This is a genomic window from Bacteroidota bacterium, from assembly GCA_020402865.1.
In the GTDB taxonomy this organism is placed as follows: domain Bacteria; phylum Bacteroidota; class Bacteroidia; order Palsa-965; family Palsa-965.
Map to the genome: position 1 here is coordinate 115,343 of JADBYT010000002.1, position 230,686 is coordinate 346,028.

At 48.7% G+C, this 230,686-nt stretch carries 186 protein-coding genes, 5 tRNA genes, 1 pseudogene and 1 riboswitch (2 of these 193 cut by a window edge); of the genes and pseudogenes, 102 read left to right on the forward strand and 90 right to left on the reverse strand.

Annotated features, from left to right (window positions below):
- The 3 genes from IM638_01560 to IM638_01570 form a co-directional block, all read left to right on the forward strand.
- A protein-coding gene (locus IM638_01560) for a helix-turn-helix domain-containing protein (protein ID MCA6361699.1) crosses the window boundary here: on the forward strand, positions 1-180 show its 3' portion. Its footprint begins 165 nt before the window's first position; only the last 180 of its 345 coding nucleotides appear in the window; its start codon lies beyond the left edge, outside the window; the stop codon is at positions 178-180.
- Between the two features lie 146 nt (positions 181-326).
- Entirely contained in the window at positions 327-1,187 is an 861-nt protein-coding gene (locus IM638_01565; protein ID MCA6361700.1) for a hypothetical protein, read from the forward strand.
- 69 nt (positions 1,188-1,256) lie between these two features.
- Positions 1,257-1,832, forward strand: a complete 576-nt coding sequence (locus IM638_01570) for a hypothetical protein (protein MCA6361701.1) — start codon at positions 1,257-1,259, stop codon at positions 1,830-1,832.
- Here the strand turns inward: IM638_01570 and IM638_01575 are convergent.
- Positions 1,829-3,307 carry a hypothetical protein gene (locus IM638_01575; protein MCA6361702.1) on the reverse strand — a complete coding sequence of 493 codons (1,479 nt, stop codon included), beginning with the start codon at positions 3,305-3,307 and terminating at the stop codon, positions 1,829-1,831. The genes IM638_01570 and IM638_01575 overlap by 4 nt on opposite strands.
- A gap of 234 nt (positions 3,308-3,541) precedes the next feature.
- Between IM638_01575 and IM638_01580 the strand changes: the two genes are divergently transcribed.
- On the forward strand, positions 3,542-4,156 hold the full coding sequence (locus IM638_01580; protein MCA6361703.1) for a DNA repair protein: 615 nt from the start codon (positions 3,542-3,544) through the stop codon (positions 4,154-4,156).
- 7 nt (positions 4,157-4,163) lie between these two features.
- Here the strand turns inward: IM638_01580 and IM638_01585 are convergent, their stop codons facing one another.
- Together IM638_01585 and IM638_01590 are read right to left on the reverse strand one after the other, a co-directional pair.
- Positions 4,164-7,373 (reverse strand): DNA methyltransferase, encoded by a 3,210-nt coding sequence (locus tag IM638_01585; GenBank protein ID MCA6361704.1) that lies wholly within the window; start codon positions 7,371-7,373, stop codon positions 4,164-4,166.
- A gap of 645 nt (positions 7,374-8,018) precedes the next feature.
- Positions 8,019-9,551 (reverse strand): hypothetical protein, encoded by a 1,533-nt coding sequence (locus tag IM638_01590; GenBank protein ID MCA6361705.1) that lies wholly within the window; start codon positions 9,549-9,551, stop codon positions 8,019-8,021.
- A gap of 195 nt (positions 9,552-9,746) precedes the next feature.
- Between IM638_01590 and IM638_01595 the strand changes: the two genes are divergently transcribed.
- From IM638_01595 to IM638_01615, 5 genes are all read left to right on the forward strand, one after another.
- Positions 9,747-11,270: a gliding motility-associated C-terminal domain-containing protein gene (locus IM638_01595; protein ID MCA6361706.1), complete on the forward strand. Its 1,524-nt coding sequence runs from the start codon at positions 9,747-9,749 to the stop codon at positions 11,268-11,270.
- Between the two features lie 10 nt (positions 11,271-11,280).
- Positions 11,281-13,125 (forward strand): gliding motility-associated C-terminal domain-containing protein, encoded by a 1,845-nt coding sequence (locus IM638_01600; GenBank protein ID MCA6361707.1) that lies wholly within the window; start codon positions 11,281-11,283, stop codon positions 13,123-13,125.
- A gap of 7 nt (positions 13,126-13,132) precedes the next feature.
- Entirely contained in the window at positions 13,133-14,149 is a 1,017-nt protein-coding gene (locus tag IM638_01605; protein MCA6361708.1) for a PorP/SprF family type IX secretion system membrane protein, read from the forward strand.
- Positions 14,150-14,175: 26 nt separating this feature from the next.
- A complete protein-coding gene (locus IM638_01610) occupies positions 14,176-15,018 on the forward strand; it encodes a hypothetical protein (GenBank protein ID MCA6361709.1) in 843 nt (280 codons plus the stop codon).
- A gap of 102 nt (positions 15,019-15,120) precedes the next feature.
- Entirely contained in the window at positions 15,121-15,846 is a 726-nt protein-coding gene (locus tag IM638_01615) for a hypothetical protein (protein MCA6361710.1), read from the forward strand.
- A 351-nt stretch (positions 15,847-16,197) separates the two neighbouring features.
- On the opposite strand, the gene infB is transcribed toward IM638_01615, so the two are convergent.
- The 3 genes from infB to rimP form a co-directional block, all read right to left on the reverse strand.
- Positions 16,198-19,242, reverse strand: coding sequence for a translation initiation factor IF-2 (infB, locus tag IM638_01620; GenBank protein MCA6361711.1), 3,045 nt, complete (start codon positions 19,240-19,242; stop codon positions 16,198-16,200).
- A gap of 135 nt (positions 19,243-19,377) precedes the next feature.
- Positions 19,378-20,628 carry a transcription termination/antitermination protein NusA gene (gene nusA, locus IM638_01625; GenBank protein ID MCA6361712.1) on the reverse strand — a complete coding sequence of 417 codons (1,251 nt, stop codon included), beginning with the start codon at positions 20,626-20,628 and terminating at the stop codon, positions 19,378-19,380.
- A gap of 31 nt (positions 20,629-20,659) precedes the next feature.
- On the reverse strand, positions 20,660-21,127 hold the full coding sequence (gene rimP / locus IM638_01630) for a ribosome assembly cofactor RimP (protein MCA6361713.1): 468 nt from the start codon (positions 21,125-21,127) through the stop codon (positions 20,660-20,662).
- A gap of 240 nt (positions 21,128-21,367) precedes the next feature.
- Here rimP and IM638_01635 point away from each other — a divergent pair, with 240 nt between their 5' ends.
- Positions 21,368-21,646 (forward strand): hypothetical protein, encoded by a 279-nt coding sequence (locus IM638_01635; GenBank protein MCA6361714.1) that lies wholly within the window; start codon positions 21,368-21,370, stop codon positions 21,644-21,646.
- A 131-nt stretch (positions 21,647-21,777) separates the two neighbouring features.
- On the opposite strand, the gene IM638_01640 is transcribed toward IM638_01635, so the two are convergent.
- The 4 genes from IM638_01640 to IM638_01655 form a co-directional block, all read right to left on the reverse strand.
- Positions 21,778-22,338 carry a hypothetical protein gene (locus IM638_01640; protein MCA6361715.1) on the reverse strand — a complete coding sequence of 187 codons (561 nt, stop codon included), beginning with the start codon at positions 22,336-22,338 and terminating at the stop codon, positions 21,778-21,780.
- A 52-nt stretch (positions 22,339-22,390) separates the two neighbouring features.
- Positions 22,391-24,247, reverse strand: a complete 1,857-nt coding sequence (locus IM638_01645) for a hypothetical protein (protein MCA6361716.1) — start codon at positions 24,245-24,247, stop codon at positions 22,391-22,393.
- Between the two features lie 88 nt (positions 24,248-24,335).
- Positions 24,336-25,484, reverse strand: a complete 1,149-nt coding sequence (locus IM638_01650; GenBank protein MCA6361717.1) for a cysteine desulfurase — start codon at positions 25,482-25,484, stop codon at positions 24,336-24,338.
- A gap of 146 nt (positions 25,485-25,630) precedes the next feature.
- Positions 25,631-26,476: a T9SS type A sorting domain-containing protein gene (locus IM638_01655; GenBank protein ID MCA6361718.1), complete on the reverse strand. Its 846-nt coding sequence runs from the start codon at positions 26,474-26,476 to the stop codon at positions 25,631-25,633.
- Positions 26,477-26,612: 136 nt separating this feature from the next.
- Between IM638_01655 and IM638_01660 the strand changes: the two genes are divergently transcribed.
- From IM638_01660 to IM638_01675, 4 genes are all read left to right on the forward strand, one after another.
- Positions 26,613-27,902 (forward strand): hypothetical protein, encoded by a 1,290-nt coding sequence (locus tag IM638_01660; GenBank protein MCA6361719.1) that lies wholly within the window; start codon positions 26,613-26,615, stop codon positions 27,900-27,902.
- A gap of 60 nt (positions 27,903-27,962) precedes the next feature.
- Positions 27,963-28,874, forward strand: coding sequence for an EamA family transporter (locus tag IM638_01665; GenBank protein MCA6361720.1), 912 nt, complete (start codon positions 27,963-27,965; stop codon positions 28,872-28,874).
- A gap of 61 nt (positions 28,875-28,935) precedes the next feature.
- Positions 28,936-30,900, forward strand: a complete 1,965-nt coding sequence (ispG, locus tag IM638_01670) for a (E)-4-hydroxy-3-methylbut-2-enyl-diphosphate synthase (protein ID MCA6361721.1) — start codon at positions 28,936-28,938, stop codon at positions 30,898-30,900.
- A 101-nt stretch (positions 30,901-31,001) separates the two neighbouring features.
- Complete coding sequence (locus tag IM638_01675; protein ID MCA6361722.1) at positions 31,002-32,405, forward strand: T9SS type A sorting domain-containing protein; 1,404 nt, start codon at positions 31,002-31,004, stop codon at positions 32,403-32,405.
- A 166-nt stretch (positions 32,406-32,571) separates the two neighbouring features.
- Here IM638_01675 and lepA read toward each other — a convergent pair whose 3' ends face one another.
- Entirely contained in the window at positions 32,572-34,359 is a 1,788-nt protein-coding gene (gene lepA / locus IM638_01680; protein MCA6361723.1) for an elongation factor 4, read from the reverse strand.
- A gap of 296 nt (positions 34,360-34,655) precedes the next feature.
- On the opposite strand from lepA, the gene IM638_01685 reads away from it, so the two are divergent.
- Positions 34,656-35,867: a hypothetical protein gene (locus IM638_01685; protein ID MCA6361724.1), complete on the forward strand. Its 1,212-nt coding sequence runs from the start codon at positions 34,656-34,658 to the stop codon at positions 35,865-35,867.
- A gap of 71 nt (positions 35,868-35,938) precedes the next feature.
- A complete protein-coding gene (locus IM638_01690; GenBank protein MCA6361725.1) occupies positions 35,939-36,385 on the forward strand; it encodes a hypothetical protein in 447 nt (148 codons plus the stop codon).
- Positions 36,386-36,396: 11 nt separating this feature from the next.
- On the opposite strand, the gene IM638_01695 is transcribed toward IM638_01690, so the two are convergent.
- The 5 genes from IM638_01695 to IM638_01715 all read right to left on the reverse strand — a co-directional run bounded on the left by IM638_01695 (position 36,397) and on the right by IM638_01715 (position 40,513).
- Positions 36,397-37,041 (reverse strand): glycoside hydrolase family 25 protein, encoded by a 645-nt coding sequence (locus tag IM638_01695; GenBank protein ID MCA6361726.1) that lies wholly within the window; start codon positions 37,039-37,041, stop codon positions 36,397-36,399.
- 259 nt (positions 37,042-37,300) lie between these two features.
- Positions 37,301-37,690 (reverse strand): nuclear transport factor 2 family protein, encoded by a 390-nt coding sequence (locus tag IM638_01700; GenBank protein ID MCA6361727.1) that lies wholly within the window; start codon positions 37,688-37,690, stop codon positions 37,301-37,303.
- Positions 37,691-37,948: 258 nt separating this feature from the next.
- Positions 37,949-39,178: a sigma-70 family RNA polymerase sigma factor gene (locus IM638_01705; protein MCA6361728.1), complete on the reverse strand. Its 1,230-nt coding sequence runs from the start codon at positions 39,176-39,178 to the stop codon at positions 37,949-37,951.
- Between the two features lie 20 nt (positions 39,179-39,198).
- Positions 39,199-39,543: a hypothetical protein gene (locus IM638_01710; protein MCA6361729.1), complete on the reverse strand. Its 345-nt coding sequence runs from the start codon at positions 39,541-39,543 to the stop codon at positions 39,199-39,201.
- Between the two features lie 130 nt (positions 39,544-39,673).
- Positions 39,674-40,513, reverse strand: coding sequence for a hypothetical protein (locus tag IM638_01715; protein ID MCA6361730.1), 840 nt, complete (start codon positions 40,511-40,513; stop codon positions 39,674-39,676).
- A 372-nt stretch (positions 40,514-40,885) separates the two neighbouring features.
- Here IM638_01715 and IM638_01720 point away from each other — a divergent pair, with 372 nt between their 5' ends.
- Both IM638_01720 and IM638_01725 read left to right on the forward strand, forming a co-directional pair.
- Positions 40,886-42,043 (forward strand): cystathionine gamma-synthase, encoded by a 1,158-nt coding sequence (locus IM638_01720; GenBank protein ID MCA6361731.1) that lies wholly within the window; start codon positions 40,886-40,888, stop codon positions 42,041-42,043.
- Between the two features lie 305 nt (positions 42,044-42,348).
- A complete protein-coding gene (locus IM638_01725) occupies positions 42,349-43,152 on the forward strand; it encodes a hypothetical protein (GenBank protein ID MCA6361732.1) in 804 nt (267 codons plus the stop codon).
- 172 nt (positions 43,153-43,324) lie between these two features.
- Here IM638_01725 and IM638_01730 read toward each other — a convergent pair whose 3' ends face one another.
- Together IM638_01730 and IM638_01735 are read right to left on the reverse strand one after the other, a co-directional pair.
- A complete protein-coding gene (locus IM638_01730) occupies positions 43,325-44,644 on the reverse strand; it encodes a serine hydrolase (protein MCA6361733.1) in 1,320 nt (439 codons plus the stop codon).
- 3 nt (positions 44,645-44,647) lie between these two features.
- Complete coding sequence (locus IM638_01735; GenBank protein ID MCA6361734.1) at positions 44,648-45,085, reverse strand: MarR family transcriptional regulator; 438 nt, start codon at positions 45,083-45,085, stop codon at positions 44,648-44,650.
- Between the two features lie 261 nt (positions 45,086-45,346).
- On the opposite strand from IM638_01735, the gene IM638_01740 reads away from it, so the two are divergent.
- The 6 genes from IM638_01740 (at position 45,347) to IM638_01765 (ending at position 52,246) form a co-directional block, all read left to right on the forward strand.
- On the forward strand, positions 45,347-46,240 hold the full coding sequence (locus IM638_01740) for an alpha/beta hydrolase (GenBank protein ID MCA6361735.1): 894 nt from the start codon (positions 45,347-45,349) through the stop codon (positions 46,238-46,240).
- Complete coding sequence (locus IM638_01745; protein MCA6361736.1) at positions 46,240-46,740, forward strand: sigma-70 family RNA polymerase sigma factor; 501 nt, start codon at positions 46,240-46,242, stop codon at positions 46,738-46,740. Before IM638_01740 ends, IM638_01745 begins: the two co-directional genes overlap by 1 nt.
- Positions 46,715-47,341 carry a hypothetical protein gene (locus tag IM638_01750; GenBank protein ID MCA6361737.1) on the forward strand — a complete coding sequence of 209 codons (627 nt, stop codon included), beginning with the start codon at positions 46,715-46,717 and terminating at the stop codon, positions 47,339-47,341. Before IM638_01745 ends, IM638_01750 begins: the two co-directional genes overlap by 26 nt.
- Positions 47,342-47,413: 72 nt before the next feature.
- Positions 47,414-48,175, forward strand: coding sequence for an SDR family NAD(P)-dependent oxidoreductase (locus IM638_01755; GenBank protein MCA6361738.1), 762 nt, complete (start codon positions 47,414-47,416; stop codon positions 48,173-48,175).
- Between the two features lie 7 nt (positions 48,176-48,182).
- Positions 48,183-50,294 carry a PKD domain-containing protein gene (locus IM638_01760; GenBank protein MCA6361739.1) on the forward strand — a complete coding sequence of 704 codons (2,112 nt, stop codon included), beginning with the start codon at positions 48,183-48,185 and terminating at the stop codon, positions 50,292-50,294.
- A 92-nt stretch (positions 50,295-50,386) separates the two neighbouring features.
- Positions 50,387-52,246 (forward strand): hypothetical protein, encoded by a 1,860-nt coding sequence (locus IM638_01765; protein MCA6361740.1) that lies wholly within the window; start codon positions 50,387-50,389, stop codon positions 52,244-52,246.
- 71 nt (positions 52,247-52,317) lie between these two features.
- Here the strand turns inward: IM638_01765 and metF are convergent, their stop codons facing one another.
- The 5 genes from metF to IM638_01790 all read right to left on the reverse strand — a co-directional run bounded on the left by metF (position 52,318) and on the right by IM638_01790 (position 56,670).
- The gene (gene metF, locus IM638_01770; GenBank protein MCA6361741.1) at positions 52,318-53,271 is read right to left on the reverse strand and encodes a methylenetetrahydrofolate reductase [NAD(P)H]; all 954 of its coding nucleotides are present in this window, start codon (positions 53,269-53,271) and stop codon (positions 52,318-52,320) included.
- A 105-nt stretch (positions 53,272-53,376) separates the two neighbouring features.
- Positions 53,377-53,655, reverse strand: a complete 279-nt coding sequence (locus IM638_01775) for an N-acetyltransferase (GenBank protein ID MCA6361742.1) — start codon at positions 53,653-53,655, stop codon at positions 53,377-53,379.
- 10 nt (positions 53,656-53,665) lie between these two features.
- Entirely contained in the window at positions 53,666-54,025 is a 360-nt protein-coding gene (locus tag IM638_01780) for a hypothetical protein (GenBank protein MCA6361743.1), read from the reverse strand.
- Between the two features lie 118 nt (positions 54,026-54,143).
- Positions 54,144-55,673, reverse strand: a complete 1,530-nt coding sequence (locus IM638_01785) for an OmpA family protein (GenBank protein MCA6361744.1) — start codon at positions 55,671-55,673, stop codon at positions 54,144-54,146.
- A gap of 82 nt (positions 55,674-55,755) precedes the next feature.
- Positions 55,756-56,670 (reverse strand): hypothetical protein, encoded by a 915-nt coding sequence (locus IM638_01790; protein MCA6361745.1) that lies wholly within the window; start codon positions 56,668-56,670, stop codon positions 55,756-55,758.
- Between the two features lie 118 nt (positions 56,671-56,788).
- Here IM638_01790 and IM638_01795 point away from each other — a divergent pair, with 118 nt between their 5' ends.
- Together IM638_01795 and IM638_01800 are read left to right on the forward strand one after the other, a co-directional pair.
- A complete protein-coding gene (locus IM638_01795; GenBank protein ID MCA6361746.1) occupies positions 56,789-59,770 on the forward strand; it encodes a hypothetical protein in 2,982 nt (993 codons plus the stop codon).
- A gap of 48 nt (positions 59,771-59,818) precedes the next feature.
- Positions 59,819-60,478, forward strand: a complete 660-nt coding sequence (locus IM638_01800; protein ID MCA6361747.1) for a response regulator transcription factor — start codon at positions 59,819-59,821, stop codon at positions 60,476-60,478.
- 2 nt (positions 60,479-60,480) lie between these two features.
- Here IM638_01800 and IM638_01805 read toward each other — a convergent pair whose 3' ends face one another.
- Genes IM638_01805 through IM638_01815 form a run of 3 tightly spaced genes read right to left on the reverse strand, consistent with a single transcriptional unit; the run spans position 60,481 to position 64,848 of the window.
- A complete protein-coding gene (locus IM638_01805) occupies positions 60,481-62,058 on the reverse strand; it encodes a LysM peptidoglycan-binding domain-containing protein (protein MCA6361748.1) in 1,578 nt (525 codons plus the stop codon).
- Positions 62,058-63,431 (reverse strand): hypothetical protein, encoded by a 1,374-nt coding sequence (locus tag IM638_01810; protein MCA6361749.1) that lies wholly within the window; start codon positions 63,429-63,431, stop codon positions 62,058-62,060. Before IM638_01810 ends, IM638_01805 begins: the two co-directional genes overlap by 1 nt.
- Positions 63,432-63,435: 4 nt before the next feature.
- Positions 63,436-64,848, reverse strand: a complete 1,413-nt coding sequence (locus tag IM638_01815; GenBank protein MCA6361750.1) for an MBOAT family protein — start codon at positions 64,846-64,848, stop codon at positions 63,436-63,438.
- Positions 64,849-65,010: 162 nt separating this feature from the next.
- Here IM638_01815 and IM638_01820 point away from each other — a divergent pair, with 162 nt between their 5' ends.
- From IM638_01820 to IM638_01845, 6 genes are all read left to right on the forward strand, one after another.
- Positions 65,011-65,364, forward strand: a complete 354-nt coding sequence (locus IM638_01820) for a hypothetical protein (protein ID MCA6361751.1) — start codon at positions 65,011-65,013, stop codon at positions 65,362-65,364.
- Between the two features lie 26 nt (positions 65,365-65,390).
- Positions 65,391-66,290, forward strand: coding sequence for a DMT family transporter (locus tag IM638_01825; protein MCA6361752.1), 900 nt, complete (start codon positions 65,391-65,393; stop codon positions 66,288-66,290).
- Between the two features lie 54 nt (positions 66,291-66,344).
- Entirely contained in the window at positions 66,345-67,205 is an 861-nt protein-coding gene (locus IM638_01830; protein MCA6361753.1) for a YicC family protein, read from the forward strand.
- A 5-nt stretch (positions 67,206-67,210) separates the two neighbouring features.
- Positions 67,211-67,804 (forward strand): guanylate kinase, encoded by a 594-nt coding sequence (gene gmk / locus IM638_01835; GenBank protein MCA6361754.1) that lies wholly within the window; start codon positions 67,211-67,213, stop codon positions 67,802-67,804.
- A gap of 10 nt (positions 67,805-67,814) precedes the next feature.
- A complete protein-coding gene (locus IM638_01840; GenBank protein ID MCA6361755.1) occupies positions 67,815-68,390 on the forward strand; it encodes a nicotinate-nucleotide adenylyltransferase in 576 nt (191 codons plus the stop codon).
- Positions 68,391-68,515: 125 nt separating this feature from the next.
- Entirely contained in the window at positions 68,516-68,905 is a 390-nt protein-coding gene (locus tag IM638_01845; GenBank protein MCA6361756.1) for an STAS/SEC14 domain-containing protein, read from the forward strand.
- A gap of 65 nt (positions 68,906-68,970) precedes the next feature.
- Here IM638_01845 and IM638_01850 read toward each other — a convergent pair whose 3' ends face one another.
- The 3 genes from IM638_01850 to IM638_01860 all read right to left on the reverse strand — a co-directional run bounded on the left by IM638_01850 (position 68,971) and on the right by IM638_01860 (position 71,228).
- Positions 68,971-69,387 carry a hypothetical protein gene (locus IM638_01850; GenBank protein ID MCA6361757.1) on the reverse strand — a complete coding sequence of 139 codons (417 nt, stop codon included), beginning with the start codon at positions 69,385-69,387 and terminating at the stop codon, positions 68,971-68,973.
- Between the two features lie 106 nt (positions 69,388-69,493).
- Positions 69,494-70,189, reverse strand: a complete 696-nt coding sequence (gene purQ / locus IM638_01855; protein MCA6361758.1) for a phosphoribosylformylglycinamidine synthase subunit PurQ — start codon at positions 70,187-70,189, stop codon at positions 69,494-69,496.
- Between the two features lie 58 nt (positions 70,190-70,247).
- On the reverse strand, positions 70,248-71,228 hold the full coding sequence (locus tag IM638_01860; protein ID MCA6361759.1) for a hypothetical protein: 981 nt from the start codon (positions 71,226-71,228) through the stop codon (positions 70,248-70,250).
- Positions 71,229-71,291: 63 nt separating this feature from the next.
- Here IM638_01860 and IM638_01865 point away from each other — a divergent pair, with 63 nt between their 5' ends.
- The 3 genes from IM638_01865 (at position 71,292) to IM638_01875 (ending at position 72,507) form a co-directional block, all read left to right on the forward strand.
- Entirely contained in the window at positions 71,292-71,705 is a 414-nt protein-coding gene (locus IM638_01865) for a hypothetical protein (GenBank protein ID MCA6361760.1), read from the forward strand.
- 9 nt (positions 71,706-71,714) lie between these two features.
- Positions 71,715-72,233: a hypothetical protein gene (locus IM638_01870; protein ID MCA6361761.1), complete on the forward strand. Its 519-nt coding sequence runs from the start codon at positions 71,715-71,717 to the stop codon at positions 72,231-72,233.
- Between the two features lie 82 nt (positions 72,234-72,315).
- Positions 72,316-72,507, forward strand: coding sequence for a hypothetical protein (locus IM638_01875; protein MCA6361762.1), 192 nt, complete (start codon positions 72,316-72,318; stop codon positions 72,505-72,507).
- Positions 72,508-72,581: 74 nt separating this feature from the next.
- Here the strand turns inward: IM638_01875 and purD are convergent, their stop codons facing one another.
- Entirely contained in the window at positions 72,582-73,886 is a 1,305-nt protein-coding gene (purD, locus tag IM638_01880; GenBank protein MCA6361763.1) for a phosphoribosylamine--glycine ligase, read from the reverse strand.
- A gap of 337 nt (positions 73,887-74,223) precedes the next feature.
- On the opposite strand from purD, the gene IM638_01885 reads away from it, so the two are divergent.
- Complete coding sequence (locus IM638_01885; GenBank protein MCA6361764.1) at positions 74,224-75,123, forward strand: Abi family protein; 900 nt, start codon at positions 74,224-74,226, stop codon at positions 75,121-75,123.
- Between the two features lie 3 nt (positions 75,124-75,126).
- Here the strand turns inward: IM638_01885 and msrB (IM638_01890) are convergent, their stop codons facing one another.
- The 6 genes from msrB (IM638_01890) to IM638_01915 all read right to left on the reverse strand — a co-directional run bounded on the left by msrB (IM638_01890) (position 75,127) and on the right by IM638_01915 (position 80,533).
- Positions 75,127-75,558 carry a peptide-methionine (R)-S-oxide reductase MsrB gene (msrB, locus tag IM638_01890; protein MCA6361765.1) on the reverse strand — a complete coding sequence of 144 codons (432 nt, stop codon included), beginning with the start codon at positions 75,556-75,558 and terminating at the stop codon, positions 75,127-75,129.
- Positions 75,559-76,104 (reverse strand): peptide-methionine (R)-S-oxide reductase MsrB, encoded by a 546-nt coding sequence (gene msrB, locus IM638_01895; GenBank protein MCA6361766.1) that lies wholly within the window; start codon positions 76,102-76,104, stop codon positions 75,559-75,561.
- 109 nt (positions 76,105-76,213) lie between these two features.
- Positions 76,214-78,190 (reverse strand): hypothetical protein, encoded by a 1,977-nt coding sequence (locus IM638_01900; GenBank protein MCA6361767.1) that lies wholly within the window; start codon positions 78,188-78,190, stop codon positions 76,214-76,216.
- A gap of 20 nt (positions 78,191-78,210) precedes the next feature.
- On the reverse strand, positions 78,211-78,696 hold the full coding sequence (locus tag IM638_01905) for an RNA polymerase sigma factor (protein MCA6361768.1): 486 nt from the start codon (positions 78,694-78,696) through the stop codon (positions 78,211-78,213).
- Between the two features lie 755 nt (positions 78,697-79,451).
- On the reverse strand, positions 79,452-80,072 hold the full coding sequence (locus IM638_01910; protein ID MCA6361769.1) for a thioredoxin family protein: 621 nt from the start codon (positions 80,070-80,072) through the stop codon (positions 79,452-79,454).
- 53 nt (positions 80,073-80,125) lie between these two features.
- Positions 80,126-80,533 carry an SPOR domain-containing protein gene (locus IM638_01915; GenBank protein MCA6361770.1) on the reverse strand — a complete coding sequence of 136 codons (408 nt, stop codon included), beginning with the start codon at positions 80,531-80,533 and terminating at the stop codon, positions 80,126-80,128.
- A gap of 282 nt (positions 80,534-80,815) precedes the next feature.
- On the opposite strand from IM638_01915, the gene IM638_01920 reads away from it, so the two are divergent.
- From IM638_01920 to ruvB, 11 genes are all read left to right on the forward strand, one after another.
- Positions 80,816-82,099: a c-type cytochrome gene (locus IM638_01920; GenBank protein ID MCA6361771.1), complete on the forward strand. Its 1,284-nt coding sequence runs from the start codon at positions 80,816-80,818 to the stop codon at positions 82,097-82,099.
- Between the two features lie 57 nt (positions 82,100-82,156).
- A complete protein-coding gene (locus tag IM638_01925) occupies positions 82,157-85,381 on the forward strand; it encodes a TAT-variant-translocated molybdopterin oxidoreductase (GenBank protein ID MCA6361772.1) in 3,225 nt (1,074 codons plus the stop codon).
- 54 nt (positions 85,382-85,435) lie between these two features.
- Positions 85,436-86,848, forward strand: coding sequence for a polysulfide reductase NrfD (nrfD, locus tag IM638_01930; GenBank protein ID MCA6361773.1), 1,413 nt, complete (start codon positions 85,436-85,438; stop codon positions 86,846-86,848).
- A gap of 30 nt (positions 86,849-86,878) precedes the next feature.
- On the forward strand, positions 86,879-87,403 hold the full coding sequence (locus tag IM638_01935) for a DUF3341 domain-containing protein (GenBank protein ID MCA6361774.1): 525 nt from the start codon (positions 86,879-86,881) through the stop codon (positions 87,401-87,403).
- Between the two features lie 23 nt (positions 87,404-87,426).
- Positions 87,427-88,125: a cytochrome c gene (locus IM638_01940; GenBank protein ID MCA6361775.1), complete on the forward strand. Its 699-nt coding sequence runs from the start codon at positions 87,427-87,429 to the stop codon at positions 88,123-88,125.
- A gap of 93 nt (positions 88,126-88,218) precedes the next feature.
- Positions 88,219-89,430, forward strand: a complete 1,212-nt coding sequence (locus tag IM638_01945) for a quinol:cytochrome C oxidoreductase (protein ID MCA6361776.1) — start codon at positions 88,219-88,221, stop codon at positions 89,428-89,430.
- A 41-nt stretch (positions 89,431-89,471) separates the two neighbouring features.
- On the forward strand, positions 89,472-90,464 hold the full coding sequence (locus tag IM638_01950) for a cytochrome c oxidase subunit II (protein ID MCA6361777.1): 993 nt from the start codon (positions 89,472-89,474) through the stop codon (positions 90,462-90,464).
- Between the two features lie 93 nt (positions 90,465-90,557).
- The gene (locus tag IM638_01955) at positions 90,558-92,405 is read left to right on the forward strand and encodes a cbb3-type cytochrome c oxidase subunit I (GenBank protein MCA6361778.1); all 1,848 of its coding nucleotides are present in this window, start codon (positions 90,558-90,560) and stop codon (positions 92,403-92,405) included.
- Between the two features lie 91 nt (positions 92,406-92,496).
- A complete protein-coding gene (locus tag IM638_01960) occupies positions 92,497-93,165 on the forward strand; it encodes a hypothetical protein (GenBank protein ID MCA6361779.1) in 669 nt (222 codons plus the stop codon).
- A complete protein-coding gene (locus IM638_01965; GenBank protein MCA6361780.1) occupies positions 93,162-94,544 on the forward strand; it encodes a hypothetical protein in 1,383 nt (460 codons plus the stop codon). Before IM638_01960 ends, IM638_01965 begins: the two co-directional genes overlap by 4 nt.
- Positions 94,545-94,568: 24 nt before the next feature.
- Positions 94,569-95,597 (forward strand): Holliday junction branch migration DNA helicase RuvB, encoded by a 1,029-nt coding sequence (gene ruvB, locus IM638_01970; protein ID MCA6361781.1) that lies wholly within the window; start codon positions 94,569-94,571, stop codon positions 95,595-95,597.
- 50 nt (positions 95,598-95,647) lie between these two features.
- On the opposite strand, the gene IM638_01975 is transcribed toward ruvB, so the two are convergent.
- On the reverse strand, positions 95,648-96,391 hold the full coding sequence (locus IM638_01975; GenBank protein ID MCA6361782.1) for a T9SS type A sorting domain-containing protein: 744 nt from the start codon (positions 96,389-96,391) through the stop codon (positions 95,648-95,650).
- A gap of 68 nt (positions 96,392-96,459) precedes the next feature.
- Positions 96,460-97,212, reverse strand: coding sequence for a T9SS type A sorting domain-containing protein (locus IM638_01980; protein ID MCA6361783.1), 753 nt, complete (start codon positions 97,210-97,212; stop codon positions 96,460-96,462).
- 284 nt (positions 97,213-97,496) lie between these two features.
- Here IM638_01980 and IM638_01985 point away from each other — a divergent pair, with 284 nt between their 5' ends.
- The 8 genes from IM638_01985 to IM638_02020 all read left to right on the forward strand — a co-directional run bounded on the left by IM638_01985 (position 97,497) and on the right by IM638_02020 (position 105,659).
- Positions 97,497-99,407, forward strand: a complete 1,911-nt coding sequence (locus IM638_01985) for a T9SS type A sorting domain-containing protein (GenBank protein MCA6361784.1) — start codon at positions 97,497-97,499, stop codon at positions 99,405-99,407.
- Positions 99,408-99,523: 116 nt separating this feature from the next.
- Positions 99,524-100,042: a TlpA family protein disulfide reductase gene (locus IM638_01990; protein MCA6361785.1), complete on the forward strand. Its 519-nt coding sequence runs from the start codon at positions 99,524-99,526 to the stop codon at positions 100,040-100,042.
- 154 nt (positions 100,043-100,196) lie between these two features.
- On the forward strand, positions 100,197-101,849 hold the full coding sequence (locus IM638_01995; GenBank protein MCA6361786.1) for a hypothetical protein: 1,653 nt from the start codon (positions 100,197-100,199) through the stop codon (positions 101,847-101,849).
- 51 nt (positions 101,850-101,900) lie between these two features.
- On the forward strand, positions 101,901-102,788 hold the full coding sequence (locus tag IM638_02000; protein MCA6361787.1) for an Omp28-related outer membrane protein: 888 nt from the start codon (positions 101,901-101,903) through the stop codon (positions 102,786-102,788).
- A gap of 105 nt (positions 102,789-102,893) precedes the next feature.
- A complete protein-coding gene (locus IM638_02005; GenBank protein ID MCA6361788.1) occupies positions 102,894-103,790 on the forward strand; it encodes an Omp28-related outer membrane protein in 897 nt (298 codons plus the stop codon).
- Between the two features lie 54 nt (positions 103,791-103,844).
- On the forward strand, positions 103,845-104,483 hold the full coding sequence (locus tag IM638_02010; protein MCA6361789.1) for a PorT family protein: 639 nt from the start codon (positions 103,845-103,847) through the stop codon (positions 104,481-104,483).
- A 36-nt stretch (positions 104,484-104,519) separates the two neighbouring features.
- Entirely contained in the window at positions 104,520-105,098 is a 579-nt protein-coding gene (locus tag IM638_02015; GenBank protein MCA6361790.1) for a UbiX family flavin prenyltransferase, read from the forward strand.
- Positions 105,099-105,464: 366 nt separating this feature from the next.
- Positions 105,465-105,659: a hypothetical protein gene (locus IM638_02020; GenBank protein MCA6361791.1), complete on the forward strand. Its 195-nt coding sequence runs from the start codon at positions 105,465-105,467 to the stop codon at positions 105,657-105,659.
- Here IM638_02020 and queG read toward each other — a convergent pair whose 3' ends face one another.
- The 3 genes from queG to mdh all read right to left on the reverse strand — a co-directional run bounded on the left by queG (position 105,660) and on the right by mdh (position 108,259).
- Positions 105,660-106,595 (reverse strand): tRNA epoxyqueuosine(34) reductase QueG, encoded by a 936-nt coding sequence (gene queG, locus IM638_02025; protein MCA6361792.1) that lies wholly within the window; start codon positions 106,593-106,595, stop codon positions 105,660-105,662.
- A gap of 24 nt (positions 106,596-106,619) precedes the next feature.
- Entirely contained in the window at positions 106,620-107,240 is a 621-nt protein-coding gene (locus IM638_02030; protein ID MCA6361793.1) for a retropepsin-like domain-containing protein, read from the reverse strand.
- A gap of 80 nt (positions 107,241-107,320) precedes the next feature.
- Positions 107,321-108,259: a malate dehydrogenase gene (gene mdh / locus IM638_02035; GenBank protein ID MCA6361794.1), complete on the reverse strand. Its 939-nt coding sequence runs from the start codon at positions 108,257-108,259 to the stop codon at positions 107,321-107,323.
- Between the two features lie 319 nt (positions 108,260-108,578).
- Between mdh and IM638_02040 the strand changes: the two genes are divergently transcribed.
- The 5 genes from IM638_02040 to IM638_02060 all read left to right on the forward strand — a co-directional run bounded on the left by IM638_02040 (position 108,579) and on the right by IM638_02060 (position 119,480).
- Complete coding sequence (locus tag IM638_02040; GenBank protein MCA6361795.1) at positions 108,579-110,960, forward strand: PKD domain-containing protein; 2,382 nt, start codon at positions 108,579-108,581, stop codon at positions 110,958-110,960.
- A 63-nt stretch (positions 110,961-111,023) separates the two neighbouring features.
- Positions 111,024-111,455: a hypothetical protein gene (locus IM638_02045; GenBank protein ID MCA6361796.1), complete on the forward strand. Its 432-nt coding sequence runs from the start codon at positions 111,024-111,026 to the stop codon at positions 111,453-111,455.
- A gap of 113 nt (positions 111,456-111,568) precedes the next feature.
- Positions 111,569-113,221 carry an SBBP repeat-containing protein gene (locus IM638_02050; GenBank protein ID MCA6361797.1) on the forward strand — a complete coding sequence of 551 codons (1,653 nt, stop codon included), beginning with the start codon at positions 111,569-111,571 and terminating at the stop codon, positions 113,219-113,221.
- A 183-nt stretch (positions 113,222-113,404) separates the two neighbouring features.
- Positions 113,405-116,767 carry a gliding motility-associated C-terminal domain-containing protein gene (locus tag IM638_02055; GenBank protein MCA6361798.1) on the forward strand — a complete coding sequence of 1,121 codons (3,363 nt, stop codon included), beginning with the start codon at positions 113,405-113,407 and terminating at the stop codon, positions 116,765-116,767.
- A gap of 199 nt (positions 116,768-116,966) precedes the next feature.
- Complete coding sequence (locus IM638_02060) at positions 116,967-119,480, forward strand: collagen-like protein (GenBank protein MCA6361799.1); 2,514 nt, start codon at positions 116,967-116,969, stop codon at positions 119,478-119,480.
- 70 nt (positions 119,481-119,550) lie between these two features.
- Here IM638_02060 and chrA read toward each other — a convergent pair whose 3' ends face one another.
- The 3 genes from chrA to IM638_02075 all read right to left on the reverse strand — a co-directional run bounded on the left by chrA (position 119,551) and on the right by IM638_02075 (position 124,748).
- Positions 119,551-120,735: a chromate efflux transporter gene (gene chrA, locus IM638_02065; protein MCA6361800.1), complete on the reverse strand. Its 1,185-nt coding sequence runs from the start codon at positions 120,733-120,735 to the stop codon at positions 119,551-119,553.
- A 104-nt stretch (positions 120,736-120,839) separates the two neighbouring features.
- Positions 120,840-122,753 (reverse strand): Omp28-related outer membrane protein, encoded by a 1,914-nt coding sequence (locus IM638_02070; GenBank protein MCA6361801.1) that lies wholly within the window; start codon positions 122,751-122,753, stop codon positions 120,840-120,842.
- A gap of 606 nt (positions 122,754-123,359) precedes the next feature.
- Entirely contained in the window at positions 123,360-124,748 is a 1,389-nt protein-coding gene (locus IM638_02075; GenBank protein ID MCA6361802.1) for a hypothetical protein, read from the reverse strand.
- A 449-nt stretch (positions 124,749-125,197) separates the two neighbouring features.
- On the opposite strand from IM638_02075, the gene IM638_02080 reads away from it, so the two are divergent.
- From IM638_02080 to IM638_02105, 6 genes and pseudogenes are all read left to right on the forward strand, one after another.
- Complete coding sequence (locus IM638_02080) at positions 125,198-127,744, forward strand: MMPL family transporter (protein ID MCA6361803.1); 2,547 nt, start codon at positions 125,198-125,200, stop codon at positions 127,742-127,744.
- A gap of 23 nt (positions 127,745-127,767) precedes the next feature.
- Positions 127,768-128,634 carry a glucose-1-phosphate thymidylyltransferase RfbA gene (rfbA, locus tag IM638_02085; protein ID MCA6361804.1) on the forward strand — a complete coding sequence of 289 codons (867 nt, stop codon included), beginning with the start codon at positions 127,768-127,770 and terminating at the stop codon, positions 128,632-128,634.
- A 6-nt stretch (positions 128,635-128,640) separates the two neighbouring features.
- On the forward strand, positions 128,641-129,588 hold the full coding sequence (locus tag IM638_02090; GenBank protein ID MCA6361805.1) for an NAD-dependent epimerase/dehydratase family protein: 948 nt from the start codon (positions 128,641-128,643) through the stop codon (positions 129,586-129,588).
- Entirely contained in the window at positions 129,569-130,576 is a 1,008-nt protein-coding gene (locus IM638_02095; GenBank protein ID MCA6361806.1) for a polyprenyl synthetase family protein, read from the forward strand. Before IM638_02090 ends, IM638_02095 begins: the two co-directional genes overlap by 20 nt.
- A 181-nt stretch (positions 130,577-130,757) precedes the next feature.
- Positions 130,758-131,009, forward strand: coding sequence for a type II toxin-antitoxin system ParD family antitoxin (locus tag IM638_02100; protein ID MCA6361807.1), 252 nt, complete (start codon positions 130,758-130,760; stop codon positions 131,007-131,009).
- Positions 131,006-131,306: pseudogene (locus IM638_02105) on the forward strand (type II toxin-antitoxin system RelE/ParE family toxin). The gene IM638_02100 and the pseudogene IM638_02105 overlap by 4 nt, the downstream one beginning before the upstream one ends.
- A 38-nt stretch (positions 131,307-131,344) precedes the next feature.
- On the opposite strand, the gene IM638_02110 reads toward IM638_02105, so the two are convergent.
- The 5 genes from IM638_02110 to IM638_02130 all read right to left on the reverse strand — a co-directional run bounded on the left by IM638_02110 (position 131,345) and on the right by IM638_02130 (position 135,090).
- Positions 131,345-132,049 carry an NAD-dependent deacylase gene (locus IM638_02110; protein ID MCA6361808.1) on the reverse strand — a complete coding sequence of 235 codons (705 nt, stop codon included), beginning with the start codon at positions 132,047-132,049 and terminating at the stop codon, positions 131,345-131,347.
- A 310-nt stretch (positions 132,050-132,359) separates the two neighbouring features.
- Positions 132,360-133,001, reverse strand: a complete 642-nt coding sequence (locus IM638_02115; GenBank protein MCA6361809.1) for a PorT family protein — start codon at positions 132,999-133,001, stop codon at positions 132,360-132,362.
- A gap of 396 nt (positions 133,002-133,397) precedes the next feature.
- Complete coding sequence (locus tag IM638_02120; GenBank protein MCA6361810.1) at positions 133,398-133,838, reverse strand: hypothetical protein; 441 nt, start codon at positions 133,836-133,838, stop codon at positions 133,398-133,400.
- A gap of 394 nt (positions 133,839-134,232) precedes the next feature.
- Positions 134,233-134,457 carry a hypothetical protein gene (locus tag IM638_02125; protein MCA6361811.1) on the reverse strand — a complete coding sequence of 75 codons (225 nt, stop codon included), beginning with the start codon at positions 134,455-134,457 and terminating at the stop codon, positions 134,233-134,235.
- A 93-nt stretch (positions 134,458-134,550) separates the two neighbouring features.
- The gene (locus IM638_02130; GenBank protein MCA6361812.1) at positions 134,551-135,090 is read right to left on the reverse strand and encodes a helix-turn-helix transcriptional regulator; all 540 of its coding nucleotides are present in this window, start codon (positions 135,088-135,090) and stop codon (positions 134,551-134,553) included.
- Between the two features lie 858 nt (positions 135,091-135,948).
- Here IM638_02130 and IM638_02135 point away from each other — a divergent pair.
- The 8 genes from IM638_02135 to IM638_02170 all read left to right on the forward strand — a co-directional run bounded on the left by IM638_02135 (position 135,949) and on the right by IM638_02170 (position 149,232).
- Positions 135,949-138,219: an NADP-dependent malic enzyme gene (locus IM638_02135; GenBank protein ID MCA6361813.1), complete on the forward strand. Its 2,271-nt coding sequence runs from the start codon at positions 135,949-135,951 to the stop codon at positions 138,217-138,219.
- 16 nt (positions 138,220-138,235) lie between these two features.
- Positions 138,236-138,823 carry a Holliday junction branch migration protein RuvA gene (gene ruvA, locus IM638_02140; GenBank protein ID MCA6361814.1) on the forward strand — a complete coding sequence of 196 codons (588 nt, stop codon included), beginning with the start codon at positions 138,236-138,238 and terminating at the stop codon, positions 138,821-138,823.
- Positions 138,824-138,856: 33 nt separating this feature from the next.
- Positions 138,857-146,197, forward strand: coding sequence for a cell surface protein SprA (gene sprA / locus IM638_02145; protein MCA6361815.1), 7,341 nt, complete (start codon positions 138,857-138,859; stop codon positions 146,195-146,197).
- Positions 146,198-146,408: 211 nt separating this feature from the next.
- Positions 146,409-146,789, forward strand: a complete 381-nt coding sequence (gene gcvH, locus IM638_02150) for a glycine cleavage system protein GcvH (GenBank protein MCA6361816.1) — start codon at positions 146,409-146,411, stop codon at positions 146,787-146,789.
- Between the two features lie 8 nt (positions 146,790-146,797).
- A complete protein-coding gene (vanZ, locus tag IM638_02155; GenBank protein ID MCA6361817.1) occupies positions 146,798-147,196 on the forward strand; it encodes a VanZ family protein in 399 nt (132 codons plus the stop codon).
- A 19-nt stretch (positions 147,197-147,215) separates the two neighbouring features.
- A complete protein-coding gene (locus IM638_02160) occupies positions 147,216-147,686 on the forward strand; it encodes a GNAT family N-acetyltransferase (protein MCA6361818.1) in 471 nt (156 codons plus the stop codon).
- A gap of 89 nt (positions 147,687-147,775) precedes the next feature.
- Positions 147,776-148,240: a GNAT family N-acetyltransferase gene (locus IM638_02165; protein MCA6361819.1), complete on the forward strand. Its 465-nt coding sequence runs from the start codon at positions 147,776-147,778 to the stop codon at positions 148,238-148,240.
- 5 nt (positions 148,241-148,245) lie between these two features.
- Positions 148,246-149,232, forward strand: coding sequence for an acyltransferase (locus tag IM638_02170; protein MCA6361820.1), 987 nt, complete (start codon positions 148,246-148,248; stop codon positions 149,230-149,232).
- Here the strand turns inward: IM638_02170 and IM638_02175 are convergent.
- From IM638_02175 to deoC, 3 genes are all read right to left on the reverse strand, one after another.
- Positions 149,222-150,274: a GNAT family N-acetyltransferase gene (locus IM638_02175; GenBank protein ID MCA6361821.1), complete on the reverse strand. Its 1,053-nt coding sequence runs from the start codon at positions 150,272-150,274 to the stop codon at positions 149,222-149,224. The genes IM638_02170 and IM638_02175 overlap by 11 nt on opposite strands.
- A gap of 236 nt (positions 150,275-150,510) precedes the next feature.
- A complete protein-coding gene (locus IM638_02180; protein ID MCA6361822.1) occupies positions 150,511-152,004 on the reverse strand; it encodes an aldehyde dehydrogenase family protein in 1,494 nt (497 codons plus the stop codon).
- A 3-nt stretch (positions 152,005-152,007) separates the two neighbouring features.
- Complete coding sequence (gene deoC / locus IM638_02185) at positions 152,008-152,907, reverse strand: deoxyribose-phosphate aldolase (GenBank protein ID MCA6361823.1); 900 nt, start codon at positions 152,905-152,907, stop codon at positions 152,008-152,010.
- 170 nt (positions 152,908-153,077) lie between these two features.
- Between deoC and IM638_02190 the strand changes: the two genes are divergently transcribed.
- Positions 153,078-154,658 (forward strand): T9SS type A sorting domain-containing protein, encoded by a 1,581-nt coding sequence (locus tag IM638_02190; protein ID MCA6361824.1) that lies wholly within the window; start codon positions 153,078-153,080, stop codon positions 154,656-154,658.
- Positions 154,659-154,907: 249 nt separating this feature from the next.
- Positions 154,908-155,486 carry an adenylyl-sulfate kinase gene (gene cysC, locus IM638_02195; GenBank protein MCA6361825.1) on the forward strand — a complete coding sequence of 193 codons (579 nt, stop codon included), beginning with the start codon at positions 154,908-154,910 and terminating at the stop codon, positions 155,484-155,486.
- A 12-nt stretch (positions 155,487-155,498) separates the two neighbouring features.
- On the opposite strand, the gene IM638_02200 is transcribed toward cysC, so the two are convergent.
- Positions 155,499-157,442, reverse strand: coding sequence for an AAA family ATPase (locus IM638_02200; protein ID MCA6361826.1), 1,944 nt, complete (start codon positions 157,440-157,442; stop codon positions 155,499-155,501).
- Positions 157,443-157,447: 5 nt separating this feature from the next.
- Positions 157,448-158,470 carry an endonuclease gene (locus IM638_02205; protein ID MCA6361827.1) on the reverse strand — a complete coding sequence of 341 codons (1,023 nt, stop codon included), beginning with the start codon at positions 158,468-158,470 and terminating at the stop codon, positions 157,448-157,450.
- Positions 158,471-158,631: 161 nt separating this feature from the next.
- On the opposite strand from IM638_02205, the gene IM638_02210 reads away from it, so the two are divergent.
- A complete protein-coding gene (locus IM638_02210; protein ID MCA6361828.1) occupies positions 158,632-162,474 on the forward strand; it encodes a gliding motility-associated C-terminal domain-containing protein in 3,843 nt (1,280 codons plus the stop codon).
- Positions 162,475-162,499: 25 nt separating this feature from the next.
- On the opposite strand, the gene IM638_02215 is transcribed toward IM638_02210, so the two are convergent.
- A complete protein-coding gene (locus IM638_02215) occupies positions 162,500-163,405 on the reverse strand; it encodes an alpha/beta hydrolase (protein ID MCA6361829.1) in 906 nt (301 codons plus the stop codon).
- 95 nt (positions 163,406-163,500) lie between these two features.
- Here IM638_02215 and IM638_02220 point away from each other — a divergent pair, with 95 nt between their 5' ends.
- The 9 genes from IM638_02220 (at position 163,501) to IM638_02260 (ending at position 168,506) form a co-directional block, all read left to right on the forward strand.
- Positions 163,501-164,085, forward strand: coding sequence for a hypothetical protein (locus tag IM638_02220; protein MCA6361830.1), 585 nt, complete (start codon positions 163,501-163,503; stop codon positions 164,083-164,085).
- Between the two features lie 774 nt (positions 164,086-164,859).
- Positions 164,860-164,933 (forward strand) — tRNA-Lys (locus IM638_02225).
- 3 nt (positions 164,934-164,936) lie between these two features.
- Positions 164,937-165,010 (forward strand) — tRNA-Ile (locus tag IM638_02230).
- 90 nt (positions 165,011-165,100) lie between these two features.
- Positions 165,101-165,172, forward strand: a tRNA-Phe gene (locus tag IM638_02235).
- Positions 165,173-165,200: 28 nt separating this feature from the next.
- A tRNA-Arg gene (locus IM638_02240) sits at positions 165,201-165,273 on the forward strand.
- Between the two features lie 6 nt (positions 165,274-165,279).
- A tRNA-His gene (locus tag IM638_02245) sits at positions 165,280-165,351 on the forward strand.
- Between the two features lie 61 nt (positions 165,352-165,412).
- A complete protein-coding gene (locus tag IM638_02250; protein ID MCA6361831.1) occupies positions 165,413-165,550 on the forward strand; it encodes a hypothetical protein in 138 nt (45 codons plus the stop codon).
- Positions 165,551-165,763: 213 nt separating this feature from the next.
- On the forward strand, positions 165,764-167,164 hold the full coding sequence (locus IM638_02255) for an RtcB family protein (GenBank protein ID MCA6361832.1): 1,401 nt from the start codon (positions 165,764-165,766) through the stop codon (positions 167,162-167,164).
- Positions 167,165-167,387: 223 nt separating this feature from the next.
- Positions 167,388-168,506, forward strand: a complete 1,119-nt coding sequence (locus IM638_02260; protein MCA6361833.1) for a CAP domain-containing protein — start codon at positions 167,388-167,390, stop codon at positions 168,504-168,506.
- A gap of 1 nt (position 168,507) precedes the next feature.
- Here IM638_02260 and IM638_02265 read toward each other — a convergent pair whose 3' ends face one another.
- The 3 genes from IM638_02265 to IM638_02275 are packed head-to-tail and all read right to left on the reverse strand — an operon-like array spanning position 168,508 to position 175,691.
- Complete coding sequence (locus IM638_02265; protein MCA6361834.1) at positions 168,508-171,207, reverse strand: hypothetical protein; 2,700 nt, start codon at positions 171,205-171,207, stop codon at positions 168,508-168,510.
- Positions 171,208-171,254: 47 nt separating this feature from the next.
- On the reverse strand, positions 171,255-174,920 hold the full coding sequence (metH, locus tag IM638_02270; protein ID MCA6361835.1) for a methionine synthase: 3,666 nt from the start codon (positions 174,918-174,920) through the stop codon (positions 171,255-171,257).
- A 9-nt stretch (positions 174,921-174,929) separates the two neighbouring features.
- Positions 174,930-175,691 (reverse strand): class I SAM-dependent methyltransferase, encoded by a 762-nt coding sequence (locus tag IM638_02275; protein ID MCA6361836.1) that lies wholly within the window; start codon positions 175,689-175,691, stop codon positions 174,930-174,932.
- Between the two features lie 88 nt (positions 175,692-175,779).
- Positions 175,780-175,888: riboswitch (SAM riboswitch) on the reverse strand.
- A gap of 259 nt (positions 175,889-176,147) precedes the next feature.
- Between IM638_02275 and IM638_02280 the strand changes: the two genes are divergently transcribed.
- Positions 176,148-178,466 carry a TonB-dependent receptor gene (locus tag IM638_02280; protein ID MCA6361837.1) on the forward strand — a complete coding sequence of 773 codons (2,319 nt, stop codon included), beginning with the start codon at positions 176,148-176,150 and terminating at the stop codon, positions 178,464-178,466.
- A 4-nt stretch (positions 178,467-178,470) separates the two neighbouring features.
- Positions 178,471-179,355: a DUF4249 domain-containing protein gene (locus tag IM638_02285; protein MCA6361838.1), complete on the forward strand. Its 885-nt coding sequence runs from the start codon at positions 178,471-178,473 to the stop codon at positions 179,353-179,355.
- Positions 179,356-179,889: 534 nt separating this feature from the next.
- Here the strand turns inward: IM638_02285 and IM638_02290 are convergent.
- The 29 genes from IM638_02290 to IM638_02430 all read right to left on the reverse strand — a co-directional run bounded on the left by IM638_02290 (position 179,890) and on the right by IM638_02430 (position 207,033).
- Entirely contained in the window at positions 179,890-180,513 is a 624-nt protein-coding gene (locus IM638_02290) for a phytanoyl-CoA dioxygenase family protein (protein MCA6361839.1), read from the reverse strand.
- Between the two features lie 3 nt (positions 180,514-180,516).
- Positions 180,517-180,777, reverse strand: coding sequence for a hypothetical protein (locus tag IM638_02295; GenBank protein MCA6361840.1), 261 nt, complete (start codon positions 180,775-180,777; stop codon positions 180,517-180,519).
- A gap of 30 nt (positions 180,778-180,807) precedes the next feature.
- Positions 180,808-181,395, reverse strand: a complete 588-nt coding sequence (locus IM638_02300; GenBank protein ID MCA6361841.1) for a DUF420 domain-containing protein — start codon at positions 181,393-181,395, stop codon at positions 180,808-180,810.
- Between the two features lie 6 nt (positions 181,396-181,401).
- Positions 181,402-182,082 carry an SCO family protein gene (locus IM638_02305; protein MCA6361842.1) on the reverse strand — a complete coding sequence of 227 codons (681 nt, stop codon included), beginning with the start codon at positions 182,080-182,082 and terminating at the stop codon, positions 181,402-181,404.
- A complete protein-coding gene (locus tag IM638_02310; protein ID MCA6361843.1) occupies positions 182,082-182,774 on the reverse strand; it encodes a hypothetical protein in 693 nt (230 codons plus the stop codon). The genes IM638_02305 and IM638_02310 overlap by 1 nt, the downstream gene beginning before the upstream one ends.
- 3 nt (positions 182,775-182,777) lie before the next feature.
- Positions 182,778-183,203 (reverse strand): cytochrome C oxidase subunit IV family protein, encoded by a 426-nt coding sequence (locus tag IM638_02315; GenBank protein MCA6361844.1) that lies wholly within the window; start codon positions 183,201-183,203, stop codon positions 182,778-182,780.
- Between the two features lie 46 nt (positions 183,204-183,249).
- Positions 183,250-184,071, reverse strand: a complete 822-nt coding sequence (locus tag IM638_02320; GenBank protein MCA6361845.1) for a cytochrome c oxidase subunit 3 — start codon at positions 184,069-184,071, stop codon at positions 183,250-183,252.
- A gap of 43 nt (positions 184,072-184,114) precedes the next feature.
- On the reverse strand, positions 184,115-184,711 hold the full coding sequence (locus IM638_02325) for a cytochrome c oxidase subunit 3 (GenBank protein ID MCA6361846.1): 597 nt from the start codon (positions 184,709-184,711) through the stop codon (positions 184,115-184,117).
- 11 nt (positions 184,712-184,722) lie between these two features.
- Positions 184,723-185,583 (reverse strand): protoheme IX farnesyltransferase, encoded by an 861-nt coding sequence (cyoE, locus tag IM638_02330; GenBank protein ID MCA6361847.1) that lies wholly within the window; start codon positions 185,581-185,583, stop codon positions 184,723-184,725.
- Between the two features lie 174 nt (positions 185,584-185,757).
- Entirely contained in the window at positions 185,758-187,353 is a 1,596-nt protein-coding gene (locus tag IM638_02335) for a hypothetical protein (protein MCA6361848.1), read from the reverse strand.
- Positions 187,353-188,483 carry an undecaprenyl/decaprenyl-phosphate alpha-N-acetylglucosaminyl 1-phosphate transferase gene (locus IM638_02340; GenBank protein ID MCA6361849.1) on the reverse strand — a complete coding sequence of 377 codons (1,131 nt, stop codon included), beginning with the start codon at positions 188,481-188,483 and terminating at the stop codon, positions 187,353-187,355. Before IM638_02340 ends, IM638_02335 begins: the two co-directional genes overlap by 1 nt.
- A 217-nt stretch (positions 188,484-188,700) precedes the next feature.
- Positions 188,701-190,398 carry a hypothetical protein gene (locus IM638_02345; protein ID MCA6361850.1) on the reverse strand — a complete coding sequence of 566 codons (1,698 nt, stop codon included), beginning with the start codon at positions 190,396-190,398 and terminating at the stop codon, positions 188,701-188,703.
- 59 nt (positions 190,399-190,457) lie between these two features.
- Entirely contained in the window at positions 190,458-191,192 is a 735-nt protein-coding gene (locus tag IM638_02350; GenBank protein ID MCA6361851.1) for a DUF3307 domain-containing protein, read from the reverse strand.
- Between the two features lie 10 nt (positions 191,193-191,202).
- Positions 191,203-191,940 (reverse strand): hypothetical protein, encoded by a 738-nt coding sequence (locus tag IM638_02355; GenBank protein ID MCA6361852.1) that lies wholly within the window; start codon positions 191,938-191,940, stop codon positions 191,203-191,205.
- 210 nt (positions 191,941-192,150) lie between these two features.
- Complete coding sequence (locus tag IM638_02360) at positions 192,151-192,711, reverse strand: GNAT family N-acetyltransferase (GenBank protein MCA6361853.1); 561 nt, start codon at positions 192,709-192,711, stop codon at positions 192,151-192,153.
- 12 nt (positions 192,712-192,723) lie between these two features.
- The gene (locus tag IM638_02365; protein MCA6361854.1) at positions 192,724-193,701 is read right to left on the reverse strand and encodes a GDP-L-fucose synthase; all 978 of its coding nucleotides are present in this window, start codon (positions 193,699-193,701) and stop codon (positions 192,724-192,726) included.
- A gap of 3 nt (positions 193,702-193,704) precedes the next feature.
- Entirely contained in the window at positions 193,705-194,793 is a 1,089-nt protein-coding gene (gene gmd / locus IM638_02370; protein MCA6361855.1) for a GDP-mannose 4,6-dehydratase, read from the reverse strand.
- A gap of 31 nt (positions 194,794-194,824) precedes the next feature.
- Positions 194,825-195,631 carry a 3'(2'),5'-bisphosphate nucleotidase CysQ gene (gene cysQ / locus IM638_02375; GenBank protein MCA6361856.1) on the reverse strand — a complete coding sequence of 269 codons (807 nt, stop codon included), beginning with the start codon at positions 195,629-195,631 and terminating at the stop codon, positions 194,825-194,827.
- Positions 195,628-195,912, reverse strand: coding sequence for a type II toxin-antitoxin system RelE/ParE family toxin (locus tag IM638_02380; GenBank protein ID MCA6361857.1), 285 nt, complete (start codon positions 195,910-195,912; stop codon positions 195,628-195,630). The genes cysQ and IM638_02380 overlap by 4 nt, the downstream gene beginning before the upstream one ends.
- Before the next feature lie 14 nt (positions 195,913-195,926).
- The gene (locus tag IM638_02385) at positions 195,927-196,190 is read right to left on the reverse strand and encodes a hypothetical protein (GenBank protein ID MCA6361858.1); all 264 of its coding nucleotides are present in this window, start codon (positions 196,188-196,190) and stop codon (positions 195,927-195,929) included.
- Positions 196,191-196,226: 36 nt separating this feature from the next.
- Positions 196,227-197,111, reverse strand: a complete 885-nt coding sequence (locus IM638_02390) for an aldehyde dehydrogenase family protein (GenBank protein ID MCA6361859.1) — start codon at positions 197,109-197,111, stop codon at positions 196,227-196,229.
- A 151-nt stretch (positions 197,112-197,262) separates the two neighbouring features.
- A complete protein-coding gene (locus tag IM638_02395) occupies positions 197,263-198,750 on the reverse strand; it encodes a T9SS type A sorting domain-containing protein (protein MCA6361860.1) in 1,488 nt (495 codons plus the stop codon).
- Positions 198,751-198,861: 111 nt separating this feature from the next.
- Positions 198,862-199,269, reverse strand: coding sequence for a thiol-disulfide oxidoreductase DCC family protein (locus IM638_02400; protein ID MCA6361861.1), 408 nt, complete (start codon positions 199,267-199,269; stop codon positions 198,862-198,864).
- Positions 199,266-200,762 (reverse strand): YncE family protein, encoded by a 1,497-nt coding sequence (locus IM638_02405; protein ID MCA6361862.1) that lies wholly within the window; start codon positions 200,760-200,762, stop codon positions 199,266-199,268. The genes IM638_02400 and IM638_02405 overlap by 4 nt, the downstream gene beginning before the upstream one ends.
- A 138-nt stretch (positions 200,763-200,900) precedes the next feature.
- Positions 200,901-201,368, reverse strand: coding sequence for a hypothetical protein (locus IM638_02410; protein MCA6361863.1), 468 nt, complete (start codon positions 201,366-201,368; stop codon positions 200,901-200,903).
- A 21-nt stretch (positions 201,369-201,389) separates the two neighbouring features.
- Positions 201,390-201,962: a hypothetical protein gene (locus IM638_02415; protein MCA6361864.1), complete on the reverse strand. Its 573-nt coding sequence runs from the start codon at positions 201,960-201,962 to the stop codon at positions 201,390-201,392.
- Positions 201,963-201,968: 6 nt separating this feature from the next.
- Positions 201,969-204,341, reverse strand: coding sequence for a TonB-dependent receptor (locus IM638_02420; protein ID MCA6361865.1), 2,373 nt, complete (start codon positions 204,339-204,341; stop codon positions 201,969-201,971).
- Between the two features lie 62 nt (positions 204,342-204,403).
- Positions 204,404-204,751 (reverse strand): hypothetical protein, encoded by a 348-nt coding sequence (locus IM638_02425; GenBank protein MCA6361866.1) that lies wholly within the window; start codon positions 204,749-204,751, stop codon positions 204,404-204,406.
- 53 nt (positions 204,752-204,804) lie between these two features.
- Positions 204,805-207,033: a T9SS type A sorting domain-containing protein gene (locus tag IM638_02430; GenBank protein MCA6361867.1), complete on the reverse strand. Its 2,229-nt coding sequence runs from the start codon at positions 207,031-207,033 to the stop codon at positions 204,805-204,807.
- A 363-nt stretch (positions 207,034-207,396) separates the two neighbouring features.
- Here IM638_02430 and secDF point away from each other — a divergent pair, with 363 nt between their 5' ends.
- The 13 genes from secDF (at position 207,397) to IM638_02495 (ending at position 227,773) form a co-directional block, all read left to right on the forward strand.
- A complete protein-coding gene (gene secDF, locus IM638_02435; protein ID MCA6361868.1) occupies positions 207,397-210,483 on the forward strand; it encodes a protein translocase subunit SecDF in 3,087 nt (1,028 codons plus the stop codon).
- Positions 210,484-210,581: 98 nt separating this feature from the next.
- Entirely contained in the window at positions 210,582-211,082 is a 501-nt protein-coding gene (locus IM638_02440; protein ID MCA6361869.1) for a twin-arginine translocase TatA/TatE family subunit, read from the forward strand.
- A gap of 357 nt (positions 211,083-211,439) precedes the next feature.
- On the forward strand, positions 211,440-213,629 hold the full coding sequence (locus tag IM638_02445) for a glutamine synthetase III (GenBank protein MCA6361870.1): 2,190 nt from the start codon (positions 211,440-211,442) through the stop codon (positions 213,627-213,629).
- A gap of 175 nt (positions 213,630-213,804) precedes the next feature.
- The gene (locus tag IM638_02450) at positions 213,805-215,898 is read left to right on the forward strand and encodes an OmpA family protein (protein ID MCA6361871.1); all 2,094 of its coding nucleotides are present in this window, start codon (positions 213,805-213,807) and stop codon (positions 215,896-215,898) included.
- Between the two features lie 289 nt (positions 215,899-216,187).
- A complete protein-coding gene (locus IM638_02455) occupies positions 216,188-218,503 on the forward strand; it encodes an OmpA family protein (GenBank protein MCA6361872.1) in 2,316 nt (771 codons plus the stop codon).
- A 78-nt stretch (positions 218,504-218,581) separates the two neighbouring features.
- Positions 218,582-219,757, forward strand: a complete 1,176-nt coding sequence (locus IM638_02460; GenBank protein MCA6361873.1) for a phosphoribosylformylglycinamidine cyclo-ligase — start codon at positions 218,582-218,584, stop codon at positions 219,755-219,757.
- 28 nt (positions 219,758-219,785) lie between these two features.
- Complete coding sequence (prfA, locus tag IM638_02465; GenBank protein MCA6361874.1) at positions 219,786-220,859, forward strand: peptide chain release factor 1; 1,074 nt, start codon at positions 219,786-219,788, stop codon at positions 220,857-220,859.
- An 11-nt stretch (positions 220,860-220,870) separates the two neighbouring features.
- Positions 220,871-221,686 (forward strand): orotidine-5'-phosphate decarboxylase, encoded by an 816-nt coding sequence (gene pyrF / locus IM638_02470; protein ID MCA6361875.1) that lies wholly within the window; start codon positions 220,871-220,873, stop codon positions 221,684-221,686.
- A 214-nt stretch (positions 221,687-221,900) separates the two neighbouring features.
- Positions 221,901-223,211 carry a DUF2851 family protein gene (locus IM638_02475; GenBank protein MCA6361876.1) on the forward strand — a complete coding sequence of 437 codons (1,311 nt, stop codon included), beginning with the start codon at positions 221,901-221,903 and terminating at the stop codon, positions 223,209-223,211.
- 245 nt (positions 223,212-223,456) lie between these two features.
- On the forward strand, positions 223,457-225,217 hold the full coding sequence (locus IM638_02480) for a T9SS type A sorting domain-containing protein (GenBank protein ID MCA6361877.1): 1,761 nt from the start codon (positions 223,457-223,459) through the stop codon (positions 225,215-225,217).
- Positions 225,218-225,514: 297 nt separating this feature from the next.
- The gene (locus IM638_02485; GenBank protein MCA6361878.1) at positions 225,515-225,742 is read left to right on the forward strand and encodes a PspC family transcriptional regulator; all 228 of its coding nucleotides are present in this window, start codon (positions 225,515-225,517) and stop codon (positions 225,740-225,742) included.
- Between the two features lie 42 nt (positions 225,743-225,784).
- Entirely contained in the window at positions 225,785-226,804 is a 1,020-nt protein-coding gene (locus tag IM638_02490; GenBank protein ID MCA6361879.1) for a potassium channel protein, read from the forward strand.
- Positions 226,805-226,834: 30 nt separating this feature from the next.
- Positions 226,835-227,773: an SDR family oxidoreductase gene (locus IM638_02495; GenBank protein ID MCA6361880.1), complete on the forward strand. Its 939-nt coding sequence runs from the start codon at positions 226,835-226,837 to the stop codon at positions 227,771-227,773.
- A gap of 5 nt (positions 227,774-227,778) precedes the next feature.
- On the opposite strand, the gene IM638_02500 is transcribed toward IM638_02495, so the two are convergent.
- Positions 227,779-228,264 (reverse strand): hypothetical protein, encoded by a 486-nt coding sequence (locus IM638_02500; protein ID MCA6361881.1) that lies wholly within the window; start codon positions 228,262-228,264, stop codon positions 227,779-227,781.
- A gap of 326 nt (positions 228,265-228,590) precedes the next feature.
- Here IM638_02500 and IM638_02505 point away from each other — a divergent pair, with 326 nt between their 5' ends.
- Positions 228,591-229,058 (forward strand): DUF2452 domain-containing protein, encoded by a 468-nt coding sequence (locus tag IM638_02505; GenBank protein ID MCA6361882.1) that lies wholly within the window; start codon positions 228,591-228,593, stop codon positions 229,056-229,058.
- Between the two features lie 12 nt (positions 229,059-229,070).
- On the opposite strand, the gene IM638_02510 is transcribed toward IM638_02505, so the two are convergent.
- Together IM638_02510 and IM638_02515 are read right to left on the reverse strand one after the other, a co-directional pair.
- On the reverse strand, positions 229,071-229,337 hold the full coding sequence (locus tag IM638_02510) for a hypothetical protein (GenBank protein ID MCA6361883.1): 267 nt from the start codon (positions 229,335-229,337) through the stop codon (positions 229,071-229,073).
- 117 nt (positions 229,338-229,454) lie between these two features.
- Positions 229,455-230,686 carry the 3' portion of a HAMP domain-containing histidine kinase gene (locus IM638_02515; GenBank protein MCA6361884.1) on the reverse strand. It continues 166 nt past the right edge of the window, so 1,232 of the gene's 1,398 nt are visible here — the last part of the coding sequence; its start codon lies off the right edge, out of view — the gene reads right to left on this strand; the stop codon is at positions 229,455-229,457.

The following is a 230,686-nucleotide window of genomic DNA, read 5'->3' on the forward strand; positions in this document are numbered from 1 at the left end:
CCTACGCTTTACGGCTATGTAAGCCGCTCCGCTATTCCGGTAAGTAAACGCGGAAAGAGGCTGTATTTCTCAAAGCTGGAGCTTTTGCAATGGATAAAAGACGGGCGAAAGAAAACGGCTGCTGAGATAAAAAACGAAGCTGAAAGCTATCTAAAATCTAAAAGGGGCAGAAATGGTTAACATCCCTTGCCCCTTACATTTTGTGCAGTTCAAAGATAGCGTTTCATTGTGCCGGATGCAACTGTTTTGCAGAATAAAAAGCTATTCTCTCACCCGCTTTAATGCGTTACTACTGCTGCCCGCCGCCTTAAAAAAAGGAGGCTAAAATGGTTGACTATATTAAGTTATCCATTACCTCCAAAAGTTTGGCTCATTACCTGCGAACCAATGTTTGCCACGTTCTGGATAATGTACTACACAGAACCGGCGATATTTCAAACTCTGTGTATGTAGGAACTATTGGGAATGAGTTTAAAGTAGAGGTGTTTAGTTCAAACAGGGTGCAGCTTTCCGGCAGCCTCCACAAATACTATACACAAGGCACAAACGCAGGGGATTTTACCTTTTCAATGGTTTGTGATGCTGTTGAAAGGTTAGCCGGTGAACTGGGAGTTTATCCGTATGAATTAATACTTCACAATCTGGAGATAGGCGTAAACCTGTCTTTACCTTACAGCCCGGATAATGTCTTAAAAAACATAGTATGCACAAAAACCGGCTGCCAGTTCAATATACATTCAACCTCTGTACGGTACTGCCCTAAAGGTGAGTACAGACATAAGATTTACAACAAGTCTGCACAGTACCCGATAAAGGACAAACACATTCTCCGTTATGAAATTCACATTGATAAAATGCGAAAAATACCCCCGGTGAAAACATTACAAGATTTAACCGAAATGCAGAACTGGTTTGAGTTTCAGCGGTTACTACTTTTACATTTTGGTGAAATTGTTTTTTTAGATTATTACGATTGGGAAATCCTACCTGAAACAGAGCGAAACTTCTATAAAAAGCACGGTTCAAAAATCAATAATATACTCTGTTGGAAAAGGTTTAAAGCCAAACAACGGCACGACATTTTCAAACAGTTGAAAGCTTTTCAAATAAAATATGGAGCAAACCGGTTTTCGTTTTACTTACACTCACTCATTGAAAAGAAAATAGACGAATTAAGAGTTTTGTAATGTTTTCACCGTTCAATTAATGGGTGAAAAGATTACCTGCGTATTTCTCTAAGAATTTAGGTTATCTATATGGGACGTTATTCTACACTACCAACACTGTACAACGAATGCCGAAAATTAACAGCCTCAAAGCTGAATAAATGGGGCTACATTCAACCGGGAGGGATTGTTTCCGGTGTGATAAGCTGGAGTAAAAACGGACATAAAACCGGCGAAGTTTCGGCCTCTCTCAGTTTCGCGGGTGCGTTGCCGGTTTTAACGCTGAATTATTGCTTCAACAAAGAACCCCGGGAGTTTACTGTACAGCTTACCTCCCGGCAGTCGAATTTAGGCCGGGGGCTGGTTTGGTACTTCGTTTGCCCGAAAACCGGTTTACTGTGCAGCAAACTGTATCTCATTAACGGCTACTTTGTACGACGTGCAACACACGGCACGGGCTTTTACCATATACAAACTATGTCGAAATCAGACCGGGTTAAAATGCAGCTTTACGAACGTTTTTTCAGGTGTGAGAATGCTTATATGGCTTTGTATAGTAAACACTTCAAAAAAACATACAACGGAAAGCCCACGCACCGGTATATGAAAGTAATGCAGCATATACGGCAGGGAGAGGGTATAAACGAGGAGGAACTTTACATTTAACCCGGTTTGCGGCGGCTTTCTTTCATTTCAAAAGCAACGCCCAAAGCCTTTGATATAAACCAGTCGTGAAACGGCAGTATTTCCCACCTGAACAAATGCCGGGTGTTTGCGCCGTGCAGAGCCGGTACTAAACCCGGTTGATATTCGCGGAGTTGGTTAATTACTTCGGATTTGTGCTGAAATACCTTTTTGAAATTCAAATCCGTTTCTGCCAGTGCTTCAACTAATTCTATACAGCAATGTTCCCGCGCTGTGAGTTGTCCGTATTTGGGCAGTGTTGCCAGTACACGGCGAAACATACCGGCAGTTTTGCTTTGTGTTTTTGTTTGCCCTTGCTCTGTATATGCAATAAGCAAAAGCAGCCGTGCAGACACCCCGAAACCCTCCGCGTCTGCTGTTTTCATATTCAGCAATTCAAGTACCTCAGCCGCCTCTGCAAATTCGTTTTTGCAAAGCAGCAGCAGAGCTTTCAGATAAACCGTTTTTTCTGAAAGTGGTTTTGTTTCTTTGAGCAGTTGAGCCGCAAGCGTAAAGCGTTTAAGCTGTATGTATGCCGCTGCTTCAATTTGCAGTAATTCGCTGAGGTCGAAATCTTGCCCGGTTTCAACGGCTTTGGCTTGCTGTGCTGTTATCAAAGCCTTTTCCGGTTTATTGCAATGCAAGTAAAGCAGCGCAAGTTTCAGCAGGGTTTCACGCTCTGGAGTACCGCTTTGCAAAGCCGGGGACTGTTTTATTAACCGAAGTTGATTTTTACGGCAGCGTACAACCTTTGCAAACTGATTGTTTTTCTCCGCGCTGAGTGCTTCGGTTTCAAACAAACAGAATGAAACACGCACCGAATGAAACTGCTTTTCAAGTTCGCGGAGTTCGTTTAATTGTATTTCGGTTGCTCCGGCGGGTGCAGCCTCAGCAAACCGGTAAAGCTCCCGGCAGGTGTGCAGCAGTTGCATACTTTGCAGGTATTTTCCCTCCAGCTTTTCATACTTTGCCCCCTGTGCCGGGTTTATTTGTTGCAGGTAGGCCAATATTTGCAGCAGTTCGGGGTAAAACTCAAACTGCAAAGCCGTATCGTAAACCGTGCTGAGGTAAAACCCTGCAAACACAGTTAAACCGCGTTCTAAAAGAAACTCCGCATGATGCAAGCGAACACGGCAAGCCGAAAACGCTTTTGTGTATGCCGTTTGTGAAATGTGCCGCTTTGTATTGATGTGAAGTGTAACAGCCTCCAGCAGCTTTTCTTTGAGCCGCAATACCAAACGACTGAAAGCCGGTACATTCATTTTACCGTAGAGCAAAAACTGTAATTCTCTTTCGGTGTGCTGTTCTTCGCTGCAAAGCAGGATTAACAGTTTTCGGCTTTTGCTTTCGTAGTTTTCCCCGCGTTCGTCAAACGCTGCAAGGAAGTTATGGCAGAGTGCAACTTCGTTTGGTTTCAGGGCTTTTACAAGGGCTGTGAGTGTGTTTATTCCGCTCATTGGTTTTACTGGTTTAAGTGAACCGTAAAACCCTCATTTCAAATATGCCTCAGCTTTGGGCTATGCTGCAAATAGCGGACACTCAAAAACACCTATACAGCACACTAACAACCGGTTACAGTGGTGCAGAAAACGCTCTGCCCTTTGTTGCTGCTTTGGCAGAGGTTGCCCCGGTCTTTCAACTCCCGCCTAAATGCTTAAATTTCGCATTAAGGTTTCTCTATCTTTGAGCGTATGAACGTGACATTAACCAAAACGCAGAAAATATTAATTGAAAGTTCCGGCGATATTGCCCGGATAATGCGGCAAATACTGCTACGTGAAAACCGCATAAGCCGCCAAAAAGAACACCTCTGGGCTATTGGGCTTAATGCAGATTTCAGCATTCTGTACGTTGAGTTAATTGCGTTTGGCATACCCGGCAAAGGCAAGGTTAAACCGATGGAAATTTTTCGTTTGGCGTTGCAAAAAGAGGCTGAGTATATGTACCTCTGCCACAACCGGAAAACGGCTGATATGGCCGCTCAACCAGACGATAAGGCGCTAACTGATCGAATGATACAGGTAGGCAATATTGTAGGGATTAACGTTTACGACCACGTAATAATAAATGCGAAAACCGAAGATTACCTCAGCTTTGCAGATGTGGGATTAATGGAGGAACTGCGAAAGAGTACAACGTGGATACCAAAGTTTGAGCAGATCAAAAAAATTAAGAAAATGGCTGCTGATGAAGCTGTAAAAAAAGACCGTATCACCATTGCCAAAACAATGAAGAAAAACAAGGTTTCGGCAGATTTGATTTCAAAGTTTACCGGGCTGAGTGTGGAGGAAATAAAAAGCCTTTAACCGCTAATTACTCAAAGTCTATTTTGTCTATCTCTTTCATTATACGCGCTGTTTCAGATAGTGCCACAATGATTTTCTGATAGTGCAAAATATCGTCGAACTCCAGTTTCCTTTCTTTGCGGTCTTTGAGCCATTTCTGGGCGGGCTGATAACCGCCTATATAAAACTCCCACGCAGTGGCCGGTACATTGTCGAAATACTGCGTTTCGTTTATATACACCCTGCCGTTTTTATACACGGGTTTGTTTACCACGTTATCCCCGTCAACCGGGTACTGTGTTATGTACTTTTCTACTTTCGGGCTTTCCAGCAAATGTATTTCCCTGAGTTCGCCGCCTAACTTTACTAATTTCCAAAACGTTTCTTTGTCTTTCGGATAGGGTACTCTGGGAAAATCTATTTTCAAAAACTCTTTGTATTTCTCCCGGTAGGTGGGCGAATGTAAAACGGAATAGATATAGTCTAAAATGTCTATTGGTGCGAAAGTATTTTTGCCCGTTTCTTTTTCCGTGGTGAATTTAAGAGCTAATATTTTACTTATCTGTGTAATAATTTCCGAGTTTAAATTTGGTTGTCTTTTATCGGTAAACTCCGAAACAATACTTCTTTGATTTTTTTCTTGAGGATTGACATATAATGGAAAGTAACTTCCAGAACCAAATCTTCCTGCTGTACCTGTTAAATTAAAATCACCAATCAGTTTTGTAATGAATATATAATGCCAGTTTCCTACGCTTTGACGTGCAATCACCATTCCTAAGTTATCCCCATTAAGAAAATGCTGCATTACTTGTTTTACAGGCCATCCAATAAACCCCTTTGATTCACCAGTGTAATAAGTCCATTTAATATCGAAAGGTCTATAATTGTATTTTACAAACAAATGATCCTTCAAGCCGAACGCCATTACATTATTTTTACAAAATTCTACTTTCCCATCTCTGCTTTCCCAGCTAATTTTATTGTATTTAATTTTTATTTCATCACAACTAAGATTGTAAATATCCTGAACCTTTTCAATGATTTCTGATTTTGTATTTTGAAATGCTAAGCTATCTCTTTTACTAACAATGCCTATTCCATTTATCTTAAAAAGACTAACCACAGAAAACCCATCATTATACTTTTTTGAATCGTTAAATTTCTTCGGCGTAAAAAAATAATTTGGTGTAACCGGATTAAGCCTCTTAAAGCCTATTTCTGATAGCTTTTTTGAACTTAGAAAATTGTATTTTTTATCTCTCTTCCCAAATAAATCTATATGGAAAACTTGCCCTAAATTATTTGACTTTTTTTCGCCGGTCTTAATAAATATATTAATTGAAACTCCTTGCTGAATATCAAATACATTTTCATCAATGCTACCATCCGGTGAAATCTCTTTCTTTTTACTATTCCCGTGCAAATCAATGGTATAAATTTTATCAAATGTCTTTAACAAGTTCCATCTCATCCCTCTAAACGTGGGGTTATCTAAATAGCTATTAGGATTAATGTAGGCTAATATGCCACTCCCGTTTTTTTCGATAAAATGCTGCCCATACCTAATAAATTTATTTTCATCAGCGTTTATCCATTTTGAATTTTTCTCTTGTAGTTTCCCCTTTGAATCTGGCTCTTTTTTGTAATCTTCCATCAACTTCAAAATCCATTCCCCTTTATTCGCACTTTCCCCACTATACGGCGGGTTTCCTATAATGCACATAACCGGCGTATCTCTTTTTATTTTGTTTGCCTCGTTTGCCTCCGCACTCAACCAGTTTGCAAACAGCGTTCCGGTATCGGGGTGGCTTTCTTCTAAACTGTTGGTAAGATACACGCGGAGGCGTTGGTTTTTGGTGGGCTTAAAACCGGTTTCGGTAAACAGTAAATCCAACTGCAAATGTGCCATTGCATAGCTTGCCATAAGCAACTCAAAACCGTTGAGGCGGGGCAGTAGATGCGTTTCTACATAGTTGCTCCAAATACCTTGTTGCCCCTCAAACTTTTTGTGTATCTGTTTAACCACCTCAGCCAAAAATGTACCTGTACCGGTGGCCGGGTCAAGTATCTGCACTTTGTGTACTTCCTGCTCAACCGTTTTTATATTCTCTTTGTAGCGTTTATCGGTTTCCTGCAAGTTTACTTTTACTTTGGTTTTGCTGGTATCTGCTAAACCGTTGGGCAGGTTAAACTCTGTTTTCAATACCTCATCAACAGCACGTACTATAAAATTAACTACCGGTGCAGGTGTGTACCAAACGCCCCGCGCTTTGCGTAGTTTGGGGTCGTACTCACTCAGAAAGGTTTCGTAAAAGTGTATTATCGGGTCTTCGGTTTTGGTGCTTTTGCCGTAGTTCTTTAGCAGTTCCTCCACGTTGCAGGCTAAAAACACCTCCACCAAACTATCTACAATCCATTTAATACGGTCGTCAATGTCAACCCCGGCAATGTAGCTAAATAGCTTTCTCAAAAATGGGTTTGATTTGGGTATAAGCTCCGCTGCTTCCTGTCTGCTGAATGTGGGCAGCGTGGGGTCGTGCAAACGTGCTGCAAACATGCCGTAGGCTATTGTCTGGGCGTACACATCTGCAAAGGCTTTCGGGGTAATGTCGTGTATGAGAATTTCTTTGAATGCGTGTAGCTGGTCTTTGAGTGTGCTGTTTTCTGAGGTTTCCTCATCGCTGTTCAACGCCTGTTCAATTACGTTTGCCAGCAGCCGGGCTTTGGCGGCCATCATTTCGGCTAATGTTTTGCTGCTCTTTATGGTTTGCGTTACCTCTAAAGCAAAATCACGGATAAGGTGTTCAAACGTTGTAAATGCTTCGGGTATAGGCTTTATTTCGCGTTTCCCGGCCTTATCTGTTATTTCGGCTATGCGGACGCTCTGCGTAGGCTTTCCGGCCTTGTAGAAGTGGAAATCCAGATAATCGGTAAAAATCAAATTGGTAAGGCTTTCCCGGTAGCGGTCGAACTGTTCTTTGTTGCCGCTTTTGTTTTTGCCCTGCAAATCGCCGTCCCCTACGTCTTTAGCTTCAATAAAACCCACCGGTATATCATTCCGGGTTAAAATATAGTCGGGTGCTCCGCATTTTTGGCGTTTGGGTTCGTTTGTAGCATACACACCGGGAATGAGGCTTTCAATGAGTAGCTGTAAATCACCCCTGAATGAGTGTTCGGTGGTATTGCCTTGCTTATATCGTTTATTGATACTGTCTAAATATTCGGCTACGTTCATACGTTCGGAAATGGAATTTGTGCAGGGAGGTTTTATTTTCTGCTAAAATACGGGGATAAATGAGAGCGTAAAACTATGTCGGGGAAACCGCTTTTGCCTGTTGCGGGAAATTTTGGGCTGTTTTCGGGTAGCTTTTTTGGTAGTGGGCATATTGTGGCTGATTGACCGCCTCCGCTGATTTTTGTACCTTATTTGTACCTCATGCGCGGTTATTTAGTATAAGTGACTAATAATCAGCATCTTGAAAATTTATCGACTTGCTTCAGTTTTAGCGTGCGGGTTTTATCGGCTTCGCCGAAGTAAACCCTTCGCAGCTTTGGTTGTTTTTTGAGATGATGGGTTAATTCTGTAAACGTAGAATGCGTGTTGTACATTCTGCAGCAAGTCTGGAGACTTGCGAAAGTTTTAGCGTGCGGGTTTTATCGGCTTCGCCGAAGCAAACCCTTCGCAGCTTTGCAGCTTTGTTTTATCGGCTTCGCCGAAGTAAGCCCTTCGCAGCTTTGGGCAGCTTCGGGCAGGTATTTCTTCCTGTTAAAACAAATTGACAGGCAGCACATCCGGGGTCAAAAGCGACCCCGGATGTTTCTTTTGCAACGACAGTTTGTTTTAGCAGAAATGCAGCTGTGGGCGATGGGGGATTGCACGTTACTGTTTATGCCTTTCGCGGAACACTTCGGCAAAAGTTCTGTTCTCGAGCTGGGCGCGAAGCCAGGCAATGCAATCGAAATATTCGAGCGCAGCTTGTTCGAAGCGGTTCTGGCTGAGTTTCTGTAATTGCTGAAGTAATTGCTGATAGACGATGCGCTGTTTTTCGCGGGTGATGGGCTTGGCGAGCGTGAGCGCAAAACGCAGCAGCAGATTTTCAGTGGTGTAAAGCCGGCGACGGCGGTCGAGATAATTTGAGGTGGAGCGGGCTATGGAGCCAATAAGTTCGTCGTTGCCGATATCAATGTGGATGAACAAACGAAAGATGCGTGCAAAGCTCACCACATCCTGCACATAATCGTGCTCATGTTCATTTATAATGCTGTTGAGCCATTGCAGGGCTTTTCGCACTTTACCATCGCCGTAATACAACAATGCAATGTTGTAGCGAAGTATGAGTTCAATGTCTTTTTCGATGAGTGCACCAAAGCGGGTGAGGTTTTTTTCCCAGTAGCTTACCCGCTGCACCCCTTCGGCAAAACGCCCGGCACATTGGAGTACATCCGACTCGATAATGGCACTGCGCTTAAATACCACAGCTTTGTTGTTTTCTGTTCTGAACTGCGGATACTGTGCATTAAGTTGCATGAGCTGCCGGTTAATGGCCAGCGCCTCGTCGTAATTGCGCTGGCTGCGATGCACCACAGCCAGGTCGAACAACACGCCTGAGTATTTCGAAATCTGAAGCGGGGTAGGCGAGGGCAGGTGTTCAAACAACATGGCCAGTTTGCGCCGGTGCTGCATGGTTTTGTCGAGATTGCCCAGCACCAGGTTGCAGTTGGCGTTGAGGCGGTGAAAAAAGTAGCGGGCCTCAAACGAGCGGGCTCTGGAAGCCGAGGTGAGCAGCGGATTTTTCAGTAAATCGCGGAATACTTTTTCTTCTTTGGCTGTTCGCGGCCAGAGACTTCGCCTTCGGCTGAGGTCGAATCTGTCGCTAAGATGCTGGTAGGCACTCAGGTTGGCGTATTGTTCAATAAGTTCTTTTTCTTCTCTGATGAGACCTTCCATTTTCCCTTCCATGGTTAGCGGATCGAAATGCCGGATCAATTGTTTTTTAAGAGCCAGCGCTTCGAGTGCATGCAGGAATAGTTCTTTTTCAATGAGACGCGGATAAAGCCTGTTCAGTCTTTTGCTTGCTGCTGTAAACATGCCTTTGCGTATGAGCAGGCTTGCCGCAAGCATTTCGGCCGAAGCAGCGGCCTGCGCATTATCGGGCTGATGCAGGGCGCAAAGTGCATCGAGAATTTGTGTAAACAGGTAGTTCTTTACCGCCGGCAGCCGTGATAAAAAACTCCGCCCTTTGAAATGCTGCTTCAGCGCAGCCTCATCATACTGTTTCTGTTTCAGCACTACATCAAAAACCTGCATGTAATCGGCATTGGCGGCCGCCGCTCCGCACCAGGTGCGAAACCATGCTTTTTCTTTTTTATCGAGTAAGTGAATGAGCTGATGCAATTCGGAAGAAGGTGTCATGCAAAGCGAAGAATAACCGGGTTTGTTTACCTTAAAAGTATTGTTAATAAAGGTAAAGATGAAGATTAAAGATTAAAAAATACAATTTGCCGGAAGAAGAATAAATTAAACCTGCCACCGCAGCTTGCCTTTTTTAACCGAAATTGCAGCATGGTAAACCGGTTACTGATTTTATTTTGTCTTTGCTGTGCGGGTATGGCGAAGGCACAAAATACGCCGCAGCATTATTTCCACAACCCCGCAAACGCCGGTGTAAATAATTCGTTTTTCCTCGACGGGCTTTGCAATAAATTTCTTTTCATTTATACCCAGGCCGAAATTGCGGGAATGACCAATCCGGTTACTTCTTCCATTACCATTGATACCATCTGGTTCAGACACGGAGGCAGTTCGTCAAATCCCTCCACCACATTTACCAACCTGGTTATTACACTTGGTCACACCACACTTGCGGCGCCGGTGGCTAATTTTGCGGCCAATTTCAATGCGGGGACACCGCAGGTGGTGCTCAGTGCCACAAGTTATACCTACACCAACAACACCGGTGCCTGGAATGTACCTGCCGACAACTGGACGCCCATTGTACTGCAAACGCCATTCACCTACAATTTCACCGACAATCTTGCCGTGCAGTTTGAGTTTGCCGTTTCGTCGGCCGCTATTGCGGGGCATTATGCCGATAACGGCGGTATTCCCATTACGCAGTATGCATCACCATCTACTTCGGCCACGGCTACGGCGTTTACATCGCGGCCCATGTTTGGCATTTCGCGCGGGTGCGGTGCGCCGGTGCAGCTGGGTGCCGATACTACATTGTGCGGCGGACAGCAGCTTACACTCAATGCCGGCAGTCCGAGCGCCACACACAACTGGAGCACCGGCGCCACTTCGCAAAGCATTACCGTGAGCACGGCAGGCACTTACTGGGTTACAGTGAGCGACAGCTGCGGCACACGCACCGATACCATTGTGGTGGCCGTAAACACACAGCCCGTGGCCGATGCCGGCAACACCGAACTCATTTGCCTCGGCAGCGGTGCACAGCTTACCGCCAGCGGAGGAAGCAACTACGCCTGGCAACCGCCTGCAGGCTTATCATCGGTCAATACAGCCATTACGTTTGCATCGCCGGTGGTTACCACAACCTACACCGTAACCGTAAGCAACGGCAATTGCATCGATACCGATACGGTTACGGTAACTGTTCTCCCGCTGCCAAGCGTAAACGCCGGGGCCGATGTAAGTGTAAACTATGGAATGGATGTAACACTTACAGCTGCAGGAAGTGGCAGCTTTTTATGGTCGCCGGCAACAGGTTTGAGTTGTGTAAACTGCGCATCGCCGGTAGCATCACCGGCGGGCACCACACAATATGTGGTAACCGTAACCAGTGCCGACGGCTGTGTAGCCAGCGATACCGTGCTGGTAACGGTTGAACTGAACTGCGGCGATGTGTTTGTGCCCAATATATTTTCGCCAAACAACGACGGGCAAAACGATGAACTGATCGTTTTTGGAAACTGCATTACATCTTATGTATTTGAAGTGTTTGACCGCTGGGGCAACCGCGTGTTTTACAATACTGATCTGAGCCGTAACTGGGATGGTACCTACAACGGCACGGCACTCGATAACGGAATATACGCCTGGCAACTCAGCGCCACACTTGTAAACGGCCAAACCGTAAAGCAAAGCGGCGATGTACAAATTTTACGATAGCGTAAACAGAATGAAGAAACTGAAAGTACTTTTCCTGCTTTGTGTATGTGCAACTTCAGTACATGCACAAACCATTTGTAACGCCGCAGGTAACGTAATGATTTACTCCAATTACGAAGGAGGAAATCTCACCATTGATGTGGATGTAAATATCCCCAACCTTAAAATTGGTATCTGCACTTACGAAGCAGTGGCGGTAAATATTACCGGTGCGTTTGCCGGAAATGTAACCGGTGTAATTTATGCGGGATTTGAAGGACTGAACAATACCAGTTGCGGACCTACGGTAGGATCCGTATCTATAAGCGGTGTACCGGCATCCATTGTAAATACCTACACCACAACTGACGGGAATACAGCCATCGCGAATTTTTTGGGCGATACGCTTCAGTTTATGACCATTCCGCTTGTAAACTGCATGGTAGGTGCCGAAGGCTGCGGACAAACGGCCAGCGGAGGCGGCAATTCATCGCCGCAGATTGTGCAGTTTTTTCTTTCCGAATTCGGCCCCGGAAGTACGCTTTACGCGCATTACACCGATTATATCTGTTTCCCTTCTTCAACCATGCTGGTGAGTAATGGTGGCAACTGTTGCCTGCAAACACCGTCCACTGCACCCAATCCCATTTATCGTCCGGCAGCCACTTATGATTTTATTCCGTCAGACGATACATTGCTGTGTAACGGCAGTATTACCCTTGATCTTTCGTTTTACCCCGTGCTGTTTCAGCCGCCCACTTACCCCGGTTACGTGTGGAGCGACGGAACCATCGGACCGGTAATCAATATTACACAACCGGGCGTGTATTCATTTACCGTGGGCGACTACTGTCATGGTTCATGGTCCACATTTTTAACCGATACGATTGTTGTACTGCCATGCTGTTCGCTCACCAATAGTGTGGCAGTGGCTACGGCTGTGGCCTGTTTCGGCGATGCCACGGGCACAGCCACAGCCACACCGGGCAGTGGCAATGCGCCGTTTACCTACAACTGGCAGCCCGCAGGTGGCAATGCCGCTACGGCCACCGGTTTGCAGGCCGGCAACTACATCTGTATCATTGCCGATTCATCAGGCTGTCTGGACACAGTAAGCGCAGTTGTTTCGCAGCCACCTGCGCTTACGGCCACAGTTTCTTCCACACCGGCGCTTTGTCCGACCGATAATTCAGGCACAGCAACGCTTGCTGCCGGCGGCGGCACACCGGGCTATCAGTACAGCTGGAGCACATCGCCGGTGCAAACCACGGCTACAGCCACCTCGCTGCTGCCCGGCACCTATTCCTGCACGGTTACTGATCTCAACAACTGCTCATCCACATTTACCACATCAGTTGCATCGGGAAGCGGGCCTGTAGTTACAGTGAGTCCCGGCGCTACTATTCTTTTCGGAAACTCAATCACACTCAGCGCAGGCGGAGCAACAAGCTACACGTGGCTGCCGCAAACCGGACTCAGCTGCAGCAATTGTGCAAGTCCGGTTGCCACGCCATCAGTTACCACTACTTACACCGTAACCGGCACCGATGCCAACGGCTGCAGTAATACAGCCGTGGTAACCATTGTGGTGGATGTGCAGTGCGGCGATGTGTTTGTGCCGAATGTGTTTTCGCCCAATGGTGATAACATAAATGATGTGTTCAGGGTGTTTGGAAATTGTGTGGTGAGTATGCAGCTTGATGTGTTTGACCGCTGGGGCGTTCGCGTGTATTCGGGCAATGATCCCGGCAGCGGCTGGGACGGTACCTGGCGCGGCAACCTGCTCGACAACGGCATTTATGCATGGCAGCTCCGGGCCACACTCATTACCGGCGAAACAATAGCGCTTGCGGGCGATGTTCAACTTATGCAATAACCGATTTATGAAAAAAAACAGTCTGCTTTTTTTATGCCTTCTTGCATGGTATTATTCCTACGGACAGGATGTGCATTTCACGCAGTTTACCTCAGGCATCGACTGGCTGAATCCTGCGGGGGCGGGTGCACTTTCGCCGGTTACGGCCAATGTAATTTACCGTGATCAGTGGGGGGGCATTGGCGATTTTTATCAGAGTTCCTATGCCTCCGGACAATTCAGGCTGGGTGAGGCGAAGGCAAAAAAAGGATTTTCGGCTGCCGGTGTTATGGTACTTAACGACCGTGCGGGTACAGCGCGTCTGAATACACTTAATGCGGGGCTTACGTATGCATACCATGTACGCCTCGGGCTCAAACAAACGCTGGGTGCGGGTGTATATGCGGGCTATTTGCAGCGGAGTTTTGGTGATGCCGGTTTGCAGTGGGGCTCGCAGTACGATGGTATGGCTTACAACAATGCGTTGCCGGGCGAAGCCACCACAAATCTGCGCCGGAGCATGATGGATTTTGGTGCGGGTATTTGCTGGACATTCAAAAGCAGCGAGTCGTATATGACGGCAAATAACCAGCGAATGTTTCGTTTGGGCGGCGGTGTGTGGCACCTGGCAGCGCCCAATATTGCATTCAACGGCACCGATGCTGTGGCGCGGCGCTATTCGTTTCACGGCGATGCATTGATCGGTATTTCCAATACACCGCTGGCCTTGCTGCCTGCCGTGCTGTTTCAGTATCAGCAAACCAGTGAACTTGTAGTAGGTTCGCTCATCCGCTATACCGTAAAAGAGGCATCGCGCTACACGGGCTTTGTATCGTCATCGTCGGTTGCAGTGGGTGCATACTGGCGTAACCGCGATGCCCTGGCTGTTGCGGCGCAACTGCAATGGAGCAACTACAGCCTCGGACTGAGCTATGATGCCAATATTTCATCGCTCAGCAATTCAACCAACGGACGTGGTGGTTTTGAAGTCACCTTCCGCTACACCGGCGGAAAATCAATAGGCGGAAAAACGCCCATTCTCTGATTGTTTCACCCTTAATACAAATGCCGATGAAAAAAACACTACACACGCTTCTTTTGGCCGGGTCGCTGTTGTTTGCTGCACACACGCAGGCGCAAACTATTTGCAATGCCAACGGCAATTTGTTTCTCTATTCAAATTACGATGGTGGTGCGCTTACGCTGAATGTGGATGTGAATATTCCCAACATTCACATCGGCATTGTATCCTATGAGTATGTGCGTGTGGCCATCACCGGCACGTATGCAGGTAATGTAACGCAGGTGTACTATGCGGGATACAACGGGACCAACAACAACTGTAATCTTCAGGGTTCGCCGGTTACTACAATTACCGGTGCAACCAATGCAACCAGCAACATTGTGTTTGCACCCAATGTTACGCTGAGTAATCCGAACGGCTATTCAAGCATCATCTGCGGCTATTCGTGCGATACGGCCAGTACGCAGGGAGGCTGCAACACGGTTGATCAGATTGTGGATTACTTCCAGCAAACACTTGGCAGCACGCTCTATTCGCACCGTGTGCAGTATGGCTGCTGGCCGTCGCAGCCGGTACCGCTGAGTTCGGGTGGCAACTGTTGTATTGGTTCGTCGGGGCCAAGTACGGCTGTGGCAGCATTGCCTGCGCTGCAACTGGGAATTTTGCAGCAAAACAATACTTGTGTGGTTACACTGCCTGCTGTAGCGGCGGCGCAACAGGTTACGCTTGAGGTGCTGGATATAACGGGGCGTGTGGTTTATAGCCAGCAGGTGCAGCCGGGTACTTCACAAACCACATTACTGCTTCATGAATTTACTTCGGGATTATTGTTCGTTCGTGCACACTGGAAAGATGGTACAGCAAGTGCTAAAATAATGATGACACAATAATTTTTTTTTGGTCAGGTGAAAAGGCGCATCCGGCTGTGGCTGTGGTGCGCCTTTGATTTGCAGCCTGCCTGCCCTTTGTATCTTTACTCAAACCCGAGCCGGATGAATAACACCCACGAAGTACTTATTATCGTTCTCTCCTCACTGGGACTGATGGCAATTGTGGCTTTGCTGACCCGGCGGTTTGTAAATAAACGTCCGCTTACTTCGGTATTGTATTTCATGGCCGATAAGCAACGGCCTGTTTTGCATATTCTTGGCTACGAGCGCATCATTCCCGAAGACGGCGATTCATTTGATGTGTATAAACATTATCTCTTTCACCTGCATACAGGTAAATTTGAACTGCTTGCCAAACAACGCGGCACCGGAATTGATTTGCAGAGTGAATTTGTGAAACGCAGCCTTTCCGCATATGCATCTAAGCATGGCGTGCAGCTCGAATTTGGCATACGTGCTTTAAAAAACAAATTTACACACCTCTATTCCCGGAACAGCAGCGATCCCGTTTTTGAAATTTACCACGAAGACAGCCGCCGCTCGGACACAGAACTTCCTCCGCAATTTTCGCCAAACGCTCTCCTCTTTACACGCTACACCGAACACGGTGTGGGTATGTTTACGCTTACAATCCGTATAAACGGACAAACCACACATACCTGCAAAATGAACGGAGCACCAGATCAGGACTGTTTCGGGTTTTACGACAACAACAGAAAACGATTGTATCTGGTTTATCTCCGTTCGAAATTAGTGGCTGTGGGAACTGGTTTTATGGTGATTGATTATGCGGAGGGGAAGTTGGTGAGTGATGAGTTTGTACGGTAAACGGATGAAGCGTAAAGATGTATATCCAATTTACATTTATCAATACTATCGAACGGGTCGCTATCTCTTCAATACAAATATTAGCAGTATTGTCTGCGTAGCCCTTGCCTGATCTGATTTGGTTATTCATGAATAGAACATACCGTTATCAGCTTGTTCTATCTGTCTTTTTGCAGCTGTATTATAGTTACGATCAATTATTATAGAAGTATTTATGTTGTTTCGATACAGTTGTATCTGCCTCTAACGTTAACACAGATCATATCCCGGGGTATTTTCTCCGGTTCAGAAGTACAAAAAAAGCGGCCTGAATTGCTTCAGGCCGCTGTGTAGTTGAAAGGAAGTGGAAGATTACAGCTTGCGCTTGATTTCCACCATTTCGAAACCTTCGATGAGGTCGCCCACTTCGATGTTGTCGAACTTATCAATGTTGAGACCGCATTCGTAGCCGGCGTTCACTTCTTTCACGTCGTCTTTGAAGCGTTTGAGTGAGCCGAGTGAACCTTCGTGCAGTACAATGCCATCGCGGATGACACGCACTTTGGTGTTGCGGTTTACTTTGCCGTCGAGTACATAGCAGCCTGCGATGGTGCCCACTTTCGAGATGCGGAATACTTCGCGGATTTCGATGTTGCATACCACTTTCTCTTCGAATTCCGGGGCAAGCATGCCAAGCATGGCCGCCTTGATTTCGTCGATGGCTTTGTAAATAATCGAGTAGAGGCGGATGTCGATCTGCTCGGTTTCGGCCAGCTTCTTGGCGTTGGCCGTGGGGCGTACCTGGAAGCCGATGATAATGGCGTTTGACGCAGAGGCGAGCAGCACATCGCTTTCGCTGATGGCACCCACGCCTTTGTGTACAATGCGGATCTGAATCTTCTCGGTCGAAAGCTTGAGCAGCGAGTCGGCCAGCGCTTCGATAGAACCATCCACGTCACCTTTAATGATGATGTTGAGTTCTTTGAAGTCGCCGAGCGCGATACGGCGTCCGATTTCTTCGATGGTGATGTGCTTCTGTGTGCGGATCGACTGTTCGCGCTGGAGCTGGAGGCGGCGTGTGGCAATGTCGCGGGCTTCGCGTTCATCAACCATTACGTTAAACTTATCGCCGGCCTGCGGAGCGCCGTTTAAACCGAGAATCTGCACCGGAGTAGCCGGGCCAACGGTTTCTACTACGCCGCCGCGCTCGTTGTGCATGGCTTTTACGCGGCCGCTGTAGCAGCCGGCCAGAATTACATCGCCCACATGCAGTGTACCGTTTTCAACCAGCATGGTAGCTGTGTAACCACGGCCTTTGTCGAGGGTTGATTCGATAATCGTTCCCAGTGCGCGCTTGTTCGGATTGGCTTTGAGGTCGAGAATTTCGGCTTCGAGCAATACTTTCTCAAGCAGCACATCAATGTTCAGGCCTTTCTTGGCCGAAATTTCCTGACACTGGTATTTACCGCCCCACTCTTCCACCAGAATATTCATGGCGGCCAGTGCTTCGCGGATTTTGTCGGGGTTTGCACCCGGCTTGTCAATTTTGTTGATGGCGAACACAATGGGAACGCCGGCAGCCTGTGCGTGGTTAATGGCTTCCACAGTTTGGGGCATCACGCTGTCGTCGGCCGCAACCACAATAATGGCTACGTCGGTTACCTGCGCACCACGGGCACGCATGGCGGTAAACGCTTCGTGACCCGGCGTATCGAGGAAGGTGATGTGCTTGCCGTTTTCGAGTGTTACGCTGTAGGCACCGATATGCTGGGTAATACCACCGGCCTCGCCCGCAATAACGTTGGCTTTGCGGATATAGTCGAGCAGCGAGGTTTTACCGTGGTCAACGTGACCCATTACTGTAACAATGGGCGGACGTGACACAAGCTGATCGGGCGTATCTTCTTCTTCCTTGATGGCTTCCTGCACTTCCACGCTCACAAACTCCACCTTGTAGCCCATTTCTTCGGCCAGGATGGTAATTGTTTCGGCATCGAGGCGCTGGTTGATCGACACAAACAGGCCGAGCGTCATACAGGTGGAGATGATTTTCGTCACAGGTACGTCCATCATGGTAGCCAGCTGGTTGGCGGTTACAAACTCGGTAACCTTGAGTACGCTCTTTTCGGCTTCGGCGCGATCGAGCTGGTCCTGCATACGCTGGCTCACAATCTCGCGTTTGTCGCGGCGATATTTCGAGGCTTTCGATTTACCTTGTCCGCTGAGGCGGGCAAGTGTTTCTTTAATCTGTGCCTGGATTTCTTCTTCAGTGAGTTCAGCTTTGGGCTGATCGCGCTGGTTGCGGTTTTGGTTATTGCCGCCTTTGTTCTGATTATTTCCGCCGCGGTTCTGGTTATTTCCGCCCTGACCCTGATTTCCGCCGCGGTTCTGGTTGTTTCCGCCGCCACGGTTCTGGTTGTTTCCGCCACCCTGCTGGTTGTTTCCGGCAGGTGAGCCGTCTTTATTAATGCGTTTGCGCTTTTTCTTCTTTTCGGCTTCAAACGCAGCCGACGAGGAGGCAACCGGTTTTTTCTTGTCTTCTTTCACCGGCAGCTCGATGCGACCCATGATTTTTGGGCCTTCGAGTTTTTCTACAGTGCGGCGGAAGAGTACTTCTTCTTCGGGTTTTGGGGGTTCGGGGGGGGCTGTTTCTTCGGGTTTGGCTACCGGAGTTTCTACTACCGGAGGAGGCGTTTCGGTTTTGGGCTGGGGTTTCTCCTGCTGGGGAGTAACTGCGGGAGTTTTGGGCGTTTCCTTTTTGGGTTGCTGCTTATCGGCAGCGGGCGCCTGTTTTTTATTCTCCTTTTCTTTTTCCTTCTCCTTACCGCGGTTTTTGGGTTTTGTGTCGCCGAGATCAATTTTAGAAATGATCTTCAGACCAATGCCCGTTTCGGGTTTTGTTTCTTTCACTTCCGGCTCCGGAGTTACTTCGGCTACCGGAGTAACCACAGGCTCGGGTGTTTCAACCACGGGTTGTTTTACTTCGGGCTCGGGAGTTTCGGTTTTCACCTCAGCGGCGGGCTCCACAGCGGGAATTTCCACAGGCTGTGGTTTTTCTTCTTTCTTAACTGCCGGAGTAGGGGCAGGTGTGGTCTTGGCCGAGGGTGTGGTTTCTTTGATCAGGATTTCTTCCTGTTCACGCTCGCTCGGCTTTTTATTGCGCGAGTCGTCCTGGAGCGAAATGGTTTCCTTGCGTGTTTTGGTGCTAAGGCCAACCATCTTGGCTTCTTCTTTTTCCTCGCGGTCAATGGCAAATTCATCCTGAAGAGATTTGTACATCTCATCGGATATTTTGCCGTTCGGATTACGCTCAACTTGAAATCCCTGATCTTCGAGGTATTCAAAGATCCGTTCGAGCGAAACATTAAATTCGCTCTTGACTTTGCTGAGACGGATAGTTTTTTCGGTTTCTGCCATAATGTGCCTTCCTCAGGCTTGCGGGTGCAAAGGTCGGAAAACAAAGCGGATTTAGCACCATAATTTCCGCATTATCGCAAACAGCAGCAGCGAAAAGCGATGTTTTTCTCTTCGCTGCTGCTGTTTTGTAATTGTTTATTCAAACTCAGAGCGCAGGATGCGCTTCACTTCGCGTACTGTTTCTTCCTCAAGATCAGTGCGTTTCACTAATTCCTCATCGTTAAGTTCGAGTACTGATTTGGCGGTGTCGCAGCCAATCGACTTGAACTCGTCAATGATCCACTGTTCGATTTCGTCGCTGAATTCGTCGAGTTTTACGTCTTCCACATCTTCGTCGGTATCGCGGTACACGTCTATTTCATAGCCGGTTAAGCGGCCGGCGAGGCGGATATTGTGGCCGCCTTTGCCAATTGCCAGCGATACCTGGTCGGGTTTGAGGTAAACTTCGGCGCGTTTGTTTTCCTCGTCCAGTTTCACGGTAGTGATTTTGGCCGGATTGAGGGCGCGGCGGATGAACAGGTCGTTGTTGGAGGTATAGTTAATTACGTCGATATTTTCGTTGCGCAGTTCGCGCACGATGCCATGAATACGCGAGCCTTTCATACCCACGCAGGCGCCTACCGGGTCAATACGGTCGTCGTATGATTCTACGGCTACTTTGGCGCGTTCGCCGGGTTCGCGAACAATTTTCTTGATGGTGATGAGGCCGTCGTAAATTTCGGGCACTTCGTTTTCGAAGAGTTTTTCGAGGAACACGGGTGAGGTGCGCGAGAGGATAATTACGGGCGTGTTGTTGCGCATATCCACTTTAGAAACTACAGCACGCACGGCATCGCCTTTCTTGAAGAAATCGCCGGGGATTTGTTCGTTTTTGGGCAGAATGAGTTCGTTGCCTTCGTCGTCAAGCACAAGCGTTTCTTTTTTCCACACCTGATACACTTCACCGGTAATTACATCGCCCACACGCTCCTTGTACTTTTTGTAGAGTTCATCTTTCTCCAGATCAAGCACGCGTGATACGAGGTTCTGGCGGATAGCCAGTACGGCGCGGCGGCCAAAATCTTCGAGCATGATACGGTCTGTAACCTGCTCGCCGATTTCGAAGTCGGGCTCAATCTTACGCGCATCGGTAAGACTGATGTGCTTGTTCTCGTCGTAATCGAAGCTGTCTTCGGCAAACTCATCGTCCACAATTTCGCGGTTACGCCATATCTCAAGGTCACCGCGTTCGGGGTTTACGATAATGTCGAAGTTTTCATCGCTTACGTAGCGTTTACGGATCATGCTGCGAAACACATCTTCGATGATGCTCATGAGCGTGGCCCGGTCTATGTTCTTCGTATCCTTAAATTCTGAAAAGGATTCGATGAGATTGATGTTTTCCATTGTATTTGGATTGAAAAACGGTTATTCGGATTTAGAATTTGATTACGATTTTGGTTTCTTTTATGCTGGCAAACGGAACCTCGTGGCGGTAGGTCACGTTTTGTTTTGATTTTTTGCCTTCTACTTTTTCGCGTTTCTTCTCTTCAATCACAATACCTTCTCCTTCGGCAGCACTAACGAGTATGCCGCCCAGTTTTTTGCCGTCGGTTTGTTTTACTTCCACCTCGCGGCCAATGTTTTTTACATACTGGCGAAATACTTTAAACGGCTGGTCGAGCCCAGGCGAAGTTACATCAAGCGAAAAGTCTTCCGCTTCACGGTCAAGCTGGTTTTCAATCCAGCGGCTCATGGCCACACAATCGGCAATACCCAGTCCTTGCTCATTGTCAATTGTAACAACGATGCGGTTGCCGGGAGCCACAGACACATCAACCAGATAGCTGCCACTGTCGGCAAGCTTGGCTGAGGCCAGATCGGCTATATATTGAGGTGTAATCATCAGACAAAGAAACAGGGGGCACTGGCCCCCTGCATAGTTATTTTTTTGAAAATGCGATGCAAAAGTAAAACAAGTTTTCCGAAAAAGCAACAGTTTTATTTTGCTTGAACTCTTGACAAATCACCCGATAATGTTATATTTTTGTTAGACGAATTAAAGATTAGGTTCGATAATTCGTATTTACGGTTGTTTGCACCCCGCAAAATACCGGTTTGGCAAAACAAAAACACAATAAAAGTCATGGAAAAGCAAACACAAACGACCCAGACAAGCCGCAATGTAGCGTTGCTTGCCGGAGCAATGGCAGCAGGGAATGCGCTTTTTGCAGCAGGCACCACCATTTCGGCCGGTGAAATTTTCATGTATATCGCGCTCATTATCGGCGTTATACTGGCTGCATGGTTCCTGAGCAATGGCAAATCTTCCGGCTCAAACCAGTCGCAAAACAATGCTAACCGCCCGCATTTCGATCATCCCAATGATCCGCACTTCCGCCGCCTGCGCAAGAAAACGTCCTAATTATCAGAAACTTAAGTTTAATTAGCAAAGCAAAACCGCTTTGCCTGATTTTATGCACCATCCATCCACTCCGCTCAATAAGCCTCTGGCAGGCTGAAAGGCTGTCTTCGAACACGAAAGACAGCCTTTTTTTATCTGCGGCAGGCATACATGCTTCCGGTTTCAACACAATAAATCAGCGTAATTCCGCCATTCAGGCGTTTTTGCAACTCCTTTGAGTTTGCCGGGGTGTGCAGATGTAAAACTATTGAAACACGGTCATAAATTAACCCCAGCCCCGCTCCCGGAAGCCAGCGGCGCTTATCGTATTGCCACAATCGCTGAACCGACGGGCCAATGCGGATCATTGAAGGAATAATTTCAATAAGGCTGTTAGTTTCCTTCCGCAACCACAAATCACTCATTACCAGCGAAAACGATTGCTTTGTGGCCAGCGGTGCCACATTGGCCAGAATCAGCCAGTGATGATCGCACATGTGTTTGCGGTTGCTGCGTATAATTCTGTACCACAGCGTACATCCGAACGAGCCGTAAAATCCTTGCCGGCAGTTTACACCAGCTCCTGCAAACACGAATGTTTTGTAGTTGATAGCCGTTACGCAGCCACGGCCAAAATCGCAGAAACGGTTGCTTTGCTGGGCAAATGCAGCAAGAGAAAGAAAAAACGCGAGCAAAAAAGCAGCCGGTTTCATTATCCTTTTCCCGAATAACGAAACCGGCTGTTATAGTTACAGCGTATAACCGCTATAGCCGCACGCCTTTTTTATACTTCACGTCAAAAAGCACCTTGCCTTCGGGGCTGTAATACACCCACTTACCGTGCGGTTTGCTCACCAGCCGGGTTTTGTACACCTTCTTCCCGTTGGTTTGCGTGAGCACATATTCCTTCTCTTTGAAAATCTTGTTTTTGGTGATACTTTGCACCTTGCCGTCCATGTAGTAATTTTTGGTTTTACCCGTTACACGGCCTTCCTTGTATTTCATTTTGCTTTTCAGTGCACCGGTTTCATAGTAGTAAACCCAGTTACCGTTTGTTTTGTCGTTTTTATAGGTGCCTGATTCGTCGAGAATGCCGGTTTTAAACCATGACGACCATTTTCCTTCGCGAATGCCCATGCGGTAGTTGCCCACCGAAAGTTTATTGCCATTGTCCCACCAGAATTGCCAGGGCCCGTTTTTCACGCCGTTTTTGTAACCTCCGCGGTAGTTTTGTTTGCCGTTGTAATACCAGCCTTCCCAGAGGCCAATCATCATACCTTTATCAAAGCTGCCTTTATCTTTAATCTGTCCATTGTCGTACCAGCTTATCCAGTCGCCGTCTTCCTTGTTCATCACGTAGCGGCCTTCCTGTAGTTTTTGTCCGTTTTCGAACCAGAATGTCCAGCTTCCGTTTTTCTTGCCTTCTTTAAACGTGCCCTGTTTGTATTGCTGCCCGTTCGGGTACCAGAAATTCCAGAGGCTGTCTTCTTTATCGTCTTTGTACCAGCCTTCCATTTCCATTTGCGGTTTGTTTTCAAACCAATAGGTCCAGTGGCCGTTGCGGAGGTCGTTTCTAAACTCGCCTTCCATTTCTTTGCTGCCATCTTTTTTGTACCAGATCCACACACTGTCTTTCTGGTCGTTCAGGTATTGACCGCGAATGCTTACGCTGCCATCTTCGAACCAGGCGGTGGTGGGGCCGTTTCGTTTACCGCGGGCAAATGTTTCTGTGTAATCTTTTGTGCCCGACGGTTTCCAGTGTGTCCATACGCTGTCGCGCAGGCCGCCGCGGTAGTAGCCCAGTGTTTGGCGGTTTCCGTTTTCGTAAGCGAGCAGAATGGTGCCGTTTCCGTTTTTGATCACCTGCACATTGTCTTCGCCCCAAAGATTCCAGATGTATTCCAGTTCATCTTTGTATTCAACTTCACGCAGTGGTTTTCCGTTTGCATACCATTCATTCCACGTCCCCGATTTTTCTCCCTTCACATAGTTTCCGTTTTCTTTTTTATTTCCGTTTGTATGCCAGGCCGTAAACTCACCATGTAAGGTGTCGCTCACAAACCATCCGTCGTTTTCGGGTTTTCCGTCGGCCGACCAATACCGGAAATGGCCGTGTTTCTGGGCTTTGTACTGGAAGTTCACCCACACCACACGAAACTGTTCTTCCGATTTGACTTGTCCGTTTTCGTACCAGCTTGTCCATACACTGTCGGGCAAATTTTTCACATAGCGGCTGCGCAGGGCCATTTGTCCGTTTTTGTACCAGTAAATAGCCGGGCCGTATTTATCGCCCTGATAGTAATATTCTTTGGCTTTCTGTTTTCCGTCGTCGTAAAAATAGTTCCAGGTGCTGTCTATTTTTCCGTTGTAGTACCAGCCTGTGCGGGCTACTTTGCCATTTTCGTACCAGTAGGTGCATTTTCCATGCAAACGGCCGTCGAGCATGGCTTCTTCGCTCTTTTTCACTTTCTTTTTTTCGTCCCAGAACTGGGTTTTCACTTCCTGTTTTGCACGGGCGGGTTTGCGCGTTTTTTGTTTTGATTCGGGCTGGGTAGGGACGAGCTGTGCTGATGCGGCGAGAGGGAGCAGCAGCAGAAGCAGCAGAGCGGTGAGTTGTTTCATGTATGAATAAACGGAGGAAAGCGTGTTTTGGTACAAAGTAAAAACGGGTTTGAGACGGTGTGCAAAGCTAAATTTTATCGGCCTACTTTCACAGGAGGCGAAGTTCGAGTACGGCAGCGGCTATTTCGCGGGCGGCCTGCAGGGTTTCGGTTTCTGGTGTGTGTGTGCCGAGTGAAAAGCGTATGCTGGCGTGGCTTTCGGGGGCACTCAGGCCCATAGCGGTAAGCACGTGCGAGGGTTCGGGCAGGGCTGATGTGCAGGCCGAGCCGGTGGCCATGCCGATGTGTGGCAGCCGGGCAATGAGCTGATCGGCGCGGATGCCGTTGAAGGTGAGGTGTGTGGTGTTTGGCAGGCGGTTGCGGATGCTGCCGTTTACGAATACGTCGGGCAAATCGGTGAGGATTTGTTCGAAACGGGTGCGTAGTGAGGAAATACGCGAGGCATTGTCCCACCATTCGGCCGCAGCCAGCTGGCAGGCTTTACCGAGTGCGGCAATGCCGGGCACGTTGAGTGTGCCGGGTCGCAGGCCGCGTTCGTGTCCGCCCCCGGTAAATACCGGATGCAGGGTAACACGCGGATCGCGGCGGCGGATGTAGAGTGCGCCGGCGCCTTTGGGGCCATACATTTTATGCGCCGAGATGCAGCAGATGTCGATACCAAGTTCCTGCACATCGACCGGAATTTTGCCGGCGCTTTGGGTGGTATCGCTCATAAAGAGTGCGCCGGCGGCGTGTGTAATATCGGCCAGCTGACGTATTGGCTGCACGGTTCCGGTTTCGTTGTTGGCGTGCATGATGCATACGAGCACGGTATCGGGCCTGAGTGCGGCGCGCAGTGCGGCGGGGTCCACAAGGCCTTCGCGGTTTACGGGCAGCAGGGTAAGCTGGCAGCCCTGCTGCTCAAGATCGCGGCAGGTATCGAGCACGGCTTTGTGTTCGGTGGCGGCTGTAATAAGGTGTTTGCCGCGGCTGCTCCACGCGCTCATTACGCCACGAATGGCGAGGTTTATGGCTTCGGTAGCCCCGGAGGTGAAAATTATTTCCTGCGGAGTGCAGTTCAGCAGCCCGGCCACCTGCGCACGGGCGGTGTCCACAGCCTGTGCGGCTTCCCAGCCTTTACGGTGTGTGCGGCTGGAGGCGTTGCCGTAATTTTCGGTAAACAAGGGCAGCATGACATCCAGCACGCGCGTGTCAACAGCAGTGGTAGCGTTATGATCGAGATAAAGAAAACCGGCCATGCGGTAAAGTTACGCAGCAGGCCGGTTCTGACCAGAATGATTCATAAACGGATAAAAAAAGCCGGAAGCGCCATCTCCCTTCAGCGCTTCCGGTCTTAATTACCTGCGGATACACACACAACCACAGGAGTTTGGGGATGTATTGTTTATTCGGGTTGAACAGTAAGGCGTGTTACGGCCTGCTGTCCGCTTTCGTTTTCAATTTTCACCAGATAAACACCACCGGGCAGTTCAGCAAGGGGAAGGCTAATTAATTGTTGCCCGGTGGTGTATGGCGTGTTGAGCGCGGTATATACAGTGCGACCTGTTAAGTCGAGTATGGTTATTTTATGCGGGGCTGTGGTGTTTTGCTCCCAACGGAGTGTGGCCGTGCCGGTTGCAGGATTTGGATACAGGCTCACATTACCAGTAAGCCCCGACTGTTCGTTTAAGCCGGTTTGTGCCACGTAGTTTACGGTTAATTGCTGGCAAAGTGTATCGCAGGGAAACTGACTGGAGTCGAGTATGAGTAAACAAACCGAGTAAATACCGGGCTGGGCGTAGGTGTATGAAGGGTCGGCATCGGTGGAGTAACCGCCATCACCAAAGTCCCACACAAATGTGTTGCCCGAATCGGCTATGCTTGTATTTACAAAGAAGGTAATGTTGAGGGAGTCGAATGTATAAAATGAAGCATTGCAGCCTGATTGCTGAAAGACGTAAAAGCATGCCGAATCACTGCACTGGCTCAGTGAATCATATATCCACACACAGGAATAAAACATACCATTTGCGGGCATTGTAAAATTGTAGGTATTTGCCGGCGATAGGTTGGTGTAGCTGTTTGTAGCCGGGTCATACCATGAATACAGCGGATAAGTTGCATTGGTGGATGTGGCTGTAGCATTAATATTACTTCCGTTGATAGTTAAGGAAACACTTACTGCGCAGTTTTGTGCAAACGAAACTTTGGCAAGCAATAAAAAGGCCGATATGAAAAGGAGAATACGCATGTGCTTTTTTCTAACGATACAAATATGTGTTGAGATTTATCCTGCTGCAAATCGTTTGCAAAAAAATCTTACGCGTTCAAAATACCTGCACAGGTAGCAGCAAAGTGTTTACTTTCGCTTCACACGGAATTAATAGGTGAAAAGGATAAAAAAATTTCTGCTCGAAACGCCCGAAAAGGGATGGCATTACAGGCGCATGCTGGTTGAAATGCTACTGTTGCTGGTGCCTTATGTGTTTTTTTTAGTGCAGTGGGATTTTGATCGCGTATTACCAGACACTCTTTATTCGGCGGTGGATTCGCAACAGTATCAAGCCTATGGCGCTTATCTAACCGGTTCGGGCGATTATGCTTCAGACACACGCCCGTATCTTTACCCGTTGTTCATACAGCTCTCGGCAATGGCCGGCGGTGAGTTCGGGGTTTGGTTTATGCAGGCTTTGCTGCATGTGTGTGGTGGTTTGCTGTTGTTTGCGGCCATCAGGCAAACCTCAAAAAATTTGTTTGGCTGGTTGATGGTTTGGTTTTTTTATGCGCTGCATCCTTCGCTGGCGGTGCATACGCTTTACGCCTTAACCGAAACAGTATCGGTGTTTCTGATGGCGTTGTTTGTTTATTTTCTCACGCGTAAGCCGCATGCCGATGCACTGCGCCGGGTGAAGGCTGTGGCGGTGCTTGCAGTGGCTGTGGTGGTAAAGCCGGTGTATCTGTATATGTATGTATTGGCGCTATGCTGGCTTTGCTGGCGCGAAAGAACCTTCCTGCTGCGGCGCCGGGCTGCACTTATCTTAAGTCTTTCGCTTATGGTGGTGTTGGTTCAGCCGGTGCTGATGAAGGTGCAGCAGGGCGAGTTTTTTCTTTCACGTATTGGCGAAATTACGTTGCGTGAATACTACTACCGGCTTTTGTATGCCCGTACTGAAGGATTTGTCTTTAGTTTGACTGAAGGGGGGGCTGCAACCGATAAGTCAACCATAGACAGTGCCGTGCATGCGGCGAGCACGGGAACGGTTATCAAATTAGCGGCCAAACATCCGCTCATTACAGCCCAAACATCCGCTGAGGTGATTTATGGCAATGTGGACAGCGGTTCTCAACTAATCAAAAAACTGAGCGAAGTTGAAATGACCGCGCATTGGGGTTACATCATGCGAAAAACGTCGCTTTATGCACATTTCCTTGCATTGGCCGGCTGGCTTTATTTGCTCTTACGCCGCCGGCGCAGGCAGTTGTTTCCCGGTTTCAGGGCTGTAAGTGTATTGCTGGTGTATATTTTGCTTGTGTCGGGCATTAGTTTCTGGCAGGGCGACAGGCTGGTGATTTTTGCGCTGCCGCTTTGGGTGGTGATTTATGCTGCGGTTTACAAGGCCGTGTGGACTGATTTGTTCAGGCGAAGAATGTCTGAGCAACCAAATTTGCAGGAATAATACGGCCGCATACTTTGCTAATGCCTAACCTTTTACCTTTGCCCTGCTCAACTCAACCACGTGAATCCACACAAAACCGATTACCTGCTGCTGCATTTTATTGTTTTCATCTGGGGCTGGACAGCTATACTGGGTGAATTAATTACGCTGCCCACCGATCAGCTTGTGTGGATACGTATAATGATTGCATCGTGCGGTATTATTTCATGGCTGCTTATTACACGGCAAAGTCTTTTTGCTGCGCCACGCAATATTCTGAAGTATCTCGGCACCGGACTTATTGTGGGTTTGCACTGGATTTGTTTTTACGGGTCTATCAAGGTGAGTAATGCTTCGGTTACGCTGGCAGTGTTTGCTTCGGGATCGTTGTTTACGGCGTTTATTGAACCGCTGTTTTTTAAACGCCGCATACGCAGCTACGAAATTTTTTCGGGCATTCTGGTCATTATTGCCATCGGACTCATTTTTGGTGTGGAAACAGAGTATGCATGGGGCATTGTGCTGGGGATTCTTGCTGCATTAACCTCTTCCGTATTCGGGGTAATTAACAGCACGTTTGTGCGGGGCGGCCACCAGTCGGCGGTGGTATCGGTGTATGAAATGCTGGGCGGTTTGGGAGGATTGAGTATTTACATGTTTTTTGCGCACGACGATTTGGGGAGTATGTTTGTGATGAGCGATAAAAACTGGATGTACATGCTGCTGCTGGGCATTGCCTGCACGTCGCTGCCATTCCTGATCAGTCTGCGCGTGCTTAAATCGGTGAGTCCTTATACGGTTTCGCTTACGCTTAATCTCGAATCGGTTTACGGCATTATTCTTTCGTGGCTGATACTCGATCACAACAAATTCCTCACTGTCTATTTTTACATCGGCACCGGCATTATCCTTTCCACGTTGTTTTTGAATGCGTGGCTGAGCCGCCGCTACGATCAGCGGTTGAAAGCGGCGGAAGCCGGAACGGGCGGGTAAACAATTTCCTTTTCCTGTTGTTGAAGAGTTACGCCGTATCTTTGCGGCATTCTAAGCGCTCATGGATTCACTTTATTGCAACAGCCTCACTCAGTTTTCGCGTTACAAAACCCGCGTGGTTACCATTGGCGATGTGCCGCTGGGCGGCGACAATCCCATCCGCGTACAATCAATGACCACTACTGACACGCTTGATACGGCGGCTACCGTAGCCCAGTCGGTGCGTATGATTGAGGCGGGCTGCGAGTATGTGCGCATTACGGCGCCCAGCATCAAAGAGGCGCAGAATCTGGAGAATATCAAAAAAGAACTTCGTGCGCTGGGTTATAAAACGCCGCTGGTGGCCGATATTCATTTTACGCCCAATGCAGCCGAACTTGCGGCCCGGCTTGTAGAAAAAGTGCGCGTAAACCCGGGTAATTACGCCGACAAAAAGAAGTTCGAGCATATTGAATACACCGAAGCCGCCTACCAGGCCGAGCTTGAGCGTATCCGCGAACGCTTTGTGCCGCTGGTGCGCATTTGTAAGGAATACGGCACGGCCATGCGCATCGGTACCAATCACGGTTCGCTTTCCGACCGTATTCTGAGCCGTTATGGTGATACACCGCTGGGCATGGTAGAATCGGCCATGGAGTTTTTGCGTATCTGCGAAGACGAAGGCTACCACAACATTGTGCTTTCTATGAAAGCCAGCAACCCGCAGGTGATGGTGCAGGCCTACCGCATGCTGGTGCAGCACATGATGCAGGCCGGCATGAACTATCCGCTGCATCTGGGCGTAACCGAGGCCGGCGATGGCGAAGACGGACGCATCAAATCGGCAGCGGGCATTGGTACATTGCTTGAAGACGGTTTGGGCGATACCATCCGCGTGTCGCTTACTGAAGATCCTGAGTTTGAAATTCCCGTAGCCAAAGCTCTTGCCGAACGCTACACCCGCCGTGCAGGCCACGCAGCCATTGCGCCGATGCCTGCCGAAAACGGCAAAATCATTCTGCCTTATTCGCCGTTCGACTACACACGCCGCACCTCGCACGAAGTGCTGAACATGGGCGCCGGTCAGGTGCCGCGCATTGTGGCCGATTTCAGCGCAAAGCAGGAAATTACCGCCGCCTCGCTGTTTGCCGTGGGCTACAACTATTCAGTGCCGCTTGATAAATGGAACCTTACCGATCAGGCCTGCGACTTTTTATACCTCGGCGATAATACCCTCGGCTTTGAGATTCCCGGCACACTGGGGCTTATTCTCAACTCCGAAAGCTGGAAACAGCATCAGGGCGAACGGCGCTATCCGCTGTTTTGCGGCAACGAGTTTTTCGAAAGTGAGGCGCAGCACGATACGCTCAACTTTGTGGCGGCCGATATTTCCACGCTTACGCCTGAGTTTATTGAAAAACTCAACGGCGAAAACCGCGTCGTGCTGGTGCTCGATACATTTAACGAAGCAGCCATGCCCGAAATGCGCCGCGCGGCTGTTTTGCTTACGCAGGCCGGCTGCACCACGCCGTTTATCATCAAACGCAACTACATGCACGAAAGTGCTGATGACGCCGTGCTGTTTGCCGCCACCGATGCCGGTGCGTTGCTGCTTGATGGATTTGGCGACGGGCTTTGGATAAAAACAGCCGGACAGGTGCCGCCGCGTACCGTAAACAGTGCCGCTTTCGGCATTTTGCAAGCCACACGTACACGTATTTCCAAAACCGAATACATTTCCTGCCCTTCGTGCGGACGCACACTTTTTGATCTGCAGGAAACCACCAACAAAATCCGCAAGCGCACCGAGCATCTCAAAGGCGTTAAAATCGGCATTATGGGCTGCATTGTAAACGGCCCCGGCGAAATGGCCGATGCCGATTACGGCTACGTGGGCACCGGCGTGGGTAAAATTACACTCTACAAAGGCCGCGAAGTGGTACAGCGCAACATCGACGAAGCCAATGCCGTGGAAGCACTGGTAGAACTCATCCGCAGTCATGGCGACTGGGTGGAAGCGCCGGTAAATGAAGCGGTTCAGGCGTAAGTTCAACGTACGCTGTTAACAGCTGTTTATTAATAACTCAGGTTTCCGTTTGCCGGCGGGCCCGCAATGCTGCTTTACCTTTACAGGGTAAACTGAACTTCATGTACAGAAAACTACTCGTTTCAGCCGCCATGTTGCTGGCTGTGTCTCTTTCAGCACAGATTACGGTAACCAACGCCATCGTTCCCCAATACATTCAGGGTGTAAACGGTACCAACAACAACCGCACACCCTTTTATTTCTGGGCCGAAATTTCAGGACTTACCCCAAACGCCACCTACCGTTTTTATCCCGGAATGGATACATTGGGTTCGTCAAACACATCAAACGGTGCAGGCAATCCGCTGCTTATTGATAACAACACCGGTACTTTCCGCCGCACCACAAACGTGAGCCTTTCCAACGTAGGCGGTCACGACTCGCTTACGGCTGATTCAAACGGTGTGTTCCGCGGCTGGTTTGGTGTGGAGTCAACCGGCAACGGTCGTTACACACCGGGCAATCTGGTGCATCCCCAACTGAACATGAATAACGGAGCCGGAGGAACATCAGTAGCCACACGTTTAAAACTCACGTCCTACATGGTGAATGTGGTAAACTATGGCACCAATGCGGGCAATCCGAACCAGTGTTCGTTCCTTTACGACCGTGCCGATAGTTTCGAAGTAATGCAGCGTAGCATCGTGTTACTTTATGACGACGTGTCGGGCAGTGGCCGTCCGGTTTCGTCGGCAGTGGTAGAACTGGAAGGTATCGGGCAAAACGTAATTACTTCCACTGTGGGCGTTTACCGCGACAGTGTGGATCAGTTTCCTTACCGCTGGGGTACAATCAATCCGAACTCCAACACCAGCGGCATCCGCCGTGTGGAGTATCGTGATTTGCTTAACGATACAGTACTTGCAGCCGAAACTGATGCCGATGGCTGGTGGTGTTCGGGTGTAAATACCGTTTCTCCGTCGAGCGGAAACATTGGTATTTATCTCAATGAATATTTTACACTGGGCAGCACCGCTAATATTCCGGATACTGCTTACACTACTATCTCAGCTTTCTTCACCGCCACATCAAACGACCCGGTGGCTTATTACAACTGGGATTTTGGCGATAATTCAGTACCCGGCACCACTTCCTCCACTTCACATGTGTACACAGCACCGGGCGTGTATGTAGTAACGCTGGTCATTAACAACGGTGCCTGCTACGATACGATTTCTGAAAACATTGTGGTGCTGCTTGGCACAAGTGTAGGCGCGCCGCAGCCCGGCCTCTGGTTTACCGTGCAGCCCAACCCGTCAAACGGACAATTCTTTGTAAACCTGCGTCAGCCCGGCGAGCGTTCCGTGGTGGTGTACAATATGCTTGGCGAAGTGGTACTCACCCGCCAGTTTATGGGCACACAGGCTGAGGTTGATCTCAGCGGCATGGGTAAAGGCATTTACCTGATTCACGTAACCGATGAGGCTACCGGTAAAACTGGTGTGCGTCGGGTGGTGATTCAATAAGTTTAGCATATTTTATTATCCATCAAATAAAAAGGCATCGCAATTTTTGCGATGCCTTTTTGTTTGATGTAATGAGCTGGTTGCAATGAATGGGGTCTGAAGATTTCATTCAGCATTACGGAAACTTTCGTCGGCAAGCCGACTAAACAATCCGCTGCTTCGCTGCTTAGTCGAGCTTCAGCACCGCCATAAACGCACTTTGCGGTACTTCCACGCTACCAATCTGGCGCATGCGTTTCTTGCCTTCTTTCTGCTTCTCAAGCAGTTTGCGTTTACGCGAAATATCACCACCGTAACACTTGGCCGTTACGTCTTTGCGAATGGCCGAAATGTTTTCACGCGCCACGATTTTGGCGCCGATGGCAGCCTGAATAGCAATCTGAAACTGCTGGCGCGGAATAAGTTCTTTCAGTTTTTCGCAAATGCGTTTACCGAAATCGTGTGCGCGCGAGCGGTGAATGAGTGCCGAAAGGGCATCCACCTGATCGCCGTTAATGAGTATATCGAGCTTGATGAGATCAGAGCGGCGGAAGTCGATGGGGTGATAATCGAACGATGCGTAGCCTTTTGAAATGGTTTTGAGTTTATCGTAAAAGTCAAACACAATTTCACCGAGCGGGAGTTCAAAAATAAGCTCTACGCGGTCGGTGGTGAGGTAGGTTTGGTTTACGATGGTGCCGCGTTTTTCCATGCAAAGTTTGAGGATGCCGCCTACAAATTCAGACTTGGAAATAATGCTGGCTTTAATGTAAGGTTCTTCAATATAGTCGAGATGCGTGGGGTCGGGCATGTCGCTGGGGTTGTGCATGGTAATTTTTTCGCCTTTGCTGGTGTAGGCGTAGTATTGTACGTTGGGCACGGTGGTAATTACCGTCATGTTAAACTCGCGCTCCAGGCGTTCCTGCACAATTTCCATGTGCAGCATGCCAAGGAATCCGCAGCGGAAACCAAAGCCCAGCGCGGCCGATGCTTCGGGCTCCCAGGTAAGCGAGGCATCGTTCAGCTGCAGTTTCTCCATCGAGTAACGCAGCTCTTCAAAGTCGTCGGTGTCCACCGGGTAAATGCCGGCAAAAACCATCGGCTTCACATCTTCAAAGCCCTGAATGGCCGAACTGCACGGATTGGCTACGGTGGTAATGGTATCGCCCACTTTTACTTCGCGGGCATCTTTAATGCCGGAAATAATGTAGCCTACATCGCCCGTTTTCACACTGTCGCGCGGCTCCATGCCCAGTTTGAGGATGCCCACTTCATCGGCAAAATACTCGCTGCCGGTGTTGAAGAATTTTACTTTCTCGCCTTTTTTGATTTCACCGTTCAGCACCTTGTAGTAGGCAATAATGCCGCGGAAGGAGTTGAATACCGAGTCGAAAATGAGAGCCTGCAGGGGCGCATCGGAATTTCCTTCGGGGTGCGGAATGCGTTCAACAATGGCTTCGAGGATATTGTCAACCCCCATGCCGGTTTTGCCCGATGCGGGAATGATTTCTTCGCGTTTGCAGCCCAGCAGGTCCACAATCTGGTCTTTCACCACTTCCGGCTCGGCGCTGGGCAGGTCAATTTTGTTGAGCACCGGAATAATTTCCAGGTCGTTTTCCAGCGCCAGATACAGGTTTGAAATGGTCTGTGCCTGAATGCCCTGCGCCGCATCCACAATCAGCAATGCACCTTCGCACGAGGCAATGGAGCGCGATACTTCGTACGAAAAATCCACGTGGCCGGGCGTATCAATCAGATTCAGCACATACTGCTGGCCTTTGTAGGTGTAGTTCATCTGAATGGCGTGGCTCTTGATGGTGATGCCGCGCTCTTTTTCCAGATCCATATCGTCAAGCACCTGAGCCTCCATATCGCGGGCGGATACCGTTTTGGTAAATTCCAGCAGGCGGTCGGCCAGGGTTGATTTTCCGTGGTCAATATGGGCAATAATGCAGAAGTTGCGGATGTGTTTCATGGTACGTTGCGTAACCGGGCTTAAATAAGTGTGCAAAGATACGGGTTTTTTGGGGGAGGGAATGCGAATGAATGTATTTGTATTTTGTTGAAAAACAGCGATATAATGCAAGGTATAGGGTGAAGCTAAATATTGTTCAATATACATTGATGTAAAACCAGAATATTGAGAAGTCATTTACTCACGGTTGTCATTTTCTGTTGTACAGGGCCGTAAAATCAATAATCAATGCTCTTATTTAGTTTCATTCCTGTTATTTTTACCGTGTCAATACTTAATTAACTAATCCCACCCTCTTGAAAAAGTACCTTTCACTTTTAGTATTTGTCCTGTCTGTCTTTTCAGCCAAAGGGCAGTTGCACTACGGTGTAGTGTGGCCTGTATTAAGGTCTGCTTCTGATGTGGATTCGAACGTGGCGGTTTACTGCAAAGAACATGTGCAACAGGTGGTAGATTCCGTTTTTTTTAAACCATCAGGCACGCCCCGCCAGCTTGAAGAAATTCATAAATCGAGGCTTGATGATAAAGGAAGGGTAATTGTTTTTGAGAAAAAAATAATCTCAGCCGCTGTGCGTGAAATTTGGAACTATGCGTATGATAACGCCGGAGTGATATATCAGATGGAATACATTCATTTGAAAGATGAGGATACTATTGACAACTGGATCTACAAGGCGTTGAAAACGGATGATCTTAAACGCCCGCTGCTTTTACATAAAAAGTGGAAGAGGAGAAATACGTCAATGCCCGCTTCGTCTGAATTCAGTAACAGAGTTTTATGGGATTATGTAGGAACAGAAGCAGCAAAGCAATATTCCTCAAAATCAATTTCCGATGATTATTATATCTACAGCTATTTTCCTTCAGGCGAATTTTGTATTACCGCTGTTTCTTTGGCAGGTTATGATACTTTGAGCGTAAACTCCCTGGCTTATACTGCCGACGGAGGTTTTCTTGAACGTATATACACTTACTATAGTCCCAACGGAAGAAAAGGAACCATTGTATGGAAAGCTGTAAACCTTAGAATAACACTTGTTGAAACCATTACGTGGCGTGGCGATTCGATATTTGAATACACTACCTATCATGGTCAGTTGGATGAATATGCCGGTGGAATAAAAGCATACCGGAAAGAGAATAATGACAGTTCGTTGCTGTGTACATTTATTTTTAAGTCCGGCTCTGTTACTGTTTTGCGCCCTGGAATGGAGGATGTAAAAACAGATGAATTATGGAACGCATGGTCGCCAAATTCTATCAGCTACAATAAACCGGAAAAGCCCATAAGTATTGTAAAGTCTATGCAAATACCCCAGATGACGACAACAGCTTATGCATTCAGTTCGCCAAATGATACTTACTATGTGATGACGAATTCAAAAGGATTACGCGTATTCTACAAAAAGGGCAATGTGGAGAAAATGAGAGTTTATGTATATCGTGATACCCGTAAAGGCCGCCGAAACAGTAATGTGCCAAAGTTCACAATCACATCAAACGATTGAAATGTCATAGATGGTTCTAAATCCAATACAATAATTTCCATCAATTATTAACCCTTAAAAACTAACCCGCCATGCAACAAGGCCAGGATTACCTTTTCTTCCCGAACATTTTCACCATGTCATCCATTTCACCGCTCAAGCAGGTGCAGGGCGTAATGATAGGGACACCCAATTTCGTATTCCTTATTCCGCAGCAAAGTACAGGCATCTATCTTTTTGTAACCACATTCAAAACGCATCATTATTTTGCCAACAGCAATGTGGCCGATGGTTGCGCGAAGTTGCTTTCGGAAATGAAATCGGTACAGGAGCTTGAACAAACATTCATCAATTTGCTTGAAAATGATGCGAAGTATGTACACAAGCTTGATGATAAGGAATGGTTTAAACTCAACAAGTGGTTTAAAACCTACAATTTCCGTTTTGGCAAAGGCAAGTTAAGCTGGTCGGCTTTTGTGGTGAAAGGGCATGATGCCGGTCAGGCAATCAAGTCGTTTTACACAGCCCGCATTAAGTAGTTGCCGCAGCATTAATAACTCTGCTGGCTGTAAATCGGCCCCAGCAACACATCCGTACTCCGGTCCAGGTCGCACTGGCCGCTCACGCCGTTTACCGTGCCCGATCCGCTGTACTGCCAGATTACATAGCTGCTCCAGCCATGCGGCAAAACGGGCTGCGCGGCGGTAGTGTAGTCGGCAATCCACAGCGGCAGCGAACCAAACGGATGTGTGGCTGGCAAATTGGCGTTCAGGAAAGCCGGGTAGCTGTAAATGAATACCAGCGGAAAACCGTTTGCTTTCATCTGCGCCATAAACGCACTTATCCAGGTTTGCACGTCGGCTGCTGGCAGGCCGCCTGCGTTGGCCTCAATGTCAAGCATGGGAATAAGCGTGCATTGCGGCAGCTTGCTCATGGTTTGTGCAAACCAGTTGGCCTGCTGCTGTGCATCGGCGGTAACGTTGCCGGTGTTTTCAAGCGTGGCAAAGTGGTAGTAGCTAAACTTCATTTGCGTGGTGGTGCTCACGGCGGTGGCATTTGTGGCGCACATCGGGTCGGTGTAGCCGGTGCCCTGTGTGGCTTTTATATATACAAACGCGTGTGCGGCGGCTACTTCGGGCCAGTTAATGTTGCCGTTAAAGTGCGATACGTCTATGCCGTTAATGATGTTTGCCATGTGCAGCGGTGTTCATGTTATTGTTCAAACGTCGGCAAATATCATCTGGCAAATTAGCGTAATAATACTTATTTATTTGAATTGTTTATTTTTTCTCTGCCGCCAGCGGCAGCAGTCCTGCTATTAACGCTGTGCTGTATTCCATGTGTATTTTTCTTTAGCTGTATATGTTGCAAAAACAAAATTGCTTTTGGGCCCCAACCCGACGAGGTTCAAAAAAAACCTCGTCGGGGCCTTTGACTAATTTTGTTTTAGCATTTTATTCACCCCCATTATCATAATACGTACAATCCTTCACAATCACTCCGTTTTCAATCGTGAACACCGTACACACCGGCAGTTCAAACGGAGTGCCGTCAGGCGCAGTGCCGGTAGAGGTAAATTCCACCACCACATTCTTTTCGCCCGCCGCATATATTCCCGTTACTCGGTCGTGTATATCGGCAAATAAATTTTGAAGCTGTGTGTATTTGGCAATGGTCTGCTGCCGTGTCTGGGGCACAGGTTTTACTCCCAGCGATGGATCGAGGAAAATGGCAGTGTCTTTATACAAAGCAGCCATTTCCTTCCACTGGTGTTTATTAAAATATTCAAACAGTTTATTCGCTGTTTCAGTATTCTTCTTCTGAATTTCGGCCAGCGATTTCATCTGTTCATTTGGCGCGGGTGTTTGCGTGCAGGCTGCGCAAAGCAGCAGTGTAAATACGATGATTTGTTTCATGTAAATCGTTTTTTAAAAATGATATTTTGGGCGTGTGTCCGCGCTGAAAAAGCGCGGCCACCGGGCTTTCGGCTGTGGTTTTGCACCACCGGCCGTGGGCTGCTCGCGCTGCGGTGGCTCACTCCGGTCGCCTCCTCGCTGCGGCAGCCCATCGGCCGCCGGCACAAAAGCCGCCGCCTCAATCCCTCACGCACATTGTGCCGCGCGCTTCAGGTACAGCCGCCGTTCGGGCACTGATTCGGTGGCTGCGGCCGCAGCTTCAAACGCTTTAAAAGCTTCTTCGCGGCGGCCGGCGCGCTCCAGTACATCGGCTTCCGAGGCCAGCAGCAGCGCCGTGTGTTGCAGCGCAGCATCCCTGCCCAGCGCGCGCAGCTCCTCAAGCACGGCGGCGGGCGTTTCGGCATAACTCCGCGCCAGCAGCAAATTCAGCTTCACCACCGGCGATGGATTTACCTCCAGCAGCTGCCGGTACAAAAACACCAGCCGTGTCCAGTTGGTGGCCGCAAAATCTGCCGCCGTGCAATGTACCGATGCAATGAGCGCCTCCAGATAAAACCGCTTTCCGTGCCGCGCCTTGTGCAGGCAGGCAAATCCTTCGGCCATGTACTGCCTGTTCCACAGGTTGCGGTTTTGCTGCGCCAGCGGCACAATATCGCCCTGCGCATCCACACGTGCTTCAAAGCGGGCCAGCGCAAAAAACATCAGCGCCAGCAGGCCGTGGCTTTCGCTGCGCAGCACATTTATATGGCGGCAAAGCAGCTGTGTTAGCCGCATGGCTCCAAAGCACAGGTCGTGATTGATGAGTACGCTGCTGCGTGTGGTTTTGCAGCCTTCGTTAAACATCAGGTACAGCACCAGTTGCACATCGGCGGTGCCTGTGGCCGAAAGCAGCGGCCAGCCGGTTTCGAGCATGCCGGGGCGGCTGCGCAGTTCGGCTTTCATGCGTTGCAGGGCTTTCTTCACGGCTTCGGGCTGCATCAGCAGGGCTGCGGCCAGTTCGCGTGTGTCCATGCCACACATCAGGTGCAGCGTAAGCAGTATGCGGTTGCGCAGCGGAAAGTCAAGCTGCACGCAGGCAAAAAGCAGGCGCAGTTCACTGTCGGCAAGCTGTCCGGGCAGGGTGGCGGCCGCCTCATCGGTTTGCTGCAGCAGGGTGGTCAGTTGCTTTTCTTCCAGCCGCGTTTGGCGGGCGTGGCGCTTTAGTGCATTCAGTGCATGGTTTGCCGCCACGCGCATCAGCCATGCGGCGGGGTTGGCAGGCATGCCGGTTTGCGGCCAGTGCGTAAGTGCGGCAGCAAACGCATCCTGCACTGCATCTTCCACCAGCTCCAGCTGCTGCATACCCATGCGGCGCAACAGCACGGCAGTTATCTTTCCCCGTTCGCTTTTAAACAGGGCTGCCGTGTGTGCCTGCATGTGGCTGGCCGCTTCCACGCTTATCCGGCCGGAATAACTTCGGTAATTTCAAGCGTGGCACCCGCTCTCAGCGAGGGGCATCCACGCGCAATTTCGGCCGCCTGCTCAAGCGATTCGGCCAGCAGAAAATAGTAGCCGCTCACACCTTCCTTCACATCGGCAAACGGACCATCGGTAATAATTCCCTCGCTTGTACTTAAGCGTTTACGCTCAGGCATAAGCGGATTACCACCTTTAAAATGCCCTTTAGCCACCAGTTCTTCCACCCATTGCATGTGGCCGTGTATATCGGCTTCCATTTCTTCGGGTGTCATTTTACCGTAGTCGTTCAGGTTTTCGCGAATCAGGAGAAGATACTCTTTCATGTTTTTTCAGATTGGTTTACCCAACCGACAATCGGGCCCGGTTGCAGGGGACAAAAAGTAGAAAAAAAATTTGTGGGCAATTGTGTTAAGCCCGCTCTTTGCTGAAATACAGTAAATTAAAATCGGCCGCTTATTTCTTTTCGCTCTCCATCATCACCTGCCACGTCATGTAAAACCGGGGTGGGCTAAAGAGCCATACATTACCCTTGTAACCGTTATCCTTTCGCAAAAGAAAACTGGTTACCGTATTTTCCCCGACAATTTCAAACGCAAGCTCTTCGCCCCGCATCACCAGAAATTCGCCCGGCAGGTTGTTGTGCGGCATGCGGAATTCAAGCATGCAGTAAAAGGGCGAATCGTTAGGAGGGTAGGTGCGGAATTTTCCAGACTTTTTTCCTTTAAGGCTTAGTTTTACCTCGCCCATGCTGCTGTCGGGCGAATTATACACTACTACCCGGTTTTGCGCCGTGTACACTAGTTTTTCCGTGTCTGAAAGGTGAATGATAAATGTATCAGGCAGTGTGGCGTGAAAAAGTCTGAAACCGATATAAAGTGTATCGCCACCGGCGCGGAAGTAAGGCGGTTTAGCCTGCCGGCGTTCCTCCGGATCCATTACGCCCAGATTTTGATGCCACTCCATTTCCGGATTGTTCGCGTAATGTCTGAATCCGCATTGCACCTGAAACACCAGGCTGTCTTTGGTTTCGCGCAGCAGTTTGCCTTTTGCGCCTTCGGGTTGTGCGCGGTAGCCGGTTGCATTTAATACGAAAGCAGAATCTGTTGTGCTGATCTGCAATTGTGCAGGCTGCGGAAATTGATGGGTGTGGCCGATAGCAGTGCCTTGCAATGCGCGTATATATGGGCTTGCGCCCGTTTGGGCATGCAGCATCGGTGCAAAAAGGCAGAGGAGCAGGAGGCTGGTCAGGGTCAATTTCATGTTTGCAGGATGCACAGGGAGCGTGGTTTGCATAAAGGTAGGGTGAATTTGTTGTTCAATGCCTCGGCTGGCAGCTGCAACAGCTGCGTCGAGTCTCCCGACTCGACGTAGCATTTGTGGCAGTCTGCGACTGCCGGGTAGTAATGCTGCGGCATTTTCCCCGGCGGTTGCAAACCGCATCAGGTTTTGCAGAAAGTTTAATTCGTCTTCCGGCGAATAAAACTTCCCGCAGCTTTTAGGCTGCGTCGAGTCTCCCGACTCGACGTAGCATTTGTGGCAGTCTGCGACTGCCGGGTAGTTATGCTGCGGCATTTCCCCCGGCGGTTGCAAACTTCCCGCAGCTTCTCGGCAGATGCCTTAAGCGGCAAGCCTCCTGCCTCAAAAAAACTTCCGACATTTGCACCCATGAGCAACAACGAGCAGCACGGCTTCGGCACAAAAGCCATTCACGCAGGGCAGCAGCCCGATCCTACTACCGGCGCCATCATGACGCCCATTTACCAAACGTCAACCTACGTGCAGGAATCGCCCGGTGTGCACAAAGGCTATGCCTACGCTCGCGGCAAAAACCCCACGCGTGTGGCGCTCGAACAATGCCTTGCTGCGCTCGAAGGGGCAAAACACGGCCTCTGCTTTGCCAGCGGCATGGGTGCGGCCGACAGTATCATCAAACTTCTCCGCCCCGGCAATGAGGTAATTTGTACCGACGACCTTTACGGCGGCTCTTACCGCATGTTTGAGCGCGTGTTTGCGCATTTTGGTATCAAGTTTCACTATGTGAGCATGCAGGATGCCGAAAACATCCGTCCGCTCATCAACAGCAATACCAAAATGCTGTGGGTTGAAACGCCTACCAATCCCACCATGAAAATTATCGACATTGCTGCCTGCTCGGCCATTGCCAAAGCGCATAACCTGCTGCTGGTTGTCGATAATACATTTGCTTCGCCCTATCTGCAAAATCCGCTCGCGCTCGGAGCCGATATTGTGATGCACTCCGCCACCAAATACCTCGGCGGTCACAGCGATGTGGTGATGGGCGCCATAATGACCAACGACGACAAGCTGCACGAGCAGCTTGCATTCCTGCTCAACAGCTGCGGTGCCAATCCGGGGCCTATGGATTCATTTCTTGTGCTGCGCGGCATCAAAACATTGCACGTACGCATGGAACGCCATTGCAGCAACGGACGCGCCATTGCTGAGTTTCTGCGCACGCATCCCAAAGTAGATAAAGTATATTGGCCCGGCTTCACCGATCACCCCAACCACGAGGTGGCCAAAAAGCAAATGCGCGATTTCGGCGGCATGATTGCATTCACGCTCAAAGGCGACAGCTTCGAAGAGGCGTCGCGCGTGGCATCAGCCGTAAAAGTATTCTCGCTGGCCGAATCGCTCGGCGGTGTGGAATCACTGCTCGGCCACCCGGCAACCATGACACACGCTTCCATTCCCAAGCCCGAACGTGAGCGTGCGGGCATCACCGATTCGCTCATCCGCCTCAGCGTAGGCATCGAAGATATTGCCGACCTCATTGCCGATCTGAAGCAGGCGCTGGGGTAAACATTCTCCGCAAATTAATTTTGTACCAATGCTGCGGCGAGTTTAGTGGTCGAAGACCACACAACGCGCCGCAACGCTTTTTGCAGGTCTCCGGACTAGCGAAAACGTGTGTACCAGCGCTGTATTCACTATATTAGTAATAGAATCAGTCGTTCATAATAAGCCCAATGCTGCGGCGAGTTTAGTGGTCGAAGACCACACAACTCGTCGCAACACTTTTTGCAAGTCTCCAGACTTGCGAAAACGTGTATGTCAGCGCCATATTCCCTATATTAGTAATAGAATCAGTCGTTCATAATAAGCTCATGAAAATAAAACTGCTTTCGCTTTTCCTGTTTTTATTTTGCACGTCGCACCTTCCGGCGCAAATCACTACATACTACCGCGCCAAAGCCGATTCCTGCATCAAAGCCGGCAATACAGCCACAGCCGATTCGCTTTACACGTATCTGATTGCTTTTCAGCCCGAAGCACAGGACTATATTTCCCGCGCCGCCATACGCAAACAAAAAACACCCTGCCGCGCCTGCGGCGATTTGTTTTCGGCCTCGCTGCTGGGCGATAAAAATGCGATTAAGCAATTCCGCCGCGACTGCTACCGTGCCAACATCACACAACAATGTACGCCCGATAGTTTCTCTCTTTTTTGCGAGCGCGGAAAAGTGACGATGAAACAGCAGTTGCAAGCCAATCATTACCGTGTGCTGCACACAGATACTACTTTCAGAAAGGTAAGCACCACTTATTTATCCGGAAAAGATACGCTGCCGCTTTTTACGAATACATGCCCGATGCCCGACTCGTTGCGATTCAAAATTTACAAGTATATCGGAGAACATAATCACTACGGAAACGGCACTATTTTGCCCTTTGTAATCGGGCACTACTTAAAGCCGGAGGAAAGTGACACCTCCGTACTTTTCACACTTACTTTTTCGCATCAGGGCTTATTGCTGCATGCAGAAACAGCCGGTGGACGCCGGCGCAACCGCTTTGACGATGCAGAAATACTCAGAATACTCAACACTATGCCGGCTGTAGGGAAATTGAACTGCGAACCGGGTGCTTATCGTTATCAGTTTGTAATCTACTTCGGCCATCAGTGGTGATTTGCACGTCATGGCCAATCAACGGCTTTTGTCACAACAAATTTCAATACTTAAATTCAATTCCGGCACGGATCTGCACCCATCACAAAAATCTGTTGCGCGGAAAAAAGATGATATAATTAAGTCGAAGAACCAAAGCCTTTGCATTTCCAATGCACAGACTATTTTCCCTCTAACGTGTTGTTCTCATATACACCTCTTTTACTCCTCCTTTAGTTACAATTACACAGTTATATTTTCCTGATTTATCTTGCACAAATTCAAAAGTTCGGTCATTATTATCTGCTCTGAAAAATTTAGTCTTTGATTCGGGTAAAAGTTCTGTTTCTATGCTATTATAATACAGTTTTCCGTTTTCTTCAATTATTTTTATTTTCCCGAAATCACCTGTGTATTTCTTGTAGAGCGCCTTGTCTATATCTATCTGATGGTGTGTGTAAGGTAGTTCTACTTCTTTCCCGAATAGTATAGCAGAAAGACCATAACTTATGATATAGGAAGCGGATTCATTGTTGGAAAGTACAGCAATGAAAATCTTATCATCCGTATATCGGTTAAATGAAGTCATGGTTCCAAGAAAACCTCCGTCGTGCGCGATTAGTTGATGGCCATGATTGTAAAACGGATTTACCATAAACCCATAACCATACTCATGATTGTTATATGCTGTAAACATTCGCTTTTTCATTTCTCCCGACAAGATGGTAGTTCCATACAAGGCTTTATCCCATAAGGCAAGATCTTCAACCGTTGAATACACCCCGTCGTGCCCAATGTTAATTGACCAGTTTATGTATGGGTTGTGTTTATAACCACTTTCGGTTCGATGATATACGTTTGCTTTTTTATGTATGATCGAATCATTGTTACAGACACCTGTATTCTTCATTCCCACTTTTTCAAATATATTTTCGCTCAGAAAATCAGCATACTTTTTGCCCGATGCCTTTTCTATTATTTTGGCGAGGAGATAATAGCCGATATTACTATATGCGCTGTTTGTACCCGGGGAGAATAAATACGGCATCTGTTTTATTCGTTCATAAGCTGAATCGGGTGAAATGGTTGTAAGAATTAAATCCATAAAACCCATTGAAAGTCCCGATGAATGACAGAGCAGCATGTGAATGGTCACACTGTCTGCTTTGGGGAAATCAGGAAAAAATGTGCTGAGTTTATCATTGAGCGATAGTTTTCCTCTTTCCACTAACAGGAGAATGGCTGTAGCCGTAAATTGTTTGGTTACCGATGCTAATTGGAATTTCGTATCAACCGTGTTATTTATTCCCCATTCATAATTGGCAGAGCCATAGGCTTTTTTCAGCAAAACGGAATCGTTTCGGGTTACAATAACTGTTCCGCTAAAATTATTTACATCTACCTGAGCCTGCATATATTTTTCAAGCGCCAAAGCAGCGTCATTCTGCGAAATGCCCTGTTTTGCAAGGAGCAAAACACAAACGAGTAATAGCCATATCGTTTTCTGATTCATAGTCTATCCGATGCAGTTGGCAATTATTTTGCTTAGTAAATTGTTCAGCGTTTCTATTTCGGTTTCAGATAATCCCTTTAAGGCTTTTTGCCTGTTTTTGGTAATAACAGGTTTTAATAGTTCAATGGTTCTCTTGCCATTCTCAGTGATCTCAAGGGTAAATTTTCTTCGGTCAAGATCATTTATTCGTCTTTTCAGATACCCTTTTTTAACCATTAACTCGATTATTCGTGTAATGGAGGCATTATCCTTATACAGGTATTCCGCAATATCTTTTTGCGAGTAATCAGAATTCTTATGCAGCAGTATCAGCACTAAACATTGATCAACTGTTATATCGGATACCAGTTTCTGAATGTTTTTCTGTGATATTTTTCTGTACTCTTTAATTGTTTGCTCAATTGTATAAAGTACAGTACCGGTTGGGTTTTCTTTTGGCATGTTCAATATTTGATACAAATATAATTGATATATCAAATAAAATTTCTTGTTGCCCGGATTTTCATGATTTCGGAGGTACAGGTTTTTGAGATTTTATCGATTCTTTGATTGATTTTGGGGTAGATTATTTGCGTCTGGAATCAGTATGTAGTTTTTATAGTATTGAAAAACAGTTGATTGTAAATTATTTCAGGTTGTGCTGTAATAAATCTCCCCGCCCCGCTACCAATGTGTCAGAAACATCAAAAACACTGACATAAAATGGTTCACTACATTGCCCGTACTGCTCTTTTCGCCACATTTTTCATGTTGGCCAAGTTCAACCTTTACGCTTTAGAATATCCGTTTACGGCAACCGTGAGCGGTAAAGGCTCACCGGTAATTCTTATTCCGGGTTATACCTGCGGCGGTGCGGTGTGGGACAGTACGGTGGCTGAGCTGCGGACTTTGCATCAGTGCCATGTGCTGAATATCCGCGGATTTGGCGGTGTGGCTCCGGCTGCAAAGGATTTTTCACTGCGTGATGTGAAAGACGGAATCAAGGCCTACATTAAAGACAATAAGCTAAAAAACGTAATTGTGGCCGGGCACTCTATGGGTGGCTTTCTGGCTATGTGGACGGGTGCTGAAATGAAGAAGCCTGAACTGGCGGGCGTTATTGTAGTAGATGCTGTGCCTTTTATTTCGCTTATCGGCGACAGCACGGCTGTAGAGCACGCCATTGATACTGCGTCGGCCCGCAAAATGGAGGAGCTGATGAAAGCTCAGACTTATGAAATGCGCAAGTTTTATGGCAAGCCCATGGCCAGCTATTACTGCCTTGATTCGACCTACCATCCGCTTATTGCTGAATGGAGTGCCGTGTCTGATCCGCATACTTCGGCCTCGCTGATTATGGAAATGGCGGCAACCGATCTGCGCGATGAAATTGCAGCCATTGAAGTGCCTGTGCTGGTACTTTGTGCCTGGGAACCCGGCTACAATGTGCCTATGGAAAGCATTCGCAGCGCATGGAGCAAACAGTATGCGGCGGTAAAGAACCTGCAGTTTCACATGGTGCCGGGTTCGCGCCACTTTATTATGTATGATGCGCCCGAAACATTTTACCGCGAATTGAATACTTTCATGGCCCAAACCGTTCCGGGTAAAAAGTAATGAGCGCCGAGAAAGAAAAGCAGTTTACCGAACTGCTGGCCCGATACAAAGCCAGCATCTGGCGTGTGTGTTATGCTTACCTGCCCGACCGGAGTTTTGCCGAAGACGTATTTCAGGACATTCTCGTGGAGCTTTGGAAAAGCATGGGTCGCTTCAGGGCAGAGTCGGGCTGGCATACCTTCATCTACCGTATTGCCGTAAACACGGCCATCAGTCACGGCCGGCGCGAAACCCGGCGGCCGGTTGATTTCAGCGAAAAAACTGTCGAGGTAGCGGATACAGCCATGGCAGAATCGCAGGATAAAGAACAGCTTCACCGCCGCCTGCACACCTGCATTGCGCAGTTACCCGAACAGGATCGTCTTGTGGTTTCGCTGTTGCTCGAAGAGTTAAGTTATCAGGAAATTGCCGATGTAACCGGATTAACGGTGAGCAATGTCGGTGTACGCATTAACCGAATTAAACCCAGATTACATGCCTGCATTACCTCCGGAATCTGATTTGTTTGACGCCCTGCGTGCGAACTGGCAGCAGGACAATGCTGCGCCTGCTGTGGATATGGTCCGCCTGCGCGAAACAGCTGAAACGGAACTCCGCAAACAGCACCGCCGTCACCTGCGCGCTACACTGTTCATGTCGGCCTCGTTTGCGGCAGCTATTGGCGTAACCAGCTGGATCTATCTGAGATTTGATGATCATGGTCCGCTGTTTTACGGGAGCATCATTGCAGTAAACCTGCTGATGATATTTATGGCTGTGCTGATGTGGCTGGGTGTGCAGCGCGACAAAAGCAGCGCGGTATTAAACAGCCGCGAGCATCTGACGCAGGAGTTGAAAAAACTGAACTACCGCCGCTTTACATTGCTTTATGCGTTACCGGCATATATGGTTATTCTGGCTGTTGCGCTCATTTGTTATTATGTGGATGTGCTTGAGCGCGCCAGTATGCTGTTTAAGGTGTTAACGTATGCGGGCACATTTGTGTATTGCGGTGGTGTGTGGCTGCTCTCACGCCGGAAAACAAAGAAAAAGCTGGCCGACACCAGCCGGTTGATTGACGAATTACAGCAATTGAAAACGGCGCTTGAAAAGCCGGAATAACTGCCTGATTTCAACCGATTTTTAATAATCTTCCATCACTTAAAACCGGTTGCTGCTTGTTATCTTTGTTAGATGCGTTATGCATACATAACAGGAACAGGCAGCGGCATTGGCCGTGCACTTGCTGAGCGGCTTCTTTCGGAGGGCTGGCGGGTTACCGGCTTTTCGCGCTCGGCGGGGCCGGTGCACGCGCATTATACGCATGTGCAGGTTGATCTTAGCAACGAGGCGGCAGTAATGAATGTGGCTTTTGCTCCGCACCCTGATGCCGAACGCATTGTGCTGGTAAACAACGCCGGCATGCTTGGCCACATTGCGCACACCGCTGCCGCCGATCCGGCGCAGCAGGCCACGCTGTTCAGGCTTAATGTAACTGCGCCGGTGCTGCTTACCGGTGCTTTTCTGCGTGCTTACCAAAACCACAAAGCCGCACAGGTAATCTTAAACGTAAGCTCCGGCGCAGGTAAAAATCCGGTTGATGGCTGGGGTGCTTACTGCGCATCAAAAGCGGCGCTTGATATGCACACACGTGTGGTGGATGCCGAACTGCGCATGGACGGCCGCACACACATCCGCATATTTTCGGTAGCGCCGGGCGTGGTGGATACACCCATGCAGGCACAGATTCGTGGCAGCGTAATAAGTGATTTCAGCCGTGCCGAAGAATTCAAACAACTTTATCACACCGGTCAGCTTCTTTCGCCCGATGAAGTGGCCGCACGTTATACATTTCTGCTGAACAATCCGGAGGCTTTTGAGCAGCCGGTGTTTGCCGCCAAGGAAATTCAAGTCAATCATCCCCATAATTTAATCAGCACACCCATTCACCAATAATTACTGCATGAAACAGATCCTCTGCGCGCTCACTGCGGCTGCGCTGCTCAGCACCGCTGCACTCAACGCCCAGTCGCCGCACAATGGCCACAACCACAATGGCCTCATTCCCTGCGGTACCGACCAGCAAATGGCCCGCGTGTTTGCCGAAAACCCGCAACTCAAAGCCGAGTTCGAAGCCCGCGAAGCCCAGGCCGAAGCGGCCGACCGTGCTGCATTTGCTACTGGTTACATGGACAATACACGTTCGGTAATGCCGCCCGTGTATATCATTCCCATTGTGTTTCACATTATTCACAATTACGGAGCAGAAAATATCAGCGATGCGCAGATTATTGATCAGGTGCGTATCCTGAACGAAGATTTCCGTAAACTGAATGCCGACACAAGTCTTGTTGTGCCCGGCTTTCAGGGCATTGTGGCCGATGCCGAAATTGAATTCCGCCTGGCCAACCTTGATCCCAACGGAAACTGCACCAACGGTATCGACCGTATCGTTTCGCAGGAAACCTACATTGGCGACGATGGCTCGAAACTGAATTACTGGCCGCGCGCCAATTACCTGAACGTGTGGGTGGTAAACACCATTTCGAGCGGTGCTGCGGGTTATGCCTATCTTCCCGGTACCGCACCCAGTGCTTCGGTTGACGGCATTATGATTCTGTCCACCTACATCGGCAGCATTGGCACCGGCAACCCCGGTACCTCGCGCGCACTCACACACGAAATCGGTCACTTCCTCAACCTGCAGCACACCTGGGGCAGCACAAACAATCCCGGCGTATCCTGCGGAAACGACGGTGTAAGCGATACACCGGTAACGGAAGGCTGGACATCGTGCAACCTTACCAACAACGATGTATGCAATCCCGGTATCGACGAAAACGTGCAGAACTTTATGGAGTATGCCTACTGCTCACGCATGTTTACCACCGGCCAGCGCTCCCGCATGCGCACTTCACTCACCAGCTCGGTGGCCTCACGCAGCACACTCTGGTCGGCAGCCAACCTCACCGCTACGGGTGTAAACAACAATCCGCCCAACGTATGTGCACCCGAAGCCGATTTTAAACCCGGCAGCATTGTAACCATTTGCTCCGGCGGTTCGGTAGTATTTACCGATCAGTCGTGGAAAGGCACGCCCACGAGCTGGAGCTGGTCGTTCCCCGGCGGTACACCTTCCACATCAACTGCACAAAACCCAACCATTACCTATAACACACCGGGTTTGTACAGCGTAACACTCACCGCCAGCAATGCATCGGGCAGCGACGCATTTACACGTACCAACTTTGTGCAGGTGCTTTCATCTACTGCACAATACGCTAACCCGTCGTTTGTGGAAGGCATGGAAAATGCAGCCACATTCAGCGCCGACTGGACCATTGTGAACCCAAGCGGAAACGGTTGGGCACGCACTACCAGCACAGCATACACCGGCGCGGCCTGTGTGCGTTATGACAATACGGGCAACTCGGCTGGTCAGATAGAAGAACTCATCGGACCCACCATCAACATGTCGGCCATTGCCAGTCCGGTATTTACCTTCCGCGTAGCCTACGCCCTGCGCGCCACCGGCGATAACGACCGCCTGCGTGTGCTGGTTTCTACCAACTGCGGGCAGACCTGGACACAGCGTTATGCCAAGAGCGGAAGCATACTGGCCACAGCGCCAACCACCAGCGGCTCGTTTACACCCACGGCCAGCCAGTGGCGTTTGGAAACGGTATCGCTCAACAGCTCCCTCAACAACGCTGCAAACGTTCGTATTAAGTTTGAATTTGAAAGCGATGGCGGAAACGATATTTACATCGACGATATCAACATTGTATCGCCCGCCAGCGTATCCTCGCCCGATCTGAATATTTCGCAATTCACCGTATTCCCCAATCCGGCACAGGAAAATACCACGGCCATGTTCACACTCACCGAGTCGATGCAAACCGATATTCAGGTAATTGATCTTACCGGCCGCGAAGTAATGGCGGTGTACAGCGGTGAGCTTCAGCCCGGCGCACACCGTTTTGATCTGAACACAGCCACACTGAGCAAAGGCATTTACTTTGTGCGTTTGCGTGCGGGGAATGGTTTTGTGACACAGAAATTAGTGGTGGAATAATTTGCATATATACAGATATGCAAAGACCGGCAGAAGGAATTTTCTTTCTGCCGGTCTTTTTTTTGTGAACCAGCAATAACGTATATTTAAAAATGAACTATTTTTTGATAACCCTGTCCCTGCTGTTTTCTGTTCAATGTATTGGGAAGCAGCCTGATTGGAAGTACTATAAAGCCTATCCAACTTATGATTCAGTATGGAGGGCATTTTCAAAATCATATAATCTCCGGGAAGTTGAAACGGATAGTTTAAAATGGAATCTTACAAAGCGGAGAGACGGGTGGCATGTAGTGCTGGCCGAGTATTATGCGCCTGATAATATCCGGCAGGATTATTTATTCTGGTCGGCGGCATCAAAAAAATACAAAAAAATTCCTGTTGCCCCCGAGCCTGTGCCTGATTCCTACTGGCCCGATGAAAAGCCTGAAGTGCATGGGTATTTATTTGATGTTCTTGTTTATTATGGCTATAAGGGATGGGAAAAAGACATACTTCATGATTTTGGGGCGCTTCCTAATGTTCCTGATTTTATCTACGAAAATCTTTCGCGTGCCGCATTCAGCTGTTCTAATTCTTTTGTAGATAAATCATATCTCCAGACAACAGATAATGACGATTTGCCATTGTCTTCAAATCAAAAAGCTGATTCGGTAAAGTATTATCTGCTGAAGTGCATAAAGTATGATAGTTTATTGATGAGGCAAAACCCTGCGTATGAGTTTTTGATAGGCCGGGCCGATAACCGCTATATAAATGATATCATGCACCTGTGGTATGAACTTTCGTTATTCAATCGGGGAGAGGAAGTGAGGTATCTTATGAAAAAAGGACTTTATTCCGATTTCATGCGAAACAATGCGGAGTTATATTTAAAAAGCTGCCCTGCAAACACCATCGTTTTTACGGGTGGCGACAACGATACTTATCCGCTCTGGTATATGCAGCAGGTATATGGTGTAAGGCCTGATGTACGGGTAATAAATATTAGTTTATTAAATATTCCGCATTACTTAGCTGTTATACTTGATACAAACCGGATTAATCCCATCCGGTCTTCATTTAATTCCTATGCGTTAAGCAGGGTAAGATCAAAGTATTACTATTCAGTTAGCAAAGAAAAAACAGGTGTATTTCCGCAGGTGCTGCGTGATTTTGCGGCACAAATGCAGCAAGGTGAAAATGCTGTGCTGCCCTACACATTTAAAGCAGATGTAACAGGATGCCGCACTGCCGGGTTTTATCCTGCTGGTTTGTCTTATTCCGCAACATGGTTTGCCTGTGCCGGGAGTTATACTGATTTCGGGCATATAGCGGCACTGGATATTATGCTGAATAACTTTACCGAGGTGCCGGTTTGTTTTTCGGTTTCGATGACCACCACCTCTTTTTTTTCGGAAAAGTATTTCTTACAAAGAGGTTTGGTAAATCAGTTTTGTCCGGCAGAAACACTGCCTCATCCAAATCCAATTTTTGGATCGGGTTATGTATTTATTGATGCAATGAAAGCATTGCTGGTAAATGATTCAGCCTTGTATGCCTGTCCGCGGCCGGGCGATTCAAATGAAAAACGTTTTTTTACAAATCTCAGAGTGAATTATGCGCTGCTTGCAAAGGCAGAAATTGAATCGGGTGATACGTTGGCGGCTGCAAAAACACTAGCGTATGTTCAGCGGCATCTTCTTCTTGATTGTGGTGATGCTGAACCGTTTTTGTCATTTATAGTTGAGCTCATGTATCAGACCAATTATATTCAGGAGGCCGATGTGCTTGCACGAAAGCAACTTGATTACCTCAAAGCAGCATTTATTGAAAAGGACAAGGATGATAATTTGTTTAGATTACACCACTCTGTATTTATGATCAGAGAAATTGCTCATAAGTTAAACCGGGTGCAGGTTGAACAACAGGCCAATGAGTTGCTTGAGTTAATCGGAGATCCGCTTTCTGAGTAAATAAGTTGCACTTAAGCAAAAAAAGACCGGATTTATGCCCGGTCTTTTTTTGTTTGAAATAAGTGTACTGCTCAGAACACCTGCGAGGCCACGCGGCGCGTAGCTTCCGATACGCCCATTGTGTAGAAGTGAAGGCAGGGTGCGTTGGCTTTTACAAGTTCTTTTGATTGCTGAATGGCCCATTCAATGCCTACTTCGCGCACTTCGGCGTCGGTTTTGCATTTTTCGGCGGCTTCGTAAAGATCCTGCGGCAGATCAATGTGGAAAATTTTGGGCAGGGTAACCAGCTGCTTTTTGCCGGTAAGAATTTTGATGCCGGGAATGATGGGCACGGTTATTCCGGCTTCGCGGCAGCGTTCCACAAAGGCAAAGTACTTCGAGTTGTCGAAGAACATTTGTGTCACAATAAAATCGGCGCCGGCATCAACTTTGGCTTTCAGCGCGCGGAGATCGGCCAGCGGGTTGGGTGCTTCGAAATGTTTTTCGGGGTAACCGGCTACGCCCGCGCAGAAATTGGTAGGGGCCATGTCAATTACATCTTCGTGCAGGTATTTGGCGCTGTTCATGTCCATTACCTGTTTCACGAGGTCAAGTGCGTATGAATGGCCGGCCGGATCAGGTACAAAGGCCGGTTCGGCCTTAATCGCATCGCCGCGCAGCAGCAGCACGTTATCCACACCGAGGAAGTGAAGATCAATAAGTGCGCTTTCGGTTTCTTCCTTGGTAAAGCCGCCGCAAATAATGTGCGGTACCGCATCCACATGGTAGCGGTTCATGATGGCTGCGCAAATACCCACCGTGCCGGGGCGTTTGCGGATAGATACTTTTTCGAGATAGCCGCCGTCGCGTTTTTTGTAAACGTATTCTTCGCGGTGATACGTTACATCCACAAACGAAGGCTTAAACTCCATCAGCGGATCAATGCTGTCGTATATAGACTGAATACTTTTGCCTTTGAGGGGTGGCAAAATTTCGATGGAAAACAGGGTGGACTTTGCAGCCCGGATGTGTTCGGTAACTTTCATAGTGTGTTGCGCAGGCGTGCAAATTTACAACTTACCTGCTTTCATAACCAATAATTTACGCAACACATATTCTGAAATACCTCAACCCCTTTATACATGAGGCTTTTACAGCACATCACGGTATTCGCTTACCTTGTCGAACACACTTCGGGCAAACGGGCAAAGCGGTACAATTTTAATGCCTTTGTTCCGGGCAAATTCCACAGCCTTTGCTACAAGCTGCTTTCCCGCGCTTTTCCCGCGCAGCACATCATTCACTCCCGTATGGTCAATAATTATCCGGTCGGTTCCGGCCCACACGTAAGTCATTTCTGCCTCGCGTTTACCGTTTATTTCCACATAAAACACGCCTTTGTGGCCATCGTCGGTTTGAAGTATTTCCATGTAGTGCGTGTTATATCTGTTTCAGCACGTCTTCAAGCCGCTGCATTTCATTTTTTACCTGATTCATTCCAATCAATCCGCCCGACATGCCCGACGTTTGCCGCAGCACACTGATGTTGAGCATACCGTTTCCGCCGTCGGTAATCTGAACACCAAACTTGAAGTATTTTACAAATGCGCCAAAGAGAATACGCAGGGTATAATTACCTTTTTCGTACAAGGCCCCGCCGGGATAGGTTTGCAGCACTTTATAGCCGGCCGAATGAAACTGCTGATGCAAACGGTTACTCAGTTCTTCGTAGCTGATGCCGTTGTACTGATGGGTGTATTTGTCTTTCTGGCGTTCGAGTGTGGTTACGTAGTGTGGCATGATGTGACAGGTTCAATTTAGAATTGCTAAAGTAATGTATTCTGAAAATTTAACACACGAAACATGTCTGACAACTATCTTTTCCGTAGTAAAAAAAGAGCCACTCTGCCCAACAGTATCACTGCGATTGTATGGTAAATTCTACACGCCGGTTAAGTGCGCGGTTTTCGTCGCTGCTGTTTTGCACTACCGGTTTCGATTCACCAAAGCCTTTGGCAGTAAGTCTTGTGGCTGCAATGCCTTTTGTAATGAGGTAGTTCATTACAGCCTGTGCGCGGTCGTCAGACAGTTTCAGGTTGGCCTCATCGCTGCCCACATCATCAGTATGTCCGGCAATGGCAATGGTCATGGTTGGATTATCAGTAAGCACTTTCACCAGGTTGTCGAGCTCCACAAATGATTCCGACCTGAGTTCGGCTTTACCGGTTTCAAAGAAAATATTGTTGAGCCGCACCACCTGACCTTTTTCTATGGGTGTAAGTTTCAGGTCGCGCTTCACTTCCTGATAATCTTTTGAAGTGCTGAGGTCGAGATTTTCGCTCACCGCATAGAAGCCTGCGGCTGTGGCTTTGAAGCCATACAGTTTTCCGCAGGGTAGTACAATCTGATATTCGCCCGTTTGCGGATTGGCTTGAGCAATGCCCGCTTCGGTGCCTTCAGGCAGTGTGAAATAAGTGATGGCTGCGCCCAGCGGTGCGTCGGTTTTGCTGTTGAATACGCGACCGTTGATGAGTGCAACCGGGTTCGGCCGTTTTTCGGTTTCGGTATCAATAATGCAAATGTCGTTTTTGCCTTGTCCGCCCGGCCCGTCGCCTACAACAATGTAGGCCACATTGCCCTGCGCAGCCAGCGTGTAGTAGGCCTGCCAGCGATTGTCATTTACTTTCGGGCCCATATTTACCGGCTCGCTCCAGTTTGTCCAGCTCTCGTCGAGGCGGCGGCTCATCCAGATATCCGCACTGCCGTAACCGCCGGGCCTTTCGCTCGAAAAATACAGTGTAACTCCGTCGGGCGCCAGAAACGGCGTGCTTTCATCGAATTGCGTATTCAGCACTTTGCCCATGTGTTCGGGCTTTGTCCAACGGTTGCCGCTCACAAGATGCGATACATATAGATCATTTTCATTGCCATCTTCCACACGCGAATAATAAAGAATAATGGTGCGGTTGTCCACACTCATGCACATACCGCTGTAATTTCCTTTCGACATGCGTTCGTAACCGGGCATGTCGAGTGCTTCGGGATCGCTCCAGCCTTTTGCCGTGAGGCGGCACACCGAAAATCCGTCGCCGATACGCTCCGCTTTTGAAAAGCGCCCGCGTATGATGCGTTGCGTACCATCAGGACTTTGGTAGAACATTGAATTGAAGCGGGCCGTATTGAACGGGAAGCCGAGGTGTTTTGCTTCGCTCCAGCTTCCGTCGGTTTCGCGCTTGCTGAACCAGATGTCTTGCGTGTGCTGCGGCGACTGCGTATTAGCAGGGTGATCTTCGCGCACGAAGAATATCTTTTGCCCGTCGGCCGTAATGTAAGGCATGAGTTCACTGTAAGCCGAGTTTACTTTCGGGCCTAGATTGCGGTAGGCCGGTTGCTGCGCATGGATTGCGAGTACAGCAAAAAGGGAGAGAATAAACAGGTGTGTTTTCATGGACTTAAAAGCAAAAAGGCTGCTGCCTTTTGTGTAGCATTAACACGCACCACAGGCAGCAACCATTCAGGGTTCAGTACAATTATTCGGAAGTACGTACAGGTGCTGAATCTTCGGCACCCAGTGCAGTAAGTTTTTTGCGCAGTATCGGCAGCGATACCGTGCCCTGCACATATATTCCGTCGAAGCGGCGTATGCCCACTTCCATTTGCCAGCACACACCTTTGTTGTACATGCCTTTCGCTTCCTTTCTGGGCAACGAAGGCAATATCCATGCGCCAAGCCGCACACCCACGGGCAGGTTGAAATAAGCGGGGTCAGGATTTTTAAATGTGGAAATTGGTGTAAATGTGGCATCCAGATAAATACGCACATTGTGCGAGTAACCGCGTATGCCGTATTTATCGGTTGAAATGCGCAGGTTGTCGGTACGCGTGCGGAACAGCCCCACATACGCGCCAAACACCGAATAATTTACAAGACCAAGATCGGTGTCTTCGGGCTCCGAAAGCGGCCCGCCGTAATGCATGAGTCCTGCTCGTACTCCCGCCACACGATACTGAAGCCCCGGAACCTGAATGTACTGCGTGGTAGTTACATCGTAGTTGCCCTGGCGCGATGTACTTGATTTCAATGTTACATTAAATACTTTCTGCACTTCGCGCTGAAGCAGTCCGAGGCTTATACCGGCTTCAAACTGCGTATGCCGGCGTGCATCCTTATCGCCCAAACGCCCCGCCGTAAACCAGCCCATTCTGAAAATATAGTCGGCACAAAGCGTGTGTTTGTAATTGGCGTAGCCCCAAAGCCCGAAATTGAAGCTAAGGCCATCAATATTTTTGAAACCGAAATCAAGCTGGGCCAGATCCATCGCCAGTACAAAATTGTTCACATCGCGCGGACGATCATGCACAACCTTGTAGTTAATATTATCCTGAGCAGCAAGATTCACAGAAAGAAGAAGTAATGCAGGAGGTATTATTTTTCGAAGCCACATAGGAATTTGTTTTTTACAAACGTCCGAAAGCCATGTCCCGGCAGCAATACGTCATTTGCCCTAAATTATGCCCGGCATGCAATTGTAAGGGCATCATGTGTATTTTTGAATCACCACCATGCTACGACTCCTGCTGCTTATTTTGTTTTTCTGTCCTCTGGCTTTACTGGCACAGCCCTTGCGGTTTGCGCATTACGATACGCGCCAGGGGTTGTCGCAAAATTCGGTGCATGCCTTGCTGCAGGATAGGGAAGGATTTGTGTGGATGGGCACGCAGGACGGACTGAGCCGTTTCGACGGGTATTCATTTACCGTTTACCGGCATAGTAAAAAAGATACGGCTTCATTGCCCGATAATTTTGTGATTGATCTGGCCGAAGATGTAAACGGAAATATCTGGATTGGTACACGTTCGGGGTTATGTGTATTTCAGAAAAGTAAAAACAGGTTTTTACGACTTTATTCCGGGCGTGAAGATTCCAGACTGCATAATAATGCTACGTATATGCTTCAGTCGGGAAGCGGAATAATTGTGAGCCTTGTTCCGATGGGGGTGTGTGAAGCTGAGCTTGCTGGCGATAAAATTGTGGTAAAACCAGTTGGCAAAAATATAACACGTGTGTGGAGACTGCAGTCGCAACTGTATATCCGTCAATCTGATTCACTCTGCACCGCCTCCAATATCCACGCTCCTTTACGTCTGTTCGCCACGTTTGCAACAGATAAAGTGAAAGGCATTTCCGATATTGAAAATACCGGCGGTAAAACATATCTGGCAGCTGCAAATAAACTATATCGCAATTCATCTTCCGGTCGTTTTGAGCCTTTGGTTACATTACGCGAAAACATTATCTGTCTGGCCTCCGATCATACCGGGCGTATCTGGGCAGGAACAGAAAACGGGTTGTGGATTTATCACACTGCTACGGGCATGCTTGAAGAAATAAAAACGGATGTATCAGATCCGTTTTCGTTAAGCTCAAGCCAGATATTAAGTTTAATGTGCGACCGGCAAGGGGTGATGTGGATTGGTACTTCAGGAGGAGGTGTGAATATTTGCGATTTGGGACGTGCGTTTTTCAAAGTATATAATTCTGCACATTCGCCTGGTTTTCCTGCGGGAGCAGTGTGGTGTATGGCAGAAACTGCAAATGCCGTTTTACTCGGTACGGAAAAAGGAGTTGTTCCGCTTCCGTCACGCAATCAGTCTGTTCCGCGTTGGACTTCGCTTGTTGCGCCCGAAGTTTTTGTAACCCAGCTTTGTTTTGATAAAAGTGGGACGCTGTGGATCGGCACTCGGAATAATGGAATTATCCGAATAGATACAATAACATTAAAAAGAGAAAGTATTGATACCACAAACTCGCCGCTCAGCGATAACGCAATTTTTCATATTTCTGCTACTGCCGATACGCAGGTAATTATTACCACACGTCGCGGGCTCAATTTTTTTAATCCCCAAACCGGCAACTGGCGTGTCTATCGGGGAAGAGAGCAGTTGCCTACCGTTCAGGGAAATTATATCATTCAATCATTTACCGATAAGCAGCGCATACTCTGGCTCGCCCACCCGATGGGATTAACCCGTTATGCGCAAGGGAAATTTTACACCTATCGTAATTTAGCTGACGATACCTTGTCGCTTCCGTTTAATGTGGTTTCATTTGTGAGTGAGGGGAGCAACAATACACTCTGGGTTTCGACACTTGGTGGCGGAGTTGCAAGGTTTTACAGGGGTAAAGAAACGTTTACCACCTATAACACCACGAATGGTTTGCCCAACGATGTGGTGTATGCTGCGCTTGAAGACAAGCAGGGAATGGTGTGGATGAGCACCAACGAAGGTATCTGCAGGCTTGATCCGCAAACCGGATTTATTGATGTGTTTACCACCCGCGATGGGCTGCCTTCGAATGAGTTTGTGCAGAATTCGGGTTACGTGTTGCGCAACGGGCATATTGGTTTCGGCTCGGTTGATGGCTGGGTGAGTTTTGATCCGGCGGCTTACAGCTCGCTGGCCGATACGCTGCAGCCGGTGCTTTCGGGGCTTTTTGTAAACAACCAGCCCGTGCCGTTTTTCGGGTTGCGCGAGCTTTTGCTCGATCATGAAACGCGCAATGTATCGTTTTCATTTACTGCCGTGAATTATCGTGTGCAGGAGAAAATCCGCTACAGCTGCATGCTTGAGGGCTTTGACCAGAGCTGGATTGAGCAGGCCCCGGGGCAGCGGATGATTTCATACACCAATTTACCTTTTGGCGATTATGTGTTTAAAGTGCGCGTGCGTGTGGGCAATGGCCCCTGGCAGCAGCATGAACTGAAATTGCCGCTGCGTGTGGTGCCGCCGTTCTGGATGCAAACCTGGTTTTACGTGCTTATGGGTGTGCTGGCGGCCTTGCTGCTTGCGGGTGTTGTGGCGTGGATTGCACGACTTAACTACCGCCGCCGCATGCGTGTGCTTGAAACCGAACATAAAATCCACATCGAACGCGAACGCATTTCGCGCGATCTGCATGATAACATTGGTGCGCAGATTACTTACATTGTAAGTACACTCGATTTTCTCTCGTTCCGCCTTGATAAGCAAACGGCAGGCGAAAACAGGCAGCTGATTCACGAACTGGGGCAGAATGCCCGCCAAACCATGGATCAGCTGCGCGAAACCATCTGGGCCATGAATCAGCCTGCACTCGGGCTCGACGAATTTGTGCAGAAGCTGCGCAGCTTTACACAGCGTGCGGGAGTCTCGTCGCCCATGCAAATTCAAATCGAGCATCAGGCCGAAGGGCAGGGTATTACGCTTGCATCGGCGCAGGTGCTGCATTTGTACCGCATTATTCAGGAAGCGGTAAACAACGCACTCAAGCATGCGCAGGCCACCCGGCTTAGTATTTCCTTTGTAAGCGAAGACGCAAAACTCATCACCATCATTACCGACAATGGCAGCGGTTTCGACAGTATCCGGAACCACGAAGGCCACTATGGCCTTGCCAACATGCAAACCCGTGCTGCCGAAATTGGTGCCGAAGTTAAGATCACTTCGCAGCCCGGCCACGGCACGCAGATACGTGTGGCATTACCGCTCACCACCAGCGAATAGGGTAAATGACGTATTGCCCGTAGCGAATTAATACACTAATCTTACCACATGAAAATTACCGTAGGACTTGTTGAAGACAACGCGCAGCTCATACAATCGGTGAGCCGCAATCTTTCGTGTTTTGATAGTATAGAGCTTTTGTTTGTGGCGCGCAACGGCAATGAACTTTTGCAAAAACTCGAATCGCAGCAGCCTTCGGTTTTACTTATGGATATTCACATGCCCGAAATGAATGGCATTGAAGCCGCACGTCTGGTGAGTGAAAAATATCCCGGCATACGCATTCTCATGCACACCGTTTTCGATACCGAAGACAAAATATTCGACAGCATTGTGGCGGGCGCTACCGGCTATCTGCTTAAAGATTCGCCGCCATCGGCGCTCATTGCCGCTATTGAAGAAGTGCTCGAAGGCGGCGCACCCATGAGCCCCAGCATTGCCCGAAAAGCCCTGCAACTGCTGCGCACCGCGCCAGTTCCCGAGCCCGCCACACAAACAGAAACATTTGACCTCACCAAACGCGAACTCGAAATTTTAGAGAAAATTGCCGAAGGCCAGAACTATCAGCAGATTGCCGATGTACTTTTTGTAAGTCCCAAAACGGTGCGCAAACACATCGAAAATATTTACCGCAAACTACAGGTGCACAATAAAATGGAAGCGGTGCAGAAAGCGAAGAAGAACAGGTTGCTTTCGGTGTTGTTCTGATATTACCTGCGTTTCTTCCTGTACACCTTCAGCACCTGTCCCGGATGAATCGTATTACTTCTTAAATTATTCCACCGTTTCAGCTCCGTTACAGTAACGCCGTACCTGCGCCCGATTGCACTTAAACTTTCGCCCGGTCGTACACGGTGTTTTACCAGCACGCGTCCCGGCGGAACACCTGCGGTGCGTGTTTCAAGCGTATCGGCTTTGCGGAGACGTTGCTGTTGTGCGCGTATGCTGTCGGTAAAAAGTGTGAGGTTTTCGCCTTGCGGATTTTGTTGCATCCAGTTTATGGAGCGTTGCATGGCACTTACCAGCAAATCGCCTTTAAGGCGATAGCCTTTCATGGTAAGGTGTATTCTGTCGGGCTGGCCTAACCCGGTACTGTCAAATGCCACCATCGCTTTCCAGCCGCCGGCAATCCAGTACCAGTCGTACACGCCGCAGTTTTCGGCTTTGGCAATGCTGTGTATTACATCCGAAAACTGTTCGCCGGCCACAACGTGATTGTATCGGTAATACATGTCCATTGTGCTGGTAAGCAGAATGGATGCATTGGGAGCCGCAGCCCGTATTTTGCGCACCACCTGTACAATTTCCTCGCGCAATGCAGGTTTTATGCTGTCGTCGTAGAGATAATCGTTGGTGCCGAAATCCACAATCACCAGATCGGGCTTCAGTATTGGTAGCTGCTGCGAAAATAAAACTTCATACAAAGGCGACTGATAGCGCGATGCACCCACACCGCAGTTGTTGAACACCACGCCGCGGTTGGTTTCGGTTTCGAGATGCATGCCGTAGCATTCAAACTCTTTTTCCGAAGCATTCTTTTTCACTACGCGCACGGTAAGCTGTTTGCCCAGCGGCGGTACTTTCACTTCCACATAGGGCAATGTATCGCCGGGCAGCGAGTCGATAACAACCGGAATGAGTTGTGCGCCGGCATCAATAACAAGATCAAAACTCCGGCTCGATTTTTTCACGAATATTTTCAGCACAGTACGTGTGTCCGGTTCGGGCTGCATGAAGTTGAGTGTAAACGAGGCTTTCGGATCTTCGGTGCGGCAGGTCATGCCAATTACACCCAGCGGCAGTTTGGAAGGAAGGATGAAACTTTTTCCATACGTCCACACGCCCGTGTGCGTTGATTTATACTCGATGGATGAATATGTTTTAGCGGTGGAGTAGGGGAACATGGTGCCGCGACCGCCGTCGCCATGAATTTGCTGGAGGCCTTTGCGAGCCTGGCCGGGAAAAATATCGGCCTGCAGGTGTGAATCGCCGAGATGTACTACAGCCATTTTCCGGGTGGTAGTATTCATCCACGCATTGTAAAACTGCTGCATGGCACTGCGGCTGTAAAACTGTATGCAGTTAAACTCTTCGTGCATAAAAGGATATGCAGCCGTATCAATTACCCGTGCTGGTGGCTCGCTTGTGTTTGTTACCGTGTTGAATCCCGATGCCTGTTTAAGTTGCAGCATGAGCAGCACCGAAATAAGCAAAGGCAGTGCCAGCCACCAGCGCAGGTTTTGTGCAGAAAATAAAATCGAAATGAGTTTCACGGTACGTGCTTTCATCAATTGGGTCGCTTTAGCGTATCGGTAAATGAGGAGTCTTTGCGCAGCAGGGCCGTATCCATTTTCGGCAGCGAATCAGCGTTGCCGGCCGGTGCGGCACCTTTGAGCAGTTTTTCAATGCGCATAATGTGCCAGCTTGTGTTTGCCGAAAATGAGCCGTTTATGAATACCACATCCGTAATGCCGTTTTCCCTTACAAAATCGGGCAGGTTGTGGTTGAAATAGCGGTAGTCGATAATATATACCTTATCGAAGTTTGCGGCAAAGTAGGGGGAAAACGCATTGCCGTAGGAGTTTTTGATAATTACCACGCTGCGCCCTGTGCGGTTGGTGGTTTCCACTTTCATGAGCGGAAAATCGCCGCCGAGATACATGCCGTAGCCGCCACCTTTGAAGTAAAGCGATGCGGGAATGGGTTTGGTAATGTTTTCGTCGGTGTAGCGGAATGTTTTTACGCTGTTGGGTACCATATAGCAGATGGCCGTGTCGGGCTTTTCTTTCAGGCGTTCATCGCGCGTGAGGGCGTAGAGCGAGCCGAGCCAGTTGTTTTGTATGCGCGTTTGCATCTGGCTCAATGCAAGCGGTTGCATGCCGGCGCGTTCGGCTGTGGCTGCGTAGGCGTAGTAAGCGCCCGCGCCCGTCCAGTGATGGTCGGTGCGGAAAAACAGGTATTCGTTCCTGTGCGCCATCATGGGTGTCCATGCATCCACAGCAATAATGCCCGGCAGTAAATTGCTGTAGATAACATCAATATTTTTCTTTTCCGAATTTGATGAACGCCTGAACGCATCGGGCATATACAAATCGTAATGCGAGGGCACCACTACATCGTAAATGCGCACCGAAGCGGGCAGTGCTGCTCTGAATTTATTGATGGCCTGCGCATAGCGTGCAGCCATGGTGGCATTACCGCCGAAATACTGAATGGCCATGCCATTGTGTACAACCATGTTGGCAATAATATCGCCGTTTTCGTTCACGGTTGCCGTATCGGCTGCAGCCAGCGTGTCATTCAAGGCCGATTCGGCGGTAATGATGCCGGGTTTGTTTTTTGCCAGCTGCGACGCGTCGTAAAATTTCACTTCGCGGTTGGGAATGCCCCGCCACTCGGCCAGTTGAAACGAAGTACTCACCAGTTCTTCGCGGAATGCAAAATGATCGGCCACATACTGGTCGAGGCTGTCGGTGAAATGCCCTTCAAAAAATGAATGCCATGAAAATTGCGGAAACGGTGTAAGCCTGCGGTTTTCGACTACCGATGAATTGATTTTCGGCAGCACAAAAAACAATACACCGCACCCGGTAAGCACCGTGCCAAACAGCACGAAGTTTATCCATGCCAGTTGTTTGCGCAGTTGTTTGTGTTTTTTCATGGCCTCAGAAACGGTAGTATATAAACGGGTTGTACGATTTGCCGGTGAGCATGGCTGTAGCCAGAAACAACAGTACCAGATTCAGGGCCATGCTGCCAAGCAGAAAATACGCACGGTTGTGTTTGGTAACCTGCCTGCGCACCCTGCGGTTGAACCAGTGAAACACCGGCAGGCAAAGTATAATGGTGAGCAGCAGCCAGAACATATTCTCCCGAAGAGAATACGTAAGCTGCACATCCCACAATCCGCCACTGCGATTTACGCCAAATAAAATTTCGAAAAAAGCCCCCAGCCTCGGCAGACTTTCAAAATAAAACAACGCCCAGCCGAGAACAGCTGCAACCAACAAATACACATGCGATACCACCGCCGGAATACGGTTGAGCAGTTTGAACAAAAACAACCGCTCAATGTAAATGAGCAGCCCGAAATACAACCCCCAGAAAATAAAATTCCAGCTGGCTCCGTGCCACAATCCGGTTAAAAACCAAACCACAAACAGATTGCGCACGGCAAAACGTTTGTTGCCGCCAAGAGGAATGTAGAGATAATCGCGGAAGAACGTGCCAAGCGAAATATGCCAGCGGCGCCAGAATTCGGTGGCAGATTTTGCGATGTAGGGATAATTGAAATTTTCGTGGTAATGAAAACCAAACATCCGCCCCAAACCAATGGCCATGTCTGAGTAGCCTGAGAAATCAAAGTAAATCTGCACCGAAAACATGAGCAGCCCGAACCAGGCTTCACCCACCGAAAGTGCCGCAAAATCGCCATCCAGATATTTCACTACCATTTCGCCGGCTACGTTGGCAATGCACACTTTTTTAAACAAGCCTATGCAAAACCGGCTCACTCCTGAACTGATGTCGCCGATATTGAATTTGCGGTTGTCTATTTCGTGCGCAATGTGGCTGTAGCGCACAATAGGCCCGGCCACCAGCTGGTGATACAAACTCACAAACATGAGAAATTTCATGGGCGAACGTTGGGCGGGTACTTCACGCCGATAGACGTCGATTACATATGAAACCGTTTGAAACGTATAAAACGAAATGCCCACCGGCAGCGCAAATTTTGGCACTTCAAACGCAGTGCCCAGCAGCAGATTTATGTTTTCTACTACAAACCCGCTGTATTTGAATGCCATGAGAATGGCGGCATTAAAAATTACAGTCGATACGATGCCGAGTTTTGCCCATTTCGTTTCGCGGTATTTCTCAATGAAAAGTGCATTGGCATAATCTACCATCGAAGAGAATACGAGCAACAGAATCCATACCGGTTCGCCCCAGGCATAAAACACAAAAGAGAAAAGCGTGAGCAGGACATTTCTGTACGTACTGTTTTTGGAGAGGTAGTACAGAATGAGGTTGAGCGGTAAAAAGATGTACAGAAACGAAAGACTCGCAAAAACCATTGGAATACAGGGGTAACAGCCCGGCAAGTATAGCAATAGTGGTGCGGATTACCGACTGATTCCGGCAGTTTTTATCCCACAATATTAACATCCGTCGAAAGACATAAACATTTTACGTCCGCATTCGTTTAGCAACACGTACATACATCCAAAAACCGGAACATGAACAAAGTTTACCATCTCGGTAATTGCAGCACCTGCAAGAAAATTATCGACGCGCTTGACCTGAAGAATAAGAAGTTTGAATTTCAGGATATTAAAGAGGAACCCATTTCGCCGGCGCAGCTTGATGAAATGGCAAAACTTGCCGGCGGATACGAACCGCTTTTCAGCCGTATTGCCATGAAGTACCGCGCCATGGGGCTCAACAACATGACGCTTACCGAAAAAGATTACCGCCGGTATATTCTGGAGGAATACACCTTTCTGAAACGTCCCACGATTATTATGGGTAAGCAGATTTTCATTGGCAGTGCAAAAAATACAGTTGCTGCGGCAAAAGAGGCGGCTAAGTAAAAGGCATTCCCGATCTTTGCGCCGCTATGTCTAAAACGACGCTGGCGCACCTTGCGCTGATTGCTGCCATGTGCATTTATGCACTCAGCTTTTCACTCATTAAAGATGTATCGCCATCGCACATTGCTCCGCTGGGCTTTGTGCTGATGCGTATTCTGGGCGCGGCTCCGCTGTTCTGGCTTAGCAGGCTGGTGATCCGTGAGCGGGTGGAAAATAAAGACCTGCCCAAACTGCTGCTGCTTTCGGTTTTCGGGGTGGCGCTTAACCAGAGTTTGTTTATGACCGGAATGAGTCGCACGGCACCCATTTCGGCGGCAATAATTATGATTACTTCGCCGCTGCTGGTGCTGGTAATTGGCAATATTATTCTGCGCGAACGCATTACGCTGATGCGGCTTTCGGGTATTCTGCTGGGGCTTGGCGGGGCGGCATTACTTATTATCACCGGCAGCACCGGCAGTTCGAAAGAAGATGATGCGCTGGGCGATCTGTTCATTTTCATCAATGCCCTTTCGTGGGGCACTTATCTCGTGCTGGTAAAACCGCTTATGAGTAAATACCACACGGTAACCATTCTCAGCTGGGTGTTTTTGTTTGGCGGCATACTCGTTTTTCCGTTCGGCATACAGCAGTTTGCGGCGGTTGACTGGGCTTCGTTTACGGGGCGGCATTGGTTTGCAGTGCTGTTTGTGGTATTCGGAATTACGTTTGTGGCCTATTTGCTTAACACCTATGCGCTGAGCGCGCTGAGTCCGTCGGTAGTAAGTGCCTACATTTATCTGCAACCGCTGCTGGCCGCCGCCATTGCATTGTGGCTTGGCAAAGATGTAATGTCGTGGCAGAAAATAGTGTCGGCATTATTCATTTTTACAGGTGTCTGGCTGGCCAGTCGGTCGCCTTCAGCTAAAAGCATAGCACCGCGCTAAACCTCCCTTTGCCAGAAACAGCGAACATTCGCTACATTTATACCGATGAAATCAATGACAGGCTTCGGCAAAGCCGTATGTGAATTGCCCCAGAAAAAAGTAACGGTAGAAATCCGTTCACTCAATAGCCGCCAGCTCGATCTGAATATGCGGATGCCCTCGCAGTACCGCGAAAAGGAGGCCGAAGTACGTTCCGAGCTCTCGCGCACGGCTGAGCGCGGTAAAATTGATTTCTCTGTATATAGCGAAACATCGGCCGAAGGCGGCAGCTCACTCATTAACACCACACTTTTTCAGGCATATTACAATGAAATGACGCGCGTGGCTGCGTTGGTAGGGCAGCCCAACCATACCGACATTCTGCAGATTGTAATGCGCATGCCGGATGTAATGAAGCAGGAACGGCAGGAGTTTGATGAAACGGAATGGACACAGGTTTCGGCAACCATTAAACAGGCAGTGGAAGCCTTTAACAACTTCCGCGAAACCGAAGGCAAAGTACTGGCAGCCGAATTTGAACAACGCATCGGCCTTATACTTGCCAAGCTGGCCGAAATTCATAACCTCGATCCGCAGCGTATTGCAGCCGTGCGCGAACGCCTGCAAAAAGCACTGCACGAAAATGTGAGCGTAGATAAAATAGATCAGAACCGCTTTGAGCAGGAGCTGATTTATTATTTGGAGAAATTTGATATCACCGAAGAAAAACTCCGCCTGCAAACGCATTGCGAATATTTTCTGCAAACCATGAATGAAGCATCAAGCGGACGTAAACTGGGTTTTATTACGCAGGAAATTGGCCGCGAAATAAATACGATTGGTTCAAAAGCGAATGATGCGGGGATTCAGAAAATTGTGGTGCAGATGAAAGATGAACTGGAGAAAATTAAAGAACAACTGCTTAACGTGCTGTAAAAAGAATGAGTGAAACCAGCGGAAAAGCCATTATTTTCTCAGCCCCTTCTGGTGCCGGAAAAACCACTATTGTGCATTACCTGCGCGCGCGCTTTCCTCAGCTTGAATTTTCGGTTTCGGCCACCAGCCGCGCCCCGCGTGGTAATGAGCAGCATGGCGTGGATTATTATTTCCTTTCTCAGCCCGATTTTGACAGCCGTGTGGCTGCCGGCGATTTTATTGAGTGGGAGCAGGTGTACCAGCAGCAATGTTACGGAACATTACGCGCCGAGGTGGAACGCATCTGGAAAAAAGGACACTGCGTAATTTTTGACGTGGATGTAAAAGGAGGCATGAATCTGAAAAAGATTTTTGGCGAAAATGCCCTTTCAGTGTTCGTTAAACCACCGTCGATAGAAGCACTCGAACAACGCCTTCGGCACCGTGCCACCGAGCCCGAAGAAAAAATTCAAATGCGTTTAGCCAAAGCCGGGCAGGAACTTCAGTTTGCCTCATCGTTTGATTATGCGCTGCTCAATGCCGATCTTGAAACAGCCAAAGCCGAGGCGGTTGAACTGGTTTCGCGTTTTCTGAACAGCGCGCCGCAACCTTTAGCGTAAACATACGTGTATGAAAGTAGGTTTGTTTTTCGGTTCGTTCAACCCCATTCATGTGGGGCATCTTGTACTGGCCAATTACATGCTTTCGTTTACCGATCTCGACAAACTCTGGTTTGTGGTTTCGCCACATAATCCGCTCAAGGAAAAGAAAACACTGCTGGCCGATCATCACCGCCTCGAAATGGTGAACCGCGCCATTGGCGATCATCCCCGCCTGCGGGCAAGTGATATTGAATTTAAGTTGCCTCAGCCTTCGTTTACCGTAAATACATTGGCATGGCTTAGTGAAAAATATCCCGATTATAAATTCGCCCTTATCATGGGATCTGATAATCTTAACTCGCTCCCAAAATGGAAAAACTACGAAATTATTCTGGAGCATTATCAGATATATGTGTATCCGCGTCCGGGTTATGACGGCGGCGATTTGCGCAACCATCCATCGGTAGTGTTTACGCAGGCCCCGGTAATGGAAATTTCATCCACCTTTATTCGCGAAGCCATTAAAAATAAAAAAGACGTACAGTACTTTTTGCCACCTGCGGCGTGGCAGTATCTCGATGAAATGAATTTTTACCGCCGCTGACATGAAAATGTTTCGCTGATCATTTTGTATTAATAACCCAGATTATTTTTTTTCATAATTGTTGGGATTAATAAAATTTCTGCTTACTTCGCATTTCCCCTGCTGTTTATCAATGTATATCCACTGTGAAAAACGAGTCGATCAAAGAACTCAGGGTTTGTCGTATTTACCTCAGAGGTGATATCCTCATTACCGAAATAAATGATGGTGCTGAGGTAGAGGCCGATGATATCAATGAAATACATCAGGCAGCCTTACAACTTGCCGGTGGTTCGGTAACCGGTATGCTCATTCTGGCTGAAATGCCTTTTCTGCTTTCCGCGTCGGCGCGTAATGCTGCTGCGCAGTTGTGTTCGCTCAAAGGTGTAAAGGGTGCTGCAATTTGTACTGATATAACTTCTGTACGTATGATGGTAAGCTTCTTTAACCGAATAAATCGTCCGGTTATTCCGGTACGTATTTTTGCCGAAAAGCAGGCTGCCGAAGACTGGTTGCAACAGCTTGCGATGAACTAAACGTATCAAAACTAAAACGCGCCACAGTGAAACCTGTGGCGCGTTTTACAAATTATGGAACCGGATTAATTGGCATCCAGGTTAAGCAGTAAGCCTTCTTCGGCAATGGCGGTTTGCTCTTGTGCAGCAGGTTGCTCGGTGGCAGTGGCGGTGCCGTTGGTGGCTTTTTTGGCGGCTGTGCGCGGTGCGGCAGGTGCGGGTGCTGCTGCGGTGGTAAGGCCGTTGAGTTCAAAACGGTTTTCGCGGAGGAACATGCCCAGCAGTACACCGCGTTTTACATCGGCTACTTCAAACTCAATTTCAAACTCGTCTTTTCCGGCGGCACGGCGTACAGAAAAAGTAAAATCATTGTCGAGGCAATAGTCAAACACGGTTTGTGTGCTCTTGCGCTTTACGGTAATGGTAGGATTTTCGCTGGCGGTAAACATGGCTGAGTACTTGTTGATTTTCACCTTAAAATTACTGCGAAACGGGTCGTGCACGAAATCAAGTTGTGAACAAGTTACACACGGCATCAGCCACGAAAAAGGCCGGAAAGACTATACTTCCCGGCCATCTGATGGTCAGTGTGTTAGTGTGGTGTCTGGCTTATTTTGCCACGGCAGCACTTACGAGTGAGCGGAAAAGTGCAATTCCGTCGGTGTTGCTCAGATTCTCGTCGGCAGCGCGTTCGGGGTGCGGCATCATACCAAATACATTTTTGCCTGCGTTGCATACGCCTGCGATGTTTTCGAGCGCGCCGTTTGGATTGGCTTCGTTGGTAATTTCGCCGTTTTCGTTGCAGTATCGGAACAGGATCTGTCCGTTTTCATTCATTGTCTTGAGGCTTTCGGCATCTATGAAATAGCGGCCCTCGCCGTGGGCAATAGGTATTTTAAGGGCCTTATCCTGCGGTACGGCCTGTGTTAGCAATGTATCGGCTGTTTGCGCCTTGATGTACACGTTTTTGCAGATGAATTTGCGTTCGTTGTTGTGCAGCAAAGCGCCAGGCAGCAGGCCCGATTCGCAAAGAATCTGGAAACCGTTGCACACGCCAAACACCAGACCGCCCTTACCTGCAAAAGCAATTACTTCGGTCATAATGGGCGAAAAACGGGCAATTGCACCCGAACGGAGATAATCGCCGTACGAAAATCCTCCGGGCAGTACCACGGCATCGCAGCCCTGCAGGTCGCTGTCTTTGTGCCAGAGTTCAACCACTTCCTGTTTCATGATGTTGCGCAGTACATAAATCATGTCCTGGTCGCAGTTTGAACCCGGGAAAATAACAACGCCGAATTTCATAGGCCGAGTAGTATGAGTTGAGTTTGAAATCAGCCGCAAAGATACACAATGTGCCTATTTAAAGCCACGGTTTGTAGCCGATAATCACAGCCAGAATCAAAATTCCGAAAAGCAGTTCGGCCATCCACAGCCGGCGGGCCAGCAGGAAGTAGTTGGCCGTTACAAACGCCAGCGGAGGCAGCACGGGCAACAGTGTGGCGGCGCTGAAATTTTGGGCTGGCAGCAGTGAAAGCAAACCGGTAAACAGAAACCAGTTCATCAGCGAAATGCCTTTGCGCGTTTTCATGGTAGCCGCACCTGAACCCGAGATGAAACGCCCCATAGCAGTGAGCAGCAGCAACGCCATAATGCCCGTAAGCGGATAAACCTCGGGCGGGAGTTTAAGAAAGAAATCGCGCTGCAACACCGGCTGAAGTACAAGGTCGTTATAAAACAAGGCCAGACTGTCGTGCCAGTAATACCAGGCGCTTACATAAATCCACGGCAGCAAAAAGCCGAAGAGCAGAATGAGCCACTCGCGCCAGACGAAGGGCCTGAGCAGCACCAATGCGGCCATGGCAAACAAGATAAAGGTGAGCGAAGGCAGGTAAATGAGTGCCGCCAATGAAATAAGCACACCACTGTTAAACACCTGCGAAAAGGCAGTATCCATACGGTAAGTACCCGCCAGAATATGCAGCGCAAGCAACAACGGCAGCAACGCCAGCAACGGCGCCGAAAGCTGAAGCAAATCGGCCGTAGAGGAACCGAGCACCACGGTAAGCAATGCCGGCAGCCACGATTTTTTGGTAAGAAGCTGATGCTGCTGCACAATGTAGTTGAGCAGAAACGCCTCTCCCAGCAGCAGCAGCAACGCCGCAAGCCGGGCAAGCATCGGGAAGCCAGCCACAAAATCCTTTGCAAACGCAAAAAGCGGCATCTGCACACCGCGCACCTCTGCCGCAGGCAAAAACATAGCCGGCGCCCAGAGCAATACGCCCACGGCCACAATTAACACGATTGCAGGCGGCGTATTTTGCCGCGCCAGACGAATAAACAAACTATGCCGGTTTTATAACAAAGGTAAGTGCTCACTCCCAATATCGGGGAATGAAATTGTAAAATGAATGCACGCCGTGCATGTACGCCCACACCCAAAATCAACAGAAACAGGGTGCTGCATATCCGCAAAACCACTGAAAGCAGGTATTTGTGCACGGATAATTTTGTGGCTGCCTTTTCACACCCGCACCGCATGAACAATCACGAAACTCAACCACGCCCTGCATCGGACAACGATTACAGCGCAGTAAGCAACACGTTTAACCCTTCTGTGCAGGTTAATCCCACCATTCATGTATCTGCCGGAAATACGCGTAAACAAAGCCGTCCGCTCAGAGGTGTGTTGCTCACTCTTATGTTGCTGCTGGCACTGGCTGTGGGCGGAATAATTATTAAAAACACCTTATTCAGCAATCAAAACCCCGCACAGGAAGATTATCATCAACCCAAAAACAAAGCATTACGAATTAACTAATTGTATCCGATGAAACACACATGCAAATCAATCGCGTCGATCATTGCAATTACGCTGCTTTTTTCACTTTTCAGTCGTTGCACCAATAGTGATGAGGCTAATCTTGTTAAGAGTTATGTGTATGAAGAAACAGTTTATGCGTGGGATTTTAATTCAAATACCGATGAGTGGTATCATTCGGTTGCCGTGGATGGATTAACTACCAATAATATAGACCAGGCAGCAGTACTGGTGTACTTTAAAGTAGCTACGGCCTGGCGTGCGCTGCCCTACACCGAGGTGGCTTCTACCAATTATTTTATGAATTATTACTCTTTTGCGGGCAGAGTTGAAGTTATCTGGGAATATAATGGAGTTTTTGGGTCGGGTGATAGTCCGAATGTGTATTACGGTACAAATGTGAAACTTAAAATAGTAGTACTTTCAAATAGCCAGCGCCGCGCCAATCCCGACCTCGACTGGAGTGATTATGAGGCTGTAAAACAACGTTTTAATTTGCAGGAGAAGCCCGCGCAACTGCTTCACTAATCAGGATCAGTTATTTGTCGCAAAATTCATGGCTGTTTTTCCAAACTCTTTCTTACTTTTGCCCAGCTAACAAAAACAAGTCATGAAAAACGAAGGCTTTTGGTACAGCGTAGGTGATTTCTTTTACACCTGCTTCGAAGGATTGGAATGGGTAAATGAAACCCTTTCACCGCAATGGATTCTTATTCTTGTAGGTGCCGGTTTCTTCAGCTACTGGATTTACCTTCAGGGCAAATACAATAAAGAAGCTGCCAAAAACGGAACACTCAAGTAATCTGTTTTTGATCTCATAAAAAACGGCTGTTTGCTTATGCATACAGCCGTTTTGTTTTTTTGTGTTTTTACGTTTTATCGCCCTGCCTTGTGGCGGTCCATGTAGCGGAGCAGGTCCTGGCCAATATCGCGGCGGTAGTAATGTCCTTCAAATGAAACTGCGCGGGCAGCGGCGTAGGAATGCTGGAGGGCTTCTTCAATGGAGTGGCCGAAAGCAGTAAACGCCAGTACACGGCCGCCGTTGGTTACGGTTTGCCCGTCTTTTTCGTTGGTGCCGGCGTGAAAGGCGATGGCATTTTCCACTTTGTCAAGTCCCGAAATTGGTTTGCCTTTGGCATAATCGCCGGGATAGCCGCCCGATACCATCATTACCGTAGTGGCCGTGCGCGGGTCGATGGTAAATTCGGCTTTGGCGAGCTGTTGTTTGCCAACGGCTTCAAACACGGCCAGCAAATCACTTTGAATGCGCGGAATAACCACTTCGGTTTCGGGATCGCCCATGCGGCAGTTGTATTCAATCACTTTCGGGTCGCCGTTGTCATTCATAAGGCCGATGAAAATGAATCCGGCATAGTCAATGCCTTCGCTGCGCAGCCCGGCAATGGTGGGTTTTACAATGCGGTTTTCCACTTTCTCAATAAAAGCCGCATCGGCAAACGGCACCGGCGACACAGCACCCATACCTCCGGTGTTGAGGCCTTCGTCGTTTTCGCCAATGCGCTTATAGTCTTTGGCGGCGGGCAGCATTTTGTACGAAATGCCATCGGTAAGCACAAACACCGAAAGCTCAATGCCCTGCAGAAATTCTTCAATTACTACTTTGCTGCTCGCATCGCCAAACTTGGCTTCGGCCAGCATGGCAGTGAGTTCGGCGCGGGCTTCGTTGAGTGTGTGCGGAATTACCACGCCCTTGCCCGCTGCCAGGCCGTCGGCCTTGAGCACATACGGCGGGCGCAGCGTTTCGAGAAAGGCAAGCCCCTCGGCAAGTGTTTCTTTGGTAAATGTCTGGTAGGCGGCGGTGGGAATGCCGTGGCGGATCATGAACTGCTTGGAGAAATCCTTGCTGCCCTCAAGCTGCGCACCGGTTTTGCCCGGACCTATTACCGGAATGCCGCGCAGCTGCTCATCGGCCAGAAAAAAATCGCGTATGCCGCGCACCAGCGGATCTTCAGGGCCAACTACCACCAGCGCAATCTGGTTGCCAAGCACAAAACCGCGAATGGCTTCAAAATCGGTTGCAGACATAGCCACATTGGTGCCGCAAAGTGCCGTGCCGGCATTGCCGGGCGCAATAAAAAGTTTGCCAAGAAGCGGGCTCTGCGCCATTTTCCAGGCAAACGCATGTTCGCGCCCGCCCGATCCGAGAAGTAGTACGTTCATAGTGCCAGAAATCTGGTACAAAGAAAGCGACTATTACGCTGAATCGCTGATCAGGACATGCTTTTTATTGCTTGATATTACCCACATCCAAAAACAGTAAAAATTAATTTAAAGTATATATCCACCTGTTTTGCATAGTATTTTAGCATAATTAATCAATAAAATAAATAAAATATGAAGGTTGATTGTCAGTGTTTTAGGGTTAATCGGGGCAAAAACTGCTACGGGGCTATTGACGTGCAGGTAGAAATGATTAAATTTGTGTCAACAATACCTGCCACGCTTCCCATCAGAACAGCGCACCCGGGCGGGTTTTTTTATTTTACGGAGGTGTGCCATGCAGTTTGCTAAACCTCCGCTTACTATTCCCGATCAGCTTGCGCTTCTTCAGTCGCGCGGACTGCATGTTCCCGATCCTGCCAAGGCCATAAAGTATCTGTCAAATATAAGCTATTACAGGCTTAGTGCTTATTCGCACTATTTTCAGGATCCTGCATCAACTACACATGAGTTTCAACCAGGAGTTTCGTTTGATGATATTCTGAATCTGTATCTGTTTGACCGCAAATTAAAACTTATCATTTTTGATGCGATAGAGCGCACTGAGGTTTCGTTCAGAACGCAGTTGGTCAATCAGATGAGTATAAATTACCACGCACACTGGTTTCAGGATCATTCACTTTTTTCCAATAGCATTCATCACACCAAAAATCTTTACAAACTCGATAGTGAAATTGAACGCACGGGAGAAAGCTTTATTAAACATTACAGGAATAAGTACACAATCCCTGCGCGTCCGCCAGCCTGGATGAGTTTTGAAGTGGCATCGATGGGTTTATTGTCGAAGTTTTACCGCGATTTAAAAATGTGTCAGGCCAAAAAAGACATTGTGGCTTATTACGGATTATCACACCCGAAAATACTCGAAAGTTGGTTGTTGAATATGGGTTATGTGAGAAACGTGTGTGCTCATCACGGGCGTTTGTGGAACAAAACGTTGATAATTACACCCACCTTGCCACGCCACACAAAATACCTTTGGCTGCACAATACCAATTTCCCATCGAGTAAACTATATGCTTCTCTTTGTTGCCTTCTTTACATGCGTAAAGTAGTAAATCCCGGCACGGCATTTTCAAAGCGTATTATGCAACTCTTTGCCAATAATCCAGCAGTGGATAGTTCAAAAATGGGCTTCCCGGCAAACTGGGAATCAGAGCCGCTTTGGAATACATGATTTCTAAAACTTATACGCTTTCTGCTCCTGAGTTTTCACATCTCCGCGCTCCTCAAACACCATCGAAGCAGAATTGATGCAGTAACGCAAATATGTGGGCGGCGGCCCATCTTCAAACACATGACCAAGGTGGCCGCCGCAGTTTTTGCACGTTACTTCAATGCGGCTCATGCCGTGCGAATAATCTTTGTGGTAGTTAATCACTTCTTCGTTCCACGGCAGTGAAAAACTGGGCCAGCCGCAACCCGAGTCGAATTTCTGGTCGGATGCAAAAAGATCGGTACCGCAACCTGCGCAGCGGTAAATGCCGGTGGCGTGATGATTCCAGAATTCGCCGGTAAATGCGCGTTCGGTGCCTTTTTCGCGCAGCACGTAGTATTGAAAGGGCGAAAGCTGCTTGCGCCACTCCTCGTCGGGTTTATGCAGGTTGCTCATTTAAAAACGATAATAACGTTGGGTTTGTGTGCGCACATTTTTCTGCGGCACAAAGGTAAGCGCGGCGGAGTTGATACAGTAGCGCAGGTTTGAAGGCGCCGGGCCATCGTCAAACACATGCCCCAGATGCCCGTCGCACACGGCGCAGTTTACTTCCACACGTTTCATCCCGTATGAGTTATCGGCGTGGTAAGCAATACAGGTTGAGTCGAACGGCACCGTGTAGCTTGGCCAGCCGGTGCCGGAGTCAAATTTTTTGTCGGAGCCAAACAGCGGCGTTTTGCAGCCTGCGCACTGGTAAACACCTTCATCATGCGTGTTCCAGTATTGGCCGGTAAATGCGCGTTCGGTGCCTTTTTCACGCAGTACGTAATACTGCATGGTGGAAAGTTGTTGTTTCCATTCTTCGTTTGTCTTTACCACTTTTTTTCGGGCAGTGGTGTCTTGCGAAGTGGTGTTGGAGGCATTGGCGTTTTCGCCGGCAGGCACGGCGCTGCAGCTGATGAGCAGCAGAAAGAGCAGTGTAATGGAGAAGAAGCGTTTCATAATTCCTGTTTGCTGCATATACGCGGCGGGCGTATGAACAGATTTTGCAAGCGGCGGGGCTTTGCTTTATTTAACAAGAATAATGCAAAATGGTTTTGGAAACGGACAGTTACTCTACTTCTGTGCCGGTCTGCTGCTGTTCGCCGGGCGAAAGTTGCACTTTGTATTTGCCCACATTGAGCGAATTGCCCTCAGTGCGGCTTTTGTTGAGGCCGAGATTGAGGCCCAGCGCACGAGTCATGCGGTTAAATGCACTGCCAGCCACATCCCGGCCGGTAACCTTGGCCTGTGTGCCGGAAGTATAAGCTGAAGCAGTGTACTCGGTTGGTGTTCCGGGTTCGCGGTCTAATGTGTTTTTGGTATTCTGAAGGATAAGCTGCGGCAGCGAAATTCCGCTTCCTGATGTGGGTGGGGTGTAAGCCACACCGGGTTCATCCACTGAAATTGGCAAAATGGCCACCGCTTCCGGAGCGAGTACGGCAAGCTGTCCGTTAAGTTTAGGTTCGGTGCGGTTTTGCGGCAGGGCTTTGGCAAAACGCGGACGGAAAGCGGCACGTTGCGTGGTGTTGTTGGCGGTGTAGGCCGGCTGAGCAGGCTGCACATTATTCTGCTGCGGCGTGCTGTATTGCGGAGCAGTGTGCTGTTCAGCTACGTTGCTGGTATTGTCGGGCTGCCGGGGAGTAAACTCCTGCGCCGGTTTGCGTAGCTGCAGTTTGGCTACGTTGCCGGCAGTTTGGCCTTCAAAGGTGCCGTTCTGGTTGCGGTTCCACCAGAATGTAACCACAAACAGGAGCACGGCTGCCGCAGCGGCATAACGCACGTTTGCATTGAGCCACCACACCACTGCACCGCCGGTTTTGCGTTTCAGGCCGGCTTTGTCGCCATATACTACAGTTGTGTCTGCAGTGAGTATGGTTTGGCGCCAGGCTTCCATATCGGCGGCTGCTTGTGGGTTGGCAGCCATGTAGGCATGCAACTCGGCGCTTTGGGAGGCACTTAGTTCACCGTCAATTTCGGCCACCGCGTATTCATCAAAGTTTTCGGCTGTGAGGGTGGCGGCTGTCTGATACAAGGCAGCCTTGTGTTCAAACACAATTGTAGTATCGGGCGAGAGTACGGTTTGCTTCCAGGCATCAAGCTCGGCAGCCATTTCAGGGTGTTGTGCCACAAAGCGGTTGAAGCCTTCCAGTTCGGTGCTGTTCAGCGCATTATCAATGGCGGCCACAGCATACTCGGCAAAGTTGCCGGTGTTTATTTCAACTAACGCTTTCTTGAGTCCGGCTTTGGCGTCAAACACTGCATCCGTATCAGGCTGCAGGCGTGTGCTGGAAAATAGTTCGTATTCTGCAGCCGCATCAGAATTGCCTGCCAGATAGGCGTTGAAAGCGGCAAGTTCTGTGTGGCTCAGTTCGCCGTCCATGGCGCTTACGGCATATTCGGCAAAATTTGCGGAGGTAATTTCTACCGGCTGTTTGCGCAGGCTGTCTTTGTGTGCAAATACAATCTCGCTATCAGGCCGTAGCACGGTTTGGCCAAATAACTCAAAATCAGCTTTAAAGGCCGGGTTTGCGGCAAGGAAAGTTTCAAATGCGGCTGTTTCGGCAGTGCTCAGCGTGCCCTCAAGTGCAGCCACCGCCCATTGGTCGAACTCGGTGGCATTGACTACCGGCTTTTTGAGCAATTGCTTGTTCTCAAGCTTCTCACTGTAATCGGGCGCAAGTATGGTTTTGCGGAAAAGCTCAAGCTCATTGCGTTTATCAGGATGTGCATCCAGAAAACGTTCGAGTTTTATCTGGCCTTTTGTATCAAGTACATTATCAATTGCAGCGGCAAAAAACTCCTCGTAGTTAACTTCGTTAATATTCTCAGGCAGTTCAATTTGCCGGCGCAGCAGCTCCTTGTGTTCAAATACCGGCAAATCGGTTTCAGAAGTATCAAACGCCGGGCCTTCGTAGCTTTCAAAAAGTTCTTTTAAATCAGGGTGGGTATCCAGAAAGGCAAACAGCTCCGCCACCTGACCGGTACTCAGTTGCCCCTCGTAAAAATCGAGGAACCACGCTTCACAGTTATGACGGTTAATATTCATTGTACCTGAGAGATGATGAATTACATTACTTTCTCTATGCTTCCGATATAATTTTTCAAAAATGTGCGGGCTCTGAAGATGTACACCTTTACCTGCGATTCATTCAGCCCCGTTATCTCGCCGATTTCTTCATACGAGTAGCCTTCGTAATCGCGAAGCAACACTACCGAACGCTGTATCTCGGGCAATTTATTTAACGCCTCCTGCAAAATTTCTTTCAGGTCGCTGTATTGCTTGTTATGCGATACCGCAATCATGGGTACTTCATCCATACTGCCCTGCCGCTGATCTTTACGCAGGTAATCAATCATGGTGCGGTACGCCGTGGTAAACATGTACGACTTGGCATTTTTGGCTTCGGTTTCCGAAACTTTCAGCCAGAGTTTTTCATACGTATCCTGCACAATGTCTTTTGCCTTGTCTTTATCCTTTACATTCTTTAGAATGAATCGGTAAAGATTATCGGCATACAGATCTACGCAGCGGTTGTATTCTTCAGCGGTCATGGCCGTTTGTTTTGCTTCCGGTTGTATGACGGGTATTGTTGCCCGCTTGTTACAGGCTAAGGTAAATTATTTTTCCGGGGCTTCCCTTTTCAGTGCCTGCGGGCTGTGTAAATTTATTCTTATTTGTTTTCGGGACTGATTTCCACTGGCCGGATGGTCGTTAAACGGGCACTATTTACCCTCCGACGACACATCTTTGCCGACAAGTGTGAACGAATCAATAAGTGCGTACAAATATTTACGAAAACGATTTTCTGGTTATTAACAGATCTCTAAAAATGTATATGAACTGATTAATCATATAAAAGCTATATAGTGCTGATGATCATTTATATATACATAATGCAATAAAAAAATAATTTAATTTTTTATTGTGATAAATAATGTATATACATATATTGGGTTTTTGTCAAATGTAGATGCTTTTTAACCGGATAAAAATTGTTTTAGGAATATCTATTCAGTGTATGAATTAATGGTTTCATCATACATTTTTTCGCCTTCATCGGTATTTGTTTTGGAAGGTATATTAAGTTGTATTGTTTTGTTGAAACATTAAACGCGGTTACTGTTTCGCAGTAATTGTGTAATGTAATGGTTAGGTGGAGTTAACAAAGGCTGGCGTGCGCGCCAAAAGCAGGGGAAGGCGCCGCGCACTTAGCGGGTAATTCTGGAAACAGGGTTACCCGTTTTTTAATTGCAGAAAAAAGAGGTTGTGATGTTCGTGTTGTGTGTAACGGATTCGAAAAGACAGATCAGCCGGTTATGGAGCGGAGCGCACTGGCGAAATCGAGTTGCGTGGTGCGTGTCTTATCGGCGGCATACCAGGTGTGCACCTTCTCGATGAATTGTTCTTTTTGAAGGCCTTGCTCTTTCCACTGTGCAATGAGTTGCTGCAAGGCTGCCGGGCGCGGTCCCCAATGGCCGAGTACTTCGAGCGTGCCGGCATCAATAACAACCACAATGGGTATGGCGCGTCCGCCGTTGGTAAGGAAATGATCCATTACGGCGGTGTGCTCATCGCGCAGAATTACTTTTACTGAGGCTTCCTTTATTTCGTTGGCCATGGCCTTTACCACGCCCAGCGTTTGTGCCGCATCGCCGCACCAGCCTTCGGTAATGAACAAGAGGCTGAGTTTGCGGGTAATTGAGCCAAGCTCCGCTTTCAGTTCGGGCAATACACTTACCGTTTTGCCAATACGCTTCATACGCTGCAGGTTCAGCCTGGCGTAATTAATCATGTATTCCGACTGGTCAGGGCCTGTGGTTTTGTTTTCGCTCATTAAGCGTTCGAGAAGACTGTTGTAGTCTTCCCAGCTCATGGCCGATTCGAGAAGTGCGGTATTTATTTCGGCAAAGCGGGCAGGTGTGTGCATAAGGTTGAAATCGGGAAACAAAAAATCAGTTCATCACCTACGAAAAACCTGGGTTACCGGATGGGAGGTTTCTCAATTTCGCACTCTACAATAAATGCTTCGGGATATTCAGCTTTGATTTTTTTCAGAAAGCGGTATGCCTCCAGCTGGGTGCGGAAATCGCCTACGCGTACTTTAAAGTTGGGGGCATCATACGTAATATAGGCATGTGCCTCGGAGGCATATTTGCCCAGAAATTTCGATTTGATGGATTTGGCCCTGTCGTTATCCGCTCCGTAATGTATTTGCACACGCCAGCCTTTCATTTTTGCGTTTGCGTTGGTTTCAATGTGCTTACCCACAGCTGTTTTCAGACGAGGATCGGCATTTACGTCGCGTTGTAAACTATCGGTTGACGGGGTTTGTGCCCTTAAGCCAAGGGTAACAAACAACAGAACGAGCAGGAGGGAATAACGAATCATGCAAGAACAAAATTAGGAAACCCCTGCAAATGGCAGGTTAGTTTTTTCGACAAGTGCAAGGTTTGTGCCGTTCTTCCGGGATAAAAAAATGACCAATTTCCTGTAAATGAGAGGCTGGTGTTTTCATCCGGTTTTAACACTTATTTAGAATCGTTATAAATTAACCGGATGTAATTTTTTTTCCATTTGCAACGGATCGCCGAAGTGTGTTTCCCTTAAATTTGCCACGCCTTAAAGTGTAGGGCAATCCGGATATAAATGCCAACTGTCAACTATTCCTATATGAACAGCTCCCGGCAACATGCACGCCGCAACGGCATCGCGCTTGCTTTTTCGCTGATTCTCTCCCTCTTCTTCAGTGCGTCAGTTCACGCACAGGATGGAAAAGCGCTTTTCAAAGCTAACTGCTCTTCGTGTCACTATGCTTCCGAGAAAAAAGGAACGGGTCCAGGCCTCAAAGGCGTGCTCGACCGTATTCCCGGTGGTGACTGGAAGTACAAGTGGGTGAAAAATTCAGCCGCCATGGCCGCATCAGGCGATGCGTATGCCGTGAAAATCAAGGCAGAATACAACAACGGGGTAATGACCGCCTTCCCCAATCTCAAAAATGAAGAGATTGATGCCATTCTGGCTTATGCCCACGAAGGTGAGAAAACACCAACACCGGTATTAGCTACCGACCCCAATGCCGGTGCCAAAACCGATGAAAAAGCGTCAGGCAACACCAGCTTCATGGTAATCATTGTGCTGGTTCTGCTCATTGCGCTCATCGCCATTCTGCGTTATACCAAAATTAACCTGCGTAATGCGGTTAATGAAAAAGAAGGTCAGCCTGCCGAGGAAGCAATGCCTTTCCTTGATGCTGTTCGCCACTGGACGACCAACAACAAGCGTAAAGTTGCGCTTATGGGTTTGTTCATCTTTGGTGTGCTTATCGTAAAAGGCTGGTACGGACTGCAGGGTGTAGGTATTTATGCCAAAGAGGTGAAGAAAGACAAGTGGGTGGGTTACAAACCTTCACAGCCGATCAACTTCTCGCATAAAATCCACGCCGGTCAGAACGGTATTGATTGCAAATACTGCCACAGCACCGTAGAGAAGTCGAAAAACGCCAGCATTCCCTCTGTAAACATCTGTATGAACTGCCATAAGGCAATTAGCGAAACTGCTAATCCCGGTTCAAAAGAGGAAATTGCCAAGATTTACGCCGCTGCGGGTTATGATCCCGACAAGCAAACCTACAGCCTGCCCCAGCAGCCGGTGAAATGGAACAAAGTGCACGTACTGCCCGACCACGTATTCTTCAGTCACCAGCAGCACGTGAAAGTGGGTAAAGTAGAATGCGAAACCTGCCACGGCAACCTCAAGGAAATGACCGTAGCCGAGCAGCAGCGCCCGCTTACCATGGGATGGTGTATTGATTGCCACCGCAAGACCAACGTGTCTATGGAAGGCAATGGTTACTACACCCAGCTCCACGAGAAAATGAAAGAGAAGTATAAAGGACAAACCAGCTTCACGGTTGCCCAGATGGGTGGCATTGAGTGCTCACGTTGTCACTACTAATCTTCAAATAAACAAAGCAAGCGTTTCCTAACGATATAATCAGATCGCGTACCCAACATGGCGAACGAGAAAACATACTGGAAAGGTCTTTCACAGCTGAGCGGTGACAATGCGGTTACCGAAAAGCACCAGCACGAATTTGCCGAGTACATTCCGGTTGAGCAGTTCATGGGCGATAAAGCCACACTCGAACAATCATCAACCAGCCGCCGCGACTTCCTCAAGTTCCTCGGATTCAGCACGGTAGCAGCTACTCTGGCAGCCTGCGAAGCGCCGGTAACCAAAGCGGTGCCTTACGTTAACCGTCCTGAGGAAATTACTCCCGGTGTGGCTAACTGGTATGCTACAGCTTTCTTCGACGGACATGATTATGCCGAAGTGCTGGTGAAAACCCGCGAAGGCCGTCCGATTAAACTTGAAGGAAACGAGCTTTCCAAAGTAACCATGGGCGGTGTAAACGCCCGTGTACATGCTTCCGTTCTTTCGCTGTATGACTCCAACCGCCTCAAAGGTGTTACCACCAAAGGCGGACAGTCAGCCACCTGGGCTGATGCCGATAAAGTAATTGGTACGAAACTGGCTGCTTCTAAAGGCATTGCCATTGTTTCTTCTACCATCATCAGCCCCTCAAGCAAAGCTGTTATTGCCGGATTTGCTGCCAAATACGCCAACACACGCCACGTTACTTACGATGCGGTGTCGTATGCAGGTATGCTCAAGGCAAACAAATCTACATTTGGTACTGCCGTTATTCCGACCTACCGTTTCGACAAGGCCGAAGTAATTGTAAGCCTCGGTGCCGATTTCCTCGCAAACTGGCTTTCACCGCTTGAGCATGCACGCCAGTATGGCATGACACGCAAAGTAGGCAAGGACAAGAAGACCATGTCCAAGCACTACCAGTTTGAAACCATCCTTTCTCTTACCGGTTCCAATGCCGACGAGCGTTTCCCCGTGAAACCCTCTGAAATGGCGCAGGTAGCACTCGACATTCTCAACGGCACCGCTGGCAAAGTAGCTGCCGATGGTGTGAAGAAGGTTGTAGCCGCCCTTGAAGCTGCAAAAGGTAAGGCGCTTGTTGTAGCCGGCTCAAACGATGCCGCGCTTCAGCTGGTGGTAAACGAAATCAACAAGAAAATCGGTGCGTATGGCAATACCATTGACATCAGCACTCCCGATTATACGCATCAGGGCGATGATAACGCACTGAAAACACTGGTTGAAGATCTCAATGCCGGTAAAGTTGACACCGTAATTTTCTGGAACAGCAACCCGGTTTACACCGCACCTGCTGCGCTCGGTTTCGACAAGGCACTGGCTAAGGCTTCACTCAAAATTTCGTTTGCAGGCAGTATGGACGAAACAGCCGCGCTTTGCGACTGGGTTTGCCCTGACCACCACTACCTCGAAGCCTGGAACGATCACAACCCGCGCCGCGGCCACTTCAGCCTGCAGCAGCCGGTTATCAATCCGCTTTTCTCAACCCGCCACGCACAGGAAAGCCTGTTGCTTTGGTCGGGTAACAACACCACATATTACAACTACCTGCAGAATTACTGGCGCAGCAATTTCTTCGGTATGCAAACTGCATTCGGCGATTTTGCCCAGTTCTGGAACAATTCGGTGCACGATGGTGTGGCCCAGCTTCGCCCGCAGCTTGTGGTGACTGAGGAAATTTCTCAGGCTCCTCCGGTGGCCGATACTACTGCCACAAATCCGCTCTCGAAGATGTTAAAGTCGGGAATGAACCTGAACGACTTTATAGCCTTCAGCGGCGGCACCATTTCGCTCGATGAGGCGAAGTCGCAGCTTGCTTCACGCAAGGGCGGTGCCATGGAAGTGGTATTCTATCAGAAAACATCAATCGGTAATGGCAATCAGGCCGGCAACCCCTGGTTGCAGGAAATGCCCGATCCGATTTCGAAAATTACCTGGGACAACTACATCACCATGCACCCGCTGGATGTAAAAGAAGGCAACTTCTTTGGCATGGTAGAAGGCAGCGACAACAACCTGATGGTTCGTTTTGACCAGATGGAAGACGAGCTGAGCGTGGCTCAGGTAGCTGTAAATGGTGTAACCGTAGAACTTCCGGTTTGGGCACAGCCCGGTCAGAAGCGCGGCACCGTAGGTATTGCCCTTGGTTATGGCCGCAAAGGTGCCGGTAAAGCAGCCGAAGGCCGTGGAGCCAACATCTATCCCGCAGTAGCACTGGCTGCTTCGGGCACGATGAACTACGAGGCATACGACGCTAAGATTACCAAGACCGACAAAACACACAAAATTGCGGCTACCCAAACGCACCACACGCTGATGGGCCGCAACGAAGATATTATTCACGAAACCACACTTGCAGCCTACGTAAAAGACGAGCGTGCCGGCAACGAGCCGATTATGCTCGAAACCTACAAAGGCAAAGCCAATGTGGAAGAAGTGAACCTGTGGAATGATTTCGAGCGCCCGAACCACAAATGGGCACTGGCTATCGACCTGAACTCGTGCATTGGCTGCGGTGCCTGCGTGGTAAGCTGTACTGCCGAAAACAACGTTCCGGTTGTAGGTCCCGACGAAATCCGCCGCAGCCGCGAAATGCACTGGCTCCGTATCGACCGCTATTTCAGCAGCGAAACGGTGAAGGAAGTGGAAGAGGAAAAAGGCGAAATGGGCACCAAAGAGCTCTACCGCAACATGGAAAACCCCGCTTTCGACAATCCGAAAGTGGTATTCCAGCCGGTAATGTGCCAGCACTGCAACCACGCTCCGTGCGAAACCGTGTGCCCGGTAATTGCTACCAACCACAGCAGCGAAGGTCTCAACCAGATGACCTACAACCGTTGTGTAGGTACCCGTTACTGCGCAAACAACTGTCCCTACAAAGTGCGCCGCTTCAACTGGTTTAACTACGTGGATTACCACCGTTTCAAAGACTTCAACCCTTCGCAGGACGAAGTTGGCCGTATGGTGCTGAACCCCGATGTAACCGTTCGTGCACGCGGTGTAATGGAAAAATGCTCAATGTGCGTACAGCGCATTCAGGGCGGCAAACTCGAAGCCAAGAAAGCCGGTGTTCGTCCGGCCGACGGAAGCATCAAAACTGCCTGCTCGCAGTCGTGCCCCACACAGGCCATCTGGTTTGGCGACCTCAACGACGAGAACAGCGCCGTGGCCCAGATGGAGAAAGACGGACGCAAGTTCGAACTCCTCGAAGTAGTTGGCACACGCCCGTCTGTATTCTACATGACCAAAGTGTGGAACCGCGACGACGCCAGCGCACACGTATAAACCGAACACCGGAAAGAAGAATAAGAACCAGCATACGCTCAGTTAAACGACACTATGCAACACGAATCACGATACAGGGACCCGCTTATTCTTGGAAACAAGAGCTACAGCGACATCACCGCCGACATTGCCCGACCGATTGAGGGTAAGGCCAACAAACTCTGGTACCTCGTATTTACCATTGCCGTAGCCACCTTCCTCTGGGGATTTGGCTGTCTGGCTTACACCATTGGTACCGGTATCGGTCAGTGGGGCGCTAACCGCACAGTGGGTTGGGCGTGGGATATCACCAACTTCGTTTGGTGGATCGGTATCGGTCACGCCGGTACACTTATCTCAGCTGTACTTCTGCTGTTCCGTCAGAAATGGCGTATGGCCATCAACCGTTCGGCTGAGGCTATGACCATCTTCGCGGTAATGTGCGCGGCGGTGTTCGTAACCATGCACACCGGCCGTCCGTGGCTTGATTACTGGCTGTTTCCGCACGCCAACCAGTTTGGCTCATTGTGGGTAAACTTCAACTCGCCGCTTACCTGGGACGTATTCGCTGTATCAACTTACTTTACCATTTCGCTGGTATTCTGGTACATTGGTCTTATTCCCGACTTTGGAGCCATCCGCGACCGTTTCAAGCTGAAAGGCAACCTGAAAATGGCAAAGATTTATCGTCTGCTGAGCTTTGGCTGGAGCGGCGGTGCCCGTCAGTGGTCGCGTTTCGAAGAAGTATCGCTGGTACTTGCCGGTCTTTCTACCCCGCTCGTATTCTCGGTTCACTCAATCGTATCCATGGACTTTGCCACCTCGGTACTTCCCGGCTGGCACACCACCATCTTCCCGCCTTATTTCGTAGCTGGTGCTATCTTCTCTGGTTTTGCCATGGTGGCCACGCTGCTGCTCATTATGCGCAAAGTGCTCAACCTTGAGCATTACATTACCATCCAGCACATGGAGATGATGAACATCATCATTACCCTTACCGGTTCTATGGTAGGTGTGGCTTATCTTTCAGAGCTTTTCATCTCATGGTACTCAGGTGTGGAATATGAAGGTTATGCCTTTATGAACCGCGCTACCGGTCCGTACTGGTGGAGTTACTGGGGTATGATGACCTGCAACGTAATCAGCCCGCAGCTGTTCTGGTTCCGTAAGATCCGCACCAACCTTACCGCAACCTTCATTCTGTCTATTGTGGTAAACATCGGTATGTGGTTTGAGCGTTTCGTAATTATCGTAACCTCGCTTCACCGCGATTACCAGCCTGCGAACTGGACCATGTATCACCCCACCTGGGTGGAGATGGGCATCTTCATCGGCACCATAGGTTTGTTCTTCTCCATCTTCCTGTTGTTTGCACGTGCCTTCCCGGTAATTGCGCTCAGCGAGTTGAAAATGATCGTAAAATCATCAAGCGAAGAGCATAAGAAGAAACGCGAGGCTGCCGAAATTGCCGCCGAAGCCGCTCACTAAACTGTATTCATACGCCGAACACATAATTATATGGCAGCGAATTATAAAACAATTCAGGGTATCTGGGGCGATGAGGAACTCCTCATGAACGGCGCCAAGCAGATGCGTGATGCACATATCAAGGTGAAAGAAGTTTTTTCACCGTTTCCCATCCACGGTCTGGATCCGGTAATCGGATTGCCCCGCACCCGTCTGGCCATCTGCGCCTTCATTTACGGTATTACCGGCACCTCGCTGGCAATTCTGATGACCTGGTACATGATGGTAAACGACTGGCCGACTGATATCGGTGGCAAGCCCAGCTTCTATTATTACATGAACTGGCCTGCATTTATTCCGGTAACCTTCGAGTTAACAGTATTCTGTGCCGGTCACGGTATGGCCATTACTTATCTGCTGCGCAACTGGACGCTGCCGGGAGTACATGAAAAGAATCCTGATCCTCGCACCACCGACGATAAGTTTATGATGGTGATTGAGGCTAAAGAAGAAAAAGCTGCTGAAATCGTATCCATGATGCGAGCCAGCGGTGCCGAAGAAGTGAACGTGATCTGAACCACTGCGATACGCAACGAGTAATGAAAAAAACAACCAATACCCTGTTCACATTCGGCGCAGTAGCTCTTGCTGCAGCCGCACTGCTGAGCGCCTGCGTAAAGAGCAATCCGGACAGCCCTGGCTTTGAATTCATGCCGGATATGTACCGCTCACCAGCTCCCGAAACAAACGGAATGTACATCAATTCGGTAACTGGCGACAGCCTGTCGAACCGTTTGCCGGCAGCAGGTTCTATTCCGCGTGGTTTCACGCCATTTCCCTACGCGAACACCGCCGAGGGCGACAGCCTTGCCAAGATGTTCTGGACTTACAACAGTCTGGGTGTGGCACGAAATGAAGCTAACCTGAAAGCCGGCGAAGAACTCTATTCACGCTACTGTCAGGTTTGCCACGGCAAAAAAGGCGACGGTAATGGTCCGCTTGTGACCAGCGAAAAATATCCGAACCAGCCGCCGAGCTACATCGCCCGTATGAAGGAAAACAACCTGAGCGAAGGTCATATTTATCACGTAGTGACCTACGGCAAAGGCGTAATGGGTTCGCATGCATCTCAGCTTAGTCCTCAAGAGCGTATGCAGGTGGCACAATATGTTCAGCTGCTGGGCCGCGAAGGCAAGTCGGTAGATGAATACAATAAAGCTGCTGCACCCGCTGCCGATTCAACCAAATCAACTGCTCCTGCTGCTGCAGCTCCGGGCAAAGCCACACCTACGAAGTAATTCACCGCTATTGCATACACTATGAGCCTCGTGAATCAGAATAATCTCATGTATAACTTCTCGGCCAAGAGCCGCCGCAACCTCATCATTCTGATGGGTTTGGGCCTGCTCCTGATTCTGGCCGGATATCTCTGGCATACTTTTGCCGGTGATCATGCCGCTGCACATGACGGAGCTGCCGGACACGAAGACCATCATGCAGGCTGGGGCCAGCGTTTTTGGGCCAACCTTCTTGTAAACGGCTACTTCTTTGGCGGTATCGGCCTTGCTGCTGTATTTTTCTACGCACTTCACTTTGCCGCTCAGGCCGCCTGGAGTCAGGTGTTCCTGCGCATTTTCAGTGCAGTAGGCACTTTCCTCCCCATTGGTATGGGCATTGTGCTGCTTGTTATTGCCTGTGGCGATTTGCATTTGCACCACCTGTACCACTGGATGGACGGCGATCTGTACGACAAGGCCAGCCCCAAGTACGATCCGATCATCGATCATAAAGAACCTTATTTCAACCGCCTGTTCTTCTACGGCCGTCTGCTCATTTTCATGGCCGGCTGGATTTACTACCAGAACTGGAGCCGTAAAAACAGCATGCAGGGCGACCTGCTGCGTGGCAACGACATGATTTCGAACTGGAAGCGCAATATCCGCAATGCGGCAATCTTCCTTGTGTTCTTCGGTTTCACCTCATCAGTTTACAGCTGGGATGCCATCATGTCTATCGACACACACTGGTTCAGCACACTCTTTGGCTGGTACAACTTTGCCGGCTGGTGGATTGGCGCCATCATTGTGTTTAACATGCTGGTTGTTCATCTCAAGTCGCGCGATCAGCTTGAGTTTGTAAACCCCAGCCACGTACATGACCTTGGAAAGTGGATGTTTGCCGTGAGTTTCCTTTGGACTTACCTCTGGTTCTCTCAGTTCATGCTTATCTGGTATTCAAACATCGGCGAAGAAGTGGTTTATTACGCCCAGCGCTGGGAGCAGTACCGCGGTTTGTTCTGGATTACCATGGTGGTAAACTTTGCATTCCCGATGCTTGTCCTCATGTCTCGTGATTCAAAGCGTAACAAATCGTTCCTCCTCTTCACAGGTCTGCTTATTTTCTTCTTCCACTGGACCGACACCTTCCTGCTGGTAATGCCCGGTACAGTTGGTGAACACTGGAATATCGGCGGACTGGAAATAGGAATGTTCCTGTTCTTCCTGAGCTTCTTCATCTTCTGGGTATTCCGTGCACTGTCTCAGGCGCCGCTGCTCCAGAAAGGTCATCCTTTCCTCGAAGAAAGTTTGCATCACCACATTTGATATTGAACACGAAACAGCAGAACCTGATATAAACACGCGCTATGAATATTTTAACATACGCTCTCCTCATTCTCGGTGCCGCTGCCATCTGGCAGTTGGTGCGGGTTGTGGAACTTTCTACTAAACTCAAGGGAGCTGACCCCAACAAGGTAACGGAGAATGACAACCGCCTGAACGGTCGTTTGATGCTTACCTTCATGTTTGCGCTCTTTGCTTTCTGCATCTGGCAGTTTTTTGAGTACAAAGACCGCTTGCTGCCTGAAGCTGCTTCTGAGCACGGTGTGAAGATCGACTGGTTGATGAATTTTAACTTCCTCATCATCGGTATTGTATTTTTCATTACCAATGGCCTGCTGTTTTACATGGCCTACAAATATTATGGCCGCGACGGTGCAAAAGCCACTTTCTATCCCCACAACAACAAACTGGAAATGTTGTGGACCGGTGTACCGGCTGTAGTACTCTTTATTATCATTTTCCTCGGTATCCGTTTGTGGAATGATACCATGGAGCCTGCTCCCACTACCACACGTTTGGTTGAGCTTTATGCACAGCAGTTCAACTGGAAAGCGCGTTATGCAGGTAAAGACAATCAACTTGGTAAGGCCGATTACCGTTTGTCGGGTAAATACGAAACCGGTATCGACAGCTCAGATGTGAAAGGTTACGATGATATCATCGTGAATGACACTCTTTTCCTCGAAGTAAATCAGGAAGTGAATTTCCGTATGCGTTCACGCGATGTAATTCACAGCGCATTCTTCCCCCACTTCCGTGCACAGATGAACTGCGTGCCCGGTATGGAAACCTGGTTCCATTTTAAACCCACCATTACCACCGCCGAAATGCGCAAGAAAACCGGTAATCCCAAGTTTGACTACATGCTGCTCTGCAACAAAATTTGCGGAACGTCGCACTGGAACATGGGTTTGCTGATTGTGGTAGGAACAAAGGCTGAATATGAAAGCTACATGAGCCGTAGAAAGCCCTATTTCGATGGCCGTCCGTTACCCACAGCTTCAGCCGGAAACTAAAAACGTTAAACAAAACAACAATACCGCCCTTTACGGGTTTTCCCAATAAAGCGCAGTTGTAAATTTGAAGGGACAGATCAAATTAAAGCAGATATGGCAAAAGATCTTCATTCACACAGTCACCTCCACGCAGAAACACTTGCGACCGACGTGCATGTGCACCATGATCACCACGACGATCATCACCATGAGGAGTCGTTCGTGCAGAAGTATATCTTCAGCATGGATCACAAGGTAATTGCCCGCCAGTTTTTGATTACCGCCGTTATTATGGCCGTAATTGCAATGGTGATGTCAATTGTATTCCGTCTTCAGCTTGCCTGGCCGGGAGAGTCTTTCAGTTTCATCAATGCCGTAATGGGCGATAAGTGGGGCCCTGATGGCGTACTCACGCCTGATGCTTACATGGCGCTGGTGACCATTCACGGAACCATCATGGTGTTCTTTGTACTCACCGGTGGTCTTTCGGGTACATTCAGTAACCTGCTTATTCCATATCAGATTGGTGCCCGCGATATGGCATCAGGATTCATGAATATGCTGTCGTACTGGTTCTTCTTCCTCTCAAGTGTGGTAATGGTAGTTTCCCTCTTTGTGGAAAACGGTGCCGCTTCAGGTGGTTGGACAGTTTACCCGCCGCTTTCGGCGCTTGAACGAGCCATGCCCGGTTCAGGCTTGGGTATGACATTGTGGCTTGTATCCATGTCGTTGTTTATTGTATCATCGCTGCTTGGCGGTTTGAACTACATCATCACTGTACTCAACTTCCGCACCAAGGGTATGAAAATGACCCGAATGCCGCTTACGGTTTGGGCGTTTCTTGTAACGGCCATTCTTGGTGTACTTTCATTCCCTGTACTTTTCTCTTGCGCGCTTCTGCTCATCTTCGACCGCAGTTTTGGTACAAGCTTTTATCTTTCCGACATCTTCCTGAACGCAGATACCGCACCGCTTGAGCAAACCGGTGGCAGCCCGATTCTCTTCGAGCACCTTTTCTGGTTCCTTGGTCACCCGGAAGTATATATTATCATTCTCCCGGCTCTCGGTCTTACCTCAGAGGTTATTTCGGTAAATGCGCGTAAACCTATTTTCGGTTACCGCGCCATGATTACCTCCATTCTGGCCATTGGTTTCCTCTCGTTCATTGTATGGGGTCACCACATGTTCATTACCGGTATGAATCCGTTCCTCGGTTCGGTGTTTGTGTTTACCACGCTGCTCATTGCCATTCCGTCGGCTGTTAAAGCGTTTAACTACATTACTACACTCTGGAAAGGGAATATCCAGTTTACACCTGCCATGCTTTTTGCCATCGGTCTCGTGTCAACCTTTATTTCGGGTGGTGTTACCGGTATTATCCTTGCCGACTCTGCGCTTGACATTCCTGTGCACGATACATACTTCGTAGTAGCTCACTTCCACATTGTAATGGGTGTGTCGGCCATTCTGGGTATGCTTGCGGGTGTATATCACTGGTTCCCGAAACTGTTCCTGCGCAAGATGAACAAGAACATGGGCTACATTCACTTCTGGATTACATTCGTTAGTGCCTACGGTGTGTTCTTCCCGATGCACTTCCTCGGTTTAGCCGGTGTGCCGCGTCGTTACTATCAGAACACCGCTTTCCCGATGTTTGATAATCTTCAGGATATCAACGTACTGATTACGGCATTCGCCATTCTGGGTGCCATTGGTCAGCTCATCTTCCTGTTCAACTTCTTCTACAGCATGTTCCGTGGCCCGAAAGCCGAGCAGAACCCCTGGGGTTCAAATACGCTCGAATGGACCACGCCCATGGCGCATACACACGGCAACTGGCCCGGTGCATTGCCCGAAGTTCAGCGTTGGCCTTATGATTACAGCAAGCCGGGAGCTGAACATGATTTCATTCCGCAAACAGTTCCTCTCGCAGCTGGCGAAGTGGACGGCGGTGGTCACTAAGCAATCCTGTTACCATTCCAAAATGGCTGTCTGTTTTCAGGCAGCCATTTTTTATGTGCGATTTGCATTCAACTTTGTATCTTCATCAGGCATGAATTTCCGACTCCTTCTGCTTGTAACAGTGGTAATGCTGACGAATGTGCTGCGTGCGCAGATGCTGAGTATGGATACCTTGCGCAACTGCATCAACCGCAAGGTGGCATTTACGGCCATGTTTGATACGCGCAAGTCGTTTATCAATTCGCAGAATGCCCGTATCTGGGGTTTTAAATTCGGCGCTGATTTTGGTAACCGTCTCACCATAGGCGGAGGCTGGAACACACACACGCCCAGCATTTCAAAACCGGTATTTGTAACTGATTCGCTCGGTCAGCCCGATACGGTGCAATCGTTTTTAAAGCTCGATTACATCAGTTACTTTATCCGCTATGTGTTTTACAAGAGCAAGCGCTGGAAGTTCAGTGTAATTCCGTTTCAGTTGGGTTTTGGTAATTCGCGGTATGAGTACTCCTACCAGTCAGGGCCTCAGGTTGTGGGTCAGCGCAGGGTAATAATCTATGAAACTGGTATATCAGGTTCATTTAAAATATTCAGATGGTTTGGCGTGGGAGCCGATCTGGGCTTGCGTGTAATGCTCAGAAACAACAAGGCATTGAGTGAGAATTTCAATTCGCCTATTTATTCGTTTTATACAATTATATACTGGAGTGAGTTGTATAAAATGGCTTTCCCGAACACGAAACTTGCTAAACGTTTATGAATAATGTGGCAATTGTTTTTCCGGGCAGTCAGTTGCTGGCCGAAAAACTCTACAGGCAGCGCTGGTGGTGGATAATGTCTTTTGCCATTACATTGCTGTGGAGCTTTTGTTATTACTACACCAGACAACTAATTGATATACTCCCCTTTCATAATGAAGAACTAAGCTGGGGCTTGGAGCGTTTTTTTCAAGTTGGAGTAGCCGGAGGTTATATTCATCTCAATTTATTTCTGAGCATACTCTTTATCGTGCTTACATCACACTTGTTTAAAGGACTGCAACGTGTTTGTTTTCCCGGGAAAAAACCAGTGCGTTTTTTGATGTTTCAGCCTGGCCGGATGATTGAGCTGCTTGAGGAGATAAACAAATCTGATGCATCGGTATTACAAAAAAAGGAGAAGCATTTCTGGAATACACTTTTTGCATTCATTCAGCCGGTATATCTTTTCATAGGGATATTTCCAATTGTGTCAAAGCTCTATGCAGCAGGTTTAGTTACAGAATGGGTTAGTATTGTTTTTTATTCCATTCAATTTTTTGCCTCAATAAGCTGGATAATTGTATTGTTCAATGTGTTCAGTATTTTCCATCCGCGTTTCACGCACCTCATGCCTGTGCATCAGCCACAGTACCAAGTGTCTGAAGAAGAAAAGGAAATAGTAAAAAAGAAGATCGATCTTCTTCGGAATGTCCGTTTGAAGCCGCTTGTGTATCAGATTCTCGGTCTTCTGGCAATTGTATTCGCGTTAAGTGGCTATATCGACTGGAATTCTTTGCTGACACAGGTACAAATGCTTTCTGAAGTTCATTTGCTGAACAGGGTGAGTCTGTTTGCCGCTCTGGCGCTAAGCGGTTTTTTGTTGTACTACTTAACTGTACTCATCAGGCTCACGCATATTTTTGAAAATACGAAAACATGGTTAAACTGGCTGGTGGTGGTATGCTACCTGATGCCTGTGCTGGCTACCGCCAGTCGTATTTATGCGATTGTAAAATCGTCACTCCGGTGGAATAAGTCAATTAATGAAGGAGAGTTTGGTTACAGCCTCCGGTTATCCGATGGTGTTTCAATCTGGTGGGCTATTGTGTTTGCACTATTCTCGTTATACAATACGGGTTATTTTATTGAGTTTTTTGTAGAGCACGCTCATCCGTTTTATCAGGCATCGTGGCGAAGCGAGGTGTATAATCTTGTATTTCCTTCAGGGCTTATCCTGCTGCATGTGTTTATGCTCTTGCTTGTGGTGTATAACCATGAGCTGGAAGAGAAATGCAAACTAGCTGCGGATGAACTCGAGCAGTCATACTTTCCGCAACTGCACGATGCTGTTGACAAGCACACAATTGAGCCGTCGCACCCGGATGCAAGTGCAGAATAAGCGTTACTTTTGTACAGCATGTCAATGAACCCGAACATAGATCCCGAAAGCGAGCGCCTGACGCCCGCCGAAAAGGAAGTGGAGCGCATGCTGCGTCCGCAGGATTTTTCTGATTTTTCGGGGCAGGATGCGGTGGTTGACAACCTGAAAGTATTTGTGGCTGCGGCCAAACAACGCGGCGAAGCACTTGACCACGTGCTTTTGCACGGGCCTCCGGGTTTGGGCAAAACCACACTGGCCAACATTGTGGCGCAGGAGCTTGGCGTGAACATCAAAATTACTTCCGGCCCTGTACTTGATAAGCCGGGCGATCTGGCCGGACTGCTTACAAATCTTGAGCAGTTCGATGTGCTTTTCATCGACGAAATTCACCGGCTTAGTCCTGTGGTGGAAGAGTATCTCTACTCGGCCATGGAAGATTACCGCATTGATATCATGCTCGACAGCGGCCCCAATGCGCGCACGGTGCAGATTAGTCTCAATCCGTTTACACTGGTGGGTGCAACCACACGCTCAGGCCTGCTTACTTCGCCATTGCGCGCGCGCTTTGGCATTACGTCGCGACTGAGCTATTACGACTCCAAATTACTCAAGCGTATTGTGGAGCGTTCGGCCGGCATCTTAAATGTACCCATTGCCGAAGAGGCCGCCTACGAAATTGCCCGGCGCAGCCGTGGTACACCGCGTATTGCCAATGCACTGCTGCGCCGTGTGCGCGATTTTGCGCAGATAAAAGGCAACGGCGAAATTGATCTTGAAATTGCACACTACGGCCTGCAGGCTCTCAATGTAGATAAGAACGGCCTCGACGAAATGGACATCCGCATTCTCAGCGCCATTATCGACAAGTTTAAAGGCGGGCCGGTGGGCATTACCACCATTTCCACCGCAGTAGGCGAGGAGGCCGGCACGATAGAAGAAGTATATGAGCCGTTTCTGATTCAGGAAGGCTACCTCATACGTACACCGCGCGGCCGGCAGGCCACCGAGCAGGCCTACAAGCACCTGGGGCGGCTTTCGCAAATGAACCGCGGCACGTTGTTTGGCGAATAAAAAAAAGGCCGGTATTTGCTTACCGGCCTTTTTCATTATTCGCAATACAATTAGTGCACAACAGCAATGCGCCGGGTGCCGATAATCTTTCCTTCGGAAACAAGTGTACAGATATACACCCCTTCTGGTAAAGTTGCCGTGTTGGCTACATGAATGCCCTGCGGCGCACTAAGTGTGGTGGCAGAAACAAGTTCGCCAAGTGCATTGTACATATTGAATACACCGGCAGCTTGTGTACCGGTATTGTATGCAATTGCGCACGATGCGGACGACGGATTGGGCATGGGAGCCGAAAGTGTGGTGATGGATGAAGTTTCGGCAATACCTACTGCGCCGGTAGTTACATGATAATGTACCGTGAAGTAAAATGAGTCGCTCGGATTGTCAAAGCTGTAAATCGAATACAATACGGTGGTTACACCCGGAACAGAATTCGTTTTATAGTGCAATGCAAGACCTATGCGTGCTGCAGCGCCCACGAAGAACGGACTGCAAACATTATCACCTATCCCTGTACATTCAAAATCAGTGCAGAAGTACACATCAGCACCAGGGTCGGCATGAGCAAGAATGGTGCGGCGAATCTGGAATGAATCTGCAACTGTGTTATTCAGGTTAACACTGAAATCGCGTTCATCGTGATACAGGTAAGGTCCGTTAGTGGCCGGTATCCAATAATGCAACACATCATTTTGAATCAGTTGATAACCGGTTTCGTCAGAAGTAACTGTAGCTGTTTGTGCAAAGCTATATTGACATAGTGCTACGCTGAAGAGTATGATGAGCTTTTTCATGATCACATAGGGGTAAAAATAATAAAGCGATGCCATTATGACATCGCTTTATTATATGATTGAATGGATTAGTGAGTTACGGCCAAACGTTTGGTGGCAAGCTGACGACCGTTGTTGGTGAGTGTGCAGAAGTACACACCGGCGGGCAGCGTGGAAACATCCATACGAATGGTGCCTTCGGCAGAGGTGATTTCAGTTTCGAGAACGGCAGCACCAAGCATGTTGTACACCACAAGTTTAGCGTCAGTAGGTTGTGTGGTGCCCATTTTGAAGTTGATGGCAAACACATCGCTGGCCGGATTGGGCTGCGGGTTGGAAACAGAAGGCTTAACCAGGTTGGTTGTAACGCCGGCGGGGCCATTTACTACATTATACTCAAGGGTGAGCATGAGTGAGTCATTTACGTTGTTGATGTCGTAAATGGTATAGCTCACGCGTGTAACGCCGGTCATACCGCCAGTGTTGTAATCGAGCGAAAGATCAAAAGAGGCATTGCTGTTCATGGGAATGTTATAGGACAGCATTTGGCCGGGACCATAGCAATTCTGATCGGTGCAGAATGTGGTTTGCGCAGAGGCATTAGCCAGCGTAATATTCATTTTACGCACCTTGAAAGTTTTGGTCATGTTTGAAATGTTGCTCACTGTAAAGTGGCGAACATCAAGCCAGGGGCTAGAGCCATTCATGGCCGGAATCCAGTATGTAATGGTTGAACCGTTGGCTACAATACCACCGCTTTCCTGATTTTCTACACGTACACTTTGCGCGGCAGCAGGAACACTGAAGGCAGCAAGGGCGAAGAGAAGTAATGCTTTTTTCATCTTAGTTATATTAGATAGTTATGTTGAGCAGAGTCAAATATACGAAAACTGTTTTTGAATGTTACTTACCTCTTATAAAGAAAATTCGACCAGTTATCAGGTTGAAATTCCGGCCGGGATACAGCTAATTTGTTTTAGTGCTGAAAATCAATTAGTTGTGATATTTACTGCTGTTAATCAGTGAGCTAAAATTGTTAGTTGAAGGATAAATTATTTGTTTCTTTGCAGGAACTGATTAATTTAGCCCCTCGTTGCATAAAAACACATCAACAAATCTCAAAAACATGAACAAGAAAATTACCCTCGTCGCTGCTGTAGCTGTAATGGGTTTTTCATCAGCCTTCGCTCAGGTACAGCGTATGGTGCTTGTTGAAGAATTTACACAAGCTTCCTGCGGTCCCTGCGCTGCGCAGAACCCTGCGTTCAATGCAACCCTTGCACCTAATCTGAGTGTGAAAGTGGCTGCTATTAAGTATCAGACCAACTGGCCTGGTGTGGATCCGATGAACACGCAAACTCAGACATGGGTTGGACCTCGTGTATCTTACTATGCCGTAAATGGTGTTCCCGATGCCATTGTTGATGGTAACGTATATCAGGGCGCACCCAGCGGTGTGACACAATCTGGTATCGACACCCGTTATGCTGTAGGTTCACCTTTCCAGCTCGACCTTACACACACCATGTCGCCTGACTTTGACTCAATCTTCATCACGGCAAATATTACCGCAGCACAGGCATTCACTTCAAACGGTGCTTTGAAACTGCATGTTGCTCTGATTGAGAAAGAAATTATTTTCTCATCGCCTCCCGGATCAAATGGCGAATTGGATTTCTATGGTGTAATGCGTCAGATGTTGCCGAATGCTTCTGGCACCACGCTTAACGGCACCTGGGCTAATGCCGACAACGCTGTATTTACGTTTGCAGTAGCCAAGCCGTCATACATTTATGATGTAAACCAGCTTCAGGTTGTTGCTTTTATTCAGAGCGACGGAAACAAAGAAGTTCAACAGGCTGCAATCACTAACCCGATTGCGCTGCCCAACGATGCACAGCCCACCGCACTTGCAGGTCTTCCCTCAACCGGTCTGGCTTGCTCGGCTGTTACCTTTACTCCTGCCGTAACCGTTAAAAACACCGGTGCGAATACACTTACTTCGCTCGACATCAACGTTAGCGTAGCTTCAGTTGCTCAGCCTGTGTACAACTGGACCGGTTCTATTGCTCCCGGTGCTACTTCAGTAATTACGCTGCCTGCAGTAACCTACAACGGTGCTTCTGGCAACGTGGCTGTAACAGTTTCTACTGCTAACCCGAACGCAACTGTTGACGTGAACACCACAAACGATACGCGCAACGGTTCATTCCTTTACTATGGCGGAACTGCGCAAACATCGCCCTACCAGCAAGGCTTTACAGCTACTGCATTCCCTCCCGGAATCGTTGGTATCATTAACAATGATAATGATACCTACACCTGGGCCCGTTCAACAGCCGGTGGTTTTGCACAAGGTGTGGGCAGTGCCCGTTTGAATTTCTACAACGCTGCTGCCGGTACTGTGGATGATATGGTACTCGGAAACTTTGATATGACCACTGCTTCTGTGGCTTCAATGACCTTCAGCGTAGCTTACCGTCAGTACTCTTCAGAAAACGACCGTCTCCAGGTTATGGTATCTACCGATTGTGGTGCTACCTGGGCTACCGTATTTGATAAGCAGGGAAGCACACTTGCTACTGTTGCTGCCGCTACAACAAGCTTTACCCCCAACAACGCCAGCCAGTGGCGCTCAGAGTCGGTAAGCCTTGCAAACTACGCTAACGCTACCAACCTCATCATTAAGTTTGTTGGTACCTCTGATTATGGTAACAACCTGTATGTTGATGATATCAACATCGGTACCGTAGGTGTAGAAGAAGCTGCCCTCGCTGGCGTAGGTCTTAACATCTTCCCGAACCCGTTTGATGCTTCAACCACCGTTCAGCTCAACCTTGAGCAAACCGAAAACATCACCGTAGAAGTTTACAGCCTCGACGGCAAACTTGTACAGGCTGAGAACAAAGGCGAAATGAACGCTGGTCAGCACAACATTATGCTCGACGGTGCAAACCTGGCTGATGGTATGTACTTTGTAACCATCCGTACCGGTAACAACGGCACAATTACCCGCAAAGTAACTGTTGCTCACTAATTTGATTTTCTCGATCTGAATATCATTAAATGACCGACCGGCAATTCTGGCGCAATCTTTGCAAAAGAATTGCCGGTCACATTTAATCACTCGCTCAACAACTCAACATTCAGCTCATGAAACGAATTACTCTTTTTCTTTTGCTTATTGCCGGCTTTACGGTAGCTACTGCATTTCGTGCTGATGAAAATCCTGTGCAGGCAATTCCCTCGGTTACCATTAAAACCATGGATGGCAAGCCCTTTAATACGGCCGACATCAAGAACGATGGTAAACCCGTAATTATCAGCTTTTGGGCTACCTGGTGTGCGCCCTGTAAAAAAGAACTCAACGAAATTCTTGATGTGTACGAAGAATGGCAGGCCGAAACCGGCGTGAAAATGATTGCCATTTCTATCGACGATCAGCGCAACTCGATGAAAGTTAAACCTCAGGTGGAAAGCATGGGCTGGCCTTGGGATGTTTATCTGGATGAAAACCGCGATTTTGGTCGCGCAATGAATGTAAACAACGTTCCCCACACGTTTGTGCTCAACGGTAAAGGCGAAATTGTATGGCAGGTTGCCTCTTACAACGCAAATGCCGGTGTAAAAATGATTCACGACGCAGTGCTTAAAGCTGCAGGAAAACAATAACGCATCGTTAATAACTCGAAATCTTTTCGTTGGACTTGGCGCAAAAATCCTCATTTACCCAAGTAAACTGCGGTTTTTACTTCTTCGTCTGCCTCAATCTTTCGAGTTTTAAGCGATACTCAACTAGGCGAAATCTTCCAAACGCTCGACCCAAGTGACCAAAAAATATTTTCTTACCCTGGCATGCACTGCCGGGGTTACTTTCTTTCTGAATGCCCAGTTGCCCGGCGGTTTCGGACAAATACACGGTAATTTTCAGATAGACGCTCAATATTATAATCCTGACTCCACCATTGGTGCGCCGGTAGTTCCGGAAAAAGCACTGTCTAATGGCTGGGGTGTACTTACTTATACCAACGGTAAGTTTGGCGCAGGTTTGCGCTACGAAAGCTATCAGAACGTAATGCAGGGCTTTGATCCGCGTTTTAAAGGACAGGGCGTAACCTATCGTTATTTCACTTATGATAACGATAAGCTCGAAATAACTGTGGGCAACAGCTACGACCAGTTTGGCAGCGGATTGATTTACCGCACATACGAAGATCGCGGGCTGGGTTTCGACAACTCGCTTGATGGTGTTCGTGTGCGCTACAATCCGTATCGTGGTGTTTACGTAAAAGGAGCCTGGGGCCGCCAGCGCCAGTTTTTCTCACTTAGTCCGGCCATTGTGCGGGGTTTTGATGGTGAGGTAATTGTAAACGAACTGGCTGACCGTTGTGATTCGGCGCTGGGTAAAACGCGGCTCATTCTTGGCGGCAGTTTTGTAAGCAAGTATCAGCTTGATCAGGATCCGCTTCTGGTGCTGCCTAACAATGTAGGCGCCTGGGCCGCCCGCCTCAACGTAATTCGTCCGAAGATTAATTTCTTTGCCGAGTATGCTTACAAAATCAACGATCCGCACCTTGCCAACAACAATATTTACAAGCCGGGTGAGGCGTTATTCCTGAATTTTACCTATTCCAACAAGGGGCTTGGTCTTTCGCTGGGCGCTAAACATATTGATAACATGAGCTTCCGCTCTGATCGCAGCGCCACGGGCAATGCCGGTCTTATCAATTACCTGCCTGCGCTTACCAAGCAGCATACGTACGTGCTTTCGGCTTACTACCCTTACGCCTCGCAGCCTAACGGTGAGCTGAGCTGGCAGGCCGATCTTACCTACAAATTCAAGAAGGGCACGAAGCTCGGTGGCAAATTCGGCACCAACGTGGCGCTTAATTATTCGGCTGCGCACATGATTGATACCACCAACCTGAATGATCTGGGCCCCGGCGGCCGTCGTTTGGGCTATACCACAAAGTGGCTGGGCTACAACGATTCACTTTTCTTCCAGGATGTGAATTTTGAAATGTATAAAAAGGTGTCGAAAAGATTCCGTTTCACCTTCCTTGTGGGCAATATCTGGTACAACAAAAACGTAGTAGAAGGGAAGTCGGGCTATCCGATTATTTCGTCGCAGTATGTGGTGGCTGATCTCATTTTTACGCTCAATGATAAACTTACATTGCGTACTGATCTGGAACACATGTATTGCAAAGACGATTTCGGCAGCTGGGTGGCGGCACTTGTCGAGCTTACTATTGGCGAACACTTCTTTGTAGCGGCAATGGATCAGTACAACTACGGGAACTATGATGTGAAAAAGCGTGTACACTATGTGAACGTGCAGGGCGGATATACCAAAGGCACCATACGTGTTACAGCCGGTTATGGTAAGCAGCGTGCCGGTATTTTCTGCGTGGGTGGTGTATGCCGCTTTGTGCCTGCTTCAAACGGTTTTACGCTCAACATTACCAGTTCATTTTAACAACCGGTTAATTTTGTTCTTTGTAATTTAATGCTCAACAACAAACAAAAAATGTCAATCAAACAACTCATCATACCTGCCACGCTTGCCTTGTTTGCAAGCTGTGATTATGTAGATGTACCTACGCCCGTTAATAATGGCGGAGGCGGGGGCGGGGGCGGAAGCACCACGCACCGCAAAGTGCTGGTAGAGGAAGTGACCGGCCATTTCTGCCCCACCTGTCCCGCTGGCGCAGCCACGCTTGAAGCAGCTAAAGCCGTTTATGGCGACAGCATGATTGTGGTGGCTATACACACCGGCTATTTCGCGCAGAACGTGGCACAGTTTGGCTTGCCTCCGGGCGCTCCGCAGGGTTCATACACCGAAGATTTCAATACACCTGAAGGGACCGACTGGGGCAATGTGTTTTCGATGGGAGCATCAGCGCCGCGCTGCATGTATAACCGCACCGGTTTCCCGGCCGGTTTGCATGATATGCACCCGAACGATTGTGCCACTGTGCTGGACACCATTCTCGATCGCCCGCAAAGCGCCGATTTTGAAATTACGCACAGCTACAATACAAGTACCCGTGCGCTCAGTTTTGCGGCAAACGGCAATTTCCTTACCTCCGGCGGCACAGCGTCTGACAATTACAATATCGTAATTCTGCTAACCGAAGACAGCCTGCTGGGCTGGCAGAAAGACGGTTCGGCGCATATTCAGAACTATGTGTTCAATCATGTGCTGCGTGCCTGTGTGAATACACCTGGCACCATTTCCGGAACAACCATTCACACCGGTTCAATTGTGGCCGGCGATACCATTAACTATTCGCTGCCTTCCGCTTATACCTTGCCGGCATCGGTTGATGAAAGCCATGCTGATCTGGTGGTGTTTGTGTACAATGCAACAACCAAAGAAGTGCTGCAGGTAGAGAAAGTGGCTGTAAAAGAGTAATTGAACTTCCGTAATAAGAAAAAAGCGCCCTGAATCCGGGGCGCTTTTTTCTTGTGCTTGTGCAGCAGCTGGCGTACATTACTGCTGAATAATAAACTGCAACGAATGAAAAAGATAATTTTCCCGGTGCTGTTCACGGGGATTTTCGGAGCAGGTTGTGATTATGTGGATGTGCCCACTCCCGCCGCGCCGCAGGTGCCTGTAGTTTCGTCAGGTAATCACCGCAAAGTGCTGGTAGAAGAAGTAACGGGGCAGCGTTGTCCTACCTGTCCGGCCGGTGCACTTGCGCTTGCTGCTGCCAAATCTGTTTACGCCGACAGTATGATTATCATAGCCGTGCATACCGGTTATTTTGCACAAACGCCACCGGGTATTCCGGTTTCAGCAGCCATTACCAATATTGATCCGCTGGCTTTTTTCCTCGATCTGAATTGCGACGAAGCCGAAGATCTTGATCTTACGTTTCAGTTGTCTGGCGCACCACCCATTAGCATGGTAAACCGGTTAGGTTTTTTGGATGAATTGTATCGGATACCGCCATCAAATGTAGCCACAGTGCTTGATACCGTGCTTAACCGGCCTCAAAGTGCTTCATTCGCCATTACACATACTTACGACGTGGCTACGCGTCAGCTGAGTTTCGGAATAAACGGCAATTACCTTACGCAAAACGGACAAAGCGGCGATAATTTTTTTCTGGTGGCTTTAATTACAGAAGACAGCATACTCGGCTGGCAGGATTATCAGGGAGCGCAACCTTTGGGCGCGGTACAGAACTATGTATTCAATCATGTACTGCGCGCAAGTGTAAATACGCCCGGCTCCGTGGCGGGCACTCTACTCGGCAGTGCGCCTGCATTGGCCGGCGACACCATTCAGTACACGCTTCCCGCACCGTTTACGCTCAGCAATTCATTTAATGCCGCGCACTGCAATCTGGTGGTGTACATATACAACGGAACCACCAAAGAAGTGCTGCAGGCCGAAGAAGTTCATCTGTGATTTTTACTCACTCAAGAGCATGGTTTCACTGCCGGAAGCCGTACATTTGAAGTAATGAAGCAGTTTTTACTCATTCCTTTCTTCTGTGTGTGTGCACTGGCTGCAAAAGCCCAGCAAACATTCAGCGCAGGCATTCTTGCCGGATTAAACACCTGCCAGATTCATGGCGACAGTTACTGGGGCTGGAATCAGGTGGGGGCTTTGGGGGGCATGTTTCTTAGCATCCGTCCTCAGCAAAAAACCTATTTCCAGATGGAGCTTCAGTACTCGCGCAAGGGAAGCCGCAAAATTGCGCGTCCTGATAAAGGTGATCTTGATTTTTTTGAACTCCGTATGCATTACATTGAAGTGCCGCTGCTGCTGCGCTACAACACAAGAAAACTGTACTATCAGATTGGTGCGTCGGGCGGGGTATTGTTTAAAGTACGTGAGTGGGATGATTTTGGCGAAGTTGAGCCGCGTGATTTCAGACCGTATGAGGTGGCATGGATAATTGGAGCCGGCTACAAATTCAACGAAAAATTTGCCCTTGATGTGCGCAGTTCAAACTCATTTTTCCCGGTAAAAAAGGCCGATGTTCCTATTGTGTATCCGCGCTTTTACCAGAACATTTTCAATAAAGGTATGTATCACAACCTGCTTTCGTTTTCACTTACGTGGCGTTTCATGTCATCAGGCTCCGATTCACAGTAATACGCAACATCGCCACGCTTCATTTGTTATTCTTGTATGTCAGTTAAACCTCAGCGAATAGCCATTGCCGTAACCGGCGCCAGTGGTTCGGTGTATGCCAAAGTGTTGTTTGATAAATTAGTGCAGTTGCGCAGCCAGACAGACCGGGTGGGTGTGGTGATGAGCGATAATGCAAAGCAGGTGTGGGAAACCGAACTCGGCAACAGCAACTACAACGATTATCCGTTTGAGTTTTACGGTAAAAACGATTTCAACGCACCGTTTGCATCGGGCTCAGCAAGCTACCGTACACTTATTGTTTGTCCCTGTTCAATGGGAACGCTTGCGCGCATAGCCACTGGTGTTTCTAACGACCTGGTTACACGTGCTGCGGATGTGATATTGAAGGAACGCCGCCGGCTTATTCTTGTTTCACGCGATACGCCACTCAGCCTCATTCATATTAACAACATGAAAACAGTGACCGAGGCAGGTGGTATTATTTGTCCGGCCAGCCCGTCGTTTTACAGCGGTCCTAAAACCATTGAAGAAGCCGCAGCCACTGTGGTTGACCGGGTGCTTGATCTGGCTGGGTTTGAGATTCAGACCTTTCGCTGGAGCGAGACCGGGAATTAACACTTACCTGCACTATTCAATAGCTGTCTTTTTTCGGTTTAAAATAAGAAAGGTAAAAAGTGATCCAAAATCATCATTGGGAATAGAATTGCTTTTTAGAAGCAGAACCTGTCATGGTTAATGATTAATATGTCGTGAAATCTGATTTTTAGGCAGATTTACAAGCAACTTTGGCAGACCATTTCCGTACTATTTGCAAAGTGTTTTTTGCCTGATTATCCTGCTCTGCGATGTTGATAATGTAAATGCACTGTAAAGCAGTTGGTTGAATAGACAGGCGAAGATCCTTAAGGCTTTTTTAACAGTAAACACATAACTTAGGAATAAGCTTTGCGTTCTTTTGCATGTCATAAAATGAAATAGCTTATGTTAGAGTTCAGCAAAAACATTCTGCAAAAAGTGAGCTTCGACCGTCAGTTGTTCTACAAAGAACTGGTGAAGGCAGCGCGCTGGGTGAAACCCGATGAGAAATTGCTGCTCAAGGCCTGGTGTCTTACCACTTTCGGTCATTTATACGGCGATCTTATTCGCGATGTATTCAACAACATGAGTCGTTCCTGATTATTCCTCAGCACTCAGGAAGCGGATATTTCGTTTCAAACCTTCAAATTTTGTGCGTTTCACGGCCGAATGGCGGAAGAGTTTCTGAAAAACATCTTCTGTTAGTTCCGTCCAGTCTTTTTTGCTCATGCCAAGCAAGTCGGGATGCGGCTCAAACGCGTTTTCGCTGTGTGGTTTGCTGAAACGGTTCCACGGGCACACGGTCTGGCAGATGTCGCAGCCAAACATGTGGTTGGCAAATTTGCCTTTCATGTCGGCGGGCAGCAGTTCGTTTTTCAGTTCGATTGTGAAATACGAAATGCACTTGCTGCCGTCAACCACATAAGGCTGCACAATGGCTTCGGTGGGGCAGGCATCAATGCAGCGTGTGCAGGTGCCGCAGTAGTCTTTCACAGGGCCGTCGGGCTCAAGTTCAATATCGAGAATAAGTTCGGCGATGAAAAAGAACGAGCCCTGCTGTTTGTTGATCAGGTTGGTATGTTTGCCCATCCAGCCCAGTCCGCCACGTTGTGCCCAGGCCTTGTCCATTACCGGCGCCGAATCGGTAAATGCCCGGCCGCCAATGCTGCTGCCAATTTCCAGCTGCAAGGCTTCGATGAGTGCCTTGAGTTTTCGCTTAATTACAAAGTGGTAATCTTCGCCGTACGCATACTGTGAAATAACAGGTGCTTCGGGGTCGGTTTGCTTTTGCGGATTGTGGTAATTAAGCAACAGCGACACCACCGATTTTGCCCCGGGCACCAGCAGCCGCGGATCAAGGCGCTTATCGAAATGGTTGGCCATGTAGCTCATGCTGCCGTGCATCTGGCTGTTTAGCCATTGCTCCAGACGCGGGGCTTCATCTTCGAGAAAAGCAGCGGTGGAAATGCCGCAGAACTCGAAGCCAAGTAGTTTGGCCTGTTGTTTAACAATTGCACTGCGCCGGCTGAGTTGCATGCCACTAAGTTAGGCACACAAAGCTTAGCCTTTGCGCGAAACCTTTTTTCGTGTGGCCTTTTTCACTTTCGGAGCTGTTTTCCGGGCGGGCTTTTGTCCCGATTTTTTTGCAGCAGCCTTTTTTATTGCGGCAGTGCGTACTGAAGTTTTTTTCGCAGTTACCTTTTTGGCGCTTGCTTTTTTCGCGGGCTTTTTGCGTTTGCTTCCAGCGGTTTTGGGTCCCAACAAACTCAGCAGGCTTTTGCCGTAGTCAATTACAGCCTGCGAATTGTGGAGAATATCGCTTCCAATTACGCCGTCAATCGGCTCAAGACCAATGCTGGCATAGGTTTGGTTTACGTGGCCCAGATCAAGCATGATGCAGGGCAGGTGATAAATGGTGAAGCCGCCAAGATCGAGCCGCTCAATTATCACTACCTGACTTTGCATGCTGTTTGTGCCCAGTCCGGTTGAAAGGCGTTCGTTTTCATGTACCACTTCACGTTTCAGGAAACGTTTAACGCGTTCGCTGTCGAATACGGTTTTCGATGCGCCGGTATCAATAATGCAGTTGGCGTTTTTGCCGTTTATTTTCACTTTCAGCTGCAAATGAAAACCATCGCCTTCGATGCTCAGAATACGTATCGGAACTTTAACTGATTTCATAATGAGTTTGTGTTGGGGCAAAAAGCAAAGACCACCGCCTTGAAAGTGTGGTGGTGGTCTTTACCTGCATTATCGGTTAGTTATGCGGTAGCGTTCATGTTATCAAGCACGGCCATTACTTCGCGCACGGCAGCGGCCGATTCGTTTACGAGTTTCATTTCGTCGTCGTTGAGCTTGAGTTCGATGATCTGCTCAATGCCTTTGCGGCCGAGTTTCACGGGTACGCCCATGTACACACCGTTCAGGCCATATTCGCCCTGCAGCCATGCGCACACGGGGAAAATACGCTTCTGATCGCGCAGAATGGCTTCTACCATTTGAGCAGCAGCGGCGCCCGGAGCATACCAAGCTGAGGTGCCGAGGAGGTTTACAATTTCGCCGCCGCCTTTTTTGGTGCGTTCCACAATGGCGTCGAGTTCTTCCTTGCCAATGAGTTCGGTTACCGGAATGCCGCCTACAGTGGTGTAGCGGGGCAGGGGAACCATGGTATCGCCGTGGCCGCCCATGAGTACAGCCTGAATATCTTTGGGCGATACGTTGAGTGCTTCGGCCAGGAAGGCGCGGTAGCGGGCGGTATCGAGAATGCCGGCCATACCAAATACGCGGCTGGGATCAACCTTGGCGGTGAGGTAAGCGCAGTAAGTCATTACATCAAGCGGGTTTGATACGATGATGATAATGGCGTTGGGCGAATGCGCAATGATGTTTTCGGTAACGCTTTTTACAATGGCCGCGTTGGTTGAAATTAAATCATCGCGGCTCATGCCGGGCTTGCGGGGCAAACCAGAGGTAATTACCACCACATCCGAGTTGGCGGTTTTGGTGTAATCATCTGTAGAACCCTTGATGCGGGTGTCGTACAGATTGATGGGTGCGGTTTGCCAAATGTCGAGCGCTTTGCCTTCGGCAAAATTCGGCTTGATATCAACCAGTACCAATTCGTTGCAGAGTTCTTTGTGTGCGATTACATCGGCACAGGTGGCACCTACGTTGCCGGCACCTACTACGGTTACTTTCATGAGTATTGTTGAATTGAGTCGTTTTGATTCTGAGACGGGCAAAATTAGGATTTCCCCGGCAGCGGTAAACGGGTTTAAGGAAATTTTATTATGTGATTTCGGACAGGTCTTTCTGCAGAAAAAAGTTGCGGGACGGGGGAAAAGACCATTTTAACTGTCTTAAATCCGAATTAACGTCCTGTAAACCTTCTTTAGTCGGGACTAAAATGCGATTCATGGCACGATTTTTTCCTTTTTTCTGCCAGTTGCAGGGTTGGTGCTGCCGATTAAAGAAGATTAATAGAACTTTTCCATGACTAACTCGTACATTTGCTTGACAATGAATACTTTCCCCTGCAAACCCAAGGCTTTTTTGCTGCTGGCTCTTTTGTTTATCTGGAGTGGCGGCCTCTTTGCCCAAACTCCCACCGTACAGGATTGTCTGGGCGCCATTCCTATTTGTCAGAACGTTTATTCCACTACGGCATCCTACAGCGGTGAGGGAAACTACCCCAACGAAATCAACAGCGGCTCTTCCTGTCTTGGTTGGGGTGAACTGAATGATGTGTGGTACACGTTTACCGTACAGCAAAGCGGTAACCTCAACTTTCTCATCACCCCGAACAACAGTGCCGATGATTACGACTGGGCAGTGTATAATCTTACCAATGCCACCTGCGCACAGATTTTCACCAACCCGGGACTCGAAGTAAGTTGCAATTTCTCGGCTACGCCCGGCACTACGGGGCCCAACGGGGCTTCAGCCCTCAATTCGCAGCCTGTCAGCGGCACACCTTTTAATGCGGTGGTTCCGGTTGTGGTTGGGCAAACGTATGTAGTAAACGTAAGCAACTTTTCCTCGTCGCAGAACGGGTACACTATCGACTTCAGCGCCTCCACGGCTGTGATTTTTGACCAGGTGCCGCCCACATTAACCGGCGTGAATAACCCGGGCTGCGGGGCATCGCAGCTTGTGCTCACATTCTCCGAAAACATTCTTTGCAACACGGTGCAGGCCGCCGACTTTTCAATTACCGGCCCCGGCGGGCCCTACACGGTTACGGCTGTCACATCGCCGGTGTGTGCGGCTGGCGGTACCTACACCAATACCTACACGATTACCATTTCACCGGCCATTACCAATGCCGGTAACTTTACCGCCAACCTGGTTGGCCCGGTTACCGATTTGTGTGGAAACGTAGCCATTTTCCCTGCCTCACAGCCGTTTGTAATAGGCTCGTTCACGTTCACCACGGCTTCCACTTCGGCAACCTGTATTGCCAGCAACGGCAGCGCATCGGTAAACGTTACCGGTCCGGGACCATTTACCTACACGTGGTCGCCAAACGTGAGCACCACCAACACAGCCAACAATATTCCCGCTGGTATTTACACCGTAACCATTCTCGATCAGGGCACCGGCTGCTCTTCAACCGATACTGTGGTTGTGTTGCAAAACAATAACCTCACCGCCACCACCTCGGCCAATACCACCATTTGCCCCGGCGGGCAAACCACCATCAGCATTACAATACCCAACGGCAATCCGCCCATTACCTACACCTGGAGCAACAGCCTCCCCAATCAGGCTTCACATTCGGTAAGTCCTGCTGCCACCACCACTTATACGGTAAGCGCGGTTGACGGACAGGGCTGCACGGCAGGGCCGTTTACCATTACGGTTACTGTAAACGGGCCAGTCAGTGTAACGGCATCCACATCGGCCGCATCAGTTTGTGCGGGCAATCCGGCCACGCTTACAGCCACCGGCAGCGGCGGCGACGGAAACTATACATACAACTGGATGCCCGGCAGCCTCAGCGGAGCCTCGGTTACGGTAACACCCGGCACCAGCACAACCTACACCGTTACCATCACCGATGGTTGCGGACAAACCAATACCGCTCAGGTAGCAGTAGCCGTAATTCCCTTGCCCGTAGTGAGTTTTACGGCCGATACCACTTACGGCTGTTCACCGCTTCAGGTGCAGTTTACAATGACATCGGGCAACTATCCCGCAGGCACTACATTCTTCTGGGATTTTGACGACGGCGGGCCTACTTCCACCGCACAAAACCCGTCGCACCTGTTTACCACGCCCGGCTGTCACGATGTGTCGCTTACCGTTACCGCGCCTCCCGGCTGCAGCACCACGCAAACGTATCCGTGTATGATTAACACGTATCCGCAGCCCGTTGCTGCATTCACGGCAACGCCCACATTCACCAGCATTCTCAATCCAAATGTATCGTTTACCAACCTGAGCACCGGTGCCACCACATGGATATGGGATTTTGCCGACAACAGTACCAGTACCGCGTGGAGCCCCGGACATACGTATGATTTGCCGGGAGTGTATAACGTAATGCTCGCTGTGGCCAACGATTCAGGCTGTGTGGATACAGCATATACTACCATTCGCGTAAACGATTTTCACACATTCTGGGTGCCGAATGCATTTACACCTGATGAATCAGGGTTGAACGATACCTGGGGCCCCGTATTTACAAACATCCTCAACGAAGGCTATCTTGTACTTGTGTATGATCGTTGGGGCAACAAAGTGTTTGAAACCAACAAACCCGGCGAAAACTGGAACGGTCGTTTCAGGAACACCGGCGGTGAAGTAGTTCAGCAGGATGTGTATGTATATCGGATTTTATATACCGATAACATGTACGAGAAGCATGAACTGGTTGGAAGCGTGACCGTTATTAAATAGGAACTAATTGATTGAATGAACTGTCCGGGTAAATTTTATCCGGGCAATTTTTTTTAAGTGGATATGAAAATGTCGCTATCCGTTTTGACGATGCTTTTGTTTGCAATGAATGGGTTTGCGCAGCAAAAAGACAGTACTGCACAACCTGTTGTTGAAAGGGTGAGTTTTTGTAATGATCAGGTGAAAGAAGAGGAGATAAAAGGACTAATAAAACCATCGTTTCCTGGCGGTCAGGATTCCATGATGGCGTTTCTTCGTTGCGCCATTCCTGACAGTGTGCAGAGAATGTGTGGTGAAGTTTATCTCTATATAGCGGTTGATACCTTGGGAGGGCTCAATATTTTAAGAATGTCGGTATCCGGCGACAGTATTTGTGGAAGACGATTGGTTTCGGCATTTTACAGTATGCCTCGTTGGAGCCCGTCGCTTTATGTGAAAGAGTCGGGAGAATCAAAAAAACAAAGCTGGAATGCGCATGTAAATGTCAGGTTTTAACGTGCATCATTAATTTCCAGCTTTTAAGGCATAAAATAAATTAGCTCTCTGACTCATATTAGCCCCGATCCGCTATCTTAGGCAATCCAAAATCCTAACACGGAAGCCTATTCATGAAAAAATCTACTCTTCAGGCAGTTGTTTTTTGCGCTGCCATGATCTGTTCGGCCACGGCTGGTATGGCTCAGATTCCTACACTGTGGACACAACGTTACAATGCTCCCCCCGATAATACCGATGAATCACGGTGTGTGGTGGTGGATAATTCGGGGAATGTAATTGTTACCGGTTATGCATTTAACAGCAGCGGCAATCTTGATGCGGTAACTATTAAATACAATGCGGCAGGAGTGTTGCAGTGGGTGCGCAATTTTGATCGCGGTATTAACGATAACGATCAGGCCACGCGCTGTGCGGTTGATGCAAGCGGTAATGTGTATGTAACCGGCTCTTCACGCGGCGCATCCAGCGGGGTTGATTTGCTGGTGGTGAAATACGATCCGGCAGGCACTGAACTCTGGTCGGCCTTTTACAACGGCTCAAGCAATTCAACCGATGAGGGGAAGGCCATTTCCGTAGATGCTTCGGGCAATATATACGTGTGCGGCTATGAAACGGCCAGCGGCTTTACGTATGATATGGTTACAGTGAAGTTCAACGCATCGGGCACGCAGCAGTGGGCTAACGTATATAACGGCACCGCATCCGGCAACGACGAAGCTACCGATCTGGTGCTTGATGCAAGCGGCAACGTGTACATTACCGGTTATACCGAAGTAAGTAACGCGCCGTTGAATAACGATTACATTACCATTAAGTACAACCCGGCCGGGCAGCAGCAATGGCTTACTACCTATAACGGCAGCAGCAATGATAACGATTACGGACGTGCCATTGCGCTGGATCCGAACAACAATGTGCTGGTTACCGGTTACAGCTTTGAAACCAACAACTGGTTTGATATGCTTACCGTGAAATACAACAATGCGGGCGTACAGCAATGGACGGCACGCTACAACAATGCAGCCAACCGCTACGAAGAAGCGTGGGATATTACTTCAGATATTAATGGCAATGTGTATGTAGTTGGCCAGAGCCAGGCTGTGGGAAACAACAGCACTCCGCCTGATTTTGCCACCATTAAATACAACAGCGCCGGTGCACAGCAGTGGGTGTCACGCTATAACGGCCCCGGCAATGATAACGACCGCGCATATAGCGTGGCTGTTGATGATTCGCTTAATGTATATGCTTCTGGCGTGAGCAAAAGCCTTGTAAATGAAGACTTTGCTACCGTAAAATACAGCCCTTCCGGGGCACAGGTGTGGGTGGTGCGCTACAATGGCACCGGTAACCTGGTGGATCAGTCGAACAGCATGGTGGTGAAAAACGGCGATGTGTATGTAACCGGCAACAGCGACAACGCGGCCAATACAGATTTTCTTACAATCCGCTACAGCTATCAGGTAATTGGCTTTGAGGAATTACAAAGCCCGGAGGTGAGCATGTCGCTTTATCCCAATCCGGCAGCAGATGTACTCACAATTCGTTACGAAACGCTGGAGCCGGTGAGCAGCCAGCTGCGTTTACAAGTGTTCGACGCAGCCGGGCGTATAGTAAGTGATCTGATTCAGCCGCTGGCATGGGATCCGAATTATGGGGTATTTACCGTGCCTGTTTCGGCTTTGGCTAAGGGTGTTTACGTGGTTCGCCTCATTGATGAACAGGGGGTGTCTTACGGACAATCGAAACTTACTGTGCAGTAGGCAGTTAGTTATCTAAGATTAAAATTAGGGCGGGAAATGAATTTCCGCCCTTTTCATTTATTCGAGGTTGTTTTTGTATTTAGCTTTTATTAAATTTGTTAAAGGCAAACTAGAATTACGTGTAATTTATCCATCTCCCCCATGAGAAAGTTTTTACTCTCTCTCTGTATTGCAACCTGCGTTGTGCACACGCATAAAGCATTTGGACAGGCTACCTGCCCAACTGTGAATGCCGGCCCGGATCAGACAATCTGTGTGCCAAACTGTGCTACCCTTACTGCAACAGTTACAGCCACGCAGCTTCCTGGCACAACCGCCACTGCATATACGGTAGCGCAAATTCCATATGCGCCTGATCCGTTTAACGTGGGCACCGCAGTTCCGCTTAGCGATGATCAGTGGTCACAGCCCATTACCATTCCGTTTCAGTTTTGTTTCTATGGCAACACCTACACACAGTTGCTGATTGGTTCTAACGGAGTAGTAAAGTTTGACCTTGCCGGCGCCGGTGGATATTGCACCTGGCCAATTCCCAATACTCCCGTACCCACCGCCACTGCCGGAACGCCAACCAATGCCATTATGGGCCCCTGGCAGGATCTTAATCCGGCTGTTGGTGGAAGCGTGCGCTACACCACCTACGGTGTTGCACCCTGCCGCCGTTTTGTGGTTAGCTGGTTTAACGTGCCGATGTTCTCTTGCGGAACACCCGCTACCCAGCAAATTACGCTTTACGAAACCACACACATCATTGATAATTTTATCCAGACCAAGCCGCTCTGCGCCGGCTGGAACGGTGGCAAGGCCATTCAGGCCATACAAAACTCTACAGGTACGCAGGCTGTGGTAGTTGCAGGCCGCAACACCCCCACACAGTGGACAGCCACAAACGACGGACGACGTTATACACCAAACGGTGCAAGCAACTATACCGTGCAGTGGCTGGCTAATGCGGTTCCGGTTGGTACAGGAACAACCATTACCGTTTGCCCGGTTACCACCACCACATACACCTGCCAGGTTACTTACACCATGTGTAACAACACCACAGTGACCATTTCTGATCAGGTTATTGTAAACGTTTCACAACTGCTTGTGGATGCCGGTTTGCCCCAGCAGGTATGTCAGGGCGGACAAGCCACCCTAACCTGCACGGCCCCCGGTGCCACAATTTGGCAATGGTATGCCGGGCCGCCACCTACCAACCCAATAGGAAGTACATCAACCATTACAGTTACGCCAAACTCCAACACCACCTATTATGTTGTAGCCACTGATCCATCGGGCTGCAGCGGTGTGGATACAGTAACTGTAAGTACGTTTGTTATGAATACCGCCAGTGCCGGGGCTGATGACAGTATATGCGCAGGTAACTGTACCACGTTAACTGCCGGCGGAGGTGTAACCTACTCATGGGCGCCGCTTGCGGCCATTCAGAGCGGTGCCAATACCGCCACACCAACGGTATGCCCGGCGGTGACTACCCAATACACAGTAACGGTTACGGATGCCAATGGCTGTGTAGGGACTGATTCGGCTACCGTATATGTGGCGCCGCAGGTACTCAGCAGCCAGATTGCCGGAACCAATGCCACCTGTTTTGCATTGTGTAACGGATCGGCCACGGTAACACCCACAGGCGGATTTGCACCCTATACGGTAACGTGGAACACCGTTCCTGCTCAAACCGGTGTAACAGCAACAGGTCTTTGCGCAGGCAACTACACCGCCACGATAACTGATGCAATTGGCTGCACTACCACGGCCAGTGTAACCATCAGCGAGCCTACCGATATTTCTATACAAACCACAAATATTACTACGGCCAACTGCGGACTGAATGATGGTTCGGTAACCGTAAGCATTACAGGCGGTACACCGCTTGGGAATGGTTTGTACAGTGTAATCTGGTCGTCGGGAGGTACCGGATACACGGAAAACAACCTGCCTTCGGGTCAGGTGTGTGTGTATGTGGTTGACGCCAATTTTTGCCCGGATACACTTTGCGTAGTGGTTCCCAATACACCCGGTGCTACTATTTCAGTAGCCTCTACAAGTGATGCGCTTTGCTTCAATTCCTGCGATGGCTCATTAGTTACCTCAGTTGCCGGGGGCACTGCACCTTTTACTTATTCGTGGAATGGCGGGCCTTTTGGCAACAGTAATGACTCAACTACACTTTGTGCAGGTACTTATCAGGTTATCCTCAGCGATTCGAACGGTTGCTTAGATACTATTTCCGCTACCATTAACCAGCCCACAGCAGTAACCAATACGGCAGCTGCGGCTCCCGCCACTATTTGCATCGGTCAGTCATCAACGCTTACAGCCACGCCCGGCGGCGGATCGCCTGGTTATCAGTATCAGTGGGCTGATGCGGCCGGACCAATTATTGGTCAGACGGGTGCAAGCATGACTGTTTCGCCCACTGTTACAACTACTTATTTTGTAGCTGTAGTTGATGCCAATGGCTGCGTCGGGCCGGTGGCGCCGGTAACAGTTACGGTCAATCCGCCGCTGCAGGTAACCGCCATGGCCGATGTTACCGTGTGCCAGAACACGCAGGTAACGCTTACCTGTAACGGCAGTGGTGGCGATGGCAACCTCTCTTATTCATGGTCGCCAATTGGCCAGCAAGGCAACAGTGTGCCGGTGAACATTACCGGAACAACTACATTTATTGTTACGGTAAGCGACGGATGCGGTACACCGGTTGACGTGGACAGTGTAGTGGTAACTGTTAATCCGGCTCCGGTAGTAAACATTGCAGCTACCACGGATATTTCCGGTTGTGAAGATTTGTGTGTTTCGTTTGTGAACAATACACCAAATACGGCTTCGGTAGTATGGACATTTGGCAACAACCTGGGCACATCAACCAGCCCCACGCCCACATTCTGCTTTAATGATGCCGGCACATTTGACGTAACGGCTACTGTAACAGATGTAATTGGTTGTTCAAGCACGTTTACACTGAGCAACTACGTAACCGTGTGGCCATTGCCCACAGCGGCATTTACATTCTCACCTACAGATCCGACCGCACTTAACAACGTGGTAGATTTTACCGATCAGTCGAGTGGCGCAACGATCTGGAACTGGTCAATCGGCAATACAATCACTTCGCTGGATACCACAATGAACGGACAGAATCCGAGCTTCGCATTCCCGGGAGTAGGAACGTTTGATGTACAGCTTATTGTAACTAACCAATACGGCTGCAGCGACGATGTTATTCAAACAGTTGTTGTAAAAGAAGATTACGCGGTATATATCCCCAATGCCTTTACACCAAACGGCGACGGAATTAATGATGTTTTCTTCCCGCAGGGAATTGGCATTAATACAGATCGGTTTGAGATGTACATATTTGATCGCTGGGGAAATATGATCTATCAGACCGACCGCTGGCCCGGAGGCTGGGATGGAACAGTACAGGGCTCATCCCGCATTTGCCAGATTGACACTTATGTGTATAAAATTATTACTGTTGATCCTGATGGTAACCGCAGTCAGTATATAGGCAGTGTAAGTCTGATTAAATAGACTTTATTTTTTATAACAAGGAGAGGTTGTAGTAATTCTGCAACCTCTCTTTTGCTTGTAAATCAGGCAGGTAGTTGTGTTTGTCTGATATTGGCAAAGTAATGGGGAATCATTGAGAGTTGTAACATTCTGTGAATACTATAAATTAGATGCTGTTTCGAATACCAAAACCTTAACCACTAACAGCAATCCCCTGCCTATGAAACAGCTTTTTACGCTGCTCATATTATTACTCCTTTCAGCCGGAGTATATGCACAGAACAATGTTGGCATAGGAACAACCACCCCTAATGCATCTTCTATTCTCGAATTGCAGTCAACCACTCAGGGTGTACTTGTGCCACGCATGACTGCGGTACAGCGAATTGGTATTGCGGCACCCGCCAACGGATTGTTGGTTTATGATCTTGATTCGCTTTGTTTCTTTTATTACAAAGCAGGTTTGTGGACATCGCTGTGCAATGCGGGTGGTGTAGGGCCTACGGGGCCTACCGGTGCTGCCGGTACACCCGGCCCTGCGGGAGCTTCTGGCAGTAACGGACTAAATTGCTGGGACTTGAACGGCAACGGGATAAACGATCCTGCCGAAGATATTAACGTTGATAATATCTGGGATGCACTTGATTGTGCTGGAGCAACCGGAGCTACTGGCCCTGCCGGTCCTGCCGGAGCTACTGGTGCTGCAGGCCCTGCCGGTTCGCCGGGCGCTACAGGTGTTGCAGGCCCTGCCGGTCCTTCGGGCCCTGCAGGAGCCAACGGAGCAGCAGGCCCTACGGGCGCAGCTGGTGCTACTGGCCCTACCGGTGCGATTGGTGCAACCGGCCCAACCGGATTTGGCATTGGCCCTACAGGCCCTACCGGTCCCGCAGGAGCTAACGGTGCCACTGGCGCCACTGGTGTAGCGGGCGCCACCGGTGCCAACGGAGCTACCGGTCCGGCCGGCCCCGCAGGCGTTACTGGCGCAGCTGGTCCTGCCGGTCCTACCGGTGTAGCAGGAGCGAATGGCGCAACGGGTGCCACCGGCCCCGCTGGTGCTAACGGCGCAACGGGTGCCACAGGAGTTGCTGGTCCTACCGGTGCAGCCGGTGCCAATGGCGCCACTGGTGCAACCGGTGCAGCCGGCGCAAATGGTGCCACGGGAGCCACTGGAGCAGCCGGCGCAAATGGTGCTACCGGCGCCACTGGAGTAGCTGGCCCTGCCGGCGCAAATGGTGCCACGGGTGCCACCGGAGCTACAGGCCCAAGCTGGACGATAACTTCCGATAACTTTAACGCAAATGGAACGCTTTCAATAGTTACCACCATCCCTTCAACCATCACCTCCAGCAATGCAGCATGGCTCGTCGGCGGCAACCAGCTTGCCGCAACCGGCAACCTGGGTACTACAAGCAACAACCACATTGATTTGATTTCCAATAACCTTGTCAGAGGCCGCCTGAGCAATCTGGGGGAGTTTTTCATTGGCACAACCAATACAGTAATTGCAGGCGACCTGATGAATGGCGTATCAAATGCTGCATTCCCTTGGGGTGTAAACGGTTACAGTGCATTTAACGGAGGCGGTACATATGGAGCAATAACCGGTGGCAATACTATTTTTGCCGGCGTGCAGGGCGAGTATTTAGCAGCTGCTACCGGCGGCCCCAACACAGCTGCTGTGCGCGGCGGCAACCAGAGTAACGTGGCCGGAACCGGTTTCAGAAGCCTTGCGGCTACCGGTCCGCGCATGGGTGTAAACGGTAATACAAGTGCCCCCACAGGCTCTTATACCTTTGGTGTGCATGGCAGTATGGGTACAGCCGATATCCGCAGCGGCGGTGTATTTGGCGATGATTTTGGCTTTGCCTTTGGTGCACTGGGTTATTACGCCGCTAACCTTGTTGACTACGGTGTGTATGGTTTTGGTATGGCCTACCAGGTAGGTATTGCCACAGGCCGTACCTCGCAGGGTGGAGGAAGTACCGCAAACTGGGATGGCCAGCAGAATACCACAATTGGTCTTGGTATTTACGGCGGTGTAATGGGAGGCTGGGTACGCGGTATGGCTTACGGTATGCACGTAAAAGGCACCCGTTATAGTTTGTATGTTGACGGATATACTTTTACCAACAAGCCGGTGGCCATGCTGGTGACCAAAGAAGACGGCACACGTGCTACAACTTACGCAGCAGTGTCAACCACATCCGATGTATATGCACGCGGCAAAGCCCAGTTAAGCAATGGTTCTGTATATATTCCGTTTGATGCAACCTTCCGTCAGATCATAACCGATCCCGGCGATTTGGTAATTACCGTAACACCTACTGGTAATTCAAATGGAGTTTATGTATCTTCGGTTGATGCAAACGGCTTTACCGTAACCGAAAACAATGGCGGTACATCGGCTGTGAATGTGTCGTGGGTTGCCATTGCCACAGTAAAAGGCAATGAAAATCCTGAAACACCGGCCGAGGTTTCGCAAAACGATTTTGACCAGAAAATGCGTGGTGTGATGTTTAACGATAATAACCTGACCGATACGCCTCAGCCGCTGTGGTGGGACGGATCGCAGGTGCGTTTTGATACACCTCCGGCCAAGCAGCCCGATCCGAATTACAATACTGCCAACCGCAGCACAGGCAGCAACACGATGCAAAACCGTTTTGAGCAAAACATTCCCACACCGGCACCGCAGTTTACACCTTCACCTGCGCCTGCCGCACGTCCGAGATAAAGACAATACCCCCTGACCAGAGCACGAGGCCGTTTTCCGATAAAAAGGAAAGCGGCCTTGTTGTTTGTACCTAGAATAAGGTGTAAAGCAACCAGCCCAGCAATCCGGAAGCCGGCACCAGCACAGCCTGCGAAATCTTGGTGCGTAACGAAAGCAGGAGCACCGCCGCAAAAATTACTGCGGCCTGCCAGTTCAGCGGTCCGCTGCGTGCAATGTAAAATACCGAAGCGGCAATCATGCCGATTACCGCAGGACGCACACCGCGGAAAATGGCATCGGCAACCGCATTCCCGCGAAGTCGTTCGGTAAACTGTGTGGCAATAAGCATAAGTGCGGCAGGAGGCAGAAAAATGCCAGCTGTTGAAGCCAGCGCGCCTGAAATGCCGGCCTGCTTCCAGCCGATAAAAGCCGCGCTGATCATAATTGGCCCCGGCGTAACCTGCCCAATGGCAATACCATCGAAAAATTCGCGGTTCGTTACCCATTGCAGCTGTTCCACCACTACATCGCGGATAACCGGTACAAACACATAACCACCACCGAAAAGTGTAATGCTCATGCTGCCAAACGTAAGTGCAAGCTGCCTGATAAGTGCTGCTTTACCGCTCAGCTGAATGAGTACAAGCACCCCGGCCACCACAGCCAGCACCGAGGCAAAAAGCACCGGACTCAGGCTGCGTTTGGTTAAGGCAACGGGTTCGGGCTTTTGATCCTTACGCATAAACAGCCAGCCAGCAAACCCGGCAGCGGTAATAACGAGCAGTGTGGTTAAAAAACTTCGTGAAAGCAATAACGCAGCTGCAGCCAGTAAAACCATGCCGCGCTGCAACCACGTGGTGGCATTTTTCTGAAACAGTTGCCACACAGTAGCCATAATTACAGCCGCCACGGCAGGCAGCATGCTGTTGAAAATAACTGTTATGTGTGAGTGACTGCCGTAGCGGAAATACCAGGCACTGAGCGCACACACAAGCACTAACGCCGGCAGCAGCACGCCGGTCATACACACCAGCGCACCGGCCAGCCCGCGCATCTGAAAACCCAGTGCGGCCACTACGTTTACAGCCAGCGGCCCGGGCAGAAGATTTCCAAGCGTGGTGGTGTCGAGCAGCCGCTCTTCGCTGAGCCAGCCCCGGTTCCTGCAAATTTCGTTGCGCACCGCTGCCACCAGAGCCACATTGCCGCCAAAAGCCGTTGCCCCGATTTTGAGAAAGACCAGAAAAAGCTGTGCAAGTGTAGGCTGAACTCCTTTCATCCAGACAAAAATAGAGATTCGGGGCAAGGGTAAACACAAGGTATATAAAAGCACAGCAGGCTGTTTCTGAATGAAACAGCCTGCTGTGCCCATTTTTAATAAGGTTATTTAATTACCTGGATTCTGCAGGTTGTATTACGGCTTGGTGTTGAAACAGTCACAAAATAAGTGCCGGCCGCCAGATTTGACGTATTTACAGTTTGTCTGTATGCCCCCGGCTGTTGTTCACCATTTTGAATTGTTAATACCTCGTTTCCAAGAACATCGAAAATAGTAATTACTGTTTCTTCCTCTTGTGTGAGGTTATACGCTACAGTAAAATTCCCATCGAGAGAGGGATTGGGGAAAACACTAACCATTTCACGTGAATTTTGTGTGTCGGCAATGCCGGTTACAACTGATGCTCCGGCAGCATTCATAATATTTGCTGGTGTTACGTTGTTATCAATAAGCATGAGAACCAGGTGCATATTGTTTTCATTATAGCCCTGCGGGATGGTCCATGTAAAGGTGTATGTATATGGAGTGCCAGCCGTAATGCTTGTGGGAAGGCTTCCCTGCGCACCATTAAAACCGCCCAGAATTTCGCGTGCCACATGATTATATACCATTTGTGAGGCAGGTACAGGATCGGGCAGGTTTTCGAACCCTCCCATGGGACCAGCCGAATTGTTGGCATAATAGTTTGCCTGATTGTAAGAAGATGTTGTTCCTGTTACACCGTCTTCGGTAACAACAAGCGCAAGACGATAATCACCGTTGAGGTTCACCGCAAAATTTGCCGATGCAGTAACTGTGAGCACACGAGAACTGAAATTATAGCTGGGAGTTGTTGTTAAATCGGCAAATCCGAAGTTATTAATCGATTCATTAAATTTTACTATAGTATTTGTCGGATCAAAATTCTGACTACGATTTAAGAATACACGCGGATAACCTCCGATTAATTGAGCGAGCCCGGCATCATAAACGTTATTTGTCATCGGATCGGCATTATGAACAGCAATAAGGTGTGCGTCATTTGGGTGTAAAGCATACAAAGAATCAAAGTAAACGATTCCGCGCGGACACCATCCGCACCATGTTCCTGTTCCTTTCTCAAGTACAACTTGGTGTGTTGGCATAAAAGCAACAGCTTCAACAACAGATTGTAATGTGTCGTTTGAACTGTTGTTGTCGTTGGTCAGTTCTACCCACATATCAAAAGTTTGGTTTCCAAGGTTTGGTGTGTTGAAGGCGGTGGGGTGTGTGAAATTGGCATCTCCAAACGGAGGTATGTTCAGATTGTTAAGCGTAACGGGATACACATTTGCACCTACACGGTATTTAACAGTGGCATTGGTAATTGTGTTGGAGCCTTCGTTTCTGATTGATCCTGATAAATTAAAAGGTGTGTTTATAGCGAAATAGGCTGTAGGTGAGCCTGTTGCCGGGGTAATTGATGTTAAGCTCGCATCCCATGCTGCAGGTGTGAGAAGTTTTACATTGTCAATACTGCAGCCATATACCCATGTGCCGGCATCACTGTATCTGAAGGCAATTTTAACATTAGACTGACCGGCAATCAGGCTGGTCAGATTGGTAGAATAATAGCGCCACGAATAAAGGTCGCCTGGAATAGAGTCTGCTACAATCCAGGTATTACCTCCATCAGTAGAGCAAATTATTTGAGTAGATTCAGTATAAGTAGAGGTGGTGAAATTATGAAAATAGGCCTCATAAGTAAGATAAACACTGGATACCGCAGAGAGATTGACTGCCGGAGAGATAAGCATTGAATTGGGGTTTGTCGGGTTGGTTGCATCATCATTGATGTAGGCAAAGTTTGAATGGGCTGGTATGGGGAAACCAGAACTTGCAGCTACTGTTGCATTACCAATACTCCATGCTCCGCTGGCTGGATCAAGAGTCCACCCTGCTGGGAGACCAGATTCAAAGTCCTCATTCAGATAAAAGGTTTGTGCAGGTATTGCTCCGGCAATAAATGCACTCATGAGTAAAAGGATTAGCTTTTTCATCGTAAAGTTTTTTGTTTTAACGAGTACGGTTATTTTATCAGTAAAGCATTTTATCTGTTTGCTGCTGAGCAGATGCTTGCATAATTCAACCCCAAAATTAGTTTTCACGCATCAAGCCCGTTTGGGGAATAATGTGAAATAATATTTACAAAAAAATCAATCATGATAAATCATTTAATGACTCATAATCAACTGTTTATAATCAATCAAGAGGTGTGGAAATTTGGCTGAAAAGCAATTAATTTAACTGAGTGAAGTAATGACAGGCTGTGTCCAAGTGTAATTTGTTCTGCCGCAATGCAAGGTTTTTGCCAAGTCAATAATCCAGCTTCTGTACAATTTTACAGACACCTCTGATTAGGGTGATTAAATGATAATAAGGTGGCTGCTATCACGAAAGAGAACTTCTTAAAGAGCCACCGGTATAAGTTACTGTTCACACTAAAGACATTTCTAATAACTTAGAGTTTGAGGCAGGGGCAAGGGTTATACCCTCTGTTTGTCCCGATAGCTATCAGGATAAATGAGGTTTTGGAGACAAGCGTAATAAAGAGATTTGAAGTGTTTAGAGATGATCCAGGCAGCCTCTATTGGGTAAAAATTGGCTTAGCTGTTTTTTAACAATGTGGTTAACGAAACATTAAGAGTTTCGTTAGTGTTTTTTGACCCACCGGCTATATTGAAACAAAGTAAGTATTTTTTAAAGGTCTCTAAAAGCTGGATATTGCCGGAATAGTCTTCAATGCTTTCAAAAAGAATATTTTCTTTGTCGATATTGATATCAAATTCTCCTCCGTTATTCCGGAAAACATACTCTTGCATGATCTTAACGGAAGTGGAAAATGAGTTGAGGTATTTGATCATTTGGAATTTTGACTGTGCAATGTCTGGATGTTTAAGTGTGATGTTGTGTTTACGTGCTGCAGCAAAAATAATCCAGTGAGCATGCGGAACGGTAAGCTTATTGTTGGTGCATTTTACAGAAACCGCATTATTACCCAGCATAAAGGTGAATGTTATCGTGTATTTTTCAATACTGTTTCTGTCAAATCCTATATTTATCCCAGTTAGGCTAATATTCCCGGTTACTTCACCCGCCTCAAGTTTTAAAGCCTGAATAATCTTATCCTTTTCCAGTAAAGCTTCGCGAAGACTATTAGTTTCTGCGAGCAATGTGTTTGTTTTAACTTCTGCAAGTTCAACCAACTCCTCCATTTTTTTACGTTTAGCGCTTTCTGTGTGTAAACGTTCTTCGATGTTTGCAAAAAGAGAATTTAATGCAGTTAAAATCAACACACCAGCCAGAGCGCTATTGGTAATTACTGTAAAAATTGTCCTGAAAACAATTGTCTCGGGTTCATTTTTGGCTTGATGATTAAAGAGCAGAAATTGTAAAAATAAATAGCACAAAAAGGGAACCAGAACAATAAACAGCGACAGATAATTATACTGCGTCAATTTAAATGAAGTCATAGAAGCGTAACCAAGTAATGATATCGTAAAAATTGAAAAGGCCAATTCCGCAATTTGGGCAACTCCCGGATTTGTCTTCTCCAGGAGTACAAGCAGAATGCTTACAAGCATACATAATGTGAGCGAACTAATTACCCATACAAGACGATTTCTGAATGGTTTTATTTTTCTTATCCACAAAAAACCAGTTCCAATAAACGGGATGGATGCAATTATAAAACCATTGTTAAAAGTGGAGAAGAAAAGATTAACGGCTATATCTTTGCTGCTATAATTAAAAAGTGTCCTGCTTAGCGGATAACCGACCAATAACAAAACACTAATCAGGATAAAAATGATTCCGTTAACATTTGTTATGTGTCGTAATTTGCGCGCTTTTGAAATGATTACGTATAAAAAAGCGCTGCAGAAGAGAAAAATGCCTACAGCAGTAAACCTGATAATAGCCGAAAGAGTAATTGATATTACTTGATATTCATGATCAGTTAACTGATCTAAGGCATTAAGCAAATCTCCTATCATGGTCGGGGGAATAGTTCCAGTTGATAAAGATATGTTTGGCTTCGGTTAATTTGATTAAGCAATATTAGCAGGAAACCCAATAGCAGCGTTTGGGAAATTAAGGATATTATTTGTGTTTTTTGACAAAACCGGATTGGGGAATCAACTGTAGTGGCTATAGACCTGTTATTGAATTTCGTTGTGCTTTGATTTTGATGCGTTTTTTGTTCAATTCAGCCGTTTTGGAGTCAATACAGAACTCGCAATTATTAGTATTGGCGAAAAAGTAATTTTAAGATGCCCCAAACACTATGCAAAAGAAGGAAATGCCTTACAGCTGTGAAAGTGAATTCATACAACACAGCTTATGTGTCTGTTTTTGAACAACTTGCTGTCTTGCTTGCATCTGTGCCTTTTTCTTACCTTTATTGCCTTATTCTCCCGCCGTTGCTGTAACGGCACCAAGATATATGTGGGCAAAACTTTCGCATTTCATACTTCGTAACCGCTTTGCCATTCTGGTGGTAATGTTTGTTATTACAGCCCTCATGGGCTGGCAGGCCACCAAACTTGAGCTTTCCTACAAATACGCCAGGGTTCTTCCCAAAGACGATTCGCTGTATAATGCCTATGAGGAATTCAAACAGCGTTATGGCGAAGACGGAACGGTACTTGTTATCGGCTTTCAGGACAGCGGCATGTTTGAGCTTAAAAAACTACAGGGCTGGTACGATCTTAACGAGTCGATTCGTAAAATTGCCGGTGTAAAAGATGTAATGTCCATTACCCGTCTTTACAATCTCTACCGCAACGACAGCCTGAGCAAGTTTGATGTAAGACAGGTGGTAAACCGCCGTCCGCAAACCCAGCAGGAGGCCGACAGCATCCGCGAGCAGGTGGAAAGCCTGCCGTTTTACGAAGGCATGATCTACAACAAGAAAGATCATGTTACGCTTATGGCTATTACCTTCAGCGATACGGCCGTAAACTCAAAAGACCGGCTTTCCATTGTAGCCAATATCCGCGAACAGGCATTGAAATTTGGTGAAGCCAATCTGAAGTTCGCGCCTGACGATACAAACAAAGGCCTGCATTTTTCGGGCATGCCTTACATCCGCTCGGAGTATATGCGCAAAATTGGCAGTGAAATGCAATTGTTTGTGTTTCTCTCGCTGCTCATTACGGCCATTATTCTTTTTGTGTTTTTCCGATACTTCAATGCGGTGTTCTTTTCGCTCATTGTGGTAATTGTGGGCGTAATCTGGTCGCTGGGAACTATTGTATTGTTTGGATATAAAATTACTGTACTTTCTGGTTTGATTCCGCCGCTGATTGTAATTATCGGTATTCCAAACTGTATCTTCCTCATTAATAAATATCAGGAAGAGCTTCAGAAACACGGCAACAAAACCAAAGCACTTGCCCGTATGGTGCAGAAGGTTGGCCTGTCAAATTTCCTTGCCAACGTAACCACATCGGTTGGTTTTGTGGTATTCTATTTTACCAACAGCGAACTGCTTGTGGAGTTTGGTCTGGTGGCGGCCATTAACGTAATGACCACCTACGGCATTGCCATTGTGCTTACGCCAATAATTTTCAGTTACCTGCCTGAGCCCAAACCCAAACAAATGAAACATCTGGGTGGTAAGCGCATAAACGGGCTTCTCGACTGGATCGACAAGCTGGTACACACACGGCGCACCGTACTTTACACGGGCATTACCATTCTCACACTCATTTCCATTGTTGGTTTTACCAAAATAAAAGTGATTGGTTATGTGGTGGATGATTTGCCCGAGGGCGATCCGGTTACGGAAGACCTGAAGTTTTTTGAAAGTCATTTCGGCGGTATTCTGCCCTTTGAAATAGCCATTGAAGTAAAGCCCTCCAAGCAACCGCAGCTTACACAAGGACAGGTGCAGGCAAAATCTGATTCTATGGCTGTTTCAGATTCCGTAGTTTCAGACACTACCGGGGTGGCAGCGGCTCCCAAACCAAGCGGCCCTAATTTGTTTATGAATGAGGGTGAGGCGCTTACCAAAATCAATCAGTTGCAGCGTTACCTTACCGAGCGGCCTGAGTTTTCGAAACCACTTTCCATTGTAGAGGGCCTCAAGTTTTCGTATCAGGCTTATCGTGATGGAAATCCGAAAGCTTACCGCCTGCCTTCGACTCAAAGCGACAAGGCCGAACTGCTCAAGTACATGGGTACGGTTAAAGGGCAGCAAAACAGGCTCGATAAATTTATCGACACAACCTACACCCACACGCGCATCAGCTTCCAGATGGCCGATGTAGGCTCTGACAGCGTGCGGAAAATATTGCAGGAAATACGTCCGGTAGTTGATTCACTTTTCCCGAAGGAGGAGTACCGTGTGGATTTAACCGGACACAGCCTCATGTTTTTGCGCAGTTTCGATTATCTGCTGCATCACCTGTTTGTGAGTCTGCTTATTGCTATTGTGCTCATTCTGCTTATTGGTATGGTACTGTTCCGGTCGGTAGCCATTATTGTACTTTCGAAACTGCCTTGTTTGATTCCGCTTGTGATGACTGCAGGTGTAATGGGCTTCCTTGACATTCCGTTTAAATCATCAACCATTCTTATCTTCTCAATTGCTTTTGGTATTGCGTCTGACGGCACCATATACATTCTCACCGAGTACCGAGCACAATTGCGTAAACTTTCGCCGGCCAATGCATCGAAAGCTGTATCCATGGCTATCCGCGAAACGGGTTTGAGCATGATTTACACCAACGTAATTCTGTTCTTCGGCTTTGGCATCTTTGTAATGTCGAGTTTTGGCGGTACGGCGGCACTGGGTATTCTGCTTTCCATTACGCTGCTGGTTTCACTGGCCACAAACCTCATTTTGTTGCCCTGCATTCTGCTTACGCTTGAAAAACGTGCGGCTACCAAAGCGTTTACAGAAGAACCGCTGATTGACATTTATGATGAAGAAGAGGATATTGATGCCGATAAACTCACTATTCAGCACGAAGAACAAAAGCAATAAATCCAAGTCAGAAACTATACGATATGAAAGGGATTATTCTTGCCGGCGGCTCAGGTACACGTTTGCATCCGCTTACCCTTGCGGTGAGCAAGCAGTTAATGCCGGTGTACGACAAGCCGATGATCTATTACCCGCTTTCAACGCTGATGATGGCGGGCATACGCGAAATTCTGATTATCTCCACGCCGCATGATTTGCCGCACTTCCGTCGGTTGCTGGGCGATGGTTCCGGCTTGGGCTGTGCATTCAGCTATGCCGAACAACCGGTGCCCAACGGGCTTGCACAGGCTTTTGTGATTGGCAAGGAGTTTATTGGCAACGATAAAGTAGCACTCATTCTGGGCGACAATATTTTTTACGGGTCGGGGCTGAGCAAACTGCTTCAGGAAAATAACGATCCCGATGGTGGTGTGGTGTATGCCTATCACGTGTCGGATCCTGAGCGTTACGGTGTGGTGGAGTTTGATGAAAGCGGAAAAGCCATAAGCATCGAAGAAAAACCGCGCCACCCCAAATCGAATTATGCCGTGCCGGGTTTGTATTTCTACGACAACAGCGTAGTGGACATTGCAGCTACATTAGAGCCAAGCGCACGCGGCGAATATGAAATTACCGATGTAAACCGCAAATATCTTGAAGCCGGTAAACTCAAAGTAGGTATTCTCAACCGCGGTACGGCCTGGCTTGATACAGGTACTTTTGCTTCACTCATGCAGGCCGGTCAGTTTGTGCAGGTTATTGAAGAGCGGCAGGGTTTGAAAATCGGCTGCATTGAAGAAGTTGCTTACCGAATGGGCTTTATCAATCAGGATCAGTTGCGAAAACTGGCCGAACCGTTGCTGAAAAGCGGCTATGGCAGCTATTTACTGGGATTGATTAAGAATTCATAAACGCGTATGACATTGCCCCAGTATAAACGAAACATCCTCATTACCGGTGGTGCCGGATTTGTAGCCAGCTCGCTGGCCGAACGTCTTGCGGCCGATCCTGATAATTTTGTGGTGCTGGTAGATAACCTGCTTACCGGTTCGCTCACCAAAGTACCGCAGCTGCCTAATGTGCGTTTTATTAAATGCGATGTGAATGAGTGGCAGGATATTTCGGGTGTGTTTTACGGCTATCGTTTTGAGTATGTGTTTCACTACGCCGCAGTAGTTGGCGTAAAACGTACACTCGAAAATCCGGTGCTGGTGCTGCGCGATCTTGATGGCATCCGCAATATTCTTACCCTTTGCAAAAACACAGGTGTAAAGCGCGTGTTTTATTCCTCGTCGTCAGAAGTGTACGGCGAGCCGGTGGAGCTTCCGCAAAACGAAGAAACCACACCGCTCAACTCGCGTTTGCCTTATGCTATTGTGAAGAACGTGGGTGAGGCATTCCTCAAATCGTTCCGGCAGGAGTTCGGGTTGCACTACACCATCTTCCGTTTCTTTAATACTTATGGTCCACGTCAGAGCCGTGATTTTGTGATCTCGCGCTTCATCAGCCACGCACTGCGCAATGAACCTATTGTGGTGAATGGCGACGGCAGCCAGACACGCACATTTTGTTTTGTGGATGACAATACGGAAGCCTGCGTTTCGGCTTTTTACAATAATCATTACATAGACGATGTGGTGAACATCGGTTCCGATGCCGAAATAAGCATTCTTGAACTTGCGCAGCTGATTATCCGCATTACCGGCTCGGCATCCGAAATCCAGCACGCACCTGCACTTCCTGAAGGCGATATGACCCGCCGCATGCCTGATACTTCAAAAATGCGTCAACTTTTAAACCATCCGCCTGTTTCACTCGAAGAAGGAATCCGCCGCATTCTTTCCGATACTCGCTTTATTCTGTAAATCTGTTTTCGTGAACACCACTCATTACCTCCATCTGGTTCAAACAGCCGTTGATGAAGTAACTGCCGCATTTCCGCAACAGCCTTCAGGTTTATATGAGCCACTGCGCTACACCATGTCACTCGGCGGTAAACGTATGCGCCCGCTGCTTACACTCATGGGCGCCGGACTGTTTACCGATGAGGTCACACCCGCTGTTCCGGCAGCAATGGCTGTGGAGCTGTTTCACAACTTCACACTGTTGCATGATGATATTATGGACAATGCGCCGCTGCGCCGGGGCATGGCTACCGTGCATGAAAAGTGGGATGTTAACACGGCCATATTAAGCGGCGACGTAATGTACACCGAAGCCTTCCGGTACATTGCCAAAACACCCGCTGATGCTTTGCCCGACGTGCTCAGCTTGTTTATCCGCACGGCTGCGGAGGTATGCGAAGGGCAGCAATACGACATGGATTTTGAGCGACACAGCACAGTAACCATTGATGAGTACCTGCGCATGATTGAGCTTAAAACGGCTGTGCTCGCCGGCGCATCGCTTGCCATTGGCGCGTTGTGTGCAGGCGCACCACAAAATGAGGCTCAAAAACTTTACGATTTCGGCCGCCTGTTTGGTATTGCGTTTCAGCTTCAGGATGATATTCTTGATGTGTATGGCGATCCGAAAACGTTTGGCAAGCAAGTGGGCGGCGACATTCTGGCCAATAAAAAAACATTTTTGCTGCTCAGTGCATTACAACGTGCCAACGGCATGCAACGCGAAGAACTGCTCAACTGGCTGCAGGTGCCCGCCAGCGCAGGTGCCGAAAAAGTGGAAGCCGTAACTGCCATCTTCAATCATCTTGGCATACGCGATCTGGCGCGCGATTGTATGCATGAGTATTACCAGAAAGCCATTGAAGCCCTTAACAGCACCCATGCCGATGCCCTGCGCAAAGCCGAACTCCGCGCATTTACTGATGCATTGATGGTGCGTGAAGTGTAGGTTTTGTTGAGGTTGGTGTGGGGTTGTGTGAGCTGATGATATTCACAATGTGATGCTTACATGTAGGATGAGGTTGAAAATTATTTTGTTTGCGTATTATTCCTTACAAAGAAATATTGACTGTTTTTGGCGCAAAAATGCTTATTAACATACCAAGATTTGGTATATAAATTTCGGTATTATGGCAAAGAACACATCTGTTTTACTTGGAGATTATTTCGATAATTTCATCAGCCAACAAGTTAAATCCGGGAAGTTTTCATCGGCAAGTGAGGTTGTCCGGGCTGCATTGAGAATGTTTGAGTATGAAGAGGCCAAAAAGGCAGAATTGATCAATGAATTGAAAAAAGGTGAAAAATCCGGATTTATTGAAAATTTCAATCGGGAATCATTTATCAATAGTCTGCACAGAAAGCATGTAGCTAAGAAATGAAATACTTAATCAGCAAAGAAGCAGCAAAAGACATAGAGAAAATCTGGCTTTGTACTTTTGAAAATTGGTCTCTTGAACAGGCAGGCAGGTACTTTGAATTTAATTATTGACGAAATAGAGAATATTACAAGAGACCCTCTGGCATATAAAGATTAAGGCGAAGTAAGAAAGGGTTACTTTCGTTCAAGAGTAAAATCACATTTCATATTCTACAGGATCAATCACAAGAAAAAAGAAATTGAGGTTGTAAGAATTCTCCATCAACAAATGGACACGGAATCCCGTTTGGATGACTGACGGGATATTTTTCGTATCAGTTTCTGAATAAACTCGCCTTAAATTTTTCCGCTCAGCAACTGTTCTGCCAATATAGGCATGCCTTTGGCTGCCGTGTTGCGGATATGAATAATATTGCTTCCGGCCTGTGCGTTTACATCGTTCGGATCAATGAGAAACATCGGACAGCGTGGCGGCGTGTAATGCAGCAAATTAGCCGCCGGATACACGTTCAGCGATGTGCCGATAATGATAAATACATCGGCCTGAGCGGCAATCTCGTAAGCAGCATCCATATTGGGTACCATTTCACCAAACCATACAATGTGCGGACGAAGCTGTGAGCCCAGCTCGCATTTATCGCCTTCTTTTAGTTCCCAGCCTTTCACGGGATAAATAAGCTGCGGGTTTTTGGTGCTGCGGGCCTTCAGTATTTCGCCGTGCAGATGCAGGATGTTTTTTGAACCCGCACGTTCATGCAAATCATCAATGTTTTGTGTGATAATTTGTACATCAAACTTTTTTTCAAGCTGCACCAGCGCCTTGTGGCCTTCATTTGGTTGTGCATCAAGCACATTCTTTCGACGTTCGTTATAAAACCGGAGCACAAGCTCACGGTTGCGGTTCCAGGCTTCGGGTGTGGCTACTTCGCGTACATCGTATTTATCCCAAAGGCCGCCATTATCGCGGAATGTACTGATACCACTTTCGGCACTGATGCCGGCGCCGGTAAATACTACAATAGTCCTTTTTTTAACTGCCATTCTTTTTATAGCAAAAAATAGTTTAGAATTCCTAAACTACGGCAAACAAATTACTTCTGCTATTTTTTTTTGATACCCGCTGCGGTAACCAAGCCGGCCAAGTGTTCGCATAGACTGACGGAGTGTTAATTTCCGGGAAGGACTGAGTTAAGTTGGCAGGATATTTCACCCCGCAACTCAGCCAGAATTGAGAAACGGGAATAGTTGCAGGCAATGACCAGTCTTTGCTAAAGATTCATCTCACGAAGACATTAAATAAAAACATCTCCGCGAACAATAGTTGCGGAGATGTAAATAGGTCGGTTCTTCCCTACAATTTATACCCGAGTGTGAGTTGCAACCACCGGTTTTTATATCGGGGTGTAAAGGAAGAACCGTCACCGGTATTTTGCTGAAAATCCCATCCGGCACGCCCCGAAATAACTACATGATGAATATTTATATCCCCCCCCGCAACGAATCCGAGTATGTTTTTCCGGACGTTCTCGTTGTCGAACTCCTGCTGCTGGGCTACACTGTTTGAACCGAATGAATATTCATTTTTCTCGGTCAGCAAAAACGAATATTGCGGCCCTAACACGAGATACAAAAATGGGGCAGGCTTTATTTCCAGCATTAACGGAATGTCGAAATATGTGGTTACTCTTGAAAATGAGTAAGGCTTAGAAAGCAGGTATCCCGAACCTTTGAATCCCTTTTGGGAAATCAGAAACTCAGGCTGCAGACCGAGAAACATGCCTATGGGAATAACCGCAAAAGCCCCCCCTGCAAATCCGATAATGGGATCAGCCTGAAACTCCTGACCCTTGCCGTCCCAAACATTTGAGTAATTAGCACCGGCCTTTATACCGAACGTTAATTTTTCTCGCGCATCCATATCATCATCCTGGGCAAAAAGATAACGTGCGGGGAAATGAAGGGTTATAAGGATTATAAGTAATTTGATTTTCATGATTATTGATATTAGTTAGTGTTAGTCACTGCAAATTGAATGGAAGTAATCGATATAAGTATTACATATTTTGTATTGATTATTGTATGTCTTACACATCCGTGTATGCAGTTAAAATAAACTTTCAGGCTTTATTTTTTCATTTTCAGTCACTTCAAATAATACCGTTCTTATTATTCAGATTGTGTATAATCTGAATGATAATGAGCAGATTATAGCCTGTTGAACGGCTCATAATTATATTTTATCAGTTTTATCCGATGAATAATAGCCCCTGATTTTTTAAAAACCGGATCAGTCATATCCTGTTATTTACATTAGGATGATAACCAATCCGGTATATGGAGGACTTAAAAACAGGTGTGTCTGCCGATAGTCCCCGTATCTTTATTCGGGCTATTTTACATTGTCAGTTGTAATTTCAATAAATGAGCGTTTCAGTTGCTCCATGTCATAGTGGAATTCTGACTTGAAATCTTTCCATTTCTCCGCACCTTCATAATTGTAACTATCTATTTTCTTTTTCATATAGGCATTTCTTTTTTCCAGCTCTGCAATTTTCTTTTGTGTATCGGCATCAACCATAATCTTGCTTACTGCGATCCGGTTATTGTAGTCTGTAATAAGTTTGTAATTTGCGGCAACTTCCTCCGCAATGGTAATCCGGTAATTCGTAATTTCTTCATTATACTTTCGGGTTGACTCTGAAAGCTTTTCCCGGTCATCAGTTACTTCTTCTCCGGCTTTAATAACTTTTTCTTCAGGTGTGTTGCAGGATTGATTGATTAATCCGAGGGAAATTCCCATGAAAGCAAGGGTAAGCAGATAGTTTTTCATTTTTATTTTTCTGATGTGAACTTATTTAATGCTTCAAAGGTGAGCTTTATTTATTCAAATAAATTACAAAATATTGTAATAGTTTTTTATTTATCACAGATAATATTTTTCCTGATTCATCAGACGATATTCTGTATATACATATTTTTAATAATTATTTCCTGAATCAGTCCCGCTAATTCGTGTATATGCGTAAATCCGCAATAATCAGCCGGTACATTTTTATTAATCAATGTTTCTTGAAAAGTGAGGCAATAAATTATGTGACGGGAAATAATTGTACCGGCACGGCCTGTTATACATCATAAAAAAAGAGGCCATCTGTAGATACAGACAGCCCCTCAGGGCGGATAATTAAAGTCTTACGATCTTCGCTTATCCGGTTTGGTCAGCTTTAGCTTTTTTCGGCCTGTGCTTTTTTGATGATGTTAATCACCTCATCGCGTTTCTTATTCAGGCGTGTTTCCACTTTTTTGAGCATATCATGCTCTTTGCCGGCGTCAAAGGTAAGATCAGCATCGGTAAGTTGCGGAAATTTCTCTTTGAGTTGCGTTGACTGTGCTTTCCAGTCGCCGGTAATTTTAAAGGCTTCCGGGGTGTTGGTGTGTGTGTTGTCCATGATAGTGATGTGTTAATGAGAAATATTATGATACAAATGTCCTCTCTTGAACACACATTTATGTTATAGATTTAAATATAATTATTGTATAGATCACACATCTTCGAGATTACGGACTCTTTTCTGTTTTAGTTTTTTATAATAAGAAGGAGTGAGTCCGGTAATTTTTTTAAACTGGTTGGATAAGTGTGCCACACTGCAATAGTTGAGCTTGTAAGAAATTTCGGTTAAATTAAGTTCGTCGTACAGCAATAATTCCTTTACACGTTCTATTTTATTGATAATAATATACTGTTGGATGGTTATTCCCTTTACTTCTGAGAACAGATTTGACAGATACGTATAATCATAATTAAGTTTTGAACTGATAAACTCGGAGTAACTTACGTGCGGAACCTCTTCCGGCTGGTGAATCAATTCGGCAATTGCATTTTTTATTTTTTCTATAATGATATTTTTTTTATTGTCGAGTATTTCAAGCCCCGAACGCGCCAAATTGATTTTTAACTCATTCAGTTTTTCAGAAGAGATTTCATCTGGCAGTTCCACTTTTCCCAGGTCTATTGCAAAAAACGCGATACCCAGTTTTTCCAGTTCCTGCTGAACCAACATTTTGCAACGCAGGCTCACCATATATTTGATGTAAATTGTCATGCGTAATTCATTTTCGTGAACTTATTGGCTGAAATGAATATGCGTTCAGGCAAAGAGCCTGCCTATACCTCCAAACCGTATGGCATAACAATGAATTTTCCGGTTGAATGAGCGACCGTTCAGTATCCTTTTCTGAGAGCTTGTTAGGTTTTTTTCTTACTAATGATTTTGTGTCTTTTTTGACCGCTCTTCGTTGCTTTTTTCGCCAATCCCGACAATACTGTCGGGACAGGTATTGACTCAAAAAGCGCCTCAATCGGCCAAAAAATCCTGCAAAATCAAAGCGCAACAAAAAATCGTAACAAGCTCTGAGGTTTGTTATGAGCAGATTTTTTCTCATGCAAGGCGCATTTTGAACGCGATCCCTGACAGGATCTGCAAAAATGCAACGATGAGTAAGTAAAAATGTACCACAGCAAAGTCAAAGAATGATTTTTACACAGGCTCTAAAATTAATTCCGGCTGCGCTGAGTGTAGAATGAGCAGATATATGCCGGTCTTTTGAATGTCCTCCCTGCCACACAAATATTGCGATTTATGTAAGTTACCACATTCTTTTCGATTTGGCAAATTTTATCTGCCGTGAGTTTGTAACTGTTGTGTACGCACCTTGTTGCAAATCCTGCCTTTCATATCCGGCTGCTGCATTTACCGGAAAGCGCGGGAAGGTTTATGTAAATGAAAATGAGAAAAGAATTCATTCAGGCTTAATAGAAAGATTTTCAGTCTCTTAGACTGATGCGAAGGAGGCAGCACCAATGTGCAAATTCCGTATCTTCGTCGTTCGCCCGTTTGTAAGCAAGCGGCGCCCATTCAGTAAAAGAACGAATTACGCTTATGTCAAAATTTCGCAAACAGGATGCCCTCGATTATCACGAGCAGGGTCGTCCCGGTAAAATTGAAGTTGTTCCTACAAAACCTTACAGTTCACAGCGTGATCTTACGCTGGCTTATTCGCCAGGTGTAGCTGAGCCTTGTCTTGAAATTGAAAAGAACCCGCAGGATGCCTACCGTTACACGGCCAAAGGCAATCTGGTAGCCGTAATCTCAAACGGCACGGCGGTGCTCGGGCTTGGCGATATTGGTGCGCTGGCCTCAAAGCCGGTGATGGAAGGCAAGGGTATGCTGTTTAAAATTTATGCCGATATCGACGTGTTCGACATTGAGGTGGACACGAAAGATGTGGATGCGTTTGTGCAAACAGTAAAAAATATTGCGCCCACTTTTGGCGGAATAAATCTCGAAGATATCAAAGCGCCTGAGTGTTTTGAAATTGAAAAACGCCTCAAAGAAGAGCTGGATATTCCGCTCATGCACGACGACCAGCACGGCACGGCTATTATTTCGAGTGCGGCGCTTATGAATGCCTGTGAGCTTGCCGGCAAAGACATTGGCAGTGTGAAACTGGTGGTAAACGGCGCCGGTGCATCAGCTATTTCGTGTGCCAAAATGTACATTGCGGTAGGAGTGAAGCGCGAGAACATTACCATGCTCGACAGCAAGGGCGTAATTACTACCGACCGCACCGACCTTGACGAGTACAAGCAGTATTTTGCCACCCCCCCCCGCGGCCTGCAAAGTCTGGCCGAAGCCATGGCGGGAGCCGATGTGTTTGTGGGGCTTTCAAAAGGCAATATTGTTACGGCCGAAATGATTCAGAGCATGGCGGCACGTCCCATTGTGTTTGCCCTTGCCAATCCTGATCCCGAAATTGCCTACGATACCGCCAAAGCCGCCCGCGAAGACATCATCCTCGCCACCGGTCGCAGCGATCATCCCAACCAGGTAAACAACGTGCTTGGTTTCCCCTTCATTTTCCGTGGTGCGCTGGATGTGCGCGCTACAAAAATTAACGAGGAAATGAAGCTGGCCGCTGCAAAAGCCATTGCTATGCTGGCCAAAGAAGCCGTGCCCGATGATGTAAACATGGCCTATGATACCCGCAGCCTGGCTTTCGGGCCCGAATACATTATCCCCAAACCCATCGACCCGCGCCTGATTTCTACTGTGGCGCCGGCTGTGGCTAAAGCGGCAATGGAATCGGGTGTGGCCCTTCGCGAAATTACCGACTGGGAAGCCTACCGCAACGAACTCAACAACCGCCTCGGACTTGATAACAAACTCATGCGCGGACTGGCCGCCAAAGCCAAGTCGAACCCCAAACGCATTGTATTTGCCGAGGCCGATCATTACAAAATCCTCAAAGCGGCGCAGCTTGTACGCGACGAAGGAATTGCCAAGCCCATTCTGCTGGGCGATGCCGAACGCATCCAGTCGCTCATCGACGAATATCACCTCGATCTGGGCGATATCACCATTATCGACCCCCGTGACCCTGCCCAGGAAGAAAAGCGCCGTGATTTTGGCGATATGCTCTTCCAGAAACGCAAACGCCGCGGATTTACCCTCTTCGAAGCCCGCCGGAGCATGCTCGACCGGAACTACTTCGGCGCCATGATGGTGGAAACCGGTATGGCCGATGCCATGATTTCAGGCCTTACCCGCAAGTATGCCATTCCGATTAAACCCGCACTCGAATGCATTGGCGTTCAGGAAGGTGTAAACCGCGTGGCCGGCATGTACATTATGTCAACCAAACAAGGCAACTATTTCTTTGCCGATACGACTATGAATGTAGATCCGACGGCACAGGAACTGGTTGACATTACCGTGCTCACGGCGCAAACAGTGCGGCAGTTTAATATCGTTCCCCGCATTGCCCTGCTTTCCTACACCAACTTCGGTTCTACCGAAGGAGCAACTCCCCAGAAGGTGAGTGAAGCAGTTGCCCGTTTGCACAGCGAATATCCCGGATTAATTGTGGACGGCGATCTGCAGGCCAACTTTGCGCTGAACAACGAACTGCTTAAAGAGCAATTCCCCTTCAGCGAACTGGTGGACAAACGGGTGAATACACTCATTTTCCCCAACCTTGCATCGGGCAACATTGCCTACAAACTGATGCAGGAAATGGGGGGGGCAGAAGCCATCGGGCCGCTGCTCATGGGTATGAAAAAGCCCGTGCACGTGCTGCAGCTTGGCAGTTCGGTGCGTGAAATTGTAAATATGGTCATTATCGCGGTTGTCGATGCACAGTCGCGCCGGTAAGTAAGAAGCAGTTCGAATGTACAACCACTTTGAAGGTCGTGTTTCTGAGAAAACCCCCACCTACGCAGTAATCGACTGTGGCGGTGTGGGATACCTGCTGCATATTTCGCTCAATACTTACACCAAAATGGGTAGCAGCGATAAGGCCAAACTTTTCGCCCACCTCGCCGTGCGCGAAGATGCACACGTTCTTTATGGTTTTGCCGACGAAGAAGAACGCGAACTCTTCCGCCACCTCATTTCCGTTTCCGGCGTGGGCCCCGGCACGGCACGCATGATCCTTTCCTCTCTCTCCCCGGGCGAAATTGCCGGCGCCATCCTCACCGGAAACGTAGCTGTGCTCAAGGGCGTGAAAGGTATCGGCGAAAAATCGGCACAGCGCATTATTGTTGACCTTAAAGGCAAGCTGGGCAAGGCGGATGCCGCAGTGACCACCACATTTTTTGCGGCAGACAATAAATTGCGCGATGAAGCGTTATCTGCGCTGGTTATGCTGGGTTTTGCCCGTAACATGGCCGAAAAAGCTGTTGATAAAGTACTGCGTGCTGAAGGGAATGTGGTGTCTGTTGAACAGCTTATCAAACTGGCACTTAAGAATTTGTAAAGTAAAGTATCACTCCTGATCCAAACCACAGGCTTGAAACCGACTATAAAATATCTGCTTACCGGATCCGCTGCTGCGGTGATGCTTGCCGCTGTTGTAACTAGCGACAGCGAAGCATATACCAAAGCTTCCCGCTATACCGGCGGTTACCAAATTATGGCGGTTGATACCCCCGCCACCGGCAGCGATTCCGCCACCAGCCCGCATCAGTTTACTGACCAGTCGGGGCTTGACCCGCTGTACTTCAACAACAACGGTACGCTTAAGCTCAACGACCCCGCAAACATACAAACATCTATTACTTTCCTCCCCGGCGATTCGGGCTCCTACCTTGTTGAGCAGAAACTCGGAAACAGGCTCAACTACCGCCCCCCGATGGAGCTTACGCTGGAAGAATACATGTACTACGACATGAAAAAATCGGCGCGCGATTACTGGCGCCAGCGTGTACATGCCGAAAGCCAGAACCAGACACGGGGCGGAAACGGAATCATCCCCCCAATCAAAATCAACAGCGAAGGATTTGACCGCATTTTCGGCGGCGGAACCATTGATATACGCCCGCAGGGCTCTGCCGAACTTATCTTCGGCATAAATGTAAACCGCACCGATAACCCCGCACTGCCCGAACGCCAGCGCCGTGTGGCTACGTTTGATTTCGACGAGAAAATTCAGCTCAACGTAGTAGGTAAAATTGGTGAAAAACTCAAACTCACCACCAACTACAACACCGAATCAACTTTCGATTTCGAAAACCAGATGAAGCTGGAATACACCGGCTTTGAAGACGAAATCATCAAGAAAATTGAAGCAGGTAACGTAAACTTCGGCCTCAATACCACGCTCATTACCGGCAGCCAGTCGCTGTTTGGTATCAAAACACAGCTTCAGTTTGGCCGCCTCACCGTAACCAGCATCGTATCGCAGGAGCGCGGTAAAAAATCAGAAGTAAACGTAACCGGCGGCGCGCAGGTGAGCAACTTCGAAGTAAGCGGCGATAACTACGAAGCCAACCGACACTTCTTCCTCTCGCAGTATTTCTACGATAAATATGACGATGCCTTAGAAACACGCCCGCTTATTAATTCCGGTGTGCAGATTACCCGTATCGAAGTATGGGTAACCAACCGTACCGGCGTGGTTGAAAATACACGCAACCTGGTAACCTTTACTGATCTTGGTGAAGACAACCTTGAACAGGTGGGAACCAGCTTTATTACCGATGCCCCCGGCGAAGTGCCCCGCAACGCCGGTAACGACCTCTACAGCCAGCTTACTTCTACCTACAACCAGCTGCGCAACATCAACGTGCCTTTGCAAACCACGTTTGCTACACTTATCAATAACTTCGGTTTTGCACAGGCTGTAAACTATGAGCGTGTGAACAACGCCCGCCGCCTGCAACCCACAGAGTTTACCTACAACGAACGCCTCGGCTATATCTCGCTCAACCAGGCACTCAATCAGGACGAAGTGCTTGGCGTGGCTTATCAGTACACGCTTAACGGACAAACTTATCAGGTAGGTGAATTTTCTACCGATGGTATTACCGGACAGGATGCCCTTATTGTAAAAATGCTGAAAAGCACCAACAACGTGCCCAAAATCAGCAGCAACAACGGCCAGTTTAAATTCAAACTTTGGGATTTGATGATGAAAAACATCTATTCCATTGGTGCCTATCAGGTAAACCCGCAGGACTTCAATTTGCAGATCTGGTACAACAACCCCTCTACCGGTACCGATATTCCGTTTATTGCCGAAGGACCCATTGACGGGAAGCCGCTGGTGCAGGTGTTTGAACTCGACTTACTCAACCAGCAGCAACAGGCCTCGCCCGACGGGCAGTTCGACTTTATGGATAAAGTCACCATTAACGCAGCAAACGGTCGCGTAATTTTTCCGGTGGTGGACCCCTTTGGTAAGTTTCTGGAAGAGAAACTTGATCCCACAAATACCAATCCGCAAATACGTTTGCAATACAGTTACCAGCAGCTTTACGATTCTACAAAAATTATTGCCCAAACGGCTTTTGCAGGCAAAAACCGTTTCAAAATTAAAGGTTCCTACAAGTCATCATCCAACTCCGACATTTCGCTTAACGCCGTAAACATTCCGCCGGGCTCCGTGCGCGTAACTGCCGGTGGCGCACCGCTTACCGAAAACACGGATTATACGGTTGACTATACGCTTGGGCGCGTAAAAATCATCAACGAGAGTGTGCTCAACTCGGGTGTGCCTATCAAGATTTCGCTCGAAAGCAACTCGTTGTTTAATATTCAAACAAAAACATTGTTTGGTACGCACCTCGATTATCGGGTAAACCGCGATTTCAATGTGGGTGCTACCATAATGAATCTGACCGAACGTCCGGTTACGCAAAAGATCAATATTAACGACGAGCCGATGAGTAACACCATGTGGGGTGTGGATCTGAACTACCGTACAGAGCTACCCATCCTCACCCGCATGATTGACAAGCTGCCGCTGATTGAAACCAAGGCACCATCATCTATTGCCGCACAGGGCGAGTTTGCACAGCTTATTCCCGGCCACAACCGCGCCATTGGTAAAGAAGGTAACTCGTACATCGACGATTTCGAAGGTACACAGTCGGCCATCGACATCCGCGCCCCGCAGGGATGGAGCATTGCTTCGGTGCCGCAGGGGCAGCCGGCGCGTTTCCCCGAAGCCAGCACCACCGATCTGCGCAGCGGCATGAACCGCGCCCTGCTCAACTGGTATGTAATCGACCCGCTTTTCCTGCGGCCCGATAACAACCTTAAGCCGGCTCACCTTACTGTATCCGATCTTTCCAACCACCTTTCCCGCGAGGTGCTTGAAACAGAAATATTCCCCAACCGCCAGCCGCCAAACGGCCAGCCGCTTAACGTGGCCATGTTCGATATGGCGTTTTATCCCGCCGAACGTGGCCCCTACAACTTCGACGTAAACCCGCAACCCGGTTTAACAGCTGGTCTCGCGGCCAATGGTTCGCTGCTCGATCCGGCCTCGCGCTGGGGCGGTATTCAGCGCAGTATCACCACCAACGACTTTCAGGCCGCCAACATCGAATTCATCCAGATCTGGGTGATGGATCCGTACAACGACGATGTGCCTGTGGCCGACCGCAACACCACCGGCGAACTCGTGATCAACCTCGGTAACGTGTCGGAAGATGTGCTCAAAGATTCGCGCAACGCATTCGAAAACGGACTGCCGGTTGACAACAACTTCTCGCTGGTGGACACCACCGTGTGGGGCCTTGTGCCTTCGGTGCAGTCGATTGTGAATGCCTTCGATAACGATCCGGCCAAGCGCGCGCTGCAGGATGTGGGACTTGATGGCTGGGATGATGATAAGGAAGCGCAGTTTTTTGGTGATTACCTCACAGATATTGCTGCGCTGCATGGTCAGGCTTCTCAAGCGTATGCCAATGCCGTAAAAGATCCCGCCGGCGATAACTTCCACTACTACCGTGGTTCCGACTACGATGCTATTTCGCTGGGTGTGCTTGACCGTTACAAAATGTTCAACGGCCTCGATGGCAACTCGCCGCAGGTGGGCGATCCGAACGACGACGGTGTGAGTGAAGATTACCCCACCCAGTCAACCACACTGCCCAACCAGGAAGACATTAACCGCGATAATACGCTCAACGAAACCGAGAGCTATTACGAATACCGCATTAAGCTTACGCCCAACGATATTAATCCGGGAAACATCGGTAACAATTACATTACCGACGTATATCAGACCACGGTAATTACCAAAGACGGCCGTACACGCCCAATTACCTGGTACCAGCTGCGCATTCCCATCCGCAACTACACCACCAAAGTGGGCAACATAGAAGGTTTCAACTCCATCCGCTTTATCCGTATGTATTTCAAAGGCGTGGATAAGCCGGTGGTGTGCCGCTTTGCGCGTCTGGAATTTGTGCGCAGCGACTGGCGTAAATATGAATACTCACTGCTTCGTCCGGGCGAGTATATTATGAACGACCAGAACACCACACAGTTTGATGTGGCTGCGGTGAACATTGAAGAAAACGGAAACCGTGTGCCTGTAAACTATGTGCTGCCTCCCGGTATTGACCGTGAGCAGAACGTAAACAGCAACACACTGGTGCGTTTGAACGAACAGTCGCTTTCGGTGCGCACCTGCAACCTCGAAGACGGCGATTCGCGCGCGGTGTTCCGCACGGTAAACAACATGGATGTGCGCTCCTACAAAAAGCTGCGCATGTTTGTACACGCCGAAGCCAATCCGGGCAGTTCGCAGCCGCTTAACAACGGCGATGTAACGGCATTCATACGCATTGGTGCCGACCAGACGGATAACTACTACGAGTATGAAATTCCGCTTGAAGTAACACCGCCCGGCCGCTACGGCGAAAACGACCAGGCCGAACGCGAAAAAGTATGGCCGCTTTCAAACACCATGGAACTGCCTTTCGAGTTGCTGCAGTATGTAAAACAGCAGCGCAACCTTGAGCAGGCCGCCGGCCGGATTTCCCTCACACAGGAATTCACAGTTACTGATCCGAACAATCCGGCCCGTAAGGTTACTGTAAAAGGCAACCCGAACCTGGCCATGATCCGTGTGTTTGTGTTGGGCGTGCGCAATCCCAAACGCACAAGCGCCACACCTAACGACGATGGAATTCCGAAATGTGCCGAGGTGTGGTTTAACGAATTGCGCCTTACCGATTTCGTGGAAGACGGCGGCTGGGCGGCTACGGCCCGCGTTACTGCCCGTCTGGCCGATTTTGGTGTGGTAAACCTCTCCGGCAACATGGCTACGCCCAACTTCGGAAGTATTGAAAAGAAAGTAAGCGAGCGTTTGCGCGAACAGCAAATGAACTACGATGTTTCGACACAGCTCGAACTCGGACGCTTCTTCCCCGAAAAAGCCGGTATCAGCCTGCCGTTCTTCTGGAACTACGGCGAAACCTACATCACGCCACAGTTTAATCCGCTTGACCCTGACATTCTGCTCAAACCGCTGCTCAGCAATGAATCGCTGCTGAGCGACAGGCAAAAAGATTCGTTAATAGGTGCGGCAGTCGATTATACGCGACGGCGAGGCTATAACTTTACAAATATTCATAAGGAAAGGAGTAAGGGTAAAAAAGGTTCGTACCCGTGGGATATTTCCAATTTCTCGGCCAGTTATGCCTACACCGAAATTTATCGCCACAACGTAAATATCGAGTACAGTTCGGTGCGTAATTATCGCGGACAGTTAACTTATTCCTACACGCCGCAGGTGAAACCGTTTAAGCCGTTTGATAAAGCCGGCTGGGCCAAATCAAAATGGTTTACCCTGATCCGTGAAATCAGTATTTCGCCGCTGCCGTCGAATCTGGCATTTACTACCGACCTCAACCGCTCGTACAGCGAAATAAAAAACCGAAACATCACCGGTTTTGGCGATGTGTTTGTGCCCACCAACTTCAACAAGAATTTTGTGTGGACACGCAACTACAACCTGCGCTGGGATCTGATGAAGAACCTGAAACTCGATTTCACGGCCGATAATCTTGGTCAGGTACTCGAGCCGGTGGGTAAAATAGACACCGACGCCAAGCGCGATTCGCTGATCGACAATATTCGCGGATTCGGCACCACAATGAATTATCACCACCAGACCAACGTAAATTACACCGTACCGATTAATAAGATTCCGGCTTTCGACTGGCTTACGGCTTCTGTACGTTATTCAAGCGGTTACACCTGGCAGCGCGCCCCGCTGGCGGCTGATACGCTGGGTAATGTGGTGGGCAATAACGCACAATGGCAGTACACGGCGCAGGCCAACATGACGTCGCTTTACAATAAAGTGCCTTACTTTAAAAAAGTAAACCAGAAACGCCCCGGAGGAGGACAGGAACGCCCCGCAGGTGGCGGCCCCAACCGTCCGGGAGCTCCGCAGCAGGCCCAGCGCGACAGCACCAAGAAAAAAGATGATCAGTATGTAATTCTCGATTACCTTGCCCGTCTTGTAATGTCAGTGCGCACGGTGTCGCTCAATTATTCTGAAAACAGCACACTGGCACTGCCCGGTTATGCACGCCGCACCCGCATACTGGGTATGGACGAAAACTTTCAGGGACCCACCTGGGGCTTTATCTTCGGACAGCAGGAAGGCTTTGGCCCCGGAAATGCTGATTTCCCGGTGTATGCTTCCAATCAGGGCTGGTTAGTACAAACGCAATCGTTGTTTACACCATTTACACAAGGTAAAACACAAACACTTACCGGCCGTGCACAGCTTGAACCGTTCCCTGATCTGCGCATTGAACTCAACATCTCACGCAACAACACCCGCAACGAGTCGGCTTTCTACCGCTGGACCGGTACGCAATACGAAAAACAGTCGCCGGTTGAAACGGGCAGCTTCAGCATGAGTATTATTACATGGCGCACCGCCTTCACCAAAGACGATCGTACCACCCGCTCCAACGAAGCGTTCCAGCAATTCCTCAACAACCGCGCTGTAATTTCATCGCGTCTGGGGCAGGAAAACCCCAATTCCACCGGCATTCTCAATACCGGCTTTGCCGACGGTTACAGCAAGGCTTCGCAGGATGTGGCTATTCCGGCCTTCCTTGCCGCCTACACCGGCGGCCGCGCCGAATCGCAGTCAACCAGCATGTTCCCCGCTATTCCGCTGCCCAACTGGCGCATCACGTACGACGGACTTACCAAATACAAGAAAATCAAAAAGCACTTCAAAGTCATCACACTTGCGCATACCTATCGCTCCACCTACACGCTGGGCGGTTTCACCACCAACCTCAACTTTGTGGATGCCAACGGCGACGGATTTTCAGATAATATCCGCAACGTGAACTCCGACTTTGAAGCACAGTTTCAGTTCTCAAACGTGCAGATTTCAGAGCAGTTCAGCCCGCTTATTGGTGTGGACATGACCTGGACCAACAGTTTGATTACGCGTGTGGAGTACAAAAAAGACCGCACGCTTAGCCTGAGCCTTGCCAACATGCAGCTTACCGAAGTAAGCGGCCGCGAAATGGTGGTGGGACTTGGTTACCGTTTTGATGAAGTGGAGCTGAAATTCCTCAAGAAAGCGTTTAAAGGGAAAGCGCCCAAGAGCGCCATGAACCTCCGTGCCGATGTGTCGTTCCGTAACAACCAGACCGTAATCCGACGCAGTATTGAGGAGTTTAACCAGCTCACAGCGGGTCAGAACATCCTCTCCATCAAAACCTCCTGCGATTATCAGCTCACGAAGGATCTTCAGATCCGTGCATTCTTCGATCGTGTAATGACCAATCCGCTCATTTCATCATCATTCAAAACGGCGAATACGAACGCTGGTATCAGTTTGCGCTTTACATTGCAATAGCCCTTGTGGCTTCCATAAACTCAGCCACCGGGAGCATTCTACTCCTCCGGTGGCTGAGTTTTTTGTTGGCAGCGCCTGTTCCGGCGACTGAGCCTATCGCCGTGGCTGAGTTTGTTGAAGCCACCGCAATTACATTGTTTTTACAGCCCGTATTATCGCCAATTGCCCAAAACGTGTAAATTTGGGCACATCAAAAAACAATACACCCGACATGAATTTTCCGGACAATCTCAAATACACGAAAGACCACGAGTGGGTTCGTGTGGAAGGCAATGAAGCTGTTATCGGCATTACCGATTTTGCACAGGGCGAACTTGGCGATATCGTTTATGTAGAAATTGAAACGGTAGGCGAAGAGCTGGCTCAGCACGAAATTTTCGGAACCGTGGAAGCTGTGAAAACAGTGTCGGATTTGTTTATGCCGGTGAGCGGAACAGTAGTGGCAATGAACGATGCCATTGAAGCCAACCCGGAGTCGGTAAACAAAGATCCTTACGGCGAAGGCTGGATGATTCGTGTGCAAATGAGCAACCCCGGAGAGGTGGCTGAGCTCATGGATGCTGCTGCATACAAAGCACTCATCGGTCAGTAATTAGCCGCATGAAGTTCAGATACAATTGGCCGGTGCTCGTTTGGGCACTGGTCATTCTTGTTTTATGCGCCATCCCCGGCCGCGATCTGCCGCATTCAGACTGGCTCGAAGCCTTGTCGTTTGATAAATGGGTGCATGCCGGAATTTTCTTTGTACTCGAACTGCTCAGCATTCGTGGCATCGCTTTTTCTGATTCACAGCCATTGCGCAAACTGGCGGTGCTCATTACCGGAGCAGGGGCTGTGGCCTATGGCGGTGCGCTTGAAATTATGCAGGGTGCATTATTCAGCGAACGTACAGCCGATTTGTATGATTTCATTGCCAACTCGGTCGGAGTATTGGCTGGAGCCGCACTGTATGCAAGGCTTTCCACAAAATGGCCACGCATACTTCCCCCGATTCAGTGATGCCCGAAATTTATACTCCATGAAGCTGAATCTTATCCGAACCACCTCTGAGAATGCTGATTTTCGTAAGCTCATTCCACTGCTCGATGCCGATTTGCGGATACGCGATGGTAATGAGCATGCTTTTTTTGCGCAGTACAATAAAATTGATGCAATAAAACATGTGGTGGTCGCCTTTTTCAATGAGGAGCCTGTGGGTTGCGGTGCGTTTAAACCCTTCGAAGCGGGTGTGGTGGAAATAAAACGCATGTATGTGTTGCCCGCACATCGCGGCAGAGGTATAGCAGCAGCTATGCTGCGCGAACTTGAAATGTGGGCAGCAGATGAAGGCAATGAACAGGCCGTACTTGAAACAGGGAAGAAAATGCCCGAAGCGATCGGGCTGTATCAGAAAAGCGGATATGTATTTATCCCAAACTTCGGCCAGTATGCGGGTGTGGAAAGTTGCGTGTGCATGGGTAAACAGTTCAACTCCGCGATAAATCAGTAAGCGTGAAAGCAGATTGGCAGTATATTGTTATTCGGGTGTCTGAATTAGACGGATACCTTAACGTATATTCGCATACAGCGTAATAAGGTATGAATCCAACTCAATACGTATGGCAATGCAAAACGTTCAGTACACTTCCTGTGGCAGAGCTTTACAAGCTGCTTCAGTTGCGTGCTGCAGTATTTGTAGTGGAACAGAACTGTCCCTATCTCGATCCTGATGATAAGGATATATTTGCGCTGCATGTGCTGTGCAGTAAAGGAAATGAGCTGCTGGCCTGCGCACGAATTCTTCCCGGCGGAGTTTCATACGATGAAGTTTCCATTGGACGTGTAGCCACTGCGACATCTGCCCGTAAAACCGGTCTTGGTAAACAGCTCATGCAGTTTACCTTGCAACAAATCGTACACACATTTGGCAATGTTCCGGTGCGTATTTCAGCGCAATGCTACCTGGAGAAATTTTACAATGAGTTTGGTTTTGTCCGCGCAGGGGAAGATTATCTCGAAGATGATATTCCGCACGTGGAAATGCTCCTTACCCCTAAACCCTGATTTATATGCTGAAGGAAATGCCCCAGATTAATTTATTGCGCGGAATAGCTGCGCTGATGGTGGCCGTGTATCATTTCTTTTTTTTCAGTAATCAGGAAGGAAATTTGTTTCAGGATGGCGGAACGATAAGAAACACGGCCTCTTTCGGTGCTACCGGCGTTTATCTTTTTTTTGTGATATCAGGCTTTGTCATTCCATGGTCGATGTATCATGGTAATTACCGGCTATCGAAGTTTTTCAGGTTCATGGGCAAACGTCTGCTTCGTCTTGAGCCGCCTTACCTCGTATCAATAATGTTGATACTTGCTTTTGGCTTATTCATGTCGAAAGTTGTTTGGGGATGTGAGTGGTCGCTCAATGTGCCGCAGTTGCTGCTTCATGTGGGTTATCTTATTCCGTTTACAGGAGGGAAGTATGAATGGATAAATATTATTTACTGGACACTGGCCATTGAGTTTACCTATTATCTCGTTCTCTCTTTATTATTCCCTTTATTGAATCATAGCAACCGTATTGCCCGTTATTCGGTATTGCTGCTATTTCTGGCGGGGCCGCTAATTTTAAACGACAAAGCTTTTCTGCCGGTTTTTACGCCAATATTTCTATTGGGTTTTCTGCTTTTTCAGCATCTTACCAATCGTATGAACCGTTGGGAAATGCTGGGCTGGGCAATGGCCGCATTTGCGGTTATTGCATTTTACCACAAGCCCGATGTGGTTGTGGCATCTGCAATAGGTTTCTTTGGTATCTGGCTGTTACGTTCAGATACGCGTATAGGAAACGGACTGGGTGCCATTTCCTATTCTCTTTATCTCATACATGGATTAACCGGCAACAACTATCTGAGTTTTGTAGCATCGCCTAATGATAGTTTGATGATGAAACTTGTACATGTGGCAGTGGCACTTGTGTTTTCGCTGGTAAGCGCCACCATATTCTGGTACGTGGTTGAGCGGACATCAAAAAAATGGGCGCAAAAAATTAAACTGTAATAGCTTGCAGGCTGATTACATATTTCAGCAATTCGTCCGTTTCTTCTGTTTCTGACCCGGTGTAGTGCATGCCGCATTTTTCGAGAATGCGTATGGATGCCGGATTGCTGCGGTAAGCAAAGCCATGTATTTCATCCAAACCAAGCTGCTCTTTCCCGAATTTCATTGACGCAATTGCAGCTTCAGACGCAAGTCCTTTCCCCCAGAATCGCTGAAACAGCCGGTAGCCGAGATCCACACAGTTGCGCGGTTCGTAAAATTTCAGACCGCACCAGCCAATGCATTCATCCGTATCGCGGAGTGTGGCCATCCAGCGGGCATAGCCGTATTTTGTATAGTTTTCGCCGTATGCTGCATAGAAATCGCGGCATACGTTTACTGATGCAAAGGCCGTGTTACCTGTCCAGCGCACCACATCAGGGTCCGTATTCAGCGCAAAGTTTACGCCTGTATCGCTTGCGGTGATCTCTCTGAAATCAAGTCGGGAAGAGCGGAAGAGCACCGGCGTTTGCATATTGGCACCCGGGCGGATGAATTCGTATTCTGCAATTTCGAGTCCGGGTGCGTGCATCCACGTTTTCACAAGGCGGCCGTTTAGTTTTTCAAACACGCGTATAGAGGCCGGGTTTTGTGTTTGCGCCCAGCCCACAAGCCGTTTGTGGCCAAGCGTATGAAAACCGTGCAGCAGCATTACTTCGCTTGCTTCAGTGGCATAGCCTTTGCCCCAATGCGCAGGATGAAAGCGATAGCCCAGATCCACATGTCTGTGTTCGGGCCGCAGTTTCAAACCGCACCAGCCAATAACCTCACCGCTGTCTTTCAGCTCCGCCACATAGCGGCCCATGCCTGTGGCTTCGTATTGTTCGCGTTGCTGTTTATTAATCCACAATTCGGCCTGCGCAATATTTTGCCACGGCACATCATGCACGTAGCGAGTTACTTCTTCATGGCGGTTTAGTTCCAGCAACGCCGCTGCATCACGCAATTCAGCAGGTCGAAGCAAAAGATGCTCGGTGGAAATGGGGAAGAGGAGAGGTTTCATAAGAAAATAAAGAGAATTATTACACAGTAATTTCGACAAACCGAACCATCGCGACAGGCTTTCAACAAGCGGTGGTTTCGGCAGGCTCAACCATCGCAACAAACATTTCTTCCGGTGCCTGAGCTTGCCGGAACTATCGAAAAAAATACCCTTGTCGTTTCGTGCAGCCCCAGCACATTGCCTTATCTCAAAAGCACCTCCGCCATTGTCATTTCGAGTAAGCCCGGAAATGACAATTACTTCAAATTCACATACGGCAACAGCCCGTGCAGCCCGCCTTCGCGGCCGAAACCGCTTTCCTTGTACCCGCCGAAAGGCGAAGTAGGATCGAATTTGTTGAATGTATTGGCCCACACCACACCGGCGCGCATTTTTGAAGTGAGGTTGAAAATCTTCGAGCCTTTATCTGTCCACACACCGGCCGATAAGCCATAGGGTGTGTTGTTGGCTTTTTCAATTACTTCCTCTACCGTGCGGAATGTTTGAATGGCCAGTACCGGGCCAAAAATTTCTTCCTGCACAATGCGGTGTGATTGTGAGGCTTCGAGGAAAATGGTGGGTCGGCAGAAAAAGCCTTTGGCCGGTATGCTGCACGAAGGCTGATGAATGGTTGCACCTTCATCCACACCAATTTTCAGGTACTCGTTTATTTTCATCAGCTGCTCTTTTGAGTTGATGGCGCCGATGTCGGTATTCTTATCCAGCGGATCGCCCACGATGAGCGTTTCCATACGGTCTTTGAGTTTGCGGATAACCGTGTTGGCCACGCCTTCCTGCACAAACAGGCGCGAACCGGCGCAACACACATGCCCCTGATTGAAGAAAATGCCATTGATAATTCCTTCTACGGCCTGATCAATAGCGGCATCTTCGAAAATAATATTGGCCGCTTTTCCGCCAAGTTCAAGCGTTACTTTTTTGCCGGTGCCGGCTACGGCGCGTTGAATAATTTTGCCTACTTCGGTTGAACCGGTGAACGCAATTTTGTCAACACCGGGATGATTCACCAGTGCGGCACCTGCTTTTCCATCGCCGGTTACAATGTTTACTACGCCCGGAGGCAAACCTGCATCGCGTATAATTTCGGCCAGCTTAAGGGCGGTAAGCGGTGTGGTTTCGGCGGGCTTAAGTACCACCGTATTGCCGCAGGCCAGCGCCGGTGCAATTTTCCACGCAGCCATGAGCAGCGGAAAATTCCACGGAATAATTTGTCCGGCCACACCCACCGGCGATACATTGCGGTTGGGAAATGCATATTCAAGTTTATCGGCCCAGCCGGCATAGTAGAAGAAATGTGCAGCAGCCAGCGGCACATCCACATCGCGCGATTCGCGGATTGGTTTACCGCCGTCCATGCTTTCAATCACGGCAAGTTCACGGGCACGTTCCTGTATAATGCGTGCAATGCGGTAGAGATATTTACCCCGCTCGCTGCCCGGCATTTTCTTCCATACTTTTTCGTATGCGTTGCGGGCAGCCTTCACAGCCGCATCAATATCTTTTTCATCGCCAAGCGCCACTTCCGAAAGTTGTTTTTCGGTTGACGGGCTTATCGTGGCAAAGTATTTTCCCGACGATGGTTTTACAAATGCACCATTGATGAAATGCTGATAGCGCGGCTCAATGCGGGCATGGTCGGTGCTTTCGGGCGCAGCCACGTAATCCCAGCCTTTTCCGAAATCAAGCGCAGCTTTGGCAGCGGCATCTTTGCTTTTGGTCTTTGTGCTCATAACTTAATCTTTCGAAAAATAATCACCACTTTGATACATGCCGCTGCTTTCTTTGGCAAGCTGCATCAGAATATCGTTTGCCAGACTGCTGGCACCAAACCGGAACCACTGGTTGCTCAGCCAGGCATTGCCAAGCGTTTCGCGCACCATTACCAGATATTGCAACGCACCTTTTGCGGTTGAAATGCCGCCGGCGGGTTTCATGCCTACCATGATGCCGGTTTCGTAATAGTAATCGCGGATGGCTTCGAGCATGGTAAGCGTAACCGGCTGTGTGGCCGCCGGCTGTATTTTGCCGGTCGATGTTTTGATGAAATCGGCACCGGCGCGCATGGCAATATCACTTGCGCGGCGCACATTGTCGAGCGTGGAGAGCTCGCCGGTTTCGAGAATTACTTTCAGGCGTGCATTGCCGCAGGCTTCCTTCACGGCAGCAATTTCATCAAACACATAGCCGTATTCGCCCGCCAGAAAATGCCCGCGCGAAATAACCATATCCACTTCATCGGCGCCGTTTTCCACAGCAAAACGCGTGTCGGCAATCTTCACATCGCGTGTCGATTGCCCTGCGGGAAATGCGGTGGCTACAGAGGCCACTTTTACGCCGCTGTTGCCCAGTGCTTTTTTGGCCGTTTTTACAAACGTAGGAAACACGCACACTGCCGCCACGGTGGGCAGGCCGGGAAGCGCATCGTGCGGGTGCTGTGCTTTATAGCACATCTGCCGCACTTTACCTGCCGTGTCGCGCCCTTCCAGCGTGGTAAGGTCTATCATGTTAAGCGCCAGCTTGAGTCCGGCTACTTTCGCTTCTTTTTTTATGCTGCGCGAATTGAGACGAGCCACGCGCTCTTCCATGCCCGTCTGGTCAACAGGCGGTGTGTGTGAAAAATCAATACCGGTCATTGAAAAGGAATGTGTTTCAAATGTAAGAAAAAGCCGCAAGGCCGCCAAGCTACTGTTTCTGGTATTTCTGCCACAGATGAGTTAAATTAGCATAGATAAATAGTGAAAATACAGATACCGTGTGCTTTACTTTCAGCAATTTATCTAACTTGTTTTTTTATCGTCTCCCAATGAGATATTTCTTACTCACATCATTCGCAATTGCAATTCAGCTCACAGCGGTTTGTCAGCCCCTTCAATTTCGTACCGGAGGCGGAAATCTCAATAATGGTTTATTCAATTCAACCAATATTCAATACATCTCTATTTTAGAAAATTCAGGTGCTAAAATGACCCGTGTAAACCTGTATCCCTATGATTATTGGGATTTTGTAAATAATGTACCTGAAACAAATTATGCCGATTCATTGCTGTTATATCTTGCGAGCAAAAATATACGTGTAGTTCTGCTTTTTGAACACTATGTCTATTTTGTTTCATTAGGCCAGCCCTTAGGAACCTATTCAAAATGGCAGCAAATCGGTTCTGCATTTGCCAATCGCTATAAACCGGGGAGTGCATTTTTTACTTCAAACGGTTATCCCAATTACGGTATCGAGTATTACACAGCAATCAACGAACCGGATATCGGGCTATATATGCCCAAAACCATTGCCGACGGCCCCGAAAACTATCACGACGCACTTGAAGGATTGGCAGATGGAGTTCATAGCGTTGACAGTTCGTTGAAAGTTATTCCGGGAGGTTTTGCCAGTGAAAACTCAGCCGGAAGTCATACGCTGAATGGTTTTGGAACAGCTATTGCCGATCTTTTCAATAACGGGAAGTTATACGGAATAGATCTTCATACTTACAACGACGTGAGCTATGCGCCAATTTTGAAATGGGATAATACCAACCATGTTGAATTCATGGCATTTCATGATTTTACACAGGTTAAAGCAAGTTGCGGCATTACAGCCAATATTAAGTTTTGTGCTACCGAATTCAGCTTCAAAGAAAATACACAAGGAATAAATGATACGCTGGCAGCTAAAAGACTGCTAACCTGTATTTGGGGAAATCTTGGGGCAGTGTTGAATGATAGCGTGTCGAGCGCTACTGAGTATGCGCTCACCTGGAATTTGTATAATACATTGACTGTGGATCCGGTTTACGGTATGTGTATTACACAAACACCCTATCAACCCACATTGAAAGGGAAGACCTTTAAGCTGGTGATGGATTTATCGAAAGACATGGATTTTACTCATCTTGATCCATTCAATCGCGGCGAATATATTTTGCAGGACACCATAAAAAAAATGTGGGTTTTCCAAAACTACAATATGCTGAGTTCTATTTATGGCTCAACCTACACGATCAGTCAAATTCCTGCTTCAACGGCATATCTTCAGGTGTACGACTGGAGCGGTTTGCGCGCTACGATTCCTAATTTGAACTACAGTAGCTACACATTCACAAATCTTAATGTAAACGAAACTTACATGTTTGTAGCCACATCTGATTTGACAGCAGGATCTTTTGAGCCCTCAAACTCAATACAGCCTCAGGTATATCCCAATCCTTTCGAACAGTTTACAACAATTAATCCGGCTGGCCTAAGCTATAAAGTGTATGATGCCGGATGCAGGCTTGTTGCTTCGGGAACTCCATCTGAAAATAACGTGATAATTGGCTACGACTTTCTTCCCGGAGTATATTTTATCCGATTTGAGAATGGAATAGTTCAGAAATTGATTAAATACTAGGACTCACTCAAAATTGTTTTTAGCGATTTTTCCAAGTATTTTTCGCTATGGCGATCATCTTTTCGCAGGGCATAGTTGGCCCAACAGAATTGTTGGGTGGGCAAGAAAAGAAGAGAAGCCAGAGCGAAAAAGACGCAGCGAAAAATTCGGAAGTGTAATTTTGCGATGAGTTCTAACATTCCACTCAAAATTTGATCGTAACCAGTTTCCCCGATATTTACTGCGAACACTTACATTTGCTTTTCGCAAATGTTTACACCCGCACACCGACACCAGCGTGAGCAACTGCTCAACCAACGTTCCTGCGTAATCTGGCTTACCGGACTTTCTGGTGCCGGAAAAACTACGCTGGCCACCGCACTAAGCAAGCATCTGCATCAAAGCGGAAAACTTTGCACCGTGCTCGACGGCGATGCTCTGCGCGATGGTCTCAACAAAGGCCTCGGATTTTCTGATGCCGACCGCACCGAAAACATTCGCCGCGCTGCCGAAACTGCACGCATCCTGCTCCACACAGGCATCATCACCATTTGCAGTTTCATCAGCCCTACGCACGAAATACGTGCAATGGCAAAAAGTATTATCGGCGAAAACGATTTCATCGAAGTGTTTGTCAATTCATCACTTGCCAGCTGCGAGCAGCGCGATGTAAAAGGCCTTTATGCCAAAGCCCGCCGTGGGGAGATTCCGGCTTTCACAGGCATTACATCACCGTTTGAAGTGCCGCTTCAACCTGCCGTTGAGTTGCGCACCGATCAGCAAACCGAAGCCGAAAGTCTTGCGCAACTGCTGCATTACATTGCCCCGCACATTGAACACGCCTTGTAGTCTTGCCCCGCGTCACACATCCATAAACTCCCACGCCGAGCGGTACGCGCCAATCTCGTCCACGTAATTCAAAAACGATTTGTAAAACGAGTGATTGGCAAGCGTGGCACTGTCGCCAAATACCAGCAGCTTTCGCTTTGCACGTGTTAACGCCACATTCATGCGGCGCGTGTCAGACAAAAAACCGATTTCGCCGTTATCGTTGCTGCGCACCAGACTGATGCAGATAATATCGCGCTCCTGACCCTGAAAACCGTCAACCGTACGCACCGAAAAATGGTGGCGGCTGCCCTCTGCGTAAGGCTGTTCGGCAAGCATTTGTGTGAGTAATTCGCTTTGCTGTTTGTAGGGAGCAATAATACCAATGCGCAGCGGCTCTGCGGTCTGATGCCTGTCATACTGCTCCAGCACACGGCCAAGATGCTTCAGCAGCAGGGCGGCTTCCTCGGGATTCGAAAGGCTAAGTGTTTCGCTATTCTGCTCTTCGCCAAAACCGCATCCCGCTGTATCAATAAACTCCAGCGGACGAATCAGCAAATCATCGTTTTCATCAAAACTCAGCAAATTATCTTTCACCGTGGCATCAGCCTGCAGGCGGTTGTCATAAAATTCGCGGTTTGAGAAATTCATGATGTGCGCGTGCATGCGGTACTGCGTTTCGAGAATGACTGATGCGTGTGGCTGGTTGCGGATGGCGCGCTCAAACAAGGTGTATTTCAATCCGCCGTCTTCCGCCTTTTTCGATTTCACGGTGGGCGGAAGCTGGCAATGGTCGCCGGCAAACACCACGCGGCTGGCGCGGGTAATGGGTATCCAGCTCATCGGCTCCAGAGCCTGCGCGGCTTCATCAATAAACACCGTGTCAAAACGTTTGTCGCGCAGCAACTTTCCGGCTGCTACAACTGGTGTACACGCCACCACCTGCGCCTGCTCAAACTGATCCCACAAAATATAATCTTCTAGCGTAGTGGCATCTTTAAGCAGTTGCCTGGCTTCGTTGTAAAGCAGGTTGCGCTGTTCGCGTTCATCGCGGCCAAAATTGCGTTTGTACTTTTTGGCCATCGCAAAATATTCCTCGGCACGCTTGCGGAATTCTTTCAGCTCCTTGTAATTCGCGTGGCGTGTCATTTTTACGTCAAGCGTATTGTTCATTACTTCATCCGATACGCGTGCCGGATTGCCGAGGCGCAACACATTAATGCCCTGTCGCACCAACCGCTCGGTAAGCAAGTCAACCGCGGTGTTGCTGGGGCTGCATACCAGTACCTGTTTCTCGTGCATCAGTGTGTGGCGTATGGCCTGCACCAGCGTAGTGGTTTTTCCGGTGCCGGGCGGGCCGTGTACAATGGCAATATCTTCGGCGGCAAGAATGGTGCGCACCGCATCGGCCTGCGAGCGGTTGAGTCCTGCGGGTTGCAGGCTTTCGTCTTTTTTCCCAAACGCGGCCTGCTTGTAGCCGTAAAGTATATCGCGTAGCTCGGCAAGGCGGCCGCGCTCGGCGTCCATTACTTTTTGCAACGCAATGAGCATTTCGCGGTATGAGTTTTCGTCAAACAGCAGGTTAATGCCCAGCTTGCCGCGCTCGGCCCAGCCGGGCAGTTCGTCGGTGTTAAACTGTATGCGCATTTTGTTTTGCCACACCTGCCGCACGGTGCCCTGCAGTTTCCAGTTTTCGCTGCCATTTTCGCCGCTGTTGCTGAAAAGCTCAATCAGTTTCCCGTTCGAAAACTGATGCAGTTCGCCAAGCCCCTGCGTGCGTTCTACTTCGATAATCAGGTAATCGCCGGGTGCCAGTTCTTCGGCCACCACCTGCAGCGGATACCAGGTTACACCGTTTTTGCGGCGTTCGGCAATGCTGCACCGCTCAAACTGCGCTACGTATTGCTTGTAATCCTCGTCTTTTTCAATGGCAAGCAGTTGCACAAACTGCTGCAGCTTTTCGCGCAGTTCTTTCACAATGGTTATTTCGCAAAATACAAATCAATGTAAACCGGAAGGTGATCGCTGTAGCCGCCAATGTAGCGGCTGCCGGCGTAGGTGCGGAGCGGGGCGGGGGGATCACCTTTATAATTTTCACCCATTATCCATTCGGGTTTAAAAATTTGTCCCGATGTGGTGGTTACATAATAGCCGCGTTTGGTAAACAGGTTTCCTGAAACAAGCAACTGATCAAACGTGTTTTTTTCTTTTTTGTAGTAATGTGTGCCTTCGCCATTTGCATCAAGTGTGCTCATCATATTGCGTAAACCTGCGCTGAGTGAATCATTCACTTCATGTGCTACGGTTTGCAAACTTGCATCGGTAGGCTCGTCGTTAAAATCGCCCATGGCTATAATCTGTGCGCCGGGCACCGCTTTGGCCACACTGTCGGTAAGTTGCTTCAAACGCTCGGCGGCCATTTTTCGGCGCGGCGCACTTTCTTCCGGCCCGCCCCGGCGCGATGGCCAGTGATTGACAAAAATGCAGAGTGTATCGTTTTTACCCATGATACCTTTTACATACAAAATATTGCGCGTGGGTGGCAATGTGTCTGAAGGCTGCGGCACCAGAAACGGTTTTGATTCAAGCACACGGAAGGCTGACTTTTTGTAAAGCAGTGCCACATCAATACCACGTCCGTCGGGCGAATCGTAGTGTACAATCTGATACTTCTGTTTTTTAAGCGGTGTTTTCTGCGTAAGATCTGTCAGTACACCTTTGTTTTCCACTTCACACAAGCCAATTATTTCGGGGCCGCTGCCGCTGCCAATTGCAAGGATCACTTTTGAAAGCTGCGCAAGTTTTTTATTGTATCGCTCTTTCGTCCACTTCATTTTGCCATCGGGCAAAAACTCTTCATCAATTACGTTTTTATTATCAATGGTGTCGAACAGATTTTCTGTGTTGTAAAAAGCAATACGTGCGGCAGCAGGCGGCTGCGCATCGGCGCAGGCAACAATAAGCAGCGTGGCAAGTGTGCACAGCGAAAAGAGTGTGTGTTTCATAAATACAAAGATAAAGTTCTGTTTCCAGAACCAGGGCAGGTTGTGAATTTACGGCTGAGTTAAGAAATGAGGGGGAAAGTATGCAGGGATTTATATACGGATTTCATTAACTTGCTCTTGGCAAACACCGGGGCAATCAGTGTCTCAGGAAACATTCTCCCATGTACAGGCAAGTACTATTGTTATTCATTGTAATGTGTGCTGCTTTGGTTTCACAGGCACAACCGTATTGGCTGCAAACAGCAGGTGGTGTGGGAAATGATGAGGGGACTGATGTATGTACTGATGCTTCGGGCGATGTATTTAGTTGTGGCTACTTCAGTGCAGGTGCATCTTTTGGGCCGAATTCACCAGCCAACTCGGGTATTACCGATGTTTTTCTGGCTAAAATTGATAATTCCACAGGCAGTTACATGTGGGTGCGCAGCGGCGGCGGTTCCGGTAGCGACAGGGCACTGAGCACCTGCACGGATGCTTCAGGAAACAGCTACATGACGGGCTTTTTCGAAGGCACGGCCTTTTTTGGTGCACAATCCGTAACCTCAGCCGGGTCGCAGGATATGTTTGTGGCCAAGTACGATGCATCGGGCAATTTGCTTTGGGTGCGCAACGGCGGAGGTGCACTGGCCGATGCCGGTAACGGTATTGCAACCGATGCCGCCGGCAACGTAATTGTTACCGGCGAATTTTCGGGCACTGCTACTTTCGGCGCTGCATCACTCACCAGCCTCAATGGCTCTATGGATGTGTTTACCGTAAAGTACGATGCCGCCGGCAATGTACTTTGGGCCGAAAAAGGCTCCTCACGCCAGACCGACCGCGGTTTCGATGTAAGTACCGACGCTGCAGGTAACATCTTCATCACCGGTCAGTTCAGTGATACCATCACGTTTGACCTGCCGCATAACAACGTATCGCAAAATGCGGTATTTGTTGTCAAGTACGATGCTTCGGGCAACGAACAATGGTTCCGGCGCATTGCCGGCGGAGGCTTCAATATTTCCAACGGCATTCACACCGATAACAACGGCAATGTGCTTGTAACCGGCGATTTTCAGGGAACCATTAACATTTACCTGCCCTCATCCACACCCACCCTCAGCGGCACATACACCGAACATATCTTCCTGCTGCGTTTCAACAACAGCGGCGGGCTCGACTGGTCGGTGGCGGCTTCCTCCTTTTCGCCGGTTACATCGCGCAGCGTTACTTCCGATGCCGCCGGTAATTATTATATCGCTGGCATGTTTCGCTGTAATATGGAGCAGTTTGCCCAACAGTATGGCAACAGCACATTCCGAACAGTTGGCTTTAATGATGTGTTTGTAGCCGCCTACAGCAACACCGGCGCGTGGCAATGGAGCCGGCAGCTTGGCGGGCAAGGAAATGATTATGTAGGAGGCATTGATATTTCCGGCACCAGTCAGGTTGCCCTCTCCGGCAGCTTTCCCGCGCAGCTGCATGTGCCCGCAAATCCGGCAAATTTTCTTACACTGTCCACAGTGCCATCCGCTAACGTGGTGGCCCCGCCTGTATTCTGCACCGATCCAAATTACAACAGCTACCGGACAGCCGTAACCGCCGGCAGCAGCGATGTATTTGCCGGTTTACCCATCGACCTCAGCCGCCAGCCTTATGATTACTACCACCACAACCCACCCACCGGCTGCAACCGCGATACATTACCGCTTTGCATCCGAGATGATCAGTTAGCCTACAACTGCACCGGCGATACATTTTATGTGTGTGAATCAAACACACCGCTCATCATCGGCGCTGCTACACAAACCATGCTCACGCCTGCAACAGGTGGCGGCATCGGCCCCGACTGGACTTACCAGTGGGCACCCGGGCCTTCTTCACCCACCATGCAGGTGTACAACACAGGAACCTATTCTGTTACCATCACTTCGCCTGATGGATGCTATACAGATACTGATGATGCACACGTAATTGTAACTCCCGGACCACCGCTGCCTACCATTACAGACGGGGTAAGCATAAATGTAAACGACTCAGTCACTACACCAGTTATTCTTTGTGCGGATTCTGTACTTCTATCGGCGGGAAATCTCGGTAATTATCAATACCTGTGGACAACCCCTGTGGGGCCGGTTACAACTTCTTCGTTTTATGCGATGCAAAGCGGACAGTATATTATCACAGTTACAGATACTGCGGGCTGCACCGCTTCAACTACTGTAGATATTACGCTCGACGAGCCTTTGAGTGTAATTAACGATACAATGATACTGATGCTTGATACGGATGGAAATGATTCGATAGCTATTTGTGATGATGTGTTTGTGGAAGTATTTATTTATGATCAGATTACAAACCCCACCGGATCAACTCAAATTTGTATTGACGATGTGCTGTCACTCAACTGGACAGTTTCTCCCACAACCGGCATTTATCTTGTAGGAAACAGTGCCTGCATAGGTACGTTTGATGTCGATTCTACCGGCTATTATACCTTCACCGCTCAACTGATACGCGGCAACGCCTGCGATACCGATACCGTTGTATTGGTAAGGCAATACTACATTGAAGTATATCCCGATCCGGGCAATGTGATTTTGCCTGCCGTGATAACCGGAAACACATCCATCTGCCCCGGCGATTCTACGCTGCTTGTGGCTTCGGGCCTGCCTTCGTATGCATGGAGCAGCGGACAAACAAACGACAGCATCTGGGTGTCACAGCCCGGCTTTTACAGTGTGCAGTATTTCAGCAGTGTAACCAATCAATATGGGTGTACAGGCACAACAATAGGTTTTGTCGGGGTTACGGTTACCATAAGGCCAATACCAATCGTCACCATGCTCCCCTCAAACGGATTGATTTGTCCGGGCGATTCGGTGCAGTTGTTTTGTACCGGCACAGGCAATTTCATCTGGTACGGACCCAACGGAATTCTGCCCGTGAATGATTCAATTATCTATGTCACCAGCGGAGGAAATTATTATTGTGTGAATACGGGTGTGGGTACTGATACCTGCGAACTCGTGTCGAATACGGTTGCTGTGGTGCAGTACAACACGCCGTTTTTGCAGGCTTCGCCTGATGATGTGCTTTGCCCCGGCGAAACCGTTACACTTAACGTAGTGGCCAGCGGTGCCACTGCTATTCAGTGGGTATTCCCATTCAGCGGAAGTGCTCTTACACAGCAGGTAAGTCAGCCGGGCACATACAGCTGTTATGTAACCTCGTGCAACATTACCACACTAACCGCTGTTGATATTGCCGCATCGTATGTTACTGCGCAGGCTACTTGGATTGGCCCTGATCCGGTGTGCGAGGGCGATTCCACACTGCTCATTGCCAACAGCAATGCCTCCTATTCCTACAACTGGCTGCCCGGAAACACAGGGAATAATGACAGCGTTTTTGTATATGCCACCGGCACGTATGTAGTAGCTGTTACCGATACATTAAACTGCACAGTTTATGATACCCTGCAGGTGGCCTTCCAGCAAAACACCCTCCTTCCGCCCGATCTGACTACATCGCCTGTTTGCATCGGGCTTGTAGCCACCATTCAGGCGCAGGGCAACGGCGGTGTGGTTTGGTACACCACAAACGGGCAACAGGTGGGTGCAGGAAGTCCGTTTATTACCGGTCCGCTGTTTACAGATACCACACTCATTGCATACATAGAATCGGGTGCCTGCCGCAGTGCGGCAACTCCTGTGCTGGTAGATGTGGAGGAATGCGATCAGAATGCGCCCAACGTGTTTACACCTGATGGCGATGGAGTAAACGATTTATTCACCGTGTATATTCCTTACGGTGAAGATTTGCGCATTGAAATATACAATCGCTGGGGACAACTGCTTAATGTGGTAACCGATGTGAACGCGGGCTGGGACGGCACGGTAATGCAAACCGGGCGCCCGGCATCTGATGGTGTTTACTATTACATTGCTTCTGCAGTGGTGCCCGGTAGCGGCCCGGTAAAAATTGCCGGCTTCCTGCATCTTATCCGCGGAGGCGGACAATAGGCCAGTTCGGCATTGCACATTTACATTATTGTTTGGGCATCTGACGGCGCGTGCGCAGCGAGTCGGCCATGCTGGTGAGCAACTGTCGTACAAACTCCGGACGCTCTTCGGTTATCATGTGGCCGGCGCCTTTCAGACGGATAAATCGGTTTTTCTTATCGGGCAGTTTTTTCTGCAGCCAGCTTAAGTTGGCCGTATCGGCAATCGCATCGTTGTCGCCCTGCACAGCAGTAATGGGTACACGAATACTGTCCCACAACGGTTCCAGCCTTCGCAACTCGTCGCGATGTGTAAACTTCTCGTCCGATGCTCGGTTTATGGCGGCCGGAAACATCCATCGCATCACTTTACTGTTTGCAGGTTTGCTGAACCACCAGAATTTTTCAAGCTCAGGCGCCACCGCAGGCGCAATCAGCAATAGCTCCGATACATCCTGCGGATAGTCGGCCGCTAGCCGTGCAGCAATCGGCGCACCGTATGAACGCCCAACCACCAGCACACGCCGCCCGTTTCGCATCGAATCAATAAGCGGATGAATGCGCCGCGCCTGCTCTTCAATTGATGTTACCGCCCGCCGCCCTGATTTTCCGTAGCCCGGCCTGTCAACCGATAACAACTGCATATGCTTTTGCAACAACGTGTCATCAATATAGTCCATATACCCGTACCAGGCTCCCGGTGCGCCATGTATTAACACTACCAGTGGCAACGTATCCGATCCTGAGAGCGCGAAATGAACTCCGGAAGTATCATTTAAAGGGTATTTTCCAAAATGCGGACGAAACTTTTTCTTGTGATAATGCGCCTCTATATCACTGTCACTCAGGATATGACGCTTAAAACAGCTCTGTTGGAGAATGAGTATCAGGCCGGTACAAACAAACAAAAGACGAAGCGGGTTATTCATTGAAAACGATGATGAAAAATTCATTACTGCAATGTTAATAACTGATCTAAAGGCTCTTTTGTTACATTTTTAAGATTTTTTTACATTTGAAATCGCTCAACTCTTATCCAGTCTCCCCGATGCGTAACATTGTTTTATTAGTAGTCCTATTCCTTGCAGGAATTCCCATTTCTGCCTTTGCACAAAACAGCCGTGTGCCGGCATCCTACATTTCTGCCACACCGCTTGATAAAGCTGTTCAGCTCACATGGTCTGCATTTGCCGAAAACACGGTATCATTCGTACTTGAAAAATCGAGAAACGGAGTTGTGTATGATACCATTACTTCCGGTCAGACTTTTCAGGTAAATACTGATCATATAGAAACAGACTTTTCTCCCTACGAAGGTACTTCATGGTATCGGTTGCGTATGACTGATGCTGCCGGAAATGTATCTTACTCCAACGTGGTACCTGTGCGTTTTCTGCAGGGCAATCCTATTCCGCTCTTTACCCCGCTTGTTGAAAGCAGTAAGGAAGATGATACACTGCTTGTGGTTGTTACAGACAATACGGGCAATGAATACTACTCGAAAGTGATTATCAATATTGACGGTAATCCCGTGCTTGCAACCGACCTGGAAAATCGGCTTCACAGCGGTTGCTACCAGATTGTAGCCTGCTCTGATCAGAATTTCTACTCGCGTTCGCTTACTGTACGCTAAATATTCTAATGTGTATGAATGAGGAGGACCACCTGTGGTTCTCCTTTTTTTTGAGATGTATGACCGGAAATTTGTTGTAAACTAAATTATCTGCAACACAAGATCGTTGATGTAAACAACCAGTTTGAATCAATTGAGCGTAATCCTGAAAAAATATTTCCCCCTTCAAAACCCTTGTTAATATTGCGTTTCAGCTATGTGTTCGGGTATTTGAGAAAATATTTTTTGCATTGCCTCTTGATAAATTGAAAAACTACTCGTTACATTTGCACCGTAAATCAATCAAAGAACTCAAATGTTTATCCACAGCAACTCACCCATAGGTCTGCAGGCCGATCGCAAGGAACTTGTGTTCCTTACCGCTGCGCCGCTGCGTGCTGTGTGATGAATGAAACCATAATTCACTCACCCAAAACGCCCGGCGAACCACAAACGCCGGGCGTTTTGGCGTTTTTACACACATGATCAGCCAGTACAAACACATGCTGAATTTTTCACTTGTCATATCCGCACCGTGCGCGGATGTACGCAAGTATGGAATTGTACTGTCTGGCCGAAAGAAAATCGGATCCGTTTGTTTTGCATTACAGTGATGTAATGGAAAAACACAAAACCCGGATCCACATACGATCCGGGTTTTTTTATGCCCTGATCTGAAAAAATGAATTGTTCGTTGACATACTGTAATTCTTGCAGGAGCCGCATTTTCAGGACATCGTAACCCGATTCCGTGCCGGTTCCCTTCCGGTGTTAACCCCAGGCTCCTGCATACATTGCTTCGTGGCGCAATTGGTTAGCGCAGCAGATTTTTACTCTGCGGGTTGAAGGTTCGAGTCCTTCCGGGGCAACATTGTTGCATGGCGCAATCGGTTAGCGCAGGTGTCTTATACGCACCCGGATGAAGGTTCGAATCCTTCTGCAACAACTTACTTCTTGCCGCGCCGGTAGCTCAAACGAAAGAGCAGCCGTTTGTATGGTGTGTAAAGGTTAAAGCCCTTTCCGGCCGGCAAATTCAGGACGAGTAGCTCAGCTGGCAGAGCACCGGTTTGAAAAACCGGCCGCAGAGGTTCGACTCCTCTCTTGTCCGCAATGGCCGCAGCAATGCAGCCACAACAGGGTTGATAGCTCAACGGGAAGAGCACCCGACTACGGATCGGGAGCGTACAGGTTCGAATCCTGTTTAACCCTCAAAATGGTAACAATGGTGCAATGGCAGCACGCCGGTTTGTGGCACCGGAAATCAGGGTTCGATTCCCGTTGTTGCCCTTTACAAATTGGTTTAAAATAATTCACACAAAGAACAAATCACACAAACACAAAATGAGTCATGACCAACATCTCACACATTCGGATCATGCTCCGGACAGAAGGTGTTCGGATCGTGGCCGGCAACGAAACCACACACGGAGTTATTTCGCCTGTTGTTACCGAAATAGCTCCTGATGATGACTGTGACAACGATTAATGATGTTAAACCTTGCGGCCGCCGGGCTGCAGTAAAAGCAGAAAGGAGATGCGATGAAAAAAAATCCGGTTCACAACGAGTTCGTGTTCGACGAACGACCGGTTTGTGTGTATGGCAACATGTACATCAAGCCTCAGGTAAATTCAATGCCGGTGCGCGTGTTTCTTACTGCAGCCCGGCACATCAATACTTTAATTCATAAAGTAAGTCTGTATGGCAAAATTATCTCTTACCGCAAAAGACCTGCGCCGCCTTGGTTACACACCTGATGCGGCGGTGAGCACGGCTTTGCGCGTAATGCACAAGCATTACAAACATCACAGCGCGGCAGAAGTGCTTCAGCTGCTGCGTGAAATACTTAAAACGCCCGATGCGTTTGAAGCCGATGAAGTGCTTGGCGAAATTGCCACGCATTTTATTGAAGCCAAAGAAGAAGAAGTACCGCAGCAGGAACTGCGCAGCAAGCCTGCCGATATTTTCATCTTCGGTGCTGAACATGTGGATCATGCTGCCATCGACCAGCTGCGCAGTGCGGCGCGCTTACCGGTGGCTGTAAGCGGTGCGCTTATGCCTGATGCGCATTCGGGATACGGCCTGCCAATTGGCGGTGTGCTGGCTACTGAAAATGCGGTAATTCCTTACGGTGTGGGCGTTGACATTGGCTGCCGCATGTGTTTAACGGTGTATGATTTGCATGCGTATGAACTCAATCGCAAACACAAGCAACTTGAAACAGCCTTGCTGCGCCACACTTATTTCGGCTCCGGCCGCGAACTTGGCAAAGCAAAAGAGCACGAAGTAATTGACCGCCCCGAGTTTGGCGAACTTGCCTTGCTGCGCAAACTTCAGGGCAAGGCCGCAAAACAGCTGGGCACTTCGGGCTCAGGCAATCATTTTGTAGAATTCGGTGAAGTGGAAATTCTGGCCGACTGGCCCGAACGCAACCTCAAAGCCGGGCGTTACATCGGGCTGCTTTCGCACTCAGGCTCGCGCGGGCTGGGCGCTTCCATTGCCACGCATTACACCGAAGTAGCCAAACAATGGTGCAAGCTGCCGCGTCAGTTGCAGCACTTGGCCTGGCTGCCCATGGACTGGTTTGAAGGGCAGGCCTATTGGAAAGCCATGAACCTTGCCGGCGACTATGCATCAGCCTGCCACGAAGTGATTCACCAAAGCATCACGCGCGAAATTGATCTTACGCCGCTGGCGGTGATTGAAAACCACCACAATTTTGCGTGGAAGGAAATTCACCACGGCCGCGAAGTAATTGTGCATCGCAAAGGTGCTACACCGGCTGCTAAAGACGAAGCCGGCATTATACCCGGTTCCATGACTGCGCCCGGATTTATTGTGCGCGGCCGTGGCGAAACTACTTCGCTGCATTCCGCTTCGCACGGTGCCGGGCGATTAATGTCGCGTTCACGTGCCAAAGAGTCCATCACCCGCAATGCCATGCATGCGTTGCTTCAGCAGCACGGCGTAACCTTGCACGGCGGCGGTTTGGACGAGGCCCCGCAGGCCTACAAAAATATCAACGAGGTAATGCACGCGCAGCAAAACCTTGTGGATATTGCCGGCACTTTCCGTCCGCGTATTGTGCGTATGGACGGGTAAAATGAAAACAGCCGTTCCGGCGCTCCGCTTCACTTATCGTGTTGTTGTCAAAAAATAAGGAGCATGCAGGAACGGCTGTTTTCTTCTCTTGTTGTTTCACCGGATTTATTATTTTTCAAAAATAATTATCCGGTGTTTCTTTTTTACACCTCGTGACTTATGCTCAAAAAACAGGGGAGCAACAACAAAGCCTGTTTCCCGACGTTTACGTTGAAAGCGCTTTATGAAAAAAGTGTCAGTAGTTTTTTGGTTGTTTTTTTTCAGTGCAAACTTTGTAATTGCGCAGGAGAGTCTGCGTTTTCAAACCGTCGATATGTTGCGGCTTCGCGGAGTATTTAAGCAAACAGCAACCGATACGGTAATGAAAATTGAACGGCTTGCCGCACTCAAATTTCATACGCTGCTTAATGCATACCGCCGGGAGAATAAACTCGACACACTGCGTTTTAACGATACGCTCTGGCTGGCTTCGCGCAATCATAATATCTGGATGATTGCAAACAAACAACTCAGCCATTCGGAAGAAAAAGACACGCCTTCGTTTACCGGCGAAGATCCCGGCGACAGATACGAATTTGTGGCAAAAGACAAAGCAAACTGTTCGTGGACGGGAGAAAATTGTTTATACAATTTTTCTTACGGAAGTACGATTGAGAAAGCGGCCGATAATATTGCGCGGTCGGCCATATCACAATGGAAAGCATCGCCGGGGCATAATGCCAATATGCTTCGTGAGCGGCACCGGCAGCATGGTGTGGCTTTTAATATTGGTGAAGACGGCCGTTGCTGGGGTACCGATTTATTTACCGACGGGCCTTATTACAGCACATACACCGACAGTAAAAATACCAGTACGGCATCCACGGCACAAACAACCGAGAAGCGCAAACGGTTTGTGCAGGCACAGGCTGAGGCTGCGTTAAAAGACAGACTCTACTCGGCTTCGGGGCAGTCAAAGCAACAGGCATTTTTGGAAGAAGCTGCACAGCAGCATGCTGCATACCTCAGTGTAAATCGTAAAACATTTGGACATGATGAGGTTGAAGGCAAACGTTTTTTCACCGGCGTTTCACCCGAAAAACGGTTCAAAAAAGCGGCAGGCCTCAAATCAAAAAAGCTGCTCAAAAATTATTCGCTCAAAGAAAGTATAGCAAGTGCAAGTTATCATATTGATGATTTTGAAGCCGAGCAGGCTGCGCAGGAATTACTGCTTTTGCTTAACTCGGAGCAAAAAGGCAGCGGCTCCGGATCGCTTGTGGGCTTTGGCATCAGTATGAAACGGAGCAAGAATGTGATTACGGTAATTGTAGTGCGGGTGGAGTTGATTGGGAAGGGTGGGTGAATTACTTCTCCCACCTCGACGGCGTACGTGCATAATTCGGGTAGCCTGCGCATTCTTCGCAATAAAGTTCGCGCGCTCCTTCGTGGTCGAATAGCTGGAAACTTACATTGCAGGGGCCTGTAAAAATTTCGCACCATTCATTGTGTGTCAGGTAACTTCTTGACCAGCGAAGCAATTCAAGATACTCGTTGAAGTAGGCTGAGTCGGCTTCTTCGTAATGCGTGTAATGCAGTTTGATGTAGAGGATTAATGCTTCGTGATTGGGTTCGGGCTTTGTGGCAATTGGATTAATTATTTGATAGGCCATCCTCACGGCATCGTGTTCAATGCAATATTTTGCCAGCTTTACACCTATGCTGTCATTCATTCGTCCGTTTTGCCAGTAGCGGTTAATTTCATATAAACTGGCAAATACATTATCCTTAAACTTTTTACCCTTTTCTTCGTAGTAAGGCACGGCAAGATAATGCCATGTTACGGTTAAGTCCTCAATTACATTTTGCATGGAATCAGGCGCGTGTGTGGCGAGCCAGTTGAGTAAATTGAGAAATACTTCAGGATCGTCGCCTGATAGCGGATTGTTGAGAATGCCGTAGCGGAGATAGAGTTCGGTTGCACAGAATACGGGTTCCCAATATTGGGTAAGTAAATTGTTACTGGCAATCAGATATGATTCATTGAAAAGTTTTCTGTCTGCTTTGAGCGAGTCGGCCTTGTTATCGAGATGGTAACGCACCATCCATGCCTGCCGCCAGCGCAAGGTGTGAAAGATTTCCTGCGGAGGAAATTTTCGTTTGCGGAAGCATTGCGTGTCTGCTTTTTGCTGCAACAGTAAACTGAATTCGTAAGTCTGCAGGCGGGAGAGAGAATCGAGGTAATGTGGTTTGAAAACAGATTTAAGGGTGCTGTCTGTCCATGCTTTGTAATGTTCGCCGAGCCACTCGCAGGTAGGTTTAGGGGCGGGCTGAATGGATACCTGCAGTGTAATACGCGCGTAGCGTTGTTTTGAGAGCCACGGTTCGGCCATGTTGGCGATGGCAGTGTCGAGCAGCATTTTTTTGACTTCTTCGTGGCTTTTGCCTTTGAAAGTGGCCAGTGCAGGTATGCGTTGAATCTGCTTTTCGAACAAGGGCCAGTTCTCGTCGGTTTTTATGGTAAAGGGAAACGTATCGCGCTGGGTAGTTTGCATGGCCTGTACAATAGATTGTGAGCGGCGTTGCTGAAGTTGCTTGTTAACAGCTTCGCTGCCTTCAACTGAAGCATAGGCTTCGATTTGTGCGCTGTGTATGTAGAATGCCGATGTGGAAAGCGAGTCGAGAAAAGGCCGGATGTCTTTTGGCACGTACTCGTATTTGTTTTGTTCGAACGGCACGGTAAATGTGCGCCGGGCCTTTACGGGTTTGAGCTGAAGTGAATCGGGGTAAAACGAAACCGGATGATCGGAGGTAACTGCATATTTCCAGTCTTCGCCACAAAAGGAAGTGAAATGTTTAATCATACACACCTGCTTTTTCTGAATCACTACAAGGTTATATTCTATATAACCAGAAGTGTTCCTCGGCACTTTCCCTAATGCAATTTCAAAATACTCGGCGTCGTACGGATAAGAAAATACTTTATTCCATACCATCAATTTTCCGCGCAGAGAAAGGCTGTCGTCGCTTTGTGAAGCAAGCTGAATTTTTTCGCGGAATTTATAAGGCTTCTTTTTCTTAAAACCTTTCTTTAGTTTTTTCTTGTACAATGGTTTCAGCACACGGCCATTGAAAAGGCATTGTCTGTTTCTGCGGCTTGGTTTTTCGTAAAACTGCGGGTTGCCGCAATCAACAGGTTTATAGGTAACAATTTCGGCGGCCAGCCCGTCGCGGCGGTTGTTGAGCAGCCATTGCATGTATTCGGTGTCTTTGGTGCGGAAATAAATTTTCCCGTTTTTCACAAACATCGTAGTGCCGCGTCCCGGAGTAAACTGTCCGTCCATGCAAAATGCGCAGGTGGTGAGTGTGTCCTTGGGTGCTTTAAGTTTCCACGCATGCTTTACACTGTGCGGCTGGTGCGATACCTGACTGAATGATGAGGTAACGGGAGGCGGCACAAAAGTGGAATAATCAAACGCTGAATCTTCGGCTGGTGTGTAGGGTTTGTAGCCTGCGCGTGTGCCAAATACCTGTGCGGCGTAGTATTTTCCTGTTTTGGGGTTGTATGCTACGGCAACACCGGTAAACTCATAACCGGGAGTAATTATGTTCTGGTAATGACCGGGCGAGTTTACCCAGCCGGTTACCATGTTGCGGGCCATTTGCCCGTAGGTATCATTTACATACACATTATCGTGTTTGTCTTTGAGTGGCTGGTGTGCAAATGTGAACAGACAATTTTCGCCTACGCCAGAAAAGCCGGTGCCGCCGCAAAAGGCCACACGGTCTGACGGAGCGAAGCGGTTTTTAAACTCAGGTTCATGGTGTGTGAGTTTGTTTACCGAGTCCATGTAGTCCGCATGCAGGGTGGCTGCTTTGTAGAGCCAGATGTCGTTGCGAAGGGGTGGGAGGTTGTGCGCGATGCGTACACTGTCCACGCCGGTTTTTACAAGATGTTCGAGGTATTTTATGTTAACGCCTGAAGCGGGCAACGGATCATCGGGCGATTGTGCAAGGCAATTTACGCCGATGAACATCAACAGGGTTAAAAGCAAACGATGATGCATATTTGCGGGGTTTTTGCAAATATACACCATCGTTTGGAGAGAATAATTTAATACCCCAGCACCGGCCCCAGCCAGCGTTCGGCCTCTTCCACGCTCCAGCCTTTGCGGCGGGCGTAGTCTTCTACCTGATCCTTGCGGATTTTGCCTACGCCGAAGTAATGACTACCGGCATGCGCAATGTACAAACCGGAAACGGCGGCGGTGGGTACCATGGCGAGGCTTTCGGTGAGCGTGATGCCGGCGTTTTCTTCGGCATTGAGCAGGCGGAAGAGGGTGAGTTTTTCGGTATGGTCGGGCTGCGCGGGATAGCCGGGCGCGGGACGTATGCCTGAGTAGGCTTCGTGAATGAGCTGTTCGTTGGTGAACGTTTCATCGGGTGCATAGCCCCAGATTTCCTTGCGCACTTTTTCGTGCAGATGCTCGGCAAAAGCCTCAGCCAAACGGTCGGCAAGGGCTTTGAGCATAATGGCGCTGTAGTCGTCGTGCTGTGCTTCAAACTCCGCCACTTTTGCATCAATGCCAATGCCGGTGGTTACCGCAAAGCCGCCGATGTAATCTGTTTTTCCGTTTTGTGCGGGTGCCACAAAATCGGCAAGCGCCACGTTGGCCTGTGCAGCCGGTTTGCGTGTTTGCTGGCGTATGGTGTGAAACACGGCGGTAACATTGCTTCGCGTATCGTCGGCATATACTTCAATATCGTCGCCTTTGGCATTGGCGGGCCAGAGCCCAACCACCGCGCGCGCACCGAGCCAGTTTTCGCTAATAATTTTTTCGAGCATCTGCTGCGCATCGGCAAAGAGCTTTTTCGCTTCTACGCCGCGCTCGGCATCGTCCAGAATTTTCGGATAGCTGCCTTTCATTTCCCAGCTGTGAAAGAACGGCGTCCAGTCGATATACGGCACTAATTTATCCAGCGGATAATTGTGGAGGACGGTAATCCCTTTTTGCGCCGGACTTGCCGCAGTGTAGTTGTTCCAGTCAATAGCGAAACGGTTTTGCCGCGCTTCGTTAATTGAGATAAACTTGTCGGCACTTTGTGCGCGTTCGTTTTGTACACGCACGCGTTCGTAATCGGCGTTTACTTCTTTCACCAGATTTTCGCGCTGATCGTCGGAAAGCAAGGCTGTGGCTACAGGCACACTGCGCGAGGCATCGTTTACATGAATTACCGGATGTGCATAGTGCGGTGCAATTTTCACCGCAGTGTGTACGCGCGATGTGGTGGCACCGCCAATGAGCAGCGGGGTTGAAAAGCCCAGGCGGCTCATCTCTTTTGCCACATGCACCATCTCATCGAGCGAAGGTGTAATGAGTCCGCTCAGGCCAATAATATCAGCGCCTTCGGCTTTGGCGCGTTCCAGAATTTTATCGGCGGGCACCATCACGCCCATATCCACAATTTCAAAATTATTACAGGCCAGCACCACGCCCACAATATTTTTACCAATATCGTGTACATCGCCCTTTACAGTGGCAAGCAACACTTTGCCCGCACTGCGGCTGTTTTCACTTTTCTCGGCTTCGAGATAAGGTGTAAGATAGGCCACGGCTTTTTTCATTACCCGCGCACTTTTCACTACCTGCGGTAAAAACATTTTACCTGCACCAAACAAATCGCCCACCACATTCATTCCGTCCATCAACGGCCCTTCAATTACCTCGAGCGATTTGCTGAACATTTGCCGTGCTTCTTCCACATCGGCATCAATGTAATCAGTAATACCTTTTACCAGCGCGTGTGTGAGGCGTGAGCGCACATCTTCCTTGCGCCACTCTTCATCTTTTTCGGCTTTCTTGCCGGGGCCTTCGCCTTTTAGTTGTTCGGCAAACGTAATGAGGCGCTCGGTAGCATCGTCTCTGCGATCAAGCAGTACGTCTTCCACGCGCTCCAGCAGGTCTTTCGGAATTTCGTCATACACCTGCAGCTGGGCCGGATTTACAATACCCATGTCCATGCCGTGTTTGATGGCATGATACAGGAAAGCCGCATGAATAGCTTCGCGCACGTGGTCGTTACCACGGAAAGAGAATGACACATTGCTTACACCGCCACTTACCTTTGCATGCGGAAGATTTTCCTTAATCCATTTTGTAGCAAGGAAAAAGTCGAGCGCGTTGCGGCGGTGTTCTTCCATGCCGGTGGCTACCGGGAAAATGTTCGGATCGAAAATAATATCCTGTGGCGGGAAATGAACCTGCTGCGTAAGTATATCGTAGGCGCGTTTGCAAATATCAATGCGTCGCTGATAGGTGTCGGCCTGACCATTTTCGTCAAAAGCCATTACAATCACTGCAGCGCCGTAGCGGCGAATGAGTTTGGCCTGCCGGATAAACTCGGCTTCGCCTTCCTTGAGTGAAATGGAGTTAACGATTGCTTTGCCCTGCACGCGTTTCAGGCCGGCTTCAATTACGTTCCATTTGGAGGAGTCGATCATTACCGGCACGCGGGCAATATCGGGTTCGGCGGCAACCAGATTCAGGAAGCGCACCATAGCGCCTTCCGAGTCGAGCATGCCTTCGTCCATGTTTACGTCAATTACCTGTGCGCCGCCTTCCACCTGATCGCGTGCAATGGCAAGGGCTTCATCGTATTTCTGTTCGGTAATTAAGCGTGCAAATTTGCGTGAGCCGGTTACGTTGGTACGTTCGCCCACGTTCATGAAATTGCTTTCGGGCCGCAGTGTAACGGGCTCGAGTCCGCTCAGGCGCATGTGTTGCGGCAGCATGGGTACAGGGCGCGGCTTTGTTTGCGCGGCGTATTCGGCAATTTTACGAATATGATCGGGTGTGGTGCCGCAGCAGCCGCCCACAATATTCAGAAAGCCGTTTTGCAAAAAGTCATTTACCTGCACGCCCATCTGTTCCGGCGTTTCGTCGTATTCGCCAAACTGGTTGGGCAGCCCTGCGTTGGGGTAGCAGCTTACGTAGAAGGGCGATTTCTGCGCGAGTTCTTCAATGTACGGACGCATCTGTGCCGCGCCCAGTGCGCAGTTCAGGCCCACACTCAGCAGGTCGATGTGTGCCACTGAGTTCAGAAATGCTTCGGTAGTCTGGCCCGAAAGTGTGCGGCCGCTGGCATCGGTAATTGTGCCTGAAACCATTACCGGTATGCGCAATCCGCGTTGTTCGGCAATGCTGTCTATTGCAAACAGTGCTGCTTTGGCGTTGAGTGTATCAAAGATGGTTTCCACGAGCAGCAAATCCGATCCGCCGTCGAGCAGGCCGTTTATCTGTTCGCTGTAGGCCGCTACAAGTTCATCGAAATCAACCGCGCGGAAGCCGGGGTCGTTTACATCGGGCGAGAGTGATGCGGTGCGGTTGGTGGGGCCCATGGCGCCGGCCACAAAGCGTGCGCGGCCGGTTTGTGCGGTGTATTCGTCGGCCGCCTGTCGGGCTAATTTGGCGGCTTCGACGTTCATTTCATACGCCAGTGCTTCCATCTGGTAATCGGCCAGCGAAATGCGTTGTGCGTTGAAGGTGTTTGTTTCGATAATATCAGCGCCCGCATCAAGGTAGGCGCGGTGAATATCGAGAATGATTTGCGGCTGGGTGAGCACCAGCAAATCGTTGTTGCCTTTCAGGTCGTGCGGCCACTGCGCGAAGCGTGCGCCACGGTAATCGGCTTCTTCGAGTTTGTGGCGCTGAATCATGGTGCCCATTGCACCGTCAATGACAAGCACCCGTTTTTTGAGTTCGCTGCGTATATCTTTCATAAATCGAGGTCAGTTCAGTATGCCGTGAAAAGCGCGGCAGTGATAGCGCATGGTCACGGTGCCGTTTTCCTGGTAGCGGAGAAATATTTTTTTGAGTACGTTTTTCATAAACCCGAATTCGGGGTGCGTTTCATCGGGCATGTACGACGAGGAAAGCACGCGTCCGATCAGGCCTTCGAATGTGAGCAGCTGTACGTTTTCGGTAGCGGTTTCGCGCCAGTTGCCTTCGCCCCAGAGTTTGTTGAAGGAGGCTTCACCAAATTGCTTGTGATCTACTTTGGCATAATCAATGGCGAAGTAGCGCAGGGCATCTTCATACACTTCCGAAAAGCCGTCGCCCTGTGTAATGCGGTCGTTCCAGATGAGGACTACCTGTCCGCCGGGTTTGAGTATGCGGCGGAATTCGGCGGCAGTTTCGGGTGAGTCAAACCAGTGCCAGGCCTGGGCGGCCGCAATGGTGTTGATGCTTTGCGCGGTAAGTCCGGTGTTTTCTGCAGTTCCTGCATGCCAGTTCACGAGCGGCTGCATTGCGGTAAATTCACAACCGGCATTTCGCATGGGTTCGTTGGGTTCTACAGCCTGCACGGTATGCCCGTTTTGGGCAAACAGCATGGCTGATATTCCTGTGCCTGCGCCAATGTCGGCAATCACATCGCCGGGAGTAAGCGCGCCGTTTTGCCGCAGGGCATCGTAAAGTGCCTGCGGATAGCCGGGACGCCATTTTACGTAGTTGGCCACGCGGCCTGAAAAACGTTCGGTAGTTTGGCTCATACTCTGCTTTTTCAAACAAAAAAACCTCCCCTGTGTTCAGTCAGAGGAGATTCCGAGGTAGGGTATGCCTTGCAGCCGGAAGCACACTGACTTATCTTCACTCCGTTTGTTGGAGCAGGAAGTGGCACCTTCATAGCCTGAGCCGTGGGTTGCCAAGGTTTCGCAGGGCACAGTCCCTCCACCTTTCTGGATAAGTTGTTTTGTTTGAGAACGTGGTGCAAATATAGGTTTTTAAACCGTAGCAACAGGGTGTTTAAGGCATTACGAAAATCAAAATAAGAAAATGAAAGGTGCGTAGGGGTATTAGTTATTGTTCCTGTCTTGTTAGTGTATCTCCCAGTACAATGATTCAAAAATTATGGCATGTGCAGTAACCCTTTTGGTGCATTATTCGTCACAAGGCAGCTGTTGAATGCTTGTTTTTGTATCTTTAAAACCTCTCACCACTACACCATTATGCCTCAACCAGAAAAATCATTTCAACGGCTATTTTTGCTGTTGTTGCTGTTGTTTCCCGGATTTCTGCTTCATGCACAGAATCAGAAATTTACACTGAGCGGTTTCGTTTCCGACTCAGCCAATGGCGAAATGCTCATTGGCGCATCCATTTATGTAAAAGGCACCAGCACCGGCGTGGCTGCCAACGTATATGGCTTTTACTCGCTTACACTGCCGCAGGGGGATTATGTGCTGGTGTGCAACTACATCGGCTACCGGCAAAAGCAAATCAACGTTACGCTCAAGGCCGATGTGACGCTGAATGTAACCATGAGTAATTCAGAGGCCGGCACCACCATGAAAGAAGTGGTAATTACTGCCGACCGCAATCAGGAACAGGTTACCAATACACAAACAAGCGCCATAAGTATTCCGGTTGATCAGGTGCGTACGCTACCCACCATTGGCGGTGAAACCGATATTATTAAGGTAATGCAGCTTATGCCCGGCGTAAAACGCGGTGGCGAAGGGCAGAACGCCATGTTTGTGCGTGGTGGTCAGGGCGATGATAACCTGATTCTGCTTGATGAAGCAGTGGTATATAACGTTTCTCACCTGTTTGGGTTTTTCTCCGTATTCAATAATGATGCGCTGAAAGACGTAACCATGATTAAAGGCGGGTTTCCGGCACAATACGGCGGCCGCATGTCGTCGGTAATGGATATCCGCATGAAGGATGGTGATTTTCAGCACTTCCGTGCCGATGGCGGCATTGGTATTCTTTCTTCACATCTTACCCTGCAAGGGCCTATTATTAAAGGTAAATCGTCGTTTCTCCTTTCAGGGCGCCGGTCGTATATCGACAGGATGTTTAAGCTGGTGAATGGGGGACAAAATGTATTGCCTTACTATTTCTATGATGCCAATCTGAAACTGAATTATACCATTTCCGACAAAGACCGCATTTTCCTGAGCGGCTATATTGGCGACGATGTGCTGAACGGAAGTGCGGGCGGCGACAGCAGTTTGTTCGAAGGTGGTTTCCGGCTCGGCAATTTCACTTCCACACTGCGCTGGAACCATACCTACAACCCGAAGCTCTTTTCAAACATCTCGTTCATTCACACCCGCTTCCGGTACGATGTGGAAGCGGCCATTCCCGGCAACAGCTTTCTGGTACAGTCGCGCATTGCTGATTTGGGGGTGAAAGCCGATTACAATTATTACCGCGGACCCGGACAAACACTGCGTTACGGTGCGTCTTACACCAATCACCTTTTCCGTCCGAACGTGGTAAACACTTCGGGTCAGATTGCGGATTACCTGCAATCGCGCGAGGGTAAAAAGGTATATACACACGAATTAGGACTTTATGCCAACTACGAAACCGAACTTGATTCGGCGTGGAAAGTAAACGGCGGTGTTCGTCTTTCTACGCTCGTAACCACCGACAAGGTGTTTTTCCACCCCGAACCACGCGCTTCGGCCACCTGGCTCTTTCATAAAAAACAGTCGCTCAAGTTCAGTTACGCCAAAATGGTGCAGTACCTGCATCTGGTGTCGAGCTCATCAGTGGCGCTGCCCACCGATTTGTGGTACCCGGTTACCTCGCGCACCAAGCCTCCTGTTGCGCATCAGGTGGCAGCAAGCTACAACTACAATTTCAGCAAACTCAAAACGCTTGTTACCGTTGAGGCGTATTACAAATGGATGCGCAATCTTATCGAGTACCGCGAAGGAGCTGTGCTTATCCTCAACGACAATTACGAAAACGAACTGGTAAGCGGCAAAGGCCGTGCATACGGTTTCGAGTTTTTTGCACAGCGCACCGAAGGCAAACTCACCGGCTGGATCGGCTACACACTTTCGTGGTCCACACGCCAGTTTGATGAGCTGAACAACGGCAAGGAATTCTTCGCCAAGTTCGACCGGCGCCACGATTTTTCAATAGTGGGTATGTGGCAGATCAGTAAGCGTGTGTCGTTTTCGGCGGTTTGGGTATATAGCACCGGGCAGCGTTTTACGCCCATTACCGGTAATTTCTTTATGCCTAACTCGGCGCTTACTTCGGTTGATGCGCTGCCTATTTATGCCGAGCGTAACTCGCTTCAGCTGCCTGCCGCGCATCGTCTCGATTTCAATTTTGTAATCAAATCGCGCCTCGATCGTAAATGGCTTATCTGGACCGGCGAATGGATTCTGGGTGCTTACAACACCTACAACCGCGCCCAGCCCTACAGAGTAGATGTTGTTCCTTCCGAAAGCGGCGGCTATAAATATCAGGCCAGAGGGCTTTTCGGTTTCATTCCTTCCATTGCTTACAATTTCCGCTTCTAACGTCATGAAAAATATTAGTCTTTATATCTCCGCACTGCTTGCATTTGTGTTTGCCACAAGCTGCCGTCCTGAACCCATCGACATTGAAATAGCACAGGCGCCGGTTAAACTGGTAGTTACCTCGCAGGTTGTGCCGGGGCAGATTATGGTTGTGGGTCTTACCCGCAGTTTCAGCGCACTCAGTACCGGCGGCAACGCCGATACCATCAGCGATAATTTCCTTGATTCGGTGCTGGTTGAAAATGCGATCGTGACTGTTGATCATCCCGGCGGCACCGATACACTTTACATGATTACGCCCGGTATTTATGCCAGCATCAATGTACTGCTCAGTAATTACGGCACCTATACACTGCGCGCACGTGATGTGGTGATGAATCTCGAAATTACTTCCACCACGCAACTCATGCCGCAAGTGGTACCCGATTCTGTAGCCCCTTATTTCGAGTATCTCTCAAACGACACAAATTTGTTTGTGCATTACGAACTCACCGACATTCCCGGCGAACAAAATTTTTACGTCGTAAATTTCTATCGCAACAACAACGATACCGGTGCCAGCCTCGACCCCAATACGTATTTCGCAGCGGGGCAAAACAAACTCACTTCCTTTGACCTTATCACGGATACCGATTTCGACCAGAACGGCCGCCTTGTGCGCAACCGCGAAATAACGGATGTAGGGTACTACGATACGATTGCGGTTACCGTGTCGCACATCAGTAAAGGATACTATGAGTTTCTTTCGGCTTACAAACGTTCGGGCTCATTAATCAATCAGCTCACCGGCGAACCGATTAATTTCCCCACAAATGTGCAGGGAGGCTATGGGTATTTCAATGCACATATTCCTACGGTGCGTATTTTTGAGTTGCCTGATTATCATTAATCTGCTGACATGAAATTATTATTCACCTTACTATTTCTGATTTTCTTTGCCTGTGCAATTGGTATCATATCGATTTCTGTGTACACCATAGACAGCCCATCTAATGTATCATCATCGCAGGCACAGGTGCTGGGAAACATAGCACTAAGTCTTGGCCTGATTGCCTCACTTTCCTTAGCTGGAATGATTTATGTGTTTTTCAGAGCAGCGAAATTATAGATAGATTGTCGCAATAAAAAAACTAAATAGATGAATCGTTTTATAGGAATCCTTGCCCTGATATTTTTAGTCTGTAAATTTTTCATCCTGATTTTGTTTGCACAGTATATTGATAAACCAGGCCTAAGTACCGATGTAGTTTCAGCAACAATTCATTCAATAGGATTGCTTGGATGCACTATTGTGGCTTGCATTACCTATATTCTTGTAAAGTACAAGGATAAATAGTTACAGACTAACGGCCTCCGACCATTGCAGCGGCTGTGGTAAATTATCGCTGCAAAATTCGAGGTGAATGACGCGGCGCTGTCGTCCCTAGCTGCGGGCTGATGAATGCAGCAGCAACGGATGCATAAGCATAACGCCACCCTTGGGTACATTGCAGCAAACGGCATTGCGGTAAAAGTCATTGCCGGTTTGTTCGGGCCTGTATTCCCCATTCAGGTGTGAGCCGGGAATTACTTTCAATGCTCCGTTTTCTGCATCGCAGTCGTCAAGATGAATGCGAATAGTAAGAATGCGACTGAGTAAAGATGCCGGAGCTTTTGCGGTGATCTGTCCTTCCTTTTCGGCCCAGCCGGTAAAGCCGGGTGTTTCGTGCCGCTCGGTCAAATTCACCGTTAAGTCCTGATGCCAGGGTACAATCCAGTTTGCACCGTCAGGCTTATTGAAGTAAATGGAACGAATAACTTTTACATCGTCTTTAAAGTAATCTTGTGCCAGTGATGCAATGCCCGCTTCAATAAGTACGGGCTTTAGTGCAGGAACTGTATGTAGTAATTTGCGAATTGCAAATACTTGCTGCACGCCGCGAACGGATGAATTGTAAACTGGTTGGCAAGGAATACAGGCCGCCAGTGCATTGGTGAGCGGTTCGCTTACGCACGGGTTGATAATAGCAAAACCGGCGTTTTTAAATGCACTGAAATGTGTTTGCATGGATTATGCCCACATGCTGCGGAGTTCTTTCAGAAAAGCCAGAATGCGCTTGCGGAAAAAGATAAAGAGTAGCACATACGGCACCGCCATGAGATACAGAATCCCGTTATTGAGACCTCCGGCCACATTATTGCCATTGCCATCGGTTCCGGTTTCGGCTGCGGCTTTGCAGGCCGAGCAACCCTGTGCATACATTTCGGTATCGGCAAACAGCATCGCGCACAACACCAACACAACTACTACAAGCGGCTTACTGATTTTCATGGCTTTTGTTTTGAGTTACAAATTTACGGCTTAAGCGTAATATGGCGAAATCATCAGATAAACAACAACTCCGCTCACACTCACAAAAAACCAGATGGGCCAGGTAATGCGTGCCAGTTTTTTATGACGCGGATATTCAGCCACCATTGCACGGTATGCGGTAAAAAGGATGAACGGCAGAATAATGGCAGCCAGAAAAATATGCAGCATAAGCAAAATGAAGTAAAATATGCGAATGCCCCCGGCAGCCAGCTTTTCATCATCGCTCAGCATACCATCATGGTCAATGTCGCCATAGCGTGTATCGCCGCTGAGTAAGTGGTGTGCAATGTAGGAAACCAAAAAAAGTATGGAAAGCACCATGGCGGCCATCATTGTTTTTTTGTGCAGCACGTATTTCCCTTTCATAACCGCCCACAATGCAAATAGCAGCAAAATTGCTACAAGCGTGTTGATTGCTGCATTGATGCGTGCAAAAATGTGTACATCAAAACCCAGGTCAATCTCCAGCTTGATGCGGCTGAGACTGGTAACTACGGCAAATACTACAAAAGAAAAAATGCCAATCAGCCACCAGGCTTTTTTATCGTTTTTGGTAATGGAAGGTTGTGGTAACATGGTGCTTTACTTTTCTTCGAGCAATAATTTTATGTCTTGAATCAGGCTGTCAACCGCCAGTGAATCGGTGCCGTTGTAATAGCCTCTGATGATGAGATTCCTGTCAACCAGCACAATCTGTTCGCTGTGAATGAAGTCTTCCTGGCCACCGTCGCCGGGCACCACATCGGGCAAAATGAAGCCGTTGCGGATTTGTCCGTACAAGGCTTTTTTCTCGCCGGTGAGGAATGTCCATTTCTTTTCATCAGCACCATAGCGGGCGGCGTAAGCTTTCAACGCAACCGGGTTGTCTGTTTCCGGATCTACCGTATATGAAACAAGTTTGAGATCGGGATTGTTTTTGTAGGCGTCGTGAATTCGGCTCATTCCATTGGAAACAATGGGGCAGATGCCTTCGCAGGTGGAAAAGAAAAAGCTGTTTACACTCACTTTCCCGCGCTCTTCCTCGTGTGAGTATGTGTGTCCGTCCTGCGCGGTAAATTTTTCGAGCGGAATGGTATGATACTTTACTACAGTATCGCTGCCGGTAATGGTGGTGTCTTGCGGGAAGTATTTCATGAGCCGGGTTAAACCGGTATTTCTCATGTCCACTTCGCCGGCAATGATTGAATCGGCCGGAACAGGCTTTGGATTTCCGCTGCAGCCGAGCAGAAAAGCAGTTGTTAACGCGAGAAAAAAGTAATTCATTATTTACGGCGTTGCTCAATGACTTGCCCTTCAAGCGTTTCAAGGGCTTCGTCGTGAAAGGTAACATGGCTGATGTCTTCGCGCAGGCGTTTCAGTTCGGCGGCATTGCGCATGTTGTAATAACCGCGTATTCGGCCCGAACGGTCAATCAGCACAAAGTCGCTTTTATTGAACCACGGCTGTTTGGCAAGGCCGGGCGTTTCAATGAAGAAATGCTTGTCGCGCAGGGTATCGTATGTGGCTGGCAGCAATGCGCCAACCTGTACCGAATCCCACTCAATGCTTTTTGCATTAATGGCAAAGTCGGCAGCAGCTTTGTGTCCAAGCGAATCGCCTTTTTCGAGAAACAGAAAACGGGCTGTGCCCCATTTGCCTTTATTCACTCTCAGATCCTGCACGAGGTGCAGAAAAAGTTTGCTCACCGAATCACGCTCTACAAATGCGGCAATGTACAGGCTCCCTCTCAGATCGTTTCCCGAAAACAAACGGCCCTCAGCATCTGTGAAGCTGAAGGCCGGAAGATGATAGTAGCTGGTGTCGGTTTTTGTACCGCCTGTTTTGGTTTTCACGAGAATAGGTGTTCTCGGTCCAAACACGGGTGCCGGCATTACTTTAGGCACTCCCAGCGAAAAAATCAAATAGATTGTAATGGGGAGAAAGAGAACTGCGGAAAGAATCAGTCCTTTTTTCATTGGTTAATGTTTCTCGCCTCCTTCGTGTTTTGCCGGTGCTGCATGTTCGGTGGGTTGTGCACTGCCTCCGTCAAGACGATTGTCTTGCGAATAGGTGCCTTCGCCGGCCACAAGCATTACGATGAGATACAAAATGAAGAAAATGAAGGGAACAAGAATTACCCATTTCGTCCACTTTGCTTCTTCGCCCAAGTGCATAAACACCATTACAATGTAAGCTGCTTTTACCACGGTAAGGCCAATGAAAATGATTTTAAGCATCAGCGGTCCGAGTGCTTCCTGCGCATACAAACCAATCAATACTTCCACAATGGTTACTAGGAGCAGCAGCCAGAATACATTCCAGAGCTTACGACGCACTTTCTTACCTGCGGCATCATCATGATGAGCCATCGTTTCGTAAGGTGCCTGATAATCGTTGAATTCCATATCCGTTTTATTATGCGGTTATATCTTTATTCGATTGAGCATGTAATTAGAGCAGGTAGAAGAAGGTGAATACGAATACCCACACCAAATCTACAAAGTGCCAGTACAAACCTACTTTTTCTACCATTTCATAATGACCGCGGCGGTGCATTACACCCTGAAGCGCCATGATGAAAATTACAAGGTTAATCATCACACCGGAGAATACGTGGAAACCGTGGAAACCGGTAATGAAGAAGAAGAAGTCGGCAAACAGTGTATGACCGTATTCGTTGTGCTTGAGGTTAGCTCCGTAGAACTTTTCACCCTTAGCCATAATCTCGGCCGATTTTGCTTCTGTAAGAACGTTGCCGTGCAGTTTGAGCAGTTTGGTGTTTGGCTCGTGCGTGATATGATCAACCGGATACGTATAGATTTCCTGATTGTACAAAATGGCACCATGCTCTGAACCTTTAATGAAGTTGTACCATTCCCATGCCTGCGAACCCACAAACATGAAGCCGCCTACGATAGTTGCAGCCATCCAGATAAGCACCTGGCGTTTGTTGTTGCGGTGGCCGGCTTCTACGGCAAGTACCATAGTTACCGAGCTCATGATAAGAATGAAGGTCATTAAACCTACATACATGAGCGGGAGGTGAACACCGTGGAGGAACGGGAAGTGATGGAACACATCGCCGGGCACGGGCCACTCGCCAAAGAACTTGTAACGGTTAAAACCGTAGGCACAAAGGAAACCTGAGAAGGTGAGCGCATCGGAGATAAGGAAAAACCACATGAAGAGTTTACCGTAGCTCGCGCGGAGGGGAGAAACCCCGCCTCCGTCCCAGTGTTGGTATTGTTTCAGATCAGCAGCAGCGCCTGCCATAGTGAATGTGGGTATTAGTGGTTGAAATTATGCGGTTGCAAGTTTACTTAAAAAATGTCAAAAACAGGAATAAATAGATCCACAAACCGTCGAGGAAATGCCAGTAAGTGGAACAAAGTACTACTCCGTGTGTATTTGACGAGTTGTAAGCGCCCATTCCGCCTTTTATAGTGGTGATTATCAGTGCGATAATTCCGCCGGCAAGGTGAAGCAGGTGAAGTCCGGAGAAAAGATACAGAAACGAACCTGAAATCAGTGCAGGTTGTTTATCGGGCGAAACAAAGAAAATTCCATTGTTGGTGAGCTCCTGCCAGCCCAGAAATTGGGTGTAACAAAAAGCCAGACCCAGCAAAAGGGTGGTTGACATGAGTGTAACTCCCAGTTGTTTTTTATTTTTTTTGAAGGCCCAGAGGGCAAAGTTTATGGTAAGGCTGCTGATGAGGATAACAGCTGTGCTCACTTTAAACACATCAGGCATAACCAGACTGTACCATTCACCGCCATCGCGGCGCACTACGTAGGCACTGGTGAGTCCTGCAAAAATCATTACAATGCTGAAAATACCCAGCGCAAGCAATCCGCGCTGGCCTTTCTGCTGGCGTTTTTGCTCTTCAGTTTTGAGTTCCATTGCACTTTCCATCCTGTTGTTTTTTAGCCAAAAAGCAGCGCCAGCTGAACCACCGGCAGGTATATAAATGAGCCGAACATTACACGTGCGGCATCTTTTGAGTCGAGTGTGCGGTAGAGCTTGAAGGCCTGAGCAGTAAATAATGCACCGGCGGCTACCGAAATAAGTACACCGATTACCCCCGTTGAAATAAGCTCGCCGCTATTGTACACCGGCAGAAGCAGGGGCATTACGCTCAGCGGCATCAGAAACAGGGTGTACACCAGAATCTGAAACGCCGTGCTTTTGTCGCGTCCGCCGGCAGAGGGTAGCAAACGGAAACCGGCTTTACGGTAGTCTTCATCGGCCACCCAGGCAATGGCCCAGAAATGCGGGAACTGCCATACAAACTGCACGGCAAAAAGAATAAGAGCCGTTACTCCGATACTTCCAAAGCCCGGATCAGCCGCCACCCAGCCCAGCATGGCCGGAATAGCGCCCGGAAATGCGCCCACAAACACCGCCACCGGCGAAACTCGTTTCATGGGGGTGTAAAGCGCCACATACAACACCAGTGATAGGGCTGAAAGCAAACCACTGAGCGGGTTGAGATAATACCAAAGCAGAAAAATACCTGCCACGCCTGTAATTCCGGCCACAACCATGCCCTCAGTTACCGACATGCGGCCTGTGGGTATGGGACGGTTGGCGGTGCGTGTCATGAGCTTGTCGGTTTCGCGCTCGATAAGCTGGTTAAATCCGTTGGATGAGCCCGTTACCAGAAAACCGCCCAGAATGAGCATGGTAATTTCAAGCCAGTCGGCCGCGCGCGAAAATTCGCGTATGCCCATGAAGTAACCGATTACAGCCGAAAACACGACCAGCGAAGCCAGCCGGAATTTCATAAATTGTGCGTAATCGCTGAATTTACTCACAGCGCGTGCCGGTTCGTCTATGCTTTGTGCCTTGGTTTGCAATTTCGGTGGGCAGAAAAACTTTGCAAATGTAGCAACTGCCTCGCCTCGTTGTGCCGCCCGGGGGCAGAATTTAGACCTCTTCTAAATTAAATCAGCTTAACCTCAGAAATCGCGGTACGAACGCCAGGGCGTTAGTTTTAGCCCGGCAAGCACCCAGGCGCTGTTAAATGACTGTCCGGCAGCTGTTTGGCGGCGAATGCCGGCGGTGAGCTCAACTACAATCGGGAAAGGCAGCTTCAGTTTCCAGCCGGCTTTAAATTCGGCGTGTATGAGGTTGGTGGCTAAGCCCTGACCAATAAAGTTGCCATACTCGCGGGGGCGGGGGAAGTAGGAAAGCAACGGATTGCCACCATAATTCAGGCCGGCAGTATCCTGCCCGAATTTGGCTACCATGAGTTTGCCGCTCAAATAGTACCGGCTCCGGTCGAACGCCAGAATGCCGATGGCTTCAGTAAAATTGGCGCCAAGAATATGCGCCAGCGGCATGCCGGCATGCGTGTAGCTTTGCTGCGGACTGCCATGCGCATAGGTGTAGGGGCGTACCATATTCAGCTCGCCCTGAAGTGTAAGACCCACTACACGAAACAGGTTGAATGATTTGTAGCCGAGCTGCAGACCCTGTTTATTGCCCCACCAGCCGTTTTGTGCACGTATTTCACGCAGCAGAAACTCGTCGAGAATAAGCTGTCCGTAAAAACGGTTGTTCTGGTTGATGCGCAGGCCAAAGCCAAAGCCCAGCATGGCATTGTCGCTGGAACCGAGGCTGTATTCGACCGGACGGTAAAACACTACAGGGTTAAGGTAGTTTACATCAAAGCCACGGAAGCGGTTGTTGTCGGTGCCTTGCCACACCACCGATTCAAATACCTGCAGGTTGAGCCATCGGGTGGCGTTGAAACTGATGAGGTGAAAGGAAGCATAGGCTGTGCGCAGGTCGCGGCCGGTTGGGCCGCCGGGATGGCTGAGTGCGGTAAAAAGGCTTGTGTACTGCAGCTTCCATATTTTGGTTGATTGCTGCAGGTAAGGCATAGGGCCGCTTACATCCGACAGCCAGAGCGAGCGGTAGCCTTCGCCCCAGAAATGCTTGTCGCGCCCGGCCTGGAGGTTGAAAATGCGGTTGGGTTTCCAGCTCAGGTAGCCCGATACATGTTGCCAGCTGTACACGCCGTTTGAATCGGCAAAGGCAAAATCGCCCCAGCCGGGTATGCGTTGTGTGCGTACAATCTGGCTGTCCACGTAATCGGTAAAGCTGGCCATGCCGGTTGCTGCGCGCAGCTCGCCGCCAATTTTCTTTTTTACATCAAAACTCAGCTGAAAACCCAGCGCCGATTCATAAATGGTTTCGCCAGCGCCGGCATCCACCCCGGCCTGCATCTGGTAAAGCGGACGCACCAGCATGGCCGATTTCCCGCCGGCCAGAAAGCCTTCGCTGCGTGAATAGTAGTTGGCAAACGTTTGCCGCTGTGCGCGTGCATATCGTGCATCGGGCAAAAGAGGGAATTTTAAACTATCATAAAGCCCGCCGGGCAGGCTGCGCACTGCGCTGTGCGCGTGGACAATGTTATTGATGTAGTCAGCACTTTCGGGATAATCTCTGGCCGAGAGGCCATAGTTAAGTTGTGCATGCAGCAACTGCAGCGAGATAATCGCAGCGATAAATGTAAAAAGAAGGATTCGGGGAGTAGAGCGTTTTATCATCAGGCGGCTTCAACTGATGTGAGCTGGCGGGTTTTGGGCTTAAGCTGCGCCTGCTTTTTGTTGTGGCGGCGCTTAATAAAAATGGGTGTAAGCATAAGAAGTATGCTGGCGGTGCCGGTAATAATAAATGCAGTTGTTTCATCAAGCAGGCGTGTGCCAAAAGCTACACCCATTACAGCCAGCGTACCGCTGTAAATGCTAATTACCGTGCTTTTGTGCGAAAATCCGCTGTCGATAAGCAGGTGATGAAGGTGATTCCGGTCGGCCGAAAAAGGCGATATACCTTTAATGGCGCGGTAAATGAAAATGCGCAGTGTGTCGGTAAGCGGATAAACCAAAATAGCAAGCACGGTTACCGGCGATACAAGTTCTTTAATGACCAAAGGTGTGTTTTCCTGCGGCACAAACTCTACCAGCTTAATGGCCAGAATACTCATAATAAGGCCAATGCTGAGTGAGCCGGAATCGCCCATGAAAATTTTGGCGGGCGAAAAGTTGAAAAACAGAAAAGCCGCCAGCGAACCCGCCAGCGAAAACGAAAGAAGCGCCATTACCAGATCGCCGCCCAGCATGAAAATTGTGCCGAATGCCGCTGATGCAATAAGCCCCACACCTGACGCAAGGCCGTCAACCCCGTCAATGAGGTTAAATGCATTGACTACTACAATATAGGTAAACAGCGAAAGGAAGATACTCGCCCAAAGCGGAATATCATAAATGCCAAACAGGCCGTGTAAACTGCGGATGCGGATTTCAGCCATCAGCACCAGAATCATTCCCACAATAATATGCGCCGCCAGTTTTTTAATCGGCGCGGTTCCCACAATATCATCTTTAATTCCTACAAAAAACAGCATGAGCAACGTGGCCACTACATACTGAAAATCTTTCACGCCCCGGATCAGACCGTCATACTGATTGATGCCATTTGGGAACCAGAGGGAAACGGCAAAAACAGTAGCTGCGAAAATGATAATTCCGCCAATGGTGGGCACCACCCGCTTATGCAGTTTGCGTGCTTCGCCCGGCTCGTCGAACAGGCGCTTCAGAAACGCCACTTTAATTAACGAAGGCGTAACCAGAAGCACCACAAAGAATGATGTTAAAAATGCCAGTATAAGATGCTCCATAGCGTGGTCAGGTGGGCGTTTGGTGTTGCTTATACGAAGCAACTTATTAACAGGTTGTACACAAATGTAAGATTCTTTATTACGACCAATTTCTTTTTTCGTTCGACGGGTGTTAATTCCGGTTGGATGGAAAGGGAAACACCCTTAATTACTTGAGTTGGTGATTGCAATAAAATACGTGAAAGCAGTGAGTCCGGTTTGGCAATTTCAGCCGGGGTCAGAAGAAATCGTAGTAAATATTGCTGAGCGAAGTTCTCAGGGCCACGCTGAAAAGGGTTTGCGCGTTGTTGGTGGAGTTGTTTGTTACATTGCGGGCGGTGAGTCCGGCACTTACGTTGAGGTTGCTGGCGTAGCTTATCATCCAGCCAATGCGGGCATCGAGGTAGTTGAGTCGTGTGTTGGAGGGCAATAAGGTGGTGGCAGTGTTGTCGCTCAGGAAAGGCCATTGGCCAAAGTTCTGGCCGTTTGTGTTTGCTTCTAAGGTGGCCGAGGTGGCTCGCACATGCACGAAGAAATCGCCGATTTTGTATTGCAGGCTGCCGGTAAACTCGCTGAAACCTGCGCCCAGCGGGTGTGCCAGCGGCTGGCCGTAGTGTGTCCACGATTGGGCGGCATCGGCAGTGGCGTAGGAGTAGGGCATTACGCGGTTGTACTCGGCCTGTATGTAAAGGTGTTTAATGGTAAATGTATTGAACGATTTAAGCCCTGCCTGCCAGCCCATTTTCCTTGTTATGCTGTTGTTGCCCAAATTGTCGAGCATAAACTGGCCGTAAAGAGAGGCTGTTTTCAATATATCCACCCGCAGGTTCAGCCCCAGCATATAATTGCGGGTGCTGTTCATGCCCTCGGCGGCCGGGCCAATGCCGGGCAGCGGGTTCCAGAATAAAAAGCCGGTGTTTACCCGGTTTGCCGAGTCGGCCGCATTCCACATTACGCCCTGAAAGAAGCCGAGTTCAAAAATACGTGCCGGCCGCCAGCTCAGCATTTGAAACGAGGCAGGCTTTTTCTGGAACAGCCGCTCGGTTTGGGGTGGTACCGGCGAAATGCTTTGCAAATTGGTAAGCACGGCATACAAGCTGGTAAACTGAAACTGCGACTTTTTCCCAAACCATGCCGTGAGCCGTGCATACGGGTAGTTGAAACTATTGTCAGACAGCAGCAGCGAGCGGTAGCCATCGCCCACAAAATGCTTGCCGTGGCCAGCCTGCACATTCAGCCATTTTGCCGCTTTTACAGATACATAGCCCGATGCCATGGCAAAGTCAAAGCCTGTTGTATCGAATGTTTTCCAGCGGCCCTGCCCCGGAATAACCAGTGTTTTGCGGGCGTAGGCATCAATAAACTCCGGCATCATGGCCTGGTTTTCCTGAAACGAGGTTTCGAACGATATACGCCGGCCAATATCGCCACGGGCCGTTACACCGCGGGTGTTTATCCAGAATGTGCCGCTGCCGGTGCTGTCTGTGGCACTGCCCGCCTGCAAATTGAAAAGCGGGTCGATATATAGGTTGAATGCTGGCTCACCATCTTTGGCCGGGCGTTCAACCTGCAGCAAACTGTTTTGATAATGCCAGCGTTTGAGCCAGTTTCCAAAGCCGGGGCCATTGGCCGCCTGCTTCTGGTGGGCATTGTTCAGTGTAATGGTTTTACGCACCGGCATGCCGTTTTCAATCCAGGGTTTCATGCTGGTATGCACCGGCATTACCAGCGAAACCGATGAATCGGCGGCAATAATGCTTTGCAGTTGCGGGTCGTGAATGAAAGGCCTTAGCCCGGAAGGAATGAGCAGGCCACGATTTCTTACCATTTCTGCCTCGGTTTCCTGCATCCATTCAAAATTGAGCGGCGAAACCGATTGTTGTGCGCGCAAAGAACATGCGGCTAATACAAACAGCAAAACGAAGAAATGTTTCATGCGGAGGTGGTTCGGCTCGTTATACTGGCTAAGCTGGACGGAAGTTTCGGTTTTCGGGCTTACAATAGTATTGTTTTTACGGCAATTCCTGCCAGCAACGCCATGCCGAAACTTAACAGCGTGCCTATGAGTACATATTCTGTCTGTCTGCGCAGTAAATCATTATTTACCGGCGATTCCGATTTTTCCCTGAAACGGATAATTGATTTTGCGGCAATCAGCAAACCGATTGCTTCGTACTGATTTACCAATACGAGTGTAAATGTAATGGTACGTTCGCTTATACCTATCCACATGCCTGCATTGCTCAGTGTATCGCCGCCAAGTGTATCGGCTATTTTATCATACCAGATTTTTATGCTTTTTGCAATTATTATCCGCGCCACCCAGATTACAAACACATAACCGGTAATTATGGCCAGAAAATTTCTGTTGTTTGCCAACCGTTCAATATGCTCTCCCAACTGCGTCATTATTGCCATCTGAGTATCATTGCCCATATATACCCAGCAGAAAAGCAGTACAAGCAAATGCAGAAACTGATCGATATAAAAATAAATCAGTTTATCGGCCTTATAACTTTTCCATAAATCAATACCCGTGTGCGTAATCAATACCGCAAAGAGCACGATAAAATTTCCGGTAAATATTCCTGCCAGAATACCCGCAATGGCACCATGCAGGTACAGATAAACCGATTTATGTTTTTTTTCGTTACGGTCTTTCACCCATTTGCCCGGCTGTAACACAAAATCGGTGAGCAGGTGGCTGAGCAGCAATTTCAGAAAGAGCATGATGCGGTGTTTAAATTTCCTGAGCCAGCATTTCGCGCGAAACGCTGATTGATTTTTTAAGTAATTCCCAGTTTGCCGAACTTATTCGCTGGCTCAGCGAGGGTTGTGTGATTCCGAATTTGTTTGCCAGATCGCTTTGCTTTATTTCCTTATTCCCGGCTTTCAGCAAGGCAAGCACTACTTCGGCCTGATTAAACGACCAGCCTTTAATAATATGATCCACATACTCGCAAATCAGTTCAAGCGATTTTTGTGTGGCGATATGTTTATCTGTGGTAATGGAAAGATTTCTGTCTTTTAAAAGCGCATCAAAACCCCGCCCTGAATTATGAAAGGCAGTGCCGTCTGATTCAGACAGCTTTTTCGCTTTGTAATTGATATCACCTATTCCTATGCTCAGCCTCGCATCGGTTATCAGTACACCATCCCGTATCTCTTTCCCGCCTGCATTTACAAATACATTTCGCCCCGTCTTTTTCTTTTTCCTGTCGGTGCTTTTTTTTACTTCCACACCCGGCTTAAGAATTGTTTTTAAAAAGCACCTGATGTAAACTGCGGCAAACAGGGCATCTTTATATTCATGCACAATTACCTGAAATGAATCGCCCCGGGTAATTTCCAGATTTGTTCTTGCTTTGGCAGTAAACACAAGGCACTCTTTGAGCTTTTGGGCCAACAACGCCCTTTCCTGCCCATCTTTGAGTTTTGATGATCCTGTTATGTCTCCGGTAATTACGGCAAACGGCATGAATTTATTTTTTTCAAATATAGGTAAAAAAGCCTATAATTCAAAATATAGGTAATTTATTCTATATTTTAAAATCCTGCGCTTTCGCAGAAAGCGCAAAGGTGCCGGTTTTCAGTATATAGGTAATTTATTCTATAATTATAAATATAGGTAAAAAAGCCTATATTTATTTTTATAGGTAGTTTATTCTATATTTCTGGAATGCCCCGGTTAGCGCAGCTTTTCCCAGGCTTCGCGGGTAATTCTGAAAATAATTACCGGATCGCCTTTGTGCAGGGTTTGTTTGTCGGGCTGCATGCCGTTGGCAAGTGCGGTGCGCTGCGAGGCAACATTATCTATATGCACAATGGAAATGAGCGAGGGACTGAAATTATTTTCAAACGCATAATCGCGGCATTTTTGGGCAGCTTCGGTGGCAAAACCTTTTCCGCGAAATGCAGGCATGAGCGAGTAGCCGATTTCGAGCTCTTCAATTTCATCTACCGTTTGCACCAGCAGCCCGCATTGCCCCACAAATTCATTTTTCTGTTTTTCAATCAGGGCATTCATCCCGCCCAAATCATTGGCGTAACGGAAATTCACTTTATCAAACCAAACCTCAAGATTTTCTTCGGCCGATTTGATGTCATTCACATTGAAAATGTATTTCAGGGAATCAGGATCACGGCAAAACTCCAGCCAGCATATCCGGTCTGTTTCTTCTAATCTGCGGAACAGCAGGCGGGCGCTGGTTTCTCCTTCTAGTGAGAAACGAAATGTTTTTTCTGCCATGTCGTTGTGCAATTAAGCTTCGCGCAGCACGTGGTTGCCGGCCAGTTCCTGATCAAAAAGTGGCTTTACATCGGTGTACACACTTCGCAAACCGGTTTCGAGGTCGATGCGGTGCGCCCAGCCCAGTGCGTGCAGGCGGCTCACATCGGTAAGTTTACGCGGCGTACCATCGGGCTTGCTGGTGTCGAAACGAAGTTCGCCGGTAAAGCCTACAATGCTGCTGATGAGTTTTGCCAGATCGCCAATGCTTATGTCGGAACCGGTGCCGATGTTGAGGAAGCCGGGTTCGTTCCAGTGGTTCATTACAAACACACAGGCATCGGCCATGTCATCCACATGCAAAAACTCGCGCAGCGGTGTGCCGGTGCCCCATATTTCGGCGTATGCAGCACCTGTGGCTTTGGCGGTGTGAAACTTGCGCAGCAGCGCAGGCATTACGTGCGAGTTGTGCAGGTCGTAGTTGTCGTTGGGCCCGTACAAATTGGTGGGCATCACCGATACGAAATTGCAGCCGTATTGTGCGCGGTAGGCATCACACATTTTTATGCCGGCAATTTTGGCAATGGCGTAGGGTTCGTTGGTAGGTTCAAGCAGGCCGGTGAGCAGCGCATCTTCCTGAAGCGGCTGCGGTGCCATTTTCGGATAAATGCAGGTGGAGCCGAGGAAGAGCAGTTTTTTCACGCCATGCACATGCGCGGCATGAATTACGTTGGCCTCAATCATGAGGTTTTCGTAAATAAAATCGGCGCGGTAGGTGTTGTTGGCCACAATACCGCCCACTTTGGCGGCGGCCAGAAATACAAACTCCGGTTTCTCAGCTGCAAAGAAATCATTTACCGCAGCCTGGTTGCGCAGATCAAGTTCTTTTGATGTGCGCGTGATGATATTTTTGCAGCCGTTTTGTTGCAGCCGCCGCACAATGGCCGAGCCCACCATGCCGCGATGCCCGGCCACAAATATTTTCGATTCGGTGCTTAGCTGTGTGCTCATGGCTTACTCGTGAAAGTGAGATACGGTGTGGCCGCCGTCCATCAGATAGCGGTCGCGCTCAAAGTGTTTCAGGTCAGACTGCACCATTTCGCGGCAAAGTTCCTGCACGGTGGCTTTGGGTTCCCAGCCAAGCACGGTGCGGGCTTTGGTGGCATCGCCCACAAGAAGATCTACTTCAGCCGGACGGAAATACTGCGGATCAATTTGCACCAGCACTTCGCCCGAGGCAGCATCCACACCTTTTTCATCCACACCGCTGCCTTCCCAGCGCAGGGTAATGCCGGCTTCGGCAAACGACCAGTTTACAAATTCGCGCACCGAAATTTTTATACCGGTAGCCAGCACATAATCATCGGGCTTATCCTGCTGAAGCATACGCCACATGCCTTCCACATAGTCGCGGGCATGGCCCCAGTCGCGTTCGGCATCAAGGTTGCCGAGGTACAGTTTTTTCTGCAGGCCGAGTTTGATGCGGGCTGCGGCACGGGTAATTTTCCGGGTCACAAATGTTTCGCCGCGTATGGGGCTTTCGTGGTTAAACAAAATACCGTTGCAGGCATACATGCCGTAAGCCTCGCGGTAATTTTTAGTAATCCAGAACGCATACAGCTTGGCTACACCGTAGGGGCTGCGCGGATAAAAAGGTGTGGTTTCGCGCTGCGGAATTTCCTGCACAAGGCCGTAAAGTTCCGACGTAGAAGCCTGATAAAAACGCGTTTTGTTTTCGAGTTTGAGTATGCGTATGGCCTCAAGCAAACGCAGGGTGCCTAATGCATCGGAATTGGCCGTGTACTCCGGTGTTTCGAACGATACTTTTACATGCGACTGTGCCGCGAGGTTGTAAATCTCGTCGGGCTGCACTTCCTGTACAATGCGAATGAGGTTGGTAGAGTCGGTAAGATCACCGTAGTGCAGCTGAAAAGGCTGGCCCTGCTCATGCCGGTCGTGGTAGAGATGGTCAATACGGTGTGTGTTGAAAAGCGAACTGCGGCGTTTAATGCCGTGTACTTCGTAGCCTTTCTGCAAAAGCAGTTCGGCAAGGTAAGCACCATCCTGACCGGTAACCCCGGTAATTAAAGCAACTTTGGCCATTTGCGCTGAGTAAGGAAGACAGGCGGCAAATTTAATCAATTTCAGCCGCCGTAACGAGGAAGTGAGGATTGATGAGGTTTTGGCGGTTGTAGCGCAGTACACCGCCGTCGGGCCAGGTGCTTACGCGCGCGCCGCTTTCGAGTGCAATGATGTGGCCGGCAGCCGTGTCCCACTCGCTGGTAGGCGCAAAGCGCGGGTATGCGTGTGCTTTGCCTTCGGCCACCAGGCAGAATTTGAGCGAACTGCCCGAAGGCAAAAAATCAACGCGCCCGAAACGGCGTTGTTGCATATTTACATACTGTTCTGTTTCGGGCGATGAATGCGAACGACTGCCGGCAATGGTAAACACTTCGGGCAAAGCTTGCAGGGGCAGGCGCAGAGCCGGGGTGAAATCTGGCGAATGCTGTGTGTGGGCAATGTGCACAAGCCAGGCACCTTCGCCTTTGGCGGCATAGTAAAACAAGCCTTTGGCCGGCGCATACACAATGCCGAACACGGGTGTGCCGTTTTCGCAAAGTGCTATGTTCACGGTAAATTCGCCGTTGCGCTTCACAAACTCTTTAGTGCCATCAAGCGGATCCACAATCCAGCATTGTGTCCATTTCGAGCGGTATTCCTCGTAAGGATGATTGGCGTCGTCTTCTTCGGTGAGAATGGGAATGCCCGAAGGAGCCAGATAACGCGAAATGATTTCGTCGGCAGCTTTGTCGGCCTGAGTAAGCGGCGTGTTGTCGGCTTTGTAATCTACTTCAAAGGCCGTGGTGTAAATGTGCAGTATTGCTTTGCCGGCTTCGTGTGCGGCGGTGAAGGCAGGTTTGTAGAGCGGGTTTTCATTCATAGCGAATATTTTCTGTTGGCTCTGCGAAAATGAATGAATGCCACAAGTGAAAGTTTATCCCTGTTTTGTTTGTAGTAGATGTGGTAAGGGAATCGTGATAAATTTATTTTTCGGATCGAATGTGTAACCGGCTTGCCACTTTCGGGGAAAGTGATCAGTGACTGTAGATTAACTTCAATATCATCGAGCAAACTTAATGCCAGAGCTTCATGTATATCGACGTAATATTCAACAGCAGATTCAAGTTGTTTGGCGAATAGACGTGACTCAATAATCTGCATAAAGCACGAAAGAATTATCCGGCCTTGTTTTTTGAATGTGAAATTTCGGTTCTCAATCTGTTGAGGTGCGCATGCCAACTTTCAGTATGGATAGTTCCGGCCTCAATTTCCTGGTCAGCCTTTAGAATTGAGGCAATTTCATCAGGTGTTAAATCCTCGCTGGTTTCATTAATCATTGGTAATTGCTCGATAATAGCAGACAACATTTTCAACTGCTGTTCATCATCAATCGAATTGATATGGCGGATTATTTCCTCTTTCAGTGATGCAGTTGTCATGGCATAATTTTTAATCAACTAAAGTTACTGAATAAATCAGTATTTCGCACCGCCCGCACCAATCTGCTCAATCGGGTGCCAGGTGGTTTTTACTTCCTGCAGGTCGATAATGAAATACGGATTTTGTGCTGCGGCATCACTCCAGTTGTTTTCGCTCCAGTTGAATGTACGTTTCACATTGGCCGCTGCTTTTTCCTGCGCCAGTTTCCAGTCGGCGGCGCTGCCCGCTGCCATTACCAGTGCATTCACATCCATGTGTGAGGCCATGTGGCTGAGCAGCTCTTTGATTTGGCCGGTGAGAATATTTATCACACCGCCGGGCAAATCGGAAGTAGCCAGCACTTCGCCAAACGTAATGGCGCAAAGCGGCTTTTGTTCCGAAGCCAGCACCACACAAGTGTTGCCGCCGGCAATTACCGGCGCAATAACCGATACAAGCCCGGCCAGCGACGTATCCTGCGGTGCCACCACAGCCACCACGCCCGCAGGCTCTGGCACCGAAAAGTTGAAGTGCGACGATTGCACCGGATTCACCGTGCTGAACAGTTGCTGATATTTATCGCACCAGCCGGCATAATGCACCAGGCGGTCAACCGAAAGAGCCACTTCTTTTTCGGCGGCGGCTTTGGTGAGGCCCTGCTGCATGAGTTCTTCAATAAACTGTGCCTTGCGGCCTTCCAGCATTTCGGCTATTCGATAGAGAATCTGACTGCGGTTGTAGCCGTTGCGGCCGCTCCAGCCGCCAAATGCGCCGCGTGCAGCCACCACGGCATTCCTGAAATCCTTGCGCGAACTCAGACAAATATTTGCCAGCACCTTGCCCTTTTTATCCGTAAGCGGATAATAACGGCCTGATTCAGTACGCGGAAATTGTCCGCCAATATAGAGCTTGTAGGTTTTCAGGATTTCGATGCGCGACATAACAGGTGAATTTCGTCATCTAAGATACCCAAATCTCCCGAAACAGATCAATTTTAGCAGACTTCGATTTGTGCAACACATTCGTTAAGCTGCATAAAAAAAGCTCCGGTTTTGTGTAACCGGAGCTTTCAGTTCAATGCGCATATATTCCTTAATTGCGAATAATTTTTACGCTGGAAACAACGCCATGTTCATTTACAAGCGAACCAAAATACAAGCCTGCCGGTACGCCGCTTAGTTCGATGAGTTGTGTATGACTGTTGATGCGCGTTTCTGAAACTACCCGCCCGGAAACGTCTGTTAACACAAATACAAGCTGATCAGAAACAGTTGCATCATGGCGAAGTGTAAGTGCCGTGTTGCCCGGATTAGGGTAAACCTGAAGTGAAGTAACTTCTGCAGGTTCTGAAATGCCGGTTACCGAAGCATCATAGTATGTGCGGATGATTACTGTTGATGTTGAAGTTTGTGCAGGAAAACCATTGTCGCTGGCAGTTGCCGTTATTGTATAAACACCGGGAGGAAAGTCTTTCGCTCTGAACGTGCAAATGTATTCTTTATAGGCATTTTGCATTACGATTGATTCTGTGCTCATCGCTCCTGCGGGAGCATTGGTGGTGAATGAAGCCGTAACGGTCTGGTTGATTTCAGGTGTAAAAAAGCGAAATGTAATTTGTATCGAATCCTGATTCATTGTCCGCAATGTGTCGCCAGTAAACACGTCAATTGTATCGCACAGCGCACTGTTCATAATAAAAGGAGGAACGTTGCCCTGAATACCGATATTGAAATATACTTCAAGGTCATCGAGCCAGCTTACTTCATCGGCAGTGCCGTAAGGTCCGTTAAACGCATAGCCTGATGTATCAAAACGGCCAACCTGAAAATAGTCCACGCCATTTCCCTGGTTCACACCCACTGTGGCCGGCACACCGCCAAAACCATTCACCCCTGCCGATGCATCACCTGTTGTCCATTCCATATCGCCGTAGCAGAAGCCTACATTGTTTCCCGGAGGTAAGATGCTGTCTAATCCATTTGTGATGATAAGCTGAAAGCTGTTTCGCTTATCTGAATGGATGTTAAAATATCCCACACTATCCCATTTTATAACCATATAAGTGGGAGTAATTTTATAATACACCAAACCACTTAAGCTGTCGCGGGTATCCACATCGGCCCAAAACGGGGCAATCATTCCTACACTGGTTGTAGGGAATGAGTCTGCAGTGAAATTGAAGTATGTAGTATCAAAGGAAATATTTCCATTGTTATTTATAAATACAGCATTTTTGGGTGTGCCGAAGTAATTAAAACTAAATGGCAACGATATACCCGGTGAGGAAAAATCATCGTTACGGTAATCGGGCGGGAAGGAGCCTTGGAAAGGCACCACAAAAAATGTCGAATCCAGAGGAATCATGCAGTTACACACGTTACTGCTTTGCAGCTGCACGGGAGGGTTTGAATACCTGGTGTGGGCTGCTTGTGTTGAAGTTGCGTTAAATACGTAACGGGTGTTTGGTTGCAGCTGCCCGGCAAGTTTCAGTTGCGCATAGGTCTCTGGAGTAATTGTAATAGACTGTGAAACGGCAGCTATTGAAAATGTCAGGAAGAAAAGTAGAAATAGCTTTTTCATAATTTCCGGTTTAGGAAAGAGGTAATCCTAAATATCAAGTCGTAAAAATGATTGTGGGTTGCCTGTGAAACGAAGTTCGGGGAAAGATTTTTCTTGAAGTGATTATGAAGATTAACTGAGGAATTTCTTTCGGATCTCCGGCGTAGGCACCATGCACGCCTCGCGTTTTCCCCACCATTTATAGCGGTTCCGGCCAACCCAGTCATACACGGCATCGCGCAGGAAAGGCGGAACAATAATAAACACAAACAGCAGTGGCCAGGCTCCGCTCATGCGCCGTGCAATGCGCAGCGCGGCAGAGGAACGCTGATAGATTTTGTCGTTTTCTATCAATGCCACACTGTCTAAATTTTCGGCTTTTATGCCAAAGGGCTCAAGCAGTTTAACGGCAATTTCCGATTGCAGCGGAGCCACGCGGAAACGGTCTTTCGGGTCGTGTGTAATGATGCGGTTTACCCCGGCATTGCAAAAGTTGCAAACGCCGTCAAACAGCACAATGTATTTGCCTTCGTGGCTCATGGTCGCACGGCGCAGGAATACGGGTCAACGGCTACTTCTATTTTGCTGCCCGGAATTACGCGCCAGTCGCCGAAGCGGATAAATACCACGTTGCCGTTTCGTCCGCCGCAGTTTGTGCTGTGGTGCGGTGCCGGCCCGCCCGAAGCCACGTTGCGGTTGGCCACAAAGCAAATTCCTTTCGCATCATCAACGGCCACGCCGTGTGGCTGAAAGCCGGAGTTAAGGCTGGCTTCCACCGTGTTGGTATTCGTATTAATCACATACACCGAGCCTCGGTTGCCGGGGTAAGTGGCCGTATCTTCCATGCAGGTAATAAACAGGTAAGGCGAGTTTCGTGAAATGGCCAGTTCCTGCGGATACACACCAACCGGAACCGTGGCAATCAGCTGCATGGTGGCGGCATCGAGCACGCGTATTTTGTTTGAATGCTGGCTGGTTATATAGAGCTTCGTTCCGTCGGGCGAAAAAATCATGTCGTGCGGATTCTCGCTGTTGGTGTTCAGCGGTTGTGTGGTGCCATCTATCACCACCTTGTCAGGCGAAGTGGTAAACTGCGGATCGCTGATGTCGAATTTATAAATGTAATTGCCCTGGTTGCAGGTTACGTACAGCGTATCGCCGTTTGGATGTATGGCCGAGCCGTGCGGCTGCACCAGCAGGCCCGAACCCTGAAACATCAGCTCAAACTGCATGGTGTTCAGGTTTACCTGTGCAATGCGTCCGTTCGGGTTCCAGTCCACCACGTAGGCGCGCTGTCCGTCGGGCGTAATTGAAAACGTATTCCAGCTTCCGTAGGCAATGTTTGAATTCGGCCCAAGCAAAATACGCCCCACAAACGCATCGTCTGAACAGCGGTACTTTTCAATGTAACGCCCGTTCGAAAACACCACGTACCAGAACTGTCCGTCGGGCGAAATTTTTACGTTGTGCGGCGATTCAATTACACCCTCAGCGCCCACTTTTATCTTGCGCATCTGCACGCCTGTTTGCTGATCAAACACCGTCACTACATCACAACCCTGATTGGTCACGTAATATTTTGCCCGGTTCGGATTATCACTGAATGCCACGTAACCGTTGGCATCGGGCGCACCGGCATCAATCCAGTTACGCAGACGAATTACCTCTTCGCGGCTCAGCGGTTCGTCCTGCAAAGGCATCGTAGGCTCGGCAAATACGCCCAAATCTTCGAAATGATTGGTAAACAAAAACAGCGTGCTGTATTCGTGCGCATACGGAATCACCACCGCACCGTTCCTGTCGCCCCGCATCAGCGAAGTCCACGAACTCAGGTCAAGCCCCGCTGCAGCCCCCGCACTCTGTGCATTGTGGCAGCCCGAAACGGCACATTTGGTAATCAGAATTTTGGCTATTTCTACCGGATATCCGCGCTCCGTTAAATCGGCCGGCATGTCGCGGCGGCAGCCGCTTACAAACATTCCCGCTGCTATTCCCGCACTTCCCAGCAGCATCAAAAAACGTTGTGCACGCATACTTTTTGCTTTACCGTAAAGTTAAGGTTTTTTAGACGGGAAGCGAAAGCATGAAACCCGTGTTGAGGTTAAAAAAGGAATTACAAAAAAACAGGCTGTTTCCGTGTGTCGGAAACAGCCTGCGAGGACTCGATGATTTTACATCTTCTCCAGCTTCATCACCACCGTTTGCCCCGGAAAACCAACGGCATTGGTAGTGGTAAACTCCATCACACTCTTCTTCCTTTCCTTCACTTCATACACGCCGCTGAAATTCTGGCACTGAATAATGTTTTCTTCCGCCTCGTGACCGCCGCCGTGTGTGTCTTCAATGCTGCTCTGGTTCGAAAGCTCAAACTTTTTGGCTTTTTCCCTGAACTGCCAGATGAAATGTGCATGGTAGCTGTGGTTGGTCCAGTCGCCTTTGCATGACGCGCCACCGTAAATATCGCAGTCTTCAAACGTAAGTGTGGGCAAATGATCCTGCGCCACACCATCAACGGTGAGTGTGGTTACTTTCCATGTAGCGCCGCTCAACCGGTCAGATGCCTGTTTGGTTTTGTTGCAGGCGCCCAGCACAAGCAGCAGGCAGATGGTGATTGAAGCAAAAATGGTGTTCTTTTTCATGGTGTGTATCGGTTATTGAGGTTATTGAATAATTGTCTGGAAGGTTACATCCACATCCGTATCGCCGGTAGCCACGTTGCCGTTTTTAATGCCGGGCTGATGCTTGAGAATGACTTGCGTAGTACCTGTGGAGGCTGCACCGGTGCGGAATTTATTCTGCAAACCGATGGGCAGCGGGGGCGTATTGGTATCACTGTCGAGGTAAGTGTGTGTAACGCCGGCGCCGGTAAAGCTGAAGAAGAACTGGTGGTCGTTGGCTTCTTCAAGTACTTCGTTTGAAATGGTATCCACCGGACTGGCAAGTGTATTCAACAACACCACATCAACCAGATACGTTTTGGAAGGCTGCAAACGAAGCGTATCCCAGCGCGAGGGAACACCGCTGCCGTCGCCGTCTGGATCGAGAAAAACTACTGTATCCACCGCATTGCCCGTAGCCGAATCGGTGACCACAAGTTGCAGACTGGTAATAATTTCCTGCTCATTCACCACGGGCGGCGGCACAGTTACCTGATCGTCGTCTTTTTTGCAGGCGGTGAAAATTGAAGTTGCGGCTACAGCCACAATGAAGTATTTTTTGAATTGCGTGTTCATACTATTTTAATGCTGATTGTTTGAATTGTTTGAGGGCCTGAAATTAAATGGTATTTGTACATACAGCCTGATGTTACGGCCCATATCATCGGCATAGTAACGGAAACGGTTCAGGTAATCGCGGTAGGTTTCGTTCAGTAAATTGGTTACTGTAATTCCCGCGTTTATCTGCTGTCCGTTTGCCCACACAAAACTGGCACCGGCCTGCATGCGTACTAAGGTATATGCACCCGGTGGCGCAACAAAATCGCTGTTTTGTGGTACTCTGAATTGTTTGTTCACATATTGCACTCCGGCACCGGCATAGGCATTGCGGATGCGCTTTTTGTCTTTCCAGTCGTACTGCAAACCAAGTTCAAAACGATCGGCAGGCATAAGAATGAGCCAGTCGTTAAGATCATGGTTCCATGCGCGGAGTATGGATGCTTTACCTGTGGCCGAAATGCCCCGGGAAAGTGTACGCCGCACTGAAAAGTCAGCACCGCGCAGCGTTACATTGGCCTGCGAAAAACGGAAGGTGGGAAATGCACCCTGAATACTCACCGTGGGCGGCATTACCGGCCGGGCAAAAATGAAACCGGCAATGTAGTTGTAATACACACTCACTTCGGCATCCATTACTTCGTGTTCGTGCCAGTTAAACGCTGCGGTGGCATTGTAGGCCGTTTCGGGCGTGAGGTTGCGGTCGCCAATTTCTACCGATGCAGCGCCGTGGTGCAGGCCATCGCTGTAAAGCTCGTTTACCGAAGGCGAGCGCCAGGCCGTGCCGGCATTAATAAGCAACATTGCTTTTTCGCTGAAACGGAAGGTGGCACCCAAAATGGCCGTGGCGTTGGCAAAGGTGTGAACCGGCGTTATCACCACGTTGTTTTCCCATTTAAACACTTCCAGCTTCCGGTACTCGGCGCGCACACCGGCTTCGAGTGTAAGCAGCGAGTCGCCATGCCAGCGTTCGGTGGCCCACACGGCAGCGGTGCGGTTCCGGAAATTGGGAATGAAAAACCGCCCGGCATAGGTGTTTGCCTGATGCTGCGCTGTAACGCCAAACGCGCCTGTAAACCGCCCCACTGCTTTATGCTCGGCCAGCACTTCGGCAAAATGCGAAGTGATTTCGTAGCTCAGGTCGGGGCGGTTGAGTGCTGCCAGCGAATCGTTTCGCGGCCGGTGCTTGTCGTACTCTAAGCGCTTGTTGTACTGCCGCGCATACACGGCTTCCAGCGTCCACACATCACTTAAATGGTAATGCAGTTTTGCTTTGGCCAGTTCATGTTCCACCTGCTGAAACGGCCGGCCAATGGTGTAGCTGAACGAATCGGGAGCAAGCGGGCGCACGCTGTTAAACGCGGTGTACAAATCGGTAATGTTGCCGATGTGCGAGCCGGAGAAGATGCCAATTTTGGTGTTGAACTGGCTGTAATACACTTCGGCTTCCATGCGCTCGCGGTGCCAGCCGGCGGCGGCCGAGAAATTGGCTTCGCTTACTCCGGTGTTCCACAGGCGGTAGTTGGGCGTATTTACATTTCCGCCCCGGCGCAGCGTACCCTGCACACGCCAGCTCAGCGAAGGCAAACGGGCAAAGTTCTGTTCAACCATAAGCGAAGCATTCCCTTCGCGGTTGTTGCTGAAACCGGCCAGATGCATTTCACCGCCAAGTCCGGCGCTGTCGCGCAGGGCACCGGGTTCTACCAGTACCACGCCGCCCAGTGCATCGCTGCCGTAGCGCATACTGCCGGCGCCTTTTATAACCGTAATGCGCTTTGCGGTAAACGGATCTATTTCGGGCGCATGCTCAAGCCCCCATTGCTGGCCTTCCTGCCGCACACCGTTGTTCAGTATCAGAATACGGTTGCTGTGCAGGCCGTGAATCATGGGTTTGGCAATGTTTGAGCCGGTTTGCAGCGCAGTAACACCGGTTATGGCTGTAAGCGCCTCGCCCAGCGATTTGCCGCGCACCTGATCGAGTGTGCGGCCGCTGAGTTCTTCGCGGGGCTGACTGATGCCTGTGGCCGGAGCCTGCTCGCTTATTACCACTGTGGGGCCGGTGTGCTCGTGGTGCGGAAGCCCGAAGTCGAGCACTGTGTTTTCGGTAAGCGAAAACGTTTTGCGCATCATTTCGCAGTTCAGGTGCGAGCATTCGGCCGTGTACTCGCCACTGCAAAGTGCACGGAAACCGTAACGGCCCTTTTCATCGGCATAGGTCGCAGTAACGGCGCCCGAGCCCAGATGCCGGAGCCGTATAAATGCATACGGCAGCACCTCGCTCCGCCCCGAATCGCGCACCACGCCCGAAAGCGATAAACTGCATCCGGCCAATGCCTGTTGTGCCTGCAGCGGCAAATACAGCATTGCACCGAACATCAGTAAAATGAATGTTCGCATGAGTATTAACTGAATAGATCACACGTTGCATTGTGTAAAATGCAACAACCGGAAAAGCGGTGTTAACCTATCAGCTGCGGCGGGCCGCGCAGAAAAAGAAAAGAGGGTTCGGAAAGGAAAACCGGACTTACTACCAGTGCCGCGTGCGCATAGCTGTGTGCGGCAATTACCGGTCTGAAAATAAACTCATGTGCTGCACACGATTCGCCTTCAAGCTGCTCAAATGTACAATGCACGTGTGCGTGGCCGATTGTAGTTCCGGCTTTGCTAACGGCTGTAATCTCGTGCTCGGTATCGTTGTGCGGAAATAACTCGTGAATGAGTTCCTGCGGAAGCAAATGCACGGCAAACAGCAGCATGGCCACCCATGCTCCCTGCTTTTTTACAAACTGCCGTGTACGTTGCAACATGTCGCAAAGTTATACAATAATATCAGGGTGGTAATTAAAGTAATTATTGCAGCCTACTGAATAATTAACCTGCGGTGTGCCGTGGCTCCGCTGTGTGTGGTAATCTGGCAAATGTACATACCTGAAACCAGCGCGCCCGTATTTACTGTACTCAGCGGAGACGTAAGCATTTCCTGATGCACAAGCTGTCCGTTTATATTATACATGCGAAGTACCGAAGGCTTCACGGCCGTGGCAGTGGTTTGCATTTGTACCTGAGCTGTGGCGGGATTGGGGAATAAAGTAAATGCCACAGTTTCATTGTTTATTTCTCCGCCTGTAGATACATTATTATCACCCCAGAAAGCGTGCAGTCCGCCGGAATAGTTGCCAATAATCAGGTCAATTACACCGTCGTTGTTTATATCTGCACCTGTAGGTGCAATGCGCGAACCAAAGCGGCGGTCGATGTACACCGAATCGGTGAGGGTAAATGTGCCGGTAAGGTTGTTGTCGATATTATCGTAACGGAAAAGATAGCCGCGTTCTGAACCTACGAGCAGCACCGAAGCGCCGTTTTCGCGAAACAGGAAGGGTGTGCTGTAGCCGGTGGTAAACATAACCTGATTTACGGTAACGCCGCCCAGAAACTGTGTAATTACTGTAAACTGCGGTGCCGTGGCGGTGCCGGTGTTGCGGAAATAGTTTACCCGGCCATCCTGTTCGCCGATCAGCAGATCAAGCTTGCCGTCGTTGTCCACATCCACCAACTGTGGTGTGGCAAAATTACCCACATCTATGCCCTGGTAATTGGCGCCGGCAAGCACAAAATTATCGGGCTGTCCGGGGTCTTTGCGGAAGAAATGAATTTTGCCCACTACATCACCCACAATCAAATCCTTGTCGCCATCGCCGTCAATATCACCAAAGGTGGGCGCCATTGCCACAATATTGAGGTTGAGCGCATTTATGCCGGCAAAGTCTGTGGTAAGTAACTGATAAATGGGCGATGCGTTGGTGCCGTTGTTCCTGAACAAGGCAATTTTTGAAGGATACGCCCCTGCACTGTTAAAATAGCCGTAGTTGCCCACAAACAAATCAAAATCACCATCGCCGTCGTAGTCATGCAGTGTGGGTGTAGCGCCTTCGCCCAGATCAATCATGTCTTTTTGCAAAAAGTTGCTTTCTACAAAAGAAGACACCACACTGTCGTTATCGCCGGTGTTTTTGTAAAGCCACACGCTGGTGTGGTTTTCAGAAGTATTCGGTGCGTTGGGCGCAAAAATCAGGTCCTTTTTCCCGTCGTTGTCAATATCCAGATGATAACCGCAGGGAAACAGCGGGATATTTACCGAATAACTTTGCGGATACACATAATCTACCAGATCCATTTGTGCAGCAGCGGGTGTGCCGCCATTACGCAGGTAAGTCATAAACGGGTTGGTTAAATCGCCAATCACCAGATCAAGGTCGGCATCGTTGTTGGTGTTGATGCATTCGATGCACGAACCGGCGTGGCGGCTGTTGTTTCCGGTGCGCAGCACAGGTGTTTGGGCCGGGTCAAGTGGTGCAATGGGGGGCGGAAGGCATGTAGTGCCAAGTGTAATGCTGGCATTTAGTGCATTTTCATCAAACTTGCCCCAGCACTGGTCTTCAAGTTTGTAATGCAGACTATCGCAAATGCCATAGGTTTCCATGCTGTAGTTGCGGTGCCATTCAACGGTGGTGCCGGCAATGCCAAAGGTGAGTACATCCATGTCGCCGTCGCCGTCCACATCGCGTATGGCGGGAATATCAACTGCACTTACATACAGGTTGCTCATGAAATTAGTGCTGTTTGGCGATAAATTGGTGTACACCAGAAACGACACCATTTGAAACTGAAGCCCCGATGAAAGAGTGGAAATATTTTTATACACCGAAAAGCCAGCCACCGAATAAGAGAAAATATCCATCTTCCCGTCGCAATTGTAATCGCGGAGCAACACCCAGTCGTGCAGGAGCGGGAAACGATTAATATACTCAGGCGCAAAACGGTAGTCGCTTTGGTTGGGTGTACCGTTATTTACCCATGTCAGTATTTTGTTTCCCGTGCGGTCAAACGAAAACAAATCCATGGTGCCGTCCTGGTCAAGATCAATTTCGCTGAACTGGCAGAAATTCATGCCACCCGCCCAGGGAAAGGGGAGGAGCTGGCTGTTGGCCACAACCGGAATGGTATCAACCCGGTTAAAGGTAAGTTGTGCCGCAAGCGGAGTGGTAAGAAGCAAAGCAGCAAGAACAGGAGTAAAAATGGTTTTCATAGATTAGCCTGAAGCCTTAATATAACGAAATAACCAGCGGGGAGATGCTTCAAATATACGCTTAAATCGGGTTTGCGACTTTTGCAGAAGACGTGTTCTGTATCGCTAAATCCGAAATTCAGCTGTTTTTAATCACATTTTTCGGGAATAAATCAGTGGCTTGCAGTGATTTCGGTAGCGATTATGTATTTCAAGTTGCTGATTTTTAGGTGCTTGTAAATAAAAATGTTAAAAACTTTCCTGCGAAAACAGCAGCTTGCAGCCGGAGGCTTGTGAATCCTATTTTTCTTCTATATTTGCAGCCTCCATTTTGGAAAGGTGTAACCCGTTGATTCACTTTCCGGTGGGTATTTCGCAATAGCTATGCAAAACATTAAAGGAGCCATCCGTATTTTCGCCATTTTGATGGCGCTGAGCTGTATCTTTTACCTCTCATTCACCTTCGTAACCCGAAGCTGGGAGAAGAAAGCCGATGCTTACGCAACGAATTATCTGAACACCAAAAGTGTAAAGGATCTGATTGCCGCAACCAATGGCAACAAGCAGCTCGAAAAACACATTATTGATTCGGTAAAAGATGCCCGTTTCCGTTTCTTCCTCGAAGATTCGATTGCCGGCAAGAAAATCTATCTGAAGTATTTTACCTATCAGCAGTGTAAGGAAAAAGAACTCAGTCTCGGTCTCGACCTTCAGGGCGGTATGAACGTTACCCTTGAGGTATCTACCCCTGAAATTGTAAGAGCACTCGCCGGTAACTCTACCGATCCTGCTTTTACCCAGGCAATGGCGCTTGCAATTGACCGCGACAAAACCAGCAATCAGGATTTTATTACCCTGTTTGGTGCTGCCTACGCCGAGAAAAATCCGCAGGGCCGCCTGTCGAGCTACTTCGCTGCCAGTCTGAAAGACAACAACATTACCTACAACTCAACCAACGAGCAGGTGCTTGCGGCCATCCGTAAGGAAGCTGATGCCGCCATTGACCGTGCCAAGCTGGTTCTCGAAAGCCGTATCAACAAATTCGGTGTGGCTCAGCCCAACATCCAGAAGCTCGAATCATCAAACCGCATTCTGGTGGAGCTTCCCGGTGTGAAAGACAAAGCCCGTGTGCGTAAGCTCATTCAGGGTTCGGCTAATCTCGAATTCTGGGAAACCTACGAAGTGGCCGAAGTTGCCCAGAAAGTATTTGATGCCAATGAGCGTTTGAAAGTAATTATGGGCATCAAAGATTCGGTGAAGGTTGATTCTGCTGCCTACAAGCCTGACTTTGCCAACGCAAAAACCACCGCCGACTCAGCCAAAGCCCGTGAAGTAGCCCAGAAACTCGGCGACAGCATCAAAAAGGCCGACAGCATTAAACTGGCCGGTGATACCACCAAGAAGAAAAACGAGCGCCAGCCGCTGTTTGAGCGTTTCCAGTTTAACCTCTCTCAGCAGGGTCAGGCGCCCAAAGGCCCGGTGCTTGGCTTTGCCGCACAAAAAGATACGGCTTATGTAATGAGCCTGTTCCGCAATCCCGAAGTAGCACGTATTCTGCCTTCAGATCTTCGTCTGATGTGGAACTTCAAAGGCGAAACCGGCGAAAACGGCGGTTCTCCCTTCTATACGCTTATTGCACTCAAAGCTGGCCGTAATGGTCGTGCTGCCATGCAGGGCGATGTAATTACCAATGCCCGCAAGCAAAGCAGCCAGAGCGGCACTGCCGGTTACGAAATTAGTATGAGCATGAATGCCGCCGGCTCAAGCGAGTGGGCGCGCATTACCCGCAAAAATGTGGGCCGCAGCATTGCCATTGTGCTTGATAACAGCGTGTATTCGTACCCCACCGTAAATGGCGAAATTACCGGCGGTGTATCACAAATCACCGGCCAATTCAGCAGCCAGGATGCGGATGACCTTGTAAACGTACTTAACACCGGTAAGCTGCCTGCTCCGGCCCGCATCGTGGAAGAAACCGTAGTAGGGCCTTCACTCGGTCAGGAAGCCGTTCGCTCAGGTCTGCTTTCTTTCGTGGTGGCGCTGCTGGTTGTACTGCTTTACATGGGCTTCTACTACAACCGCGCAGGCTGGGTGGCCAGCATTGCACTGTTTGTAAACGTATTCTTTATTGTAGGTATTCTCGCCTCACTTGGTGCTGTACTTACACTGCCTGGTATTGCCGGTGTAATTCTCACCATCGCCCTTTCGGTTGACGCCAACATCCTCATTTTTGAGCGTGTGCGCGAAGAACTCCGTGAAGGAAAAGGACTGGCGCTGGCCATTGCCGATGGTTACAAGCACGCCATGTCGTCTATTCTCGACTCAAACCTTACTACCCTCATCCTCGGTATTATTCTTTACTCGTTCGGTACGGGTCCGGTTCAGGGCTTTGCCACCACGCTGATCATCGGTATTCTCAGCTCGCTGTTCTGCGCTATTTTCATTACGCGCATGATTTTCGACGGCATGCTGAAGCGTGATGCCAAGATTAACTTCTCAATTCCGGCCACCGAGCATGTGCTGCTTGGCAAGAACTTCGATTTCGTAGGAAAGCGTCGTATTTTCTACATGATTTCGGGCGCTATCATTGCGCTTGGTGTGGTGTTCTTCTTCAAAAACGATGGTTTCCGTCTGGGTGTTGATTTCAGCGGCGGCCGTACATTCACCGTGTCGTTTGTAAATGAAGTAAACACCGATGCCGTTCGTCAGGCACTTACTCCCGAATTCGGAACCACACCGGAGGTGAAAACAGCCGGAGGTAACAACCAGCTTAAAATCACCACCAACTTTATGGCTACAGATGTATCAGACAAAGCTGATACCACTGTAAATCAAAAACTGCGCAGCGGCTTAAATAAAGTTGCGGGTGGTGCAGCCAATTACACCATCGAAGGTTCATCGCAGGTTGGTCCGTCAATTGCCAAAGACGTGGTAAACCGTTCGTATGTGGTAATCATTGCCTCCTGCGTGCTCATGTTCCTCTTCATTCTGTTCCGCTTCCGCAAGTGGCAGTTTGGTCTTGGTGCTGTAGCCGCGCTGTTGCACGACGTGCTGGTGGTACTTTCGTTCTTCGTAATCTTCGAAGGCATTGTACCCTTCCCGCTCGAAATCGACCAGCACTTTGTGGCTGCTATCCTCACAGTAATGGCTTACTCGATGACGGATACCGTGGTTGTGTTCGACCGTATCCGCGAGTTCCTTACCGGTAAGGGCACTCAAATGCAGGGTGCCGAACAGCGCCGTCTCATTAACTACGCGCTTAACAGCACACTTTCACGTACCATTAACACCTCCATGATTACCTTCTTCGTACTGCTTGCCATCTTCATCTTTGGCGGCGATACAATCCGCGGCTTTGCTTTCGCGCTGGTAATTGGTATTGTAATCGGTACCTATTCTTCGCTTTGCATTGCTACTCCGGTTGTGGTTGATTTCGACCGCAGCAAGGATGATGGCAGCACAAAAGCATAACTGTTTGACAAAAAATAACAGCAGTCCCCGCGTTTTCGCGGGGACTGTTTTGTTTATGGACGAATGCAAAGCACTACCTTTGCAGAGTAAATTGCACAATGACGTTATTCACTGCATTTCCGCTGTTTCTGAATCTGGGCTCAGGCGAGATCTTTCTGATCGTAATCCTGATTGTGCTTTTTTTCGGAACCGATAAGCTGCCCGAAATGGTACGCGGCTTTGCACGCGGCATGCGCGAAATGCGCAACGCAGCCGGCGAAATACAGCGCGAAATTGAAACCAGTGTAAACGAAGTGCAGCGCGACATCAATCTGAAACAGCATATTGATGAAATTGCCGACTCCGCCCGCACCATGGCCAATTCGGTGGAAGAAGAAGTGCGCACGATTGATGCCGCCAATCCCGATGCTGTGCCACCGGTTACTGTAATTTACAATACACAAACCCCGCCAGCCGAAGTGGCAGTTGAAGCCAATATAGCTGAAACGGCAGATTTGGAATTGCCGGAAAATTCTACAGATCCTTCTGAAACACCTCCCTCGGATGATTCTCCCGAAAATCCGCTTGTGCCTCCGCATATTATTAGCCGGAAGGGGTAGTGCGGGGTGTTTGTTGGGGGCGTGTCTTGTTTTGGTATAGTTTCTTCGCTTCGCTCAGTTTTTTTGTTTCTTCGCTTCGCTCAGTTTTTTTGTTTCTTCGCTTCGCTCAGTTTTGGGGCTTCTGAATAGTTAGAGATACGCTGCATCTCCATATCCCTGTGTCGGATACTTGTTAGGAATACTCGCTGGGCGCGATGCATCGCGCCCAAACGGGAATCTGGCAGCGTGCATAAGTTATCTTTTTTTATCTGTACCCCTCCCAAAGGAGGGGTACAGATAAAAAAAGATAACTTTTTTACATAGTACCCCCTCAAAAAATTACCTTTGCCCCCGAAATCAACCAAAAATCAAAAAAACATGTCAACCATCCGTTTCAACGCGCTTGCTGATACCATGCACCGCAAGCCTGTGGAAGTAGCTGTGCCGGCCGGCACGGTAGCCAACTACTTTGGCGAGAATGTGTTTGGGAAAGACGCCATGCGTCAGTTCCTTTCCGAAGAGGCCTATGCCAGCGTAATGGCCGCCATTGAAAAAGGAGAGGCGCTCGACCGTAAAATGGCCGATCAGATTGCTTCGGGCATGAAAGCCTGGGCTGCTTCAAAAGGTGCTTCGCACTACACCCACTGGTTTCAGCCGCTTACCGGAGCAACCGCCGAGAAACACGATGCGTTTTTTGAACCCGTAGAAGGCGGCCGCGCTATTGAACGCTTTGGTGGCGGACAGCTTGTGCAGCAGGAGCCCGATGCGTCGAGCTTCCCCAATGGCGGAATCCGTAATACATTTGAAGCCCGTGGCTACACCGCATGGGATCCTTCTTCGCCGGCTTTCATTATTGGTGATACACTTTGCATTCCCACCATTTTCGTGTCGTACACCGGCGAGGCGCTCGATTTCAAAACGCCGCTGCTCAAAGCCCTGCATGCGCTAGATAAAGCCGCAGTGGAAGTGTGCCAGTATTTCGACCGGAACGTAACCAAAGTGGTGGCTACGCTGGGTTGGGAACAGGAATATTTTTTGGTTGATGAAGCCCTGTTCAATGCCCGCCCTGACCTTGCCATTACCGGCCGCACGTTGTTTGGTGCTGCTCCGGCAAAAGGCCAGCAGCTTGAAGATCACTACTTCGGATCAATTCCCGAACGCGTTACAGCCTTCATGCTCGACCTCGAAATTGAGGCGCATAAACTGGGCATTCCCATCAAAACCCGCCACAACGAAGTAGCGCCTAACCAGTTTGAGTGTGCACCGGTGTACGAAGAAATCAACCTTGCTGTTGATCACAACCAGTTGCTGATGGATATTATGGACAAAATTTCGCGCCGCCATAAATTCCGCGTACTGCTTCACGAAAAACCTTTTGCAGGCGTAAACGGCAGCGGTAAACACAACAACTGGTCGCTGGCTACCAACACCGGCAAAAACCTGCTCAGCCCCGGCAAAACGCCCAAAACCAACCTGCAGTTTCTTACCTTCTTCATCAATACCATCAAGGCGTTTCATGATAATGCCGATTTGCTGCGCGCCACCATTGCCAGCGCCGGCAACGATCACCGCCTCGGCGCAAACGAAGCGCCCCCGGCCATTATGTCGGTATTCCTCGGCACACAGCTTTCAAAAGTGCTTGATGAACTGGAGGAAAAACTCAAAGGCGGCAAAATGACGCCCGATGAAAAAACCGCACTCAAACTCAACATCGGCAAAATTCCCGACATTCTGCTTGATAATACCGACCGCAACCGCACTTCGCCGTTTGCTTTTACCGGCAATAAGTTTGAGTTCCGCGCCGTAGGCTCATCAGCCAACTGCGCAGGTGCCATGACTGTGCTGAACACCATTATGGCTGATCAGCTTATCAAATTCCACAAGGAAGTGGAAGCGCTCATTGCCAAAGGCAAAGAGAAAGACGAAGCCATCTTCCAGATTCTGCGCAACTACATCGTTGATTCAAAACGCATCCGTTTTGAAGGAAACGGCTACGGCGAAGAATGGGTAAAAGAAGCCAAAAAACGCGGCCTGAATAATTTCAAAACCACGCCCGAAGCCCTCCTCGCATGGACACGCAAGGAGTTTGTGCAGTTGTTTGAACGTCACCACGTAATGAATGATCGTGAGCAGCATGCGCGTTATGAGATTTATCTGGAAATGTATGTGAAGAAAATCCAGATCGAAGCGCGTGTAATGGGCGATCTGGCTGTGAACAGCATTATTCCCACCGCGCTTCAGTATCAGAACACCCTCATCAGCAACGTGCGTGGTTTGAAAGAAGTGCTTTCTGCTGCAGAGTTTAAGAAAGCCGCCGCCATTCAGCTTGATATGATTAAAGAGGTGTCTGATCATGTGGCTGCCATTAAAACCAATGTGGATGCCATGATTGAAGAGCGCAAGAAGGCAAACAATATTGAAGACTGGAAGAAAAAAGCCGAGGCATACTGCAACAAAGTGAAGCCGTACTTTGATGTAATCCGCGATAATGCAGATAAACTTGAAATGCTGGTGGCCGACGAAGCCTGGCCGTTGCCCAAGTACCGTGAATTGTTGTTTACTAAATAATTGAGTGAAATAAGTTGAAGTGTCCGGACAGAAAAATAGTTTTCTGTCCGGATTTTTTGTATCTAATTTCCGGCGAGGCGTTATAAGTGTAAATACAGCCAGCGGATCCACGGTTGTAAATAAACAAAAGGCAGAAATAACGCTGCCTGCAAGGTTTAACCCATACACGATACAGATGAAACGCATTTTAGTATGCATGCTGCTGGCATGCAGCCTCACCGGCTATGCCCAATTGCGAACGGCACATCAGCTTTACGAACGCGGCCAGTATGCGGCGGCTTATACCTATTATAATAATTCAAAGGAAAAGGTCTCAAAGCAGGATAAGGCTCTTATTTATTTCCGTATGGCTGAATGCAGCCGCCGCCTCTGCAAATTTGAAGATGCAGCCAAAGACTACGGTCGTGCCGTAAAAGCCGGGTATGCCGATGATAAGGCGTTGCTGCTGCAGGGCGATATGCTTATGGCTGCAGGAAAGTATGAGCAGGCGCTGGGCGTTTATAACGCTTATCAGGAGCGCGTACCGAGCGATCCTGCCGGGGCGCGCGGCATTACTTCGGCCCGTTTGGCAGCACGGTGGATAAACGAAATAAATTCCTGCTGGACGGTGAGCAACGTAAAATCACTCAATACGAAGGAGAGTGAGTTTTCGCCTACCTGGGTAGATAAAAAGCACAGTGGCATTGCGTTTACAGCGCAGCGGGCCATTGAAACAGGCAACATAGGCGGCCCGCCGGTTGACCCGATTTCAGGCGGCTTTTTCAGCGATGTGTTTGAAGCGCGGCTTGATAAAAAAGGGAGCTGGAGTGCGCCGGCTGGCATTAATGGCGAGGTAAACCGCCCGGTGGCCAACGAAGGCTCGTCGTGCATTCTTGCCAAAGGAAACCGCATGTACTTTACGCGCTCAGAGCGTTTGCGCCGCAAGTATCAGACCTGTCATATTTACTATGCCGACAAACTTGGCGCTGCATGGGGCGTGCCACAAATGGTTGATTTCGGACTGGATGCGGAGGTGCTGGATAATTACAACTTTCGTCACCCCGCCATCAGTGCCGACGGGCAGGTGATGGTGTTTACATCTGATATGCCCGGCAATTTGGGCGGCGTTTGTTCTGATTTGTGGGTGTCGAACTGGGATGCACGCAGCAAAACATGGGGCAGGCCCGAACATTTGGGAAGCATGATAAACACCACAGGCCGCGAAGGTTTTCCGTATATCCACGACGATGGCTCGCTTTATTTTTCGAGCGACGGGCTGGCGGGGCTGGGCGGTTTGGATTTGTTTCGGGCGCCGAAACTTCCGGGCAGCAAATGGGCGTGGGGGCAGCCCGAAAACCTGCGCCTGCCATTTAATTCGCCGCAAGATGATTTCGGGATTTTGTTTGACGGGCTTAAACAGCGCGGCTACCTTTCTTCAAACCGCGAAGGTGGTAAAGGCAAAGATGACATCTGGTCGTTTGAAGCCGCACCCAAAAACGCACAGGGCCTTGTTACCGATTGCGACACAAAGCAGCCCGTAGGCGGTGCCGTAATTACGGTTACGCCCTCGGCAGGTGCAGCCTTTGCGGTAAGCAGCAATGCTGATGGAAGTTTTGGGTTCACCGGCCGCCACGGCACCAGCTATGTGCTTTCGATAGATGGCAGCAAGGCCAGCTGCGGCCAAACCACCGGTTATCTCAGTTTGCCTGCTTTACTGCGCCCGGTAATAAAATTTGATGCCGATTCGGTGTGCAGTATCAGCACACAAAGCTGCCTCACGGCTATTCCGCCCAAAGAAGAAATTGCCTTTCCGGCCGTGCTTTACAAACTGGCCAGCGCCGAGCTGGAGCCGTCGTCAAAAGACTCACTCGATTTTCTGTACCGCCTGCTCACCGAAAACCCAGCTATGGTGATCGAAATTGCGGCACACACCGATAGTCGCGGTTCAGAAAAGGCCAATCTTACGCTCTCCGAAAGACGCGCACAGGCCTGTGTAAATTATCTGGTGCATGAAAAAGGCGTTGATCCGCGTCGTATAGTGGCTAAAGGCTTTGGCGAGTTACGCCCGCTGAAATTAGCAAACGGCACTGCATTAACAGAGGCTTACATCAATTCACGCCCCGAAAACGAACGCGAAGCATTGCATCAGTTAAACCGGCGCACGGTTTTCCGGATTGTAGCAAATAACTTTCAGAATCCTGCCGGTTCGGGAGTAACACCCGAGGTAAAAAAGGGCTTTTTCGATGATAGCATCGAACTTTCTCCGGCCGAAGACACAGAAAAAGACTAAAGTGTTTGTTGAAAATCCGGGCGGCCAACCCCGCTTTTACAGCCCCCGTTCCCGTGCCGCCTGAGCCGGGAGCGGGGTCGCTGATTAAATTAATGAGATTGATATACAGCCTGTTGTGCTTAGCCCGCAAAAGCGGTCGTATCTTCTGCCGGGGCAGTCGTTATACAAATGACTGTTAAGAATATCCGGCAGGTTGCGCATAAAAAAATGTGTGTCAATTTCGATATTTGAAGGATTTGTATATCTTAGCAGCCACGTCAAACCCAAAGAAACACTAACGCAGCACCCTATGAAACTCGTTAAGGTACTCTCTGCGATTCTTGTTTTTCTGCTTGCATTCACCGCTACGGCGCATGCACAGAAAAATTTTATCCGCGATGCAGATCGTGCTTTTCAATCGGAACAGTATTACAGTGCGATTGATTTGTACAAAAAGGGCATGTCCAAGATTAAAAACAAACAGGAGAAAGCCCGAATCACCTTCCAGATTGCTGAATGCTACCGCAAAATCAACGACTGGAAACAGGCCGAAAGTTGGTACAACAAGGCCATCAAAGCCAAGCACACAGATGATAAAATGTATCTCTGGGTAGCCGAAGCCAAAAAAATTAACCAGAAATACGATGAGGCCATCACCGCATTTCAGGAGTACCAGAAAATGGTGCCTTCTGATCCTGCCGGCGAAAATGGCATCAAGTCGAGCGAGCTTTCACAGAAATGGAAAGACGCGCCCACCCGTTGGGTAGTAGAAAACGTAGCTCAGATTAATTCGAAAGACTACGATTTTTCTCCCACCTACGGCGATAAAAAACACACCACCCTTATTTTCACTTCGCAGCGCGAAGGCCAGACCGGCAATAAAGTGGACCCGATTTCGGGTACCATGTATTCCGACCTGTTTGAAACCAAGGTGGACAAAAACGGCAAATGGAGTTCGCCCGGTGTGCTGCAGGGCGATGTAAACAGCGGCCTCGGCAACGAAGGTGCCAGCTGTGTAAACAAAAAGGCCGACAAAATTTATTTCACCCGTTGCGATCAGGCCAAGAAATCGCTCATTACCTGCAAAATTTACATGGCTGCCAAAAAAGGCAACGCATGGGGTGAGCCCGAACTGGTTGACTTTGGTCTTGATGCTGCCGTGCTCGACAGCTTCCACTTCCGTCACCCCACCATCAGTGCCGATGATCAGGTAATGGTGTTCTCTTCAGACATGAAAGGAACCACCGGTGGTTTGAAGTCTGACCTGTGGATGTCTGTATATGACAAAAAAGCCAAGAAATGGGGCAAACCCAGCAACCTTGGCGCTGCCATTAACACCGCCGGCCGCGAAGGTTTCCCCTTCCTGCACGAAAGTGGTGATCTTTACTTCTCTTCAGACGGACATCTCGGTATGGGTGGTCTTGATATTTTCAAGGCGGCCAAACAGCCCGGTGATGCCTGGAAATGGGGCAACGTAGAAAACCTCAAATACCCGATGAACTCGCCCGGCGACGATTTCGGTATCGTGTTTGACGGTAAAAAAGAACGCGGCTTCCTCACCTCAAACCGCGAAGGCACCAAAGGATCTGATGATATCTGGTCTTTTTACATGCCGCCGCTGGTGTTTAAACTTGAAGGTGTGGTAACCGACTGCAAATATGGTCCTTCCATTTTTGTACAAGGTGCTTCCGTTCGTATTGTGGGTTCCGACGGTTCGGCTGTGGAAGTTCCCACAGACGCACAGGGTAAATATTCGGCTTCACTTCTTCCCGAAGTATCATACGTGGTTACGGTATTCTCCGATAAAGGCCGCAGCTCTAAGGCTGAAAACTACCTGAACCTGCCCGATAAAGACAAAGGCAAACTCACCACAATTGGTCAGAACGAGTCGAAAAATTACACACTTGATTTCTGTCTGGTACCGGCCGAAACTGAAATCCGTTTCCCCGCCGTACTGTATGACCTTAACAAGTCGAACCTGCGTCCTGAGTCGAAAGATTCACTCAACTTCCTCTATCAGACGTTGATTGATAACCCGACCATCATTATCGAAATTGGTTCACATACTGACTCTCGTTCTTCAAACGCCTACAACCAGAAACTTTCACAGGCACGTGCTCAGGCCTGCGTTGATTACCTTACCAAAGAAAAAGGTATCCCCGCAGCCCGCATGGTAGCCAAAGGTTACGGCGAAGAGCGTCCGCTGCGTATGGGCGATGGCAATGTACTCACCGAGAAGTACATTATGAGCCAGAAAACCAAGCAGGAGCAGGAAGCACTGCACCAGCTTAACCGCCGCACGGTATTCCGCGTAATCAGCTGGGATTATGTTGATCCTACCAAACCTGCCGATCCGAACCAGCGTAAAATTGTTCGTCCGAAAGTTCTTTCAGGTGCGTTTGACGACATGGGTGATACCACAGGTGCAGATGTAAAAGAAGAACCGCAGCAGCAGGCACCCGCTCCGGCGCCAGCACCCGCTCCGGCTCCCGGCACACCGAAGCCCGGTGCCACCACACCTGCCGGCAGCAAGCCCGGTGCCACTACACCCGCAGGCAGCAAGCCCGCAGGCACCACGCCTCCCAAAACACAGCCTGCTACTACTCCGGCAAAGCCCAAGTACTAAGCCGCTGTAAGGCATAAAAGCACTACCTTTGAGGCCTCTTCCGCAAAACCGGGAGAGGCTTCTTTTTTGCCACAGCAAATGACAGATTTACGCTATAACCAGCGGGGCGTTTCGGCCTCGAAAGAAGATGTGCACAATGCCATTGCACGCATTGATAAAGGCCTTTTTCCTGCAGCATTTTGCAAAATTGTGCCCGATTTGCTTACCGGCAGTGAGGAACACTGCATTGTAATGCACGCCGACGGAGCGGGCACAAAATCGTCGCTGGCATACCTGTGGTGGAAAGAAACCGGCGACCTGAGCGTGTGGAAAGGTATTGCACAGGATGCCATAGTAATGAATACCGACGACTTGCTGTGTGTAGGCGCTACAGACAATATCCTGCTCTCGTCAACCATCGGCCGCAACAAAAACCTGATTCCCGGCGAAGTGCTTTCGGCCATTATCAATGGCACGGAAGAAGTGCTTGAAATGCTGCGCAGCCTGGGCATTGGCATTGCCAGCACCGGCGGCGAAACAGCCGATGTGGGCGATCTCGTACGTACAATTATTGTGGACTCAACCGTTACCGCCCGCATGCAACGCAGCGAGGTAATCAGTAACGATGGCATTCGTGCAGGCGACGTAATTGTGGGGCTTGCCTCATTCGGGCAGGCTACCTATGAAACCGAATACAATGGCGGCATGGGCAGCAACGGACTCACGTCGGCCCGGCACGATGTGTTTGCAAATTACCTGGCCGCTAAATACCCCGAAAGTTTTGACCCGGCCGTTAACCCTGAACTGGTGTACAGCGGCAGTGTAAACTTAACCGATGAAATAGACATTGGCAATGGCCAAACCATGCCCGCCGGCAAACTGGTGCTTTCGCCAACGCGCACGTATGCACCGGTAATCAAGCAACTGCTGGCCGAAATGCGTGCGCACATACACGGGCTTGTGCATTGCAGCGGTGGTGCACAAACCAAAGTGCTGCACTTTCTGAAAGAGGGGCATGTAATAAAAGATAACCTGTTTGATGTACCCCCTTTGTTTGCACTTATTCAGGAGCAAAGTCAAACACCCTGGGCCGAAATGTACAAGGTGTTTAACATGGGGCACCGGATGGAAGTATATCTGGCTCCCGAACATGCCCAGCGTGTAATTGCCATATCAAAAGGGTTTGGCATTGATGCACAAATTGTGGGGCGGGTAGAAGCAGGTGCAAAAAAACTCACCATTCGTTCAGATAAAGGGGAGTTTATCTATCAGTAAACAATAGAAATAAAGATATTCAATACATATGATTGATAAGTTAGCGGCTATTGAAGAGCGTTTCAAAGACGTGGAACAGCGCCTTGCCGAACCGGCAGCAATGGCTGATATGAAGCTTTTTGCACAGCTTAACCGCGAATACAAGGAGTTGAAAATTATTTCGGAAGCCTATCACAGCTATAAACAGCTGCTTGAGAATATTGAATCGGCCAAACGGGTGCTGGCTACTGAAAAGGATCCTGACTTTATAGCCATGGCTAAAGAGGAGTTGGAAGAATTGCATCCCAAACAGCAGGCTGAAGAAGAACGTATCCGCACCTTGCTTATTCCGAAAGATCCGGAAGATGCCCGCAATGCCGTGCTCGAAATACGTGGCGGCACCGGTGGCGATGAAGCCGCACTTTTTGCCGGCGATTTATTCCGCATGTACTCGCGCTTTTGTGAGCAAAATAATTTAAAAGTAGAAGTAGTCGATTTCAGCGAGGGCACCATGGGCGGCTACAAGGAAATTATTGCCAATATTATTGGCGATAATGCCTATGGTACGCTGAAATACGAATCAGGTGTACACCGTGTGCAGCGAGTGCCGGATACCGAAACACAGGGACGCGTGCATACTTCTGCGGCTACGGTTGTAATTATGCCCGAGGCTGAAGATGTGGATATACAGCTCAACCCGTCAGACATTGACATGCAAACTGCTCGCTCGGGCGGTGCCGGCGGGCAAAATGTAAACAAGGTGGAGTCGAAAGTAATTCTTACACACAAGCCTTCGGGTATTGTGGTAACCTGCCAGGTAGAGCGCACCCAGCTGGGCAACCGTGAACGCGCCATGCAAATGTTGCGCACACGTTTGTATGAGCTGGAGTACAATAAGAAAATGGGTGATATTGCCCGTCGCCGCAAAACGCTTGTAAGTACCGGCGACCGTTCGGCCAAAATACGCACCTACAACTATCCGCAAAGCCGCATTACCGATCATCGAATCGGTTTAACCCAGCACAATCTTGAGGCTTTTCTGGCCGGCGATATTGGCAGTATGCTTGAAGCCCTGCAGGTAGCCGAAAATGCCGAACGTTTGCGAGAGGGAACAACCGCCTAACCCAAGTAAAGATGAACCGTGCCCAGCTTTTTGAGCAAATATCCCAGCGCAAAAGTTTTTTGTGCGTAGGTCTTGATACAGACAGTGCCAAACTACCGCCGCATCTGCTCAGTCACCCCGATCCGGTGGCCGAGTTTAACCGGCAGATAATAGAAGCTACTGCCGAGTATTGTGTGGCCTACAAGCCCAACCTGGCATTTTATGAGGCCGATGGTATAAAAGGTATGCAAAGCCTGCAGGCCACTATGCAGCATATACCCGCCACGCATTTTACCATAGCCGATGCCAAGCGGGGCGATATTGGCAACACATCAGCCATGTATGCGCGTTCGTTTTTCGGGCACTACGGGTTTGATTCGGTAACCGTGGCACCCTACATGGGCAGCGATTCGGTAAAGCCTTTTCTGGGCTACGAAGGCAAGTGGGTAATATTGCTTGCGCTCACCTCAAACGAAGGCGCGGCCGATTTTCAATTTGAAACACTACAAAGTGGCGGGCAATTGTATGAGAAAGTGCTTCGCACCTCGCAGCAATGGGGCACAGCCGATAATCTGATGTATGTGGTAGGCGCCACCAAGGCCGATAAGCTGGCTCATATACGCACCCTTGTGCCTGATCATTTTTTACTGGTTCCCGGCGTGGGCGCCCAGGGCGGAAGCCTTGCCGAAGTGGCGCTGTATGGTATGAATAAACAGTGTGGCCTGTTGGTAAATGCATCGCGCAGTATTTTATATGCATCAAATGGCGAAGACTTTGCCGATAAAGCCCGCGAAGAAGCCAAACGAATGCAGCAGGAAATGGAAATTTTACTCGATAAGTACTGCTGAGCATTTTTTGTTACAGAATAAAGTGTTGTTGGTATTGCTTGGTTAATAGTGGTTTACGCGCCAAGAGCCTGCGTGTAGCCGTTTGTATTCGTTTGTAATCGAATAATTTATTGAAAGGACTTGACAGAGGGTATTGGCAGGGCTTAGCTTTGTGGAAGTTTATTGGATAGGATTTAAGTTTTGTATAGTATGTATTTATTAAATAGAATTTCAAATGACAGAGGATTTTCTCCACTATATATGGAAAACCCGCCAGTATAATCCATCACATCTAATCACTTCTCAGGGAGAGCTTGTGCAGGTTATTGATCCCGGCACACACAACAAAGATTCAGGGCCTGATTTTTTTAATGCCCGGCTTAAAATAGGTACGCACTACTGGGCCGGTAATGTAGAAATCCACATCCGCACAAGTGACTGGCTTCGGCACGGGCACCAGTTTGATGCAGCTTACAACAATGTGGTGTTGCATGTGGTTTACGACGATGATTCTTCGGCACCGGGCATCAGGCAGCTCATGCCCGCACATACCCCTACACTTGCGCTTAAGGGCCGTTTGGAAAACGATTTATTTGCCCGTTACGAGTACTTTCTGGCCAGCCACAAGTGGATACCCTGTGCATCTGAACTTGGGCAGGTGCCCGCAATTATTACTACGGGCTGGCTTGCGCGGCTCATGGCGGAGCGGCTTGAAATAAAAGTAAGCACTATAAAACAAGAGCTTGAACAAACCGGTATGGATTGGGAGCTTGCATTCTACCGCATGCTGCTGCGTAGTTTTGGCACGCGCGTAAATGCCGAGCCTTTTTCATGGCTTGCGCGCAGCCTGCCGTGGCATCTGCTTGCGCGCAAACAGGATCAGCCCGAGGTTCTGGAGGCACTTTTGCTGGGGCAGGCCGGTTTACTCCCCGAGTTTCCACCCGACGACTATTGCCGCACACTCAGTCAAACGTATCAAAGCTTTTGTGTCTTGCACAAGCTGCAGCCTCAGCCCGGCCACAACTGGAAGCATCTGCGTATGCGCCCGGCCAATTTCCCGGCGGTGAGGCTGGCCCAGCTGGCCGCAATTATGCACAAAACCCCACGCCTGTTTCAAAAACTACTTGTTTGTGATACCCCCCAAGAGGCGCTGGCCCTGTTTAACGTTCAAGCAGGTGAGTACTGGCGCACCCATTTTATTCCCGGTTTGGTGGCGGCGCCCTCCAACAAAAAGCCCGGCACACAAATGCAACTACTCATTCTCATTAATGTAGTTATTCCATTTATGTTTACACGCGGCACACTGCTCGATGAACCCCGTCTCAAAGAAAAAGCCATGAATTGGTTTGAAGCTTTGCAACCCGAGCAAAACAACCTCATCGGCCAGTGGAAAAAGCAGGGCCTGTGTGCCACAAATGCCACTGAAAGTCAGGCACTTATTCACCTGCATAAAAACTATTGCAGCCATAAAATGTGCCTTAACTGCACAATCGGGCGCTATTTGCTGGAAGCCCCGCTTAAAGCGGCAGTTAGAAAAGCAGGTTAGCTTACTGTAGCTGCAGAAAGTTTTAAAGCGGGTATTGTCCGGCTATTTCACACAACATACATACATGATCAGTATGTAAACAAATGCTTGTTTTGAGAATGATGCAATTCGTCTTTAAATTATCAGGACTATTTGTAAATAATGAGGGGTGAATAATTCATCTTATCAAACGAATCTCCGTAAAACCGATTTCACAGCACATTAAATATTTGCATCATTCCCTGAATACATTGTACATTAATGCTATGAAGCAACTCGCGCTGTTTTTTGTGTTCCTTTTTTGGGCTAACAAAGCCGTTGCAGCCGTATGGTTTGCATCGCCATCCGGCAGTAGTTCAGCATCAGGGAGCATGGCTTCACCGTGGGATTTGCAAACGGCGCTTTCACACCCCATGCCTTTGCTGGCCGGTGATACGCTCTATTTGCGCGGAGGGATTTATTCAGGCAACTATGTAAGTGCTCTAACGGGTAGTCCGGGCAATTACATTGTAGTTATGCCTTATTCCGGCGAGCGGGCCACCCTGGCAGATAACCGGCAATATGCATCAGGCGCCACATTACAGGTAAACGGCGCGTGGACAATTTATCAGGATTTCGAAGTCACCAATACAACGTCAATCCGTAGCAGTACATCCTCCTCTTCATTCAGGCCAATGGGTGTGCAGGCTCAGGGAGCTCACTGCAAATTCATTCATTTGGTGATACATGATACGGGGCACGGTTTTGGTTTTTGGAAAGAAGCAGTTGATGCCGAAATTTATGGCTGTCTGATCTATAATTGCGGCACTTCAAACAGTATTGGTAACTACATTACGCACGGGCATGGTATATACACGCAAAACGATAGCGGGGTAAAACATATCAGCCACAATATTATTTTCAATCAATTTGGTTTTGGCATACATCTCTATCCCAATCCGGGGCATGTGCGGGGCTTTGAGCTCAACGGCAATATGCTTTTTCATAATGGGATTTTAACAGATACCGGTTTCAGGTTAAATAACCTACTTGTTGAAACCTATGCGCCCTATCAGGCTACAGACATACGCATAGCCCGCAATTTTACGTATGATAAGGATACGGGTTATATTCATACCAGTTTGTATGATTTTGATGTACTAGCGGGTACACCCGCTTCTTCTTACGGTTCATTGGAGATAGACAGTAACTATTTCGCCGGAAATGGCCGGGCTGGTCTGGCTGTAATTAATTGGGATACAGCACAGGTGCAGTTTAATCATACATTTTATAGAAGTGGTACTGCGGCAGCCCTTTTCCCGGGAGGTAGTAGCTATGCTTGGAACAACAACACGTATTTCGGTACTATGCCCGGCGGGCAGTTTGCTTTCCAGTCGGGCCAGCCGTCGCCGTTTGCAAGCTGGGTGCAGCAAAGCGGGTTTGATATTAACAGCACATATACCAATTCAATACCAACGGGTACAGTAGTTTTTCAACAGGCAGACCAGTATGAAGCAGGGCGTTCCATGCTCATCGTATATAACTGGGCGATGCAGCCAGCCGTGTCAGTTAGCCTGCAGGGATTAGCCAATGGCGATGCCTTTGAAGTTGTGGATGCGCAAAATTATTACGGTCCTCCGGTGTATAGCGGCGTTTTCAATACGGCTTCGCCCTCAATCATGCTGCCACTTCAGCACACGCAGGTGGCAGTTCCGCTGGGCTGGAATGCTGTACCGCATACCAGCAGGCAGTTCAACTGTTTTATTGTACGCAAAGCATTGGGCACGGCTGTGCAGGCTGCTCCGGCTATGCAGCCTTTATACATATATCCGGTGCCCGCATCAGATATTGTAATGCTGCAATTTGAGCCGGAGCCGGAAGCCGAAATACGGGTATTAGATACATCTGGCCGGGAGGTGCTTCAGTATTACATACCTCAAGGCCAAAGCAGGTGTACCCTGTCTGTGGCAGGCCTTGCACGCGGGGCATATTTTATGGAGTACCGCTCGGCCAGAAATAGAACAATACAAAAACTGGTGTTGCAATGAGAGGCTGCTTAAATAATCATCATTTGGATTTTTTATGGCCTGTTTTTCCTCATCCGGTGTTAAGTTTTTTGTTAATTCACTTCAAGTGTCGTCTTTCCCGCTATTTCAGCAGGACGCCATGTCTGAGAAAAAATCGGCTCACCACAAACCTCGAAAACGCATTTTAAACAGCCTCGGAAATTAAAATCTGTTTTTCGTTAGCAGGCATCATTTCTTTGCAAAGTCTTTTTTTCTTAAATTAGTGATGATTAGCTTTGCACTACCAAACACATCCGGTATATGACAGGTATTCCATTCATCGATCGTATTGCATCATGGTTTGAACAACAAGCCTTTGGTGTATGCACCTGGTGGGGGAAAAAACTGGGCATCAGGCCCACCCGCATCAGGATGTATTTCATCTATCTCTCGTTTTTTACCGTAGGTTCGCCGGTAATTCTGTATTTCATAATGGCATTTTTTCTCGAGCATAAAGAGTTTTTCCCTTTTCGTCGTAAACGCCGTTCAAGTGTTTGGGAGTTGTAGGCACAGGATGCCCATTTGTTAAGCCATCCTCAACTCGCAACAATGCTTCCTTTTCAGCAATTCCGTAAATTATATATCACCGCGTGTCTGCTCTTGCTCGTAATTTTCGGAGGCACGTTCGGGTTTTTGCTGCTTAACCCGAAATATACATTCATAGAGGCGTTATACATGACCGTAATCACCATTGGTACGGTTGGGTTCCGTGAAGTATATAATCCCTCCCCTCCGGAAAAGGTATTTATCATTTTTCTTATCGTAACCGGTTTTGGTATTTTTGCATATGCCATTACCACACTCACGGTGTATGTAATGGATGGCGAGTTTGGCCGCTACTATAAAACCTACAAAACGGTGAATGCAATTAATGAGTTAGAGGGGCACGTAATTATTTGCGGCTATGGTCGCAATGGCCGGCAGGCTGCCCATGTGCTGAAAAAGCACAGCAAACGTTTTGTGGTAATTGAAAGCAGACAGGAAGTAGTGGATACACTGCTCAGTCACCGCCATTCTGATCTAGTGGTGAAAGGAGATGCCACACAGGATGAAGTGCTCGAAAAAGCCGGTATTCAACGCGCATCGGCACTAATTACCACACTGCCTGTTGATGCGGATAACCTCTTTATTGTACTAACGGCCCGCTCGCTCAGGTCAAACCTTACCATTATCAGTCGCGCCTCTGATGATAATTCAGACAAAAAGCTTAAAACGGCCGGAGCTAACAATGTAATCATGCCCGACAGGATTGGCGGCGCACATATGGCTTCGCTTGTACTGAAGCCTGATGTAATTGAGTTTGTGGATTTTATTACCGGACAGGGTGGCCCGGATATCAACCTTGAAGAAATTACTTACGAAAGTTTGCCCGAACATTTGCGCAACCGCAGCATACGTGAACTTGAAATACGCAATCGCTCCGGCGCAAATATTGTGGGTTTCAAATCGGGAAGCGGTGAGTATGTAATTAACCCCTCGCCCGAAACACCTTTTTTGCCCGACGGCAAGTTGTTTGTGCTGGGCACCCCCGAACAGATTACCAAACTCAAGGCGCTGTTAGCTCACTAACCGTGATGCATGGCAGCAAAACATCTGCATATGCCCAAAACCATACTCATAACCGGAAGTAACGGCCTGCTTGGTCAGAAACTGGTGTACAACCTGCTTGGCCGTAACAAAAACGGCGCATCCTTTCATATTGTGGCTACTTCCAAAGGGCCCAACCGGCTGCGCATTCAGGATGGTTATTCTTATGTGCCGCTAGATATTACCGATGCCGGTGAAGTAAATAATGTATTTGCACAGTATCGTCCGGATGTGGTAATTAATACCGCCGCCATGACCAATGTGGATGCCTGTGAAACCCGGCGCGATGAAGCCCGGCTGCTTAATGTTGAAGCGGTATCGCATCAGCTTGCCGCGCTGGAAAGCCTGCAAACAGAAAGCTACCGGCCCCATTTCATTCATCTTTCAACCGACTTTATTTTCGATGGTGAGGCCGGCCCTTACCGCGAAGATGATAAGCCCAATCCGCTTAGCTGGTATGCACAAACCAAGCTCGATGCCGAGCATGCCGTAATGCAATCGGGTCTGCGCTGGGCCATTTTGCGCACCATCATTGTGTACGGCATTGCCGATTTTATGAGCCGCTCAAACGTGGTGCTCTGGGCACGCGAAGCATTGAGCAACGGTAAAGCCATAAACGTGGTAAACGACCAGTTTCGCACCCCCACGCTGGCCGAAGACCTTGCCGAAGGCTGCATACTTTGCGCCGAAAAAGAAGCGCAGGGCGTTTACCACGTATCAGGCAAAGATTTTATGAGCATACTCGAACTTGTGTATGCCGTGGCCGATTACTGGAACCTCGATAAATCGCTCATTACTCCCACACAATCGGCCACCATAAACCAGCCTGCACGCCGCCCGCCGCGCACAGGATTTGTGATAGACAAAGCCCGTGAGGCATTTGGCTACACACCACGCAGTTTCAGCGAAGGACTGGCTTTACTTGATTTGCAGCTGCAAAACGAGCAGTAAGTGCTTTATTTGGCAGGAGAAAAGGGTAAGGATGACTTGTGAACGATAATGCGGAGTTTTCCGTCTTTGCCTTTTTTAAACACCCACGTTTTATCCACCATTACTTCTTTGCCTGATTTATCGGTAACCCATACATTACCCATCGTTATGGCTATTGAACCATAAATCTGTATGCCTTCATTGTTTGATCCGGCATTGTCGTAGCGGGCTTTTACCCAGGGTGTTAATGCAAATCCTTTATCGTTCGGGTAATCCGGGTCGCCGCCAATGAAATAGGCAAGAGCTCCTTTTTTGTCGTTTCTGAAAGTCTGGTCGCCAAAAGCCAGAGTGGGTTTAAAAAACACTTTACCATAATCATAGTTGTAAGCGTCAGATAAAACCTGCTCGGCAAAGGCTTTGTAATCGCCACCCTCTTCCTTGAGCTGCCCAATTTTCACCAGCGCATCGCACCAGGCCTGCTGTGCCGCATTTACCTCCTCATAGGTAATAATTGTTTGAGCACCTTCTTCTACATACACCAGTCCGAGGTCATCAATTACTTTTTGTACTTCGGGTTTAGTAGTTACACCCTGAACAATGGCCTGAGTAATTGAGTCTTTTTTTTCTTTTAAAGTAGTTTCTGAGCATGAGACCAGTAAAATGGCGGAGCACAAAACCAGGGCTAAGATGTGTCTTACTTGCATAGATATGAAATTTAGTTGCCTACTTTTTGTACAGTGTTCGGCTTGTCTGTATGGCATTTTGATAAACGATTCGTATTATTTTTGTGATCAATACAGGCAAAGCAACATTCTGCGCATTTGCTTGTTCTTTTAGCATGAGCGAAAACCAACCGGTTAACGAATCAATCGTAAATCCGATCGAAGCCTGGAAAACAGCATCCAACCCGGGTTTGCTGCCTTATGCGCACACGGCCGGCAGCGCAATTATCCGGCCTATAGATAAAGGCCGTACCAAGGGCAATGCCATGCAGGCTATGTATGAGCAAACCAACCGGCAGCTCGATCAGATTCGAAAGCAGGTAGAGTTGCTTATGGCGCAGGCACAAGGCATTCACGACAGGGTAGAAATGTCTGAGCGTATTTACAAGGCCGACATGAATTTCAAACCTGTAATCGGGCATATTTATCATTTGTATGAGCGGCGGAAAGATGGGAAAGATGTACTTTCTATGGTGTCGCCTGAAGAGTGGGGCGCAAATTCGCCGATGATCTGGCTTGCCACACTGCGTTTACTTGCTGATCATACGTGGGAAATTTCGGCGCAGGCCGAACACGTGGCGTAGCAAATAAACTGCTCAGCTTATTTTCACGATGGCGTGAACCGGAATTACCCGGCCTCCCTTGAGTACCACGTGTTTATCTGTACAATGCCAGATTGTGGTTACTACCTTACGGGTTCCCTCGCTGCACATAAATTCAATTGCCACCTTTACTTTATGCAGGTTGCTTGCCAGCACGGCATTTCCAATAGAACGCATACGTTCTGTACGTTCTGCTTCACTCGGCAGTACATCGTACTTCGGAAACCGCAATTCGGCAATTTGTTCTTTGCTTATTTCCATGATAACCTCCCCTTCACATCTGGTGAATTTATTCTACTACAATTACAAATATGCAACGCAATAGAAGGGAAGAAATGAAAGCAAAATTAAGAAGCAGGCAAACCGGTTAATGTCACATTAAGCCTTGCGTCCGGTGTGGCGTTGCACGGTCATGGTGACTACCGTGCCTTTATTAAGTTCTGATACAAGCTGCAAATCGCCGCCATGCAGTTCACAGATACGCCGGGCAAGAGGCAGCCCCAGTCCGTGGCCGCGTATGCCTCCTGTGTTGCTGGCCCTGAAAAAACGACCAAAAACTTTTTCTTTCTCCGCATCCGGCACACCAATACCGTGGTCGATGCATTGAAGCACAATGTTTTCTTGTGTAAGGCCTACCCGCAATTCAGCTTTGTGGTTGGGAGAATATTTGCAGGCATTATCGAGAATATTTACCAGCGCAATGCGCAGCAGGTTGTTGTTGCCTGTGGCATTAAAAAGTTCATCGTCTTCCGGGAACTCGTCATAATCCACATCTACCTGCCAGTTTTTATCGCGCTTAAGGATATCCACAATAGCATCGTCCACCAGTTCATCAACACGGTAATTTATAGTGGGCATATCCACAATGGCGTCTGTTTTTGCCAGTGTAAGCAAGCCGTTGGTGAGTTCAGTAAGGCGGTTGAGGTCGTCGGTAAGTGATTCGAGCAGGCTTCGGTATTCGCTTTCGCTGCGCGGCTGGCGCAGGGCTACTTCAATTTGTCCGGCCAGGGCCGTAAGCGGTGAGCGGAGTTCATGCGAGGCGCTGGCCACAAAGTTGCGTTGCGCGTCGAGCGATTGTTCTATGCGCTGCAGCATCCGGTTTAGCGTAACAGCAAGGCGTTCAAGTTCATCGCGTTCTTTGCCTGTGCTCAGGCGTTTGCCACGGCGCGTACCTGCCGAGAGCGCATTTATTTCGCTGATCTCATTCACCATGCGCGTAATGGGGTGCAGCATCCGGCCCGAATACACATAGCCAAGCGGAGCCGCAAGCAACATTGCCGCCAAACAGCATGTAAAAAGAATCAGCCGCAAAAACCGGAGTTGTTCGAGTCCCCAGTAATCAACCGCCGAAATAACCACATTGCAGACTTTACCTTTATGTGTGTAGGTAAATGTTACAAAATCACGGTTATTGTCAGAGCCCTGATGGAGCTGCTCTGATTTGGTTTTCGCGGTTGTTTGCAGAAACCCGGCATGGAGTACTGGTGCAGAGGCCCCATCGGTATTGAAAATAATTTCACCATTCTGTCCATGTATGGTAAGGTATTCACCCACCATAGAAGAATCAGCATCTTTTATTTTCCGCAGCAGCGATGAGTTTACTTCATCAA

Excerpts from the sequence above, each read along its gene's own strand:
- IM638_01870 (MCA6361761.1), top strand. The coding sequence starts at position 71,715 with ATGAAACACACATGCAAATCAATCGCGTCGATCATTGCAATTACGCTG.
- gmk (MCA6361754.1), top strand. The coding sequence starts at position 67,211 with ATGAGTGAAACCAGCGGAAAAGCCATTATTTTCTCAGCCCCTTCTGGT.
- IM638_01990 (MCA6361785.1), top strand. The coding sequence starts at position 99,524 with ATGAAACGAATTACTCTTTTTCTTTTGCTTATTGCCGGCTTTACGGTA.
- IM638_01955 (MCA6361778.1), top strand. The coding sequence starts at position 90,558 with ATGGCAAAAGATCTTCATTCACACAGTCACCTCCACGCAGAAACACTT.
- IM638_01635 (MCA6361714.1), top strand. The coding sequence starts at position 21,368 with ATGGAAAAGCAAACACAAACGACCCAGACAAGCCGCAATGTAGCGTTG.
- prfA (MCA6361874.1), top strand. The coding sequence starts at position 219,786 with ATGATTGATAAGTTAGCGGCTATTGAAGAGCGTTTCAAAGACGTGGAA.
- IM638_02310 (MCA6361843.1), bottom strand. The coding sequence starts at position 182,774 with ATGAAAAAAGGACTGATTCTTTCCGCAGTTCTCTTTCTCCCCATTACA.
- IM638_02380 (MCA6361857.1), bottom strand. The coding sequence starts at position 195,912 with ATGCAGATTATTGAGTCACGTCTATTCGCCAAACAACTTGAATCTGCT.
- IM638_01800 (MCA6361747.1), top strand. The coding sequence starts at position 59,819 with ATGAAAATTACCGTAGGACTTGTTGAAGACAACGCGCAGCTCATACAA.
- chrA (MCA6361800.1), bottom strand. The coding sequence starts at position 120,735 with ATGAAAGGAGTTCAGCCTACACTTGCACAGCTTTTTCTGGTCTTTCTC.
- IM638_02400 (MCA6361861.1), bottom strand. The coding sequence starts at position 199,269 with ATGAGCCACGAAGGCAAATACATTGTGCTGTTTGACGGCGTTTGCAAC.
- IM638_01610 (MCA6361709.1), top strand. The coding sequence starts at position 14,176 with ATGAAAAAAACACTACACACGCTTCTTTTGGCCGGGTCGCTGTTGTTT.
- IM638_01640 (MCA6361715.1), bottom strand. The coding sequence starts at position 22,338 with ATGAAACCGGCTGCTTTTTTGCTCGCGTTTTTTCTTTCTCTTGCTGCA.
- IM638_02110 (MCA6361808.1), bottom strand. The coding sequence starts at position 132,049 with ATGGCAGTTAAAAAAAGGACTATTGTAGTATTTACCGGCGCCGGCATC.
- metF (MCA6361741.1), bottom strand. The coding sequence starts at position 53,271 with ATGAAAGTTACCGAACACATCCGGGCTGCAAAGTCCACCCTGTTTTCC.
- IM638_02090 (MCA6361805.1), top strand. The coding sequence starts at position 128,641 with ATGACATTGCCCCAGTATAAACGAAACATCCTCATTACCGGTGGTGCC.
- IM638_02490 (MCA6361879.1), top strand. The coding sequence starts at position 225,785 with ATGCTTCCTTTTCAGCAATTCCGTAAATTATATATCACCGCGTGTCTG.
- IM638_02335 (MCA6361848.1), bottom strand. The coding sequence starts at position 187,353 with ATGATAAAACGCTCTACTCCCCGAATCCTTCTTTTTACATTTATCGCT.
- IM638_02275 (MCA6361836.1), bottom strand. The coding sequence starts at position 175,691 with ATGAGCCAAACTACCGAACGTTTTTCAGGCCGCGTGGCCAACTACGTA.
- IM638_02260 (MCA6361833.1), top strand. The coding sequence starts at position 167,388 with ATGAAAAAAGTGTCAGTAGTTTTTTGGTTGTTTTTTTTCAGTGCAAAC.
- IM638_02315 (MCA6361844.1), bottom strand. The coding sequence starts at position 183,203 with ATGGAATTCAACGATTATCAGGCACCTTACGAAACGATGGCTCATCAT.
- IM638_02480 (MCA6361877.1), top strand. The coding sequence starts at position 223,457 with ATGAAGCAACTCGCGCTGTTTTTTGTGTTCCTTTTTTGGGCTAACAAA.
- IM638_02160 (MCA6361818.1), top strand. The coding sequence starts at position 147,216 with ATGAAGCTGAATCTTATCCGAACCACCTCTGAGAATGCTGATTTTCGT.
- IM638_02205 (MCA6361827.1), bottom strand. The coding sequence starts at position 158,470 with ATGAAACACACACTCTTTTCGCTGTGCACACTTGCCACGCTGCTTATT.
- IM638_01805 (MCA6361748.1), bottom strand. The coding sequence starts at position 62,058 with ATGAAAGCACGTACCGTGAAACTCATTTCGATTTTATTTTCTGCACAA.
- IM638_01975 (MCA6361782.1), bottom strand. The coding sequence starts at position 96,391 with ATGAAAAAGCTCATCATACTCTTCAGCGTAGCACTATGTCAATATAGC.
- IM638_02350 (MCA6361851.1), bottom strand. The coding sequence starts at position 191,192 with ATGCTCTTTCTGAAATTGCTGCTCAGCCACCTGCTCACCGATTTTGTG.
- IM638_02360 (MCA6361853.1), bottom strand. The coding sequence starts at position 192,711 with ATGGCAGAAAAAACATTTCGTTTCTCACTAGAAGGAGAAACCAGCGCC.
- msrB (MCA6361766.1), bottom strand. The coding sequence starts at position 76,104 with ATGAAACGCTTCTTCTCCATTACACTGCTCTTTCTGCTGCTCATCAGC.
- IM638_02395 (MCA6361860.1), bottom strand. The coding sequence starts at position 198,750 with ATGAAAAAGCTATTTCTACTTTTCTTCCTGACATTTTCAATAGCTGCC.
- IM638_01570 (MCA6361701.1), top strand. The coding sequence starts at position 1,257 with ATGGGACGTTATTCTACACTACCAACACTGTACAACGAATGCCGAAAA.
- IM638_01710 (MCA6361729.1), bottom strand. The coding sequence starts at position 39,543 with ATGAAAGAGTATCTTCTCCTGATTCGCGAAAACCTGAACGACTACGGT.
- nrfD (MCA6361773.1), top strand. The coding sequence starts at position 85,436 with ATGCAACACGAATCACGATACAGGGACCCGCTTATTCTTGGAAACAAG.
- IM638_02040 (MCA6361795.1), top strand. The coding sequence starts at position 108,579 with ATGAATACTTTCCCCTGCAAACCCAAGGCTTTTTTGCTGCTGGCTCTT.
- IM638_01740 (MCA6361735.1), top strand. The coding sequence starts at position 45,347 with ATGGTTCACTACATTGCCCGTACTGCTCTTTTCGCCACATTTTTCATG.
- IM638_02175 (MCA6361821.1), bottom strand. The coding sequence starts at position 150,274 with ATGAAACCTCTCCTCTTCCCCATTTCCACCGAGCATCTTTTGCTTCGA.
- IM638_02130 (MCA6361812.1), bottom strand. The coding sequence starts at position 135,090 with ATGGTGAGCCTGCGTTGCAAAATGTTGGTTCAGCAGGAACTGGAAAAA.
- IM638_02455 (MCA6361872.1), top strand. The coding sequence starts at position 216,188 with ATGAAACTCGTTAAGGTACTCTCTGCGATTCTTGTTTTTCTGCTTGCA.
- IM638_02290 (MCA6361839.1), bottom strand. The coding sequence starts at position 180,513 with ATGCAAACACATTTCAGTGCATTTAAAAACGCCGGTTTTGCTATTATC.
- IM638_02505 (MCA6361882.1), top strand. The coding sequence starts at position 228,591 with ATGAGCGAAAACCAACCGGTTAACGAATCAATCGTAAATCCGATCGAA.
- IM638_02100 (MCA6361807.1), top strand. The coding sequence starts at position 130,758 with ATGGCAAAGAACACATCTGTTTTACTTGGAGATTATTTCGATAATTTC.
- ruvA (MCA6361814.1), top strand. The coding sequence starts at position 138,236 with ATGTACAACCACTTTGAAGGTCGTGTTTCTGAGAAAACCCCCACCTAC.
- IM638_01700 (MCA6361727.1), bottom strand. The coding sequence starts at position 37,690 with ATGAAATCGCTGGCCGAAATTCAGAAGAAGAATACTGAAACAGCGAAT.
- IM638_01720 (MCA6361731.1), top strand. The coding sequence starts at position 40,886 with ATGAGCAACAACGAGCAGCACGGCTTCGGCACAAAAGCCATTCACGCA.
- IM638_02425 (MCA6361866.1), bottom strand. The coding sequence starts at position 204,751 with ATGTTGCAACGTACACGGCAGTTTGTAAAAAAGCAGGGAGCATGGGTG.
- IM638_01765 (MCA6361740.1), top strand. The coding sequence starts at position 50,387 with ATGAACTATTTTTTGATAACCCTGTCCCTGCTGTTTTCTGTTCAATGT.
- IM638_02120 (MCA6361810.1), bottom strand. The coding sequence starts at position 133,838 with ATGAAAAACTATCTGCTTACCCTTGCTTTCATGGGAATTTCCCTCGGA.
- IM638_01585 (MCA6361704.1), bottom strand. The coding sequence starts at position 7,373 with ATGAACGTAGCCGAATATTTAGACAGTATCAATAAACGATATAAGCAA.
- IM638_01615 (MCA6361710.1), top strand. The coding sequence starts at position 15,121 with ATGAATAACACCCACGAAGTACTTATTATCGTTCTCTCCTCACTGGGA.
- IM638_01950 (MCA6361777.1), top strand. The coding sequence starts at position 89,472 with ATGAATATTTTAACATACGCTCTCCTCATTCTCGGTGCCGCTGCCATC.
- IM638_01745 (MCA6361736.1), top strand. The coding sequence starts at position 46,240 with ATGAGCGCCGAGAAAGAAAAGCAGTTTACCGAACTGCTGGCCCGATAC.
- IM638_01885 (MCA6361764.1), top strand. The coding sequence starts at position 74,224 with ATGCAGTTTGCTAAACCTCCGCTTACTATTCCCGATCAGCTTGCGCTT.
- IM638_02340 (MCA6361849.1), bottom strand. The coding sequence starts at position 188,483 with ATGGAGCATCTTATACTGGCATTTTTAACATCATTCTTTGTGGTGCTT.
- IM638_02390 (MCA6361859.1), bottom strand. The coding sequence starts at position 197,111 with ATGTCGCGCATCGAAATCCTGAAAACCTACAAGCTCTATATTGGCGGA.
- lepA (MCA6361723.1), bottom strand. The coding sequence starts at position 34,359 with ATGAAACACATCCGCAACTTCTGCATTATTGCCCATATTGACCACGGA.
- IM638_02385 (MCA6361858.1), bottom strand. The coding sequence starts at position 196,190 with ATGACAACTGCATCACTGAAAGAGGAAATAATCCGCCATATCAATTCG.
- IM638_02300 (MCA6361841.1), bottom strand. The coding sequence starts at position 181,395 with ATGTTACCACAACCTTCCATTACCAAAAACGATAAAAAAGCCTGGTGG.
- pyrF (MCA6361875.1), top strand. The coding sequence starts at position 220,871 with ATGAACCGTGCCCAGCTTTTTGAGCAAATATCCCAGCGCAAAAGTTTT.
- IM638_02005 (MCA6361788.1), top strand. The coding sequence starts at position 102,894 with ATGAAAAAGATAATTTTCCCGGTGCTGTTCACGGGGATTTTCGGAGCA.
- IM638_02220 (MCA6361830.1), top strand. The coding sequence starts at position 163,501 with ATGCGTAACATTGTTTTATTAGTAGTCCTATTCCTTGCAGGAATTCCC.
- IM638_01735 (MCA6361734.1), bottom strand. The coding sequence starts at position 45,085 with ATGCCAAAAGAAAACCCAACCGGTACTGTACTTTATACAATTGAGCAA.
- IM638_02045 (MCA6361796.1), top strand. The coding sequence starts at position 111,024 with ATGAAAATGTCGCTATCCGTTTTGACGATGCTTTTGTTTGCAATGAAT.
- IM638_01945 (MCA6361776.1), top strand. The coding sequence starts at position 88,219 with ATGGGTTTGGGCCTGCTCCTGATTCTGGCCGGATATCTCTGGCATACT.
- IM638_01980 (MCA6361783.1), bottom strand. The coding sequence starts at position 97,212 with ATGAAAAAAGCATTACTTCTCTTCGCCCTTGCTGCCTTCAGTGTTCCT.
- IM638_01780 (MCA6361743.1), bottom strand. The coding sequence starts at position 54,025 with ATGCCACACTACGTAACCACACTCGAACGCCAGAAAGACAAATACACC.
- IM638_01785 (MCA6361744.1), bottom strand. The coding sequence starts at position 55,673 with ATGAAAACACACCTGTTTATTCTCTCCCTTTTTGCTGTACTCGCAATC.
- rfbA (MCA6361804.1), top strand. The coding sequence starts at position 127,768 with ATGAAAGGGATTATTCTTGCCGGCGGCTCAGGTACACGTTTGCATCCG.
- IM638_02135 (MCA6361813.1), top strand. The coding sequence starts at position 135,949 with ATGTCAAAATTTCGCAAACAGGATGCCCTCGATTATCACGAGCAGGGT.
- IM638_01605 (MCA6361708.1), top strand. The coding sequence starts at position 13,133 with ATGAAAAAAAACAGTCTGCTTTTTTTATGCCTTCTTGCATGGTATTAT.
- IM638_01865 (MCA6361760.1), top strand. The coding sequence starts at position 71,292 with ATGAATGCACGCCGTGCATGTACGCCCACACCCAAAATCAACAGAAAC.
- IM638_02280 (MCA6361837.1), top strand. The coding sequence starts at position 176,148 with ATGCCTCAACCAGAAAAATCATTTCAACGGCTATTTTTGCTGTTGTTG.
- IM638_02325 (MCA6361846.1), bottom strand. The coding sequence starts at position 184,711 with ATGGAAAGTGCAATGGAACTCAAAACTGAAGAGCAAAAACGCCAGCAG.
- IM638_01650 (MCA6361717.1), bottom strand. The coding sequence starts at position 25,484 with ATGGCCGGTTTTCTTTATCTCGATCATAACGCTACCACTGCTGTTGAC.
- IM638_02125 (MCA6361811.1), bottom strand. The coding sequence starts at position 134,457 with ATGGACAACACACACACCAACACCCCGGAAGCCTTTAAAATTACCGGC.
- ispG (MCA6361721.1), top strand. The coding sequence starts at position 28,936 with ATGGATTCACTTTATTGCAACAGCCTCACTCAGTTTTCGCGTTACAAA.
- msrB (MCA6361765.1), bottom strand. The coding sequence starts at position 75,558 with ATGAGCAACCTGCATAAACCCGACGAGGAGTGGCGCAAGCAGCTTTCG.
- IM638_01775 (MCA6361742.1), bottom strand. The coding sequence starts at position 53,655 with ATGGAAATACTTCAAACCGACGATGGCCACAAAGGCGTGTTTTATGTG.
- IM638_02450 (MCA6361871.1), top strand. The coding sequence starts at position 213,805 with ATGAAACGCATTTTAGTATGCATGCTGCTGGCATGCAGCCTCACCGGC.
- IM638_01940 (MCA6361775.1), top strand. The coding sequence starts at position 87,427 with ATGAAAAAAACAACCAATACCCTGTTCACATTCGGCGCAGTAGCTCTT.
- IM638_01915 (MCA6361770.1), bottom strand. The coding sequence starts at position 80,533 with ATGATTCGTTATTCCCTCCTGCTCGTTCTGTTGTTTGTTACCCTTGGC.
- IM638_01690 (MCA6361725.1), top strand. The coding sequence starts at position 35,939 with ATGCAACAAGGCCAGGATTACCTTTTCTTCCCGAACATTTTCACCATG.
- IM638_01600 (MCA6361707.1), top strand. The coding sequence starts at position 11,281 with ATGAAGAAACTGAAAGTACTTTTCCTGCTTTGTGTATGTGCAACTTCA.
- IM638_01900 (MCA6361767.1), bottom strand. The coding sequence starts at position 78,190 with ATGAATATTAACCGTCATAACTGTGAAGCGTGGTTCCTCGATTTTTAC.
- metH (MCA6361835.1), bottom strand. The coding sequence starts at position 174,920 with ATGAAAGATATACGCAGCGAACTCAAAAAACGGGTGCTTGTCATTGAC.
- IM638_02075 (MCA6361802.1), bottom strand. The coding sequence starts at position 124,748 with ATGATAGGAGATTTGCTTAATGCCTTAGATCAGTTAACTGATCATGAA.
- IM638_02320 (MCA6361845.1), bottom strand. The coding sequence starts at position 184,071 with ATGGCAGGCGCTGCTGCTGATCTGAAACAATACCAACACTGGGACGGA.
- IM638_01830 (MCA6361753.1), top strand. The coding sequence starts at position 66,345 with ATGACAGGCTTCGGCAAAGCCGTATGTGAATTGCCCCAGAAAAAAGTA.
- deoC (MCA6361823.1), bottom strand. The coding sequence starts at position 152,907 with ATGACCGGTATTGATTTTTCACACACACCGCCTGTTGACCAGACGGGC.
- IM638_02010 (MCA6361789.1), top strand. The coding sequence starts at position 103,845 with ATGAAGCAGTTTTTACTCATTCCTTTCTTCTGTGTGTGTGCACTGGCT.
- IM638_02020 (MCA6361791.1), top strand. The coding sequence starts at position 105,465 with ATGTTAGAGTTCAGCAAAAACATTCTGCAAAAAGTGAGCTTCGACCGT.
- IM638_02355 (MCA6361852.1), bottom strand. The coding sequence starts at position 191,940 with ATGCCGTTTGCCGTAATTACCGGAGACATAACAGGATCATCAAAACTC.
- IM638_01755 (MCA6361738.1), top strand. The coding sequence starts at position 47,414 with ATGCGTTATGCATACATAACAGGAACAGGCAGCGGCATTGGCCGTGCA.
- gmd (MCA6361855.1), bottom strand. The coding sequence starts at position 194,793 with ATGGCCAAAGTTGCTTTAATTACCGGGGTTACCGGTCAGGATGGTGCT.
- IM638_02165 (MCA6361819.1), top strand. The coding sequence starts at position 147,776 with ATGAATCCAACTCAATACGTATGGCAATGCAAAACGTTCAGTACACTT.
- purD (MCA6361763.1), bottom strand. The coding sequence starts at position 73,886 with ATGAACGTACTACTTCTCGGATCGGGCGGGCGCGAACATGCGTTTGCC.
- IM638_02050 (MCA6361797.1), top strand. The coding sequence starts at position 111,569 with ATGAAAAAATCTACTCTTCAGGCAGTTGTTTTTTGCGCTGCCATGATC.
- IM638_02030 (MCA6361793.1), bottom strand. The coding sequence starts at position 107,240 with ATGAAATCAGTTAAAGTTCCGATACGTATTCTGAGCATCGAAGGCGAT.
- infB (MCA6361711.1), bottom strand. The coding sequence starts at position 19,242 with ATGGCAGAAACCGAAAAAACTATCCGTCTCAGCAAAGTCAAGAGCGAA.
- IM638_02060 (MCA6361799.1), top strand. The coding sequence starts at position 116,967 with ATGAAACAGCTTTTTACGCTGCTCATATTATTACTCCTTTCAGCCGGA.
- IM638_01705 (MCA6361728.1), bottom strand. The coding sequence starts at position 39,178 with ATGCAGGCACACACGGCAGCCCTGTTTAAAAGCGAACGGGGAAAGATA.
- IM638_02255 (MCA6361832.1), top strand. The coding sequence starts at position 165,764 with ATGGCAAAATTATCTCTTACCGCAAAAGACCTGCGCCGCCTTGGTTAC.
- IM638_01575 (MCA6361702.1), bottom strand. The coding sequence starts at position 3,307 with ATGAGCGGAATAAACACACTCACAGCCCTTGTAAAAGCCCTGAAACCA.
- IM638_01935 (MCA6361774.1), top strand. The coding sequence starts at position 86,879 with ATGGCAGCGAATTATAAAACAATTCAGGGTATCTGGGGCGATGAGGAA.
- IM638_01905 (MCA6361768.1), bottom strand. The coding sequence starts at position 78,696 with ATGACCGCTGAAGAATACAACCGCTGCGTAGATCTGTATGCCGATAAT.
- IM638_02420 (MCA6361865.1), bottom strand. The coding sequence starts at position 204,341 with ATGCGAACATTCATTTTACTGATGTTCGGTGCAATGCTGTATTTGCCG.
- IM638_02475 (MCA6361876.1), top strand. The coding sequence starts at position 221,901 with ATGACAGAGGATTTTCTCCACTATATATGGAAAACCCGCCAGTATAAT.
- IM638_02215 (MCA6361829.1), bottom strand. The coding sequence starts at position 163,405 with ATGAATTTTTCATCATCGTTTTCAATGAATAACCCGCTTCGTCTTTTG.
- cyoE (MCA6361847.1), bottom strand. The coding sequence starts at position 185,583 with ATGAAATTCCGGCTGGCTTCGCTGGTCGTGTTTTCGGCTGTAATCGGT.
- IM638_02190 (MCA6361824.1), top strand. The coding sequence starts at position 153,078 with ATGAGATATTTCTTACTCACATCATTCGCAATTGCAATTCAGCTCACA.
- IM638_01810 (MCA6361749.1), bottom strand. The coding sequence starts at position 63,431 with ATGAAAAAACACAAACAACTGCGCAAACAACTGGCATGGATAAACTTC.
- cysC (MCA6361825.1), top strand. The coding sequence starts at position 154,908 with ATGTTTACACCCGCACACCGACACCAGCGTGAGCAACTGCTCAACCAA.
- mdh (MCA6361794.1), bottom strand. The coding sequence starts at position 108,259 with ATGAAAGTAACCGTAGTAGGTGCCGGCAACGTAGGTGCCACCTGTGCC.
- IM638_01715 (MCA6361730.1), bottom strand. The coding sequence starts at position 40,513 with ATGCAAACCACGCTCCCTGTGCATCCTGCAAACATGAAATTGACCCTG.
- IM638_02345 (MCA6361850.1), bottom strand. The coding sequence starts at position 190,398 with ATGAAACATTTCTTCGTTTTGCTGTTTGTATTAGCCGCATGTTCTTTG.
- IM638_02210 (MCA6361828.1), top strand. The coding sequence starts at position 158,632 with ATGTACAGGCAAGTACTATTGTTATTCATTGTAATGTGTGCTGCTTTG.
- IM638_02000 (MCA6361787.1), top strand. The coding sequence starts at position 101,901 with ATGTCAATCAAACAACTCATCATACCTGCCACGCTTGCCTTGTTTGCA.
- IM638_02430 (MCA6361867.1), bottom strand. The coding sequence starts at position 207,033 with ATGAAAACCATTTTTACTCCTGTTCTTGCTGCTTTGCTTCTTACCACT.
- IM638_02495 (MCA6361880.1), top strand. The coding sequence starts at position 226,835 with ATGCCCAAAACCATACTCATAACCGGAAGTAACGGCCTGCTTGGTCAG.
- IM638_01695 (MCA6361726.1), bottom strand. The coding sequence starts at position 37,041 with ATGGCAAACATCATTAACGGCATAGACGTATCGCACTTTAACGGCAAC.
- IM638_02415 (MCA6361864.1), bottom strand. The coding sequence starts at position 201,962 with ATGAACACGCAATTCAAAAAATACTTCATTGTGGCTGTAGCCGCAACT.
- IM638_02365 (MCA6361854.1), bottom strand. The coding sequence starts at position 193,701 with ATGAGCACACAGCTAAGCACCGAATCGAAAATATTTGTGGCCGGGCAT.
- IM638_01965 (MCA6361780.1), top strand. The coding sequence starts at position 93,162 with ATGAATAATGTGGCAATTGTTTTTCCGGGCAGTCAGTTGCTGGCCGAA.
- IM638_02115 (MCA6361809.1), bottom strand. The coding sequence starts at position 133,001 with ATGAAAATCAAATTACTTATAATCCTTATAACCCTTCATTTCCCCGCA.
- IM638_01985 (MCA6361784.1), top strand. The coding sequence starts at position 97,497 with ATGAACAAGAAAATTACCCTCGTCGCTGCTGTAGCTGTAATGGGTTTT.
- IM638_02295 (MCA6361840.1), bottom strand. The coding sequence starts at position 180,777 with ATGAAAATCAGTAAGCCGCTTGTAGTAGTTGTGTTGGTGTTGTGCGCG.
- IM638_02440 (MCA6361869.1), top strand. The coding sequence starts at position 210,582 with ATGACGTTATTCACTGCATTTCCGCTGTTTCTGAATCTGGGCTCAGGC.
- IM638_01730 (MCA6361733.1), bottom strand. The coding sequence starts at position 44,644 with ATGAATCAGAAAACGATATGGCTATTACTCGTTTGTGTTTTGCTCCTT.
- IM638_01795 (MCA6361746.1), top strand. The coding sequence starts at position 56,789 with ATGCTACGACTCCTGCTGCTTATTTTGTTTTTCTGTCCTCTGGCTTTA.
- IM638_02460 (MCA6361873.1), top strand. The coding sequence starts at position 218,582 with ATGACAGATTTACGCTATAACCAGCGGGGCGTTTCGGCCTCGAAAGAA.
- IM638_01825 (MCA6361752.1), top strand. The coding sequence starts at position 65,391 with ATGTCTAAAACGACGCTGGCGCACCTTGCGCTGATTGCTGCCATGTGC.
- rimP (MCA6361713.1), bottom strand. The coding sequence starts at position 21,127 with ATGATTACACCTCAATATATAGCCGATCTGGCCTCAGCCAAGCTTGCC.
- purQ (MCA6361758.1), bottom strand. The coding sequence starts at position 70,189 with ATGAAATTCGGCGTTGTTATTTTCCCGGGTTCAAACTGCGACCAGGAC.
- IM638_02285 (MCA6361838.1), top strand. The coding sequence starts at position 178,471 with ATGAAAAATATTAGTCTTTATATCTCCGCACTGCTTGCATTTGTGTTT.
- nusA (MCA6361712.1), bottom strand. The coding sequence starts at position 20,628 with ATGGAAAACATCAATCTCATCGAATCCTTTTCAGAATTTAAGGATACG.
- cysQ (MCA6361856.1), bottom strand. The coding sequence starts at position 195,631 with ATGAATGAAAACCCGCTCTACAAACCTGCCTTCACCGCCGCACACGAA.
- IM638_01655 (MCA6361718.1), bottom strand. The coding sequence starts at position 26,476 with ATGCGTATTCTCCTTTTCATATCGGCCTTTTTATTGCTTGCCAAAGTT.
- vanZ (MCA6361817.1), top strand. The coding sequence starts at position 146,798 with ATGAAGTTCAGATACAATTGGCCGGTGCTCGTTTGGGCACTGGTCATT.
- IM638_01910 (MCA6361769.1), bottom strand. The coding sequence starts at position 80,072 with ATGCACACACCTGCCCGCTTTGCCGAAATAAATACCGCACTTCTCGAA.
- IM638_02070 (MCA6361801.1), bottom strand. The coding sequence starts at position 122,753 with ATGAAAAAGCTAATCCTTTTACTCATGAGTGCATTTATTGCCGGAGCA.
- IM638_02180 (MCA6361822.1), bottom strand. The coding sequence starts at position 152,004 with ATGAGCACAAAGACCAAAAGCAAAGATGCCGCTGCCAAAGCTGCGCTT.
- IM638_01960 (MCA6361779.1), top strand. The coding sequence starts at position 92,497 with ATGAATTTCCGACTCCTTCTGCTTGTAACAGTGGTAATGCTGACGAAT.
- IM638_01750 (MCA6361737.1), top strand. The coding sequence starts at position 46,715 with ATGCCTGCATTACCTCCGGAATCTGATTTGTTTGACGCCCTGCGTGCG.
- IM638_01590 (MCA6361705.1), bottom strand. The coding sequence starts at position 9,551 with ATGACACCTTCTTCCGAATTGCATCAGCTCATTCACTTACTCGATAAA.
- IM638_01595 (MCA6361706.1), top strand. The coding sequence starts at position 9,747 with ATGGCGAAGGCACAAAATACGCCGCAGCATTATTTCCACAACCCCGCA.
- secDF (MCA6361868.1), top strand. The coding sequence starts at position 207,397 with ATGCAAAACATTAAAGGAGCCATCCGTATTTTCGCCATTTTGATGGCG.
- IM638_01840 (MCA6361755.1), top strand. The coding sequence starts at position 67,815 with ATGAAAGTAGGTTTGTTTTTCGGTTCGTTCAACCCCATTCATGTGGGG.
- IM638_02250 (MCA6361831.1), top strand. The coding sequence starts at position 165,413 with ATGACCAACATCTCACACATTCGGATCATGCTCCGGACAGAAGGTGTT.
- IM638_01815 (MCA6361750.1), bottom strand. The coding sequence starts at position 64,848 with ATGGTTTTTGCGAGTCTTTCGTTTCTGTACATCTTTTTACCGCTCAAC.
- IM638_02080 (MCA6361803.1), top strand. The coding sequence starts at position 125,198 with ATGTGGGCAAAACTTTCGCATTTCATACTTCGTAACCGCTTTGCCATT.
- IM638_01675 (MCA6361722.1), top strand. The coding sequence starts at position 31,002 with ATGTACAGAAAACTACTCGTTTCAGCCGCCATGTTGCTGGCTGTGTCT.
- IM638_01790 (MCA6361745.1), bottom strand. The coding sequence starts at position 56,670 with ATGTGGCTTCGAAAAATAATACCTCCTGCATTACTTCTTCTTTCTGTG.
- IM638_01760 (MCA6361739.1), top strand. The coding sequence starts at position 48,183 with ATGAAACAGATCCTCTGCGCGCTCACTGCGGCTGCGCTGCTCAGCACC.
- IM638_01920 (MCA6361771.1), top strand. The coding sequence starts at position 80,816 with ATGAACAGCTCCCGGCAACATGCACGCCGCAACGGCATCGCGCTTGCT.
- IM638_02015 (MCA6361790.1), top strand. The coding sequence starts at position 104,520 with ATGTCAGTTAAACCTCAGCGAATAGCCATTGCCGTAACCGGCGCCAGT.
- IM638_01875 (MCA6361762.1), top strand. The coding sequence starts at position 72,316 with ATGAAAAACGAAGGCTTTTGGTACAGCGTAGGTGATTTCTTTTACACC.
- IM638_02405 (MCA6361862.1), bottom strand. The coding sequence starts at position 200,762 with ATGCGTGCACAACGTTTTTTGATGCTGCTGGGAAGTGCGGGAATAGCA.
- IM638_02265 (MCA6361834.1), bottom strand. The coding sequence starts at position 171,207 with ATGCATCATCGTTTGCTTTTAACCCTGTTGATGTTCATCGGCGTAAAT.
- IM638_01820 (MCA6361751.1), top strand. The coding sequence starts at position 65,011 with ATGAACAAAGTTTACCATCTCGGTAATTGCAGCACCTGCAAGAAAATT.
- IM638_02410 (MCA6361863.1), bottom strand. The coding sequence starts at position 201,368 with ATGAAAAAGAACACCATTTTTGCTTCAATCACCATCTGCCTGCTGCTT.
- gcvH (MCA6361816.1), top strand. The coding sequence starts at position 146,409 with ATGAATTTTCCGGACAATCTCAAATACACGAAAGACCACGAGTGGGTT.
- IM638_01645 (MCA6361716.1), bottom strand. The coding sequence starts at position 24,247 with ATGAAACAACTCACCGCTCTGCTGCTTCTGCTGCTGCTCCCTCTCGCC.
- IM638_01925 (MCA6361772.1), top strand. The coding sequence starts at position 82,157 with ATGGCGAACGAGAAAACATACTGGAAAGGTCTTTCACAGCTGAGCGGT.
- queG (MCA6361792.1), bottom strand. The coding sequence starts at position 106,595 with ATGCAACTCAGCCGGCGCAGTGCAATTGTTAAACAACAGGCCAAACTA.
- IM638_02170 (MCA6361820.1), top strand. The coding sequence starts at position 148,246 with ATGCTGAAGGAAATGCCCCAGATTAATTTATTGCGCGGAATAGCTGCG.
- IM638_02305 (MCA6361842.1), bottom strand. The coding sequence starts at position 182,082 with ATGAATTACTTTTTTCTCGCGTTAACAACTGCTTTTCTGCTCGGCTGC.
- IM638_01580 (MCA6361703.1), top strand. The coding sequence starts at position 3,542 with ATGAACGTGACATTAACCAAAACGCAGAAAATATTAATTGAAAGTTCC.
- IM638_02445 (MCA6361870.1), top strand. The coding sequence starts at position 211,440 with ATGTCAACCATCCGTTTCAACGCGCTTGCTGATACCATGCACCGCAAG.
- ruvB (MCA6361781.1), top strand. The coding sequence starts at position 94,569 with ATGAACCCGAACATAGATCCCGAAAGCGAGCGCCTGACGCCCGCCGAA.
- IM638_01725 (MCA6361732.1), top strand. The coding sequence starts at position 42,349 with ATGAAAATAAAACTGCTTTCGCTTTTCCTGTTTTTATTTTGCACGTCG.
- IM638_02510 (MCA6361883.1), bottom strand. The coding sequence starts at position 229,337 with ATGGAAATAAGCAAAGAACAAATTGCCGAATTGCGGTTTCCGAAGTAC.
- IM638_01565 (MCA6361700.1), top strand. The coding sequence starts at position 327 with ATGGTTGACTATATTAAGTTATCCATTACCTCCAAAAGTTTGGCTCAT.